The sequence below is a fragment of the Micromonospora sp. NBRC 110037 genome, from assembly GCF_001652995.1.
Lineage (GTDB): Bacteria > Actinomycetota > Actinomycetes > Mycobacteriales > Micromonosporaceae > Micromonospora > Micromonospora chalcea.
Genome location: NZ_BBVA01000004.1, coordinates 55,502 through 280,926 on the forward strand (window position 1 = coordinate 55,502; position 225,425 = coordinate 280,926).

The window sequence follows — 225,425 nt, forward strand, 5'->3', positions numbered from 1 at the left end:
GCCAGACCGGGGCCTGCGGGTCCGGGTTGAGCCCGTCCTGCCAGCCCCATCCGGCGATGCGGTCGAGCACTGCCGGGTCCTTCGCGACGACGGTGATCGGCACGTCCTTGCCGGCGTCGTCGCCGGTGATCGTGCGGGCGGGCTGATGGTCGCCGAGGAACACCAGCACCAGGTTCTCGTCACCGTACCGCTGCACGTAGGAGATGAGCGTGCGCAGCGAGTACACGACGGCCTGCCGGTACGCCTCCCGGGTGCCCTCCGCCGAGCGGTCGGCGCGCGCCGTTCCCTTGTAGACCGAGCCGTCGCCGATGTCGTCCCAGCCGACGAGGGGCGGGACCGGCGTCCACGGCAGGTGACTGGAGAGCAGCGGGATCTCGGCCATCACGGGCGTACGCCCGGGGCCGCGCTCGCGGCGTTGGAACTCCGCCAGCGTGTACTGGTCCGGTGGCGAGGAGAAGCTGAACAGCGGCCCCTTGTAGCCGAGTTCCTTTGCCCCGTACAGCGTGTCGGGTTCGAAGAATGCCGCCTCCGGCCACGCCCGGTTCAGCGCCGGCATGACGAGCGCGGTCCGCCAGCCGGCGCGCTTGAACGCGCCGTTGAGGGTCAGGTGGTCGCTGCGTACCAGGTTGGTGTAGCGCAACTGGTTGTCGGTGCGGATGCCGCTCATCAGCGTGGCGTGCGCGAGCCAGCTTCCACCGCCGGTGGTGGACGAGGTGAGGAACGCGCTGCGGCTGCCGTAACCGGCCGCGCGCAACTGCCGGGTCCCCTCGTCGAGGACGGCGTCCACCTCCGGGGCCAGTTCCGGGTCCTCCAGCGCGACCCGGCCGTAGCTCTCCACGAACGTGAACAGGACGTCCTTGCCGCGCAGCGCGGTGAGCATCCGCTCACCCGGCACGTCCCGGAACGGGTCGCCGGCGAGCTGCGTGTTCAGCGTCTCCTTGTCGTTCAGGCCCGCCCGCACCTGCCGGGCGCGATCGAAGACGTCGGCGGCGACGGTGTCCGCGGCGACCGGGAGGCCGGGCACGATCTGCGCGCCGAGCACGGCGCAGACCACCCAGGCGGCGGCGAGCGCGGTGACGGCGCGCGTGGTCACCCGGCGGTGGGCCGCCGCGGCGCGGGCCAGCCGCCGCGCCGAGAGCGTCACCAGCACCGGTACGGCGAGCGCCGCGACCACGGCCAGGGCGATCGCGCCCACCTCGGCGGCCCCGCCGTACGACTCGGACAGGAACTCCGCGCCCGCGCCGAGGAACGTCCAGTCGGCGATCAGGTCGAAGCGCCGGTCGAGCACCATCGAGAACCCGAGATCGGTGACCTTGAGCACCAGGATCAGGCCGAGCAGCGCGCCGAGCAGCGTGGCCACCACGCGGCGCGGGCGGGCCGGCAGGACCAGCAGCAGGGCGACGGCGAGCAGCCCTTCCACCGGGATGCGGAGCAACGCCCCGAGGGACAGCAGTTTGACCTCGCTCGGCGCGACCAGGGCCACCAGCACGAGCGCTCCGGCCAGCGCGGTGACCGCCGCGCCGAGCAGCCGCCGGGCGCTCCACGCGCCGACCGCGTCGTTGCCCGGGTCGCTCGTCTCCCTGTCGTTCGGGGTGCGGTCGCCGCTCTCGGCCGAGGCGCCGGCGCTGTCCGGCGTGCTGTCTTCCGTGGACGTGGCGCCGGCCGGGACGTCGTCGCCGTCGGCCGGCCGGGACAGGTCGGTCACCGGCGCCGCCCGCCGACCTCGACGGGCTGGCGCACGATCCGCGTGCCCGGCGTCCACTCGGACCCGTGGCCCGCCGGCGCGGGGGAGACCGGCGCCGCCGGGAGCGCCGGCCGTACGCGGTGCCGCCACAGCCAGCCGACGTCGCGTCCGAACGACTCGACCAGCAGCGCGAGCGCGCCGAGCACCACCGCGAGGGCCAGCGGCCGGGGCAGCACACCGGCCGCCACCACCGTCAACGCGATGCCCTGCGTGGCGGCGACCACCTTGCGCCAGTAGCGCGGCGGCAGCGAGCCGCGCATCCACGGCAGCACCCAGCCGGCGGCGACGAAGACGTACCGCATCGCGCCGATCACCAGCACCCAGGCGCCCACCTGGTCGGCGACGTACCCGCAGAGGACCAGGACGAGGAAGGAGTCGACCTCCATGTCGAACCGGGCGCCGAGCGCACTGGTCGTGCCGGTGCGCCGGGCCACCTGCCCGTCGACCCAGTCCAGGGAGAGCGCCACGGCGGCCAGCGCGACCAGCACCGGCACCGCGATCGGCCCGCGGAACGCCTCGACTGTCAACGCAGCCACCCCGCCGGCGAGCGTGGCCCGGGTGAGCGTCACCCAGTCGGCCGGGCCGAGCCGGTCCGCGCCCGAGCGGCGCAGCCCGTATCCGAGCGCCGCGACCATGACCACCCCGAAGAGCAGACCGGCCAGCCAGCCGTACGCGCTCAGGCCGACCGTGCCGGCCAGGGCCGTCAGTACGCCGACCTGGAGTATCGCCCCCGCGAATGGATCAGTTCGAACTGCGGACACCATGCCTCCGAGGTAGACGTCACGTACCACACCTGTGTACGGAGAACATGCCCGAACAGTTCGTTCTGATGCCGGAAACGCGCCAGCGATGTGACTTGTCACGTCCACCGGCGTCGCGGCGGGCGCCGCGCGGATCAGGCGCCGGAGCGGAGACCGTCAGCGCGGCGGCGGTCCGGGGACCAGCCGCCAGTACTGCCGTTTGCCCTCGTCGCGGACCACGACGCCGAGCCGGGCCAGCTCCCCGTGCAGCTCCCGGGTCTCGGGGTCGTGGCCGCCGTCGAGCGCCCGCTGCCGGGCGCGCAGCAGGGCGTCCGCGCCCGGCGGCAGGTCGGGCAGCCCTTCGACCCACCTGCGGTACGCGTCCCGGTGCGGGTCCTGCCCGGTCCACGGCCAGCCCTGCCGGGTGAACGCCTCCCGCAGCTGCTCGGTGTCCAGGTCGGACTTCTCCCGGGCCAGCTCGCCACCGGCGGTGTCCAGCAGCACCAGCGCCGCACCGTCGACGAACACCCCGGCGACGTCGGCGCGGGCCACGTCCCGGCCGTGCCCGTCGCGGTGCAGCCGTACCGTGCGGTGCCCGACCGTGACGGTCAGCCGGTCGCGCACCGCCACCACCGCCAGGGCCAGGCCGCCGAGCAGGCCCAGCCCGGCCCCGATCGGGTACGCCCGCTCGTCCGGCCACCTGTCGAGCAGCTCGAACAGGCCCTGGAACGGGAACCAGGGCAGCCCGGCGATCCAGCCGGACAGCGTGGTCAGCCCGGCGCCCAGTCCCGCCCCGAGCAGCGGGAACCCCGCCCAGAACAGCACCAGCTCGCCGCGTCCGCCGTCGACCACGACGTCCTCGCCGGTGTGCCGGGCCGCCACGGTCACGACACCTCCCGGCGCAGCGTGCGGACCAGACCGGCGACCAGCGGCAGGAGCACCCAGACGGCGAGCGAGACGCCGAGCCGGCCCCACTGCCCGCCGGTCATCTCGGCGCCGAGCAGCGGCTCCATCGTGTACGAGGTGTCGAGCCAGCGGGCCGGCTCCCGCAGCGCGGAGATCATCGCGGCGAGCAGGCTCCACACCGTGGGCAGCAGCAGATAGGTGACGATCGCCAGCGGCGTGTTCAGCAGCAGCAGCCCGAAGGCGGCGCCCATCAGCACGTTCACCACCTGGAACACGGCCGCGTGCGGCAGCAGTTGCCAGTCGAACGTCCAGGCGCCCGCCCCGCCGGTGGCGCCGGCGGCGAGCGTGCCGACCGCGGCGACCGCGAGGCTGACCAGCACCGAGGCGAGCGCGGCCAGCACCACGGCGGCGAGCTTGGCGACGATCACCCGTTCCCGGCGGGGCACCAGCGCGAACGTGGTGAGCGCGGTGCGCTGCGACCACTCGCCGGTGATGGAGAGGATGCCGAGCACCGGCAGCAGCAGGCCGACCGGCAGAAGCGACGGGGTGAAGAAGGCGGTGAACGTCTGGTCCGGCGCCTCGACGACGAAGAGCTGCACCACCACGATCACGGCCGCGATCAGCCCGATCGTGATCAGCAGCCACCGTCCGGCCCGGGTGTCGGCGAGCTTGCGCAGCTCCACGCCGGTCAGCCGGGCCAGCGTCGGTCCGGCGACGGCGGCCTCGGGACGCGGCGGCGCGGGGTTACGGGTGGCGGTGGTCATCGGACGGCCTCCTTGGTCGACGCGCCGGCGGTGAGGGTGAGGAAGAGCTGTTCGAGGCCGCCGCTGCCGGCCGGGCGCAGCTCGGTGAGGACCAGTCCGGCGTCCGCCGCGGCCTGGCCGACCTGACCCGGCTCGGCCCGGACCACGTAGCCGCCGTCGGTGCCGGCCGTGGCGGGCAGCGCGGCCCGCTCCAGCGTCAGGCGCAGGGCGTGCGCGTCGCGGGCGCGCACCAGCGTGCCGGCGCCGGCCAGCAGCTCGTCCTTGCCGCCCTGGGCGACCACCCGGCCCCCGCCGATCACCACCAGCCGGTCGGCCACCGCCTCCACCTCGCGCAGCAGGTGCGAGGAGAGCAGCACCGTGCCGCCCCGGTCGGCGAAGTCGCGCAGCAGGCCGCGCATCCAGAAGATCCCCTCCGGGTCGAGGCCGTTGGCCGGCTCGTCCAGGATCAGCACCCGGGGGTCACCCAGCAGCGCCAGCGCCAGGCCGAGCCGCTGCCGCATGCCCAGGGAGTACGCCCCGACGCGGCGCCGGGCGGCGGTCTCGTTCAGCCCGACCCGGTCCAGTGCCGCCGCCACCCGCGCCCGGTCCACGCCCATGGTGCGGGCGGCGAGCGTGAGCGCCTCCCGTCCGGTGCGCCCGGCGTGCTGCGCCGAGGCGTCGAGCAGCACGCCGATCTCCCGCCCCGGATTGGGCAGGTCGCGGTAGGGGCGGCCGGCGACCGTGGCGCCGCCCGCTGTGGGCGGCGTCATCCCGCAGATCATCCGCATCGTGGTGGACTTCCCGGCGCCGTTCGGCCCGAGGAAACCGGTCACCGTGCCCGGTTCGCACCGGAACGTGACGTCCGCGACGGCGGTGTGCGGGCCGTACCGCTTGGTGAGCTGGTCGACTTCGATCATGCCGTCGAGCCTGCCGGGGCCACCCGGCCACGCGCTGCGGCCGGCGGTCGGCGTCGCCGTCGACCTCGGTTCACCGCAGTCGTCGACTTTGGTAGCTGGTAGCCGGTCCGGACGGCTTCCTAGCATGGGTGGGTGAGCAGCGCCGTCGTACCCGATCATCCCTGGCTCCTGCCGGGCTCCCTGGTGCCCGCCCGGACCGCCCGGCGGACCCCGCGGGACTGGTTCGTCGACGGCGCGCTGTTCGTGGCCTCGCTGCTCTGGGTGCTCATCGCCCACGGCGACGTCACCAGCGCGAGCCCGGAGTTCGGGCTCAACGCCGGTCCGGCCTGGCTGGAGGAGGTCGACCTGCTGATCGGCCTGTGGATCAGCGGGGCGCTCTGGCTACGCCGGCGCTGGCCGGTCGGGCTGGCACTGGCCACCGCGCCGCTGGTGTTCTTCTCGGTCACCTCCGGCGTCGCGTTGCTCGTCATCACGTTCACCGTGCTGGTGCACCGGCCACTGCCGGTGGGCCTGGCCCTGGCGGCCTGGAACGTGCTCAGCCTGCCGGTCTACCTCGCCGTCCGGCCCGACCCGACGATGCCGTTCTGGGGTTCGGTGATCTGGACCGCGCTGTTCATCGGCGTGGTGGTGGCGTGGGCGCTGTTCGTCCGGGCCCGCCGCCAGCTGGTGCTGTCCCTGCGCGACCGCGCCGAGCGGGCCGAGGCCGAGCAGCAGCTCCGGCTCGACCAGGCCCGGCAGCTCGAACGCGGCCGGATCGCCCGGGAGATGCACGACGTGCTCGCCCACCGGATCTCCCTGCTCAGCCTGCACGCGGGCGCGCTGGAGTTCCGGCCGGACGCGCCGCCGGAGGAGGTGGCGCGGGCGGCCGGGGTGATCCGGGCCAGCGCGCACGCCGCGCTCCAGGACCTGCGCGAGGTGATCGGCGTGCTGCGGGCCGAGGTCGGCTCCGAGGCCACGCCGGAACGGCCGCAGCCCACGCTGGCCGACGTGCCCGCGCTGGTCGCCGAGAGCCGCGACGCCGGGGTACGGGTCGCCGTCGTCGACGAGGTGGCCGAGCCGGAGGCGGTGCCCGCGGCGATCGGGCGTAGCGCGTACCGGATCGTGCAGGAGGGGCTGACAAACGCCCGCAAGCACGCGCCCGGCGCGGTGGTGACCGTCCGGCTGGCCGGTGGCCCGGGGCACGGGCTGGTGGTGGAGATCAGCAACCCGTGGCCGGTGGGCAGCCCGGCCACCGCGATCCCGGGCACCGGCACCGGCCTGGTCGGCATCGCCGAGCGGGTCACGCTCGCCGGTGGCCGCCTGGAACACGGGCGGGACGCCGACGGCACGTTCCGGCTGACCGCCTGGCTGCCCTGGGCGGCGCAGTGAGCGCCCCGGTACGGGTGCTGATCGTCGACGACGACCCGCTGGTCCGCGGCGCGCTGTCGATGATCCTCGGCGGCGTACCCGACCTCGCGGTGGTCGGCGAGGCCACCGACGGCGCCGAGGTGCCCGAGGCCGTCGCCGCCCACGCCCCGGACGTGGTGCTGATGGACATCCGCATGCCCCGGGTCGACGGCCTGGCCGCCACCGAGGCGCTGCGTGCCACAGCGGAACCGCCCGAGGTGCTGGTGCTCACCACGTTCGACGCCGACGAGCAGGTGCTGCGGGCGCTGCGGGCCGGGGCGAGCGGCTTCCTGCTCAAGGACACCCCGCCGGCCGAGATCGTGGCGGCGGTACGCCGGGTCGCGGCGGGGGAGGCGACGCTGTCCCCGGCGGTGACCCGGAAACTCATCGCGCACGTCACCGGCGCCGCGCCGGCGCCCGGCCCGGACCCGAAGCGGGAGCGGGCGGTACGGCTGCTCGACGGGCTCTCCGAACGGGAACGGGAGGTCGCGGTGCTGCTCGGCCGGGGCCGCACCAACGCCGAGATCTCCGCCGAGTTGTTCATGAGCGTGGCGACGGTGAAGGCGTACGTGTCGCGGCTGCTGACGAAGCTCGACCTGAACAACCGTGTGCAGGTGGCCCTGCTGGTCCAGGACGCCGGCCTGGTCTGAGGCACAGACACTCTCATTCGGGATACTATCAGAGATGAGAGTATCCGTCCTGAGAGTATGAGGTGATGACGTGGCCGGTTTCGTCGGCAGGACGAGGGAGCTGGCCCGGCTCGACGGCATGTTGGCGCGCGTCGAACGCGGCGGCCGGGCGGGGCGCCCGGGACGGGCGCTGCTCATGCGTGGACGCCGACGGGTGGGTAAGTCCCGCCTCGTTGAGGAGTTCGTCGAGCGCGCGGGCGTACCCCACCTCTTCTTCACCGCCTCGGCGCAACCCACCCCCGCCGCCGACCTGCGGCTCTTCGTCGAAGCGGCGGCCGGCTCGACGCTCCCTGGAGCGGGTCTGTTCGCCGGACAGGCGCCGGCCACCTGGGACGCGGCTCTCACCCTCCTCGCCGCCGCGCTGCCCACGGATCAGCCCAGCGTCGTCGTGCTCGACGAGATGCCCTACCTCATCGCCACCGATCCCGGCTTCGAGGGCACCCTCCAGAAGGTCTTCGACCGGGAGCTGTCCCGTCGGCCGGTCCTGCTGATCTGCGTCGGCTCGGACCTGGCGATGATGGAGGCGCTCAACGACTACGGCCGCCCGTTCCACCAGCGCGCGACCGAGATGGTCGTGCCGCCCCTGAGCCCCGGCGACGTGGCCGAGATGCTCCAGTTGCCGCCGGCGGATGCCATCGACGCGTACCTCGTCACCGGTGGCCTGCCGCTCGTCCTCGACGACTGGACCCCCGGCGAGACCGTGCGCGACTACCTCGCCCAGGCCGTCCCGGACCCCACTTCCGCGCTGCTCGTCAGCGGGGAACGGGCCCTCGCTGCCGAGTTTCCGCCGCAGTCCCAGCCGGGGGTGGTGCTGCGCGCCATCGGCTCCGGGGAGCGCACCTCCTCCTCCATCGCGCGGGCGGCCGGCGGAATCCCGCAGGCGTCGCTGCACCGCGCGCTCCGACTGCTGACCGACAAGCGGGTCGTGGAGGCCGCCCTCCCGCTGTCCACCCGTCCGTCGCGCGAGACCCGCTACGTGGTCGCCGATCCGTATCTCCGCTTCTGGCTCGCCTTCCTCGACCCCTACCTCGCCGAGATCGAGCGCGGCAGAGGGGATCTGACGCTCGCCCGCATCCATTCGTCCTGGACCTCATGGCGAGGGCGTGCGGTCGAGCCGGTGATCCGGGAGTCCCTGCGGCGGCTGCCGCCGGGGAGCCTGCCGTCCGGGACGGCGGAGGTGGGCGGGTACTGGACGCGTACCAACGATCCCGAGATCGACCTGGTCGGCGGCGATCGGAGCCCGGTGGCCAAGCGGATCACGTTCGTGGGCTCGGTCAAGTGGCTGGAGAACGGCGCGTTCGACGGTCACGACCTGGCCCGGCTGCTTCACCACCGCGCCCAGCTACCGGGTGCCGACGACGACACACCGGTCGTCGCGGTGGTGCGCAGTGGCCGTGCGGTCGACGGAGTCACCGCGCTCGGGCCGGCCGAACTGCTCGCCGCGTGGCGGGATTGAACTGCTGCCGTCATCCGGCCGTACCAGTGGTCGAGGATGTGGTGCGGCCGTTCCGCCGCACCGCTGCCGAACTGCGGGAGGCCTGCCGTGCGAGTTGGTGAGCAGTCGACGGATCCCATCGACCAGATCCTGGGCGAGGTGCCGGTACCGGCGCCGTTGACCCCTGAGGACGTCCGCCTCGCGGTCCGGGCGGTGGTGGTGCACGCCGCCGAGGAGTGGCCCGCGGGGCCGAAGTGCCGCAACGACGGTTCGTCGTTCCCCTGCCGGTTGCATCGCTGGGGCCGGCGCGTGCTGGAGACACACGGTCTCAACGACCGCCAGATCGACGCGCTGATCCGGCACGGCAACCCGTTCGTGCACGTGCCCTTCCCGTTCGTGCTGACCGGACCGTCCGGCGCCCGTCCCGCCCCCGGGCAGGCCGCCCGCGGTCAGACGGCGCGACCGGGCGTACCCGGTCAGGTCGCGCGGCCCGGCGTACCCGGTCAGGCCGGCCGCCCTGTGCCCGGACAGCCGGCCCGGGCGGTGCCGGGTCAGGCCGCCCGCCCCGCCGCGGCGCAGGCGGCGCGCGGTGCGGTTCCGCGGGCCGCCGCGCCGCCGGTGCGGCCCGGTCTGCGGCCGGTCGCCGGGCGGTCGGCTCCCACCGCCCGGCCCCGCTGGCCCCGGGCGAGCTGACGCCCGGCGCCCGGTTCCGGTCGCGCCGACGCCCCGTCGCGGAGTGGCGTCGGTCGCGCCGGAGCATGCCGACGGCGGCCCGGACGGGGAGCCCCCACCCCCGGTCCGGGCCGCCGTCACCGCATCACTTGACTCCGCAGTCCGGTGCGGACCAGCCCTTCGTGTTCGACGACTTGTCCCGGTTGTTCTCCCGCCGCGAGTCGACGTGCGTGTGGTCGTCGTGGTCCGGGTAGCCGGGGCCGTAGATGCCGCTGAAGCCCCGGCTGCGGGCCGAGCGGGCGATGTCGCAGAGGCTGCGGTGCTTGGCGATCAGGTCGGCCGCGTTGCCGTAGAGGTGCTGGCTGTCCGCGGCGCCGCCGACCTGCCGGTTGCAGGCGATGCTGCGGAACCCGCTGGTCACGTAGAGCGGCTTGTCGCCGAGGCTGCGCCGCAGCGCCTCCAGCTTCCACATGGTGCGCAGCGCGTTCTCCCGGGTGGCCGACGCGGAGAGCGGGCCACCGGCCCACCCGCCCTTGCCGCAGCCGTTGTCCAGCTCGGCGTAGCTGAAGTGCTTCGGCGTGCAGTCGCTGTCCTTCTGCAGGTCGTAGATCCTGGCGAACGTCTGCGGCCCGGCCACGCCGTCGGCGCGCAGCCCGTACGCGGTCTGGAAGCGCTTGACCGCGGCGGCCGTCTCCGGGCCGTACACGCCGTCGACCCGGACGATGCCGCCGTACGCCGCCCAGCCGGCCACCCGGATCTGGAGCTGCCGGACGTCGTCGCCGGAGCTTCCCTGGGACAGCGTCCGGTTCCAGGTGTAGCAGCCGTCGGCGTGCGCCGGTGGCGCGGCCACGACTGTCGCCACGGCGGCCCCGGGCAGGGCCAGCGCGAACGCGACCGCCGCCCGCTTCAGGGTGTTGACGCGCACAGAGTCCTCCCGATGTCAGAGCGGAACTGGGATCCGACGGGCACATCGACCGGTACGTCCCGTCCCTATCACCGTGACAGGTACGAGGATTCTTCGTGGTGATTAGCGGAAATTGTTCTCACATCGCCCGGTTGCTGGGTATTGGCTGTGAATACTGCCTGTTTGCGTACGCGCTGCCGGGTGTCGCCCGTCGGACGTGACCGGTAACGTCTGCTCCCGGACCGGGCGGCGACCTCGACGGGCGGGGAGGTGGGCGTTGGCGCGTGGCGGCGTGTTCTGCGTCGAGGGGCAGTGGCACCGCGACCTCAACGAACGCGGGTCCGTCCTGCCCACGCTCGATCTGCTGGAGCGGCTCGGCCGTATCCGCTACATCCACAAGGACGCGGCCACCCGCGACGAGCTGTTCTACTTCGTCGACCGCTGGCTGCTCAAGCAGTACGCCGACCACCGGGTGGGCTTCTTCGCCATGCACGGCGAGCCGAGCCGGCTCTGCCTCACCGACTGGGACTCGGTCGAGCTGTCGGACGTGGCCGAGCGGATGGCCGGCCGCTGCGAGGGCCGCCGCCTCTACTTCGGCAGCTGCTCGGTGCTGCGCGCCTCCGACGCCACGCTGCGCGAGTTCCTCGACGTCACCGGCGCGGCGCTGATCTGCGGCTTCACCCGCGAGGTGGACTGGGTCGAGTCGGCCGCCTTCGAGACGGTGCTGCTCGACGTGCTCGCCAACGGGCAGCGGCACAACGCCGCCGAGCTGCGGATGCGCTCGGCGCACTGGGCGCCGCTGGCCGCGTACCTCGGTTTCCGGGTGATCTACGCCAACGGCCGCGCCTGGCGGCCCTCGGCCCGCCCGCGCGTGCCGGAGCAGGTCACCGCGCAGCGGTCCGCCGGCCGCCCGCGCTGAGAACGACGGACATGCCTGGTAGAACCGAGGCATGGCACGCAGCATCGCGAAGAACACCCGGGTCGACCGGGACGCCCTGATCGAGTTCCTCCGCCCCCGCCACCACGTCGTGCTCATGACCACCCGCTCCGACGGGCGCCCGCAGTCCTCCCCGGTGGCCTGCGGGGTGGATGCCGAGGGCCGGCTGGTGATCTCCACCTATCCCGAGCGTGCCAAGGTCGCCAACATCCGCCGCGACCCGCGCGTCTCCGCGTGCGTGCTCTCCGACGACTGGAACGGCCCGTGGGTGCAGGTCGACGGCGTGGCCGAGGTGCTCGACCTGCCCGAGGCGCTGGAACCGCTGGTCGAGTACTTCCGCAGCATCTCCGGCGAGCACCCGGACTGGGACGAGTACCGGTCGGCCATGGTCGCGCAGGGCAAGTCGCTGATCCGGGTCACGATCGAGTCCTGGGGCCCGATCGCCACCGGCGGCTTCCCGGCCCGGCTGGCCGACTGAATCAGTACGCGACCGTGAACCGGGCGTTGCCGAAGCGCGGATCCTCGATCTCGTCGACGATCGCCACCGCCAGGTCCTCGTAGGTGAGCACCGAACGGCCCTGCGCGTCGGTCACCGGGTGGTCGGTGCCGGTGCGGTAGTGCCCGGTCCGCTCGCCCGGGTGGAACTCCAGCGGCGGCGGGGAGACGTACGTCCAGGTCACCCCGTCGGCGCTGGACCTGTAGAACTCCAGCGCGTCGGCCTGACCGTGCGCCGAGTCCCGGTACTCCTCCGGGAAGTCCGGCTCGTCCAGATACCGGGTCCCCTTCGGCGTGAGCAGCGTCGAGCCACCGCCGACGTGGATCACCCGAGGTGGGTCCGGCAACTCACGCAGCGTGTCGACCAGCGTCCGCGCGGCGTCGCGCCACAGGGCCCGCTCGCCGCCGCCGATGGCCACCACCAGCACATCCGCGTCCTCGGCCAGTTCGCGTACGCTTCGCGCCGACGTGGCGTCGCCGGTCACCGTGCGTACGCCTGGGGGTAGGTAGCCGACCGCCTCCGGACGCCGCACCGCCGCTGTCACCCGGTGCCCCCGCTCGACCGCCTCCGCGGCGATCCGCGAGCCCGCCGTCCCGCCGGCGCCGAACACGACGATGTCGCTCATGCCTCACAGGCTAGGCAGCCTGCCGGCGGGCGGCGGGAGTTCCGCCGAACCGGCTCAGTCGACGATCGCCGAGTAGACGAGCTGGCGCAACTGGCTGCGCAGCGGGTACGTGCTGGACGGCATCAACTGGGTGAACAGCAGCGCGGTGACCTCCTCCACCGGGTCCACCCAGAACGCGGTGCTGGCCAGGCCGCCCCAGTAGAACTCGCCGACGCTGCTCGGCACCCGCGACGGCACCGGGTCCAGCACGACCGCGAAGCCCAGCCCGAAGCCGACCCCGTCGAGGATCGTCTCGGCGAAGCCCTCCGGCGAGAACGAGGCCAGGTCCCGGTTGCCGGGCAGGTGGTTGCGGGTCATGAAGCGCACCGTGCGCGGCCCGAGCAGGCGCACCCCGTCCAGCTCGCCGCCACGCAGCAGGAACTGGGTGAACCGGTGGTAGTCGGCCGCCGTGGAGAGCAGCCCGCCGCCGCCGGAGTGCCACGTCGGCTCCGCCAGCGCGGCCCGGCCCACCCCGTCGGCGCGTACCGCCTGACCGGTCGCCGGGTGCGGGGCGTAGAGCGCGGCCAGGCGTTTCGCGTCCGCCGCGTCCACCCACCAGCGGGTGTCGGTCATGCCCAGCGGGCCCAGGATCCGCTCGGCGAAGAACGCGTCGAGCGACTGCCCGGAGATCACCTCGACCAGGCGGCCCAGGACGTCGGTGGAGACGCCGTAGTTCCAGCTCGTGCCCGGCTGGAACAGCAGCGGCAGCCGGGCCAGCCCGGCCGAGGCCGCCGCCAGGTCCGCGCCCGGCGGCACGCCCAGGTCGAAGCCCGCCGCCCGGTACAGGCCGTCGACCACCGACACCTGGGCGAAGCCGTACGTCAGGCCGGCGGTGTGGGTGAGCAGGTGCCAGATCCGGATCGGCTCGACCGCCGGCACCGTGTACGGCTTCAGCACCGAACCCCGGTCGTAGACCCGTACGTCGGCGAACTCCGGCAGCCAGCGGCTGACCGGGTCGTTCAGCTCGAGCCGGCCCTCCTCCCAGAGCATCATCGCGGCGACCGAGGTGATCGGCTTGGTCATCGAGTAGATGCGCCAGAGCGTGTCCGCCTCGACCGGCGTACCGGCCTCCCGGTCGCGCAGCCCGTACGTCGAGGAGTGGGCGATCTCGCCCCGGCGGGTGACGACGATCTGCCAGCCGGCGAGCCGGCCGTCGTCGACGTACCGGGCGAAGTGCTCGTCGATCCGCGCCAGCCGGGCGGGATCGAGGCCGACACGTCCGGGGTCGGTGCTCACGGTGACACTCACGACCGCGAACCTACCCGCAGGTACCGCGGCCGAGAAGTGTCACTACTGTCGGTGGCATGCCGGAGCCGGTCGAGGACGTCACCTACCGCCAGGAGGACTGGTACGCCGAGGAGTTGGCCGACAGGCACTTCGTACGGTGCGAGTTCTTCCACGTCGACCTGACCGAGGCGGTCAGCCGGGGCGCGGTCTTCACCGACTGCGTGTTCGGCAACGTGGCGTTCAACGCCTCCCGGCACACCGACTCGGCGTTCACCAGGTGCTCGTTCAGCAAGTGCAACCTCTTCGAGGCCGAGTTCACCGGCTGCAAGCTGGTCGGCAGCACGTTCGACCGCTGCGACCTGCGCCCGCTGCGGATCGACCGGGGCGACTGGTCCTTCGTCACGCTCGCCGGCGCCGACCTGCGCGGGGCACGGATCACCGACGTACGGATGCGGGAGGTCGACCTGACCGGCGCCGACCTCACCGGCGCGACGCTGACCGGCGTGGACCTCTCCGGCGCCCAGTTGCACGCCGCCAAGCTGATCCGGGCCGACCTGCGCGGCAGCGACCTGTCCGCGCTCGACCCGACGGCGGTGCAGCGTGCCGGCGCGCGGATCGACGCCGAGCAGGCGGTGATGCTGGCCCAGGCGCTCGGTTTCCAGGTCGGCTGAAAGCTGCCGCGGGTTGTCAGGTTTCCCGGCCAGAATCGGGCGCATGACATGGTGGTCCGATCTGGTGGCGGCCGAACCCGAGTTCGCGGCGCGGGTGCGCGCCCGCTTCGCGGTCCGCAAGCACGGCACGATGGCGACGCTGCGGCGGGACGGTTCGCCGCGGATCAGCGGCACCGAGTTCGACTTCGGTGACGACGGGCAGCTGCGGCTGGGCAGCATGGCCGGCGCGGTCAAGGCGCTCGACCTGCGCCGCGATCCTCGGGTGGCGCTGCACAGCCCGACCGAGGACGCCCCGCCGGACGACCCGTCCACCTGGGACGGGGACGCGAAGATCGCCGGCCGGGCGCACGAGGAGCAGCCCGCCGAGGACGGCTCGCACAGCTTCCGGATCGAGCTGACCGAGGTGGTGCTCACCCGGGTCGGCGACCCGCCCGACCACCTGCTGATCGAGAGCTGGCACCCCACCCGGGGCCTGCGCCGCCGCACCCGCCACTGACGCCACCCACCATCCCGCCCCCCGGGGCGCCCCACCCCCGCCCCGCTCCCGTCGATCATGAAGTTGACGGCATTCCGCGCCCGAAATGTCCCCGCCAACCTCATGATCAACAGGTTGACGAGGGTGGGCGCGCCGGCCGGGGGAGATCTTGGAAGGAAATGGCTCCTATGGGGACTGCTCCTATGGGGACCTGAATCTTCCAAGATCTGGTCCGTGGGCGGGTTGGCGGCGTGGGGTGCGTGGGAATTGCGAGGGCGGATGCCTTCTGCAAGATCGCGTTCTGTGTCATCCTCCCTACGGCGAGCCACGGGGCCGGGCCGCTCGCCGCCGGTGGCCGAGGAGGGTCGGTGGCTGAGGACGACATCGCGCGGACCGGAATCCGGGTCGGGGGTTGGCTGCCCACGCCGGACGAATCGGCAGACGCGCCGGCGCGGCCCACCGGTCCACGCCGCCTGCCCGGGAACACCGACCCCGGCGTGTCCCGGCCGGTGACGCCCCCGGACGCCGAACGCTCACCTTCCGGCGCGGACGATCCGGTGCCGCCGGTCGACCTGGATCCGCCCGGTACCGCTGTGTGGCCGCCTCCGCGCGCCGGCGGACCGCCGGCTCCCGACCTTCCGGCCGCCGGCCCGCTCCCGGCCGACACGCCCGCCCCGGGCGCGCTTGCCCCGGGCCCGCTTGCCCCGGGCCCGCTTGCTTCGGGTCCGCTTGCTTCGGGCGCGCTCGCTTCGGCGCCGCTCGCTTCGGGCTCGCTCGCTCCGGGTCCGCTCGCTTCGGGTCCGCTCAGCCCGGGTGCGCCTGCTCCGGGTCCGCCCGGCTCCGGCACGCCCGCTCCGGGTTCGCTCGGCCCGAGGCCACTCGTCACCGGGGCGGCTGCATCGGCCGTCCCCGAGTCGCGTTCGAACCCGGCCGGCGGCCGGGTTCCGCTGGTCGGGCCGCCGCCGATCGGACTGCACCTGTCCGCTCCGTCGCCGGTCCGGCCCGCTTCCGATCCGGCCGAACCCGGCCCGCCGCAGGTGGCCGAAACAGAAGCGAGACCGGGCCGGCACTCCGCCCGGGAGAGCATCCCGGCGCGCCTGGCCGATATGACCAGCGGGATCGGCCACCTGACCAGCGGGATCGGCGACCTGGCCGGCCGGATCGGCGATCTGGCGGGCGGGATCGGCGTCCGGCTGCGCGACGCGGCGCGAACCAGGCTGCCACTCGGCCCGACCCGGCCCCCGGCCGACGCCCCGGCCACCCGGGTCGCCGTGGCCCGGGCCCGTCGTCGGCGCCGGCGCGCCGTGCTGGCGGCGGTGGCCGTGACCGGGCTGGTGGCGGCGCTGGCGTACGCGAGCCGGTCACCCGCGCCACCGTCGAACCGGGAGACGTCGCCCGTGGCGGCGCCGAGCGATCAGGCGCCCGACCAGGCGCCCGATCAGGCGCCGGCCGACCCGGTGTCACCCGGCGGGCCGCTGCTCGACGTGGACCTGGCGCCGCTGCCGGGGGCGTTGTCGCTCACCGCGCTCGGTACGCGGGACTGGCGGCACTGGGGCGGTACCGGCGCGGACAGCTTCCATCGCAAGGCGGGCGGCACCGGCGAGATCCAGGATCCGGGTGGCGAGCGGCTGGAGCACAACGCGGGTGCCTGTGATCTCCAGTGGACCGACGGTACGCCGACAGCGCGCCAGGAGGGCACCCGGGCGGGTGTCTTCCAGCGCGGCGCCGGGAAGAGCTTCACGCTCGGGGTGGCCGGGAGCGGGGACCTGCGCACGGTCCGGCTGTTCGTCGGCACGTTCTCGGCCGGCGCGCGGCTCGACCTGACGCTGTCCAGCGGCGGCGATCCCGTCGTCCGTGAGGTCGCCCTCGCCGCGGGCGACCGCTTCTACCAGTACGTCATCCGCTTCCGGGCGGCCCCGGGGGAGCGGCTGCTGATCAAATGGCAGGCCCTGACGGTCACCGGCGCGCAGAACGACGGGGTGGCGCTGCAGGCGGTCACGGTAAGCTGAGCGGCCGGTCCGGCGAGCGGCCGCCAGGTAACGAACTGGAAACGCCCGTCACTCGACATATGGCGCAAAGAGCCGTCCGGTGACACCGTGAAGCCCGTCGCGCACCAGTCGTATCCGGCGGTGTCGTGACCGAAGTGGAGGGTGTGGTGGGCCAGGAGGACCGTCCGCGTACCGGCCCCGGCTCGCATCGGCACGGCCTTCCGCGTACCCGCTCCGCGCTGCGGCGGCTGCGCCGTCGGCGTCGGCTGATGCTGGAAGGGCTGGCCGCGTTCCTCTGCCTGGCGGCACTGGCGCTCTACCTCGGCGTCGAGCGGCACGACGCGCCACGCGAGGAGCACGCCCGGCTGCCGGCCGCGCCGCCCGGCCGGGTCGGGCTGCCGAACGAGGCCGACGACACGGTGGCCAATCCGGGACTGCGTCCCCGGCAGCGGCCACCGTCGCCGAGCCCGACGCCGTCCACGCCGTCGCCGTCGCCGACGAGCGCGCTCCCGCCGACAGTCACCGTGACCCGCGCCGAGGTGCCCGCCACCGTCGACCTCACCGCCGTGGGCACCACCGACTGGGTCCACTGGGGGCTCACCGGCGCCGACCGGACGGTCCGCAAGCGGGGCGGCTCCGGCGAGATCCGCGACGAGGGCGGCCGGGGGCGGCGGCAGAGCTTCAGCAACAACCCCGAGGCGTACGCCTGGCGCGACGGCAACCCGGTCGCGTCGGCGAGCGGCACCATGTCCGGCGTGTACGCCTGCCACCGGGGCAGCGGGTTCAACCTGGCGGTGGCCGCCGACGGGCAGCAGCGCACGGTGCGTCTGTACGCCGGGCTCTGGATGGCCCGTGGCCGCCTCGACGTGCGTGTCTCCACCGGCGGACCGGTGACCACGCTCCGGATGGAGGACCCGCACACCGCGCTCACCACCGAGTTCACGATCAAGTTCCGCGCCCAGCGTGGCGCGCGGCTGCTGCTGAACTGGACGGTGGAGGAGTCGCTCGGCGACTGCGGCAACGTCAGCCTCCAGGCGGTGGCGCTGCGCTGAGCGGGGACAGTTTGTCCGTCGCGTACCCGGCACGGCGTCGTAGGTTTCCGTTGTTGCCGTCCGACCATCCCCTGTGGAGGCACGACCGATGACCGGCCCTGCTCCCGTCGTCCCCGCCCGCCCCCGCGCCGACGGTGACGTGCTGCGCGAGATCCCGATGCCGCCGTACGTGACGGTCGAGGACGTCCAGTTCGCGGTGCGCGCGGTGGTGGTGCACGCGCCGCGGACGTGGTCGGGCGGGACCATCTGCCGCAACGACGCCAGCCCGCACCCGTGCCGGCTGCACCGGTGGGGTCGCCGGGTGCTCACCCTGCGCGGGCTCCCACCGGCCGAGATCGACGCGCTCGTCGAGCGGGGTGACCCCGCCGCCGGCCCGCAGCCGCGCCGCCCCGGCGCCTAGCACCCGGGCGGTACGGCGCCGGTCAGCAGAGCGCCGGTTTGACCCAGGAGCACTCCCGTCCCTCCGGTACGCGCGGTGACTCCGGCGCGGCCGGCACGGTACGCCGGGCGGTGGCCGTCTCCCTCTCGGTGTACGCGGCCAGGGCGATCGCGATCTGATCCTCCAGCCCCTTCACCGACGAGGTCAGGTAGTTGTTCAGCACGATCGAGAACGCCAGCAGCCGGCCGTCCGCACTCGTGACGTAGCCGGAGAGCGCTGACGCGCCGGTCAGGCTGCCGGTCTTGGCGTGCACGTTGTTCGCGGCGGCGGTGCCGCTCATCCGGCTGCGCAGCGTCCCGCCGACGAGCCGGTTCGGGTTGCCGGCCACCGGCAGCGCGGCGTACCAGGTGTCGAACCACGGTTCGGCGCGGACCGCCGAGAGCAGCGTGACGAACTGTCCCGGCGGGACGAGGTTGCGCCGGGACAGGCCGGAGCCGTCACGTTGGCGCAGCGTGCCGGTGTCCACCCCGGTGTCGCCCACGTACCCGCTGATCGCGGAGAGCCCGGCGGCCCAGGTGCCGGAGCCGGAGAGCTGCCGGCCGAGTTCCTTGGTGAGCACTTCGGCGTGGCCGTTGTTGGAGAGCTTGAGGAACGGCACCATGAGGTCGGTCAGCGGCATCGAGTCGTGCCGGGCCAGCGGCTTGGCCGTGTCCGGGGTGGCGGCGCCGAGCACGGTCCGCCCGAGCACCCGTACGCCGTGACGGCGCAGCGCGGACCGGAACACGTCGGCCGCGTACCCGGTCGGTTCCCAGACCGTCACCCAGTCGCTCTCGGTGGCCTGGCCGAGCGCGATCTGGCCGGTGACCACCACTGTGTTGCCGCCGTGCTCGCGCTCGAACGAGATGGTGGTCTCGCCCTCGGTCACCGTCTCGGCCCGGTTCTCGATGCGCAGCCAGCCGTTGTCCGGAGTCATGGTGATCTTCGGTCGGGCGCCCGCCCGCGTTCCCGGCGCGGCGTGGACGATCACCGTGCCGGCGTCGTAGTCGGTGTCCGGGGCCACGGTGAGCGCGGACACCTGGGCGGCGTAGTAGTAGGGCTCGTCGTCCCAGGTCCAGTCCGGGCCGAGCCGGTCGCGGTCGTACCGGGTGTCGTCGGCGACCAGGTTGCCCGCGACGACCCGTACGCCGGTCGCGGCGACCTGCGCGGCGAGCCGGTCGTAGTCGGCGGCGAGGATGGTGGGGTCGCCTCCGCCGCGCAGGTAGAGGTCGCCGGAGAGCATGCCGGCGTGGCGCGGCCCGTCGGCGCTCACGTCGGTGGTGAACCGGTGGCCCGGTCCGAGCAGTTCCATCGCCGCCGCGGAGGTGAACAGCTTGGTGTTGGAGGCCGGGATGAGCCGTCGCGTCCCGTTGCGGTCGTACAGCGTGCGGCCGGTGGTGGTGTCGACGACGACCACGCCCGCCTGCGCGCCGTCGAGCCGGCTGTCGGCGAGGACGGCGTCGATGGTGGCGTGCAGCCGGGTCTGCGCGGGGGTGGGCGCTTCGGCAGTGGCGGTGGTGGCGCCGGCGGTGGCCGCGGTGGCGACCAGCACCAGCACCGCGAGCGCCCGGGGGAATAGGCGACGATGCATGTGCCGATGCTGCCATGGAGATTTCCTGCGGGAAAGACTCCGGTGTGAAAGGTTATCGCCAGGAGACGTGGCGCGCACCGCGCCGTCTCTGCCCCCAGCCTAGGGATTCGCCGGGCCGAGGGAGGGAAAAGACCTGTACGTGGGCCTTGTCGCCCGCGCGAATCCCGACATCCAGCCATGAGGAGTTCAGCGATGCTGACCATGACCGACAACGCCGTCCTGGTGATCCGTGACCTCGCCGCCCAGCAGGACGTGGCCGACGCCGGTGGGCTGCGCATCGCCGCCGACACCGAGGCCGGTTCGCTCTCCATCGAACTGGTGCCGGAGCCGGTGCGGGGCGACCAGGTGGTGGACACCGAGGGGGCGCGCATCTTCCTCGACTCCGACGCCGCCGAACTGCTGAACGACACCTCGGTGGACGCGGTCGTCGACGACGAGGGCGTGGTGCAGTTCGGGTTCACCGAGAAGGAGTGAGTCAGCCGGCGCGGCGGGACTCCCCGCCGCGCGGCGAGCGGCCGGTACGTCCCCGTTCCGGGACGTCCGGGTCGGCCCACCACGCCCGGCCGCGCTGGTCCCGTTCCGGTCGGACCAGTGCGGCCAGCACCTGCGCCAGGTGGTGCGAGGTGCTCCACGCGATCCAGTTGGCCGGGGAACCTGCGCCCGCGCCGCGCCGGGCCCGCCGGACGATCTCGTGGTCGCCCCAGGAGAAGCCGGCCCCGGCTGCCGGCCAGTGCGCGGCGGCGGTCACCGTGCGGCACAGGTCGGCGAAGCGCTCGTCGCCCCGCCCGCCGCGCCGCGACCAGCGGTAGACCCACCACGCGTCGTCGGTTGCCCAGCGCAGCGTGGGAACCCGGTCGACCGGCTCGTCCGCGCCGCGTACCGCGCAGCTCACGCCGTAGTCGCCGTACCCGAGGTCCAGGTCGGCCAGGCGCTGCCAGAGCGACCAGTCGTACCGGTCCAGCCGGACCGGCTCGTCCACCGGAAGCCGGGACAGGGCCGGCGGCATCCCGCCGGCCGCCACCGTCACCGAGCGCCAGGCGTGCCGCCGGGCCCATTCCGCCGCGCGCCGCACCCGTGGCTCGGCCAGCCGGACGTCCGCGGTGCAGCACACGTCCTCCGCGTCGAGCAGCAGGTCGCACTGCTCCGGCATCAGGCCGGTCAGCCGCCACACCCGCTCCGCGGCGGCCGTCGCGGCGTCCGGCCCGCTTCGGTCCGGGCCGGTGCGCAACCGGACGACCGCGTGGTGCGCCCAGGCCCGTGCCGCCGCGCCGTGCGCGGCCAGCCGCCGGTCGCTGTCCGTCAGGCCGATGACCGGCGCCAGCGGTACGCCCCAACGGACCGGATCGTGTTCCGGGGTGTCCGGAAGCGCCGACACGTCGACGGCGGGCAGCAGCCCGTCCGGCAGTCGAGCCAGCGAGTCCTTGATGGACGGCGCGCCCGCCGCGACGTCGAGAACCGGTGCGAGCAGCGGGGTGGAGCCTCCGTCGAGATGGGACAGCGCCTCCAGCTCACCGCGCCGCGCGGCCAGCACCGGGCGGTAGACCGGGCCTCGGGGCGACTGCACCATACTTAAATGTAGCCAGCCGATCGCTCTGCGTCATGTTGTGAACGTTTTCGCAGGTCAGAGCCGTTCGCTGTCAGTGATCGGACACTTCATCGGCTGGTTGCCGGGCGGTGCGCCGACATAGCGTCGGAATCATCGAGGGTGACCGCCGCCGATCGCCCGAACGCGCACGAACGCCTCCGGCCGGCGTACCGGCGGGAGAGAGGATCACCATGCCCAGCCGCAGAGGTAGGAGGGAAACCACCGGCCAGCCGATCCCGAGCATGCGGGAGGCCGCACGCGCCGACACCGAGATCAACTCGTGTTCGCCGGTCGGGCTGCCGGCCACCGCACGGATGCTGTTCGCCGTGGTCGACGCCGACGGAAAACTCGTCCGCGGGCTCGGCGCCACCTCGGCCACCCGGCTCGCCGCCGGGATGTACCAGGTCGCGTTCGACCAGGACGTGGCCGGAGCGGCGTACGTCGGATCGGTGGGCCCCGCGACGGCGAACGGGCTGGTCCCGCAGGGTGTCATCACCGTCGCGCCGCGCTCGGGTATCGCGAACGCCGTGTTCGTCGAGACGCACGGCACGAGCGGGCACGTGGACCGTCCGTTCCACCTGGCCGTGCTGGCCTGACCGGACGCGCAGACGAGCGCACGGCGCCGCACGACCTCCGGTCGTAACGTCGCCGCGCTCCGGCCGTCTCCCACCGCCGCAGCCGTACAGGCGGTACGCCAGCGGGGACTTGGCTCGACCGGCCCGTCCCGCACCGGTCTTGTCGGCAGCACATGCCCCTTCTCCGGGGATCCAAACCGGATCGGCGTGGGGAATTCCACCATCTGCGACTCCCGGCGTGGCGGGCGCGTGATCGGGGTATGAGCGGGCCATGGAGCATTTCACTATCGCGACAGTCGCCGAGAAGAGTCCCGACTTCCGCCGCGTGCTCTGGACCGGGGAGCACACCCAGCTGGTCATCATGACCATTCCGCCGGGCGGCGAGATCGGCGAGGAGGTCCACGAGGGCATCGACCAGATCCTCACGTTCGTCAGCGGCACCGGCGAGGCCCGGGTGGCCGGCGAGAAGAAGGAGGTCGTCTCCGGCGACCTCGTGGTCGTCCCGGCCGGCACGAAGCACAACTTCGTCAACACCGGGCCGAACCCGCTGGTGCTCTACACCGTCTACGGCCCGCCGGAGCACGCCGACGGCGCGGTGCACAAGACGAAGGAGGAGGCGGACGCCGCCGAGGAGGCCGGCGAGGACGAGCCGCCGACGTCCTGACGCCCGGTGCGCACGTGTTAAGCGGGGGCCCCTGCTCTACCGGAGACGTTAAGAAGGGGCCCCTCCTTGCATCAGGCCGGGGTATTTCAGGCCGGCGCCGGTGTTCAGCACCACCACGCGCTCGCCGGGACGGATCCAGCCACCGGCCCGCAGGTGCCGGGCGGCGGTCAGGCAGGCCGCGCCCTCCGGGCAGAGCAGCAGCCCCTCGCGGGCGGCGAAGTCGCGCAGGTCGGTGAGGATCTCCGCGTCGTCCACGGCGATCGCGGTGCCGGCGCTCTCCCGCAGCGCGGACAGGATCAGCTCGTCGCCGAGCGGGGCGGGCACGGTGATGCCGAACGCGACGGTGCGCGCGTCCTCCCACGGGGTGACGCGGTCCTCGCCGGCCGCGAACGCCCGCACGATCGGCGCGCATCCGGTGGACTGCACCGCTACCAGCCGGGGCAGCCGGTCCTCGACCCAGCCCAGCTCGCGCAGCTCGTGCAGCGCCTTGTGGATGCCGATCAGCCCGACGCCCCCGCCGGTCGGGTAGACGATCACGTCGGGCACCTGCCAGCCGAGCTGCTCGACGATCTCGTACCCCATGGTCTTCTTGCCTTCGAGGCGGTACGGCTCGCGCAGCGTGCCCGCGTCGAAGATCCGCCCGTCCGACCCGGCGATCAGCTCGGCGATGTCCCGGCCGGCGTCGTTGATCAGGCCGTCGATCAGCCGCAGGTCCGCGCCGGCGGCGAGGCACTCCTCCCGGCAGATGGTCGGCGCGGCCAGCGGCATGGCGATCGTCGCGCCCATCCCGGCCCGCGCCGCGTACGTGGCCCAGGCCGCCCCGGCGTTGCCGTTCGTCGGCATCGCGATGTGCTCCACGCCCAGCTCCCGGGCCCGGCTCACACCCACCGACGCGCCCCGCGCCTTGAACGACCCGGTCGGGGTCAGCCCCTCGTCCTTGACGAGCAGATCCGCGATGCCGATCTCGTGGCCGTACGCGGGCGCACGCCACATCGGCGTCCAGCCCTCGCCGAGCGTGGTGACGCACCGGGGATCGGCCACCGGCAGCAGCTCCCGGTAGCGCCACAGGTCGGCCGGGCGCAGCCCGAACTGCTCCGGGGCCACGGTGGCGGCCACCTCGGCGAGGTCGTAGCGCGCCAGCAGCGGTGAGCCGCAGCCGCACAGGTTCTGCAACACGTCGGCCGGATGGTCACGACCGCAGCGCGGGCACTCCAGGTGCGTCAGGTGCACGGTGGTCCTCAGCTCGCGTCGATGCTCAGCCAGTGCCGGCTGCGCCGGCCCGGCTCGTACGGGGAGTCGAGGCGTTTCGCCACCACTCCCGGGAGCCCCTGCTCACGGGCGGCCCGCAGGGCGTCCGCACCGACTCCCGGGAACCACGGCGGAGTCTGCCAGTGCGGACCGGCGAGCGCCAGACCGTCGAGCAGGTCACGGCGTTGCGCGTACGGCACGTCCAGGCTCGGCACGCCCTCCAGCCAGAGCAGGTCGACGGCGAGGAACTGCCCGTCGCGCCGGGTCGGCGGCCGGACCCGCCCGGCCGGGTCGATCCGGACCAGCACGCCGTCCAGCACCGCCTCGGCCGGGGCCAGCGCCTCGGCCATCGCCCGCAGCCAGGGGTACGACCCGGTGACCTCGTTGTCGTCGCCGTCGAGCAGCCGCAGCCGGCCGCCCGAGACGTACGCCATCGCGCGCACGCCCGCCCAGCGCAGCTCGTACCCCCAGGCGTCGGCGTCGCGCGGCAGCCGCCCACCCTCGGCGGGCCGCATCGGGCGGACCAGGTCGGGCATCGGCGTCCAGCCCTCCGGCGCCGGGTCGGTGCGCCTGATCATCCAGTCCCGGCCCCGCCCGCCGGTGGCGAACAGCACGTACCGCCCCTTCGTGCGCTCGCCGTCGAGCACCACGATCACCTCGTCGTCGCGCCACTTCTCGGCCCGGTAGGTGCCGGTGTCGTGCACTGTCATCCGCCCGCCGCCGTACTCCCCGGCGGGAATCTCCCCGTGGAACGTCAGGTACTCCATCGGGTGGTCCTCGGTGTGCACGGCGAGGTGGTTGCGGCCCGGGTCGCGGGGCAGGCCGCGCGGCACCGCCCAGGAGGCGAGCACGCCGTCGTGCTCCAGCCGCAGGTCCCAGTGCAGGCTCCGGGCGTGGTGCTGCTGAATGACGAAGCGGGGCGCGCGCCGCGCGGACCGCTTCCGGCCGGGCGCCCGCTCGGGCACCGGTTCCGGGGTACGCGCGGCGTCCCGTTTGCGCCGGTACTCGTCCAGCCGGTCCGCCATCCCCGCATCCTCCCCCAGACGCGCCGTGCGCGCCGGGATGCCGGTGTGTGTGCGGCGAACCGGGGTAGAACGGGGGACATGGACAGCGACCAGCCCACCCTTCCGCTCGCCGGTGACGTCCGGATCCCGCTGCTCGGCTTCGGGACGTGGCAGGCCACCGGCGAGGCCGGCTTCCAGGCCGTGCTCGCCGCGCTCGACGCCGGCTACCGGCACATCGACACGGCCACCATGTACGGCAACGAGAAGGAGGTCGGGCGGGCGGTCAAGGAGAGCGGGCTGCGCCGCGAGGACGTCTTCATCACCACCAAGCTGCCGCCGGACCGGGTGGGCCGGGAGCGGGAGACCATCGAGGCGAGCCTGGCCGCCCTGGACACCGACTACGTGGACCTGTGGCTGGTGCACTGGCCGCCGTCCGCGCCCGGCGACAGCATCCCGGTGTGGCGGGAGATGCTCGCCGCGCGGGACGAGAACATGGCGCGCACGGTCGGGGTGAGCAACTACTCGATCGGGCAGATCGACGAGCTGATCCAGGCCACCGAGGAGACCCCGGCGGTCAACCAGATCCGCTGGAGCCCCTCGCTGTACGAGCGGCACACGCACGCCGCCCACCGGGACCGGGGCGTGGCGCTGGAGGGGTACAGCCCGTTCAAGACCAGCGACCTGTCCGACCCGGTGCTGGTCCGCATCGCCCAGGCGCACGACGTGTCGCCGGCCCAGGTGGTGCTGCGCTGGCACATCGACCACGAGATCGTGGTCATCCCGAAGTCGGTCACGCCGGAGCGGATCCGGGCCAACGTCGACGTGTTCGGGTTCTCGCTCACCGCCGAGGAGATGCGCGACATCGACGCGCTCGCCGGCTGAGGCGTACCCGGGGGGGAGGGGGCGCGGTCCGCGACGGACCGCGCCCCCTCCCGTGTGCGGTGGTCAGCCCCGGGCGCAGGTGGAGCCGTTGAGCGTGAAGCTGCTCGGTGCCGAGTAGCTGCCGTTGAGCGTCGCCTGGTAGCCGAAGGTGGTCGACGTGCCGGGCGACAGCGTGCCGTTGTAGCCGGCGTCGCGGGCGGTCACCGCGGAGCCGCTCTGGCTGACGGTGGCGTTCCACGCGTTGGTGACGGTCTGCCCGGAGGGCAGGTTGTAGTTGAGGGTCCAGCCGTTGATCGTGCCGGAGCCGGTGTTCTTGACCGTCACCTCGGCGGTGAAGCCGTTGTTCCACACGTTCGCCGCCTTGTAGGTGACGGTGCAGGACGCGCCGCCCGAGGGCGGGGGCGTGGTCGGCGCCGACGTGGTCGGCGGCGGGTTGGAGCCGCCGGTGTTGACGTTCTGCGAGAACGAGTTGACCGCCAGCCCGACGCCGCCCTGCCACGGCTCGAAGCCGGCCTGGATGCTGGTCAGGTACCAGTCGTTCGTGATCGCGCCCCGGTTACGGGTGTCGTTGATGAACGCCAGCGCGTCGAAGCTGAAGCTGGGGATGGCCGACGGCGACAGGTACGAGATGACGTTGTTCGAGCCGTTGCTGCCGCGCCACACCTCCCAGGTCCGGCCCGCGATGTTGGCGGTGCCGACCGGGGAGCCGATGGGCTGGATCGAGCCCTGCCGGTTGAGCCAGATCATGATCTCCATCTGGTTCACCCCGTCCCGCTTCGGCGACGGGTCGAGCCAGATGTCGTACGAGGCGTTGAAGATCGCGCCGCTGACGTAGTTGTAGCTGATGCTGGACGGTGCGCTGCTGATGTTCTTCACCTGCACCGGCAGGTTCGTGCCGGGCGAGCAGTTGGTGTAGTGGCAGCCCACGAAGATCGACGGGTAGGCGACCGGCGCCCCGTTTGTCGGCGCGGAGCCGTCCGCCCGGGTGATCGAGAAGCCGGTGGAGGTGACGTTGATGCACTGCTGGGCGCTGGTGCCCCAGCGGTTGTTCTGCACCACGTACTTGCCGCCGATGGTGGTCGAGCCGTACTGCTCGCAGATCTGCGTGTCGGCGGAGGCGGTGCCGCCGAGCGCTACGGCGACGATGGTGCCGGCGGCCAGCAGGCCGGCTGCGGCGAGAGCCCTGAGTGGACGCTTCATGATGCTCCTTGGCTCGGCGCGGGGACGGCGCCGGTTCGGTCGGTGCTACGGACGGGAGCGCTCCCACGGTGCAGGGAATACATTTACATGTCTCAAATCATTGCGCAAATGCGCCGGGCTCGTTAACGCTCCGCGTACGGCCGGTGGTGCGACCGAGTGCCGCGGCCGACCCCTTCCCCCAGATGGAGGCGGGATTCCTGCCGGTGGGACGGGGTGTGCCGCCGACCGGCGGTCCGTGCCAGGGCGAGCGGGCACTTCCGCCGCCTGGTTGCGGCGAGTAATGTCTTGCCTCCAACGCGTGCCGTTCCCCTCCGGAGGCGTAACCCACCATGGGTGGTTCACCCCTGCGCGTCCTCGTCGTCGGCGCGGGCATCGCCGGACTCGCCGTCGCCCGGGCGCTTCGCCTGGCGGGATTCCGGCCCGACGTCACCGAGCGGCTGCCACCCGCGGAGTCGACAGACACCGGCCTCTACCTGCCGGGCAACGCGGCCCGGGCGATGCGCCGGCTCGACCTCGACGGCCCGCTGCGCCCGCTCGGCCAGGTGATCCACCGGCAGCGCTTCCTCGACGCCGCCGGTGCGCCGCTGTGCGAGGTCGACCTCGACGCGCTCTGGACCGGAGTGGGGGAATGCCGGGCGCTGCCCCGGGCCGAGCTGCACCGGGTGCTGCTCACCGGCGCCGGCGGCGCGGTCCGCCACGGCGCCGAGGTCAGCACCGTCGACCCGCTGCCCGGAGGCGTGGCGGTCGGCTTCACCGACGGCACCAGCGCGGAGTACGACCTGGTAGTCGGCGCGGACGGGCCACGCTCGGCGGTACGCACGCTCGCCGCGCTCGGCGGGCCGCCCCGCCCCGCCGGTCACGTGGTCTACCGGGCCCTCGTGCGCGGCGGCCCGCCGATCGCCGACTGGACCGCCCTGCTCGGCCAGCGGGCCGGGTTCCTGGTGGTGCCGCTCGGCGCCGGGCGGCTCTACTGCTACGCCGACGAGGCCGGCACCGACCTGCCCGCCGACCCGCTCGCCCGGCTGCGCGAGCTGTTCGGCTCCTACGGCGGCCCCGTCCCGGAGGTGCTGGACGCGCTGGAGACGGTGTGCGTCGAGCGCACCGAGGAAGTCGAGCTGGGGCGGTGGTTCCACGGCCGGGTGCTGCTCGTCGGTGACGCCGCTCACGCCACCGCGCCGACGCTCTCCCAGGGCGCGGCCATGGCGCTGGAGGACGCCGTCGTGCTCGCCGAGTCGCTGCGCGCCGCCGGCAGCGTCGACGCCGCGCTGCTGGCGTACGAGAGTCGCCGCCGCCCGCGTACCCGCTGGGTGCGGGACCGGACCCGGGACCGCAACCGCACCCGCGACGTGCCGCCGGCGCTGCGCGACCCGTTGCTGCGCGGACGCGGCGGACGGATCTTCCGGGAGCACTACCGGCTCCTGACCGGCCCGCTCTAGGCGGCCGGAGATCGTAGCCGCCCACCCCACGCGGCGGGGCCACCTACCGGGGACTATCCTCCTTGCGGATGACGGCTGCGCCGATGACCAGCGCGCCGAGCGGGACAACCAGAACCGGAGGCCACTCGTGACCACCGTCGCACCCAAGCCGGTCGTGACCCGGCCCTGGCCGGTCCGGGAGCCGGTCAAGGGGTCGGCCCTCGCGCGGCTGTTGCGCACCACGGACGCGAAGCAGATCGGGATCATGTACATGGTCACCGCGTTCGTGTTCTTCATGATCGGTGGCCTGATGGCCCTGATCATGCGAGCCGAACTCGCGCGGCCGGGCCTGCAGTTCCTGTCGCCCGAGCAGTACAACCAGCTCTTCACGATGCACGGCACGATCATGCTGCTGTTCTTCGCGACGCCGATCGTGTTCGCCTTCGCGAACTACGTGGTGCCGCTGCAGATCGGCGCGCCGGACGTGTCGTTCCCGCGGCTCAACGCCTTCGCGTACTGGCTCTACCTGTTCGGCGGCACGCTCGCCACGGCGGGCTTCATCGCCCCCGGCGGCGCGGCCGACTTCGGCTGGACCGCGTACACGCCGCTGAGCACCGCCGACCACGCCCCGGGCGTCGGCGCGAACATGTGGGTCGTCGGCCTGGCCATCTCCGGTCTGGGCACGATCCTCGGCGCGGTCAACCTGATCACCACGATCCTGACCCTGCGCGCGCCCGGCATGACCATGTTCCGGATGCCGATCTTCACCTGGAACATGCTGGTCACCAGCCTGCTGGCGATCCTGGTCTTCCCGCTGCTGGCCGCCGCGCTGTTCGCGCTCGCCGCGGACCGCCTGATGGGCGCCCACGTGTACGACCCGGCGACCGGCGGGCCGATGCTGTGGCAGCACCTGTTCTGGTTCTTCGGTCACCCCGAGGTGTACATCATCGCGCTGCCGTTCTTCGGCATCATCAGCGAGATCATCCCGGTGTTCTCCCGGAAGCCGATCTTCGGCTACAAGGGCCTGGTGGCCGCCACCATCGCCATCGCCGCGCTGTCGATGAGCGTCTGGGCGCACCACATGTTCGCCACCGGCCAGGTGCTGCTGCCGTTCTTCAGCTTCCTGAGCTACCTGATCGCGGTGCCCACCGGTATGAAGTTCTTCAACTGGATCGGCACCATGTGGCGGGGCCAGATCACCTTCGAGACGCCGATGCTGTTCTCGATCGGCTTCCTGGTGACCTTCCTCTTCGGTGGTCTCACCGGTGTGCTGCTGGCCAGCCCGCCGCTCGACTTCCACCTGCACGACTCGTACTTCGTGGTGGCGCACTTCCACTACGTGCTCTTCGGCACCATCGTGTTCGCCGTCTTCGCCGGCATCTACTTCTGGTTCCCGAAGATGTTCGGCCGGATGCTCGACGAGCGCCTCGGTAAGATCCACTTCTGGCTGACCATGATCGGCTTCCACACCACGTTCCTGGTGCAGCACTGGCTGGGCAACGAGGGCATGCCGCGCCGGTACGCCGACTACCAGGCCATCGACGGCTTCACCACGCTGAACACGATCTCCACGATCGGCGCGTTCATCACCGGTATCTCGACGCTGCCGTTCATCTGGAACTGCTGGAAGTCGTACAAGACCGGCCCGGTCGTCGAGGTCGACGACCCGTGGGGCTACGGCAACTCGCTCGAGTGGGCCACCAGCTCCCCGCCGCCGCTGCGCAACTTCGACCGCATGCCGCGCATCCGCTCCGAGCGGCCGGCGTTCGACGCGAAGTTCCCCGAGCTGGCTGCCGGGCAGAGCCTGGCCGGACCGCCCGAGGGTGGTGCCAAGCCGCTGACCAGCGAGGTCAACGGTGGCGCCAGCTACCAGGAGGACACCGCAGGTAACCTCGACCAGCGCTGAGTTTCGCGCCGTCACGTCGAGCCGGGCGCCGCACTCCCTGACGGGGGCGCGGCGCCCGCCCTTTTCCCTGCCCGCCCTGTCCCGCCTGTCCCGATCCGCCCGTCCCCGTCGATCATGAAGTTGACGGCAGTTCGTGTCCGTTTTGTCGCTGCCAACCTCATGATCGACGGGGTGAGGCGGGGTGAGGCGGGGGCGCGGCACCAGTTCGGGGAAGTGGTGGTGTCCGGGGTACCTGGACCCAGCCACTTCCCCGTTCTGGCTTCGCTCTGCCTTGGGCGCTCCGGTGATCAAGGGGTTTGTGTCGTCCTGGGGTGCCTGAGGGGACGCCAACTCCTTGGTCAACTTGCAGGGTGGTGGGGTTCGGGGCCGGGGACATCGCGCGGGCACCAGTTCGGGGGAGTGGGGGTATCCGGGGTGCGTGGACCCAGCCACTTCCCCGTTTTGGCTCCGCCCCTGCCTCGGGCGCTCCGGTGATCAAGGGGTTTGTGTGGTCCTGCGGTGCCTGAGGGGACGCCAACTCCTTGGTCAACTTCGGGGAGGGTGGGGTTCCGGGCCGGCGGGGGCGTCACGCAGGCACATGTTCGGGGGAGTGGGGGTGTCAAGGGCACCTGGACCCAGCCACTTCCCCGTTCTGGCCTCGCCCTCCGCCTCGCGGAGACACGAACTCCGGCCGAGGGGTCAGCGGGGGGCTAGGGCCAGGTCGGGATCCAGGGTCGGGGTGGGGGCCGGGGTGCGGCGGTGGCGCAGCTCGATCGGGAGCACCACCAGCGCCACCAGCGCCCCGATCGTGCCGGTGACCGCGAAGCCCCACGCGGGCGCGGAGGCGTCGATGACCGCGCCGGCCAGCGGCGCGCCGAGCGCGATGCCCACCGTCACGGCGGAGCCGTGCAGCCCCATCGCCACACCGCGTACGGAGGGCGGGGCCAGCCGGCTGACCGCGTCGGAGGTGGACGCGAGGGTGGGCGCGCAGAGCGCACCGGCCGGGATCAGCGCGAGACAGAGCAGCCACCAGTGCGATCCGCCCAGCCCGACCGGGATGGTGGCGAGGCTCAGCACCGCCACCAGCGCCAGCGGGGAGAACGAGCGGCGTACCGCGCCGTATGCGAAGCCACCCACCAGCGAGGCGACCGCCCAGGCGGCGAGCACGACGCCGGTCCAGCCGACCTCGCCGCCGGAGCGGAGCACGGCGACCACTGCGACGTCGGTGCCGCCGAGCACGAGGGTGGCGGCGAGGCTGACCGCCAGCACGGCGAGCAGGCGCGGGGTGAGCCACTCGCGGCGGTGCACCGGGCGCTGCGGCCCGGTCTGCTCGTCGGCGGCCCGCACCGGCGGGTTGAGCAGCCAGAAGCAGATGCCGGAGCCGACGATCCCGGCGCCGACCGCCCACAGCGTCAGGCGCGGCGTGACGGCGGTGGCCAGGGCGACGGCGAGCGCCGGGCCGACCATGAACGACAGCTCCATCGCCATCGAGTCCAGCGCGTACGCGGGGCGGCGCTTCTCGGCCGGCACGAGCGCGGCGATCGACTGGCGGATCATCGAGAAGATCGGCAGCGCGAGCAGCCCGGCGAGGAACGCGGCCGGCAGCAGCACCGGGTACGACAGTGTGGGCGCGGCGGACCAGAACAGCGCCTCGGCGACAGTGGTGAGCACCAGCACCGGCCGCAGTCCCCGGCGGTCGATGAGCCGCCCGAGCAGCGGGGCGCCGACCGCCGCGCCGATGGTCGACGCGGCGCCGACCAGGCCGGCGGCGCCGTAGCCGCGGCCCAGGTCGAGCACCACGTAGAAGGTGAGCGTCACCCCGGTGGCGGTGAGCGGCACGCGGGCCAGCACCGACACCAGCAGCAACGATCGGACACCGGGTAGGGCGAGCGCCTCCCGGTAAGGCTTCAGGTTCACGACGGTCCGTACCTCCGGCGCCATCCTGGGGCCGGGGTACGACACCCGCAAGCGATTACCGGGTCAAGCGGTGGCGATCACAGGCTCGCCCACCATTGTCACCCCGGCGCCGTCGAGGGCCCGCAGCGCCACGTCGAGCGTGTCCGGCGCGACGGCGGCGGTCAGGTCGAGCAGCACAGTGGTCCGGAAGCCCTCCCGGGCGGCGTCCAGCGCGGTCGCGCGCACGCAGTGGTCGGTGGCGATGCCGACCACGTCGACCCGGTCCACGTCGTGCCGGCGCAGCCAGTCGGCCAGGCACTCGCCGTCGGGCGCATGGCCTTCGAAACCGGAGTACGCGGCCGCGTGCTCGCCCTTGTGGAAGATCGCCTCCACCCGGTCGGTCGCCAGCTCGGGGTGGAACTCGGAGCCGGAGGTGCCGACCACGCAGTGCCGGGGCCAGGAGTCGACGTAGTCCGGCGGGTCGCCGAAGTGCGCGCCCGGGTCGATGTGGTAGTCCTTCGTCGCGACCACGTGGTCCCACCGGTCCGGCTCGGCGGCGAGCAGCCGGGAGATCCCGGCGGCCACTCCCGCCCCGCCGCCGACCGCGAGGGAGCCGCCCTCGCAGAAGTCGTTCTGCACGTCCACGATGATCAGGGCGTTCGCCATCGGGTTCCTCCTCAGCTCGCGGGTACGACGGTGACGGGGACGGCCGGGTCGCCGGCGGAGAGCTTGAGCCCCTCCCACGGGATGGAGATCAGGCACTGGCGCAGGTGGTCCCGCGACTCCTCCAGCGTGGGCGGCGTCTCCGGCTCGCCCGACACCACGTACGAGCGCTGGAGCAACCGGTCGTTGGGCTGCCGGTCCGGCACGCCCTGCGGGACGATGACCTCCTCGGTGGCGGTCCCGGTCGGCTTGTGCCGGCGGACCGCGACCTTCCGGCCGCCGATGGTGGCCTTGTGCTCGGAGCGTTTGACCACCGGCCGTCCCTCCACCTCGACCAGCTTGTAGACCAGTCCGGCGGTGGGCGCGCCGGAGCCGGTCACCACGGCGGTGCCGGCGCCGTACATGTCCACCGGTTCGGCGGCGAGCGCGGCGATCGCGTACTCGTCGAGGTCACCGGAGACGATGATCTTCGTCTCGGTGGCGCCGAGCGAGTCGAGCAGCTCGCGGGACTGCTGGGCGATCACCGCGAGGTCGCCGGAGTCGATCCGGACCGCCCGCAGCTCCGGCCCGGCCACGGCGATCGCGTTGCGGATGCCCTGGGCGATGTCGTACGTGTCGACCAGCAGCGTGGTGTCCTTGCCCAGCGTGGCGACCTGGGACGCGAACGCGGCCCGCTCGTCGTCGTGCAGCAGTGTGAAGGCGTGCGCGGCGGTGCCCGCGGTGGGGATGCCGTAGCGCTGCCCGGCGGCCAGGTTGGAGGTGAACCGGAACCCGGCCAGGTACGCGGCCCGCGCCGCGGCGACGGCGGCCTCCTCGTGCGCGCGGCGGGAGCCCATCTCGATCAGCGCCCGCCCCCGTGCGGCGGTGACCATCCGGGCCGCGGCGGCGGCGACCGCGCAGTCGTGGTTGAGCACCGACAGCACGAGCGTCTCCAGCACCACGCACTCGGCGAACGTGCCGGACACGGTGAGGATCGGGGAGCCGGGGAAGAACAGCTCGCCCTCGGCGTAGCCGTCGATGTCGCCGGTGAAGCGGTAGTCGGCCAGCCACTGCGCGGCCCGGTCGTCCACCACACCGGTACGGCGCAGGAAGTCGATCTCGGCCGGGTCGAACCGGAAGTCGCGGATCATCTCGATCAACCGGCCGGTGCCGGCGACCACCCCGTACCGGCGCCCGGCCGGCAGCCGCCGGCTGAACACCTCGAAGACGCAGCTTCGGTCGGCCGTGCCGTCACGCAGCGCGGCGCTGACCATGGTCAGCTCGTAGTGGTCGGTCAGCAGCGCGGGGCGAAGGGTGCTCACCGCTCCAGCCTAGAGTTCAGTCCGGCTCCGTGCCGTCGTGCCCCGGCATCGACCGCAGCGCGGCCCGCAACTCGCCGCGCCCGGCGACGCCGAGCTTGCTGTAGACGCGCTGGAGGTGGTTCTCCACCGTTCGCGTGGACAGGAACAGCCGCTCCGCGATGGCCCGGCTGGTCACCCCGTCGGCGGCCAGGCGGGCGACCTCCCACTCCCGGTCGCTGAGCGTCGGGCGGAGCCGCCGCAGCGCCGGGGTGGAGATCTCGTCGCAGCGGCGCAGCAGGTCGGCGAGGCGTTCCCGGACCGGCCCGGTGGCGCCGGCGCGGGCGTTCCGCGTCCGGTGCAGCGCCATGGCGGTCGCCTCGGCGGCGTACACGGTCAGCTCGCGGTCGGCGAAACCGTCGGCGACGGCCAGCAGGGCGTCCGGGGCGCCGTCGGCGGCGGCCCGGCCGAACCGGGCGACGAGCGGCGGCAGCACGCCGTCGACCTTCTCGGAGAGCTCGGCCAGGCGTTGCGCCACGGTGCGCCGGCCGCCGTCGGTGCAGGTCGGGCCGACCGGCGCGGCGGCCTGGTCGAACCGGACCAGGTCGAGCAGGACGAGCAGCTCGTGCCCGGCCAGGCCGTCCTCGCGCAGCCGGTCGGCGAGCGCGCACAGGTGCTTGGTGGCCGCCGGCAGGTCACCCGTCGCGGCCTGGACCGCGCCCCGGGCCTGCTCCAGCCAGGGATAGAGCACGGCCATGCCGGGTGCGTGCGTCCGGTCCGCCTCGGCCATCGCGTCGGCCGCGTGCGTCACGTCCCCGCGCAGCGCGGCGGCCTGGGCGCGCTCGGCGTGCGCCAGCCCGGCGTACACGCGGCTGGTGGCGAGCACCGCGCACGCCTCCAGGCTGGTCCGCAGCGCCTCGTCGCCGCGCCCGCGCAGCCGCGCCGCGTACGCCTGGAGGATGGCCAGGTAGCCGGTGCCGAGCCGGAAGTCACCGGCCCCGGCCAGGTCGGCGAACTCGTCGGCGACTATCGCGTCGATGCCGGGCAGGTCGCCGGAGAGCGTCAGCCGGGTGCCCCGGGCCAGCTCCATGGCGAGCTGGAGGTAGGGCATGTCGGCCCGCCAGCACGCCGCCTCGGCCTGGACCCGGGCGATCGCGGTGGCGCTGCGCTGATACTGCCCCTGCGCGGCCTGGAGGTGGGCCAGCGTGCAGCGGGCCAGCTCCCGGGCGGCCATCGGGGCGGCCGGGCGGTCGAGCACCTCCTGGGCCAGCCGTACCGCGACGTCGACGTCGAGCCGGTGCAGTCGCATGATGGCCTCGAACGCGCGTACGCGAGTCCGGTCGGCGGGGTCGCGCAGCTCCTCGCCGCGCGCGGCGATCTCCTCCACCGTGGACTCCCGGTTGAGTCCCCAGTAGCTGACCATGCCCCGGACCGTCAGCCACCGGCTGCGCCGGCGGTCGTCGTGGATCTCCCCGGCGACCTGGTCGAGCACGCTGATCGCCTCGTCCGGCCGGTCGCCGAACATCAGGATGGTGGCCAGCAGCTCGGCCGCGTCGGTGCCGCCGCCGGCCTCCAGCGCGGCGCGGGCCAGCCGGGTGGCCAGCGGCACGTCGTACCGGCCGAACGCCTGGACCGCCGCGTCGAGCAGCAGGGCGACGTCCTGCGCCGTGCCCGAGTCGAGCCGCCACACCGCGACCCGCAGCAGGTCGTCGCGGCGGCGCGTGCCGACCTGCTCCAGCAGCCCGGCGAGGGTGGCCTGGAGCCGGCGGGTGCGGCTGACCGGGCAGTGCCGGCGCATCACCTCGCCGTAGAGCGGGTGCGCCAGGCGGACGTTGAGCCGCCGGTCGTCGTGGATCAGGGTGATGAGCCCGCGCTCCTCGGCCGTCTCCACGTCCGCCGGGTCGACCGCCCGTTCCAGCAGTTGCAGGCCCAGCGGCTCGCCGAAGGCGACCAGCTCGACCACCGCCCGGACGCCGGGGGTGAGCTGCCCGATCCGGGTGTCGATCAGGTCGGTGAGGCTGGGCGCCAGCTCCAGCCGCCCGGTCCAGGTCCAGATCCCGTAGGTGCGGCGCAGCTCGTCGTCGGCGGCCAGGACCAGCTCGCGCAGCAGCAGCGGGTTGCCGGCGCAGAGCTGGAAGAGCCGGTCGGAGGAGCCGGCGTCGACCGGTCCACCCAGGATGGCGGCGAGCAGACCGGTGGTCTCGCTGCGGCCGAGCGGGCCCAGTTCGACCAGTTCGACCAGGTCGTCGGTCCAGAGCGCGCGGATCGGCAGCGGGATCTGCTCGCCGTTGCGCAGCGTCCCGATGACTGTGGCGTTCTCGGAGCGGGCGACCAGGTGCACAAGCGCGGCCGAGGGTGGGTCGAGCAGGTGCGCGTCGTCGATGGCGAGGACGATGGGCCGGCCGGCGGCCTGTTCCTGCAGCACGTCGACGGCCCAGCGCAGGATTCCGGCGGGGGAGAGCCCCTGCGGCTGGGTGGCGGGCAGCACCTGGACGAGCCCGCCGAAGGGGAGCGCGGCGGTGGTGGCGCTGGCCGCGATGGACCAGATCGCGTACCGCTCGGGGGAGAGCTCGGAGACGCCCTCGCGCAGCAGCCGGCTCTTGCCGACCCCGGCGTCGCCGCTGAAGAGCAACCCGCGCCCCCCGGGTCGGCCGATCGTCGACAACAGACGGTTGAGTTCATCCCTACGGCCGACGAACTCCCACCTACTCATCGGAGCAGCATATCGACCGTGTTCCGTCCGCGTGCGGGCCGTTACGCAGTGAAGTTGAGTAATCTGGCCGTTACCCATGAGTATCGGAGGTGTTCGTTGTCGGATGGCCGACAGCCGTACTCTTCCGACAGCCCCTGCAACCAGGGAAAAGCCGCGACCGGCACCCCGGTCGCCTGACCGGGAGGCCACCTGATGACGCCGGGTCCACTCCCCTCGGTCGACGTGCCCGACCCGCGCCGTCAGGCCGGCCCGCCCGGGTGCGCCCCGCTGCCGACCCGGCTCGGGGCGGCCACGCCCGGACCGGACGATCCGATGGCCGTGGTCGTCGCCGGCCCGGCCGGCGCCGGCCGGCGCGAGGTGATCGCCGGCCTGCTCGGGATCGACTCCGCGACGCTCGCCGTGCCCGCGGGAAGCAACCTGCTGGTCCAGCACGCCGAGAAGGCGACCCGCGCCGCGTACGTCCCGGGCTACCGCCAGCCGCACGCCTACGGCGCCGACCCGATGGCGACCGGCCCGGCGCTGGCCCGGCCGCCACGCCGGGTCGAGCTGAGCCTGCCCGACCCGCTGCTGCGGCACTTCGCCGTGGTCGACACGCCGGACACCGGCACGCTCGGCGTGGCCGGCGGCCGGGTGCTGCGCGACGCCGTCGGCCGGGCCGGCGCGCTGCTCTTCGTGATCTCCGCCGACCAGGCGTTCAGCGCGGCCGAGCTGCACCTGCTCGCCGAGATGGCGCGCGCCCGGGTCGAGGTGTTCTTCGCCGTCACCCCCGGCACGACCGGCTGGACCGCGTCGGCCGACGGCCCGGCGGCGGAGGCCACCGGTCCGTCCGCCCGCCGGCTCGACCCGGTGTCGGTCTCCATCGAGGCGCACCGCGCGGCGCTGCTGGCCGCGGTGCCGGCGCTCACCCCGGCCCGGTGGTTCCCGGCCCGCCGGGCCGAGCTGCCGCACCTGCGGCGTGCGCTGGTCGGCTGGGCCGCCGACGAGGGACTGCGCCGCGGCAGCGCAAGCCCGCCGGTGCCGCCCGGCGCGCACGGCCGGGTGCCGGTGCTGGCCGGCGTCGAGCCCGGCGAGCTGGCGGACCGGATCGACAGGGGGTCACGAGCCTGCGCCCGCCGGATCCGTCAGCACCTCGCCCTGGAGTTGGCGAACATCCACCTGCGGGTGGTGCAGGAGATCGTCTTCGGGGTCGGCTGCGCCGGCCTGCCGCAGATGCTCGACCGCGAACTGGAGGCGCTGTCGCTGCTCGCCACCGCGCAGTGCGACGAGGCCGTCCGCGGTCTCGTCGACGCCGCCGCCGCCCGGGTCTTCGGCGCGCCGCTGGCAGAGGGCGTACGCGGGCGGATCGCGCACGCGGTGCGCTGTAGCCTGGCCGACCATCCGGACGGCCGGGAGCTGGACCGGGTCCTCCTGGTCACCAGCACGGCCGGGGTCGCCGCGCTGACCGGCGAAGGCGCTCTCGACGCCCTGGCCGGGCTGCCCGGCGGGCAGCGGGACGAGATGCTCCCGCCCGTGGGCGTCGCCCTCAACGGCGGCTGCTGGCAGCACTGGCGGGCGACCGACAACAACGACCCGAACGCCGCCCGGTCCTGGGCCCAGCGCGCGCTGCGCGAGGTCGAACTCGAACTGTCCCGCGAGGTGTCCCGCCGCTTCGAGGTGATCCGTCTCTCGCTGACCGGGGTGCTCGCCGATGCTGTCGACCACGGCATCCTGCTTGCCTGACCACGGCGCGGGCACACCGCGACCCGGGCTCGCGTACGCGGCCCGGGCGGGTGACGACGGCCGCCGCGGTGTTCCGGTTCATCGGTTCCCCGGATCCGGTGGCACGATGGGGGGCATGGCGGCTCCACAGGTTGCGCCGGTCGAGACGCCGGACACCGAAGAGGTGCCGGTCTCCGACCGGCCGTGGGTGACCATCGTCTGGGACGATCCGGTCAACCTGATGACGTATGTGACCTGGGTGTTCCAGAAGCTCTTCGGATACAGCCGGGAGAAGGCGGAGCGGCTCATGCTGGACGTGCACCACAAGGGCAAGGCCGTGGTGTCCACCGGCGCCCGGGAACGGATGGAGCACGACGCGGCGCAGCTGCACGCGTACGGTCTCTGGGCGACGGTGGAGAGGTCATGAGCATGTTCCGCCGCCGGGGCGACCACTACGTGGCGACGTTCGCCGTCGACGAGGTCCGGGTGCTGCGCAAGGTCGCCGCCGAGGTGGTCGGGCTGCTGACCGACGGCTTCGACCACGGTGACCCGGTGGTCGGCCGGCTCTTCCCCGACGTCTACCCGGACGACGACGCCGGCACCGCCGAGTTCCGCCGCTACACCGAGGGCGATCTGAAGACCGGGAAGATCGACCAGGCGGGCGCGATCCTCGCCGCCCTGCCCGACGGCGACTCCGGCGGCGAGGTGCGACTCGACGCGGAGGCGGCCGAAGCGTGGCTGCGCGCGCTCAACGACGCCCGGCTGGCGATGGGCGTACGCCTGGAGATCAAGGACGGCACCGACCTGGGTGAGGAGCTCGACGACGCGGTCGCCGAGGACCCCGGTTCGTCCCGGGTGTTCCAACTGTCGGTCTACGCCTACCTCGGTTATCTGCAGGAGTCCCTGCTCAACGCGCTCATCGACTGAGTGGTGACGGTTGCCACCTCGCCGCCCGGCCCGGCCAGGGGCTAGGCTGGTGGCGTGCTGAGCATCGACCGGTCGATCATCGACGCGATCGTCGCCCACGCGCGTCGGGACCACCCGGACGAGGCGTGCGGCGTGGTCGCCGGCCCCGTCGGCAGCGACACCCCGACCCGGCACATCCCGATGGACAACGCGGCCCGCTCCATGACCTTCTACGAGTTCGACTCGATGGAGCAGTTGCGGGTGTGGCGGGAGATGGACGACCGCGACGAGGAGCCGGTGGTGATCTACCACTCGCACACCGCGACCGAGGCCTACCCGTCCCGCACGGACGTCTCCTTCGCCGGCGAGCCGGGCGCGCACTACCTGCTCGTCTCGACCCGCGAGCCCGACACCGAGGAGATCCGCTCCTTCCGGATCGTCGACGGCGTGATCACCGAGGAACCGGTGAAGATCGTGGATGCCGCCGTGGACCCGAACGCCGTCCAGTCCTACATGTTCGGGCAGAGCCCGGCGACGGTCGACTACGAGTGTTCCGACCGCTGACCTTCAGCGCCGGCACCTTCCTTTTCCCGTCACCTGGCACCATCCCGAACGAGGAGCACGAGACATCATGGCCATCGAGGTTCGCATCCCCACCATCCTGCGCAGCTACACCGGCGGCGCGAAGGTCGTCGAGGGCAGCGGCGACACGCTCGCCGACCTGATCGCCGACCTGGATTCGCGGCACGGCGGCCTGAAGGCCCGCCTGGTCACCGACGCGGGCGTGCTGCACCGGTTCGTCAACGTCTACGTCAACGACGAGGACGTCCGTTTCCTGGGCGCGCTCGACGCCAAGCTCAACGACGGCGACAGCGTGACCATCCTGCCGGCCGTGGCCGGTGGCGCGTTCGGCTTCGCGGCCGCCGCGGCGATCGCCTCGCACGCGGTCTCCACGCGCGCCGCCCGCTGAGGGGGCCCGCGATGGCGCGGTACGACAGCCTGCTCGACGCGTGCGGTGGCACCCCGCTGGTCGGGTTGCCCCGCCTCTCGCCGACGGTTCCCGCCGGGGCGCCGCCGGTGCGGCTCTGGGCCAAGCTGGAGGACCGGAACCCGACCGGCAGCATCAAGGACCGCGCGGCGCTGTACATGGTGCGCGCGGCCGAGGAGGCCGGCCGGCTCCGTCCCGGTGACACGATCCTGGAGCCGACCAGCGGCAACACCGGCATCTCGCTGGCCATGGTGGCGAAGCTGCGGGGCTACCGGCTGGTCTGCGTGATGCCGGAGAACGTCTCCACCGAGCGGGTGCAGCTGCTCCGGATGTACGGCGCGGAGATCATCTTCTCGCCGGCCGCCGGTGGTTCGAACCAGGCCGTCGCGACCGCGAAGCAGATCTCCGCCGAGCACCCGGACTGGGTGATGCTCTACCAGTACGGCAACGAGGCGAACGCCCGGGCGCACTACGAGACGACCGGACCGGAGCTGCTGCAGGACCTGCCGGGCATCACCCACTTCGTGGCCGGGCTGGGCACCACCGGCACGCTCATGGGCACCGGCCGCTTCCTGCGGGAGAAGGTCGACGGGATCCAGATCGTGGCGGCCGAGCCGCGGTACGGCGAGCTGGTCTACGGTCTGCGCAACATCGACGAGGGCTACGTGCCCGAGCTGTACGACGCGGGTGTGCTGTCCCGCCGCTTCTCCGTGGGCACCCGGGACGCCGTGCTGCGGACCCGGCAGCTCGTCGAGGTGGAGGGCATCTTCGCCGGGTTCTCCACCGGCGCCATCCTGCACGCCGCGCTCGCGGTGGCGCACGAGGCGGTCCGCGACGGCCGCCGCGCCGACGTGGCGTTCGTGGTCTGCGACGGCGGCTGGAAATACCTGTCGACCGGCGCGTACGGCGGCACGCTCGCCGACGCCGAGGAGTCGCTGGAGGGGCAGCTCTGGGCGTGACGGCCCGCGTTCGGTCCGGCCGGTGGTGTCCCCGCCGGCCGGACCGCCGCGTCTGCCCGGACGGACGTGTATGGGTGTCACGTTGATGACAACTTCCGGCAGATGATTCTTGCCCGACCGGGGCGGCGCGTAGGCTGCGCAGCGTGGCGAGCGCGTCGGTAGAGATCATCGGCGGCGTCGCCGCCGGCGCATCGACTACTCATGGTGAGATCGAGGCCACCGGATGAGACTGACCGTCCTCGGCTGCGCGGGCAGCTTCCCGGGCCCCGAATCGCCCTGCTCGGCCTATCTCATGGAAGCCGAGGGCTTCCGGCTCCTGATCGACTTCGGCGTGGGTTCCCTGTCCACGCTCCAGCGCTACGTCGGGCTGCACGCCCCCGACGCGGTCCTCCTCACCCACCTGCACTGCGACCACATGTTCGACGCGGTGTCCTACGTGGTGGTGCGCCGGTACGCTCCGGACGGTCCGTACCCGCCCCTGCCGATGTACGCCCCCTCCGGCGCGCCCGACCGGCTCGCCGCCGCGTACGGGCAGGAGGAGGGCTCGGTGGAGGACGTCTACCAGTTCTACGGTCTCCAGCCGGGCACGTTCCCGATCGGCCCGTTCAGCGTCACCGTCGACCGGATGAACCACCCGGTCGAGACGTACGGGGTGCGGCTGGAGCACGGCGGGCGGGTGTTCTGCTACTCCGCCGACACCGCGCCCTGCGAGGCGTTGCTGCGCCTGGCCCAGGACGCCGACGTGTTCCTCTGCGAGGCGAGCTACATGGACGGCGTGGAGAACCCGCCGGATCTGCACCTGACCGGCCGGGAGGCGGGCGAGGCGGCCACCAAGGCGGGCGTGGGGCGGCTGCTGCTCACCCATCTCGTACCGGCCTGGGGCAGCGAGTCGCAGACCGTGGAGGCGGCGGCCGGGGCGTACGCCGGGCCGCTGGACGTGGTGCGGCCCGGCGCCTGCTACGACGTGTGACCCCGGCGGCGGCCGGGCCGTGTCGGCGGACACCCGCGGACGATCCGATCACCGCACCGCATAGGGTGCAGGCATGGCGCGACCTGACGGGCGGGAGCCCGACCAACTCCGACCGGTGACCCTGACCCGGGGCTGGAGCACCCACCCGGAGGGTTCGGTGCTCGTCGAGTTCGGCGCGACCCGGGTGCTCTGTACGGCGAGCGTCACCGAGGGCGTGCCGCGCTGGCGCAAGGGTTCCGGGCTGGGCTGGGTGACAGCCGAGTACGCGATGCTGCCCCGGGCCACCAACACGCGCTCGGACCGGGAGAGCGTGCGCGGCAAGGTCGGCGGGCGTACCCATGAGATCTCCCGTCTGATCGGCCGCAGCCTGCGTGCCTGCGTGGACCTCAAGGCGCTCGGCGAGAACTCGATCGTGCTCGACTGCGACGTGCTCCAGGCCGACGGCGGCACCCGGACCGCGGCGATCACCGGCGCGTACGTCGCGCTGCACGACGCGGTGACCTGGCTGGCCGAGCGGAAGGCGCTGGCCGGCAAGGTGGAGAAGGTGATGCACCGTTCGGTGGCGGCGGTGAGCGTCGGGGTGATCGGCGGCGAGCCGATGCTCGACCTCTGCTACGCCGAGGACGTCACCGCCGAGGTCGACATGAACGTGGTGTGCACCGGCGCCGGCGACTTCGTCGAGGTGCAGGGCACCGGCGAGGCGGGTGTCTTCGCCCGCGATCAGCTCGACGCGCTGCTCGACCTGGGCGTGGCGGGCTGCCTGGAACTGGCCGACGCGCAGCGGAAGGCGCTCTCGTCATGAACAAGGTCCTGCTGGCCACCCGGAACCGGAAGAAGCTCGTCGAGCTGCAGCGGATCCTGGACGGCGCGCTCGGCGCGCACCGGATCGCGCTGCTCGGCCTCGACGACGTCGAGGAGTACCCGGAGCTGCCGGAGACCGGCCTCACGTTCGGCGAGAACGCGCTGATCAAGGCGCGGGAGGGCTGCCGGCGTACCGGCCTGCCGACGATCGCCGACGACTCGGGGCTGGCGGTGGACGCGCTCAACGGCATGCCGGGTGTGTTCAGCGCCCGCTGGTCCGGCCGGCACGGCGACGACCACGCCAACCTTCAGCTCGTGCTGGACCAGGTCGGCGACGTGCCGGACGAGCACCGGGGCGCGGCGTTCGTCTGCACCGTCGCGCTGGTGCTGCCGGGCGGCAAGGAGCACCTGGTCGACGGCCGCCAGTCCGGCCGGCTGCTGCGCGCGCCGCGCGGCGAGGGCGGCTTCGGCTACGACCCGATCTTCCTGGGCGACGGGCAGGAGCGCACCAACGCGGAGCTGACGCCCGAGGAGAAGGACGCGGTCAGCCACCGCGGCAAGGCGCTGCGGGAGCTGGCCAAGCTGGTCGCGAAGGTGCTCCCGCCCGCCACCTGAGATCAGCCGAGGGGGCCGATCTCCCGTTCGATCGCCGCGCGCAGCTCCGGGCCGCGTACCACGTCGCGCGCCGCCTCCATCAGCGGCGCGAGGAACACGTCCGGTCCCGGCTCGCCGATCGTGCGGCCGAGCACGTCGAGCGCCGCCTGCCCGGCCGGTGACGGCGTCAGCGGGGCGCGGAGCTGGAGCCCGCGTACGGCCGCCAGCAGCTCCACCGCGAGCAGGCTGGTCAGGTTGTCCAGCACGGTGCGCAGCTTCTTGGTGGCCGCCCAGCCCATCGAGACGTGGTCCTCCTGCATGCCGCTGGTGGGCAGCGAGTCGACCGAGGCGGGCGCGGCGAGCCGGCGGTTCTCCGCCACGATCCCGGCGGCGGTGTACTGGGCGATCATCAGCCCGGAGTTCACCCCGGCGTCGGGGGACAGGAACGCGGGCAGCTCCCGGGAGCGGGTGACGTCCAGCAGCCGGTCCACCCGGCGTTCGGCGATCGCGCCCACCTCGGCGGCGGCGATGGCCAGGTAGTCGGCGGCGAAGCCGAGCGGCGCGCCGTGGAAGTTGCCGGTCGACTCGACCCGCCCGTCCGGCAGCACCACCGGGTTGTCCACCACGGACAGCAGTTCCCGGCCCGCGACCACCTCGACGAAGTCGAGCGTGTCCCGGGCCGCGCCGGCGACCTGCGGGGCGCAGCGCATGGAGTACGCGTCCTGCACCGCGTGCGCCAGGTCGTCGCGGTGCGAGTCCATCACCGCCGAGCCCTGCAGCAGCCGGTGGATGTTCGCCGCCGAGGCGGCCTGGCCGGGATGCGGGCGGATCGCGTGCAGCTCGGGCAGGAAGGGCCGCTCCGAGCCGAGCATCGCCTCGATGGCGAGCGCCGCTGTCACGTCCGCCATGGCGAACAGGTGCCGGGCGTCGGAGACGGCCAGCAGCAGCATGCCGAGCATGCCGTCGGTGCCGTTGATCAGCGCCAGCCCCTCCTTGGCGGCCAGCGACACCGGCTTCAGCCCGACCTGGTGCAGCGCGTCGGCGGCCGGGACGCGCTCCCCGGACGGGCCGAGCACCCAGCCCTCACCGAGCAGCACCAGCGCGCAGTGCGCCAGCGGCGCCAGGTCGCCGGACGCGCCGAGCGAGCCGTGCTCCGGCACCCACGGGGTGACGTCGTGGTTGAGCAGGTCCACGAGCGCCTCGGCGACCAGCGGGCGTACCCCGGAGCGGCCGAGCGCCAGCGAGCGGACCCGCAGCAGCATCATGGCGCGTACCACCTCGCGCGGCATCGGCGCGCCCACCCCGGCGGCGTGCGAGCGGATCAGCGCGTGCTGCAGCTCGGCCCGGCGCTCCGGTGCGACGAACGTGTTGGCGAGCGCGCCGAACCCGGTGGAGACGCCGTACACCGGCCGCCCGGCCGCCTCGATCCGGTCCACGATGGACCGGGAGGTCGCCATCGCCTCGGTGGCGGCCGGGTCGAGCACGACCTTGGCGGTGCCGCGGGCCACCGCGAGCACGTCGGCGGGGGTGACCCCGGTGGACAGGATGGTCACTGTGGTCATCGCGGCACTCCGTTGTGCAGAACCTGGCGGATCAGTGGCACCCCCGGCCGGTAGGCCAGGTGCAGGTGGGACGGGGCGTCGAGGATGATCAGGTCGGCCCGCGCCCCGGGGGTCAGCCGCCCCACGTCGGTGCGGCGCAGCGCCGCCGCCCCACCGGCGGTAGCGGCCCACACCGCCTCCGCCGGGGTCATCCGCATCTCGCGTACGGCGAGCGCGACACAGAACGGCATCGACGACGTGTACGACGAGCCGGGGTTGCAGTCGGTGGCGAGCGCGACTGTCACGCCCGCGTCGAGCAGCCGCCGGGCGTCCGGGTACGGCGACCGGGTGGAGAACTCGGCGCCGGGCAGCAGCGTGGCGACCGTCTCCGAGCCGGCCAGCGCGTCGACGTCGGCGTCGGTCAGGTGGGTGCAGTGGTCGACGCTGGCCGCGCCCAGCTCAACGCCGAGCCGTACGCCCGGCCCGGGGCCGAGCTGGTTGGCGTGCAGCCGTACGCCCAGACCGGCGGCCTGCCCGCAGGCGAGGATCGCCCGCGCGTGGTCGGCGTCGAACGCGCCCCGCTCGCAGAACACGTCGATCCAGCGGGCGTACGGCGCGGCGGCGGCGAGCATCGGCCCGCAGACCATGCCGACGTAGTCGTCCGGGCGGTCGGCGTACTCGGCGGGGACCACGTGCGCGCCGAGGAACGTGGTGTCCTCGGTGAACTCGGCGGCGATGCGCAGCGAGCGGGCCTCGTCGGCGACGGTGAGGCCGTACCCGCTCTTGATCTCGACGGTGGTGGTGCCCTGCCGCAGCATCTCCGCGCGTAGCCGGCCCACAGTGGCGCGCAGGTCGCCGTCGGAGGCCGCGCGGGTGGCGCCGACTGTGGTGCGGATGCCGCCGCCGGTGTAGGGCTCGCCGGCCATCCGGGCGGCGAACTCGGCGGCCCGGTCCCCGGCGAAGACCAGGTGGGCGTGGCTGTCCACGAAGCCGGGCAGTACCGCCGCGCCACCGGCGTCGATCCGCCGGTCGGCGGCGGGCGCGTAGCGGGCCGACCCGATCCAGGCCACCTGGCCGTCCTCGACCAGCAGCGCGGCGTCGCGCCTGATGCCCAGCGGGTCGCCGTCGCGGCCGTCGTTCGTGACCAGCTCGCCGATGTGGTCGACGAGCAGGCTGCCGCGCGTCACGAGTCCTCCTTCGCGGTCACCGCCGCGATCGCGTCCCGCAGCTCGGTGGGCACGTCCACGGTCAGGTGCCGGCCGCCGTCCACCACCGGCCTCCCGTCCACGATCACGCTCGTCACGTCGGCGGCGGTGGCGGCGAAGAACGCGCCGGCCGGCGGCACCCCGGCGGTGCGGGCGCTGTCCAGCCGTACCGTGACCAGGTCGGCCCGCTGCCCGACGGCGAGCCGGCCGGCGTCGCCCCAGCCCAGCGCGGCGTGGCCGCCGACGGTGGCGGCGCCGAGCAGCTCGACCGGCGTGAAGTGCCCCCGCCGTCGGGTACGCAGCCGCTCGTCCATCTCCAGCGCGCGGGCCTCCTCGAACAGGTCCACCACGGCGTTGCTGTCGCTGCCCAGGCTCAGCGGGCTGCCCGCGTCGGCCATCCGCCGCACCGGGCCGACCCCGTCGGCCAGGTCGCGTTCGGTGGTGGGGCAGACGCAGACCCGGGTACGGCTGTCGCCGAGCAGCGCCACGTCGGCGGCGGTCGGGTGGGTGGCGTGCACCGCTGTGGTGTGCGGGCCGAGCACGCCGTGGTCGGCCAGCAGCCGCGTCGGGGTGCAGCCGTGCACGGCCCGGCAGGCGTCGTTCTCGGCCGGCTGCTCGGACAGGTGCACGTGCAGCGGCAGCCCGTTGCGGTCGGCCCAGCCGGCCACGGTGGCGAGCTGCTCGGCCGGGACCGCGCGCACCGAGTGGATGGCCGCGCCGAGCCGGACGTGGTCGTCGGCCGGCCCGAACGCGTCCACCCGCGCCGCCCAGCGCAGCGCGTCGCCGTCACCGAACCGGCGTTGCGGCCCGGTCAGCGGCGCGCCGTCCACGCCCCCGGCCAGGTACGCGGTGTCCAGCAGCGTGATTCGGATCCCGGCGTGCGCGGCGGCCTCCACCAGCGCGGCGGACATCGCGTTCGGGTCGTCGTACGGGGTGCCGCCGGGACCGTGGTGCAGATAGTGGAACTCGCCCACGCAGGTGATCCCGGACAGCGCCATCTCCGCGTACACGGCGCGGGCCAGCGCCAGGTAGGTGTCCGGGTCGAGCCGGGTCGCGATCGCGTACATCAGGCTGCGCCAGGACCAGAAGTCGCCGCGCCCGTCGTGGGTGCGCCCGCGCAGCGCCCGGTGGAACGCGTGCGAGTGCGCGTTCGCCAGGCCGGGCACCGTCAGCCCGGGCAGCCGTACCGCGTCGCCGAGCACCTCCACCCCGGCGGTCGGCGGACCGTCCCCGGTCAGCGGGGTGACAGCGGTGAGCCGCCCGTCGGTCGCCTCGATCAGCACGTCCCGGGTGGGCTCGGCGCGGTCGGGCAGCCAGGCGTACTCGGCCAGCCAGCGGGTCAGCGGCATGCCAGCTCCTCCAGGACCCGGGCCAGGGCGGTCACCCCGGCGGCGCAGTCGGCGTCGGTGGCCGCCTCGGCGGGGGAGTGCGACACCCCGGTCGGGTTGCGCACGAACAGCATCGCGGTGGGCAGGTGCGCCGCCAGCACGCCCGCGTCGTGCCCGGCGCCGGTGGGCAGCACCGGCGCGCCGAGCAGCGCGGCCAGCCGGTCGGCCAGCCCGCGGTCGAACGCGACGAGCGGGGTCGCCGACTCCTGGGTGCAGGTCAGCGCGGTGCCGTCGCGGCCGGCCCGGTCGGTGGCCTTGGCGCGTACCGCCTCGACCAGACCGTACAGCGTCTCCGCCTCGGCCGCCCGCGCGTCCAGCCAGCCGGTGACGCGGGACGGGATCGCGTTCGTGGCGTTCGGCTCGACCGACACCCGGCCCACTGTGGCGTGCGCGTCGCGCAGCCGGGCCTCCTTGTTCGCGGCCAGCACGGTGAACGCGTAGGTGAGCATGGGATCGCGGCGGTCGGCCATCGCTGTCGTACCCGCGTGGTTGCCCTCGCCGGTGAAGTCGAACCGCCACCGGCCGTGCGGCCAGATCGCGGAGGCCACCGCGACCGGCGCGTCCTGGTCGACCAGCGCGCGGCCCTGCTCGACGTGCAGCTCCACGAAGGCCGCGAAGCGGCCGAGCAGCGCCGGGTCGGCGCCCGCCGGCCGCTCGCCGAGCGCCCGCGCGAAGGTCGTCCCGGCCTGGTCGCGCAGCCCGGCCGCGCGGTCGACGTCGATCTCGCCGGTGAGCAGCCTCGACCCCAGGCAGGGTACGCCGAACCGCGCGCCCTCCTCCTCCACGAACGCGGCCACCACCACCGGCCGTTCCGGGGTGATGCCCGCGGCCCGCAGCTCGTCCACGGCGAGGAACGCGCTGACGATGCCGAGCGGACCGTCGTACGCGCCGCCGTGCGGCACCGAGTCGAAGTGGCTGCCGGTGAGCACCGCGTCGCCGGCCTCCGGGTCGCCCCACCAGGCGAACAGGTTGCCGTTGCCGTCCTGCTGAACCGGCATCCCGCGGGCGTCGGCCTGGTTGTGGAACCACTCCCGCAGCCGCAGCTCCGGTTCGGTCAGCGCGTAGCGCAGGTAGCCGCCGCTGCCCTCGTCGCGCCCGATCGGCGCGATCTCGTCCCACAGCTCCCGGAACCGGTTAGGAAGGGACCCTTCCCATGCAGAATGCGTTAACAAGGGGCCCTTCCTTACTCGGCCATCGGGATGCGGACGCCGGTGCGCTCGGCCACCGCGCGGGCGTCGTCGTAGCCGGCGTCAACGTGCCGGATGACGCCCATCGCCGGGTCGTTCGTCAGCACCCGCTCGATCTTCTGCCCCGCGAGGGCGCTGCCGTCGGCCACGCAGACCTGCCCGGCGTGGATGGACCGGCCGATGCCGACGCCGCCGCCGTGGTGGATCGACACCCAGGACGCGCCGCTGGCGGTGTTCACGAGCGCGTTCAGCAGCGGCCAGTCGGCGATCGCGTCGGAGCCGTCGGCCATCGCCTCGGTCTCCCGGTAGGGGCTGGCCACGCTGCCGCAGTCCAGGTGGTCCCGGCCGATCACCACCGGCGCGCTCAGCTCGCCGGACGCGACCATCTCGTTGAACCGCACCCCGGCCCGGTCCCGCTCGCCGTAGCCGAGCCAGCAGATCCGCGCCGGCAGACCCTGGAACGCGACCCGCTCGCCGGCCATCCGGATCCACCGGGCGAGGGACTCGTTCTCCGGGAACAGGTCGAGGATCGCCCGGTCGGTGGCGGCGATGTCCTTCGGGTCGCCGGAGAGCGCGGCCCAGCGGAACGGGCCCTTGCCCTCGCAGAACAACGGCCTGATGTACGCGGGCACGAACCCGGGGAAGTCGAACGCCCGCTCGTATCCGCCGAGCTTGGCCTCGCCCCGGATCGAGTTGCCGTAGTCGAAGACCTCCGCGCCCGCGTCCAGGAAGCCGACCATTGCCTCCACGTGCTTCGCCATCGACGCCCGGGCCCGGTCGGTGAACTCGGCCGGCTTGGCCGCCGCGTAGTCCCGCGCGTCGCCCGGGTCCACGCCCTCCGGCAGGTACGACAGCGGGTCGTGCGCGCTGGTCTGGTCGGTCACGATGTCGATGGCTACGCCCCGGCGCAGCAGCTCGGGAAAGACGGCGGCGGCGTTGCCGACCACGCCGACGCTGAGCGCCCGCCGGTCCCGCCTGGCCGCGAGCGCCCGCTCGATGGCGTCGTCCAGCGAGTCGGCCACCTCGTCGAGGTAGCGGTCGTGCACCCGGCGGTCCAGCCGCGACCGGTCCACGTCCACGATCAGGCAGGCGCCGCCGTTCATGGTGACGGCGAGCGGCTGCGCCCCGCCCATCCCGCCGCAGCCGGCGGTGAGCGTCAGCGTGCCGGCGAGCGTGCCCCCGAAGCGCTTGGCGGCGACGGCGGCGAACGTCTCGTACGTGCCCTGGAGGATGCCCTGGGTGCCGATGTAGATCCACGAACCGGCGGTCATCTGCCCGTACATGGTCAGGCCCAGCGACTCCAGGCGGCGGAACTCCGGCCAGGTGGCCCAGTCGCCGACCAGGTTGGAGTTGGCCAGCAGCACGCGCGGCGCCCACTCGTGGGTCCGCATCACACCGACCGGCCGGCCGGACTGCACCAGCATCGTCTCGTCGTCGCGCAGCTCGGTGAGCGTGCGCACGAGCGCGTGGTACGACGGCCAGTCCCGGGCCGCCTTGCCGGTGCCGCCGTAGACCACCAGGTCGTCGGGGCGCTCGGCCACCTCCGGGTCGAGATTGTTCATCAGCATCCGCAGGGCGGCCTCCTGCGGCCACCCCTTCGCGGTGCGGGTGACGCCGCGGGCGGCGCGGACGGGCTGGTGCATCTCGTACTCCTCTCAGCCGAGGAACAACTGGCGGCGGGCGGCGGACGACTCGAACGCCTCGAGCCGGTCCTGGGTCTCGGCCGGTGCGGCGTCGCAGATCGCCTGGAGCACCACCATGGCCAGGGTCATCGGTGCGGTGTGCAGGTCGAAGACGAGGTCGGCGCCGACGGCGGCGGGCAGCACCACCTGGGCGTGCTCGGTGGCCGGGCTGACCGGCGAGTCGGTGATCGCCACGACGGTCAGGCCGGCGTCCCGGGCCTCGCGCAGCGCCTCCAGGGTCTCCCGGGGGTAGCGGGGCAGCACGAACGCGAGCATCGCCGTCGCGCCGGCCGCCACCGCCTGGTCCAGGCGGTCCACGAGCATGCTGCCGCCGTCGTCGAACACCCGTACGTCCGGGTGCACCTTCGCCGCGAAGTAGGCGAAGTAGGCGGCCAGCGGCGCGGCGGCCCGCAGCCCGAGCACCGGCAGCGGGCGGCTGGCGGCGAGCAGGCGGCCCACCTCGGCGACCCGGTCGGCGTCGGCGAGCTGCGCGGCGAGCCGGTCGAGGTTGTCCCGTTCGGCGTGCACCGCCCGTTGCAGGGCGTTCCCGGCGCGGTCCTGGTCGGCGCCGTCGCGCGCGCCCAGCTCGCGCAGGCGGCGGCGCAGCGCGGGGTAGCCGTCGTGGCCGAGCGCCATGGCGAACCGGGTCACCGACGGCTGGCTGACGCCTGCGAGCTCGGCCACCTCGGCGGCGGACAGGTACGCCGCCGCGCCCGCGTGCCGCACCAGGCAGTGCGCGATGCGGCGCTGCGTCGGGGTGAGCCGTACGCCGTGGAAGAGGTCGAGCAGGCGGTCAGGGGAGGCCGCACCGCTTTCATTCACGAGCCGACTCTATGCATGAAAACTTTCAGAGCGCAAGCGTCGCGCGACCGCAGGGAGGTCCGATGAGCGTGCTCTCTGTACTATCCGCACGGCGGGTGAACAGAGGAGTGGGGCATGCAGCCGGAGGGGCCGTACAGGTTCACCGAGACGTTGGGCGAGTGCCAGGTCGGCCGGGCGTGGGCGGCTCTCGACGGACAGGACCGCCCGGTCACCGTCGCCGTCCTCGAAGGCGCCGCCGCCGGTGACCAGCGCTGGCGGGAGGCGTTCGCCAACGCGGCGAACGTGCTGGCCCAGACCCCCGGCGGCCACCGGTACGTCAACGCCGACTTCGCCGCCGCCGAGCCCTGGATCGCGTACCCGTCCGAAGAGGAAGGTGCGGCCGAGCGGCTGTTCCGCAGCCTCGGCATGGACTACCAGCGCACCCCGACGGCCGAGATGCTCCCACCGCCCCCGGCCGCCGCCCCGGTCTCCCCGCCGTCCCAGTTGCCGTGGGTTCCGCAGCCCTGGGCGATGGCGGCCCAGCCGATCTCCGGCGCGCCGATGTCCCCGGCCGCCGTCTCCGCGACCTCCGGGGTCCCCGCGCAGTCCGCCGTCTCCGCGCCACCCGCCGTCGGCTCGGCGCCGGTGGCCACCGACCCGCTGGACCCGTCCGGCGGACGCCGGATCGCCCCGGTGCAGCCGGCGCCGAAGCGGCGCGACTGGATCTCGATCGTCGGCGCCCTGGTGCTCACCCTGGTCGCCGGCACCGCCGGGTTCTTCCTCGGCGCAGGACGCGAGAAGGAGGCCGCGACGCCCACGCCGTCGGCCAGCCCGTCGCTGCCGCCCTACGAGGCCACGCAGCTCGCCATCAACAAGGCCAAGTTCGAGGGTGAGCTGGCCCCGCTGGTCGAGCCCTGGCTGACCCGGATCGGCGGCTGCACCGTCTACAACGAGCCGGGCGCACCGAAGCTGCCGGCGGACGAGAAGGGGCACGTGTTCTGCCACTACGGCGGCGCGTGGCTGCACTTCACGCTCTACCCGGGACAGAAGCAGAAGGACACCGCGCGGGCGTACCGCCAGCAGCTCAACCTGGCCGGCGGCTCGCTGGCGCCGGGGCTGCGCGAGGCGAGCACCACGAAGGGCGGGGTGACCGGCAAGCCCGGCAGCTACGTCGAGTACGCCTTCGAGGGCGAGGACGGCCGGGCGATCTGCGGCGTCTGGTGGGACCCCGACGACATGCAGGGGGCCTTCTACATCGAGACGCTCTGCAAGGACGGTGTGGACGGCGACTGGGACGCCCTGCGCGACCTGTGGCAGCGCGGCAGCTGACCGCCGCGCCGCGTCATGCGGCGCTGATCCGCGCGACCGGCTCGACCCCGCCGGTGACCTGCTCGACGCGGTAGGCGGCGAGCGCCTGCCGCCAGGCGTCCACCTCGTCGCCGACGACGTGCGAGCGGATCAGCCAGACGCGCGCCCCGTCGCCGCGCTCGGCCGCCAGCTCGACCGCGTGCCGGAGACCGGCCTGCACGGCAGTCGTGTCGTGGCCGGGCACCACCACGACGTCCGGCCGCTCGGGCATGTCGACCCACCAGCCCACCGTGTTGCCGTGCGGCACCACCAGTCTCAGCCGCTCGTGCCGGGAGTAGAACGCGAACCCGTACCAGGCCGCGTTGTTCATGACCACGACGTCGTTCGGGAGCCGGTGCCGGGCCACGTACTCGGTCGCCGAACGCACGTCGGTGACGGCGATCGCCGTGTAGTAGAGCCCCGGCTCGTTCCCGTCGAACCGGTACCAGTGGCTGTTGCCGGCCGCGTACCCCCCGAGCACTACCGCGCAGGCGGCCGCGGCCAGGACGGCGGGCCGCACCCGGGGGAGCCGGCGGCAGGCCAGGCCGGCCGCGCGGCTCGCCGACCCGGCGACCCCGAGCCCGGCCACCGCGGCGGCGGTGACGAGCAGGAAGTGCGAGGTACGCAGTTCCAGCAGCGGATAGACCTTCGCGACGCCGACGATCGTCGCCACCACGGGCAGGAGCATCACGGCGACCGCGGCGGCGGGCCGGCCGTGCCGGCGGAGCGTCAGCGTGCCGGCCACGAGCAGGGCGACCACCACCAGCCCGGGCGCGCCGACCACCGGCATCAGCGTGTCGACCTGCCGTGCCAGGTAGCCGGGCAGTTCGGTGACGCCGGGGAAGTTGCCGGCCCAGAACTGCTGCATCGGTACGTTGCGGCCCTGCATCGAGATGCCGAAGTAGACGCCGGTGAGGACCAGCCCGGCGTTGAGCCCGGCCACCGCCACCTCGACCAGGCGTAGCCACTGCCGCCGGACCGTGGTGACCAGCAGCAGCCCGCCGAACGCGCACGGCGCCACGATCGCGGTGACGTGGCTGAACAGCATGCCCGCGGCGACGGCGGCGGTCAGCACGTTGAGCCGCCGCCGCGACCACCGTTGCTCGACCCAGGCGACCAGGGCGAGCACGCCCACGGCCACGGCGGCGTCGGCGGTGTACTGCTTGAGGTCGTGGCGCACCTGCTGGGCGGGAAGCAGCAGGACCGCCGCCGCGCAGGCCGCGCCGGCCACCACGCCCCGGCCGGGCGTCGACCACCGCAGCGACCTGCCGAGCCCGTACGCCGCCACGACCGCGAGCCCCTGGAACGCCAGGGTGACCAGCCGCAGGTCGTCCGGGTCCGGCACCAGCCGCAGCAGGAAGCTCCAGCCGAGCGGGCTGGACGACGTGGTGACCGGCAGGTCGCCCAGCGGGAACCGGACGGACAGCGCGACCCACGCCTCGTCGAGCCAGTACGGCGCGCCGAGCATGGTCTTGACGTCGTGCAGGATCGGCAGCAGGCACAGCAGCGCGAGGACGGCGGTGCTGTCCCACAGGATCGGGCGGGGCCCCGGCGGTCGGCCCACCGCCGCGCCGGTTCTGTCCACATCGGCTGGTTCCACCCGTGTCACCACGTAGATCCCTATCCCCGCCTGCCGACCGGCCGTCACCCTAACCCACCACTCAGGTGCGTCGACAGGCCCGGAACTGCGGGTCCGCGTCCCCGTCCCCGGGGCTGGTGCCGATCGGCCACTGCTGATCCGTACGATCGTGCGGTGCGCGTGTTGGCTGACCGGATCAGGGGCGTGGAGCGCAGGTTCCGCTACCTCGGCCTCGGCCTCGTCGTTCTGGCGGCCGGGTTCCTGCTGACGGGCAGGTGGCAGCTCGCGCTCGGGGTCGCCGTCGGCGCCCTGCTCGGCTGGGTGCTGACGGACCCGGTCCGGATCACCTGGGCGGTCTTCGTCATCGCGTTCGCCGTCCCGGTGACCATCGACGTCGGCTATCCGACGAATCCCTCGTACGCGCTGCTGCTGGTCCTGTTCCTCCTCGCCGCGTGGGGGCGGGTGCTGCGCGCCGAACGCGACGGGTGGCCGCCGAAGGCGCTCGCGGCGGCGCTCCTGCTCCCGGCGTGCGCGGTGCTCGCGGGGCTCGTCCACTGGCACGGGGTGAAGCCGATCGCGGTCGGCGTCGCGCCCCTGCTGTGCTTCGGCGTGCTGGCCTGGCACCTCGCCGAGGAGGCACGGCACGACCGGCGGACCGTCCGGCGGATCGCGGAGGCGCTCACCTGGTTCAGCGTCGCCGTGGCCGTGTTCGCCAAGTACCAGACCGCTTCCCGGAGCTGGCCGATCTTCGACCAGTTCGCCTACGACTGGACCTACACCTCGGCGTTCGACGCGACCCGGGCGGTGGGCCTGTCCGGGCACCCCATCATCTACGGCACGTTCGCCATGGCCATGGTGCTCGTCGCGCTGACGCTCCGGGGCCGGTTCTGGTACGTGCCGGTCACCGCCAACCTCGTCGGCCTGGTGCTCTCCGGCACCCGCAGCGCCTGGGTGGGCACGGTTCTCGCGCTCGGGCTCTGGCTGTTCTTCCAGTGGCGGAAGGTCAGCTGGCGCGGCCTGGGCGCCACTGCCGCCGTCGCCGCCGTCACCTTCACGCTCGTGGCGGTCAACCCGCCGGCCCTGCGGCCCGACACCACCACCGCCGCACCCACGCCGAGCCCGGCCGCTCCGGCAGCGAGTTCGGCGGCGCCGGCCCCCGAATCGCCCGCTGCCACGCTGAGCCCGGCCACGCTGAGCCCGGCCGCGCCGAGTCCGGCCGCGCCGAGTCCGGCCGCGCCGAGTCCGGCCGCTCCGGCGCCTCCGGCGGCGAGTTCCCTGCCGCCGGAGCCCGTCGCGCCGACCCCGGCCGCGCCCACCGCCAGCGCCGTGGACTCCGTCGACGTGGCGGGATCACGGATCTCCGACCCGGCCAGCGCCGACGCCCGCTTCACGCGCATGAGCGTGGTCTGGGACGGCATCACCCGCGACTGGTCCACAGTCGTCTTCGGCAACGGGCCGGAGGCAAACGTGCGGTTCCTGGAGAACGTCGGCATCGGCGACGGCCAGGCCCAGGTCTTCGACAACACCTACCTGACGTTCTGGTACAACTTCGGCCTGATCGGACTGGCCTGCCTGCTGGCGCTCCTGGTGCTGCTCTACCGGCACCTCCGGTCGCTGCCGGCCCGCCTCCTGCTGGTCGGGTTCGCGGCCCAGATCTTCTTCTTCGACGTGTGGCTGTGGCTGGGCGCCGTGGCCGTGCTGCTCCTGGCGGTCGCGCTGGGCGCCGCCGACAACCCCTCCCTGTCGGCGCGGGCGCTACCGGTGCCCCGTCGCCGGCAACCTGGCGCGCAAGCCGCCGCCCCGGCCGCCGCCGGCCCCCGTCAGCCAGCGGCCGGCGCGGCGGCCGGATCCGGCTCGGCGCCCGCCGCGCGCCCGGGCAGCGCAGGCGCGTCGGGACCGTCCTGACCCGGCCGATCCGGCGGCTCGCGCAGCGCGGGCGGCGTCCAGTCCTTTCCCCGCAGCGCCGGCTTCTCCACCAGATGCCAGGAGAGCATCGCCAGCCCGAGGCTGAGCACGGCGCTGACCAGGAAGAACCCGGCCACGCCGAGAGCCGGCAGGCCGAACTTGGCGAGTACCTGCTGCACCAAGAACGAGTAGATGTAGACCCCGTACGAGTAGTCGTTGTCGCGGCCGACGCGGTGCAGCACGCGCGGCAGCCGTACGGCGAGCCAGAGGACGGCGTACGCGTAGGCGAGCAGCGCCGGTGCGAAGAACGCCCCGTCGACGGCGTACACCCCCGGGCCGACGAAGTCGCCCCGCACGGCGAGCCAGCCGACCGTCCCGAGCGCGAGCACGCCGAGCACGTCGTTCATCGGCAGCCGGTCGCGGTACAGCTCGGCGGCCCCGCCGGCCAGGAACATGAACCCGAACCAGAGCAGGTAGGTCTTCTGCAGCGCGCCGAGCATCGGCAGCGGACCGACCGCCCCGCTGGTCCAGAGCGCCGCACCGGGCTGGAGGTGGTTCCAGCAGAGGACGCCGAACACCGCGACCACGGCGAGCAGCGTGACCCAGCGGAGCTGCCGGCGCAGGACGGTCAGCGCGGCCAGGACGGCCACCGCCAGATAGCAGTAGATCTCGTAGGCGAGCGTCCACAACGACCCGTTGATCGTGTTCCCGCCCTGCCAGTGCCAGTACGGCGTGTCACCGCGCAGCAGGTCGGCGATGCCGAACTGCCGCAGCCCGCCCCACCAGTTCAGTCGCAGGTAGTCGAGCACGCCGCCCGGGCTGCGCCACAGCCCGTCGAGCGTGCCGTGCCGGTCGAGGTACAGCAGGGGCGCCACGACCAGGCCGGTGAACAGCAGGCAGACCCACAGCCCGGGCCAGATCCGCAGCGCCCGGTGCCACAGGAAGCGGGGCACCGAGTTGCGTCGCGCCGAGCCGACGACGAGGAAACCGGAGATCGTGAAGAAGCCCGCCACCGCCAGGGCGCCCAGGTCGACCCGGTGCAGCAGCGGACGCCCGAACCCGAGGGCGGCGGTGTGGGACAGCACGACGGCCAGCGCGAAGACGAGCCGCAGCGCGCCGAAACCGTTGGCCCGCCCGTGGTACGCGCTCGCCAGCGGCTGCGACACGAGCGCACGCCGGACGGCGGCCTTCAGGAGGGGAGACACGCGGACCGACCCGGCTCAGCCGGCCACCGGCGGGCGGGGCGCGGGCACCCGTGAACCGATCAGCCCGGCCGCCCGGTGGTGCCGGCGGGCAGCCGGCGGCAGGCCGACCAGGAACTCGGGGAACATGCCGAAGAAGATCCGGGCGCTGCGCAACTCCAGCGTGTGCGCCGGTGACCACCGCACCGAGTTCGTCGCCCGCGCCCAGTGGTGGGTCCACCGCACGTCACCGAGCAGGGCGACCGGGAAACCGCGCTGCCACGCCCGCAGGCCCAGCTCGTGGTCCTCGTAGTAGAGGAAGAAGCGCTCGTTCCATCCGCCCAGCTCGACGAGGTCCCCGGTGCGTCCGGCGACCGCCGCCCCCATCAGCCAGGCGACGTAGCGGACCTCGCCCGGCTCGGCCACCATCCGGTACGACTCGTGCAGGCGGGACAGCGGCCACAGCTTCCGGTTGCCGAGCTTCGCGGTGGCGTACGGGAAGCCACGCCCGTTTGGTTGCGGGGTCCCGTCGGTGGAGAGCAGTTGGGGCGCCACCAGTCCGCCGTGCGCGTCCAGGTGCCGCGCGAGCGCCTCCAGCCCGTCCGGGCGGACCTCCAGGTCCGGGTTCGCGAAGAGGACGTACCTGCCGGCGGCCTCGTGCAGCGCGACGTTGTTGGCGCGGGAGAAGCCCACGTTCTCCGGCAGCCGGACGACCCGCGCGCCCAGCTCCCGGGCCACCGCCGCCGAGTCGTCGGACGACGCGTTGTCCACCACGATCCACTCGTACGGCTTCTCGCCGCGCCAGCAGCGGCGCAGCGTGTCCGCCGAGTTGTAGGTGACAGTCACGACACTCCACGGGTGTCCCGTCATCACGCTCTCCGAACTGTCAGATAGCTGAGCAGGGTCGCGAAGCCGAACCGCTTGCCGGTCCACTGCCGGCGGGCGGCCGGCCCCTGCCGCAGGCCGTGTCCCACGCCGCGCAGGAACGGCCGCAGCAGGCCCTGGCGGACCCGCCGGGCGGCGAGCGCGACGTGCGCCAACGCGAGGACCGGCAGCGCGACGAGCAGCAGCGGCCAGGTGAGGGTGCGCGCCGCGACCAGGAGCCGGTTGCGGGCCAGGAGGAAGGCCCGGAATCCCTGCAGCCGGTCGTCGCCGTCGACGCTGTGCCCACCGGCGTGCGGCAGCATCAGATCCAGCGCCCGGGTACGAACCCCCGAGGCGTGGAGCCGCAGGGCGAGGTCGGCGTCCTCACCCCAGGCGAACAGGTGCTCGTAGAACCCGCCGAACCTGCGGTACAGCTCGGTGGGGAAGACCGCCGCGCCGCCGGACGGGCCCAGTGGCGCCCGTGCCGTCGTGGCGGACCGGTCGATGAACAGCGAGACCGGATTCAGGTCGATGCCCACGTACTCGCCGCCGTGCATGGCCAGGCCGACCGCGACCGGGGTGCCGGGGTCCTCCGCGACGGCGGCGCAGATGCGGGCCAGCGCGCCGTCGGGCAGCCAGACGTCCGGATTCAGCAGCAGCACGTGGCCGGTGGTGGTGGCCGCGACGGCCCGGTTGCAGCCGGCCGCGAAGCCCGGGTTGGACGAGTCGGGAAGGTACCGGTACCGGTCCTGGTCGAGGCAACCGGCGATGATCTCCGCGCAGCCGTCCTCGGGCCAGTTGTCGGCGAAGACGAACCGCACCGGCAGCCCTTCGGCGCTGCGTACCCAGGTGGGCAGCGTCTCGGTGAGCATGCCGGCGGACCGGTAGAGCACCGTGACGACGGTCAGTTCCACGGCGGTCACCGCAGCGACCGGTACAGACTCTGCCAGCGCGTCACGCACCGGTCGAAGGCGTACTCCTGGGCGTACCACTCGGCCACGCCCCGCCGCTCCTCGGCGGGCCCGGCCTGGGCCAGCGCCCGGCGGACGGCGCCGGCCAGCGCGGCGGGGCTGGGGTCGGCCCGGACGGCGAGCGTGCCGGTGGCGTGCCGGGTGACCTCGGCCAGCCCGCCGGCCCCGGTGTGCACCACCGGTACGCCCAGGGACAGCGCCTCCAACGCGCTGAGCCCGAACGACTCGACCCGCGACGGCACCAGGAGGCAGTCGATCCCGCGGAGGAAGTCCGCCGCGACGACCCGGCCGACGAGTTCCAGGTTCGGCCGGGCCGCGATCGGCAGCGAGCCGGCCCCGGCGACCCGGACGTCCATCTCCGGCAGGTGCGCGGCGGTCTCGGCCAGCAGGTCCGCGCCCTTCTCCCGTTCCAGCCGGCCCAGGTAGCCGACCACTGGACGCCGGCCGGACGCCGGCGCGTCGGCGGGTTTCGGGGCGGGCCAGTCGGCCGGCAGCGGGTTGGGGATCAGGTGGACGTTGCGGACGCGGCCCCGCTCACGCAGCTCGGTGGCCTCGAACTCGGACACCGCCACCGTGGCGTGCGGCCGGAGGCGGCGCATCGCCAGGTCCAGCGCGATGTTGGACTGGGTGGCGGCCTTCTGCTGCCACGACCCGGCGGTGTCCCGGTACTGCCAGAGGCTGTTGTGCAGGGTGACCACGAGCGGGGTGCGGTCCAGGCTGAGCGCGGCCCGCGCGTGCATCGCGGCGGACAGCAGATGGGCGCAGACCACGTCCGGCTTCACCTCGCGGACGAGACGGCGGATCTGACGCGCGTAGCCGAGGTCGATCCGGCTGGTCGCGCCGAGCCCGACCCACGGCACCCCGGCCTCGCGCAGCGACCGGCCCACCTCGTCGTCCGAGGTGGCGGCCACCACGTCGACGCCGGTACGGGCGTGCGCCGGCACCAGCTCGGCGAGCATCCGTTCCGCGCCGCCCAACTGCCGCCGCCCGGAGCCACCGGTCGTGCAGACGAAGAGCACCTTCACGACGCACGCAGCCCCGCGACGGCCCCGCGCGCGATCGCGCGGCGCACGGAGTCGCGGCCCACCGCCGCCCGCAGCAGGATGCCGCAGACGTACGCGGTGGCCGCCACGCGACCACGGCGGCCGCCCAGGTCCCGGCTGGCCCGGATGAACTCCCGGGTACGCCGCTCGGAGATCTCCTCCGCCGACCAGCGCCGCTTGGCGGTCGCGTCGTCCTCGTGCATGATCACGGCGTCCGCCACGTACGCCAGCCGTTTGCCCTGCCGGCGTACCGCCCAGCACAGCCGCATGTCCTCGGAGTAGAAGAACGACGTCTCGTCGACTCCGCCGATGGCGTCGAAGGTGCTGCGCCGCAACGCGACGAACGGCCCGGTCAGCCAGTCCGCCTGCTCCGGGGGCGCGACGATCCGCAGGCGCGGCACCACGAGGCTCAGCCCGGTGGCGTGGCCCAGCCCGACCCCCATGGTCAGGAACCGGCCGCCCTCGGTCTGCGGCACGCCCTCCGGCGTCACCACAGCGGGGAAGGCGGCGCCCACCTCCGGGTCCTCCAGAGCTGTCAGCAGCCGGGCCACCGCGTCACCGTGCACGACGATGTCGTTGTTGGAGAGGATGACGTTCGCCCTGCTGGTGTGCCGTACGCCGAGGTTCATGCCGCGGGCGTACCCCAGGTTCGAGCCGGACTGGACGTAGGTGACGCCCTGCTGGGCGCAGAACCCGCTCAGCGCCTCGCGGATCTCCGCCGAGCTGCCGTTGTCCACCACGACGATCTCGGCCTCGGCGGGCAGGGACAGCACGCAGTCGCGGGTGCGGTGGAAGTCCTCCCAGGCGAGAACCACGATCGAGACGTCCATCTCACACCATCCCAGGATTCGGCGGCTGCGCCCGGCGCAGGCTCGCTCTCGACGCGAACGCGTGTACGGCGTAGGCGAGCGAGGAGGCGACCGCCGCCCCGACCACACCGGCCCACGGGATGACGCCGAGGTATGCCGGAACCGCGACCGCCGACGTGACCACGGCGACCACAGTGGTCGCCCTCTCACCCCGCCGCTTCAGCAGCAGGGCGCTCCAGCTCTTTCCGGCCGCCGTGGCCAGCGAGCCCGGCAGGAGCAGCAGCCCGAGGAGCCAGGCGTGCCGGTACTCCGGCGCCAGGAAGCCCAGCACGCCGAGCCCGACGATCGCGGCCAGGGCGATCGGCAGGGCCGCCGTCACCACCGCCCGCGTCGGGTCCGGGCCGTTCCCACCGTCCCGGTCGGCGAGGATGCGCTGTGCCCGCACCACGGCTCCGGCCTGCGCGAACTCCAGGGCGGCGACCGCCAGCGCGTAGACGCCGAGCGGACCGGCCCCGGCGAACCGGGCCACCAGGACCTGGTTGAACCGCAACGTCATCATCTGCGCGAAGATGCCCAGGTGCAGGCTCCCGGCCGCGAGCAGGTCGGCCCGGAGGTCCGCGCCGGTCGAGGTGGGCGCCGGGGCTGCGCCGGCCCGCCGCAGCCGGACCAGGACCAGGCCGCACACGGCGAAGGCGCTGAGCCACTGCACCGCGAGCCACACCATGCTCCACACGCCGCCGTCGAGCCGGCCGGCGGCGTAGAGGGCGGCGTACCCGGCGACCAGGACCGCGCCGCTCGCCGCGCGCATCGCGTAGACCAGCCGGAAGCTGCGCTGCCGCAGGGCGAGCGACGAGACCGTGTTGAACACGGTCAGACCCACCGCGGACCCGACGCCGACCAGATAGGCGCCGACGCCCGCCGCCGCGGTGAGCAGCGCGGCGGCGACACCGGAGAGGAGTACGGCGACGCCGAGGATCGCGATCACGTACGTCCGTCCCCGGGACTGCACCCAGCCGGCCGGACGCGAGATGAGGAAGGTGTCGAGCGACAGCCCGCCGACGGCCGCGCCGAGCGTCGCGCTCACCATGTTGGCCGACAGTTCGCCGCGCTCCGCCGCGGGCAGCGCCACCGACATGACCGCCGCCAGGCCGGTCAGTCCCAGCGCGCCGAGATAGAGGCGCTCGGGCGCGACGAGCCGCCGCAGCAGACCGGCCGCCCGGCGCCGGTGCGGCGGTGTCGTGCCGGGGTCCGACGAGGACTGCGCGGCGTCGACCAGCGAACCGCCTGTCACTCGTCGCCCCCGAACGGTGCGGCACAGGTGCGGGTACTGCGGTAGTCGGGTAGGAGCCCGGCCGTACGCGCGTGGGCCAGGCTCGGCGCGGCGGCGTCGCGGGCCGACAGCACCGGCGCCTCGGCCGGCCAGTCGATCGCCAGGTCCGGGTCGAGAGGGTGCACCGTGTGCTCGGCGCCCGGGTTGTAGGTGGTGGAGCAGAGATAGCTGAGTGTGGCGTCGTCGGTCAGCGCGCAGAAACCGTGCCCCAGGCCCTCGCTGAGATAGACGGCTCGCCGGTCGACGTCGTCCAGCCGCACCGCCTCCCACCGGCCGAACGTCGGCGAGCCCACCCGGATGTCCACCACCAGGTCGACCACGGCCCCGCGTACGCAGGTCACATACTTGGCCTGGCCGGGCGGGACGTCGGCGAAGTGGATGCCGCGGACCACGCCCCGCGCGGAGACGGACAGGTTGCCCTGGGCCAGCCGCAGCGGACGCCCGACCACCTCGGCGAGCCGGTCGAACCGGTACCACTCCATGAACAACCCGCGGGAGTCGCCGTGCTGCCGGGGCGTGATCTCCCACGCCCCCTCGATACTCAGCGGCCGGATCTTCATCCTTCGGTCCCGCTCCGCTCGGCCAGCAGGCCCAGCAGGTATTCGCCGTAGCCGCTGCGGGTCAGCGGATGGGCGAGCACGCGCAGCCGCTCGTCGTCGATCAGCCCGGACCGCCAGACCACCTCCTCGACGCAGCCGATCTTCATGCCCTGGCGCTCCTCGATCACCCGGACGAACTCCGCGGCCTGCATCATCGAGGTGAACGTGCCGGTGTCCAGCCACGCCGTGCCCCGGTCGAGGACCGTCACGGTCAGCTCGCCCCACGCCCGGTACGTCTCGTTGACCGCCGTGATCTCCAGCTCGCCGCGCGCGCTCGGCGTCAGCTTGCGGGCGATGTCGACCGCCCGGTTGTCGTAGAAGTAGAGGCCGGGCACCGCGTACCGGGACCGGGGACGGGCCGGCTTCTCCTCGATCGAGAGCACCCGGCCGTCGGCGTCGAACTCGACCACGCCGTACGCCTGCGGGTTCGCCACCGGGTACGCGAAGACCCGGCCGCCCGCCGGTTCGCCGTGCTGGGCGAGCTGCCGGCCGAGCCCGACGCCGTGGAAGATGTTGTCGCCGAGGATCAGCGCCACCGACTCGTCGCCGATGAAGTCCGCGCCGAGCACCAGCGCCTGCGCGATGCCCTCCGGACGAGGCTGTTCGGCGTACGCCAGCCGCAGCCCCCACTGGCTGCCGTCGCCGAGCAGCCGCTCGAACTGGGCGCGGTCCTCCGGAGTGGTCACCACCAGGATCTCCCGCACGCCGGCCATCACCAGAGTGGAGAGCGGGTAGTAGACCATCGGCTTGTCGAACACCGGCATCAGCTGCTTGGAGACGGCCCGGGTGATCGGCCACAACCGGGACCCGGTGCCGCCGGCGAGAAGGATTCCACGCACTCGCGGAGACTACCCGTGACGCCGTCACCACCGTGGCCCGTCGACGTCCCGCCTGCGCTGCGGGTACGGCGTAGACTCCTCCACCCGTGAGGATCCTCGTCACCGGCGGCGCCGGCTTCATCGGGTCGGAGTACGTGCGGATGCTGCTGGGCGTGCCCGGCGGCGACGCGGCCGGGGTGCCCGCGACGGCGCCCACGGCGCTCACCGTGCTGGACAAGCTCACCTACTCCGGCAACCTGGCGAACCTGGCCCCGGTACGCGACGACCCGCGCCTGCGCTTCGTGCACGGCGACATCTGCGACGCGGCGCTCGTCGACGAGGTGGTGCCCGGCCACGACGTGATCGTCCACTTCGCCGCCGAGTCGCACGTGGACCGCTCGATCACCGGCGCGGCGCCGTTCGTCACCACGAACGTGCTCGGCACCCAGACGCTGCTGGACGCCGCGCTGCGTCACGGCGCCGGCCGGTTCGTGCACGTCTCCACCGACGAGGTGTACGGCTCGATCGACTCCGGCTCCTGGACGGAGGACTGGCCGCTGTCACCGAACTCGCCGTACTCCGCCTCGAAGGCCGGGTCCGACCTGCTGGCGCTGGCCTACCACCGCACCCACGGCCTGGACGTGGTGGTGACGCGCTGCTCCAACAACTACGGGCCGTACCAGTATCCGGAGAAGGTCGTCCCGCTGTTCGTGACGAACCTGCTCGACGGCGGCACCGTGCCGCTCTACGGCGACGGCGGCAACGTGCGGGACTGGCTGCACGTGCACGACCACTGCCGGGGCGTGGCGATGGTCCAGGAGAAGGGGCGGGCCGGCGAGGTCTACCACATCGGCGGCGGCACCGAGCTGACCAACAGGCAGCTCACCGAGCGGCTCCTGGCCGCCTGCGACGCCGGCTGGGACCGGGTCGTCCCGGTCACCGACCGCAAGGGCCACGACCGCCGCTACTCGCTGGACATCAGCAAGATCAGCGACGAGCTGGGGTACGCCCCGACCATCGACCTCGACCGGGGGCTGGCCGAGACCGTGCGCTGGTACCGGGACAACCGGGCCTGGTGGGAACCGCTGAAGACGGCCGGCCACCGGTGACCCGGGTGCTCGTCACCGGCGCGGGCGGCATGCTGGGGCGGGACCTGCTCGCCGTGCTGCGGACCCGGCCGGACCTGTCGGTCACCGCCGCCACCCGCGCCGGCCTCGACGTCACCGACGCCCACGCCGTCCGGGACGCGGTGAGCGGGCACGACGTGGTGCTCAACGCCGCAGCGTGGACCGACGTGGACGGCGCGGAGACCCGCGAGGCGGACGCCACGGCTGTCAACGGCGACGCGGTCGCCCACCTGGCCCACGCCTGCGCCGGGTCCGGCGCGCGCCTGGTGCACGTCTCCACCGACTACGTGTTCGCCGGGGACGCGGTCGAGCCGTACCCGGAGGACGCCCCGACCGGCCCGGTCAACGCGTACGGGCGCGGCAAGCTCGCCGGGGAGCTTGCGGTGGCCCGGCTGCTGCCCGAGACCGGGTACGTGGTGCGTACCGCCTGGCTCTACGCCACCCACGGCCGCAACTTCGTCACCACGATGCTGCGGCTGGCCGCCGAACGCGACCGGCTCGACGTGGTGGACGACCAGCGCGGGCAGCCCACCTGGTCGTACCGTCTCGCGGAGCGGCTCGTGGCGCTCGCCGACGCGGCGCTGGCCGGCGACGCGGCGCCCGGGACGTACCACGGCACCGCCGCCGGCGAGACCACCTGGTACGGCCTGGCCCGCGCCGTGTTCGCCCTGCGCGGCCTGGACCCGGACCGGATCCGGCCCACCACCAGCGACAGTTTCCCGCGCCCGGCGCGGCGTCCCCGCTACAGCGTGCTCGCGCACGGCCGGTGGGCCGCGGCGAAGCTGCCGCCGCCGGGGGACTGGTACGCCGACCTGGCCGAGGCGCTCAGCCTCCACCGCCCCGGAACACCTCGCTGACGGTACGCAGCACGATCTTGATGTCGAGCCAGAGCGACCAGTTCTCGACGTAGTAGTTGTCGAACCGCGCCCGGTCCGAGATCGGCGTGTCCCCGCGCAGGCCGCTGACCTGCGCCAGCCCGGTGAGCCCGACCGGTACGCGGTGCCGCATCGCGTAGGTCGGGTACTCCACCGAGAACTTCTCCACGAAGTACGGCCGCTCCGGGCGGGGCCCCACCACGCTCATCTCACCGCGCAGGATGTTCCACAGTTGCGGCAGCTCGTCCAGCGAGGTGCGCCGCATGAACCGCCCGATCGGCCCGACCCGCTGATCGTGGGCGATGGACCAGGTCGTCTGCGACTCGTGCTCGTCCTCCGGGCGCATCGACCGGAACTTGATGACGTGGAACGGCTTGCCGAACCGGCCGATGCGCTCCTGCCGGAAGAACACGCCCCGGCCGCCGTCGAGGAACGTGGCGAGGGCGCAGAGCAGCAGCAGCGGGCTCAGCACCACCAGCGCGGTCACCGCGAAGACCACGTCCGAGGCCCGCTTGAGCCGCCACCGGGGGCCGGTGAGCGTGGTGTCGCCGATCTTGACGATCGGAATGGCGCCGATGTGGTCGGGGTAGCCGCCCTGCGACCGCGAGCCCCACAGCCGGGGCACCGCCCACAGGTCACACCGCGAGCTGGCCGGACGCAGCAGCGACTCCATCAGCTCCGACTCGGAGCAGTCCGGGTCGGCGATGACCAGGACCTCGCACTCCAGCATGTCGGTGAGCTTCTCCAGGTCGTCGATCGTGCCGATCAGCGGCAACGCCCCCATGCGGGGCCTCGACGGGGCGTCCACCGCGCCGACGAACCGCAGCCCGTACTGCGGGTGGCGGCGCAGCAGCCGGGCCAGCTCCCCGCCGATCGGACCGCCGCCGATGACGATGGTGTTGCGCTCCACCCACCGGCGCTTACGGGCCAGCAGGACGAGCCGGCTGTTCAGCGCGCGCCCGACGATCACCAGGCCGGCGGAGAACGCGACGCCCTGGACGAAGCCGCTCACGTGCGGCACCGAGTCGTGCCGCAGCGCCGCGATGATCGCCACCACCGCGCCGGAGGCCAGCAGCCGCCCGCCGAGGCTCGGCAGCTCGTCCAGGATGCTGATGTGCCGGCGCGGCCGGTACAGTCCGCCCGCCGCGAAGAAGCCCACCGTCAGGGCCGCGTTGGCCAGCGTGCCGCGCCAGTAGTTCTGGGTCAGCAGCAGCGGCGCGAGCAGCGCCGCCACGTCGATGGGCGCGGTCACCATCCACGCGCGCACCCATCGGGTACGCGTCGACGCCCGCGACCCGGCGTAGGGCAGGACCGTTGTCGTGTCCAGGCCGCTGTTCATCGGCGGATCGTTCGACGGCGCGGCCGGATGCTCGAACGCCGGAAGGCGTGGCATTGTCGATCCTCCCCCGTGACGCCGCCGGCCCGGATGCGGAGACCGACGACGATCGCAGGATACGAGCGGCCCCGCCGCGCCGCCACCACCGGCATGGCAGATCGACGTCCTACTTTCCGCTGACGGCGAGAATCTCCGGGACCGAGTCGCGGCGGACCGCGTCGAACAGCGTCTTCGCGCGCGCCGGATCCGGGAACACGACGCTCTCGCTGCCGACCCGGCCGGTCCCCTTCACCGGGCAGGTGAAGAACGTCAGATTGCCGCTGCGCAGGCCACGCATCTCCATCGCGAGGTCCACCAGAGACAGTGATTTGTCGACGGCCACCGAGTTCGACGTGGCGCGGACGAACGAGTTCAGCTTCGCCGGGTTGGTCATCACCCCGCCCGAGGCGGCCTTGTCCAGAATGGCCTTGATCACCTGCTGCTGGTGCCGGATGCGGGCGAAGTCGCCGTCGGGGAACGCGTGCCGTTCCCGCGCGTAGTCGAGCGCGGCGGCGCCGTCCATGGTCTGGCGGCCCTTCTTGAACGTCCGCGTGCCGATCAGCGAGTAGTTCGTGGTGAACCCCTTCTCCACGTCGATCTCGACACCGCCCAGCGCGTCGATGATCTCCTTGAAGCCGGCGAAGTCCACCATCGCCACGTTGTCCACCCGTACGCCGCTGAACTTCTCCACCGTCTGCACCATCAGCGGCACACCGCCCCAGGCGTACGCGGCATTGATCTTCGCGTCGCGACCGCCGCGACCCTCCTTCGACTTCGGGACGGCCGTCCAGGTGTCCCGCGGGATCGAGATGAGCTGGGCGCTCGACCGGTCCTTCGGCAGGTGGGCCAGGATGATCGTGTCGCTGCGCGAACCGCCGGTGCTCTCCGGGTCGCGGGAGTCGCTGCCCAGGATCATGATGTTCATGGCGCCCTTGACCTCGACCTGCGGGCGCGACTCCTCCGGTACGCCCTCGAAGGCGTCGACCCGTTCGATCGACTTGTCGACGGAGCGGTAGTACAGGCCGCCGGCCAGCGCGCCCCCGCCGGCGAGCAGCACCATCACGAGCAGCACGATCAGGGCGATCCGGCGGCCCCGGCGACGGCGCGGCGCCTTCTCCCGCACCGGCTCGCCCGCCTCCACATCGGAGACCCCGGAGCGGGCGTCGGAATCGGCGAGCTGATGGCGATCTGACATGCTGCGATGCTACTGATTCGCGCTGCGCCGCGGGGGGACCCTCGGACGGCAGGCGGTGGGCCTCGGCACCGGTCGGCGAGCCGCACGACCGGCGTGCCGGGCCTTGCCGTGAGGAGCGTCACGGATCGATGATGGTGAGGCAGCCAGGTCGACCGAGGAGTCGAGATGCAGGTTATCCACCAGCCCCGGGTGGCGTGGGACGCGGCCCGCGTCATCGGCGCGTCGATCCACGACGAGGAACTGTTCCGCTGGCTCTACCGTGTACTCGGCGATCTGCTCGGCCCCGCCACATGGGCGGCCCTCGACGAGACCCGCGACCGGGTCCGTTGGTCCGGCGACGAACGGATCCCGGTCGAGACCGGAGTGTGGCGCGTCCGCCTGGAGGACTCGCTGCGCGGACGCCCCGACCTCGCCGACGAGCTGGCCGGCATCGTCGCCACCGCCCGCGCGGTCCGGCCGTACTAGCCGCCGCGCCGGTTTAGCTTTCGCTTAGCTCGCTTGTCCGGCGGCACGCCGGTCCGGCAGCATCGACCGGCGTGACCGACGGCACCGTACCCCACCCGCCGACCGACGACCACGCGCCCGCCAGCCGTGCGGCCACGCGCCGTCGCCGGCTCGCCGCCGCCGGTCTGGTCACCGTCGCGGCGGCGGTCGCTGTCGCCCTCGCGGTACGCGGCGGCGCCGCCCCCGCCTGCGCGGCCCCGCCTCCACCCGCCGGCGTCCCGGTCCTGGCGGCGGGTCCACTCGGCGCCGCTCCGCCCGTCGGTGGGACGACCCGCAGCGGCAAGGCCACCTTCTACGACTCCGCGGGCGCCGGCGGCAACTGCTCCCGCCCCGCCGCCCCGGCCAACCGGATGTACGTCGCGCTCGGCCCGGGCGAGTACGCGGCCGGCGCCTCCTGCGGCGGGTTCCTCGATGTCACCGGTCCGCGCGGCACGGTCCGGGTGCTCGTCATGGACCAGTGCCCGGAGTGCGCCCCCGGCCACCTCGACCTGTCCGCGGAAGCGTTCGCCCGGATCGCCGACCCGGTGCAGGGCGTGGTGAAGGTCAGCTACCGGGCCGTGGTGAACCCGCCGCTGCCCGGGCCGCTCACCTTCCGCATGAAGGAGGGCTCGTCGCAGTGGTGGTTCGCCGTCCTGGTCGGTGACCACGGCAACCCGCTGCGCTCGGTCGAGGTCCGGCAGAACGGATCGTGGCGGGCGGCCCAGCGGCAGGACTACAACTACTGGCTGATCGATTCCGGCGCCGGCCCCGGCCCGTACACGATCCGGGTCACCGACGTGTACGGCAACCGCGCGACCGCCACCGGCGTCCGGATGCTCCCGGGCCAGGTGCAGCGCAGCGCGGTCCGGATGTACGGCGCGAAGCCCGCCGCCACCACGCCCACCCCGAAGAAGCCCCGCCCCACCTCCCCGACCCCGACCGCATCCACCCCCACCGCGTCCACCCCCGCGGCCCCCGTCGTGCAGGCAGCCGCCACCCCACCCACCCCCACAAGCTGCGCCTAGCCCTCGCCCGCCCCTCGCCCCCGCCCTCGCTGATCTTGCACTTGGGGACCCGTGCGTGTCGTGAATGCCCGATCTGCCGGGGCCATGAGTGCAAGATCAGCGAGGCGGGGCGGGGGGGGAGGCGGGGCGGGGCGAGGTGGGGAGGGGGTCAGGTTGGGGTGGGGAGGTCCAGCCACATGAGGATCTCGTCGCGGGCGTCGGTGGCGGACAGGCGCAGCGCTGCGGGGAGGCGGCCGATCTCGCGGTAGCCGAGGCGCTTGTAGAAGCGGTCCAGCCCCAGCCCGTCGCGGACCGTCACGTGCAGCGCCGCCAGGCCCAGCCCTCGGGCGATCCGCTCGGCCTCGCGCATCAGCGCCGCGCCGTGGCCGCGCCCCTGCGTGTCGGGGTGCACCATGACGCGCTTGAGCACCCGCCAGTGCGTCTTGAGGTGGAACCGGTTGTCGGCGATGACCAGCACCGCGACCAGCTTTTCGCCCTCGTGGCCGACGAGTAGCCGGTCCGGCCCGTCCGCGACCTCGTCGAGCGTGGAGGTGGCGAGCGGGCGTACCTCGTCGGCGGTCACGGGGGCGACGAAGCCGACGGCGCCGCCGGCGTTCGTCACGTCCACCCAGAGCGCGATGATCTGTTCGCGCAGCTCGGGGGTCAGGTCGGGGTCGAGGGAGAAACGCAGGTCCACGCCGTAATCCTGCTCGTGGCGACGCGGTGCGGACCCGCGTTCGTGACCTTCCCGACAGTCGCCGGTGCGCGTGGCACCGGCGACTGGTAGGGCCGGCGGGATTCGAACCCGCACTGGTGCGGACCTAAACCGCATGCCTCTGCCGTTGGGCTACGGCCCCTTCATCGTGACCACCGCCCGCGGACCGGTGTCACAGCCTCCGGATCGTAGACCACATTCGGGGTCACCACTGCGGCGCGGCCGTCACGAGCCGGACCGCGCGCCGACCTCAGTCGAGCCCGAGATCCCGGCGCAGCTTGGCGACGTGGCCGGTGGCCCGCACGTTGTAGAACGCCTGCTCGATCTTGCCGTCCTCGTCCACGACGAACGTCGAGCGGATCACGCCGGTGACCGTGCGGCCGTACATCTGCTTCTCGCCGAACGCGCCGTACGCGGTCAGCACCGCCTTGTCCGCGTCGGAGACCAGCGGGAACGTGATCGCGTCCCGCTCGCGGAACTTCGCCAGCTTGGCCGGCTTGTCCGGCGAGATGCCCACCACCTCGTAGCCGGCGGCCTGCAGGGAGGCGAGGGAGTCCCGGAAGTCACATGCCTGCTTGGTGCAGCCGGGCGTCATGGCGGCCGGGTACGCGTACAGGATGACCTTGCGGCCGCGCAGGTCGGCCAGGGAGAGCGTCCCGCCGTCGTCGGTGGGGAGGGTGAATTCGGGGGCGGGGTCGCCGGGCTTGAGGCGGTCGGTCATGGCGGTGACGATACCGCCGGGCCGGTGCGCTCGGCGGACGGCGACGCGCGGACGCGGTGACGGCCATCATGAGGTTGTTGCCAGATATTGGCAACAGTGCCTTCCTGGAAATACGCTGAGCGCGTGGACACCCTGGCGATGCACATCTCCAACGGGATCATCAACGGTCCGGTCGCCGCGATCTTCGCGGCTCTCGCCCTCGCCGCGCTCGCGTTCTGCGTGATGCGGGGCCGAGCCGACCTCGACGACCGGCTGGCCCCGATGGCCGGGCTGGTGGCGGCGTTCATCTTCGCCGTGCAGATGCTCAACTTCCCGATCTTCACCGCCGGGGTCAGTGGCCACCTGCTCGGGGGCGCGCTCGCGGCGATGCTCGTCGGCCCCTGGGTCGGCGCGCTCTGCGTGGCCGTGGTGCTCATCGTGCAGGCGCTGGTCTTCGGTGACGGCGGGGTGGCGATGCTCGGCCTCAACATCACCAACATGGCGCTGCTCGGCACCGCCGCCGCGTACCTGCTGATCGCGCTCCTGCTGCGTGTGCTGCCGCGTACCCCGGCCGGCCTGGCGGTGACCGCGTTCGTGTCCGCGCTGGTCAGCGTGGTGGTCGCGTCCCAGGGCTTCGTCCTGCAGTACTGGCTGGGCGGCACCACCGACCTCGGCGGAAACCTGACCGGCCTGGCCGGCACCATGGCCTTCGCCCACCTGCTGATCGGCATCGGCGAGGGCCTGATCACCGCGACCACCGTGGTCACCGTGGCGAAGGTCCGGCCTGACCTGGTGTACGCGCTGCGCGCCCTCAAGCCGGTCACGCCGGCTCCCGCCGTCCCGGTCGCCGGAGGTGCCCGATGAGCAAGCGTCAGTGGCCGTTCCTTCTCGGCGGCCTGCTGGTGGCGCTGCTGCTGGCGGGCGTGGTCAGCAACTACGCCTCCTCGCACCCGGACGGGCTCGACTCTTCGCTGCTCAAGGGCTGCACGGTGAACGCCGACGACGAGATCACCGGCGGCAGCTGCCCGGCCCAGGAGGCGAAGGACCACGAGCTGGCGGACAGCCCGCTGGCCGACTACGGCGTACGCGGAATCGGCAACGACTTCGTCTCCACCGGCCTGTCCGGCGTGCTCGGCGTGCTGCTCACCTTCGCGTTCGGCGCCGGCCTGTTCTGGCTGGCCCGCCGCCGCGGCCCCGCCACGCCCGCCACGTCCGCCGGCCCCGGGGCGCGTGACACGACCACCGCGAGTGCCGACCCGGCGGACGACGCAGCGACCCCGTCCACCGGCAGCCGCTGACCATGGGCGCCGGGCACGCGCACGTCCTCTACCGCGAGTCCGGCTCGCCGGTGCACCGCCTCCCGCCGGAGGTGAAGATCGCCGCGATGGTGCTGTTCACCGTCGCGGTGGTGGCCACGCCCCGGGAGGCGTACTGGGCCTTCGGCGGGTACGCGCTCCTGGTCGCCGTGGTGGCCGCGCTGGCCCGGGTCGGCCCGCGCTGGCTGCTCAGCCGGGCGCTGATCGAGCTGCCGTTCGTGCTGTTCGCGTTCGCGCTGCCGTTCCTCGGGGCGGGGGAGCGGGTCGAGGTGGCGGGGCTCGCCCTGTCCGTGGACGGGCTGCACGGCGCGTTCAACATCCTCGCCAAGGGCACGCTCGGCGTACTCGCGTCGCTTCTGCTGGCGGCGACCACGACGACGCGGGACCTGCTGCTCGGCCTGGACCGGCTGCGGTGCCCGCAGATCCTCACCCAGATCGCCACGTTCATGCTGCGCTACCTGGAGGTGCTGGTCGGCGAGGCCCGCCGGATGCGGGTGGCGCGGGTGTCGCGCGGCGACGACCCGCGGTTCCTGTGGCAGTTGCGCGGCTTCGCGGCCGGGGTCGGCGCGCTGTTCCTGCGCGCGTTCGAGCGCGGCGAGCGGGTCTACCTGGCGATGCTCTCGCGGGGCTACACCGGCCGGATGCCGGCGGTGTGGCAGGGGGCCGGCGCGGCCACCGCCGGCCAGTGGGCGGTCGCCGCGACGGTGCCGGCGATCGCGGCCACCATCGCCGCCGTCGCGCTCGTCCTGCAATGATCGGGTACGTGCAGCAGCCGCCCTCCCTCGACGTCAGCGGCGTCCGGTACGCGTACCCGGACGGTCACGTCGCCCTGCACGGCGTGGACCTGACCGTGCCGCGCGGCGATCGGGTGGCGCTGCTCGGGCCCAACGGCGCCGGCAAGACCACGCTCGTGCTGCACCTCAACGGCATCCTCACCCCGACCGAGGGCACGGTGAGCGTCGGCGGCCTCACCGTCACCCGGGACCGGGACACGCTGGCCGAGGTACGCCGCCGCGTCGGCATCGTCTTCCAGGACCCGGACGACCAGCTGTTCCTGCCCACGGTCGCCGAGGACGTGGCGTTCGGCCCGGCCAACCTGGGCCTGCGCGGCGCCGAGCTGGCCGCCCGGGTCGACGAGGCGCTCGCGGCGGTCGGGATGAGCGAGCACCGGGACCGCGCCCCGCACCACCTGTCGTTCGGGCAGCGACGCCGGGTGGCGGTGGCCACTGTGCTGGCCATGCGCCCGGAGATCCTGGTGCTGGACGAGCCGTCGTCGAACCTCGACCCGGCCGCCCGCCGGGAGCTGGCGGAGATCCTGCGCGCCCTGCCGGTGACGCTGCTCATGGTCACGCACGACCTGCCGTACGCGGCCGAGCTGTGTCCCCGCTCGGTGATCCTGGACGGCGGCCGGATCGTCGCCGACGCCCCGACCGCGGACCTCCTGTCCGACGAGGCGCTGTTGACGGCCCACCGCCTGGAGCTCCCCTACGGCTTCGCCCCCCGCCCGTCCTGACCCCGCCCTAGCCCCTCCCTCCCGCCCGTCCCCCCTCCGCCGCGATCTTGCACTTTCCGCCCGGGCATTCCGGGCAAAAGCCGCGCGCCCGGGGCGGCAACTGCAAGATCGCGCCGCCCGGGGGGGGTGAGTGCGGCGGGAGTGGAACGTGATGGGTGTGTCGAGGGGGGTTTGACACCCGTGGTGTTCCACTTGGGCTGCCCGGCGCTCGCAGATGGTCAGGGCGTGGGGGTTGGGTGGGGGGTGGGGCGGGCTGCTCTTGCTGCGGTGCGCAGGCGCAACAGGCCCGCCGCGACCGCGCCGGCTCCCGTCGCCAGGCCGACCACCACCAGCACCCGCACCAGGACCGGCGGGCCGGCGGCCGGGGGGATCGCGCGGGACAGCGCGGCGAGGTTCGTCACCCCGGCGAACACCGTCAGGCACGCGCCGGCCAGCGCCAGCACGAAGTCGGCGGCCGGGCGGCGGGCCAGCGCGTACCCGCCCGCGGCGAGCGCGCCGAGGCCGGTGAGCAGCGTCCACACCTGCCCGGTGAACAGTTCGGCGAGCATTCCGCCGAGGCCCGGGGTGCCGGTGTCGAACGCCCGGGCGACGGTGAGCGCCACTGTCGCCGCGCCACCCAGGGCGAGCAGCGCGCCCACGCCGCGCAGCGCCCGTACCCCGGCGGTCGTGCCGCCCGGCGCCAGCCCGGCTGCGCCGATCACCAGGAAGCCGAGCGTGGCGGCCACCCACCAGGGGTACGGGTCGGGCGGCGGCACCCAGTCCAGTGTGCCGCGTACGGCTCCGGTGGTGTCACCGGCGCGCAGCGGCACCGCCCAGTCGCGTACCCGATGTTCCCGGTCCGGGTCGGCGGCGACGGCGGCCGGCGGCGCGTCCTCCCGCCACAGCGTGCGCTGGTCGTGCCAGCGGGCGGTGGGCCCGTCGTCGATCCGCCGCCAGTCCGGCGCGGCGGCCGGGTTCGCCTCGGCCGGCAGCCGGGTCTCGCCGGCCAGCGTCCGGTTCAGGTACGTGGCGGGGGAGTGGACGTTCTCGTACACGCCGCCCGGGCCGACGCGCAGGTACGGCTCGCCGGAGTAGCCCATCACCGTGACGTCGGCGCCGGTGTCGTTCGTCAGCTCCAGCCGTGCGCCGGCCTCCACCATGCGGGCGCTGAGCCCGGGGCGGTCGGGCTCGACGCCGGTGATCGTGGCGCGGTAGTCGGTGCCGTCGGGCGCGTCCGCGCCGTGCGCGGCGGCCGGCGCGGCGAACGTGAGCAGGGCGACGGCCGCGCCGGTGAACACCAGCGCGGCCCGGCGCAGGGGTGCGGGGATCACTTCCCGGCCGCCTCCACCGCTGCCCTGATCCCCTCGGGGCTGCGGTCCCGCAGCTCACTTCCGTTGATCTTGATGGTCGGGGTCCCGGTCACGCCGGCCTTGCTCGCCTCGTCGGTGACGTGCTCGGTCCACGACCGGTACGTGCCGTCGGAGACGCAGGACGCGAACTCGTCCCGGTTCAGCCCGACGCCCGCGCCGATGTCGACCAGCTCGTCGTTGCTGAGCCCGGCGCCGCCCTCCGGCGGCTGCTTGGCGAAGAGCTGGTCGGTGAACTCGCGGAACTTGCCGCCCTGCGCCGCGCAGCCGGAGGCGGCCGAGGAGCGGGTGGAGTACTCGGTGGTGGAGAAGCGGTTGAGGAAGGCGACCGGGTGGAACACCAGCTTGGCCTTGCCCTCGGTGACGAGCTGGTTGAGCGTCTCGCCGTTGATCTGCTGGAACTGCTTGCAGGCCGGGCAGAGGTAGTCCTCGTACAGGTCGATGGTGACCGGCCCGGTGCCCTGGACGATGCCGGTGCCGGCGTCGTTCGCGCCGGGCGGCGCGGTGAAGTCGTCCGACTTCTGGCTGGAGTAGACGGCCCAGCCGATGCCACCGGCGATGACCAGCACCAGTACGGCGGCGATCGTGGTCCAGAGCGTGCGCTTGCGGCGCTTCTCCCGGGCGATCTGCTCGCGTACCACCCGCGCCGCGTCCCTGCGGCCCTTGCGGCTACTCATCGGTGTCCTCCACGGTGTCGTCGCCGGCCAGCCAGCCGTCCACCGAGAACGGCGTGCGGGGCCAGATCAGCAGGAACCCGGCAAGCGCCAGGAACCCCAGGTCCCGGAGGATCTCCGGGAGGTAACTGGGTGTCTCGCCGGCGGCGAGCTGGCCGCCGCTGCCGAAGCACCCGCAGTCGATGGCCAGGCCGCGCGCCCAGGCCGAGGCGATGCCGGCGATGAAGACCACGAGCAGCACCGCCGAGATCCCGGCGCTGACCCGGGTGGCCAGCCCGGCGAGAAGCAGCAGACCCAGGGCCAGCTCGACGAAGGGCAGCGCCGCGCCGATCACGGTGGCCAGCTCGTACGGCATCACCTGGTAGGCGTTGACGGCCCGGCCGGAGGCGGCGAGATCGCCGACCTTGGTGCCGCCGGCGATCAGCCAGACGGCGGCCAGTCCGAGGCGGGCGGCGACGCCGAGCCAGGGGCGCAGGGTCTGCCAGCGGCCGGCCGGGGAGGGGGAGGGGGTCACAGTCATTCGTCGTCCGAGCGTCACGAAAGGTTCCCGCTATCCGGTCATCGTGTCGCCGACGGCGCCGACCAGTTCGTCCCGGGCGCGGGCCACCCGGGAGCGGATGGTGCCCACCGGCACCCCCTCCACGTCGGCGGCCTCGGCGTAGGACAGGCCGAGCAACTGGGTGAGCACGAACGCGGAGCGCCGCTCGGCCGGTAGCCGGCGGACCAGGTCGGTGGCGCCGAGCTGACCGGCCGGGTCCGGGTAGGGGCGGTCGGTGGCGGCCTGGGCGGCGAGCCGCGCGTCGAGCCGCCGGCGGCGTACCACCGTGCGCAGGTGGTCGGCGCAGGCCCGGCGGGCGATGCCGAGCAGCCAGGTACGCACGCTGGAGCGCCCCTCGAAGCCGGGCAGCGCCCGGAACGCCCGCAGGTACGTCTCCTGGGTCAGGTCGTCCGCGCTGTCCGGGTCGACGAGCGCGGCGGCGAAGCGCCACACCTCGGCCTGGGTGGCCCGGACGAGGGCGGCCTGCGCGTCGCGGTCCCCGTCGCGGGCGGCGAGCGCCCAGCCGGTGGCCGTGTCCCGGACAGCCTCGGCGGCCGCCTCGGGGCGGTCGTCGGCGGTGTCACGCGAGCCGGGGATCACGTCACCCGAGGTTACGCGGCGTACCTGGAGGGGACAGGGTCCTTCGGCCCATTCCGTGGTCCCGCACACGCCGGGAACTTTTTCCCGCCGCCGTCCGACTACCCTCCCATGACCTCCGAGCAGGCCCGGCGTGGCGCGCGCCGCCGCGCCGGGTGGGCGCTCGGTCACGCCCGCCCGGGACCGGCTCGCCGGATCGGCTCCGGTTCGGGAACCATGGCGGTCATGACTGCTGCCGTACGCCGCCCGTCCCGGGCCGTCGCCGCCCGATCCGGGGCCGTCGCCGGGCTGCTGCTCCTGCTGGTCGCCCTGCTGCTCGTCCCGGCCACCCCGGCCAGCGCCCACGCGGTGCTGGTGAGCAGCAGCCCGGCCGCCTCCGCCGTGGTGCCCGACGCGCCCGCGCAGGTGGTGATCACCTTCAGCGAGAGCGTCCGCAAGGTGCCCGGGAAGGTCCGCGTGATCGCCCCCGACGGCTCGCGGGCCGACCGGGGCGAGCCGACGTTCCAGGGCGCCGAGGTCACCATCCCGGTGGACCCCGGCGCGGGGCGCGGCACCTATCTGGTGAGTTACCGGGTCATCTCGGCGGACAGTCACCCGGTCTCCGGCGCCTTCACCTACTCCGTCGGCGCGCCGTCCGAGCCGCCGACGGACAGCGGCACCGACAACCGGGCGAACCCGGTGACCGAGACCGCGGTGAAGGTGGCGAAGTACGCCGGCTACGCCGGGTTGCTGCTGCTCGTCGGCCCGGCGCTGGTGCTGGCCGCGCTCTGGCCGCGCCGGCTGTCCCGCCGCGGCCCGGCCCGGCTGGCCTGGACCGGGCTGGGCGTGCTGGCGGTGGCGACGCTGGCCGAGATCTGGCTCCAGGTGCCCTACGTCAACGGCGGCGGCCTGTTCGACGTGACCGGCTCCGGGCTCGGCGACGTGCTCGGCAGCGCGTACGGCACGACCCACCTGGTCCGGCTGGGCCTGATCGCCGCGGCGGCGTTCCTGCTCCGGCCGCTGTTCGCCGGCCCGGTCGGCCGCACCGACGGGATCATCCTCGCCGTTCTCGGCGGCGCCGCGCTGTTCACCTGGCCGCTCGCCGGGCACGCGGCGGCCTCGCCGGCCCCGGCCGTGTCGGTGGTGGTGGACGCGGTGCACCTGGGCGCCATGGCGGTCTGGCTCGGCGGCCTGGTGATGCTCGCGGTGTTCCTGCTGCGCCGGGCCGACGAGCGCGAGCTGGACGCGATCCTGCCGATCTGGTCCCGCTGGGCGGCGCTCGCGGTGGCCGCGCTGCTGCTGGCCGGCACCGTGCAGGGGCTGATCGAGGTGGCCAGCCTCCAGGCCCTGATCGACACCACGTACGGGCAGCTGCTGCTCGCCAAGATCGCGCTGTTCGCGCTGGTGATCGGCGTGGCCGCGTACTCCCGGGCGCTGGTGCGGCGGCGCGTCGCCGCCGGACGGCCGGGCTCGATGCGGCGGGCGGTGGTGGCCGAGCTGGTGATCACGGCGGTGGTGCTGGGCGTGTCGGCGACGCTCGTGCAGACCACACCGGCGCGGACCGCCGTCGCGGACGCGCCGGGCGCCTCGCCCGGCTACTTCTCCACCACGCTGAGCAGCCCGATCTACTCGCTGCAGGTCGAGCTGGACCCGGCCGAGACCGGCAACAACTCGATGCACCTGTACGCCTACACCCCGGACAACCGGCCGCAGCCGGTGCAGGAGTGGAAGGTCACCGCCGCCCTGCCGTCGGCCGGGATCGAGCCGATCACGGTCCCGCTGCTGCCGTTGAGCGACAACCACGCCACCGGGGAGGTCAACCTGCCGGCCCGTGGTGACTGGCAGTTGCGCATCACCGTCCGCACGTCCGACATCGACCAGGCCACGGTGACCGCCACCGTGCCGATCAAGTAACGGGAAGGTCCCACTGATGATCCGTCTCCGGCGCTCCGCGACCGTCGCCGCGCTGACCCTGACCGCCGTCGCCACGACCGTGCTCGGCCTGGCCGGGCCGGCCTCGGCGCACGTCACGATCAACCCGGCCGAGGGCAAGCAGGGCGGCTACGGCCGGTTCGCCTTCCGGGTGCCGAACGAGAGCGACACGGCGTCGACGGTCAAGGTCGAGGTGAACCTGCCGGAGAACGCACCCGTCGGTTCGGTGTCCACGATGCCGGTGCCGGGCTGGACGGTGGCGGTGGAGAAGCGCAAGGTCGACCCGCCGATCGAGGTGCACGGCAGCCAGCTCACCGAGGCGGTGTCGAAGCTCACCTTCACCGCGGCGCCGAACGGCGGCGTGAAGCCGGGCGAGTTCCAGGAGTTCCCGGTGTCGATGGGCCCGCTGCCGCAGGTCGACACGATGGTGTTCAAGGTGCTCCAGACGTACTCCGACGGCAACGTCTCCCGGTGGATCGAGGAGCCGACGCCGGGCGCGGAGGAGCCGGAGAACCCGGCGCCGGTGCTCAAGCTGGCCGCCGCCGAGAACGCGCCCGCCTCGCCGGGCGCGAGCGCGTCGGCCGCCGCGGCGGCCGACGACGATGACGACGACGCCGGCTCCGGCGCGGCGACCGCCCTCGGGGTGGCCGGTCTGGTCGCCGGACTGGCCGGCCTGGTCCTCGGCGGTCTGGCGTTCGCGCGTACCCGGCGGGAGCCCGCGGCGAAGTCCTGAACGCGAGCGACGCACCGGCCCGGCGGAACGATCCGCCGGGCCGGTCGCCGTCCCGGCCGGGTGCCGCCGATATCCGGCGATCGGCCGACCCGCGTCGGTAAGGTCTGGCGGGTAGTTGGCTACCGAGAGGGACGACGCGAATGCGTTTCGCACGCACGATCGCCGGCATGGTGCTGCTGGCGCTGGGGGTTCCGGCCCTGCTGGCCGGCGCCGGCCTCTGGCTCGCGGCCGGGCACGCCGACCCGGACGGCGGTTTCGGCGCCCGGTTCGAGCCGGTCCGCACGCCCGCCCGCGTGGTGCTGGTGACCGACGTGGACGCGCTGCTGCGCACCGACCTGCCGGTGGCGCGCACCGGGCAGGCCCGGCTGCACCTCACCGCGCGGGACGACCACGGCCCGGTCTTCCTCGGCCTCGCCCCGGCCGACGAGGTGCGGCGGTGGCTGGCCGACGTCCCGCACAGCACCGTGCGCCGCGTCGCCGTCACCCGGGGCCCGCTTCCGGTCGATCTCGACCCGGCCACCGCCGGCGACGGCGTCGCCGTGCCGCTGGCCCAGCCCTTCTGGGTACGCGAGGGCATCGGCTCGCTGGAGTGGAGTCCGCCCGAGCTGGGTGGCCGGTCGTTGAGCCTGGTCGTGATGCGCGTGGACGGCGCCGACGGGCTCGACCTGCGGATGCGGGGCGAGCTGCGGGCCGGCTGGTTCCCCGGGCTGGCGTGGGCGCTGCTGACCGGCGGAACGCTGCTGGTGGTCCTCGCCGTGGTGGTGCTGCTGCGGCCGCTGCGGCCGCGTGAGGTGGTCTTCGTGGTCGAGCCGGACCAGGTGCCGGTGCTGGCCGGGCGCCTCGGCGTCACCTCGCTGAGCGGGCTGGGCCGGCAGCCGGGTCCGGCGTCGCGGCCCGAACGGCATCTGGTGGCGGTGGGCTCGGGCGCCCACGGGCGGACCCGCGCGGCGATCGCCCCGCCGCCCGGCCGGTGCCCGGACGACCAGGACTGACCGGAAGAACCGAACGGCCCTCCGCGCTGCCGACGCGGAGGGCCGTCCTCACCGGGGGATCGGTGCTACCTGGGAGAAATCTGAGGTAGTTGAGACCAGATTAGCGCTGATCGCCGTTTGTTGCGAGGTGTGTCCGTTCAGTCCGTGTTATCTGAGGTTCGTCCCGGTGGTGGCGGATCGGGAGCACCACCAGCAACAGCAGGCTGAGCAGCACGTACACGTTGCGGACGACAAAGTCGACCGGATCGTCCGTGTGCACGATGGCGGTGCCCCAGTCCTGGAACGTCACCAGGCCGTACACGATCGGCAGGCCGACCACGGCGGCCAGCGCGAACAGCCCGCCCCGGCGGCGCGCCCCGGCCGGCGTCGCCGGATCCGCGTCCAGCGCCGCGTCGACGAGCACCACCACGGCGGGGATGAACCAGTAGAGGTGGTGGATCCAGGTGATCGGGCTGACCAGCCCGCCCACCAGGCCGGTCACTGTGAGCCCCACCAGCGCGTCCCCGGCGCGCGCCGCCCGCGCCGCGCGCCACAGGCCGAACGCGGCCACCGCCAGCGCGAGCAGCAGCCACAGCAGCCGGTCCGCCTCGGCCGACGCGGACAGGCGGCTGAGCAGCCCGAACAGCGACTGGTTGCCGGTGTAGTCGGTGCGGCCCACCCGGTCGGTGGCCCACAGCTCGTGGGTCCAGAACCGCCACGAGTCACCGGGCGCGACCGCCGCCGCCAGCAACGTGGCCGCCGCCGCGGTCGCCGTCGCCACCGCCGCCGCCCGCCACTTGCGGGCGACCAGCAGGTAGAGGACGAAGATGCCGGGGAAGAGCTTGAGCGCCGCGGCCAGTCCCACGCCCACGCCGGCCCAGCGTCGCCCCTGGGGTACGGCGAACAGCAGGTCGGCCAGGATCAGCACCACCAGCAGCATGTTGATCTGCCCGAGCGTGAGCGTCTCCCGGGTGCTCTCCACCGCCAGCACCAGCAGCACGGCGACCGTCAGCCCGAACCCGCGCGGCAGGTCGTGCCGCCGCAGCACCGGCAGCACCAGCCAGCGGGTCGTCACCACCACGGCGGCCACTGTCAGCACCACGAACGTGGCGACCGCGACGCCGAGCCGCAGATAGCCGAACGGCAGCAGCAGCAGCGCCGCGAACGGCGGATAGGTGAAGTAGAGCGCGCCCTGCACCCGGTCCGGCTGGACGTAGTCGTAGAGCGGATGCCCGGCCGCCCACCAGTCCATCGCCGACATGTAGATCTTCTGGTCGTAGTAGTCGTGGCGCAGGTTGGGCAGGTAGAGCGCCGGCAGGATCGCGACCAGCGCCAGCACCGTTACGACCCGCCGGACCGTACGCGCGCCCACGTCGCCGCGGGCGACGGCGGGTGGGGCGGCGGGTTCGGCTGGCACGCAGGAAACCCTAGCGGTCCACGTCGGCCACCGTGCCGAGGCGCGGGCGGGTCGGCGGCGCGTAGTCTGTTCCGGTGGCTGATCTTCTCGTCTGGATCGACTGTGAGATGACCGGGCTGGACCTGCGGCGGGACGCGCTGATCGAGGTCGCGGCGCTGGTCACCGATCCCGATCTCAACGTGCTCGGTGACGGCGTCGACGTGGTGATCCACGCCGACGACGAGGTGCTCGACGGCATGCCGGAGATCGTGCGCAGCATGCACGCCAAGTCCGGGCTCACCGAGGAGGTGCGCCGCTCCACGGTCACCCTGGCCGAGGCCGAGGACATGGTGCTCGACTACGTGACCAGCTACGTGAAGGACCCACGTACCGCGCCGCTGTGCGGCAACTCGATCGCCACCGACCGGGGCTTCCTGGCCCGCGACATGACCCGGCTCGACGCCCACCTGCACTACCGGATGATCGACGTTTCGTCGATCAAGGAGCTGTGCCGGCGCTGGTACCCGCGGGTGTACTTCGGGCAGCCGCAGAAGGGTCTGGCCCACCGGGCGCTCGCCGACATCCGGGAGAGCATCCGCGAGCTGGAGTACTACCGGCGGACCGTGTTCGTGCCGCTGCCGGGCCCGGACGTCGAGGCCGCGAAGGCGATCGCCGCCCAGCTCTGACGCCCGCGCCGAACCCGGTGGACGGGGTCGGCCGGAGTGTGGCTATTATTAGTCCGCGCACCGCCCGGGCAACCGCAAGCGGCGAGCATGGTGGCTGTAGCTCAGTTGGCAGAGCACCGGGTTGTGGTCCCGGTTGTCGTGGGTTCAATTCCCATCAGTCACCCCGATAGTGGATCTGCTCCACTGCCTGATCACGCCCCCTCCTCCGAGGGGGCGTGAGTCGTTTCAGGGGCACCGCAGGGGAGTCGTGGCCCCGCCAGTGCGCGTCTCCCCTGCGGAAGGCGTTCGAACTCCGGCTGGAAATCGACGCGATGTGCTTCCTGCCCGGAGAAGCACGCCTACACTGGGGTGGTACATAGAGCCGATCAGTCCGCGGATGTGGTCGGAAGTCGGGCCGAGGACTCCCGGGGCAGACCGGGACCTCGGCCCCGCGCATGTTCACAGTCAGTGCAGCTCGATCTCGGACATCCTCAGTGTGGGCGTCAGCGGAGCGAGCAGCTGTTGCCCATGAGCTGAGCCGTGTGCGCTGCTGACCGCGCCGGCAACGATGTCCGGCAGCCACAGCAGCGGATCACTCTGCGGTCCGTACGGCCGCACGAAGTCAATCTTGATCCGTCCTGAGATGATCCGCCGCCGCTTGAACTGAGCAATGGCAGCGGTGTCCTTGGCGTTGAGCGACGCCGTGCGGGTCTCGATGCTCGCGTGTTCCACGCCTGCCCGGTCGAGTTGCCACAACATCTGCTCCATGCACAGCCGCCGGGCGCGTTCCTGCCGGGAGCTGTCCATGCCGGTTCCCATGACCACCACATGACCGCTGCAGTCATGGACGCCACGGCCTGGACCATCTTGCGCCGTTCGCCGTCGGTCGCGTCCCGGTAGTGAACGCGGGCCCGGGGCGTCGGAGCCAGCCTGGCAGCGTCGAACCTGACCATCTCGACCTCGCCGGTCTGTATCACCGCCGCTGCGAGCACGTAGATGCCGCTGCGGTCGGGCCGTTGACGCATCGACTCGTCGAGCCAGGCCGCGCTGCTCATCTGACCACCTCAACGACCGGCTGACGGAAGGTCCATGGCGCGCCCGGCCATGAGGGGAACGAGCGCGGTCCCGACAAGACATGGCCTGTGTGTCTCCTCACGACGAAGCCCCCTCCTTCCGGAGGGGGCTTCGTCGTGTGCGCGAGGTCAGGGGGTCGGCTCGACGCTGGGCGTACCGGCGTCCGGCGTGGTGTCGGGGTCCGGGGTGTCGGCGGCCGGCGGCTCGTACGGCAGGGCGCTGCCCTTGACGTACTCCTCCCAGCTCATGTTCCAGTCGGTCCAGCCGTTGCCGTTCTGGAGCTTGCGCTCGGTGCCCTTCACCGTGATCGGGTCACCGATGCGGGTGTTGGCGAACAGCCAGTTGCCTTCCTTCATCGAGACGTTGACGCAGCCGTGCGACACGTTCGACCGGCCCTGCACGCCCTCGGACCAGGGCGCGGCGTGGATGAACTCGCCGCCCCAGGTGAGCCGCTGGGCGTAGTCGATCTCGGTGCGGTAGCCCTCCTCCGGGCCCAGCTCCTCCATGGTGTCGAAGACCGTGTGCCGGAGCTTCTCCATCACCACCATCGTGCCGCTGGACGAGGGGGTGCTCTTCTTGCCGAGGCTCACCGGGATGGTCTTGACCACCTTGCCGTCGCGGGTGACTGTCATCCGCTTGGTGCGGTTGTCGACCGTCATCACGAACGACGGACCGATCTTGACGTCGACGGTGAGGTCGGACCGGCCGTACCAGCCGCCGCCGAGCGGCAGCCCGCCCGCCTGCACCTTGTAGCTGACGGTGCTGTTCGGCTTCCAGAACGTCTTGGGCCGGTAGCGCACCTCGGTCGGGCTCACCCAGTGCCAGATGCCCTCCTGGGCCGGCTTGGCGGTGACGATCATCCGGCGCTGCACGTCGTCGCGGTAGTCCTCCGGGATGGCCCGGCCGAACTTCACGATCAGCGGCATGGCCACGCCGACGACCTGGTTGTCGCCGAGGAAGCTGGTGACCCGGACCTGCTTGGCCGGCTTCGCCATGGTGGTGAACGTGCTGGTGGCGGTCGCGGGCTTGCCGTCGTCGCCGGTCGCCGTCACGGTCGCGGTGTACGTCTGCCCGTACTCCAGGGCGCCGGCCGGCAGCCAGCTCTTGCCGTCCGCGGCGACCGCGCCGTCGACGGCCTTGCCGGTGGAGTCCTTCACCTCGACCGTTGTCTCCTGCGCCTCGGTCGTGGTGAAGACGATGGCGGTGGAGGCGGGCACGTCCTTGGCGTCGGCGGCGGGCTCGCTGATCGTGGCGGCGGCCTTCGGGGCCTTCTCGCCACCGTCGCCGCCGCCCTGCCAGCTCGACGGCTTGCCGCCACCGCCGCCGGTGCAGGCGGAGGTCAGGGCCAACGCGGCGGCGAGCACCCCGGCCGCCAGCGCGCGGCGGCGGCCGACGCGCGGGGCGCTCCCGCCCCTGATCGGTTCGTCCTGGCCAGCTCGCATGATTCCCTCACAAGTGATGCCGTTCGGCGTCGTCTCAGGTCAGACGCGCCGGAGCGCTTACGCGTTGCCGGGCGTGAACCGGAACACCCCGCCGGGATGTAACGATTCCACGGCCGCCCGGCGCTTCGTCGGAGGTGGCGTGTCCGACCACGGTACGCCGGTCAGAACGGGGCGGGCTGCCCGCCCTCCGGCACCGGCAGCGCGCTGCCGGCGACGAACTCCGACCAGCTCAAGCTCCAGGCGGTCCAGCCGTTGCCCGGGGCGAGGCGCCGCTCGGTGCCCTTCACCGTGATCGGATCACCGACGAGCGTCTTGCCGAACAGCCACCGCCCGTCGGCCATCGACACGTTGACGCAGCCGTGCGAGACGTTCCGGCGCCCCTGCACGCCCTCGGACCAGGGCGCGGCGTGGATGTACTCGCCGCCCCAGGTGATCCGCTGGGCGAAGTCGATCTCGGTGACGTAGCGGTTGGCCGGGTCCGGCTCGCTGCGGGTGTCGAAGACGGTGGACTCCTTCTTCTCCATCACCACCATCGTGCCGCTGGAGGAGGGGGTGCTCTTCTTGCCTAGGCTCACCGGCAGCGTACGGATCACCGTGCCGTTCTCGGAGACCGTCATCCGCTTCGTCGCGTTGTCGACGGTCATCTCGAACGCGCGGCCGATCTTCGCGGTGGCGCTCCGGTCGATGTTGCCGTAGCGGCCGTTGCTCAGCGGGATTCCGGCCAGCGCCAGCCGTACGGTGATCGTGGTGCCGGTCTTCCAGTACTCCGGGGCGCGGTAGTACGCCTGGGTGCCGTTGTCGACCCAGTGCCAGGCGCCGGGCTGCGGCGGGTCCGTCTGCACGAACATCCGCTTCTGCACCGCGGCCCGGTCCTTCTTCGGGATGCCCGGGGAGAACTCGGCGACCACCGGCATGGCCACGCCGTACGTCTTGTCGCTGAACAGGTAGAGCCCGGAGCCGATCATCGACTTCGGCTTGGCCATCGTGGTGAACGTGCTGGTGCCCTCGTACGTCTGGCCGTCCTTGCCGGCGCCGGTGACGGTGGCGGTGTACTTCGTGCCGTACTTCAGCGCGGCCGACGGCACCCAGCTGGACCCGTCCCGTCGCATCCGTCCGGCGACGGCGGTGCCGTCGGCGGTGGCGAGCACCACCTTCGACACGGTGCCGCCGCCCGGGATGCGGGCGCTGATCTCGGTGCTGACCGGCCGGCTCGCCGCGCCGTCGGCCGGGCTGACAGTCAGCGCCGCCGCGGGGGCGCCGCCGGTCGGGGCGGCGCTCGGGTCGGCGGGCGCCGAGGCCGAGACGCCGCCGACCTGCTGCTGGCCGGGCTCGAACGCCGGCTTCTTCCCCTCGTCGCCGCCGCCGCACCCGGTCAGTGCCAGCGACGCCGTGAGGACCAGGGCGCCCACCGTCGCCCCGGCCCGCGAGAACCTGCCCATGCCCACCCCTGTCCTCACATGCCTGGCGGACATCGTGCCGTATCGACGCCATCTGACCCGCCCCGGCGCTGAACAGTCTGACCGTTTTAGTCGCTTTCGCCGGTTAAGCTCGACCGAAGGGGGGACCCCGGTATCGGATTGGAACCCGGCTCCGCGGGCGTGCTAATCTTCTTCCCGTTGTCAGCGAGCGCCGCTAGCTCAACTGGCAGAGCAGCGGACTCTTAATCCGCGGGTTCGGGGTTCGAGTCCCTGGCGGCGCACCAACGAGCAAGGCCCTGAGCAGGCGTTACACGCCGGTCGGGGCCTTTTTCGCGTACGTCGCCGACCGGCGGGTCGGGCGCGCGCCGGGGCGACGCCCGTGGGTGGAACACCATGGGTGTCAAACGGGCCCGGAGGCACCCATGACGTTCCACCGAAGCGTGGCCGGCCGGGCGGCGGAGCGGCTCGACCAACCGCGCCTATGCGGGCAGCGCGGGGAATACGACCACCGAGCCGTCCCTGCTGCGGGCGATCTCGATCGCCACATCTGCCTGGCGGTTGTTGACCATGCTGCTGTCGCGCAGCCTGTGTACGCGATTCGCCGCGCGCATCAGGCGGTCGACCTCGCTGTTCGTCAGCACGGGCAGCAGACTGTTGGGGCGTGTCAGCTCCAGCGCCGACAGGCGTTCGAGGACACCCGCGATGCCCGACTCCAGTTTGTCGAGGCGCTGCTGATCGGCCTTGAGAGCGCGGGCGAAGCTCTCGTACAGGTTGTCGGGGTCCATCTGGGCATGCTCTACGGCCTGCAGGACAATGACCCGCTGCTTCAGCGCAATGGCCAAGGCGGCGAGTTCGAGGTGGGCGCGGAACGTGCCGCCGTCTTCATCGACGCCCGGGAACGACTTGGTCAGCGTGCCGAGGTCGACGGCCTTCCCGCCAGGCAGCTTGTCCAGCGCGCTCTGCCATCCGGTGAGGCGGCGGTCCGCGGCGGCCAGCGCCTTGTTGATGGCGTGCACCGCCGAGTCCAGCCCGAGTGATACACCGAGCTTGCCCTGGTCGAGCAGGATCGCGGCGGCTTTGTCGATGGTGTCGCGGCAGCCGTCGAGTTCGTTGCGCTCATCGTCGAGCTTCTGTTCCTGCAGCTGTTCCAGCAGTTCGGTGATGCGTTCGATGGCCTGCTGGCGCTTGTGGTCGGCGTTGGCGCTCATCCCCACGGCCACGGCCATGAGCACGAGCGGCGCGGCCACCGTGAGCGCCGCGCTACCGGCGACAGCGACGCCAGCTGTCGCAGCGGATCCACCGACTGCGCCTGTCGCCGCCGCCTTGCCGACCGGCACGAATGTTGCGTGGGCGGCGATGCCCGACGAGTTCACCAGTGCACTGCGGATACCGCCAGCCGTGCCCTTGGCCGCCATCGGGCAAACGAGGCCCTGTCCGAACTGGGCGGCGACCTTGGCCGGAATCACCATGCGATACAGGCCCTCACCGGCGGCGCTCGTCGCGCCCGCCACCGAGGAACTCCTCGCCGATTGCGAGATGAGCTGTGACAGGTGATGCGCAAGGGGACTTGCGGCATCGAGCGGGATACCGCGGCTGCGGTCGAGCGTCCCGGGCAGGGGATGTACCTCAAGCGTGGCGATCGGCTTGTCTGCCAGAACCGCCAGCACACCGCGCAGTTCAGCCAATCGCTCAGCCGTCATCGGCTCGTCCCCGACCAGTGCGGGCACCCGGATGTCCCCGGTAGCGAGCGTCCACACCGGAACGACCGCCTTGTGGTCGTCAGTCATCGTCCACCCCCAGCTTCCCGGCGACAGACTAGTCCGCCAGCCCCGCTCCGGGCTGGCCCTCAGAATTCCACGTGCTGAGCGCATCTGGCATAGCTTGGGCAGCGGAGCACCGAGGCCGTGGCCCCCACGAGTCCGCTGTTCGGAGCGCCGCCCTGACCCCATCCGTTAGCGGCGCCTGAGGCCAGGGAGGCGCTGTGTCCGCTGAGACCACCGGGAGCCCGGACACGGTCCTCGTCTGCATCAGGGGCAACTCCGGCTCGGGCAAGAGCAGCATCGCCCGCGAGCTACGACACCGGCACGGCCGGGGATGCGCCCTCGTCGAGCAGGACTACCTGCGCCGCATCGTCCTGCTCGAACGGGACAAGCCCGGCGGCGTCGCCCCCGCGTTGATCGAGCAGACGGTCCGGTTCGCGCTCGACCACGGCTACCACGTGGTCCTGGAGGGCATCCTGTACACCGGCCGCTACCGCGACATGCTGACCTCGCTGCGGGACGGCCACCGGGGGCGGTCGCTGTTCTGCTACCTCGACGTGTCGCTGGCCGAGACGCTGCGCCGGCATCTGACCCGCCCGCAGGCCGGTGAGTTCACCGCCGAGCAGATGAGCGACTGGTACGCCGCGCACGACATCCTGGGCTGGCCCGGCGAACTCGTCCTCCCGGAGCGCACCGGCTTGGAGCAGGCGGTCGAGGCGATCGCGGCCGCCGCCGGGCTGCCCCAGCATTAGGCGGCGGCGCTTGCCCTTGCGGTTACTGAAGGGGGCAGGCTGGGATCATGTTGTCGATCAGCGAGTTCAGCCAGATGTGTCACCTGTCGCCGCAGGCGCTGCGCTTCTACCACGCCGAAGGGCTGCTCGTGCCCGCCGAGGTCGACGACCGGACCGGCCACCGCTCGTACGCCTTCGAGCAGGTCGAACGCGCAATGCTGATCACGCTGCTGCGGGACACCGGAATGAGCGTGAAGCTCGTCCGGCGTGCCCTCGACGAACCGGACCAGGCGCTCGCCCTGCTCGACCGGCACAGCGACGAGGTCCGCCGGGAACGTCAGGCTCAGGCGGACGCGATCGCTGCCGCCCGCGCCGTCTTCGAGGCGCAGCCCGCACCGCGGTTGCGGCACGTGCCGGCCACGACTGTGGTGGCGAGGCTCGTGCCGGGCACGCCGCTGGGCCGGGACGCGCAGGAGTGGGACCGGGCCGAGGAGATCATCACGGAGGCCACGGCCGAACTGGTCGCCACGGTACGGAAGGCAGGCGTCACCTGCCTTGGTGAGCCGTGGCGGACGATGGCGCTGGAGACACCGGAGCAGGACCGGCGCGTACTCGACGGCACCGGGCCGTTCTGGACGGTCAAGGTCGCGGTGACGGGCACCCCGGAGACGCTGCCGTCCCTGCCTGCCGACCTGTTCGTGCAGACGCCGGACGCCCACGACGAGTTGTCCATCTTCATGCCGGGCCGCAACACCATGGCCAAGTACTGCACTGTGGTCCTGCGCCTGCTCGACGCCGCCCCGGTCGACGGCGACCGGTTCGTCAACCTGGCGCGTCTGCGTCAGGAGGTCCGCCCCGACGGCGTGGTGAGCAGCGCGCCGGTCGAACGACGCCCGGCGTGACCGAATGAGCTGCGGACTCGGCGAGCCGCTTGAGGTTCAGCAACTATCGGCGGGTCATCACCAGGTCACCGAGCATCGGCGCGGCCCAGCACCAGCGTGGTCCGCAGGTCGAGCACGACGGTGCCGCCGAAGTCGTCCACCAGCCGGTCCAGGGCGGCGATCCCGCGCTGCTGCTGCTCGGGGGTGCGGGACAGGTACGGCCCGAACGTGCGCATCAGCGCCAGGTACCGCTCCTTGTCCAGCGGCAGTTCCCGCCGGAACACCTCGCGGCGTACGTCGTCGAACTGCCCGCTGTCGAGGATGTCCCGGTGGAACCAGTCGACGGGCCGCTTCCGGACGGTGGGGTCGACGGATCGCAGTGCGGCCCGGACGGCGGCCTGCTGGCCGGCGTCGGCGTAGTCGTAGCGGTGCCCGAAGACGGCGAGCGTGCCGCCGGGTGCCAGGGCGCGTCGGGCCAGGGCGTTGCGGGTGGCGGCGTCCAGCCAGTGCCAGGCCATCGCGCAGGCGAGCACGTCCACCCCGCCGGCCGGCGGCGACCACCGCTCGAACGTCGTCGCCTCGACGCGGGCGTCCGGGAACCGCTCGGCCAGCCGGGCCGCCATCCGCGCGTCCGGCTCCACACAGGTCAGCGGCGCGCCGAGGCGGGCCAGCACGTCGGTGCCCTTCCCGGTGCCCGCGCCGACCTCGACCACTGAGGCCGGGGTACCGCCGTGGTAGGCGAGGATCGACTCGGCGATCTCCGGCGGATAGCCGGGCCGCGCGCGCTCGTACAGGTCGGCGACCGTACCGAAGAGCTTCATCACCAGCAGGATACGGCTCCGACCGGTCCCCGACAGACCGCGCGGAAACCGGCCCACCCGCTTCTACAGTCCGCACCATGAGGTGGACCCTGCGGCTGGCTGCGGCGCTCGGCGTACTCGTGACCGCTCTGGCGACCGGGGCGGCGAGCGCCGCCGCGGCGCCCGCCGACGGCGGCCTCGGCCTGGCGCTGCGGCCCGGTCAGACCGACTACCGCGCCGGGGACCAGGTCCGCCTCGACCTCACCGTCACGAACGCCACCGGCGCGGCCTGCGCGCTCGCCACCAGCGCCGTCGGCACCGTGCAGATCACCGGGGTACGCCGGGACGGGCGCGACGTCACGCCGACGCTCGCCCGCAGCTTCCACGACGACGGGATCGGCGCCGCCGCCACCGCCGGACTGACCACGGTGGAGCCGGGCGCGACCGCCACAGTGACCTCGACCGGGGTACGGCTGCGCGACGGCGAGGTGGTCCTCCGCTCGGTGGCCGCCACGCCGGACGGCGGCGGGCTGGACACGCTCTGGCCGGTCGGCGCACCCGGCCGGTACGAGGTGACAGCGGGCTACGTGACGCTGCCGGTGGCCGGCGCGGCGGACCTGTGCGCGGGCGCGACGGTGCTGCGGACCAGCACGTTCACCGTGTCCGACGACGGCGGTCCCGGCCGACGCTGGCTCTGGCTCGTCGGTGGGGGAGTCCTCGCGCTGCTCGTCGTCGCGCTGGTCGTGCTGCTGCTGGTACGCCGACGACGCCGGCCGACCGCCGCCGCCGTGGCGCTGCTGCTGGTCGTGGTCGGCGCGTACGTCGGTGGTGGCGCCCGGCCGGCGCGCGCCGACTACGGCGTCGACCCGACGGCCGGGGTGCCGGTCAGCGGCGTCGACTTCCAGGCGGCCGTCGACGGCTGCCTGGCCGGGTTCGCGCTACCCGGCGGCGACCCGTCCGGCCTGCTGCCGAGGCTGCGCGACAAGAAGAGCCCCCGGGTGCGGATCATCCCGACCACTGGTGGCTCCGGCGCGTTCGAGACGCCGGACAGCGCCGACGGCAAGGGCTCCTCGACCGTCACGTGGAACCCGACCTCCACCGACCCGTACGGCGACGGGGTGGCCCGTGACCCCTGCGCCGCGCTCTACCACGAGCTGAACCACGCTGACGACATCTCTCGGAACGCGGTCCCGCAGGGCGCGTGCGGCGGCACCGGCATCCCTACCGCCGAGGTGAAGGCGACGCTCGCGGAGAACCGCTACCGGGCGGCGAAGGGGTTGCCGCCGCGCACCGAGTACGACGGGAAGACGCTGCCGAAGAGCCTCGACGAGTGCAAGAAGCCGGCCAAGAAGACGCCGCCGCCGAAGGGGCCGGTGAAGCTCTGCGAGGACGGCGCCGACTGCGGCGGCAGCAACGGCGACCCGCACCTGGTCACGTTCGACCGGGTCGCCTACGACTTCCAGGCAGTCGGCGAGTTCACGCTGGTCGCCTCCACCGGTGGCGACCCGCTGGAGGTGCAGGTCCGGCAGGCCCCGATGGCGGGCACGCGGACCGCCTCGGTCAACTCGGCTGTCGCGTTCCGGGTCGGCGCGCACCGCGTCGCGCTGACCCTCACCGACGGCGGCACGCGGGTACACGTCGACGGCGCGCCGCTCGCCGTACCACCGGACCGCACCGACCTGGCCGGCGGCGGCACGCTCACCCGCCGCCCGTCGGACACCGGCCCCACCGACGGGTACGACGTGACGTGGCCGGACGGGTCCGCGGCGGCGGTGGACCAGATCGGCCGGTACGGCTACCGGATCCTGGTGCGGCTGGCCGAGACCCGGGCCGGAAAGGTACGCGGACTGCTCGGCGACTTCGACGGCGACCCGGCCGACGACATCGCGCCCGCCTCCGGGGCGCCGTTGGCCCAGCCGGTGCCTTTCGGCAAGCTCTATCCCGCGTACGCGGACAGCTGGCGGATCGCCGCGGACCGCTCGCTGCTGCACTACGACGACGGGCAGAACACCGGCACGTTCACCGACCGCGCGTTCCCGGAACGAGAGGTCACCGTCGCCGACCTCGACCCGGCCCGGCGCGCGGCGGCCGAACAGGTGTGCCGCTGGGCCGGCGTCACCGCGCCCGCCCAGCTCGCCGAGTGCGTCTTCGACGTCGCGGTCAGCGGGCGCCCCGAGTTCGCCGTCGCCGGCGCGAGCACCGAACGGGTCACCCCACCGGCGGCCACCCCGATCACCGCCGTACCCGTCGCCGCCGCCACGCTCACCCCCGGCGGCGCGCCGCTGACGTTCACCGCGCGAGCCGGGGACGCCGTCTTCGTCGACGCCACCGCGCCCGGGATCGGCGACCGCTGCTCGCCGTACGTGCTCACCGAGCCGGGCGGCCGGGAGATCGCCAGCGGCTGCAACATCAAGGGCAACGGGTACGTCGACCGCGTCGACCTCACCGCCACCGGCACGTACGCGCTGCGGGTCGTCGCTGCGCCCGGCGACACCGGCCGAGCCGCCGTGCGGGTGTACGCGGCCCAGGACAGCGACGGGACGCTGCAGCCGAACGGCCCGGCGGTCACCGCCACCGTCGAGCAGCCCGGCGCGCGGGCCCGTTACCGGTTCACCGGGCGCGCCGGTGAGCGCGTCTACGTGGAGGTGCCGACGAGCACGCTCACCGACCAGTGCTCGCCGCTGGAACTGCGGGACGCCGAGGGGCGGCTGCTGCGCAGCGGCTGCGTGATCAACGGGACCGGCGAGGTCGACGGCACGGTGCTGCCCGCCGACGGGACGTACACGGTGGTGGTCGACCCGACCGAACGCGGCACCGGCACGACCACGCTGCGGCTGGTCACCAGCCGGGACCGCGAGGCGGCGATCACGCCCGGCGGGCCACCTGTCGTCGCCGTCGTGGAACGGCCCGGCGCGGTCATCGGCTACCGGTTCACCGCCGTCGCCGGCACGTCGGTGACGGTGAGCGCGACCGCCTCCGACCTGCCGGACCAGTGCGGCGTGCTGGCGCTGCGCGCGCCCGACGGCAGCACCGTCGGCAGCGGCTGCGTGATCAACGGGGCCGGTGAACTCGGGCCGACCGTGTTGCCGGCCTCCGGGGCGTACACCCTGATGGTGGACCCGTCGGGGGCCGCGACCGGGCAGGTCACGCTGGCGGTGCGGTGAGGCCGACCCTGGATTTCGGGGGTGCTGGGCGGGCGTGCTAACGTCTCGTCCCGTTGTCAGCGAGCGCCGCTAGCTCAACTGGCAGAGCAGCGGACTCTTAATCCGCGGGTTCGGGGTTCGAGTCCCTGGCGGCGCACCAACGATCAAGGCTCTGAACTGGTGGTTCACACCGGTTCGGGGCCTTTTTCGTGTACGTGGGTGGTGGGTGGTCGCTCGGTGGGTGCTCGGGAGCCGTTGGACCGGGCCGGGGTTGCTGGGACATGTGGTTGTTCCGTGGACGACTGCCCTCATGGTCATCTCTGAGGTGGCCAGCCTGCATCGGGCCTTCGTGGTCATTGGGGCATTCGCCAGTCCGGGCGTCGACGCGCTTCCTTCGAGCATCCACGCGGGGCCGGTCGTCGCCGATTACGCTGGCGGCGTGGGGGGACAGCCTCGGGTTCGTGTGCAGGGGGATCTCTATCACCCGGTGGTACCACCGGGTGCCGTGTACGTGGGGCGGCAGGGGTTCGGGTTGCGGCGTTCTCCTTGGGCCAATCCGTTTAGCCTGCGGAAGCATGATCGGGCGGAGGCGTTACGCCTCTATCGGCAGTGGCTTGTGGGGCAGCCGGCCCTTGTTGAGCGGGCGCGTCGGGAACTCGCGGGGAAGCAGTTGGCGTGCTGGTGTCGGGTCGAGGATGCGTGCCATGCCGACGTGCTGGCCGACCTCATTAGTTGACGTGCAGCCGGTACCGGGCGGTGGGCCGTCTTGGTGCGTAGACGCCGCCGATGCTGAAGGACTGCGGTCGTGCCGCTTGGTTGCCTACGTAGAAGGCGACGTCGCGGTCGGCGGCGCAGAGCTGGGTGAGGAACTTGTCTCTCAGCTGCTCCTCGGCCTCCGCGTCGGTGAGCTTGCTCAGGCGACGCTGTAGGGCGACGAACTCCCAGTCCCAGAGTGTCTGCTGGTGACCGCGGCAATGACGGTCCGCGCAGCGGTAGCGGTAGGCGCCGGTGAAGCGCGGTGCTTGAAGCGGGCTGCGCTTGGCCGGTTCCAGTAGGTCGAGCTGGTTGAGGTAGCCAGTGATCTTCCTGCGATCCTCCGCCGACCAGCCGGGGTGTCGCTTGACCTTAAGCGCCGAGATGTCGGCCGCGCGAATGAGAGCGATCGATCGTGCGCTCGGGTCGTCGCGGGCCTGTCTGTTGAGTCGGCACATGGAGTCTTCGACGAGTGGATCGAGAAGGTTCCGACGCGACTGCCGATTGGCGATATGCCGTTCGGTGGTGATGGTGTCCACGATCGGCTTCCAGCTCTCGCGCCGCTGGTCCTGCCTGGCTGGGAGTGCCTCGACGTGGATGATGTCGTACTTGTGGAACTTGCCGTCGTCATCGAGGTGCCGGTAGTGGATTGGGTAGAGGCGAATCCAGCCCGTCCAGGGTGGGTCTATGCCGAGTGCCCCGACGCAGACAGTCTCCCCGTACTGCGCGGAGGGGTTGGGTGCCGCTTTCACTGTGATCAGAAGGCGGAGTTTCGTTGGTCGTGCCAGGACTGGTTTCGGTCTCGGCTCTTCGTCGGTGCTCGGTCCCCACAATGGAAGCTGTTCCAACGGAACCACCCACATCGCTAAATGCAGCTGCACAGGCACATTCAGTTACATAGACAGTCTCATATCTGGAGGGCTGGCGCTAGGCGGCCGGGGCGAGGGGTGGCTGATCAGCTGAACGCTGGCGCGGAGGGCTCGCGTGAATCCGTCACTTTCGGTAACCATTTTCTCAGTGTGTGGCGCTTCGTCGCCGCTGCCCTGCTACCCCTACGCTGGCGGCATGAGGGAACCCAGCGCGGACCGGACTGGTAGGTGCTGATGAACCGGCATGCGGCGGCACCTTCCGAGGCGATCCGTGACGCGATCCGAGCGGACGTGGAGACGCTGTGGCGCTACCACGACATGCGTCACGAGTTGCGCCCGTGCGACGTGGGAATCGGGTTGGGGAGTCATGACCTCGGCGTGGCTGTCATCGCGACGCGCTTGTTTCACGAGGGACTGTTCCCAAGGATCGTGTTCACGGGCGCGAACGCCCCGACGACCGTCGAGCGTTTTCCGCGTGGAGAAGCAGTGCACTACCGCGAGTACGCCATCGAGCAGGGTGTACCCGGGGAAGCGATTCTCGTGGAGCCACGTGCCACGAACACCGCGCAGAACCTGGAGTACTCGCGTCGGCTCCTGACCGAACACCGGATCCCGGTGAAGTCGGTGCTGATCATGTCTCGGCCGTACCAGCAGCGTCGGGCCTACGCCACCTGCAGGCTGATGTGGCCCGAGGTCGATGTGGTGTGCGCGTCGAACCCGCTTGACCTGGACGACTACGTGCGCAGCATCGGCGACCCGCGGCGGGTGGTGGACATGCTGGTCGGCGACACGCAGCGGATCGAGGTGTACGCCGAGCGCGGGTTCGCGATCCCCCAGGAGATGCCGGACGAGGTACGGGAGGCCTTCGAGCGCCTGGTAGCGGCTGGCTACACGAGCCGGCTGATCTGAGCCCAGCTACCAGCGCGGTCCTCCCGACCGGACGCCCATCCGGTCGCTGAGTTCGACGGCCAGTCGAGGTGGCCGGGGGCGGGTGAGGATGTCCCGGACAAGGTCGCGGGAGAGCGAGTGGTAGCGCACCTGGTCGGGGCCGATGACCTCGGCGTCCAGGAGCGCGGCGAGCGCGTCGTCGATGCGGTTCCACCGGGCAAGGGCTCGGGCGGTTTCGATGGCGTGCCGAACCTGTCGCTCGACGGGCACGGTGCTGGTGTCGAGTGGGGCGCCGATGGCGATGGCGCGTTGCACGTCGCCGAGTTCCATCGCCACGGTCGTTTTGTGGATCGACACGTTGGTCGGGCCGAACGCGGTCCACACGTGGTTGCCGTCGGCGCCGAGCCGTCTCGTGGCGGCGTCGGCCTCGGTGATGTGGGTGTCGGCCGAGGCGCGATCGTCGTCTCGGGCGGCGGCCAGCGCGCAGACGAGGTGCAGGCTGCCGTAGACCGACAGCAGCTGCGGAGTCGGCTTGGCGAGCCGGGGTTCCAGGAACCGCGCCGCCGTGGCGGCGAGGCCCAGGGCTTGGGCGTACTCCCCGATGGATGCCAGCGAGTGTGCGGCGGAGCGGCTGAGTGAGCCGATGACGACGTGATCCTGGCTAACGTTGGCGGCGGCCAGCCCTCGGCTGGCAGCGGTCCACGCGAGGTCGCCCTCGCCGAGCTTGGTAAGGAACAACGCGGCGAGCTGGTGCGCGTAGGCGGTCATCGCATGCGCGCGCTGGCCGTCGTCGCCGTCGTACGCCTCGGTGGCGGTGAGGCAGTCGTGGATGAGGTAGGGCAGTCGGCGGGCGAGGGTGCCGTACCGCGAGTGCTGGTAGGCGGTCCAGATCTCGGCGACGTCGTTCTCGATCTCGCGCAGGGCGGGTGCCTCGACGTCCACCGTGCTGGCAAGCGCCGGCGCGAGGTGACGGTAGTCGTGGAGCGCGGCCCGCAAGGCCGGGATCGTCTCGCGCCCGGAGTCATCCGACCACTCGAACAGGCTCGGCGCACCGATGAGGTCGCCGAGGGACACGTCGAGGGCCTTGGCGATCGCGCGGATGACCGACAGCCGGTCCAGGTCGGCCCGGTTCGTCTCGACCTTGCGTAACCACTCCTGGGTCTTGCCGACCAGACCGGCCAGTACCTCTTGGGAGAGCCCGCGTCGACGCCGGTAGAAGGCGACGCGCTGGCCGATCGTCATGTCGTCCGTCATCCCTCGCACACCATCACCCTGCCCGCTGAAGGCCGCCGGACCCGGTACGGATTTTCCCGGTCCTCCGTACCGGCCGCCCCTACGTTCAGTTCACCCCAGATCACCGGCGCGTGTCGATGCCGATGTCAGGGATGACTGACAGGGAGCTGCAGATGGAGGGATCGATGAGCGGCGCACCACACCACGGCTTGGGCCGCTGGCTCGGCCCCTCCGGGAGCGAACTGTCTCGACGCTGTCCCCGCCTGCGTACCGCCATGAGGGCTGCGCGGGTGGGTGATCGGCGGTCTGCTCCCAGCCGCCGTGGTGCGGCGGCGGGCTCGCCCTTCCCCCGGCGAGCCCGCCGCTCATCGTCACTGACGGGGGTGGCGACATGACGGTCTACGTCTCGCGTAACGCCATGGCCAGCCAGGCGCGGCGCCCCGAGCCCAGGTGGACGGCCTCGCCGGGGCAGGTGTGGCCCGCTGATCCGCCGCTGCTCACCTTCGTGTGGCGTCGGCTGTTCGAGCAGCAGGCCCGCGAGGGCGGTCGCCCGTGACCGGGCCGCAGCGTCGTCCCGCGGTGAACCGGCTCGTACCCGCCGAGGTGGAACATCTGCCGATGCGCCCGCTGTGGCTGTGCCGCCGATGCGGGCAGCCGTGGCCCTGCGGCGCAGCGAAGCTCGCGCTCCTGGCCGAGTACCGAGAAGTGCCGGTGAGCCTGTTCCTCTACCTGGCCGGCTGCCTGCACGACGCGATCGACGACCTGCACCGGCTCAACCCGAGCGTCACGGGCAGCGCCGCCGACATGTTCGACCGGTTCCTCGGCTGGCCGGCCCGCCACGCTCCCGCCTATCGGGTCAGCACCACCACGGCCAGCATCGACGAGGAGGCCACCTCGTGAACGGCCTCGGCCTCATCAACGCCACCGGCCAACCGGCGGTCTCCGGCAGCTTCCACACCCTGGTCGTGCAGCCGACGAGCTTCTGCAACCTCGACTGCACCTACTGCTACCTGCCCGACCGGAGATCCCTGCGCCTGATGAGCGGCGTGGTCGCGCAGGCCTGCGCCGAGTCGATAGCCCAGCAGAACAGCAGTCATCCGGTGAGCGTCGTGTGGCACGGGGGTGAACCCACCGCCACACCCACCGGGCTGTTCCGGGACCTGTTGGCCCCGTTCGAGGAGCTGCGGCGTGCGGGGATGGTGCGTCACGAGATCCAGACGAATGCGACGCTGATCAACCGCCAGTGGTGCGAGCTGTTCACCGCTTACGGGTTCGAGGTCGGGGTCAGCATCGACGGACCGGGCGCGTTGAACCGTAACCGCCTCGATCGGGCCGGCAACCCGACGGACGCTCGCACCCTGCGCGGCATGCACATGCTGGCCGACATGGGGCTGAGGTACTCGGTGATCTGTGTGGTCACCCCGGAAACCATCGACCACGCGGGAGCCCTCGTCGACTTCTTCACCGGCCTGCCTGGTTGCGAGTCGGTGGGCTTCAACATCGAAGAGCAGGAGGGCGCTGACCGCGCACCGGTCCCGGAGGATGACGCGTACCGGTTCTGGCAGCGCCTCATCGCACGTCGCGTCGGCGGCAGCCCGCTGCGGATCCGCGACGTGGACCGGCTGGCCGACTATCTCGCCGCCACCCGTTCCGGCCACGTCGACCACGCCCCGTACGAGCCGATCCCGACCGTCTCCTGGGATGGGCAAGTGGTGCTGCTGTCACCGGAGCTGCTCGGCATCACCGAGCCGCGATACGGCGATTTCATTGCCGGCAACGTCCTCCAACAGCCGATCACCGCCATGCTTGCCGGCGCCGGCGAACTGGACTACGTCGCCGAGTTCGTCACGGCCCTCAACGACTGCGCCGACCACTGCGCCTTCTACGACTTCTGCCGGGGCGCCCAGGCCGGCAACCGCTACTTCGAGCACGCCACGTTCACCGCCCGCGAGACCACCTATTGCCGAACCACCCGACAGGCCCTCGTCCGCGCCGCCGCGGACTACCTCACCCCTCAAGGAGGAGCACCATGACCAACGCTCTCGCGGTCCTCGTTCACGCCGCACCCGAGCAACTCGCCCGCCTCGGCGTCGACCCGCAGCGGTCGGTCGCGGCGATCGACGCGGCGAAGTTCGACAACCGCCCCACCTGGGCCAACAAGGGTAAGTTCGACAGTCGACCCGGCTGGGACAACTGGAACAAGAAGAAGTAGCCCCCGCCACGGGGCGCGCGGGGTGACGTGCCCACCCCGCGCCCACACAGGTTGAGGACACATGCGCACCACCACGATCGGCGACGTGAAGCTCCTGCTGCCGGACCTCGAACCGGACGACCTCGACACCACGACGGACCTGGTGAACGGCCTCACCGAGGCCCTCGTCGAGGGCTCGGCGTGGCGCGGCTCGCACCTTGAGGACGCCAGTATCCGCAGCAGCCTGATCACCGGTGTGGACCTGAGCGAGAGCACCTGGGAAGCCGGCAGCCTCTACGGCTGCGAGATCACCCGCACCGACTTCTCCGGAGCGACCCTGACCGGCATCACCATCGAACGCTGCGCGATCACCGGCTCCCGGTTCACCGGCACCAGACTCACCGACGTACGCCTCAAGGACGTCCTGTTCGACGGCTGCCGCTTTGACTACGCCACCCTCCAGCGCGTCGCCGCCGCCGGCTCGGTCGCCTTCACCGACTGCACTCTCACGAACGGCGCGTGGTCGTCCTGCCGACTACCTCGCCTGGTGCTGCGGTCGTGTGACCTCGCCGGCCTGGAACTGGACTCCTGCCACCTCGACGGTGCCGATCTGCGGGGCAGTCGCCTTCACGGGCTGAAGACGGCGCTGGACAACCTGCGTGGCGTCACCCTCGGCGAGGACCAGCTTCCTGACCTCACCCGGCTGACCGTCGCTGCCCTCAACCTCGCCGTCCGCAAAGACTGATGACGAAGGCCATGGTCCGGCGACTCCGTACCGGGGTCATTTCGTCGTGCCCGCTCGGACGCAGATGCCTGGCCGACCCCGGACCCATCGACGGCCGGACGGGACGGATCATATTCTGACCCGTCGAAGGAGGCCGTCGTGTCCGCCACCCCGAGCGTGCTCACCCCGGCTACCTCGGCCGGTCCAGCCGGCCTGCGCCCCCGCACCTGGACCGCGCTGATCGTGCTCGGGCTCGTCGGGCAGATGGCCTGGACCATCGAGAACATCTACCTGAACCTGTTCGTGTACGACACGATCACCGACGATCCCAACGCGATCGCCACGATGGTCGCCGCCAGCGCCGTGACCGCCACTGTCGCCACCCTGCTGCTCGGTGCCCTCTCCGACCGGACCGGGCGGCGCCGGTCGTTCATCGCGGGCGGCTACCTGCTGTGGGGCGTCTCCACCGCCGCCTTCGGCTTCCTGACAGTGGGTTTCGTGGAGGACATCGCGCCCGTCGCGAACGTCGTGCTGGTCACGGCGATCGCGGTCATCACCCTCGACTGCCTGATGTCCTTCCTCGGCTCGGGCGCAAACGACGCGGCGTTCCAGGCGTGGGTCACCGACGTGACCGAGCCGGCCAACCGTGGCCGGGTCGAGTCGGTGCTCGCCATCATGCCGCTGGTCTCGATGCTGGTGATCTTCGGCGGGTTCGACGGGCTGGCCCGCGCCGGGAACTGGCGGCTGTTCTTCGTGGTCATCGGCGCGATCATGGCCGTGGCCGGTCTGCTGGCCTGGTTCCTGGTCGAGGACAGCCCGTCACTCGTCCGGCACGAGGGCGGCTACCTGCGCGCCGTCGTCCACGGTTTGCGCCCGGCCGCCGTCCGGGCCAACCCGGGGCTCTACCTCGCCCTGGCGGCCTGGTCGATCTGGGGGATCTCCACGCAGGTGTTCCTGCCGTATCTGATCATCTACCTGCAGCGGTACCTGCGGATCGAGGGGTACGCGATCGTCCTGGCCGTCGTCCTCGTCACGGCGTCGGCGGTCAGCGTGGTCGGCGGGCGGCTCATCGACCGCGTCGGCAAGGTGCGCTTCCTCCTGCCGGCAGTAGTGGTGTACGGCGCCGGCCTGGCGCTGATGTTCTTCGCCCGCGGCATGGTCCCCGTGATCGCCGCCGGGATCGTGATGATGTCGGGCTTCATGCTCGTCCTCGCCCCGATCGGCGCCATCGTGCGCGACTACTCGCCACCGGATCGGGCCGGCCATGTCCAGGGGCTGCGGATGGTCTTCGCCATCCTCGTTCCGATGCTCGTCGGCCCGTACCTCGGCGCCGCCGTGATCACCGGCGCCGGCGAGGTCTACGAGGATCTCGGCGTGGTGAAGCAGGTTCCGACGCCGGGCATCTTCCCCATGGCGCTCGCAGTGCTGGTCCTCATCGCGGTGCCGGCCGTGGCGCTGCGGCGGCGGGAGCGGGAGGCCCGGGCATGACGCTGCTGACCCCGTGGGGCTCCACGCTTGACCCGGAGCGGGTCCTGCCCGAGTACCCCCGCCCGCAGTTCGCCCGGGACAGCTATCTCAACCTCAACGGCCGGTGGGAGTACGCGATCACCGGTTCGTCCACCGAGCCGGAACGCTACGACGGCGAAATCCTCGTGCCGTTCTCCCCGGAGTCCACGCTCTCCGGCGTCGGGCGGCAGCTCCAGCCGGGCGAGACGCTCTGGTACCGCCGACCGCTGACCCTCCCGGTGGGCTTCCACGCGGCCGGCTCGCGCCTGCTGCTGCACTTCGGCGCGGTCGACCAGACCTGCCAGGTCTACCTGAACGGCGTTGCTGTCGGCGGCCATACCGGCGGGTATCTGCCGTTCACCTGCGACATCACCGACGCGCTCCGCGAGGACGCCAACGTCCTGGTCGTGGCGGTCCAGGACGACAGCGACACCGGCCACCACTCCCGGGGCAAGCAGCGGTTGCGCCGCGGCGGCATCTGGTACACCGCCCAGTCCGGGATCTGGCAGACGGTGTGGGCCGAGAGCGTGCCCGCCGTACACCTGCGGCACCTCACCCTGACCCCGCTCCTCGACGAGCGGTGCGTCGAGGTGACGGTGCACGCGACGGCGGATGCCGGCGACGCCGGCATCCGGATCCTGGCCGACGGGGTCGCGGTGGCCGAGGCCACCGCACCCGTCGGCGTGGCCGTTCGCATCCCGATCCCCGAGGTACGGCAGTGGAGCCCCGAGGATCCGTTCCTCTACGACGTGACCGCCGAGTTGGGCGCGGACCGGGTACGCAGCTACTTCGGCATGCGTTCGTTCGGTGTCGGACCGGACGGGGACGGCGTGCCCCGGCTGCTGCTCAACGGGCGGCCGTACTTCCACGCCGGCATCCTCGATCAGGGCTACTGGTCGGACGGCATGTACACGGCGCCCTCCGACGAGGCGATGATCGCCGACATCGCCACCATGAAGCGGCTCGGGTTCACCATGCTGCGCAAGCACATCAAGATCGAGCCGCTGCGCTGGTATCACCACTGCGACCGGCTGGGGATGCTGGTCTGGCAGGACATGGTCAACGGCGGCAGCAGTTACCACCCGCTGGTCGTCACCGCGCCGGCGGTGACGCCGCTGCGGCTGCCCGACCGGGGCCGGTGGCGGCGCTGGTTCGGCCGTGCCGACGCCGGTGGACGGGACCGGTTCCGGGCCGAGCTGCGCGACACCGTCGAGCACCTGCGCAACGTGGTGAGCCTCGCCGTGTGGGTGCCCTTCAACGAGGGCTGGGGGCAGTTCGACGCGGCCCGGATCGCCCGCGAGGTCGCCGAACTCGACAGCACCCGTACTGTCGACCACGCCAGCGGCTGGCACGACCAGGGCGGCGGCGACCTGCGCAGCCTGCACGTCTACTTCCGCCGCTTCCGGGTGCCGCGGCGACGCGGCGACCGCCGGGCGCTGGTGCTGTCCGAGTACGGCGGCTACAACCTGCGCGTCGACGGGCACGCCTTCAGCCGCAAGGATTTCGGTTACCGGCGGTACCGGAGCGCCGAGGACCTGGCGGAGGCGTTCACGCGGCTGCACACCGAGCAGATCGTGCCCGCGATCCGGGCCGGTCTGAGCGCGACCGTCTACACCCAGCTGTCCGACGTGGAGGACGAGCTGAACGGTCTGCTCACGTACGACCGGCGCGTGGTCAAGCTTCCCGAGGACGTGGTCCGGCAGGTCAACGAGCGGCTGCGTCACCAGCGGTTCTGAGCTTCCTCCGCCCAGCCGACCAGGCCGTCCAGAGCCACCCGTTCGCCGTCGTCCGCCTGGGCCCAGCCGGAGAAGTGCCCGAAGCACTGGTGGGTCTCGCTGGCTACGACGCCGAGGTTGGTGCGGGAGACCTTCTCGTGGAACGGGTGGAACTCCACCTCGACGCGATCACCGCTGATCCGCCACGGCCGCAGCCAGTCGCGGCGGTCGTAGCTCCAGTGCAGTTCGGCGCCGAGCTTGTGCAGCCGGCCGCCGACGAACAGTGCGTTCTCGGTCGAGCCGGTGCCGTCGGTCCACTTGCCGCCGAGCTGGATCGACACGTCCGATCCGCTGCCCGCCGCCCAGTTCCACGTGATCGCGTACGGCCACTTGCCCCGGCCGTGGTCGAGCACGGCGAACGAGTCGTCCTCGGCCACGACGTGCGCCGTACCGTCGACCCGTAGCGAGCCGTGCACCGGGCGCCCGACGTCCTTGACCGTGTACTGGAACCGGCGCGTGCTCCACGGGACCACGACGCCGAGCGACTCGTGGCCGGGCGGGAGCGGCACCACGAGGTCGATCTGGATGCCTGGTGCGGTGGCACGGATCGTGCTGCCCTCGATGGTCTGATCGATGTCGATCGACAGGCCGCCTCCGCGTGCGCACACGGCGCCCGCGCCGCTAACCGGCGGCATGACGACGCCACGGGCGAACGGGACCACGACGTCCGTGCCGGTCTCGACCTTCGTGGCGCGGTCGAGCACGTAGACGCCGTGCACCCCGGCGTAGTCCAGCGACGACGCGACGAGGCCGACGATGTGGGTCGGCGTCACTATCCCCCAGTACTCCCAGCGCTTGGCTCTACCCCAGCCGCGCAGGTTCGCCCGGTGCAGCGGCCGGCGGGTCCAGCCGACCGCGGCGGGGTTGAGCCGCCCGTCCGGAAGGCACAGGTCGACCGGCTCGACGATCTCCTTCTCGTGCGTCATCGGGGGAGCGTAGCGACCGCCTCAGTAGTCGATGTTGATGGCGGCGACCTGGCGACTGCCGTTGAACACGATCGCCGGTCCGGCGAAGCGGGAGCTGGCGTACGTCAGCGCCGTCTTGTGGCCCGGACTGTTGAACCACGCCTCGATCATCTGCTCCGGCGAGGAGTTGCCCGACGACGCGAACAGCACCTCGTGCCCGCAGTGCTGCAACCCGCTCGCGTTCAGGTTCCGCCGTACGCAGGACTCCGCCTCCCGGTGTTGCGCCGCGCCCAGCTTGACCTCGGTCAGCCCGAGCGCGCGACGCCGCTCGTTGAGCAGCACCAGCAGCCGCCGTTCCGCTGCTGACAAGCCGTTCGACGTGGCGGTGGACTTGACCGGCGACGGGGTCGGCTTTGGCGACTTGCTGGGCTTCGCCGCCCGGCTCGGGGTGGGGCTCGGGAGGGCGGCGGTCGGGGAGGCGGCGGTCGGGGAGGGTGTGAGCGCGGGAGCGGTGGTCGCGGTCGCGGGCTGCGAGGCCGCCACGCTCGTCGGCTGCTGCTTCGATCCGCTCGGGTAGTTGGCAAGGATCAGACCACCCCCGCCGAGCACGGCAACGGCCGCGGCGACGCCGACCAGGGTCTTGGACAACGAGAGCCCGGACCTCGCTCCGGCCGCCACGGCGTGCGTACCGGCCGGGGCGACGGGCGACACGGAGGCGACGGCGTGCAGCTTCTGCGTGACGTCCGAGGCGAGTGCGGCCGGGGGCGGCGTGAGCGCCAGGCCGGCGAGCAGCCGTTCCGCGGGCACCAGGTCGCTCGTCGCGTCCGGGCAGTGCGCGCAGTCCCGGAGATGCCGCGCGAACCGCTTGCGCCACAGCGGCGCCGGCTGACCGTTCCAGCCCGACGCGGTGTCGCGCAGGCCGGCGCAGCCGGGCCGCGCGGTGAGGGCTCGCACCACCAGCCGGGCGGTGTCCAGTTGCGCCTTCATCCGGGACACCCGCACGGTCACGTGATGTGGCTCCAGGCGCAGGGCGTCGACCAGGTCGGCGCGGGTGAGGTGACCGGCCTCGACCAGCCACCACAGGGACAGCAGATGGCGGTGGTCGTCGTCCAGCCAGCGCGTGGCCAGCACGACCTCGCGGCGCTGGTCGGCGAGGCGGAGCTGAGTCAGGGTCAGGTCCTCGAAGTCCGCGCGCGGGTCGATCACGTTGTCGATGTCCTCCGGCGGCGCCGGTGTGGTCGGCCGGCGCTGCGTGTGGGTGCGGATCTCGTTCATAGTGACGGCGACCAGCCACGACCGGAACAGCCGCGGCTCGCGGACGCCCGGCAGGCCGCGTACGACGCTCAGCATCGTGTTCTGCACCACGTCGTCGACGTCGGCCGACCGGTTCAGCGCCCGGCCCACGATGTTGTAGACCAGCGGCAGACAGTGCGAGACCACCTCGTCCGTCGCCGCCCGGTCGCCGCGGCGAGCCGCGTCCACCACCGCCGACATGTCGGCCCTGTTCGGGTACGCGGGATAGGACACGCTCACAACCTCGCCTTCACGGAATGATCTCGTACACCGTGGAGACTGTCCGGTACGCGGTCAGGTCACACAAAATGCTGAGGTGTCGGAGGGAAGCGTTACCTTCTCCGCCATGCCATTGATCACAGTCACCGACGAGGTGGTCGGAGCTCCGGGCGGGCCCGCGTGGACCATTGAGGTCTTCGAGGAGACGCTGCCCCTCGCCGAGTTGATCCGCCGTCGGGTTTCCCTCGAGATCGCCGAGTCCGGCGCGGACGCCGATCCCGAGGAGCGGACGCGGATGACACTCGACGCGTTCGGCCGTAACGCCTTCGTGGTGCTCGTGGACGACCACCAGGTCACCGACCTGGACGAGAAGGTCCGCCTGCACGCGGGATCGCGCGTCACCTTCCTCAAGCTCGTCCCGCTGGTGGGTGGCTGAGTGGACACGTACGACCCCGAGTCGGCCCTGCGCGATGTGGTCGCCACCGTCAAGAGGTGGTGCGAGCGGAGCGGCCAGACCCTCAACGAGCCCACTCAGCGGGAATCCATCAGCCTGGTGGTGACCGTGTGCGGCTGGGCGCCGGCCGGGACGGTTCCGTCGCTGCTCGCGGCACTGAACGATCCGCACGGGCCGTACGATCTCGCTCCGCCGCTGGTCGAGCTGCTACCGGAGGCGACCCGGCAGGCGCAGACGGTCGCCGCCGCCGTGGCCGACCTGGCCGGTGACGACGCGGATCACGACCGCCGTGTCACCGCTGCGTCGACACTGATCGACCGCCTGCCGTCGCTGCCGTACGCGCACGAGGACCCGCGGGACCGGGCCCGGGGTGAGGCGTGGCGCCGCACGAAGGAACTCCTGGCCGCACAACCGGCGCCGGTACGGCAGGTGGTGTTCGACGCGTTGGCCGTGCCGGGCTCGGGCAAGGACGGGTGGGCCACGCTGATCCGTGCCGTGTGTTCCGGCGGCGGCCTCGACGGCTCGGCCTGGCTCGGCCGGCTGAGCACTCAGGCCTGGCTGGGATTCAACTACTGGAGCTCCCATCTCGAGCGGTTCACCTGGGAGGCCATCCAGGCGGAGGCCGCGGCCGGGCGGGTGAACCCGGCGGCGCTGGCGACCTGGCGCCGGACCGGGATCGAGCGCTCGCTGAGCTACATCAGCGACGAGGCCGACCGGATGTGGCCGATCCCCAACGTCGGTGAGCAGTGGGCCGACCGCGCCGTCGCGGACATCGAGGCGATGCCGGCGGATCGCCGGTCCGCGTGGGAGGCGCTGCTGGCGCACTGCCCGGTCGAGGCGGACAAGGCGAAGCCGACGGCCGCCTGGCGCAAGCAGGCCCGGTCGCTGCTCGACGCGGTGGGCGTCGACGAGTTCACCGCCCGGCTCGACGACTGGCTCCCGCTCGTCGGGCAGTCCCGCAGCCTGCCACTGCGCATGACCACGTGCTGCGCCGGCCACATCAAGGACATGCCACCACGGATGATCGACCGCTACAACGTCAGGCTGCTGTGGGGACTGATCTGGATGCGGACGATGTGCCCGCCGTCCGAGCAGACACTGCGCAACCTCGGCCAGATCGCGGAACGGGCCGCCCGCAAGATCTCCGGCCACGGCCCGGCGAGCCCGAAACTGGCGAACGCCGCGGTCGCGGCGCTCGTCGACACCGACCACCCGGCCGCGCTCGCCCAGCTGGCGCGGCTCTCCTCGCGGCTGACCTACAAGAGCACGCTGCGCCTGGTGGAGAAGGGGCTGACCCGGCACGCCGAGGCGCGCGGCGTCAGCCGGGAGGACGTCGAGGAGATGGCCCTGCCCGGCTTCGGGCTGCCGCTCGCGGACAAGCTGGGCGACTGCTCGTACGAGCTGGAGGTGCGCGGTGTCGACGCCGTAGTGGTGTGGCGCAACGCGGACGGCAAGGTGGTCAGGACGCCTCCGGCGCAGGTGCGCAGGGAGCACGGCGAGGAGGTGAAGGAGCTGAAGGCGACTGTCGCCGACGTCGCCGCGACGCTCGTCGCCACCCGCGACCGGCTGGAAGGGCTGCTGCGGCGCGACCGTTCGTGGACCGTCGAGCAGTGGCGCGAACGGCTCCTGGACCATCCGCTGGCCCGTACGCTGGCCCGGCGGCTCGTCTGGACGGTCGACGGCGTCGCCTGCTGCTGGGCCGGTGAGGCGCTGCGCACAGTGGACGACAGCGTGTTCGAGCCGGCCGACGACGCGACGGTCCGGTTGTGGCATCCGGTGCTCGACCCCGACGCGGTGGGGCTGTGGCGGGACTTCCTGACCCGGCACGCGATCACCCAGCCGTTCAAGCAGGCGCACCGGGAGCAGTATCTGCTCACCGACGCGGAGCGAGCCACTGGCGTGTACTCCAACCGGTTCGCCGCGCACATCGTGCGTCAGCACCGGCTCAACGCGCTGCTGTCCCGGCGCGGCTGGTCGTACGTCCAGCACCGCAATGACGGGGCGTCCTACAACCTGCCCTGGCTGGCCCTCCCGGACTGGGGGCTGCGCGCCGAACTGGGTGTCGCCGGGATCGAGCACCGGGACGACGACCTCGTGTTCGACACGATGGGAACCGACCAGCTGTTCTTCATCCGGGGCGAGCGCCTGCCGGTTCCGCTGGCGCAGGTTCCGCCGGTCGTGCTGAGCGAGGTGATGCGCGACGTCGACCTGTTCGTGGCCGCGGCCGGGGTGGGCGCCGACCCGAACTGGTACGACGGTGGGCCGGAGGGCCGGTATCGCGACTACTGGGCGCAGAACAGCTTCGGCGAGCTGACCCGACCGGCCGGACGCGCCGGGACGTGCTGGCGGAGCTGATCCCCCGGCTGGCGATCGCCGGTCGCTGCACGCTCACCGACAGGTTCCTGGAGGTACGCGGCGACCTGCACACGTACCGCATCCACTGCGGCTCGGGCAACATCCTGATCGCCCCGGACGAGCGGTACCTGTGCGTCATCCCTGACTCGGCGAAGGCGAAGGAGCCGGAGTTGTTCCTGCCGTTCGAGGGTGACAGCCGGCTCGGCGAGATCATCAGCAAGGCGTTGCTGCTGGCCGCCGACAAGAAGATCAAGGATCCGGTGATCCTGCGCCAGCTGTGAGGCGGCCGGCGGGCGCCGGGCCCGGAGTCAGCTCGGCGCCCGCTTCGGCAGCAGCAGCTCCTCGTGGTCGAGTTCGCGTTCCAGCACGCGCAGTCCCTCGTCCGGCAGCCGGCCGGAGTCGCGCCACCGCAGCAACTCCTCGCGCTGTGCCTCCAGCGCGGTCCGGTGGACCCGCAGCGCCGTCTCGTACTCGGGTGAGGTGGGCAGCTCCGACGATCCGCTCTGCTGGAGCAGGTCGAGCCGCCCCCGGTAGCGGGCCAGCCGGGTCAGCAACTGGGCGCGTGTGGTGTCGACCGCCACCCGCGTGTCCGGCTCCTCGGCGGCGACGGTGTCGAGGCGGGCCAGGGCGGCCTCGACGGCGGCGGAGCGGGCCTCGTTGCGTACCCGGGCCTGGTCTGCCTCATCGGCGCGCAGGCCGAGCATCCGCACGAGCGGCGCGAACGTCAGGCCCTGCCCGACCAGCGTCACCAGGACCACCACGAAGGTGCAGAACAGCAGCAGGTCGCGGTCGGGGAACGGGTCTCCGCTGTTGGTGGTGAGCGGCAGCGTGAAGATGGCGGCCAGACTGATCACGCCCCGGGTGCCGGACCAGCTCAGCGCCACCACCTCGCGTGCGGTCAGTCCGCGGGCGTTGCGGTCGGCTCGCCCGGCCCGCCGCGCCGCGCCGGGCGGGTCGGTGTCGTCCTGTTCGGCGACGCCGCCCAGCCGGGTGTGCAGCGACCGGGGGAGCCACTGGGTGAGGATCAGCCAGGCCGGGCGCAGGAGCAGGACCACGCCGACGGACACGGCGACGGCGACGACGATGGTGGACGTCTCGTACTGGCGTAGGCCCCGCACGACGGCGGGGAGTTGCTGGCCGATGAGCAGGAAGACGAAGCCTTCGAGCAGGAAGTCGACGAGCCGCCACACGGCGTTGGTCTGGAGGCGGGCCGCCCCGGACCCGAACTGCGGCGTCTGGTGGCCGACGATCAGGCCGGCGACCACCACTGCGAGTACGCCGGAGACGTGCAGCGCCTCGCCGAGCAGGTACGCCACGAACGGTGTCGCGAGCGAGATGGCGTTGGACAGCAGCGGGTCCGCGGTGAGCGGCCGGACCAGCCGTTTGGCCCGGGCGACGACGACACCTACGGCGATTCCGCCGGCCGCCGCGAGCACGAACTGCCCGACCGCTGCGTGGAACGAGAACTCGCCGCCCACGGCGGCGGCCACCGCGACGCTGAGCATGGTCAGCGCGGTGGCGTCGTTCAGCAGCCCTTCGCCCTGGATGATCGTGACCATCTTCGGCGGCAGGTTGACCCGGCGGCCCACGGCCAGGGCGGCGACCGGGTCGGGCGGGGCGACGGCGGCGCCGACCGCGATGCCGGCGGCCAGGGTCGCGCCGGCGACGAACAGGTGGAACCCGACGCCGACGAGCAGTCCGGTGAGGAGCACCAGCAGCACCGAGAGGCTGACCACGATCCGCAGGTTGCGCCGGATGTCCAGCAGGGACGAGTCGAGCGCGGCGCTGTAGAGCAGCGGCGGCAGCACGACCATGAGCACGAGGTCGGGATCGAGGCCGATGTTGGGGCCGGGGAGCAGCGCGTACGCGATGCCGATGAGCGGCAGGAGCGCGGCGGCGGGCAGGCCGGTGCGGGAGGCCACCCACCGTACGGCGATGACGACCGCGACGGCGGCGAGCACGAACAGCAGTGTCGAATGGGTGCTCACCCCGGTCGACACTACCGGGATCGAGATCATCGCGCGATGGGAAGGGGCCGTCAACCGAGGGTTGACGCACCCGCATCGTCAACCTATGGTTGACGCATGGAGGAGACTGAACCGCACAAGATGACCCACCCGGTACGCCTCGACGACCTCATCGACGGCATCAAGAAGGCACACACCGACGCGCTCGACCAACTGGCCGACGCCGTCCTCGTCGCCGACCACCTGGGCGACGTCGCCGATCACCTGATCGGGCACTTCGTCGACCAGGCGCGCCGCTCCGGCGCGTCGTGGACGGAGATCGGCCGCAGTATGGGCGTGAGCAAGCAGGCCGCCCAGAAGCGTTCCGCGGCCAAGGCGGAGACCGCCGCCGCGCTCGACCCGAACTCCGGGTTCGGCCGGTTCACCCCGCGCGCCCGCAACGTCGTGCTGGCCTCGCAGGAGGAGGCGCGGGCGGCCGGCAACGCCGAGATCACCCCGGGACACGTCGCGCTCGGGCTGCTGGCCGAGCCGGAAGGGCTGGCCGCCGCCGCGATCGTGGCGCAGGGCGTACCCCTGGAGCGGCTGCGGGGGGTCGTCACCGCGACGCTGCCGGCGAAGGCCGGCCAGGTCCCGGACCTGATCCCCTACGACGCGCGGGCCAAGAAGGTCCTGGAGCTGACGTTCCGGGAGGCGCTGCGGATGGGACACAACTACATCGGTACGGAGCACATCCTGCTCGCCCTGCTGGAGGAGGAGGGCGGCGACGGTGTGCTGACCGGACTCGGGCTGCGCAAGGACGCGCTGGAGTCGGCGTTCGATGCGGCGCTGGCCGAGATCACCCGAAAAGGGGCCTGACACCGGGCCGGGCACGCGCCACGGGGGCGCGTGCCCGGCCCGCGTGTGTCATTCGGCGGCGGGGAACCCGTAGCGGGCCGCGTGCTCCGGGTCGGCCGGGTCGACCTGGCGGATGCCGGCGTCGGCGAGGCGCTTGTTCACCTCGTCCAGGCGTTCCCGGACCAGCCGGGCCTCCTCCTCGGTGACGCGGCCGCGGTGCGGGCGCCCGGCGTGCTCGATGGTGCCGTAGTCGATCTTTTCGGTGGCGCGGCGTGCCTTGGGCGGCTTGACCCGCTCGGCGGTACGCAGCAGTTGCGCCATCGGCACGTCGGTGGCCATCGCGTCGAACTCGCTGGCGGTCAGCACCACCCGGCGCGGCTCACCGTGGCCGTGCCGGTCGTGGATCTCCACCACCGCGACGTCCAGTGCCGCGTCGTCGATGCTCTCCACGTCGACCGGGGTGGCGTCCAGTTGCACGGGCCCGGCGACCAGGTCCGGGTGCTCCAGTACGACGACCTTGACCACCTCGTCGTCGGCGCTCAGCACCTGGCCGGTGAAGTCGGAGACGTGGATCGTCTTCTTGCCCATGCGCGGAGCTTCTCCTGTCGTAGGCCGGAAATCGGACCACAAGACGCTACCGCACAGGTGTGCGAAGACCGGTACGCCCGCCCGGCCGGTGTGTCGCCGCCCGCGTTCCTAGAGGCTGCCTTTCGGGGCGACCCACTCGGTGGGCTGGTGGGTGAGCGCGGCGATCCGGTCGTAGTCGGCTTCGTAGTGCAGCACCGTGGCACCGTGCAGCTCGGCGGTCGCCGCGATGATCAGATCAGGCAGCCGAAAGTTGCGGTGCTGGCTCTCGGCGGCCAGTAGGCGGTGCACCGCCATGGCGCGGTCCATCGCCTCGGCGGTGACATCCAGCCAGCGGTGTCCCCGGAGCGCCTGCCACAGGATCTCGTATCCCTTCGGTGTGGGGGCGTTGTTCAGATATTCCAGCGAGGTCATCTGGCACGCGGCGAGGCGCCCTTCTGCCAGCAGCGTCTCGAAGCGCTTCCGGACGGCCTGGTGCCGAGCCTGAAGCACGTACACCGACGTGTCCGCCAGGTAGACCTGGCCGGCCATCAGGCCGCGGCCTCGCCGTCGCGGGCGTCCTCGGCGAGCCGGCTCAAGTCGCGCCCACCGCCGTAACGCCAGCCCTCGTCCGACTCGGCGAAGTCCATCTCGACCTGATCGAACGCGGCGACGATCTCCTTCGCCTGCCGCCGGACGGCGAAGGCGTGCAACGCGGCGTTGATGGTGGCGACCTTGGTGTCGGTGCCCAGCACCTCGCGGGCGGACTCCAGCCACTCATCGTTGACGTCCACCGTGATGCGGGTCATGCGTTCGACCGTACACCAGGAAGTGCTGGATCTGCGCACCAAGCTGCGCTTGAAATTGGTGCGTCAGGCGGCCGCCGACCCGCGCCAGGCGGCGGCGCCCGATGGTTGCGTGTTCAGCTCGGCCCAGGAGAGCCCCCGGCTGCGGGCTTCGCGGTACGCCCGCTGCGCCGGGAAGCGTCCGGCGTCGCCGGCGGCCCGCCAGCTCCGCTCCGGGTCCTGCTGGAATCGGTCATTCGGTTCGTGAGGCATGACCACTACCGTCCCAGAAAAACTTGTCCATGTATGGAAATGAATATGACGCAGGGTCGATGCCTCGGGTTCCCGTGAAGCGTCAAATTCCTGCGGCCCTCCGCCGGACCACACATCGTCATCCGTCGCTGGCGTGCCGCCCCACTACCCATCCGCCGCGGGTCTCAACCCCGGTGGGATCAGTTGATTACGCGAGCAGGGGCGGTCCGGCCCGGCGTACCATGATCACGTGCTCGACCGGCGGGTCTTCCTCCATCTGGCGACCTGGCTGGGACAGTGGCCGGCGGGCCCGGGACTGCACGTGGTGCGGTCCCACCGCCGCGCCCGTCCGGCCTGGGACGGCCGCCTGCGCCCGGCCCTCGCGGTGACCGCCCACGGCAGCACCGTCCTCTCGGTCGCCGTCGATCGGGTGGAGGCGGTCCGGGCGCTGGTCCGGGGACGGCCGCCCGGCGAGTGGCTGCCCGCCCTCCCGGCGGCGGTCGGCACGCCCGACTTCATCTCGCACACGTCCGTCTTCCGCTGGTGCGCCGACCCGGCGCCGCTGCCCGAGGTGGGGGAGTGGGTGCCGCCCACGCTGCCCGGGCTGCCGCCGTGGCTGCGGCTGTTCGACCGGGAGGTGCTCGTGGTCCGGGGCGCCGACGGCGCGTACCGGGCCGGGGTGGGGATCAAGCGGCACGACTCGTACGGGCACGAGCTGGCGGTGGGCACGGTGTCGGCCGCGCGCGGGCGCGGCCTGGCCCGGCGGCTGGTCGCGCAGGCAGCGCGCCGGGTGCTGGACGAGGGAGCGATTCCCACCTATCTGCACGACCCGGGCAACGCGGCGTCCGGCCGGGTGGCCGAGGCGGCCGGGTTCCCGGATCGCGGCTTCACCGCGTTCGGCGTGTTCCCCCGCTGAGCCGGCCCGGCTCGGCGCGGACCGTGGATCCCGGGCCGGATCCACGGTCCGCAGCTCTCCCCCAGGCCCCGACACCGGTAACGCTATGTGTAGTACCGACCGTGAACAAGGGGTGTGTTGCTGTCCGGTTGTGGACTCTCACCTGCGAAATCGCTGGCAGGTGCGCGGGCGAGGTCAGTGACGCAGCGTATGGATGAGGGCGAGCGCCTGCCGGGTGGCCGGCCGCAGCACGCGCAGCCGGGACAGCCCCACCAGCCGGTCCACGAGCGGCACCACGCCGTCGATGAGCTGGCGGGTCTTGACCTGCCCGTCCGAGCGGTCGTGCACCCAGTAGAGCACCACACCCATGTAGCCGAGCCAGAGCAGCTCGGGTAGCGCCTCACGCAGCTCGTCGTCGAGCTTGACGGTGGACCCGGTGAGGGCCTCGCGGAACAGCGCTATCGACATGTCCCGCGGCTCCGACGACTCGGCGGAGAACGGGCTGAGCGGCGAGGTCGGCTCGGCCGCCGTCTTGAAGAAGGCGCCCGCGAACGCGTGGTACGGGCTCAGCACGTCGATGCCCGCGTGCAGCACCCCGGCCAGTCGCGCGGCGAACTCCCGTTCCCGGGCGAGCACCGGCGCGGCGGCCTCCCGGTGATCGCGCTGGGTGCCCGCGTAGAACTCCTGGACCAGGTGCTCCTTGGAGCCGAAGTAGTAGTAGGCGTTGCCCACCGCCACGCCGGCCTCCTGGGCGACCGCCCGCATGGTGGTGCGCGCGTACCCGCGCTCGCGGAACAACCGCATCGCGGTGTCCAGGATCAACTGGCGGGTCTGCTCACCCCGGGCCGTCGACCCCTGCCCACCCGCAGCGGTCGTCGGCGCACTCTGCTCGGTCATCGTCGTCACCGTATCCCGGTTCCCGGATCCGTTCGCGGACCGCGGAGGCCGCCGCCACCACCCGCCGGGCCAGCGGCAGCAGGTGCGGGCGGGCCAGCCGCTCGGCCGTACCCCGATGCTCGGCGAGCGCCCAGAGGCAGGCGAACCAGGCGCCGTCGCCGCTGTAGACCGCGCCCGTGTCGGCCACCACTGTCAGGTCCCGCAACGTCGCGTCGTGGTCGAGGCCGGGGAAGCGCCGCCGGGCCTCGGCGGACCCGGCCGGCACGAACTCCAGGGGTACGAGCTGGGGCCGCGAGGCGAGCCACCGCCGGGCGCCCCGGCACATCGGGCAGCCCGCGTCGAACAGGACGGTGAACCCGCGGATCCCACCGGCCCCGTGCCCGGTGGGATCCGACGGGCGCCCGCCCGGGGCGGACGTCACCGGGCCGGCGGGTTCGGGCCGCCTGCCGGTACGGGCCCACCCTGCGGCGGGAGGATACGGACCGGCGGCAGCGGCGGGTGGGTGGCCTGCTGCCGCAGGCGGCCGCGCCGGTAGCGGCCGAGCGCGAAGACGTTGAAGAAGTGCAGCGCGCCCAGTACCAGCAGGACCAGGCCCACCTTCATGGAGAGCTGCTCCAGCGCCTGGCTGGTGTCGCCGACCGGGCCGGACTCCTTCATCGCCACCGTGACGTAGCCGAGGTTGAGCAGGTAGAAGCCGACCACGAGCAGGCTGTTGACCGCCTCGGCCAGCCGGCTGTCGGCGAACACGTCCTGCAGGAACACCAACCCGTTGCGGGACAGTGCCCGGGCCACCCAGATGGTCAGACCGATGCTGACCGCCAGGTAGGCCAGGTACATCCAGACCTTCACGTCCATCCCCGTCGCCTCTCTTGAACGTGTTCAAATCAAGGACGCCCTGAGCGTACGACAGATTTTGAACGTGTTCAAGAGAGGCGTGGATCAGCCGGTCAGGCCCAGCGTCTGCGCGGCGGCGCGGCCGTTGGCGTGGCTGGCGCCATGGGTGGCGACGAACGCGCGCGCGCCAGCCGGCCGCCACGCGCCCGGCCAGCCCATCTCGACCACTGTCACCTGATGCGTGGCGGCCAGCGCCTCGACCAGCTCCCGCGCGCCGGGCAGCCGGTGCAGGTGCCGCCCGACCAGCACGACCGGCCGGTCCCCGGCGAGCCGCCGCAGCTTCTCCGGGTCGGTCTCGCCCGCCACCGCGCGGGCCTGCTCGATCCCGGCGGCCAGGTGCGGGCCGAGCCCCCACGGCACCCGCCCCTCGGCGACGGTGGAGGTGGCGTGCACCTGCACCACCAGGGGTGCGGCGGCGCGGGTGAGGTCGCCCTCGACCCGTACCGCCCGCAGCGCGGCGGCGTAGCCGAGGCCGTCGGTGGCGGGCGGCGGGGCGTCGGCGGGGCCGGTGGCGGCGAGCGCGGCGGTCCGGCCGGCCGCCTCCTCGACCCGCTCGCGCGCCAGCCGCCCGTCGCCGATCGCCGCGACGATCTCGGCGGCGACCGACTCGACCAGCTCGGCGTCGACCCGGGCGCCGATGCAGAGCAGGTCCGCGCCGGCCGCCAGCGCCCGGACCGCGCCCGTGCCGACCCCGCCGGCGGCGAGCACCGCGCCCTTCATCTCCAGCGCGTCGGTGACTACCGCGCCGGTGAAGCCGTACTCGACGCGCAGCAGGTCGTGCAGGACCGCGCGGCTGAACGTGGCCGGGCCGTCGCCGGTCAGCGCCGGCACCCGGATGTGCGCGGTCATCACCGCGCGGACGCCCGCGTCGACCACCGCGGCGAACGGCGGCAGGTCCCGTTCCCGCAGGACGGCCGGCGGCACGTCGACTGTGGGCAGCTCGTGGTGGGAGTCGGCGACTGTGGCGCCGTGCCCGGGGAAGTGCTTGGCGCAGGCGGCCACGCCCGTCGACTGGAGGCCGGCGACGGCGGCGGCCGAGTGGACCGCCACCCGCTTCGGGTCGGCGCCGAACGAGCGGGTGCCGATGACCGGGTTCTCGTCGGCGGTGTTCACGTCGACGGTGGGCGCCAGGTCGAGCGTGACGCCGAGCGCGGCCAGCTCGGCGCCGATCGCCGCGTACACCTCGCGGGTCAGCGCGGGGTCGTCGACGGCGCCGAGCGCGGCGTTGCCCGGGTACGGGCTGCCGGTGGCGTGGGCCAGCCGGGTGACGTCGCCGCCCTCCTCGTCGATCGCGACGATCACGTCGGGGTGGCCGGCGCGCAGTGCCGCCGTGGACGCCGCGACCTGGGCCGGGTCGTGGATGTTGGTGCCGAACAGGGTGTGCCCGGCGAGCCCGTCGGCGAGCAGGTCGACCGCCCAGTCCGGCGGGACCGGACCCGGGTACGCGGCCAGCAGCGTGCCCAGCGCGAGCCGCCGGAGTCCTGGATCCTGACCCACGAGTATCCCCTTTCCCTGCCGGGGCGTCCGACCTTCGCGGATCGGGGCGACCGATACGCTAACGGACGCCCCTCGGCAGGCGTTTTGTGGTTAGAAAACTTTACTGAAAATTGAGGACGACGGCATGAGTGCGACCCGGCTGCCCGGTACCCCCCGACTCCTGCGGGCGCTCAACGATCGTGCGGCGCTGGAGCTGCTGCTCGAACGCGGCCCGCTGACCCGGGCCCGGATCGGTGAGCTGACCGGGCTGTCCAAGGTCACCGCGTCCCAGCTCGTCGAACGGCTGGAGGAGCGCGGCCTGGTCGCCCGGGTCGGCGAGCAGGCCGGCGGGCGGGGCCCGAACGCCCAGCTCTACGCCGTCCGGCCGAGCAGCGCGTACGTGGTGGGCGTGGACGTCGGCGCGGAGCGGGTGGTGGCGGCCTGCGCCGACATCACCGGCACGGTGGCCGGCCGGGTCGAGCAGTCCACGAAGGACACCGACGACCCGGTCGGGGTGGTGCACAACGCGGTGGTCCAGGCGGCCAGCAGCGCCGGGGCGGAGCTGTCCGCCGTCCGGCGCGTCGTGCTCGGCACCCCCGGCCTGGTGGACCCGCAGACCGGCGACATCACCTTCGCGTTCAACCTGCCGCGCTGGCACAGCGGCCTGCTCGCCGCGCTGCGCGAGGACCTGGACACCCCGGTCGTGTTCGAGAACGACGTGAACCTCGCCGCGGTGGCCGAGGCGCAGTCCGGCGCGGCCCAGGGCACTTCCGACTTCGTGCTGGTCTGGGTGGACGCCGGCGTCGGCCTGGCGATCATGCTGGGCGGGCGGCTGCACCACGGCAGCAGCGGCGCGGCCGGCGAGATCGGCTACCTGCCGGTGCCTGGCGCGCCCATCCCGCGCGACGTGTCCAAGCGGGCCAAGCCGGCATTCCAGCAGCTCGTCGGCGCCGACGCGGTACGCGCGGTGGCCGCCGAGCACGGCTTCGCCACCCCGAAGGCGGCGGAGCAGGGCGTCGCGGCGGCCCGGGCGGCCGAGGTGGTACGCGCGGCGATCGCGGCCGGCACCGCCGGTGGGCCGATGCTGGACGAGCTGGCCCGCCGGCTGGCGCTCGGCGTGGCGAGCACCTGCGTGGTGCTGGACCCGCCGCTGGTGGTGCTCGCCGGCGCGGTCGGGCAGGCGGGCGGGGCGGCGCTGGCCGAGCGGGTGCAGCACGAGGTCGCCGCGATCACGCTCGTCCGGCCCCGGGTGGTGACCACCGGGCTGACCGAGGAGCCGATCCTGCGCGGCGCGCTGCGTACCGCGCTGGACGCGGTGCGCGACGAGGTGTTCGGCTCGACGGTCGGCTGACCGCGTCGTGCGCCCTGACGCCATGTGAAGGAATCCTTCATCATGGCGTCAGGGTTCGCAAGGAGTTGCCGGGCCTGCCCTTCCGTCACATCAGGTCGCGGCGGCGGAACACCGTGAACGCCGCGGCCACGAGCGCGCCGGTGAGCCCGAGCAGCACCACCAGACCCGACGGCCAGGTCACCGTGTACGAACCGTCGCAGTAGCCGGAGATCCCGGGGCCGCAGGCGTTGCCGTCCCAGAGCCGCACCTCACCGGAGAGCCAGGCCGCCAGATAGCTGGACAGCATGTACCGGTCCGGCCGGCCCACCTGGAGGATCTGGAACACCAGCCGCGCCCCCAGCTCCCACACCACCACGTACGCGGCCACCGCGCCGAGCGCCGCCGACGTCAGCCGGCCCAGCGTGGCGACGGCGAAGCCGAGCGCCGCGGCGAGCAGCACCAGCACCAGGCCGCGCCCCCAGATCGCGGCGAGCGACGGCCAGAAGTCGCCACCGGTCCGCCCCACCAGACCGGACGCCTGGCCGATCAACCAGAACGCCCCGAGGTACGCCACCGAGGCCAGCACCGACAGGCCGACCAGCCCGCCCAGCAGGGTGCCCAGCTTCGCGGCGAGCACCGTCGACCGCCGGGGCCGCCACAGCAGCAGGTTGACCACCCCGCCCGAGTTCAGGTCGGCCCCGATGTACGAGGCGCCGACCAGGAACCCGAACAGCGTCAGGAACGCGATCAGGAAGTAGAGCAGCGGCTCGGCCTCCTTGGCGAAGACGAAGACACCGCTGAGGTAGTCGGCCGCGGTCGGCAGCTCGTCGAGCTGGGCCGGGTCGATCTGGGCGCAGTCGCGCGGCAGGTAGTCGTTCTCGGCCGGCGGGAGCGAGCCCTCCCGGATCCGCAGGCAGCGGTCGTACGTCATCTCCATCTCGCGGACGCTCTCCGCCGCCTGCGCCTGCGCGCGGCTCAGCTCCGCCGGGCTGGGCCGGTGCGAACCGGCGAGCGTGGTCACCACCGTCACCGCGAAGGCGGCAGCCAGCAGCACCACCATGAGCTGCACGAAGCGCCGGGCGGCCAGCCGCTCCAGCTCGGCACGGACCAGGTTCACGCGTCCACCTCCCGGCTCTCCCGGACGTCGAGGTCGATCACTCCGTCGCTCGGCGGCGCGCCGTCGACCTGCCGCGGCACCTCCACGCCCATGTGCTCGTGGTCGCCGGTCAGTTCCAGGAAGACGCTTTCCAGGTCCGGCCGCAGCGGGACCAGCTCGCGCACCCACACGCCCTGCTCGCCGAGCGTCCGGCTGATCGTCTCCGGATCCTCCACGCCGGTCACCACCAGGTGGTCCGGCCCGGCCGTCACCGACAGACCGGCCCGGCCCAGCAGGTCACCGGCCTGCTCCGGGTCGGCCACCCGCACCCGCCACTGGTGCTGGTCGAAGCCGGCCAGCACCTCCTCCACCGGCCCGTACGCGACCCGCCGCCCCCGGCTGACGATCGTCACGTGGTCGCAGATCAACTGGATCTCGGCCAGGATGTGGCTGGAGAGCAGCACCGTCACCCCGGCCTCGGCGAGCGACCGGGTCAGGTCGCGCATCTCCCGGATGCCGGCCGGGTCCAGCCCGTTCGCCGGCTCGTCCAGGATCAGCAGCTCCGGGTTCTTCAGCAGGGCCGAGGCGACCGCCAGCCGCTGCTTCATGCCCAGCGAGTAGCCCTTGACCCGCTCGTGGCCCCGGTCCCGCAGCCCGACCTGCTCCAGCACCTCGTCCACCCGGACGGTCGGCACGCCACCGGCCACGGCCAGCAGCCGCAGCGTCCGGTGCGCGGTGAAGTTGGCGAAGAACTGCGGGCTCTCCACGATCGCGCCGACCCGGCCGGCCACGTCCGGCAGGCGCTCGGGTGAATCGGCGCCCAGCACGCGCATCCGCCCGGCGTCCGGCCGGACCAGCCCGAGCAGCGCACGCAGCGTGGTGGTCTTGCCGGACCCGTTCGGCCCCAGGAAACCGTGCACCTGACCCGCCTCGACCAGCATGTCGAAGCCGTCGACGGCGACCCGCCGCCCCTGGCGCAGCGAGTGGAACGTCTTGCGGAGGCCGGCGATCTCGATGACCGCGCTCATCCGCGCGCCTTCCGGCAGCGGTCGGGCATGGGTGTCCTTCCGGAAGCGGTGACCAACGACACGGCGCCCCACCCTATGGTGGCGACGCCTCCCGTGGGGGGCACCGTGCCGGATGCGTGATTGGATGGTGCGGTGACTGGTGACCTGATCCCCGGCGCCCCGGGCGCCCCCGCCCCCTCGACCGTGGACGCGGATCTGGTGGTCAGCCTCGACGGGGTCGGCGTCAAGCGTTCCGGCACGGCGCTGGTGCACGACGTCGACTGGCGGGTCGAGCTGGACGAACGGTGGGTGGTGCTCGGGCCGAACGGCGCGGGCAAGACGACACTGCTCAACCTGGCCTCCGGCCGGCTGTACCCGACCAACGGCGTCGCGCACGTGCTCGGCGAGCGCATCGGCCGCACCGACGTCAACGAGCTGCGTACCCGCATCGGCCTGTCCACCGCGACGCTCGCCGAGCGGATCCCCGCCGACGAGCGCGTCACCGACGTGGTGGTGACCGCCGCATGGTCGGTGGTGGGCCGCTGGCGGGAGAGCTACGACCGCACCGACGAGGCGCGCGCCGCCGCGCTGCTGCGCCAGCTCGGCGTCGGGCACCTCGCCGACCGCGCGTACGGCACGCTGTCCGAGGGCGAGCGCAAGCGGGTGCAGATCGCCCGCGCCCTGATGACCGACCCGGAGCTGCTGCTGCTCGACGAGCCGGCCGCCGGGCTCGATCTGGGCGCGCGCGAGGACCTGGTGGCCCGGCTGGCCGAGCTGGCGTACGACCCGGACGCGCCGGCGATGGTGCTGGTCACCCACCACGTCGAGGAGATCCCGCCGGGCTTCACGCACGCGCTGCTGCTGCGCGAGGGCGGCGTGGTGGCGCAGGGCCTGCTCGGCGACGTGCTCACCGCCGACAACCTGTCGAAGACGTTCGGCCTGCCGCTGGTGGTCACGCGGTCCGGCGACCGCTGGGCCGCCCGCGCCGCCTGAGCGACGGGACGGACACCGTGCCGCAGACCCGGATCGCCGTCGTCGGCAGCGCCAACATGGACCTGGTCGGCATCGGCGCCGCGCTGCCCCGGCCGGGTGAGACGGTGCTGGGCAGCGACTTCGTCATGCTGCCCGGCGGCAAGGGCGCCAACCAGGCGGTCGCCGCGGTACGCGCCGGCGCCTCCTGCGTCTTCCTCGGCGCGATCGGCTCGGACTCGTTCGGCGTGACGCTGCGGGCCAGGATGACAGCGGCCGGCGTGGACACCGGCCACCTGCGGGTGGTCTACGGCCCGTCCGGCGTCGCCCTGGTCATGGTCGGTGGCGCGGGGGAGAACGCCATCCTGGTCACGCCGGGCGCGAACGCCGCGTTCACGTCGCCGACCGCCGACGAGCTTTCCGCCGTACGCGATGCGGACGTGCTGGTCGCGCAGCTGGAGGTGCCGGTCGAGACGGTGACCGAGGCGGCGCTCGCGGCCCGGTCGGCGGGCACCCGGGTGGTGCTCAACGCCGCGCCGGCCCGGCCGGTGCCGGCCGAGCTGCTGGCGGCCACCGACCTGCTCGTGGTGAACGAGCCGGAGGCGCAGGCGTTGACCGGTCGCGGCCGGGACGAGCCAACGGCGCTGCTGGATCTGGTGCCCCGGGCGGTGCTCACGCTCGGCGGCGACGGCGCCTGGTACGTCGACCGGGAGCGGCCGGCGACGCACGTGCCGGCGGTGCCGGTGGACGTGGTCGACTCGACCGCCGCCGGCGACGCGTTCACCGCGGCGCTCGCCGTGGCCTGGGGTGAGGGGCGGGACCTGGCCGACGCGGTGCGCTGGGCGGCGGCCGCCGGTGCGGCGTGCGTACGCAAGCTCGGCGCCTCGGTGGCGCTGCCCCATCGCGCGGAGATCGACGAGCTGTTCGCCGACTGTTAAGAAGGGCCCCTTTCACTACCGGAGGCGTTAACAAGGGGCCCTTCCTTACACCTCGTCGGTGAGGCGTTCGCCGCGGCGGCGCAGCATGCCGAGCCCGGGGATGCCGGCGACCGCGAGCTTGAGGTCGCGGGTGACGTCCAGCAGGTCGTGCAGGTCCGGGCCGACCCGGTCCAGCGTGGCCAGGATCGGCAGCACGTCCGAGGTGAGGTGGTCCTTGAGCTTCGGCAACTCGTCCACGAGACGGATCGCTGCGGTCACCTCCTCCGGGCTGAGCTGCTCCACGAAACGTGCCGCCATCGGTGCGGCCCGGCGCAGCGTCGACTCGTACGCGGCCAGCAGCTCGTTTGCGACGCCGGTGGCCTTCTCGGCGGTGGCGAGGGTGCCCGCCGCCCGCGCGGTCACCGTCTCCGCCTCGGTGACCACACCGGCCGCGCTGCGGGCCACCCGGTCCGCCTCGCCGACCACGGTGGCCGCCGCCGCGGAGACCCGCTGCGCCTCGCCGACCACCACCGTCGCGGCGGCGGCCACCTCGGTCGCCGTGTCGATCGCCGCGGTCGCGGCGGCACTGATCACCGCCACCTCGCGGACCGCCGTCTCGGCGTCGGCCAGCACCCGGTCGGTGCGGTCGAGCGTGCCCTCGATCCGGTCCACCACTCCGTCGATCCGCCGGACCAGCGCCTCGACCTGGTCGAGGACGGCGAAGGCGCGAGCGGGTACCGAGGCCATCGTGGCGGCGGAGCCGAGCGCCTGGTCCACTGCGGTACGGGTGAGGCCGAGCAGGGCGCCGGGCCGGGGGAGAGGGATCGCCATGGCATCCAGTGTGCGGCGTCGCGGCCAGTGCCGCCCGGCGGCACCGGGCGGCGAAGGTCACGCCGGGCCGCCGACGCGGCGTAGGGTGCCGGCATGCCCACCCCCGGCCCGGCGTCGCGGCGAACGCTCGCCTGCGGCGTGGTCGCGCTGCTCGCCGTCGTCCTCGGCGCCCTGCTCCTGGTCCGCGCCGACGCCGGGCTGAGCACCGCGCGGGCGACGGTGGCCGGGGTGCCGCTGACCGAGGTACGGGCCGACGGCGGGGCCGGTGGCCTGCGGCCCGGGGTGGTGATCGCGCACGGCTTCGCCGGGTCGGCCCGGCTGATGCGGCCGCTGGCCGAGTCGGTGGCCCGCCAGGGCGGCGTCGCGGTGCTGCTCGACTTCGCCGGGCACGGCGCCAGTGGGTCCCGGCTGCCCGGCGCCGGGCGGGACGACGAACGCGCCCGGGCGCGGCTGCGGCACGACCTGGACGTGGCGGTCGGGTGGCTGCGCGGGCGTCCCGGCGTCGACAGGGACCGGATCGTCCTGGTCGGGCACTCGATGGGCGCCGGCGCTGTCGTCCGGTACGCGGTGGCGCATCCGGAGATCGACCGGACGGTGGCGATCTCGCTGCCCGACGGCGGTGACGTGCCGGCCGGCTGGCCGGGGAACCTGACGCTGGTGGTGGGCGGGCTGGAGTTCGCCGGCTTCCGCCAGGCCGTCGACGAGGCGACCCGGGACGCGCCACCGGGTTCCCGGACGCGGGTGGTGGCGCCCGGCGTCGAGCACGTGTCGGTGCTGTTCGCGCCGCGTACCCACGCCGCGGTGCTCGACGCGCTCCCGGGCCGTACCGGCGGGCCGGAGCCGTCCCCGCTGACCCGGCCGGGCGGCGCCGGGCTGCTGCTGGCCGGGCTCGCGCTGGGTTTCGTGCCGCTTGCGGCGCTGCTGCCGCGCCGGGCGCGGCCGGGCGCGGGCGGTCCGCGTACCGGCTGGTGGCTGGCCGCGACGGTGCCGGCGGCCGGGCTGGGCGCGGTGTTCGCCGCGCTGCTGCCGACCACCCGCCTACCGCTCGCCGTGGGCGGATACGTCGCGGTGTTCCTGCTGCTCACCGGCGTGCTGCTGGCCGCCGCGGCACGCTACGCGCGCCCCGGTGGGACACCGCCGACCGCGAGCGGCGTCCGGTCCGCGGTGGTCGCTGTCGCGTTCCTCGGGTACGCGGTGCTCGCCGTCGCGCTGCCGCTTCATCTCGGGCTCACCTCGACCGTGCCGGTCGGGGCCCGGTGGTGGCTGCTGCCCCTGGTGGCGTTCTGCTGTCTGGTGTTCCTGCTCGGCGCCGAGCGGCTCGCGGGCGGCGACGGCCTCCGCTACGCGGCCACCGGCGGCATCGCCGTGCTGTTGCTGGCCGCCGCGGCGGTGCTCGGCCTGGCGCCCGGGTTCGTGCTGCTGGTGGTGCCGCTGTTCGCCGCGCTGGTGGCCTGGCAGGCGGCCTGGGCCGCGGTGTTGCGCCGCCGGGCCGCGCCGTGGTGGCTGGCGCCGCTGCTCGGGGCGGTGCTGCTGGCCTGGCCGATCGCTACCACGCTGCCGCTGGCCTGACCGGCGCCGGTCGGCTCAGCGCCGGTCGGTCTGCTGTTCCACGGCACGTTGCACGGCCCGGTAGATCTGCCCGAACCGCAGCGCGTCGGGCGTGCGGACCAGCATCGTCTCCCGGCCGTGGTGCTGCACCCACAGTTCGTGCACCCGGTTGCCGCGCTCGTAGGAGCGGTCCAGCCAGCCGAGTGGCACCTCCAGGAACGGAGTGAGCGCCAGGCCGATCACCACGAACGCGGCCAGGATGATCAGGGCCAGTTTCCACTCGCCCCGGTCCTGCGCCGACCAGGCGAGGGAGAGCACGCAGACCACGGCGACCAGTGGTGGCAGCGACAGCAGCAGGACCAGCACCCCGCGTCCCAGCACCCGCCCCCGGACCGCGAGGGTGGTGGCGCCGCGCTCGTGCCAGACGTACGTGACGTCGGCGAGCGCGACGACCCGACCACCCGCGTGGATCGCGTCCGAGGTGACCTGCACCGCGTCGTCCCGGTAATAGAGGGCCATGAATCAGCCTAACCGCGTGTGTCGACACCGGACGGTCGAGCGTCGGTAGGGTGACGGTATGGCGGGCGGGGCCGGGCGAGCAGGACACCTACGGCCTGTTGCGCGGGCTGGGCCTGCTGCCGGACGAGCCGATCACGTTCTGACCCGTCGCGGCAGGACCGGTCGCGGCAGGGTCGGCCGCGGGACGACCGGGCGCGGCCGGCAGGCTCTCCATGGCCCGCTGCACCGCCCGGTAGATCTGGCCGAAGCGCATCGCGTCCCGGGTGTGCAGCAGCCGCACCGGACGGCCCCGCCAGTCGGCCCACATCTCCATCTCCCGGCTGCCCCGGGCGTAGGAGCGGTCCAGGTACTCGAAGAGGAAGTCGGCCACCGGCCCGACGGCCAGGCCGATCAGCACCGAGATCCCGACGATGGCGATGGTGACCACCGCCGAGCGTTGCAGCCACACGGCCAGCCCGATGCCCAGCACGGCGGTGACCAGCGGCCCGGCGATCGCGGCCCCGATCGCGCCGCGCCCGGCGAGCACCCGCCACGAGCGTTCGCCCCGCCGGTGCCACACGGTGGTGAGTTCGGCGAGCGGGTAGGTGCGCCCGTCCACCCGTACCGTGGTGGAGGTGACCTGGACGGACCGGTCGTCGAAGTAGGTGATCATGACCTCACTCCCGGTGGCGGGGCGGCGGCGACTCCGGCGGCTACCTGGGGAGTCGCCGACACCACACTGTCTACCCCAACGAGGCGAGCCGTAAGGTTGGCACGCGACTTCGACGAGGAAGTGAGGGCAGCGTGGGCGAGTTCGTCAAGCTGGAATCCAAGGACGGCATCGGCACCATCCGGCTGGAGCGGCCGCCGATGAACGCGCTCAACACCCAGGTGCAGGAGGAGTTGCGCGCCGCCGCGGCGGCGGCCACCGCCGACGCCGAGGTCCGCGCCGTCATCGTGTACGGCGGCGAGAAGGTCTTCGCGGCCGGCGCGGACATCAAGGAGATGGCCGACATGTCCTACGTGGACATGGCGGAGCGCGCGGCCGACCTGTCGAGCGCGCTCGGCGCGATCTCCCGTATCCCCAAGCCGGTAGTGGCCGCGATCACCGGGTACGCGCTCGGCGGCGGCTGCGAGCTGGCGCTGGCCTGCGACTGGCGGATCGTGGCCGAGGACGCCAAGCTCGGCCAGCCGGAGATCAAGCTCGGCATCATCCCGGGCGCGGGTGGCACCCAGCGGCTGGCCCGCCTGGTCGGCCCGGCCCGCGCCAAGGATCTGATCATGACCGGGCGGATGGTCGACGCCGCCGAGGCGCTGCGGATCGGCCTGGCCGACCAGGTGGTGCCCGCCGCGGAGGTCTACGACGCCGCGGTGGCGTACGTGAAGCCGTTCCTGACCGGGCCGGCGCAGGCGCTGCGGGCGGCGAAGGCGGCCGTCGACGCGGGTCTGGACATGGACCTCACCTCGGGCCTGGCCTGGGAGAGTCAGCTCTTCGCGGCGCTGTTCGCCACCGACGACCGGCGCGAGGGCATGACCGCGTTCGTGGAGAAGCGCAAGCCGGGCTTCACCGGCCGCTGACGCGAGAGCTGTTCACATCTGCTGTACCGGCCAGTAACGTGACCCCGGTCGGTCGATGAAGGGGAATGGCATGACGGAACGGGTCGAGGGCCACGGCGGCGATCTGGCGCTCGCGGCACTGCGCGCGCACGGCGTACGGGAGATGTTCACGCTCTCCGGCGGGCACGTCTTCCCGCTCTACGACGCCGCCCACAAGGCGGGCTTCCCCCTCTACGACGTGCGGCACGAGCAGTCCGCCGTGTTCGCCGCCGAGGCGGTGGCCAAGCTCCAGCGCCGCCCCGGCCTGGCCGTGCTCACCGCCGGCCCCGGCGTCACCAACGGCGTCTCCGGCCTGACCAGCGCGTTCTTCAACGCCTCGCCGGTGCTGGTGCTCGGCGGGCGGGCCCCGCAGTTCCGCTGGGGCTCGGGCAGCCTCCAGGAGATGGACCACCTGCCGCTGGTCGCGCCGGTGACCAAGCACGCCGAGACGGTGTTCAGCGCCGACGACATCCCGCGCGCGGTGTCGGCGGCGCTGACCACCGCGCTCACCCCGCACCGCGGCCCGGTGTTCCTGGACTTCCCGCTGGAGGCGGTCTTCTCGGTCGGTGACGCCGACCTGCCGGCGGTCACGCCGCCGGCGCCGATCGAGCCGGACCCGGACGAGGTCGCGAAGGCGGCCCGCCTGATCGCCGGCGCGTCCCGGCCGGTGATCATCGCCGGCTCCGACGTGTACGCGGGCGACGCCGTCGAGGCGCTGCGTGCCGCCGCCGAGTCGCTGCGGGTGCCGGTGTTCACGAACGGGATGGGCCGGGGCGCGCTGCCGCCGGAGCACCCGCTCGCGTTCGCCAAGGCCCGCCGGGTCGCGCTCAAGGGCGCCGACGTGGTCGTGGTGATCGGCACCCCGCTGGACTTCCGGCTCTCCTTCGGCGACTTCGGCGACGCCCAGGTCGTGCACGTGGTGGACGCGCCCAGCCAGCGGGCCGGGCACGTGCAGCCGGCCGCCGCGCCCGCCGGTGACCTGCGGCTGATCCTCGGCGCGTTCGCCGACCACACCGGTGACCGGGCCGACCACGCCGACTGGATCGCCGAGCTGCGTACCGCCGAGGACGCGGCGAAGGCCCGCGACGCCGAGGAGATGGCCGCCGAGAGCGACCCGATCCGCCCGGCCCGGATCTACGGCGAGCTGCGCAAGGTGCTCGCCCCGGACGCGGTCACCATCGGCGACGGCGGCGACTTCGTGTCGTACGCCGGGCGCTACCTGGAGCCGGCCCAGCCCGGCACCTGGCTCGACCCCGGCCCGTACGGGTGCCTCGGCACCGGCATGGGCTACGCGATGGGCGCCCGGATCAGCCACCCGGACCGGCAGATCTGCGTGCTGATGGGCGACGGCGCGGCCGGCTTCTCGCTGATGGACGTGGAGTCGCTGGTCCGGCAGAAGCTGCCGGTGGTGATCGTGGTCGGCAACAACGGCATCTGGGGGCTGGAGAAGCACCCGATGCGGGCGATGTACGGCTACGACGTGGCCGCCGACCTCCAGCCCGGGCTGCGCTACGACAAGGTGGTCGAGGCGCTCGGCGGCGGGGGCGAGACGGTGGAGAAGGCGGCCGACCTCGGGCCCGCGCTGGGGCGCGCGTTCGACTCGGGCGTGCCGTACCTGGTGAACGTGCTGACCGACCCGGCTGACGCGTACCCCCGGTCGTCGAACCTGGCCTGACCGCGGCGCGTGCGGGCCGTCCGCCGGGTGACCGGCGGGCGGCCCGCGGCGCGTGTCAGACCTCGGGGCGGTCGCGGTCGTCCGGGCGGCGCAGCTCCTCCTCGCGGCGGCGCAGGTCCTCCTCCCACAGCCGCAGCCGTTCCTGGTCCTCGCGGCGGGACCGCTCGTCGAGCGAGGCGAGGAACTCCGGGTCGTCGTCCGGGGCGAGCGGGCGACCGGCCGGGGCGGCGGGCCGGGCCGCGCCGGTGACGCCGGTGGTTCCGGCCGGGCGCTCGCGGCCCACCAGGAACCAGGCGATCGAGCCGACCAGCGGGAAGAACAGAATGATCAGCACCCAGATCATCCGGGGCAGCGCCTTGACCTTCTCCTCGTCGGCGGAGAGGCAACTGATCAGCGCGACGACCGCGAGGACGATCTGAACCAGGAAGAGCAGCACGTAGAGGCGGGCCATGCCCCATGATGGCTCACCCGCGCACGTCAGCGCACCCCGCCCAGCACGTGCGCCACGCCGAGCACCGCAAGTCCGGCCGCCCCGATCGCGGTCAGCGGCACCGACCAGCTGTCGAACCGCCGCGGCCCTGCGCCGGTGGCCCGGTGCCACGTCACCACGAGCACGGCGAGCCAGACCAGGAGCGCTGCTCCGGTCAGCAGCGCGTCGAGGACCCGGCCGGTGAACGCCAGCCGGAGCTGCAGCAGCAGCACCGCGGTCAGCGTGAGCAGCGTCCGCCGCCAGGCCAGCCGGGTGCGTTCGGGTTGCAGGCCGGGGTCGCGGGTCATCCCGCGCCACCCAGCAGCACGGCGGCCACCAGCAGCAGCGCGCCGATCGCGACGATCAGCGCCAGCACGGCCGGGAAGCGGGACGCGGGCAGTTCCTCGTCCAGCCGCATGGCCCGTTCGGTGCGCGCCCAGTGGTCGACCGCCCGGATCGAGACGGTCGCGCCGAGCAGCAGCAGCGCGATCGCGAGCGCCTCGCGCAGGTGGGCCAGGCGCAGCGGCGGGAGGAACTGCGCCGCGGCGAGCCCGCCCGCCACCAGCGCCAGGCCGGTACGCAGCCAGGCCAGGAACGTCCGTTCGTTCGCCAGCGAGAAGCGGTAGTCCGGCGGGTTGCCGACCGAACGCAGCTCACGCGGGTCGAACCAGTTCTTGATCGACTCCCACACGCTGCCGATTATCCGCTTTGCCCCGCGCCTAGCCTGGGGGGATGACCGATCTTGACGCGCGTGAGCTGCGCGCCGCCTACGACGCACAGATCCGACCGGAGCTGCCGGACCCGCTGCCGGACGGGGTGACGGTGGAGCGCGACGGCCCGCTGTTCCGCGTGCTCGGCCTCGACCACCGCGGCTTCCTCACCTACCGGACGCTGGACGGCCTGGCCGGCGCCGAGCTGGACGCGCTGATCGCCCGGCAGGTCGAGGTCTTCCGGGCCCGGGGCGAGTCGGTCGAGTGGAAGCTCGCCGGTCACGACGAGCCGGCCGACCTGGGCGACCGGCTGCGCGCCGCCGGCTTCGTACCGGAGGACCAGGAGACCGTGGTGGTCGGGCCGGTCGCGCCGCTCGCCGCCGCCGTTCCGGTGCTCCCCGAGGGGGTACGCCTGCGCGAGGTCACCAGCCGGGCCGACCTGGAGCGCATCGCCGCCATGGAGGAGGAGGTCTGGCGGGAGGACCGCAGCCACCTGGTGTACGGGCTGGCCCGGGAGATCGAGGCCGATCCGCAGTCGATCACGATCGTGGTGGCCGAGGCCGGGGAGACGGTGGTCAGCGCCGGCTGGATCCGCTACCAGCGCGGCACCGGCTTCGCCAGCCTCTGGGGCGGTTCGACGCTGCCGCAGTGGCGCAAGAAGGGCATCTACCGGGCGCTCGTGGCGTACCGGGCGCGGCTGGCGCAGCAGCGCGGCAAGACGCTGCTGCAGGTGGACTGCTCGCCGGACAGCCGGCCCATCCTGGAGCGGCTCGGACTCGTTGCGGTCACCACCTCCACGCCGTACGTCTACACTCCGTGATCATGGAACGGTTGACGGCGGACGAGCGGCTCACCCTGAAGACCGGTGCGTTCGGCGCGGTCTTCCTGGTCTCCAACGCCGTACCCGGGGTGCTGGCGATGGTGCGGGAGAGCTTCGCCGCGTCCGGCGCGCTCGCCGAGGTGGGGGGCGTGGTCAAGGAGGCGCTCACCACCGGCCCGCTGCCGCAGCTGCCCCGGGACTCGGCCCTGGAGGTCGAGTCCGTGGTGCTGCCCGCGCTGGGTCGGTCGATGGAGATCCTCCGGGCCAAGTCGCCCGCCGACGCCGAGACGTACCGGTCGGTGGTGCTGGCCGCCGCGGAGCGGGTGGCGCAGGCGCACCGGGGGATCGAGCCCGCCGAAGCGGCGGCGATCGAGAAGATCACGCAGGCGCTGGCCGGATCGGTCTGATGCCGGTGACCTGCGTCACTGCGGGCGGCCGGGGCCGTCATGCTACTTGCGGGTAACATTGCGCTCGTGGGGAAGTGCACAGCTGCCCGCGGTTGACCCACGTTCCGTCACGCGGGAGGCTGCGCCCGTGACCGGGCGAGTGATCGCTACACCAAACAGGAGGGTCGTCGAAGCGCGATGAATATCGTCGTACTCGTCAAGCAGGTGCCTGATTCGGGCGCGGACCGCAGCCTGCGTTCTGACGACAACACCGTCGACCGCGGTTCGGCGAACAACGTGATCAATGAGATGGACGAGTACGCCATCGAAGAGGCGTTGAAGATCAAGGAAGCGCATGGTGGTGAGGTCACCATCCTGACGATGGGTCCGGACCGGGCGACCGAGTCGATCCGTAAGGCGTTGTCCATGGGCCCGGACAAGGCCGTCCACGTCGTCGATGACGCCCTGCACGGTTCCTGCGCGGTGGCCACCTCGAAGGTCCTCGCCGCCGCGCTCGGGCAGTTGAACGCCGACCTGGTCCTGTGCGGTGCGGAGTCGACCGACGGCCGGGTGCAGGTGATGCCGCACATGATCGCCGAGCGGCTGGGTGTGGCCGCGCTGACCGGCGCGCGGAAGCTGACCGTGGACGGGTCGGCCCTGACGGTGGAGCGGCAGACCGAGGAGGGTTACGAGGTGGTGACCGCCTCGACCCCGGCTGTGGTCTCCGTGTGGGACACGATCAACGAGCCGCGGTACCCGTCGTTCAAGGGCATCATGGCCGCGAAGAAGAAGCCGGTGCAGACGCTCTCCCTGGGCGACCTGGGTGTGGCCGCGGCCGAGGTGGGCTTCGACGGCGCCACCAGCGCGGTGGTGGAGCACTCGAAGCGCCCGCCGCGTTCCGGCGGCGAGAAGATCACCGACGAGGGCGACGGCGGCGTGAAGCTGGTCGAGTTCCTCGCCTCCGAGAAGTTCGTGTGAGAGGTCGCTGACATGTCTGAGGTTCTCGTCGTCGTCGAAGCCACCCGGGAGTTCGGCGTCAAGAAGGTCACCCTCGAGATGCTCACCCTCGCCCGCGAGCTGGGCACCCCGAGCGCGGTCGTCCTCGGTGGCGCCGGCGCCGCCGAGGCGCTGAGCGCCAAGCTCGGCGAGTACGGCGCGGAGAAGATCTACGCGGCCGAGGGTGAGGAGATCGACGGCTACCTGGTCGCCCCGAAGGCGACTGTGGTCGCCGACCTCGTCGCGCGGGTGCAGCCGGCGGCGGTGCTGCTGGCTTCGTCGCAGGAGGGCAAGGAGATCGCCGCCCGGCTGGCGGTGAAGCTGGACAACGGCATCCTGACCGACGTGGTCGGCCTGGCCGCCGACGGCACCGCCACCCAGGTGGCGTTCGCCGGCTCCACCATCGTCAAGTCCAAGGTCACCAAGGGCCTGCCGCTGGTCACCGTCCGGCCGAACTCGCTCAACCCGGCCCCGGCCGCGGCCAGCCCGGCGGTGGAGCAGCTGACCGTGTCGGTCACCGACGCGGACAAGCTCGCCAAGGTCGTGGAGCGGGTCGCGGAGCAGAAGGGTTCCCGCCCCGAGCTGACCGAGGCGTCGGTGGTCGTGTCCGGCGGGCGTGGTGTGGGTAACGCGGACAACTTCAAGCTGGTCGAGGAGATGGCCGACCTGCTCGGCGGCGCGGTCGGCGCGTCCCGCGCGGCGGTCGACTCCGGCTACTACCCGCACCAGTTCCAGGTCGGCCAGACCGGCAAGACCGTCTCTCCGCAGCTGTATGTCGCCCTCGGTATCTCCGGGGCGATCCAGCACCGGGCCGGCATGCAGACCTCGAAGACCATCGTCGCGGTCAACAAGGACGCCGAAGCGCCGATCTTCGAACTCGCCGACTACGGCGTGGTCGGCGACCTGTTCAAGGTCGTCCCCCAGGCCGCCGAGGAGATCCGCAAGCGCAAGTGAGCGTCGCGTGAAAAAGGCCGCCGCCCGGTGCACCGGGCGGCGGCCTTTCTCGTAGGGAGCTGATCGGCGGGCCGGGGAGCTGAGCCGGCCCGCCGATCAGCCCGTCAGGGTGCCCCTCAGCAGGCTGTCGCCGGAGTGGCCGGGCTTGTTGTCGTACTGCTCCGCGCTGACGTCGACAACGGTGTAGGTGCGCAGGTCGACGTTCGGGGGGATCGGCAGCAGCGCGTCCCCCGAACCGTTGCTCAGCGTACCCACGGAGAACATCTTCATCGTGTTCGGATCGATCAGCCAGACCTCGTAGTACCCCGGAACGCTCGGGAGATTCGCCACGTGCAGATGCAATCGATTGTCACCGAGCACCCGGGCGTCGCCGGAGGCGTCCTTCGGCGTCGAGCCGAACGCGGCGAGCGGCGCGCTGGCCACCACCGGCGGGTCGGGGTCGGCCGGCTCGCCACCGCCGCCGCCGAGCACCGCGGCCGTGCCGGCCACGCCGATCACCGCGGCGGCGGTGGCGGTGACCGCCGTGGTCGCCCACCCCGGCCAGCGCCGGCTCCGCCGCGGACGACGTGCCACCACGGGTACGGCAGCCGGCTCCACCGGGTCGGCCGGGCGCGGCAGGCGCCGCTCGGTCAACGCCGGCAGCTCCTCGGCGGCCCGGATCTCGGCCACGATGCCCTGCCAGATGTGCTCCGGCGGGTCGGGCAGCTCCGCCAGGCCCTGCGTGCCCGCGCCGAGCCCGGCGACGTGCTGGAGCGTCTCCATCTCGCCCCGGCAGTGGTCGCAGGTGCCCAGATGGGTGGCCTCGCCGTCAGCCGCCTCGCTCTCACCGAGCGCCAGAAAGACCAGCCGGTCGTGGTCCAGGTGCTGCACCGTCCACCTCCCATCTGCGTTTCAGGCTCTGCATGCCGCGTCTGATGTGACTCTTGACGGTGCCGAGCGGCACTCCGGTCACCGCCGCGATCTGCTGATGTGTCAGGTCGTCGTAGAACGCCAGCTCCAGCATCCGGCGCTGCTCGTCGGGGAGCCGGGCCAGCTCGTCGGCGACCACCAGCCGGTCGACCACCGTGTCCGGGTCGGGGCCGGTGGAGACCGGTTCCGGTAGTTGCTTCACCGTCTCGACCACCCGGGTCTCCCGGGCCGAGGCCCGGATCCGGTCGACCACCTTGCGCCGCCCGATTCCGAGCAGCCAGCCGACCAGTGAGCCTTTCGCCGGGTCGAACGTCTCCCGGCCGAGCCAGGCGGCGACGAACGTCGCCTGGGTCACGTCCTCGGCGTCACTGCGGTTCACGAGCGTCGTGGTGGCCAGGTGCAGCACCGCCCGCCCGTACCTGTCGTACGCCTCTCGCAGGGCCGCCTCGTCGCCGTCGCGGAACCGGGTGGCGAGGTCGTCCTCGCCCGGCGGTTCGGGGCCCTGCCTGGCCGCCGTCACCGGGCGGCTCGCCTTCCGTGGGGCATGCCCGACTGTAACTCCCACAGCCCCCGCCCCACTCTCCCGGTGTGTCCGTCACGACCCTCGTCACCTCTCCTTCGTCGCCGGAGGCTCCGGCGGATGCGCCCGGAGACCGGAAAAAGAAATCGGATCCGGGCGCATCCGGGGGCCACGGAGCCGGCGTAACCCGTTCTGCAAGCCAGGCCTGACGAATCAGCATGAACTATCAGGAGGCAGACAATGCAGTACGCGATGTTCCGTCGGGTCGCCGCGGGCGGCGCGGTGGCCGCCCTCACCTTCGCCGGCGTCGGCGCCGCCACCATGAGCCCGGCCTACGCCGCCTCGTCGAAGGTCTCCGTGGTCCACGGCATTCCGGACACCCCGGTCGACGTGTACGTCAACGGCGAGAAGACGCTGAACAACTTCAAGCCGGGCGACGTGGCCGGCCCGCTCACCCTGCCCGAGGGGGAGTACGACATCGCCCTGACCAAGCCCGGCGAGGCGATCGACAAGGCGATCCTGAAGGTGGACGACGCCGAGGTGCCGGGCGGGGCGAACATCAGCCTCGCCGCGCACCTGAGCGCCGACGGCAACCCGCAGATCACGCCGTTCGTCAACGACGTGTCCAAGGTGGGCGCCGGCAAGGCCCGGCTGATCGTCCGGCACACCGCGGCCGCCCCGGCCGTCGACGTGCGGGCCGGCGGCAAGCCGGTCTTCGAGGACCTGACCAACCCGAAGGAGGCCAAGGCGGACGTGGCCGCCGGCTCGGTGAAGGCGGACGTGGTGCTCGCCGGCACCGACACCGTCGCCATCGGCCCGGCCGACCTGAACCTCAAGGAGGGCACCGCCACCATCGTCTACGCGATCGGCTCGGCCGAGGCGAAGAACCTGAGCGTGGTCGCCCAGACCATCACCGGCCTGCACTCGGCTCCGGGCGGCGTGCCCAGCGGCACCGGCGGCCAGGCCGACACCGGCGTGGACACCTGGTGGTACGTGCTGGCCGGGGCCGGCGTGCTGCTCCTGGTCGGCGGCGGTGCGCGGGTGGCGGCAACCGCCCGGGCCGGTCGCCGGTGACGGTGCGCAACCGCGGGGCGCTGGCGGCGATGGCCGCCGGCGCCGCCGCGCTCACCCTGGCGGGCGTGGTGGCGTGCGGATCCGAGCCCGCCGAGGACGTCGGCGGCGACGAGGTGACGGCCCTGGCCAGTGCCACTCCCACGCCGGCCCCGGCGGCGACCGGCGGCGGTTCGGTTCCGGTGAACCCGGGCACGCTGCCCGCCGGCAGTGAGATCGTGCCGCCGGTGAAGCTGAGCATCCCGCCGATCCGGGTCACCGCCACCGTCAACCCGGTGGGCGTCAACGAGCGCACCGACGAGTTCGAGGTCCCGCCCAGCGTGGACCAGGTCGGCTGGTACCGCTACGGCCCGGGCCTGGAGGCCGACGCCGGCTCGGTTGTGATCGCCGGGCACGTGGACAGCGCCGAGCAGGGCAAGGGCGCGTTCTTCCGGCTGCGCGAGCTGGGCCAGGGCGACAAGCTCACCGCCACCGGCGCGGACGGACGCGAGCGCTCCTACCGGGTGGTGGCCCGGGAGGAGTACCGGAAGTCGAAGATCCCGCTGGAGCGGTACTTCGCGCGCGACGGCAAGCCCCGGCTCACGCTGATCACCTGCGGCGGGCCGTTCGACGCCAAGACCCGCAGCTACCGGGACAACATCGTGGTCACGGCGGTTCCCGCGTGATCGCGGCCGTTCGGTCGTGAGCGGGCCGGACCGCCCCGGGTGGGACGGGGCGGTCCGGCCCCCGGCCGCGGGTTCGCAGGCCGTTAGGCTGAACGGTGATGGCATACCTTGATCATGCGGCGACGACCCCGATGCTGGACGAGGCACTCGAGGCGTACGTCGCGACCGCCCGCGAGGTGGGGAACGCGTCGTCGCTGCACGCGGCGGGCCGCCGTGCCCGGCGGCGGGTGGAGGAGTCCCGCGAGCGGGTGGCCGCCGCGCTCGGCGCCCGGCCCTCCGAGGTGATCTTCACCGGTGGCGGGACGGAGAGCGACAACCTCGCCGTGAAGGGCGTGTTCTGGGCCCGTCGCGCGGCCCGGGCCGACCGGGTCCGGGTGGTCTCCAGTTCCGTCGAGCACCACGCCGTACTGGACGCGGTGGACTGGCTGGTCGAGCACGAGGGCGCCCAGGCCGGTCTCCTTCCGGTCGACGCGGTCGGCCGGCTCGACCCGGAGCGGTTGCGCGCCGAGCTGGCCGAGCACGGCGAGCGCGTGGCGGTGGTCACCGCCATGTGGGCGAACAACGAGGTGGGCACCGTCCAGCCGGTGGCCGAGCTGGCCGCTGTCGCCGCCGAGCACGGCGTGCCGTTCCACACCGACGCCATCCAGGCGGTCGGGCAGGTGCCTGTCGACTTCGCCGCCAGCGGCGTGTCCGCGCTCACCGTGACCGGGCACAAGCTCGGCGGGCCGACCGGCGTGGGCGCGCTGCTGCTGGCCCGCGACGTGGCCGCCACTCCGCTGCTGCACGGCGGCGGCCAGGAGCGCGACGTCCGCTCCGGCACGCTGGACACCGCCGGCATCGTCGCGTTCGCGGTCGCCGTCGAGGCCGCGGTGAAGGGCCAGCAGGAGTACGCGGCCCGCGTCGCCGCGCTCCGCGACGAACTGGTCGAGCGGGTCCGGCAGGCGGTCCCCGAGGTGATCTTCAACGGGGACCCGGCCGACCGGCTCCCCGGCAACGCGCACTTCTCCTTCCCCGGCTGCGAGGGGGACGCGCTGCTGCTGCTCCTGGACGCCCAGGGCATCGCCTGCTCCACCGGGTCGGCCTGCTCGGCCGGGGTGGCCCAGCCCTCGCACGTGCTGCTGGCCATGGGCGCGGACGACGACCGGGCCCGGTCCTCGCTGCGCTTCACGCTCGGGCACACCAGCACCGGCGCGGACGTGGACGCGCTGATCGCCGCGCTGCCCGCCGCTGTGGAGCGGGCCCGCCGCGCGGCCGCCCTCCGTACGCCCCGCTGACCCGGATACGCTCGGTGAGGACGAGGGGAGTGGGCCGGTGAGGGTTCTGGCGGCGATGTCGGGCGGGGTGGACTCCGCCGTCGCGGCGGCGCGGGCGGTGGAGGCCGGGCACGACGTGACGGGCGTGCACCTGGCGCTCGCCCGCAACCCGCAGACCTACCGCACCGGGGCCCGGGGCTGCTGCACGCTGGAGGACTCCCGGGACGCCCGGCGCGCCGCCGACGTGCTCGGCATCCCGTTCTACGTGTGGGACATGGCCGACCGGTTCCACGACGACGTGGTGGACGACTTCGTGGCCGAGTACGCCGCCGGGCGTACCCCGAATCCCTGCCTGCGCTGCAACGAGAAGATCAAGTTCGCGGCGGTGCTGGACCGGGCCGTGGCCCTGGGCTTCGACGCCGTGGTGACCGGCCACCACGCCCGGCTCGGCGCGGACGGCCTGCTGCGGCGCAGCGTCGACGCGGCCAAGGACCAGTCGTACGTGCTGGCGGTGCTGACCCGCGCGCAGCTCGACCGGTCGATCTTCCCGCTCGGCGACTCGACCAAGGCCGAGGTGCGCGCGGAGGCCGCCCGGCGCGGTCTCGCGGTGGCCGACAAGCCGGACTCGCACGACATCTGCTTCATCGCCGACGGCGACACCCGCGGCTTCCTCGCCGAGCGGCTCGGTGAGGCGCCCGGCCAGGTGGTGGACGCGCTCACCGGCGCGGTGGTGGGCAGCCACAGCGGCGCCTACCAGTACACCGTCGGGCAGCGGCGCGGCCTGCACCTCGACCGCCCGGCGCCGGACGGCCGGCCCCGCTACGTGCTGTCCATCACCCCGACCACCAACACGGTGACGGTCGGCCCGGCCGAGGCGCTGGAGGTCTCCGACGTACGCGCGACCCGCCCGGTGTGGACCGGCGGGCCGCGCCCGGACGGGCCGGTCGAGTGCGAGGTGCAGCTGCGGGCGCACGGCGACGTGGTGCCGGCCGCCGTCGAGGTGGACGCCGACGGCCTGCGCGCGTCGTTGCGCCGCCCGGTCCGGGGTGTCGCCGCCGGCCAGGCGATCGTGGCCTACCGGCCGGACCCGGCCGGCGACGTGGTCCTCGGCTCCGCCACCATCACCGCCGCCTGACCTCGCATCGGCAGCGGATAGGCTGCGGCCGTGACTGAGCAGGCGTGGCCCTGGCCCACCGGAGCGGCGACCGGCATCGGGTCGCTGCCCGGCACCGACATCGCCGAGGCGCAGCGGATCGTGCTCGGCGAGCTGCCCACCCTGCCGCACCTGCCCGAGCTGCCCGCCCGGGGACCGGGCGCGGACCTCGTCGGCCGCAGCGCCGGCCTGCTCGTCGAACTGCCGGTCGAGCTGTACGCGGCCCGCTGGCGGATCGCCCCGCGCCCCGGCCGTGACCTGCGCCGCGCCCGCGACCTGATGGAACGCGACCTGGACCAGCTCGCCGAGCAGGCCGAGGAGTACGCCGGCCCGGTAAAGGTCCAGGCCGCCGGCCCGTTCACCCTGGCCGCCGCGCTGGAGCTGCCGATCGGCGGCCGGATGCTGCGCGACCCGGGCGCGGTACGCGACCTCGCCGGCTCGCTCGGCGAAGGGTTGCGCGGGCACGTCGAGGCGGTCGCCCGGCGGCTGCCCCGCGCCTCGGTGCTGCTCCAGCTCGACGAGCCGTCCCTGCCGACCGTGCTGGCCGGGCGGGTGCCCACGGAGAGCGGCTTCGGCACCCACCGTCCGGTGGAGACCGAGGTGGCGCGGGGACTGCTGCGCGACGTGATCGACGCGGCGGGCGTACCGGCTCTGGTGCACTGCTGCGCGCCGGACGTACCGCTGGAGCTGATCCGCTCGGCCGGTGCGGTGGGCGTCGCGCTCGACCTGTCGCTGGTCACCGACCTCGACCCGCTCGGCGAGGCGATCGACGCCGGGCTCGGCCTGCTGGCCGGCGCCGCGCCGACGCTGCCACCGGCCTCCGGCCGGGCGCCGACGTCGGCCGAGGTCGCCGGCCGGGTCCGCCGGGTCTGGGACCAGCTCGGCTTCCCCCGCCGCCGGCTGGCCGAGCAGGTGGTGGTCACTCCCGCGTGCGGCCTGGCCGGCGCCACCCCGGCGTACGCCCGCGCGGTGCTCACCGCCTGCCGTGACGCGGGCCGGCGGCTGGCCGAGGACTGACGTTTTCCGTCGTACCCGCCGGGCACGATGACCGGCATGATTGGACGACTGCGTTCCACAGTGATCGACTGCCCCGATCCGCGCGCGCTCGCCGCCTTCTACTCCGAGCTGCTCGGCCTGCCCGTGGTGGAGGAGAACTCCGACGGCGACGAGTGGGTGGTGCTCGGCGGGCCGCCCGGGCACCAGCCGCGGGTGGCCTTCCAGCGGGCGCCGGGCCTGCGCGCCCCCGACTGGCTCGACCCGGCCCGGCCGCAGCAGTTCCACCTCGACGTGAGCGTCGACGACATCGAGGCGGCCGAGAAGGCGGCGCTGGCGCTGGGCGCACGGCGGCTACCCGGCGAGGGGGAGGGCTTCCGGGTCTACGCCGACCCGGTCGGCCACCCGTTCTGCCTCTGCTGGGACTGATCTTCCCGGGCTTGCGCGGCGGAGGCATGATCGCCACCGTGACCGCCTCCACCGCCACCGGCCGCGTCGCCGGCTCGCTGTTCGGCCTGGCCTACGGCGACGCCCTGGGCAAGCCGACCGAGTTCCTCACCGTCACCGAGATCGTCCGGCGCTACGGCCCGGGCGGTCCGCGCGAGCTGACCGGCGACCCGGCCCTGGTCACCGACGACACGCAGATGGCGCTCGCAGTGGCGTGGGCGCTGCACGAGGCGCCCGCGTACACGGCCGAGGCGGTGGAGCCGCTGCTGCGGCAGCGCTTCGTCGACTGGTCGGTCAGCCCGGAGAACAACCGCGCGCCCGGCATGACCTGCCTGCGGGCCTGCGCCGAGCTGGCCCGGGGCGCCCGCTGGCAGGAGGCCACAGTCGCCGGCTCGAAGGGCTGCGGCGCGAACATGCGCGTCACCCCGGTCGGGCTGCTCGACGTCGACCTCGACACCATGGCCGGGCTGGCCCAGCTCCAGGCCGGGCTCACCCACGGCCACCCGACCGGGCTGGCGGCGAGCGAGCTGACCGCGTACGCGGTCCGGCTGCTGCGCGACGGCGCGGCGCTGCCCGAGCTGCCCGGCCTGCTCACCGAGCGGGCGCGGGAGCAGCGCACCGTCTACCGGGAGGACTGGCTGGGTGACCTGTGGCAGCGGCCCGGCGAGAGCGACGCGGCCGGGTTCGTCGCCCGCGGCTGGGACGACTGCCTGCGGGTGCTCGACCGGCTGGAGGCGGCACTCGCCCGTCCCGACGACGGCGGCGACCCGTGCCGGTTCACCGGCGAGGGTTGGATCGCCGAGGAGGCGCTCGCCACCGCGCTGCTCTGCGCGTTGCGCCACCGCGACGATCCGGTCGGCGCGCTGGCCCGGGGCGCCACCACGGCCGGTGACTCGGACTCCATCGCCGCGCTGGCCGGCGCGTTCGCCGGTGCCGCGTACGGCATGGCCGCCTGGCCGGCCGGGTGGGCCGACCGGATCGAGTACGCCGGTCAGCTCGCCGCGCTCGCCGACGCGCTCGACGCAGGGGCGTCGCAGCGCTGAGGTCCGGAGGCCGCCGGGGTCAGCCGGTGAGGTGGTTCAGGCGGCGCACACCCCGCCACAGGTCCGGGTCGCACGTGCCGGCCCGGTCGGCGAACGCGGTGAGCGGCACCGGGATGGGCTCGCTGATGTCCAGGTAGCTGTCGTGGTCGGCGTCCGGGTCCCAGCTCCGGGTCGGGATCGGCAGGTGGTCGTCCCGGTCCGACTTGTCCTGACTGGTGATCTTCAGGACCTCGGCGTCCGCGCCGTCGACCCGCAGCACCAGGCAGGGCCGCACCTTGGAGCCGGTCCCGTCGGCGTAGGGCACGTCCGCCCACCAGATCTCCCCGGGCCGGGGCTCGTCCCGGTCCGTCCGCCCGGCGCCGCGCGGCCGTGGCGGGACGCCACCCCGGTCCCGCCGGACGCCGACGCCGGCCCGGCCACCGCGCCCGGAGCCCGGCCGTCGCCCGTCGGCCCGGCCGCGCGCCCCGGCGGAACGGTCGGCCGACCGGCGGCGCCACTCGTTCCAGAGCCAGCCGGCCGCGACGCAGGCCACGATCACCAGCGCCCAGAGAACCCCGTCGCGCATCAGTACCCGCCTTCCGACCGTTCCCGCACAGCGCCGCCGAGGCGATGGTCGCACGCCCGGGGCCGGACCGCGCGGGGGCGCGACGCGCGCCGGTTCGCCCTGCTCGTGCGGGTGGCCGGACTGTTGTCACAGCCGACCGCTACGGTTCTCGGGTAGCGCGAGCACGGGAGGCGACAGCGGTGTCCGAAGGCGGCGGCGTGTCCGAAGAAGCGGTTCCCACTGCGGCCGACGCGGCCCAGGAGGCGGCGGCGGGGGCCGAGCCGATCCCAGCGGCCCGGGAGCGGCACGCCACGCTCAGTCAGGAGCTGACCGAACACCAGTACCGCTACTACGTGCTGGACGCGCCGACGATCACCGACGCGGAGTTCGACGCGCAGCTGCGGGAGCTGGAGGCGCTGGAGGCGGAATACCCGGCGCTGCGCACCCCCGACTCGCCCACCCAGCGCGTCGGCGGCACCTTCTCCACCGACTTCACGCCGGTCGCCCACGCCGAGCGGATGCTCTCGCTCGACAACGCCTTCGCCGACGAGGAGCTGGCCGCCTGGGCCGAGCGGGTCGAGCGCGACGCCGGCGGCCCGGTGCCCTACCTGTGCGAGCTGAAGGTCGACGGGCTGGCCATCAACCTGACCTACTCCAAGGGCCGGCTGGTGCGCGCCGCCACCCGGGGCGACGGCCGCACCGGCGAGGACGTCACCGCGAACGTGCGCAGCATCAAGGGCGTGCCGGCCCGGCTGACCCCGGCCGACGACTTCCCCGACGTGCCGGATCTGATCGAGGTACGCGGCGAGATCTACTTCCCGGTGGCCGCGTTCGCCGACCTCAACGCGAGCCTGGTCGAGCAGGGCAAGGCGCCGTTCGCCAACCCGCGCAACGCCGCCGCCGGCAGCCTGCGCCAGAAGGACCCGCGGGTCACCGCCTCCCGCCCGCTGCGCCTGGTGGTGCACGGCATCGGCGCCCGCACCGGCTTCCGGCCGGCGGCGCAGTCCGAGTCGTACGCCGCGCTCAAGGCGTGGGGGCTGCCCACCAGCGACCGCTGGCGGGTGGTGGACGACCTCGCCGGCGTCGCTGACTACATCGCCTACTACGGCAAGCACCGGCACGACGTCGAGCACGAGATCGACGGCGTGGTGGTCAAGGTCGATCCGGTCTCCATCCAGGGCCGCCTCGGCTCGACCAGCCGGGCCCCCCGCTGGGCGATCGCCTTCAAATACCCGCCGGAGGAGGTGAACACGAAGCTGCTCGACATCGACGTCAACGTCGGGCGCACCGGCCGGGTCACCCCGTTCGCCGTCCTGGAACCGGTCCGGGTCGCCGGCTCCACGGTCGCGCTGGCCACGCTGCACAACGCCCGCGAGGTCGAGCGCAAGGGCGTGCTCATCGGCGACACGGTGGTGCTGCGCAAGGCCGGCGACGTGATCCCCGAGGTGCTCGGCCCGGTGGTCGAGCTGCGCCCGGCCGACGCCCGTCCGTTCGTCATGCCGACCACCTGCCCGGCCTGCGGCACGCCGCTCGCGCCGGCCAAGGAGAGCGACGTCGACATCCGCTGCCCCAACGGGCGCGCCTGCCCCGGTCAGATCCGCGAACGGGTGTTCTACCTGGCCAGCCGCAAGGTGCTCGACATCGAGGTGCTCGGCGAGAAGGGCGCGGCGGCGCTGCTGGACGCGCAGATCATCACCAACGAGGGCGACCTGTTCCAGCTCGACGCCGAGCAGTTGAGCCGGTCACCGTTCTTCGTCAACAAGGACGGCAGCCTGGGCAGCAACGCGGTCAAGCTGCTCGACAACCTGGCCGAGGCCAAGGAACGCGACCTGTGGCGCGTGCTGGTGGCACTGTCCATCCGGCACGTCGGCCCGACCGCCGCCCAGGCGCTCGCCCGGCACTTCCGGTCGGTCGACGCCATCGAGGCCGCCGGCGAGGAGGAGCTGTCCTCGGTGGACGGCGTCGGCCCGACCATCGCCGCCAGCGTCAAGGAGTGGTTCGCCGTCGACTGGCACCGCGACATCGTGCGCAAGTGGGCCGAGGCGGGCGTACGGATGGCCGAGGAGGCCGCCGACGAGGGGCCACGACCGCTCGACGGCGTCACCGTCGTGGTCACCGGCACGCTCAGCGGGTTCAGCCGTGACCAGGCCGCCGAGGCGATCCAGGTCAGGGGCGGCAAGGTGACCGGCTCGGTCTCCAAGAAGACGGGGTTCGTGGTGGTCGGCGACAACCCGGGTTCCAAGGCCGACAAGGCGGCCACCCTGAAACTGCCGATCCTCGACGAGGACGGCTTCCGGGTGCTGCTGGACTCCGGCCCGGACGCGGCCCGCGGGGTGGCCCGGGTGGAGGACTGACGGGCTGGTCACGGCGATCGTCCGCGGATACCAAGTTAATTACGACTCCGACCGATTCGTGACTGTCGTGTCGGGGAAACCGCCTCGGAGGGCGTTTCATTGGCGTACGGCGCGTGACGGCGCGCGCCACGACGTTGCCCCCGGGAGGTGCGATGGAGACCGGCGACCCGCGTAACTCCGTCCCGCCCGGGCGGAGCGGGCCGTTCTTCGGCTTCGTCGGCGCGGTCGGCGTGGTGGCCGTACTTGTCTCGGCCGGGCCGCTGATCGCGCTCGCCGACCGGTTGACCGAGCTGCCGGCCGCGTTCTGGACCATGGCGGCGCTCGCCGTCGCCTGCGACGCCCGCCCGTTCGTGCCGCCGGGGCGGCGGCAGACCTCGGCCGTGTTCCCGTCGACCTGCTTCACCTTCGCCATCCTGCTCGGCTGGGGCTTCGGCCCGGCGGTGGCGGTCCAGGCGGTGGCCGTCGCGGTGAGCGGCTGGCGGCTCGGGTACGCGCCCTGGCGTACCGGCTTCAACGCCGCGCAGTACGCGTGCGCGCTCGCCGCCGCGTACGCGGTCAGCCGGCTCGGTCCGGGCGAGCTGTTCGGCGACGGCCGGCTGCACTGGACCGACGTGGCGGCGGTGGGCGGCGCGACGCTCGCCTGGTTCGTGGTCAACTACGGGCTGGTCAGCTCGGCCGTGCGGCTGCGGTTCGGCGACCGGTGGTGGCCCAGCGTGCGCAGCGGGCTGGCGTACGAGCTGCTGTCCACCGGTTCGCTGCTGCTGCTCGCGCCGGTGCTGGTGGCCGCCGCCCGGGCCAGCGCGGCGCTGATCCCGCTGGTGCTGGTGCCGCTGTTCGCCGTCTACCGGATGGCCCGGCTGTCCGAGGAACGGGAACAGCTCGCCGACGTGGACCCGCTCACCGGGCTGCCCAACCGCAAGGCGCTGCTCACCGAGGTGGCCGAGCAGGTGCACCTGCACGGCGAGCGGGCCGCCCGGGGCGCGCCGGACGCGCACCTGGCGCTGCTGCTGCTCGACCTCGACCGGTTCAAGCACGTCAACGACGCGCTCGGGCACGCGGTGGGGGACCGTCTGCTGGTCGAGGTGAGCGCCCGGCTGATGGGCGTGGTCGGCGCCGGTGACATGGTGGCGCGACTGGGCGGTGACGAGTTCGCCATCGTCGTACCCCGGCTCACCGACATCGACCAGGCCCGCGAGCGGGCCGACCGGGTGGTCGCCGCGCTCGCCGAGCCGGTGCCGCTGGACGGGTTGCCGCTGGACGTGGGCGGTTCGATCGGCATCGCGCTCTACCCGGACCACGGCGAGGACTTCGCCACGCTGATGCGCCACGCCGACGTGGCCATGTACGACGCGAAGCACCGCAACGACACGGTGGCGGTGTACGCGCCGGAGTCCGACCACAACTCGGCCGAGCGGCTGAGCCTCCTGGCCGACCTGCGCCGGGTGCTGGAGTCGGGCCCGTCCGCGCAGGGCGGGGAGACGGTGGGCGTACGCGGGGGTGACGGCGCGGCACTGACGCCGGCGCTGTCGGCGCCGCGACCGGCCCGGGCCGAGCGGCCGTCGCGCAACCAGCGCCCGGCGCGCGACGACGGCCGGGGCGGCGGACGCTCCGGCGACGGGCCGAACCGGTGGCTGCGGCGTCGTCGGGACCGCGCCGCGGAGCGGCACGACGATGACCTGATCGAGCGGATCCTCACCGGCGCCGACCCGATCCGCAGCCGGGCCGCGCGCGCCGGCGCGGCCGGAGCGGTGGTGGCGACGCCAGTGGTCGGTGGCGGGGACGCCGACGCGGCGGAGACCGGCACCGGGCGCGAGACGGAGGCCGCGCACGAGACCGACACCGGGCACGACGCGCAGGCCGCGGTGAGCACCGGCGCGCCCGGCGTCATCGGGCCGACCGCCGACGGGAGCGCCGAGCCGGAGGACCAGTCCGGGCACCCGGGCGAGATCACCATGTACTACCAGCCGCAGATCGCGATCGCGACCGGCGAGGTGGTGGGCGTCGAGGCGCTGCTGCGGTGGCGGCACCCGCGCCGGGGCATGGTCGACCCGGGCGAGCTGATCCAGGTCGCCGAGCAGAGCGCGGTGATGCGACTGCTCACCCGCCGCGTGGTGGACGACGTGGTGGAGCAGCTGGCCAAGTGGTCGGCGGCCGGGCTCACGCTGCGGGCCGCGCTCAACGTCAGCGTCCGTGACCTGCACACCGGCGAGATCGCCGACCAGATCGCCGACCGGCTGGCCCGGTACGGGGTGCCGCCGCAGCGGCTCCAGGTGGAGATCACCGAGGGCGCGCTGATGGCCGACCCCCGGCGGGTGCTCGCCAGCATCACCCAGTTGCACCGCATCGGCGTCGGCATCGCGCTGGACGACTTCGGCACCGGCTACTCGTCGCTGCAACACCTGCGCCGGCTGCCGCTGTCCGAGGTGAAGGTGGACCGCTCGTTCGTCCTCGGGATGGCCGACGACCCGGACGACGCGGCGATCGTCCGCTCGATGATCGAGCTGGCCGGCGCGCTCGGGCTGCGGGTGGTGGCCGAGGGCGTGGAGGACGAGCGCACCTGGCGGCTGCTGCACGCCGCCGGATGCGACGTGGCGCAGGGCTGGTTCCACGCCCGGCCGATGCCGGCCGAGGACCTGGTGGCCTGGTTGTCGCGCTACCGTCCGGTGCGCCCGGTGGAGGCCGGGAGCCGCAGCGGAGCGGCGCCGGAGGGGGAGGCGAAGGCGTCGTCGTGACGGCGGGACAATAGACTCGCTCCGGTCACCGCGCGTCATCCCGTACGCGCGGCCGGCCCACCGCAGACGTCTCAGGACAGCCACGAAGGGGGCACCCGATGGCCGCCATCTCCCGCGAGGAGGTCGCGCACCTCGCGCGACTGTCGCGGCTCGCCGTCACGGAGGAGGAGTTGGACACCTTCGCCGGCCAGCTGGATGTGATCCTCCAGTCGGTCGCGCAGGTCGGCGAGGTCGCCGCGGCGGACATCCCGCCGACGTCCCACTCGGTGCCGCTGACGAACGTGCTCCGCGAGGACGTCGTACGGCCGGGCCTGACCCCGCAGGAGGCGCTGTCGGGCGCACCCGACGCCGAGGAGCAGCGGTTCCGCGTCCCGCGGATCCTGGACGAGGATGTGGCCTCATGAGCGAGCGCAGCGAGCGAATCATCGGGCCCAGCATGGCTGTCGCTCATGACGGCACGGAGCGAAGCGGAGTGCCGGCATGAGCGACTTGACCAAGCTGAGCGCTGTTGAGATCGCCGGGCTGGTGGCGAGCGGCGAGACCTCCGCCGTCGAGGTCACCCAGGCCCACCTGGACCGCATCGGCGCCGTCGACGACCGGGTGCACGCGTTCCTGCACGTCGACACCGAGGGGGCGCTGGCCGCCGCGCGTGCCGTGGACGAGCGCCGCGCCGCCGGTGACGAACTCGGCCCGCTGGCCGGTGTGCCGGTCGCGGTGAAGGACGTGCTCACCACCAAGGGCGTACCGACCACGGTCGGGTCGAAGATCCTGGAGGGCTGGCGCCCGCCGTACGACTCGACCATCGTCGAGCGGCTGCGCGCCGCCGGCACGGTGATGCTCGGTAAGACGAACATGGACGAGTTCGCCATGGGCTCCTCCACCGAATACTCCGCGTACGGGCCGACCCGTAACCCGTGGGACACCGACCGGATCCCGGGCGGCTCCGGCGGTGGCAGCGCGGCGGCGCTGGCCGCGTACGAGGCGCCGCTGTCGATCGGCTCGGACACCGGCGGCTCGATCCGCCAGCCCGGCGCGGTCACCGGCACCGTCGGCGCGAAGCCCACCTACGGCGGCACCTCCCGCTACGGCCTGGTGGCGTTCTCCTCGTCGCTGGACACGCCCGGCCCGTGCGCGCGTACCGTGCTCGACGCCGCGTTGCTGCACGAGGTGATCGGCGGTCACGACCCGCGCGACTCCACGTCGATCCCGGCCCCGGTGCCGGACGTGGTGGCCGCCGCGCGCCTCGGCGCCACCGGCGACCTGACCGGCGTGAAGCTCGGCATGGTCACCGAGTTCATCGGCGAGGGCGCGGAGCCGGGCGTGATGGCCGCGTTCCGCGACGCGGCCGAGGCGCTGGCGAAGCTGGGCGCGGAGATCGTCGAGGTCTCCTGCCCGCACTTCAAGTACGCGCTGCCGGCCTACTACCTGATCGCGCCGAGCGAGTGCTCCTCCAACCTGGCCCGGTTCGACGGCGTCCGGTTCGGCCTGCGGGTCGGCGACGACGGCAACCGGTCGCTTGAGGAGGTCATGTCGCTGACCCGCGAGGCCGGCTTCGGCCCCGAGGTCAAGCGCCGCATCATGATCGGCACGTATGCGCTCTCCTCGGGCTACTACGACGCCTACTACGGCCAGGCGCAGAAGGTCCGCACCCTGATCACGCGGGACTTCACCAGCGCGTTCGAGCAGGTCGACGCGCTGATCTCGCCGACCACGCCGTTCGTGGCGTTCCCGCTCGGGTCGCGTACCGCCGACCCGTACCAGATGTACCTGGCGGACCTGTTCACCATCCCGACGAACCTGTACGGCGGCCCGGCCATCTCGGTGCCGTGCGGCCTGTCCGACGGGCTCCCGGTGGGCTTCCAGATCATGGCGCCGACCATGGCGGACGACCGGATGTACCGGATCGCCGCCGCGCTGGAGAGCGCCGTCGGCACGCTCACCCCGCCGACGATCTGAACCGGACGGTACGGAGGCGGCCCGCCCGCCTCCGTACCGACACGGTGATCACCGATCAGGGGATTGCCGGGGGTCACTGGCACTGGTCGAATAAACTGCGAGTCTGCTGGATCGACTGGACTGTGGCCCGCTGGCGGACGCGAGCGGTTCCGACCGAGAGCTGGATGTGCGATGGGGACACTTCGCCCGGTCATGGCCCTGACGATGGTCGTCGCGTTGCTGCTGGGCGCCGGGCAGCCGGCCGCCGCGCAACCGGCCACCGTCGCCACCGAGGCCGTCACCATCACCTCGGGCAAGCCCCGGTCGGTCATGGTCATCGGGCAGGTCTACGCGATCCACACCGTCGAGGCGACCGGTGGCACCGCGCCGTACCGGCTGTCGGTGACCTCGGGCAGTCTGCCGCCGGGGATGCTCGTGGTGGGTACGTCGCTGGGTGGTGCGCCGACGACGCCCGGCACGTACACGTTCACGCTGCGGATGACCGACAAGAACGACCTCTTCGACGAGCAGACGGCGACGATCGAGGTGCGCGAACCCAAGGTCGTCATCACGTCGGGCAAGCCCCGGTCGCCCATGTACCTGGGCCGGGTGTACGCGATCCACACGGTCGAGGCGACCGGTGGCACCGGGCCGTACCGGTTGTCGGTGGTCTCGGGCAGTCTGCCGCCGGGGATGCTCGTGGTGGGAACTTCGCTCGGGGGTTCACCGACCACCGCGGGGACGTACACGTTCACGCTGCGGATGACCGACAAGAACGACCGCTTCGACGAGCAGGACGCCACCATCGTGGTCGCCGAGGCGGCGGCCGCGTTCACCTCCGGCGACCCGCCCGCCGCCACGGTCGGCAAGCGTTACTCCTTCCGGTTCACCGCCGCCGGTGACTCGGACATCGTGTTCTCCCTGGCGGCCGGGGCCCTGCCGGACGGCCTCACGCTCGACGGAAAGGGCAAGCTCAGCGGCACCCCGGGCAGCGCCGGCACGTTCGCCTTCACCGTCGCGGCGAAGGGTTACAGCACCAGCGCCACGAAGCAGGTGTCGCTGACCGTCGCCGCGCGGAACCCGGGCACCCCGACGGCGTCCCCGACCGGCTCGACGCCCGACCCGGCCGACCCGACTGTTACGCCGACCCCCGACGACCCGGCCGCCACACCGTCGGAGAGCAGCACCTCGGCGCCGCTGCCGACGGCTTCGCCGTCGAAGGTGAGCGGCGCTTGGCTGCCGATCACCGGGCCGGGTTCGCCGCTCGTGCTGCTGCTGTTGAGCATCGTGGCCTTCTCCATCGGCGGCATCCTGCTCGTGCTGGCGTACAACCGTCGCCGTACCTTCACCACACCCGAGTGACGCCGGGCCCCGCGCGGTGATCTCGAAGCCCGGCAGCGGGGTGGCCGGGCCAGCCGATTAGGCTGGAACGGTTCTGTCCGGATCGCGCCTGGAGCTCAGATGACGACGACACTGCCCGCGTACGACGAGGTCGTCGCGCGCTTCGAACCGGTGATCGGCCTGGAGACCCACGTCGAGCTGGGCACGAACACCAAAATGTGGTGCGGCTGCCCGACCGACTTCGGCGGCGAGCCGAACACCCGGGTCTGCCCGGTCTGCCTCGGCCTGCCCGGCTCGCTGCCGGTGGCGAACAAGGCCGCCATCGAGGCGACCATCCGGATCGGGCTGGCGCTCAACTGCTCGATCGCCGAATGGTGCCGGTTCGCCCGGAAGAACTACTTCTACCCGGACATGCCGAAGAACTTCCAGATCAGCCAGTACGACGAGCCGCTGTGCTTCGACGGCTACCTGGACGTCGAGGTCAACGGCGAGCTGGTGCGCATCGGCATCGAGCGGGTGCACCTGGAGGAGGACACCGGCAAGACGCTGCACGTCGGCGGCGCCACCGGTCGCATCCACGGCGCCACCGAGTCGCTCGTCGACTACAACCGGGCCGGCATCCCCCTGGTCGAGATCGTCACCAAGCCGATCCCCGGCACCGGCGCGCTCGCGCCCGAGGTCGCCCGCGCGTACGTCGCCGAGCTGCGCGACGTGATCCGCTCGCTCGGCGTCTCCGACGTGCGGATGGAGGAGGGCTCGCTGCGCTGCGACGTCAACACGTCGCTGAACCGGCCGGGCGAGGAGTGGGGCACCCGCACCGAGACCAAGAACGTCAACTCGCTGCGCTCGGTCGAGCGGGCGGTGCGCTCGGAGATGCTGCGCCAGGCGTCCGTGCTGGAGGCCGGTGGCCGGATCACCCAGGAGACCCGGCACTTCCACGAGGACACCGGCGACACCACGTCGGGCCGGTCCAAGGAGACCGCCACCGACTACCGGTACTTCCCGGAGCCGGACCTGGTGCCGCTCGCCCCGGACACCGCGTGGGTGGCCGAGCTGAAGGCCGCCCTGCCGGAGCTGCCGCGGCTGCGCCGCAAGCGGATCCAGCAGGAGTGGGGCCTGTCCGACCTCGACATGCAGTCGGTGGTCAACGCCGGCGCGGTCGAGCTGATCGAGGCGACAGTGGCCGCCGGCACGACCCCCGCGGCCGCCCGGAAGTGGTGGCTGGGTGAGCTGTCCCGCCGCGCCAACGAGACCGGCGTGGAGCTGGCCGACGTGGGCGCCACCCCGGCCCAGGTCGCCGAGCTGCAGGGCCTCGTCGACGCGGGCAAGCTCAACGACAAGCTGGCCCGTACCGTGCTGGAGGGCGTGGTGGCCGGCGAGGGCTCGCCGACCGAGATCATGACCAACCGCAACCTGGAGGTCGTCTCGGACACCGGCGCGCTCACCGCGGCCGTGGACGAGGCGATCGCCGCCAACCCGGACGTGGCCGACAAGATCCGCAGCGGCAAGGTCGCGGCGGCCGGCGCGCTGGTCGGCGCGGTCATGAAGACCACCCGCGGCCAGGCGGACGCGAAGACGGTCCGCGAGCTGATCCTGGCGCGCCTCGGCGCCTGACGTGTTGTAAGGAAGGGCCCCTTCTTAACGCCTGGTGCATGGGAAGGGGCCCTTCCTAACGCCTCACCCCCACTCAGTGGGCGTCAACGGCGACGCCCGGATGGAGTCACCGTGAACCAGCACGACCTCGACGTCCTCGACGAGATCCAGCGCCGGGTGCTCTGGCTCGCCACCCGCATCGTCGACGCGGCCAACCACGACCGCGACACCGGCGACGGGGTGAAGGTCGGCGGCCACCAGGCGTCGAGCGCCTCCCTGGTGACAGCGATGACCGCGCTCTGGTTCCAGCACCTCGACGCCGAGGACCGGGTCGCGGTCAAGCCGCACGCCTCGCCGGTGTTCCACGCCATCCAGTACCTGCTCGGCAACCTCGACAAGTCGTACCTGCCGAAGCTGCGGGCGCGCGGCGGCCTCCAGTCGTACCCGTCGCGGACCAAGGACCCGGACGAGGTGGACTTCTCCACCGGCTCGGTCGGCCTGGGCGCCGCCGCGCCGCTGTTCGCCGCCGTGACCCGCCGCTACGTCGACGCGCACTTCGGCCCGCGCCCGCACTCCCGGTTCGTCGCCATCATCGGCGACGCCGAGCTGGACGAGGGCAACATCTGGGAGGCGGTCGCCGACCCGGCCACCACCGGCCTGGGCAACGTGATGTGGCTCGTCGACTTCAACCGGCAGTCGCTGGACCGGGTCGTCCCCGGCATCCGGATCAACCAGTGGCGCGGCCAGTTCGAGGCGGCCGGCTGGCACGTCGTGGAGGTCAAGTACGGCCGCAAGCTCGCCGAGGCGTACGCCCGGCCGGGTGGCGCGGCGCTGCGCGACTGGATCGACCGGATGCCCAACGAGCAGTACCAGTCGCTGTTCGGGCTGGCCGGCCCGGCGCTGCGCAAGCAGTTCCTGGACGGCGCGCCGGCCGAGGTGGCCGCGTTCGTGGCCGACATCGGCGACGACGAGCTGGGCCCGCTCGTCACCGACCTGGGCGGCCACGACGCGCAGGCGATGCTCGACGCGTACGCCCAGTGCGACGCGGTGGCCGACCGGCCCAGCGTCGTGTTCGCGTACACGGTCAAGGGCTGGGGTCTGCCCATCGCCGGCAACCCGCGCAACCACTCGGCGCTGCTCACCACCGAGCAGGTCGACGCGCTGCGCGCCGCGCAGGGCCTGACCCCGGAGACCGAGTGGGACCGTCTCGACCCGGCGTCCCCGGCCGGCATCCGGGCCGGCGAGCGCCGGGAGGCGCTGTCCCGCGCGCCGCGCGAGCGGGCGCTGGGCGTCACCGTTCCGGAAACCACGCGGGTACGCGCGAACAAGCCGGTCTCCACCCAGGAGGTCTTCGGCCGGGTGCTGGTCGACCTGGCCCGCGATCCGCAGGTGGCGCCCTACCTGGTGACCACCGCGCCGGACGTGGCCACCTCGACCAACCTGGCCGGGTTCATCAACAAGACGGGCGTGTTCGCCCCGACCGAGCAGCGCTCCTGGACCGAGGACCGGATGCTGCGCTGGACCGAGAGCCCCGCCGGGCAGCACATCGAGCTGGGCATCTCGGAGATGAACCTGTTCCTGCTGCTGGGCCAGCTCGGCCTGTCGTGGGACCTGTCCGGCCAGCCGCTGCTGCCGGTGGGCACCGTCTACGACCCGTTCGTGCTGCGCGGTCTCGACGCGTTCCTCTACGGGACGTACTCCGGTTCCCGGTTCGTGGTGGCCGGCACCCCGTCCGGCATCACGCTGGCCCCCGAGGGTGGCGCGCACCAGTCCACCATCACCGCCTCGGTCGGCCTGGAGCTGCCCGGCGTGACGTTCCTGGAGCCCGCGTACGCCGGCAGCCTCGACTGGCTGCTCTGCGACGCGCTCGGGCAGATCGCCGGTGGCGCCGCGCCCGCCGCCACCGCCGCGCCGGCCGAGGACGGGGCATACTACTTCCGGCTCAGCACCCGGCCGATCGACCAGGCCCCGTTCGAGGCGGCCCGGACCCGGCTCGGGGACGCGGTGCTGCGGCGGCAGGTGGTGGCCGGCGCGTACCGGCTCGTCGACGCGCACCAGGCGTACCCCGATCTGGCTGACGCCCCGGTCGTGCAGCTCGCGGCCTCCGGCGCGGTGCTGCCGGAGGTGCTCGCCGCCGCCGCGGAGCTGGCGGAGGAGGGCGTGGCCGCGCACGTCGTGGACGTGACCAGCCTGGACCGCCTCTACCGGGCGTGGCAGCGGACGCTGCGTCAAGGTGTGCGGACCGCGACGGTGCCGAGCGTGCCGGGCGCGCTGCGGTCGGCTTTCGCCGACCGGGTGCCGGTGGTCACCGTGCACGACGCGGCCTCGCACGCGATGGCCTGGCTCGGCTCGGCGGTCGGCGCCCCGGCGGTGCCGCTCGGCGTGGACGAGTTCGGCCAGTCCGGCAACGTCCGGGAGCTGTACGAGTTGCACGACCTGCTGCCGGGCAGCATCGTCAACGCCGCGCTGGCCGCGATCGCGCTGCGCTGACCGCGCCGGGCTGGTCCGGCTCGACCCGGCACCGCGGCAGGCCGTGGTGGTCACGGAACGTGACAGGTTGACCTGATTGCTGAGAGTGACCGTCTCCGGCGAACCGGGCGATCGCCTCTCGCCGCCTTTGCTCTGCAGCCACACCCGCAGCATCGCCCTGAGCTGGGGTGCGGCGAAGAGTGCCCGCGGCGCGCGGCCGTCCGTGCGGTCACTCCCGGTGCCTGCCGCGCCGATGGGTGCAGAGCAAAGGCGGCAGCAGGACATGCCAGTGCCGGACGGGTCGGTGACACGCGGTGACCGGGCGTCCGCGCGGCAGGCGGCCGGAGAACGCCCGAACGGTCAGCGGGTGGGGGTGGCGGTGGGGCTCAGGGTGGTCGTACCCGGCGACGGCGACTCGGAGGGTCCCCGGGTCGGGGTCGGGGTGACCGGCACCTGGTCGCCCTTGGCCGGGTCGCGGATGACGTGCCGCTCCAGGTTGACCTGCGACTGCCCGGTCCCGCCCACGGTGATCTCGTCGTAGGCCTGGAGCAGCTTCTGCTGGTCGAAGTAGAGCACCGTCATGGTCAGCGGCGTCGGCTTCTCGCCCTCCAGGCCGCGCAGCCCGGCCCCGCCGGTCGAGCCCTCCACCATCAGCGTGGTCGGCTGCTTGCCGGGCACCTCCGGCAGCTTCGACACCTGCCGGGCGTGGGTGTGCCCGGAGAGCACCAGCGGGCAGGTGCCGGAGAGCGGGCCAGCCGAGGCGGGATCGTGCACGAGCGCGATGTCGACCTTGCGCGGCGACTTCTCGACCGTCGCGGCGAGCTGTTCGCCGGCGCCGATCACCTGGTCGGCGACGGCGGCGGTGAGGCCGCTGCCGGCCGGTGAGGTCTCCTTGTCCGGAGTGAAGCGGGGGTCGCCGATGCCGGCGATGGTCAACCCGCCCACCGTCGTGATCGAGTTGTTCAGCACAATCGCGTTCGGCTGCTGGGCCACCGCGGCGGCGGTGCGCGGCGAGTCGTGGTTGCCGCGGATGAACACGTACGGCTTCTTGAGCAGGCCGATCGAGCCGACGAAGGACGCCTCCGGCTCGCTGCCCCAGTCGGTCATGTCGCCGGTGTCGATGACCACGTCGATGCCGAACTGCTCGACCACGGTACGGATCAACTGCCAGCCGGTCGGGTTGAGGTGCATGTCCGACACGTGCAGCACCCGGGTGGTGCCCGGCGACGGCTGCACCACCGGCAGCGCGGAGACCGTGGTGTACAGCTTGCTGACGTTGCCGACCAGCCGCTGCAACTGCTCGGCGTACTTGGTGTAGTCGTTGGCGATGCGCCGCGCGTCACCGACGATCGCGGGCGCGTTCACCAGCAGGCCCTCGTACCGTGGCTCCTCGATCGCCTGCGGACGCAGCGTCGTCGCGGCCACTCCGAGGCTGCCGGCGGTGATGACGAGCGCCAGGCCGCCGGCCCAGGCGGTACGGCGCACGTCGCGGAACACCAGCGCGGCCAGGATCAGTGTGGCCAGCACCGCCGAGGCGAGCGTACGCAGCCCGAGCCGCATCACGCCGTCGCGGACGTCCTGCACCGCCGACTGGCTGGCCCGGCTGATGCTGGCCGGGTCGTCGATCAGCGCCTCGGTGCGCCCCTGGTCGAGCGCGCCCACCTCGACGGTCAGGTACGCCGGCCCGTCGTGGCTGTCCAGCAGCAACGCGCCCAGCGGCGGGATGTCGACGGTGGTGCCGCCGCTCAGCGACGGGCTGAGCTTCAGTTCGGCCCGGAACGGGCCGATGTCGGTGCCGACGTGGCCGCCCGCGTACGTGCCGACCACGATGCCGCCGAGCGTGACCGCGAACAGGGCCAGCACGACACCCAGCCGGCGCAGCCGGCGACCCGGCCGCCACGCCGTCCAGCGGCGGGCAGGCCCGCTCCCGGGCGACGTCTCGTCCCCCGCGCGGTGCTCTTCGTTGTCGTGGCCGTCCATGCTGAGATCCTGACCTGCCCCTTGAGCGATCTTGACAAACCTGCCGACCCGGATCAGCTCCGGCCGGCGCCCCCGTCGGCGAAGACCAGCCGCAGGAGGCGGTCGTCCTCGGCGGCGGGCCGGCCCCGCCCGTCCCGGTTCGAGGTGCTCACCCAGAGCGAGCCGTCCGGGGCCACCGCCGCCGCCCGGAGCCGGCCGTACTTGTCGTTGAGCAGGTCGCGCGGCTGACCGAGGACGGTCCCGTTGCCGGCCAGCTCCACCAGCCACAGCCGTTGCCCGCGCAGGCAGGCGGCGACCAGCAGCCGATCCACGGCGGCCAGGCCGGAGCAGGAGGCGTCACCGGTGGGCCACTGCGTGATCGGGTTGACGTAGCGCCTGTCGTCGCTGCGCCCCTCCACCCGGGGCCACCCGTAGTTGCCGCCCTTGTTGATCGGGTTGATCTCGTCCCAGGTGTTCTGCCCGAACTCCACCGCGTACATCTTCTTGTCCGGCGTCCAGGCGAAGCCCTGCACGTTGCGGTGCCCGGTCGACCAGACCGGCGACCCGGCGGTCGGGTTGCCCGGCGCCGGCTTGCCGTCCGGGGTGATCCGCAGGATCTTGCCGCCGAGGCTCTTCGCGTCCTGGGCGTTCTCGGTGCGCCCGGCGTCGCCGGTGCTGGCGTAGAGGAGACCGTCCGGGCCGAAGCCCAGCCCGCCGCCGTTGTGCGTGCCGGCCTTCGGGATGCCGGTCAGGATCGGCGTCGGCGCCTGCCCGAGCCGCATCTTGGCGATCCGGTTGTCGTTCTCGGCGGTGTAGTAGACGAAGATCGTCCGGTCCCGCTCGTACGCCGGCGAGACCGCGATGCCGAGCAGACCGCCCTCGCCGCCGGCGGCCACGTCCGGCACGGTCTGCACCGGCCGCACGGCCAGCCCGTCCGGGCCGGACTCGGGGCCGACCTGCAGGATCCGTCCCTTGTCCCGCTCGGTCACCAGCGCCGCGCCGTCGGGCAGGAACGCGATGCCCCACGGCACCTCCAGGCCCTTGGCCAGCACGGTGGCGACCACCTGCTGGCCGGCCCCACCCGGGCTGGCGGTGCTGGACGGGCTCGGCAGGTTGGGCGGCGCGCCGGCCGGGTCCGGCTCGGGCTCGCCGAGGGCGCAACCGGCGCTGCCCAGCAGCAGCGCCGCGCAGGACACCGCCAGCGCCGTGCGGAGCCGGCGGGCACGGGGGTACGGAAGACGCGCTCTCACCCGGCCCAGCCTAGCCGGGCGAAGCGCCGAACCGGGCCGCTCAGCTCAGCCGGCACGCAGGGCGAGCAGGGCCACGTCGTCCTCACGGCGGTGGGCGGCGGCGAGCAGCCGGTCGCAGAGCAGGTCCAGCGGTGCGCCCGGCCCGTCGGCGCGGAGATGGGCGAGCAGGTCGGCCTGTCCCTCGTCGATCGACCGGTCCCGGCGCTCGATCAGCCCGTCGGTGTGCAGCAGCAGCGTGTCGCCGGGGGCGAGGACCAGTGTCCGGCCGGTACGCCGGGGCGCCCGGGCCAGGCCGAGCAGCGGCCCGCGTCCCTCGGCGACCGAGACCGTGCCGTCCGCCCGGACCAGCACCGGTGGGGGATGCCCGGCGTTGCACCAGGAGACCCGCAGCCCGTCCCCGTCCGGGCGGATCCGGGCCAGCACCGCGGTGGCGACGGTGGGCACCCGCAGCCCGCCCATCGCCCGGTCGAGCTGGGCCACCAGCAACTCCACCGGGTCGTCGCGCCCGTACGCGTTGCCGCGCACCAGGTTGCGCAACTGGCCCATGGTGGCCGCCGCCTCGATGTCGTGACCGGCGACATCACCGATCGCGGCCACCAGCTCGCCGTCGGGCTGGACGAATGCGTCGTACCAGTCACCGCCCACCTCGACCCGGTCCGCGACCGGCAGGTAGCGGGCGGCCAGCTCGATCCCCGGCACCGTCGGCAGGGTGGGCAGCATGCTGTGCTGGAGCACCTCGGCGACGTGGCGCTGCTCACCGTAGAGGCGGCTGTTGCCGACCGCCTGTCCGGCGCGTACTCCGATGTCCTGCGCGGTGCGCAGGTCGCTGTCGTCGAAACCGCGCCGCCCCTGGCGGTTGACGAGGGTGACCGCCCCGATCACCCGGTCCCCGGCGGCGGTGATCGGCACGGTCAGGTGGGAGCCGATGCCGAGCCGGTCGGCGAGCGGCACCAGCTCCGGGCGCGTGGTGCCGCGCGCCACGTCGTCCAGTCCGGCCACGGCCCGCACCGCCGGCCGCCCGGTACGCAGCACCGAACGGATCTGCGACTCCGCGCTGAGGCCGGTCGTCAGCAACTCGGCGAAGCGGGCCAGGTCGGCCCCGCGTTCGGCCTCCCGGTGTACGCCGGTGACGGTGCGCGGGCGACCCGCCGGGTCGACGAGCGTGATCAGGCACCAGTCGGCGAGCAGCGGCACCATCGCGTGCCCGAGCCGATCGACGGCAGTGGCCACGTCCAGCGTGCCGCCGAGCATCTCGCTCATCCCGGCCAGCATGGCGAGCCGGTCGTGCGCCTCCTCGGCGCGGCGGCGGGCCTGCTCGGCGCCGCGGACCGCGATGCGCAGCCGCAGCTCCGAGGAGCACGCGGCGGCCAGGTCGGCGAGCGTACGCAACTGCTCGGGGGTCCAGGCCCGGGGCTTGCTGTCGATCGCGCAGAGCGAGCCGAGTACCCGCCCGTCCAGGTCGGTGAGCGGCATTCCGGCGTACGCCACCACGCCCAGGTCCTCGATGGCCAGGTTGAGGCGTACCCGGGGGTAGAGGCGGGCGTCGGGCAGCACCAGCGGCATCTCGATGTCGACGACGTGCTGGCAGAACGAGTGGCTCAGCGGTGTCTGCCGGCGCGCCGCCCAGGGCTCCGGCAGCCCGGTCGCGCCGGGAAAGAACTGCCGGTCGGCGTCGACCAGGGAGACCAGCGCGACCGGCACGTCGAGCAGGTCGCCGACCAGGCGGGCGAACCTGTCGAACGCCTCGTCGGGTACGGCGTCGAGCCGCGTCTCGTCGAGCGCACGCAACCGGTCGGGATCGGTGAGCGCGGCAATCGGCACGGCCACCCGGCCCCGGCCGTCCTCGCTCATCGCCACCGCCCTCAGCAAGCGGAACACCCGACCGGCATCCCGTCCTCGGTTATACCCCGCTGCACTGTCAATCGACCCCGGGCGGGGCGTTCGTCACGGCCCACGCCATGCCGGCCCGGGGCTGCCGATATGGTCGGCGGTCGTGAAGGCATGGATCCCGCACCCCGAAGGCCTCCGGCTGCTCGGCGAGCTGCCGCCCGGCGTCACCGTGGAGCTGCTGGAGGACCCGGAACGGCCCCCGTCGTCCCCGGCCGGGGTGCGGTTCTGGGTGCCGCCGTTCCTGTCCGGCCCGGACGCCGGCGCGTTCCTGGCCCGCCTGCCGGACGTCGAGGTGGTGCAGCTGCTCTCCGCCGGCGCGGACGCCTGGGTGGGGCGCGTCCCGGACGGTGTGACGCTCTGCGACGCCCGGGGCGTGCACGACTCGCCCACCGCCGAGTGGGTGGTGGCCGCGATCCTCGCCTCGCTGCGCGGGTTCGCGCCGCTGGCCCGGGCGCAGGCGCGGCGCGAGTGGGCGTACGACGAGGTGGCGCCGACCGACGAACTTGCCGGTAAGCGCGTGCTGATCGTGGGCGCCGGCTCGATCGGCACGGCGGTGCGTGACCGGCTCGCCCCGTTCGAGGTGAGCTTCACGCTGGTGGCCCGTACGCCGCGCCCGGACCAGGGTGTGCACGGGGTGGACGAGCTGCCCGCCCTGCTGCCGGAGGCGGACGTGGTGGTGCTGCTGGTGCCGCTGACCGACCGGACCCGGGGGCTGGTCGACGAGAAGTTCCTGGCCGCAATGCCGGACGGCGCGTTGCTGGTGAACGCCGCACGGGGGCCGGTGGTCAGCACCCCCGCGTTGCTCGCCGAGCTGACCTCGGGGCGCCTGCGGGCGGCGGTGGACGTCACCGACCCGGAGCCGCTGCCCGCCGACCATCCCCTGTGGGAGCTGCCGAACCTGCTGCTCACCCCGCACATCGGCGGCTCGGTACGCGGTCTGCTGCCCCGGGCGTACCGCCTGGTGGCCGAGCAGCTACGCCGGCACGTGGCCGGGGAGGAGCTGACGAACCGGGTGGTCGACGGCTACTGATCGTTCGCCTCACCGGGCAGCTCCTGCCCGGTGACGGCGATCAGGTGGGGCAGCTCGGTGGCGCGTACCGCCGGCAGCATCACCACCTCGCCGTCGTCGAGCCGGGCGAGCGCGCGGCCCCGGGCGTCGCCGGCCAGTTCGGTGACGCGCGTCCACGGCACCCGGCGTTGCCCGGCGATCGCCCGCAGCCGCAGTTCCGAGGCGTCGGCGTCGGTGCCGGCGCGCCACGCCCAGACCGCGACGGTGAGCGGGACGAGCAGCACCCAGAGCAGCCACCAGCGGGCGGAGGCCAGCGGCAGCGCGCCGATGGTGGCGACGATCGCGGCGACCAGGATGGCCTGGTTGTGTCGGAAACGGACGGTATCGGCACGGCTCACCCTCCGATGATCCCACCCGGCCGACTCCCGCCACCCCGCGCCCCGGCAGCCCCGCCAACCCCGGAGATCTTGGTACGGCTCCGCCCTCCCGAGGGCGACTGCGTACCAAGATCTGGCGCGGGCTCGTCGGGAGGCTGGGGTGTGACGGATGTCACTGGTGGGATGACGTCGCCGGGCGCTTCCGGGATCGTTTCTAGGCGTGGCCGCAGTGGTCCCCGCCGATGCGTCCCGCCCGCCCCGACCCCGCACGTCGTTACCGCGAACCGCAACCGCACCGCCCCCGTGCCCCCTCACGAAGGCGACCGCCGTGCCCGTCCCTCCTCCCGCCGGTCCCCGTCGGCGGCCACCCCTGCCCGATGTCGCCGTGTCGCTCACCGGCGCGGTCTTTCTCCTGGCGGGCGTCGCCGGGCTCCTACCCGGTCCGGCCGCGACCGCGCTCGCCGTCGCCGGTGGATCCGCGCTCGCCTGCGTCCGGCTCGCCTGGCTGGCCGGCGGAGCGCTGCCCGCTCCGAGCGACCTCGCCCCGAACGCGCCGCCGACCGTCGACGCCCGAACCGCCGAATCACCAGCCCGGAGCGCCGAAACCGGCCCACCCGAGCGCCGGGACGTCATTGCGCCGGGCGTGACGACCGGGCGGCAGGCGCGCCGGGTCGCGTTGTCCCGCCGGGTCGCCGCGATCCTCGACGCCGCCGTCCTGGTCGCCGGGCTCTCCGTGGCGGTGCTGCCGCTGAGTGATCCCGCGTACCGGCTGCCGATCGCGCTGACCGGGCTGTGCCTCACCGCGCCGCTGTACGTGACGGCGCTGCTGCGCCTGCCCGGGCGGTCCCGGCTGTCCGGGCCCGAGCTGGTACGCCGTACCGTCGACGTGCTCGCGCTCGGCGTCAGCCTGGTCTTCGCCGGCTGGATGCTGCTGCCGGGCGGCCCGGTCCCGGCCGCCGCCGGGATCGCCGCGTCGGGCGGCGCGGTGGTGCTGGCCGTGCTCGTGGTGGTGGCCCTCGCCGAACGTCACCGCCGGCCGGGCGCCGCACGCTGTCACGCCGGGGCCGCGCTGACGCTCGGCGGGCTGACGCTGCTTGTGGTGCTGCTGGCGTACGGCGCGCCGGACCGGGCGCTGCCGGTTGTCGCGGCGCCGCTGCTGGCGGGGGCGCTGCTGACCGTCGCGGGCCTCCGGCGTGCCTGGGCCGGGGAGCGGCCGGACCGGGACGTGGCGCCGGCCGCCTGGCCCCGCCTCACCGCGCCGGCCGGGATCGCCGCGCTGGCCGCCGGTGTCCATCTGTGCGTGGTGGGGGAGTTCAGCACCGGCGCGATGGCCCTGGGCCTGACGGTCGTTCCGCCGATCATGGTGGGTGAGCTGCTCGCCGCCGCGGACCAGCGTCGCCGCGTGCAACGACTGGCGGCCCGGGAGGCGTGGCTGCGGCGCCGGCTCGGGCCTGATGCCCGGGCCGTCGAGCCCGCGCCGCTGACGCGCGCGGATCTGGTCCGGGCGTTGGCGCAGCGCAGCGGTGGCGCCCTGCTCGTGGTCGACCTGCACGGCGAGGGCGCGGCCGTGCCGGAGGGGCCGGTGCTCACCGAGGTCGCGCGCCGGCTCCGAACCGGCGTCGAGGCGCACGACCTGATCGCCCGGCTGGGCGACACCGAGTACGCGGTCCTCACCGATGTCGGGCCGGTGCTGGCGTACGCGCTCGGCACCCGGCTGCTGGCGGCGCTGACCGAGCCGTACCCGCGGCCGGGCGGGGTGGCCCGGGTGCGGGTGAGCGTCGGGCTGGCCGAGACCGGAAGCGGCGAGCCGGAGGACGTGCTGCGTCAGGCCGACCTGGCCCGCCGCCGGGCGGTGCAGCTCGGCCGGGACCGGGTCGAGTGGTACGACGCCTACCTGGAGGAGCAACTGGTCCGGCGCCTGGATCTGGAACGGGAGCTGCCCGGCGCGGTGGCGCGCGGTGAGCTGGACCTGGTCTACCAGCCGGTGGTGGCGCTCGCGGAGCGGACACCGGTCGGCACCGAGGCGTTGCTGCGCTGGCGCAGTCCCACGCTGGGCACCGTGCTGCCGGCGGAGTTGCTGCCGGTGGCGGCCGACCTCGATCTGGTCGGCGAGATCGGGCGGTGGGTGGTGGACCGGGCCTGCCGCCAGCTCGCCGCGTGGTCGGGGGGCGGCCGGGAGCTGTGGATGGCTGTCAACGTGACGCCGCGTGAGCTGGCCGCGCCGGACTTCGTGGCGCGTACGGCGACCGCGCTGGCCGCGTACGACGTGTCGCCGGAGCGGCTGGTGGTGGAGGTGGCCGAGCCGGGGGTGGGCGCCGAGTTGTCCACTGTGGTGGCCCGGCTGGCCGGTCTCCGCTCGATCGGCGTGCGGACCGCGCTCGACGACTTCCGCGCCGAGCACGCCTCGCTCGCCCAGCTCCGCCGCCTGCCGATCGACCTGCTCAAGGTGGGCCCGCATCTGGTCCGGCCGGGTGGGGACGGGCAGCGTCCGCTCATCGACGTGGTGGCGAACCTGGCCGACCGGCTCGGGGTCGAGTTGGTGGTCGAGGAGCTGGAGTCGGAGGGCCAGGTGGCGGGCGCGCGCCGGGCCGGCTGCCGGTACGGGCAGGGCTTCGCGCTGGCCCGCCCGGCGACCGCCGAGCGGGTCGAGGCGTGGTTCGAGGAGTTCCCGTCCGCAGCCCGGTGAGCTGAACCGGTTCAGCGGTCCGTCGTACGAGGTGGGGCCGTGCTGCCGCGCGGCGTGAGGTGCGCGGTCTCGTCCTGGACCACGGCGGCCGGCTCACCCGCGATCACGGCGAGGAGCTGCCGGGCGGCGTGCGCGCCGTACGCCGGGATGTCCCGGCCCAGCGCGGTCAGCGGCGGGTGCACCAGCCGGCAGAGCGGCGAGTCGTCCCAGGCCACGATGGACAGGTCGCCGGGGACGGTGAGGCCCATCTCCTGGGCCACCGAGAGCCCGGCGATCGCCATCACGTCGTTGTCGTAGATCACCGCGGTGGGGCGGGCGGCAGAGCTGAGCAGCCGGCGGGTCGCCCGCGCGCCCTCCTCGCCGGTGTAGTCGGACCAGACCGTCTGCGCCTCCTCCAGCCCGAGCCGCCGGCACACGCCGGTGAACGCCTCGGTGCGGATCTCGGTGTGCAGCAGCGAGGGCAGCCCGCCGACCCGGGCGATGCGCCGGTGGCCGAGCGCGACCAGGTACTCCACCGTCTCGACCAGCGCCGCCGCGTCGTCGGCCCAGACGCTCGCGAGGCCGCCGGTGTGGCCGGGGCCGCCGATCACCACCGCCGGCAGTTGCAGCTCCTCCAGCGCCGGCACCCGCCGGTCGTCGGTGCGCAGGTCGCAGACGAGCACGCCGTCGACCCGGCGTTCGGCCCACCACCGCCGGTAGACCGCGATCTCGGCGTCCTGGTCGCTGACCACCTGGAGCGTGAGCGCGTACGAGCGGGCCGACAGCTCGGCCTCGACGCCGCTGATCAGCTCCATGAAGAACGGCTCGATGCCGAGTATCCGGGCGGGGCGGCACAGCGCCAGCCCGACCGCCTTGGCGGTCGCCCCGGACAACGCGCGGGCGGCGCTGCTGGGCCGGAACCCGATCTCGGCGGCGATCGCGAGGATGCGCTGGCGGGTCGCCTCGGAGACGCCGGGCTGGCCGTTGAGGGCGTACGACACCGCGCCCTTGGAGACCCCGGCGCGCCGGGCGACGTCGGCGATGGTCGGCCGCTTCACCGGAGCGTTCCTCCACTGTGTCCGGCCCTCGCGGGCGCTTCCGGTCGCCGGATCACCGGCGTCTGGTGACGCTACTGCACGCGGTGCCGGGTCCGGGTGCCGCGGGCGGCATCGGTGGACCGCATCCGGCGCCAGTCGCTTGTGCGGTTCAGCCTAGAGCGCGGACCCGACGAGACCGCCCGCAGCGTGGTCGTGAGCGGCGGCGAGGTTACCGGATCGGCACATCGGTAACCGGCCGTTGACAGTCGTGAATGGGAACCGTACGGTGGCGTCACTTATCCGGTTCAGTCAACGTCTCTCGATATTCGGGAGCGTTCCCATTTCGGCGCGGAGGATGAGATGAGACGGTCCTGGACGCACCTGGCGCGGGTGACCGCCGTCGGTGCCGTCAGCCTGGTCATGATCGCCGCCTGCAGCGGCCGGAGCACCACCGGCGGCTCCGACCCGGCCGGTGGTCAGGTCACGCTGAAAATCAACTTCTGGGGCGACTTCGGGCTCCAGGACCTCAAGGCCAGGTACGAGGCCGAACATCCGAACGTCAAGATCCAGCTCAACTCGGGCGAGTACAACGCCCAGCACGAGGACCTGCAGAAGAAGCTCGTCGCGGGCAACGGCGCGCCGGACATCGCGGCGATCGACGAGGGCTTCATGGTCCAGTTCCGAAGCCAGTCCGACAAGTTCGTCAACCTGCTCGACAAGGGCGCCGGCTCGTACGAGAGCAAGTACCTGCCCTGGAAGTGGAAGCAGTCGCTGTCGGCGGACGGCAAGACGCAGATCGGCCTCGGCACCGACGTCGGCGGCCTGGCCATGTGCTACCGCACCGACCTGTTCAAGGCCGCCGGCCTGCCCACCGAACGCGACCAGGTGTCAGCGCTCTGGCCCACCTGGGACAGGTTCATCGAGGTCGGCCAGCAGTACACCACCACGACGAAGAAGAAGTTCATCGACGCCGGCACCAACCTGTTCAACCCGATCCTCGGTCAGCAGCCGGTCGGGTTCTACGACGAGCAGGACCAGCTCCGGATGGAGCAGGGCCCGAAGGTGGCGTTCGATTACACGGTGAAGGCCGTCGGCGCCGGGCTGTCGGCAAACCTGGTCAGCTTCCAGGCCGACTGGGACAAGGGCTTCACCAGCGGCGCGTTCGCGGTGCTCGCCTGCCCGGCCTGGATGCTCGGCCACATCAAGGACACCGCGCCCGGCACCGAGGGCAAGTGGGACATCGCCGCGGTACCGGGTGGCGGCGGCAACTGGGGCGGATCGTTCCTGACGTTGCCGAAGCAGGGCAAGAACGTCGACGAGGCGTACAAGCTGCTGACCTGGCTGGTCGCGCCGGAACAGCAGATCGAGATCTTCAAGAAGGTCGGCAACCTGCCGTCGCAGCCGGAGCTCTACACCGACCCGGCCATCGCCGACTTCAAGAACCCGTTCTTCAACGACGCCCCGGTCGGCCAGATCTTCCCGAAGATGGCGCAGGGCCTCACCCCGCAGTACCTGGGCCGCAAGAACGGCCCGACCCGGGTGGCGGTGGAGAACGTGATCCGGCGGGTGGAGAACAAGTCGCTCAAGTCCGACGCCGCCTGGAACGAGGCGGTCAAGGAGGCCGAGAAGGCCGCGAAGTCCTGACGTGTCAGCGGTGACGGGGCGGCCCGGCCCGCCCCGTCACCGTCCGATCTCCCGGCCCTGGAGTGAACAGATGTCCAGCACCCGTGCCGCACCGCCCCGCCGCCCACCCGCGCCGCAGGGCGGCAGTGCCGGCGACCGGCGGATGACCTGGCGCGACCGGCTGTACCGCTTCGACATGCGCTACATGCCGTACCTGATGATCGCGCCGTTCTTCCTGCTCTTCCTCGTGTTCGGGCTGTTCCCGCTGCTGTTCAACGCGGTCGTGTCGCTGCGCAACTACCGCCTGGACGACCCGACGCTGCCGTACTGGGCGGGCCTGGAGAACTTCAGCCGCCTGATCGCCGACGAGGACTTCTGGAACGCCCTTTACAACACGTTCGGCATCTTCCTGCTCTCCACAGTGCCGCAACTGCTGCTCGCGCTGCTCGTCGCGTCGCTGCTCAACCGCAAGCTGCGGGCGCAGACCTGGTGGCGGGTGGGTGTCCTGCTGCCGTACGTGACACCGATCGTGGCCTCGACGCTGGTGTTCAGCGTCTTCTTCTCCCGCGACTTCGGCATGGCCAACTGGGTGCTCGGCCTGCTCGGCATCGGCGGCGCGGACGACCCGATCGACTGGCGGGCCGGCAAGCTCCAGGCCTGGATCGCCATCGCCACCATGGTCAACTGGAAGTGGATCGGCTACAACGCGCTGCTCTACCTGGCCGCCATGCAGTCCATCCCGCGCGACGTCTACGAGGCCGCCGCCATCGACGGCGCCGGGCAGTGGAAGCAGCTCTGGCGGATAACCGTGCCGATGATCCAGCCGGTGGTCCTGTTCACAGTCATCCTCTCCACCATCGGCGGGTTGCAGTTGTTCACCGAGCCGATGCTGTTCGACCCGAACGCGCAGGCCGCGACCGGCGGGCCGGACGGCGAATGGCAGACCATCGCCCAGCTCATCTACAAGGTCGGCTGGAAGGACCTCAACCTCGGCTACGCCGCCGCCATGTCCTGGGCGTTGTTCCTGATCATCCTGATCGTGGCCGGCCTCAACTACCTGCTGACCAACCGACTCTCCGGAGGCCGCCGGTGACGACCCGACGTGTGGTGGCCCGGGCCCCGCAGGACACCCCGGCCGGGCTCTGGACCTACCTGCTGCTCGCGGTCAGCATGCTGTTCGCCGCGTTCCCGCTCTACTGGATGTTCGTCATCGCCACCAGTGACGACGAGGCGCTGGCGAAGCTGCCGCCCGCGGTGATCCCCGGCGACCGGTTCCTGACGAACGTCGAGGAGGTCTTCTCCCTCCAAGACGTCTACTTCGCCGCGTCGCTGATCAACAGCGTCATCGTCTCGGTGGTGGTGACCGCCTCGGTGCTGTTCTTCTGCTCGCTGGCCGGCTTCGCGTTCGCCAAGCTGCGCTTCCGGGGCAGCCGCGCGCTGATGCTGTTCGTGGTGCTCACGCTCACCGTGCCCAACCAGCTCGGCATCGTGGCGCTCTACATCGTGATGGGCAAGCTCGGCTGGAACGGCACGCTGCTCGCCGTCATCGCGCCCGGCCTGGTCACCGCGTTCGGCGTGTTCTACATGCGGCAGTTCATCCTGAACACCGTCCCGGACGAGCTGATCGAGTCGGCCCGGGTCGACGGCGCCACGACCATGCGTGTGTACGCGACGATCGTGCTCCCCGCGATCCGCCCGGCGCTGGCGGTGCTCGGCCTGCTCACGTTCGTGGCCACCTGGAACGACTTCCAGTGGCCGCTCATCACGCTCAGCGGCACCGACTACCCGACGTCGATGGTGGCGGTCTCCGACCTCGCAAGCGGCAACTACGTGATCTACCGGCGGGTGCTCGCTGGTGCGTTCATCGCCACCGTGCCCCTGCTGGTCATGCTGTTCATCGGTGGACGTCAGATCGTCCGCGGAATCATGGAAGGCGCGGTGAAGTCGTGAGCCGTCGAACTCTGCTGCACGAGGGATGGACGCTGCGGGCCGAGCCCGGTCCGGCGGTGCCGCCGCAGATCGCCGGGACGGCGGTGCCGGCGACAGTGCCCGGATGCGTGCACACCGACCTGCTCGCGGCCGGCCTCATCCCCGACCCGTACCTGGACGACAACGAGAACCGCCTCACCTGGATCGGCCGCACCGACTGGGTCTACGAGACGACGTTCGGATGGCAGCCCGGCGACGAAGAGCGGGTCGACCTGGTCTGCGCCGGCCTGGACACGGTCGCCACCGTCACGCTCAACGGCGTCGAGGTCGGCCGCACCGAGAACCAGCACCGCTCGTACCGCTTCGACGTCCGCGCGCTGCTGCGCCCGGACGGCAACACCCTGGCCGTACGCTTCGACTCCCCGTACCGGTATGCCGAGGCGCACCGGGACCGGCTCGGTGACCGGCCGAACGCGTACCCGGAGCCGTTCCACTTCATCCGCAAGACCGCCTGCAACTTCGGCTGGGACTGGGGACCGACGCTCGTCACCGCCGGCATCTGGCGCGACATCGGCCTGCACGCCTGGTCCACCGCCCGGCTCGCGTCGGTCCGGCCGATCGTCACGGTGGTCGACGGCGTCGGCCGGGTCGAGCTGCACGCCGAGGTCGAGCGGACCGGCGACGAGCCGCTGACCGTCCGCGCCACCGTCGCCGGGGTCACCGCCGAGATCGCCGTACCGGCGGGGGAGCGGACCGCCGTCGTGACGCTCACCGTCGCGGACCCCGCGCTGTGGTGGCCGATCGGGTACGGCGACCAGCCCCGCTACGACCTCGACGCCACCCTGCACGGCGCCGACGGCCGGGAGTTGGACGCCGCGTCCCGCCGGATCGGGTTCCGCTCGGTACGCCTGGACACCACGCCCGACGCGCACGGCACCCCGTTCGCGCTGCACGTCAATGACGTGCCGGTGTTCGTCAGGGGCGTGAACTGGATCCCCGACGACGCGTTCCCGAACCGGGTCACCCGGGAGCGCCTCGCGCAGCGGTTCGGCCAGGCGGCCGGCGCGCACGTCAACCTGCTGCGCGTCTGGGGCGGCGGCCGGTACGAGTCGGACGACTTCTACGACCTGGCCGACGAGATGGGATTGCTGGTGCAGCAGGACTTCCTGTTCGCCTGCGCCGCGTACCCGGAGGAGGAACCGTTCCGCACCGAGGTCGAGGCGGAGGCGCGCGAGCAGGTGACCCGGCTCGCCGGGCACCCGTCGCTGGTGCTCTGGACCGGCAACAACGAGAACATCTGGGGCTGGCACGACTGGGACTGGCAGGAACCCCTGGCCGGGCGCACCTGGGGGCGCGGCTACTACCTGGAGCTGCTCCCCGCCGTCGTCGGGGAGCTGGACCCGACCGTCCCGTACTGGCCGGGCAGTCCCTGGTCCGGCAGCGAGGAACTTCACCCCAACGACCCGGCGCACGGCACCACGCACATCTGGGACGTGTGGAACACCGACGACTACACGCGCTACCGGGACTACGTGCCGCGCTTCGTGGCCGAGTTCGGCTACCAGGCGCCGCCCACATACGCGACGCTGCGCCGGGCCCTCTCCGACGACCCGCTCGCGCACGACTCGCCGGGCATGACGCACCACCAGAAGGCAGCCGACGGGGACGGCAAGCTGCGGCGCGGGCTCGACGCCCACCTGCCGCCGCCCGCCGACTTCGACGACTGGCACTACCTCACTCAGCTCAACCAGGCCCGCGCCATCCAGTTCGGCGTGGAGCACTTCCGCTCGCACCGGCCGGTCTGCGCCGGCACCGTCGTGTGGCAGCTCAACGACTGCTGGCCGGTCACGTCGTGGTCGGCGATCGACGGCGACGGGCGCCGCAAACCCCTGTGGTACGCGCTGCGCCGCGCCTACGCCGACCGGCTGCTCACCGTGCAGCCGCGCGACGGCCGGCCGGCGCTGGTGGCGGTGAACGAGACCGCGCAGGCGTGGCGCGGGCCGGCCACGGTCACCCGGTTGACAGTCACCGGGGAGCCGAGGGCGAAGACCTCGGTCGACCTCGACGTCCCGGCGTACTCCTCGGTCGTGGTGGAACTGCCGGCGGAGCTGGCGCGGCCGGACGACGGCCGCGCGGAACTGCTCGTCGCGGACGCCGGGGACGCCGCGGAGCGCGCGCTGTGGTTCTTCGCCGAGGACCGCGACGTGCGGTGGCCGGCGGCGCAGTGGGACGCGGCGGTCGAGCCGGTGGACGGCGGCCGGCGGGTCCGGGTGACCGCGCGGACGGTGTTGCGTGACCTGACGCTGTTCCCGGACCGCCTCGATCCGGCCGCGGAGGTGGACCGGGCGCTGGTGACGCTGCTGCCGGGGGAGAGCGTCGTCTTCACGGTGAGCACCACGCGTCCGCTGGATGCCGAGGCGCTCATCTCCCGGCCGGTGCTGCGCTGCGTCAACGACCTGGCCTGAGCGGGACGCCCTTCATCTCCGTCGATGTGAAGATTTATGCAAGTGCTAAAGTCTTCAGAGTAGTCGTCGGAGGGGTGTGTCGTGTCGGTGCCGCTGTACCAGGCCAAGGCGGAGCTGTTCCGCACCCTCGGACACCCCGTGCGCATCCGGGTGCTCGAACTGCTCCAGGACGGGCCGAAACCGGTCCGCGACCTGCTCGCCGCCATCGACGTGGAGGCGTCCAACCTCTCCCAGCAGCTCGCCGTGCTGCGCCGCGCCGGCATGGTCACCTCGTACCGGGACGGCCCCCTCGTCATGTACGCGCTCAGCACCCCCGACGTGGCGGACCTGCTCGCCGCCGGGCGGCGCATCCTCGGCGCGGTCCTCACCGACCGGGACGCCCTGCTGGACGAGCTGCGGGCCTCGGGGACGGACCGGTGAGCGCGGCGACTGCCCTTCGCGCCGGTGACGTCGTACGGCAGACGGGCCGGCTGTTCCGCGGGCTGCTGCCCGGCCGGGCCGACTGGGCGGCGGCGCGCCGCTCGCCCCGGCGCGACCTGCTCGCCGGGCTCACCGTCGCCGTGGTGGCGCTGCCCCTGGCGCTCGCCTTCGGCGTCACCTCCGGCCTCGGCGCGCAGGCCGGCCTCGTCACCGCCGTCGTCGCCGGAGCGGTCTCCGCGGTCTTCGGCGGCTCCAACCTCCAGGTCTCCGGCCCCACCGGAGCGATGACTGTCGTGCTGGTGCCGGTGGTACAGCAGTTCGGCGCCGGTGGCGTGCTGATGGTCGGCGCGCTGGCCGGGCTGATCCTGATCGCGCTCGCCCTGGCCCGCCTCGGCCGGTACGTCCGCTACCTGCCGTCCCCGGTGATCGAGGGGTTCACCGCCGGCATCGCCGTGGTCATCGCGCTGCAACAGGTGCCGGCCGCGCTCGGCGTCACCGGCGCGCACGGCGAGAAGGTGTGGGCGGTGGCCGCCGACGCGGTCGCCCGGTTCGCCGCGCATCCCCGGCCCGCCGCGATCGCTGTCGCGCTCGGCGTGGCGGCGCTGATGCTGCTCGGCGGCCGGTGGCGGCCCGCCGTGCCGTTCTCCCTGGTCGGGGTGGCCGCCGCGACGCTCCTCGCCGAGCTGGCCCCGATCGACCTGGCCCGGATCGGCGAGCTGCCGCAGGGGCTGCCCGCGCCGTCGCTGGACTTCGTCGACCTCGGCGCGCTGGGCGTACTGCTGCCCAGCGCGCTCGCCGTGGCCGCGCTCGCCGCGCTGGAGAGCCTGCTCTCCGCCACCGTGGCCGACGGCATGACAGTCGGCGAGCGGCACGACCCGGACCGCGAACTGTTCGGCCAGGGCCTGGCCAACCTCGCCTCCCCGGTCTTCGGCGGCATCCCGGCGACCGCCGCCATCGCCCGTACCGCGGTGAACGTTCGCGCCGGGGCGTCCTCGAAGCTCGCCGCGCTCACCCACGCGGTGGCCCTCGCCGCGATCGTGCTCGCCGCCGCCCCGCTCGTCGGGCGCATCCCGCTGGCCGCCCTGGCCGGGGTGCTGCTCGCCACCACCGTCCGGATGGTGGAGGCCGCCTCCCTGCTGGCGCTGATGCGGGCCACCCGCGCCGACGCGGTGGTACTGGTGCTGACGTTCGCCGTCACCGTCATCTGGGACCTGGTGACAGCTGTGGTCGTCGGGCTCGCTGTCGCGGTCGTGCTGGCGCTGCGCGCGGTGGCCCGCAGCGCCAAGCTGGAACAGGTGCCGCTGGACACCGGCGAGCACAGCGCCGAGGAGCACGCGCTGCTCGCCGAGCACATCGTCGCGTACCGGCTGGACGGGCCGCTCTTCTTCGCCGCCGCGCACACGTTCCTGCTCCAGTTGGCCGAGGTGGCCGACGTGCGGGTGGTGATCCTGCGGATGTCCCGCGTCTCCACCATCGACGCCACCGGCGCGCAGGTGCTCGGCGACGCCATCGCCCGGCTGCGCGCCCGGGGGATCACGGTGCTGCTCTCCGGCATCACCCCGGGCCACGACCAGGTGCTCAGCACGCTCGGCGTCGCCGAGGAGCTGCGCCGCGAGGGCCTGGTGTTCGCGGACACCCCGGCCGCCATCCGGTACGCCCGGGGTGTCGCCCTGGCCGCGAGCCCCGCCTAGGCCGCGGTCGCCCTGGCATCCGTCTCCGCGCGCTTTCGCACGCCGAAGATGATCAGGTAGCCGAGGATCCACACCTCGCCCACCGTGGCGGGCACCACCAGCAGATCGCCGACGATGCCGGCGCCGGGGGCGAGGTACGCGACGAACGTCATGAGCACGTAGCCGACGCCACCGGCGACGAGGAGCCGGCCCAGCGGCCGGGGCAGCCAGCCCGACCGGAGCACGCACCAGCCCATCGGCACCAGCCAGAGCCCGAAGAAGAGGCCGCCCACCTCCCACAGGTTCCCGCTGACCAGGTAGAGCAGCTGGACCGTGTCGGCGTCGCCCGGCCCTCCGGTCGCCACCCCCAGGGCCGTCGCGAGCACTGCGGCGCTGCCCAGGATCGCGACCGCGTTGACGAGCCCGAAGGCGGCGATGCTGCCCGAGGCGGTGCTGTCGACAGTCCGGAACAGGCGGTGGAACCAGACGGCGGTGAGCGCCTGGGTGAGGACGACGAGCAGTTCGAGGGCGACGCCGACGCGGGCCAGCGACTCGTGGGCCACCAGGTTGGCGAACGTCGCGCCCGCGTCGTCCGGGTTGAAGATCATCGGCCGGACGGTGAGGAACCCCAGCGCGCCGGTGACGGCGAGCCCGAGGTAGAACAGCCCGGTCACCCGGGCGGTACGGATCAGCTGGTGCATGGCGGCTCCTTCGGGGGTGAACGACGCGGTGGCGGGGCTTGCCTTACGCCGTAAGGCCAACCATACGTTGTAAGGTCAAGGGGAGATGGGGAGCCGGATGGGAGCGCGGAAACCTCGGGAGCCGCTGAGCCGCGAGCGGGCCCTGGCCAGCGCGATCGCCCTCGTCGACGCGGAAGGGATGGAGGCGCTGACGATGCGCCGGCTCGCCGCCGAACTCGGCGTCGAGGCCATGTCGCTCTACCACCACCTACCCGGCAAGGCCGGACTGCTCGACGGCCTCGTGGACGCGGTCGCCACGGAGATCACCTCGGCCGCCGAGCGTGCCGAAGCGGACGCGCCCGGCGGCGACTGGCGTACCCGGCTGCGGCTGCGCTTCCTCGCCGCTCGCGCGGTCATGCTGCGGCACCCGTGGGCCCCCGCGCTGCTCAGCTCGCGCCCGACCGTCCCCGCCGGGGTGTACGCCTACTACGACGGCATCCTCGCCACGCTCGTCGACGGCGGCTTCTCGTACCGGATCGCCCACCGGGCGCTGCACGCGTTCGGCAGCATGGCGCTCGGCTTCGCCCAGGAGGTGTTCCGCCCGAACGCGGGCGGGGCGGCCGACGCCGCAGCCGCGGAAGCGGAGATGGTGGCGCTGGCCGAACGGCTGCCGCACCTGGCCGCGATGGTGGCCGCCGAGACGCACGACGCGGCCGATCCGACGCTGGGCTGGTGCGACTCCCAGACCGAGTTCGAGTTCACCCTCGACCTGCTCTTCGACGGCCTCGAACGACACCTGCCGCGCGCCTGACCCCGTCGGCCCTCGGGCGGGTTCGGGCGGGTTCGGGCGGCGCCGGGCGGGTACCAGGGCGGCATGACTGATCCGGTTGAGCTGTCCGAACTGCACGCCGGAGGCGCCGATCCCGACGACGTCATCCCGGACGAGCCGCACGCGGACCTGGACGGCACCGACGAGAACTCACCGGCGGAGTTTGGCCTGCCGATAGACGGCACCGCCCCGGCTGAGGAGGACCCCGCCCAGCGGTGAGGGGAACGCCATGGGTGTCAAACGGGTCCTGAGACACCCATGACGTTCCACCCGATGGCCGCGGAGGCCGCGGGGCGCTAGTTGGGCAGTGCGGCGAGGCCGGCCAGCAGTTCCCAGCGCTCGGCCTCGGTGAGCGCCGCGTACGCCGGCTCGTCGCGGCGGTCGGTGTCCGCCTCGATCGCCGCGCGTTCCGGGCCGTCCGGCAGCGCGCGGATCTCGTCGGCGGTCAGCCCGGCGGCCCGCCACGCGGCCCGGTGCGCGTCCGCGCGGTGGTGCCGCAGCGAGCCCAACCGGGTGACGAGCAGCAGCGCCGGGGAGGCCCCTTCCGGCTCGTACGGCGGGGACATCGCCCGGAACACCGGCCCGCCGGTGGCCTGCGCGTGCGCCAGCACCCGGCCGACCAGGTCGGCGAGCCGGGGCACGACGCCCAGGCCGGGCAGCACGCCGGGCAGCATGGCCCACAGTTCCTCGGCGGCCTCGCCGGTGGCCCGCTGGGCGAACAGCGTCAGTTCCCGGCCCAGGTCGGTGAGGTGCCACGCGCCCTCGTCGTCCCGGACGACGACGCCCTGCGCCAGTTCCTCGTCCATGCTTCCGGGGGTGTAGATCAGGCCGTCGGCCAGCGCCTCGGCGGGCATCGGCCGGGCCAGCACACCGGAGAAGAAGCTGTTCTCCGCGCCGAGTGTGCAGCCCCGCTCGGCGTAGAACGCCTCCATCCGGGCGCGCGCTGCCCAGCGGGCGCCCACGTACACCCGGTCGATCGCCGGCCGGACCAGTCGCGCGTAACTCACCGTCGTCTCCACGCCGCCGGACCCTACCGGCGCGCGGGCGTTAAGAAGGGCCCCCTCCTCTACCGGAGGCGTTAAGAAGGGGCCCTTCCTTACATCACTCCGGGACGCGGCGGTAGGCGCCGTCGCTGGCCGAGGTCGCCATCGAGGCGTACGCGCGCAGCGCCGCCGACACCGGACGCTGCCGGTCGACCGGGGTGTACGGGCGGTCTCGCTTCTCCTCGGCCACCCGGCGCGCCTCCAGCTCGTCGGCGGGCACGTTCAGCTCGATCGACCGGCCCGGGATGTCGATGACGATCTCGTCGCCGTCGCGGACCAGCGCGATCAGCCCACCGGAGGCGGCCTCCGGGGAGACGTGCCCGATGGACAGGCCGGAGGTGCCGCCGGAGAACCGGCCGTCGGTGAGCAGCGCGCAGGAGCGGCCCAGCCCCCGGCCCTTGAGGAACGAGGTCGGGTAGAGCATCTCCTGCATGCCGGGGCCGCCCTTCGGGCCCTCGTACCGGATCACCACGACGTCCCCGGCGACGATCTCCTTGGCGAGGATCGCGGTCACCGCGTCGTCCTGCGACTCGTAGACCTTGGCCGGGCCGCGGAACGTCAGGCACTCCTCGGGCACGCCGGCGGTCTTCACCACGCAGCCGGCCGGCGCGAGGTTGCCGTGCAGGATGGCCAGGCCGCCGTCCGCGCTGTAGGCGTGCTCCCGGTCCCGGATGCAGCCTCCGGCCGCGTCGGTGTCCAGCGACGACCAGCGGTTGGTGGTGGAGAACGGCTCGGTGGTGCGCACGCCGCCCGGGGCGGCGTGGAACAGCTCGATCGCCTCTCGCGTGGCCGAGCCGCCGCGCACGTCCCAGTCGGCCAGCCACTTGTCGAGGCCGGGGGAGTGCACCGCGCGCACGTCTCGGTGCAGCAGCCCGGCGCGGTCCAGCTCACCGAGGATGGCCGGGATGCCGCCGGCCCGGTGCACGTCCTCCATGTGGTAGTTCGGCGAGTTCGGGGCGACCTTGGCCAGGCACGGCACCCGGCGGGAGATCGCGTCGATGTCGGCGACGCCGAAGTCCAGCTCGGCCTCGCGGGCGGCGGCGAGCAGGTGCAGCACCGTGTTCGTGGAGCCGCCCATGGCCACGTCGAGGGCGATCGCGTTCTCGAACGCCTCCCGGCCGGCGATCGAGCGCGGCAGCACCGAGGCGTCGTCGTTCTCGTACCACTGCTTGGCGATCTCCACGATCGTGCGCCCGGCCTCGACGAACAGCGACCGGCGCGCGGCGTGGGTGGCGAGCGTCGAGCCGTTGCCTGGTAGCGCGAGGCCGATCGCCTCGGTGAGACAGTTCATCGAGTTGGCGGTGAACATGCCGGAGCAGGACCCGCAGGTCGGGCAGGCGGAGCGCTCGATCTCGCCGAGCTGGTCGTCGGTGACCGCCTCGTTCGAGGAGGCGATCATGGCGTCGATCAGGTCGATCTTGGAGTGCACGACTCCCTCGATCGCCACCGTCTTGCCGGCCTCCATCGGGCCGCCGGAGACGAAGACGGTGGGGATGTTGAGCCGCAGCGCGGCGAGCAGCATGCCCGGGGTGATCTTGTCGCAGTTGGAGATGCAGACCAGGGCGTCCGCGCAGTGCGCGTTGACCATGTACTCGACCGCGTCGGCGATCAGCTCCCGGCTGGGCAGGGAGTAGAGCATGCCGCCGTGGCCCATGGCGATGCCGTCGTCCACGGCGATGGTGTTGAACTCCCGCCCCACGCCGCCGGCCTCGGCCACCGCGTCGGCGACCAGGCCGCCGAGGTCCTTGAGGTGGACGTGACCGGGTACGAACTGGGTGAAACTGTTGGCGATGGCGACGATCGGCTTGCCGAAGTCGTCGTCGGTCATCCCGGTGGCCCGCCACAGGGCCCGGGCGCCGGCCATCGTCCGACCGTGGGTGGAGGTCCTCGACCGCAGCTCAGGCATGACAACCAGTCTGACACCATCCCGGCGGCGCGCCCCCGCCGCGCACCCTGTGTCCCAACAGTTGCACACCCGGTGCCCCACGGGGGGCGCTCATCCGGCACAGTTGACGCGTGCAGTCGTCCCCGGGGATGGTCACCGTCGCGGCGCTGAGCGGGATCGCCGCGGCCGCCGCCACGGTGCTGCTCGCCGCGTCCGCGCGGCGTCGCACCGGCCCTCGGCGGCAGGCCCACCTGCTGCTGGCCGTCGCCGCCGGGGCGGCCCTGCTCAGCCTGCTGGTCGGTCTCGGCGGTCTGCTCGCGGCCGGGGACCACTGGGCGCACCGGCAGGGCCAGCGGACCGGCTGGGCGGCAGTGGTCGCGGTGGGCACCACGCTCGCCGGGCTCGGCCTCGGCGCCGCCGTGCTCCGGCTGCCCGGCGCCGCCGCGACCCGCGCCGCCACCGCCCGGCTGCTGCTGGACGGCCTGATCATGGGCAGCGCGCTCTGGTTCGTCGGCTGGGTGGCGTTCAGCGAGCCGACCCGGCTGCTCGGTGACGCCACCCCGGTTGCCTGCCTGCCGATCGTGCTGGCCTCGATCATCGCGGCGCTGACCACCGGGCTGACCGTGATCCTGGTGCTGCGGGTCGCGCCGCCACGCGGGTGGCTGACCCTGCTCGGCGTCGGCGCGATAGCGGTCACCGCGGGCGGGCTGGGCGTCTCGGCCGGGCTCTGCCAGGCCGGTCCCGGCCTGGCGCTGACCGGCGCCACGCTGACCGCCGCCGGCCTGCTCGCCACCGCCGTGGCCGGACGCCGGGCCGACCTGACGCAGCTCGACGTCGATCTCATCCGCCGCGACGGCGAGTACGCCTTCGTGCCGATGTTCGCCATCGCCGCCTCCGCGATGTACCACCTGGTGCAGGGTGGCGGGTTCGACGGGTACGCCATCGTGGCCGGCACGGTCGAGGGCTTCGCCCTGGTCACCCGGCAGTACCTGGCGCTCAACGACGTACGCGGCTACGCGGGCCGGCTGGCCGAGCGGGAGGCGCACTTCCGTGAGCTGGCGCACACCGACCCGCTCACCGGGCTGGCGAACCGGCGCGGGCTGCTGCGGGCCCTGCACCGCTGCGCCGAGTCGGGCGTGCCCTGCGTCCTGCTCGGGCTCGACCTGGACGGGTTCAAGAACGTCAACGACATGCGGGGCCACGACGTCGGCGACGCGGTGCTGATCGAGGTGGGGCGGCGGCTGCGGGGCAACCTGCGGCCGGGTGACCTGGCGGCCCGGCTCGGCGGCGACGAGTTCGCGGTGCTGATGCACGGGTCGGCCGATCCCGGCCCGGTGGCCGACCGGCTGCTCGGGGTGCTCGGCCGCCCGTACGAGCAGGGGGACGGTCCGGTCTTCCTGTCGGTGAGCATCGGCGTGGCGGCCGGGCACGGCGACGCGGACGTGGAGCTGCTGCTGCGCAACGCCGACCTGGCGCTGCGCTACGCCAAGCAGCGGGGCAAGAACCGGATCGAGCGCTACGACGCCACGTACGACCAGTTGCTGAGCCGGCGTACCCGGCTGGAGCACGAGCTGCGCGGCGCGATCGAGCGCGACGAGCTGCGGCTGGTCTTCCAGCCGGTGGCCTCGCTGCCGTCGGTGCGCCCGGTCGGCGCCGAGGCGCTGCTGCGCTGGCGGCACCCGGAGCTGGGCAACGTCCGGCCGGACGAGTTCATCCCGCTCGCCGAGGAGTGCGGGATGATCGCCAAGCTCGGCGCGTGGGTGCTGCACCAGGCCTGCTACCAGCTCTCCCGCTGGCTCGCCGACGGGCACGACGTGTGGGTGTCGGTGAACGTCTCACCGCGCGAGCTGCACGCGCCGGAGTACGTGGTCCAGGTCGCCGAGGCGCTGCGCGCGCACCACGTGCCGCCGCAGCGGCTGGTGCTGGAGGTGACCGAGCACGCGGTCGCCACCGACCTGGACGAGCTGATCCGGCGGCTCACCGCGCTGCGGCTGACCGGCGTCCGGATCGCGCTGGACGACTTCGGCGCCGGCTACTCGTCGCTCGGCCAGCTCCGGCGGCTGCCGATCGACATCCTCAAGATCGACCACAGTCTGGTCGCCGAGCACGAGCCGGTCCGGCCGGTCGGGCGGGACGGTCCGGCGTTCGCGCCGATGGTCGACATCGTCATGCGCCTGGGGCATCAGCTCGGCCTGGAGGTGATCGCCGAGGGCGTGACCAATCCGACCGAGCTTGCCGCGGTGGTGGCCGCCGGCTGCCGGTTCGGTCAGGGGGCGCTGTTCGGCTGGGGCGTGCCGGCCGAGCACCTGGAGGCGATGCTGGAGGCGGCGACCGCGCCCGGGAACCGGCACACCGCGATGCCGCAGACACCACCGGCCCCGCCGGCGCACAGCCCGTCTCCGTTGCTGCCCCGGCTGCGCAACAACCCGCCCGCCACGGTGCCCGCCCAGCGTCCTCCGATGGAGGGATCTTCGCAGGTGACGCCGGGGGTGGAGGGCATGCCGGGTGCCGAAACGCCCACGTCCGTGAACCAAAATGTGGGATCAGTTGACTCATCGCGTGAGATGCGTCAGGCTTAGCCGCATGTCGTCGAACCGGTCGCCGCGAGTACTTACCTGAGCGCACTCTCCCACCGAGAGTGCGCTGGCCCCGTGCATCCTGCACGTGGGCTTTTTTGTTGCCGTCGGACCCATCGCGGGACCTCCGCGTCCCATCCTGAGAAGCGCGTCACCCACTCACTTCCGAAGGCTTGAACCGCCATGACGAGACCCACGCCAGAGACCCTCGCCCACTCCGCCCGCCGTGCCCGTTCCGGCACCGGCGCGGCCGGTGACTCCGACTCCGCCGCCCGCCCCGGCCGTGCCGCCCCGGCGGCCGCCACCACCGAGACGCCCGTACGGGAGCCCGCCACCGCGCAGGTCTCGGGCGCCGGTTCGCTCGTGCGGTCGCTGGAGGCGCTCGGCGTCGACGTGGTCTTCGGCATTCCGGGCGGTGCGATCCTGCCCGCGTACGACCCGCTCTACGACTCCACGGTCCGCCACATCCTGGTCCGGCACGAGCAGGGCGCCGGGCACGCGGCCACCGGTTACGCGCAGGCCACCGGCCGGGTGGGCGTCTGCATCGCCACCTCCGGCCCGGGCGCGACGAACCTGGTGACGCCGATCGCCGACGCCTACATGGACTCGGTGCCGATCGTGGCGATCACCGGCCAGGTGGCCCGGCCGTCGATCGGCACGGACGCCTTCCAGGAGGCGGACATCCAGGGCATCACGCTGCCGATCACCAAGCACAACTTCCTGGTGCAGACGGCCGACGAGATCCCGCGGGTGCTGGCCGAGGCGTTCCACCTGGCCGCGACCGGCCGGCCCGGCCCGGTGCTCGTCGACATCCCGAAGGACGTGCTCCAGGCGCCGGCGACCTTCTCCTGGCCGCCCGCGCTCGACCTGCCCGGCTACCGGCCCACGCTGCACCCGCACGGCAAGCAGATCCGCGAGGCGGCCCGGCTGATGACCTCGGCCCGCCGTCCGGTGCTCTACGTCGGCGGCGGCGTGCTCAAGGCCGGCGCCACCGAGGGGCTGCGCAAGCTGGCCGAGCAGACCGGCATCCCGGTGGTCACCACGCTGATGGCGCTCGGCGCGTTCCCCGACTCGCACCGCCAGCACCTGGGCATGCCGGGCATGCACGGCACCGTGGCCGCGGTCTACGGCCTGCAGAAGGCCGACCTGATCGTGGCGCTGGGCGCCCGCTTCGACGACCGGGTGACCGGCAAGCTCGACTCGTTCGCGCCGGACGCGACTGTGGTCCACGCCGACATCGACCCGGCCGAGATCGGCAAGAACCGGCACGCCGACGTCCCGATCGTGGGCGACGCGCGGCACGTCATCGACGAGCTGATCGCGGCGGTCACCGCCGAGCAGGCCGCGCACCCGTCGGTCGACCTGACCGACTGGTGGGCGCAGCTCGACGACCTGCGCGAGCGGTACCCGCTCGGTTTCGAGGAGCCGGCCGACGGCACGCTCTCCCCGCAGTACGTGATCAAGCGGCTGGGCGAGATCGCCGGCCCGGACGCGATCTACGTGGCGGGCGTCGGCCAGCACCAGATGTGGGCCAGCCAGTTCATCTCGTACGAGAAGCCGCACACCTGGCTCAACTCCGGTGGCCTGGGCACCATGGGCTACGCCGTTCCGGCCGCGATGGGGGCCAAGGTCGGCAAGCCGGACACCACCGTGTGGGCGGTCGACGGCGACGGCTGCTTCCAGATGACCAACCAGGAGCTGGCCACCTGCGCGCTGGAGGGCATCCCGGTCAAGGTCGCCGTGATCAACAACGGCAACCTGGGCATGGTGCGGCAGTGGCAGACCCTGTTCTACGGGGAGCGCTACTCCAACACCGAGCTGGGCACGCACAAGCACCGCATCCCGGACTTCGTCAAGCTCGCCGAGGCGCTCGGCTGCGTCGGGCTGCGCTGCGAGAACGCCGCCGACGTGGACAAGACCATCGAGGCGGCCATGGCGATCAACGACGCGCCGGTGGTCATCGACTTCGTGGTCGGCAAGGACGCGATGGTCTGGCCGATGGTCGCCGCCGGCACCAGCAACGACGAGATCATGTTCGCCAGGGGCGTGCGCCCCGCGTTCGACGAGGACGAACTCTAAATGACGATGCACACGCTGTCCGTGCTGGTGGAGAACAAGCCGGGCGTCCTGGCCCGGGTCTCCGGGCTGTTCTCCCGGCGCGGGTTCAACATCGACAGCCTCGCCGTCGGCGAGACCGAGAACCCGGACGTCTCCCGCATCACCATCGTGGTCAACGCCGAGTCCTCGCCGCTGGAGCAGGTGACCAAGCAGCTCAACAAGCTGGTCAACGTACTCAAGATCGTGGAGCTGGACCCGCAGGTGTCGGTGGCGCGGGAGTTGCTGCTGGTCAAGGTCCGCGCGGACCGCACGGCCCGCGCCCAGGTGCTGGAGACGGTCGGCCTGTTCCGTGCCCGGGTGGTCGACGTCGCGCCGGACACGCTGACGATCGAGGCCACCGGCACGCCGGACAAGCTCGACGCGCTGCTGCGTGACCTGGAGCCGTTCGGCATCAAGGAGATGGTCCAGTCCGGCACGGTGGCCATCGGGCGGGGTTCCCGGGCCATCACCGCCGGCCCGGCCCTGCGCGCCGCCTGATCCGTACCCACAAGTTTTTTCGACGGGCCGACGGGCTCCGCCGTACGAAAGGGAAGTCAATGAGCGTTGAGGTGTTCTACGACGACGACGCCGACCTGGGCCTGATCCAGGGCCGCAAGGTCGCCGTGATCGGGTACGGCAGCCAGGGCCACGCGCACGCGCTGTCGCTGCGCGACTCGGGCGTCGACGTGGTGATCGGCCTGCCCGCCGGGTCGAAGAGCCGGCCGAAGGCCGAGGAGCAGGGCCTGCGGGTGCTCACGCCCGCCGAGGCGGCCGCCGAGGCCGACGTGATCATGATCCTGGCGCCGGACACGGCCCAGCGGCACATCTACGCCGAGGCCATCGCGCCGAACCTGACCGCGGGCAAGGCGCTGTTCTTCGGGCACGGCTTCAACATCCGGTACGGCCTGATCAAGCCCCCGGCCGACGTGGACGTGGCGATGGTCGCCCCGAAGGGCCCCGGTCACCTGGTCCGCCGCCAGTACGTCGACGGCAAGGGCGTGCCCTGCCTGGTCGCCGTCGAGCAGGACGCCAGCGGCAACGCGTTCGGCCTCGCCCTGGCGTACGCCAAGGCGATCGGCGGCACCCGCGCCGGCGCGATCCGGACCACGTTCACCGAGGAGACCGAGACCGACCTGTTCGGCGAGCAGGCGGTGCTCTGCGGCGGCGCGGCGGCGCTGGTGCAGACCGGTTTCGAGGTGCTCACCGAGGCCGGCTACGCGCCCGAGGTGGCCTACTTCGAGTGCCTGCACGAGCTGAAGCTGATCGTCGACCTGATGTACGAGGGCGGCATCGCCCGGATGCGCTACAGCATCTCCGACACCGCCGAGTACGGCGACCTGTCCCGTGGCCCGCGCGTGATCGACTCGCGGGTCAAGGAGGAGATGCGCAAGATCCTCGGCGAGATCCAGTCCGGCGAGTTCGCCCGCGAGTGGGTGGCCGAGGACGAGGCCGGCCGGCCGAACTTCGCCAAGTGGCAGGCCGAGGGCGCGGCGCACCCGATCGAGGAGACCGGGCAGAAGCTGCGCGGCATGATGAGCTGGGTCGACCGGCCGATCACCGAGACCGCCTGAACCCTCCCCACGTGCGGCCCGTGGCCCGACGCTCTCCCCGGCGTCCGGCCGCGGGCCGCCGTGCGTTCACGTGTTGAGACACGGTGAGTAGCGCCTCGTCCCGTACCGCACCCGTTAACGGGGGATGACGGGCGTGCGACGGGCCTTTGTGAGGGCCCTCACCCCGCACTCCGGGACACGCCGGGCGGGCAGCCACCTACCATCCTTGGTGTGGTGCCCCGGCGCACCCGACGGCCATGGCACGGATCGGCGTAGGGCGCAGCGCGGCGCCCCGGCGTCCCAGGCCGCACCATTACCGAGCGTCTACGAGGACCGATGAATCCTGTCGTACTGATCGCCGAAGAACTCGCCCCCGCCGCCATCGAGGTGCTCGCCCACGACTTCGACGTGCGGCACGTGGACGGCACCGATCGCCCGGCCCTGCTCTCCGCCCTCTCCGAGGCCGACGCGGTGATCGTACGCAGCGCCACCCAGATCGACGCCGAGGCGATCGCGGCCGCGCCGCGGCTCAAGGTGGTCGCCCGGGCCGGCGTCGGTCTGGACAACGTCGAGGTGCCCGCCGCCACCGCCCGGGGCGTCATGGTGGTGAACGCGCCCACCTCGAACATCGTCTCCGCCGCCGAGCAGGCCGTCGCGCTGCTGCTCGCGGTGGCCCGCAACACCGCCAGCGCCAGCGCCGCGCTCAAGGCCGGCGAGTGGAAGCGGTCCAAGTACACCGGCGTGGAGATCCAGGGCAAGACCGTGGGCGTGGTCGGCCTCGGCCGCATCGGCGTGCTGTTCGCCCAGCGCATCGCCGCGTTCGGCACCCGGCTGATCGCGTACGACCCGTACATCCAGCCGGCCCGCGCCGCGCAGCTCGGTGTCCGCCTGGTCGGGCTGGAGGAGCTGCTGCGGGAGAGCGACTTCATCTCGATCCACCTGCCGAAGACGCCGGAGACGGTGGGCCTGATCGGCGAGAAGGAGCTGGCGATCGTCAAGCCGGGCGTCCGGATCGTCAACGCGGCCCGGGGCGGGCTGGTCGACGAGCAGGCGCTCGCCGACGCGATCGCGGAGGGCCGGGTCGCCGGCGCCGGCGTCGACGTGTACGCCAAGGAGCCGTGCACCTCCTCGCCGCTGTTCGCCTTCGACAACGTGGTGGCCACCCCGCACCTGGGCGCCTCCACGAACGAGGCGCAGGACAAGGCCGGTCTGGCCGTGGCCAAGAGCGTCAAGCTGGCGCTCCAGGGCGAGTTCGTGCCGGACGCGGTGAACGTGCAGGCCGGCGGCGTGGTCGCCGAGGACGTACGCCCGCTGCTGCCGCTGGCCGAGCGGCTGGGCCGGGCGTTCACCGCCCTGGCCGGCGGGGTGGCCGCCAGCGTCACCGTCGAGGTGCGCGGTGAGATCGCCGCCCACGACGTGTCGGTGCTCAAGCTGGCTGCGACCAAGGGCCTGTTCAGCTCCGTGGTGGAGGAGCAGGTCACCTACGTCAACGCGCCGCACCTGGCGGCCGAGCGGGGTGTCGAGGTCACGCTGGCCACGCCGGGCGAGACGGTCGACCACCCGAACCTGGTGACCGTGCGCGGCGCGCTGCCGGACGGCCGTACCGTCCGGGTGTCCGGCACCGTGGTGCACACCGGCGCCCGGGACGTGTTCAAGCTGACCGAGGTGGACGGCTTCGACGTCGAGATCGGCGCGGAGGGCATCCTGGTCTTCCTGCGCTACGCCGACCGGCCCGGCGTGGTCGGCACCGTCGGCACGCTGCTCGGCGAGGCCGGCGTCAACATCGCCGCCATGCAGGTGGCCCGCCGTGAGGCCGGTGGCGAGACGCTGATGACGCTCACCGTCGACCAGGCGCTCGGCGCCGACCTGCTCACCTCCGCCGCCGACTCGATCGGCGCGGTGGCGGCCAGCGCGGCCGACCTGCGCGACGTGTAGTCCGGACAGGACACATCGGGGCCCGGCCGGATGCGGCCGGGCCCTTCGTCGTTCCGGCCGGTCAGGAACGCACGCGGGCCGGTGGCGGGTAGACCGAGCCGTCCTGCGCGTCGAAGAGCATCAGGTCGTGTTCGCCGGCCAGCCGTTCGATGTCCAGCAGGACCTGGTCCGGGCAGGTCGGGTTCAGGTTCATCTCGATGTGGTCGGCGGCCGTGTGCAGCGGCGCCTCCCAGGGCGTACCCGGCCGGGTCGGACCGTCGGGGTAGCTCGCCGTGATCGCCCGGTAGAAGGCGACCAGCCTCGGGTCGGGTTGCTGCTTGCCGTGCCAGCCCTCGCGGCACTGCTGCACCGCCGCCCGCACCTGCTCCGGTGTCGCCCCGTTCGGCAGGGCCCACACGCTCAGATCGAAACTCACGGCGGACAGCGTGCCATCCCGGGCCCGGCCCGTCACCTCTGCCCCACCGTGCGTTCACCGGCTGATTGCCGACACCGATTCCCCGGCGTCCGCTGTGGAGACTCTTGCGTCGAGTTGCGTCGATTCGCTAGCGTACCGTTGCGGTTTCCGGCTGAGTCGATTCCCCGGCCCGTCTTCGGGTGGCGCGGTCGGGCGTCCGCCCCGTCGGCCCGCACCCCTCGATTGCGCGAGCCACGCGCACTCGTCGCTGACCGGCCCCCACGGTCGTTGCCGAGACCGCGGGGGCCGATCGCGGCTCAGCGCCGGTGCTGCGCGAACAGCGGGCGGTAGTCCGAGTCCTGGCGGAACCAGGCCAGTCCGGCCGGTCCGGCGGCGTACAGGGCGGTGGCGTAGGCGTCGGCGACGGCGAGGTCCGGGCCGATCACGGTGGCGGCCGCCAGGCGGTCGGTCGGCTCGCCGGTGTGCGGGTCGATCACGTGCCCCCGCCGCCCGGTGACACCGGAGGTGCCCACCGCGCCGGTCGTCATCTCCAGCACGAGCGGCGTGCGCCGGGTGTCGGTGGGGTGGTGCACGGCCACGCGCCACGGCCCGCCGTGCGCCGCGCGCCCGCGTACCGTCAGGTCGGCGCCGCTGAGCACGGCGTAGTCGTGGATGCCGGCGGCGCGCAACCGCGCCGCGGCCCGCTCCACGGCCCAGCCGCCGAGCAGGCCGCCCGGGTCGAAGCCGCCGGGCACCGCCCAGGCGTCGAACCAGCCGTCGGTCGCCGCCCGCATCGACGCGCAGAGGTCGATCAGGTCGGCCAGCGGGGGGTACGAGTCGGGGCTGATCTCGTCGCGGCGCAGCCGGGAGACGAGGCTGTCCGGCCGGTTCGGTCCGTAGGTGAGGTCGATGGCGCGCAGTTCGGCGACGGCGTCCCGCAGCGCCTCGCCCACCACCCGGTGGCCCAGCCACTCGGGCGCGTTGAGCAGCAGTGTGTAGTCGGCGGTCGAGGTGGCCACCGTGTGCCGGACGGTGATCCGGCCGGACGCGCCGGCGCCGGGCCGCTCGACGCGGTGGCTGCTGGCGCCCAGGTGCAGGTCCGGACGGACCGGGCGGAACGCGGACTGGTCGACCCAGCGGGTACGTGGTTGCTCGTCCGCCCAGTGGGTCCGCCGGTGCTCGATCCGCATGACACCTGCCCCTCGGTGGTCGCCGCCGTGTCGCGGCGGTGGCCGGTTCCGGGCCTGCGTCGACCCGATGAAACCCGACCCTAAGCAGTGGAGATGACCGCGCCATGGGTGTCAGCTGGGAGGATCCTGTGACTCGCGTTCCCGAATGGTGGAAGATTCGTACCGGGGGACGGGACACCGACGTACCGTTGCCGGGAACGTCGAGACGAGGAGCATCAGGTGGCACGCATCGCGGTGGTGGCCGGCGACGGCATCGGACCCGAGGTGGTCGCGCAGGCCCGCAAGGTCCTCGACGCGGTGCTGCCCGGCATCGAGGCCACCGAGTACGACCTGGGCGCGGCGCGCTGGCACCGCACCGGCGAGGCGCTGCCCGACTCCGTCCTCGACGAGCTGGCCGGTCACGACGCGATCCTGCTCGGCGCGGTCGGCGACCCGACCGTGCCGCCGGGCGTGCTGGAGCGCGGCCTGCTGCTCAAGCTCCGGTTCGCCTTCGACCAGTACGTCAACCTGCGCCCGTCCCGGCTCTGGCCCGGCGTCGGCGGCCCGCTCGCCGCGGTCAAGCCCGGCGAGGTCGACCTCGTGGTGGTCCGCGAGGGCACCGAGGGGCTGTACGCGGGCGCCGGAGGCGCGCTGCACCGGGACACCCCGGCCGAGGTGGCCACCGAGGAGAGCCTGAACACCCGGCACGGCGTCGAGCGGGTCATCCGCGACGCCTTCGCCCGCGCCCGCCGTCGCGAACGGCGCAAGGTCACGCTCGTGCACAAGACCAACGTGCTCACCCACGCCGGTTCGCTCTGGTCGCGCGCCTTCGCCGCGGTGGCCGCCGAGCACCCCGACGTCACCACCGAGTACCAGCACATCGACGCCGCCGCGATGTTCCTGGTGACCAACCCGTCCCGGTACGACGTGGTGGTCACCGACAACCTCTTCGGCGACATCCTCACCGACATCGCCGCCGCGGTGACCGGTGGCATCGGGCTGGCGGCCAGCGGCTGCATCAACCCGGAGGGGCGCTACCCGTCGATGTTCGAGCCGGTGCACGGCTCCGCGCCGGACATCGCCGGCAAGGGCGTCGCCGACCCGGTCGCCGCCGTGCTCTCCGCCGCGCTGCTGCTGGACCAGCTCGGCCACGCCGACGCCGCCGCCCGGGTCACCGCTGCGGTCGGCGCCGAGCTGGCCGCGCGTACGCCCGGCGCGCCGCTGCGCACCGAGGAGGTCGGCGACCGGCTCGCCGGGTACGCCGTATCCTGACCGGGCCGATCCTCACCTGGCGGCCCGGTAACGGGCCGCCAGACCCGTCTCCGGGCCCGATTCGGCGGTCCGGTGCGGCGCAACCGTCCGAGGGGCGGACCTATCCGCTGAACGACCGTTCGGGGTAAGTTTCTGGCACCAGTGACGTCGGCGTGCGATCCCGCATGCCGTGAACCCGCAGGGAGGTCAGCGCGATGAGCGGTGGTGACAAGCTCGATTTCGAGATCCGTCCGAATCCCGCGCCGGTATCCGCCGCCGACCGGGCCGCCCTGCTGGCGAACCCCGGTTTCGGCCGGGTCTTCACCGACCACATGGTCACCATCCGCTACGCCGAGGGCAAGGGCTGGTACGACGCCCGCCTGGAGGCGCGCGCGCCGATCCCGATGGACCCGGCCGCGGCGGTGCTGCACTACGCGCAGGAGATCTTCGAAGGGCTGAAGGCGTACCGCACCGGCGACGCGGTGACGATGTTCCGCCCGGAGGCCAACGCGGCCCGGTTCAGCGCGTCCGCCCGCCGGCTCGCCATGCCGGAGCTGCCGGAGGCGACGTTCGTGGAGTCGCTGCGCCGCCTGGTCGAGATCGACCAGGCGTGGATCCCGGAGCACGAGGACGCCAGCCTCTACCTGCGTCCGTTCATGTTCGCCAGCGAGGTCTTCCTCGGCGTGCGCCCGGCCAACGAATACCTGTACTGCGTCATCGCCTCGCCGGCCGGGGCGTACTTCTCCGGCGGGGTGAAGCCGGTGACGGTCTGGGTCTCGCCGGACTACACCCGGGCCGCGCCCGGCGGCACCGGCGCGGCCAAGTGCGGCGGCAACTACGCCGCGTCGCTCGCGGCGCAGGCCGAGGCGATCGAGGCCGGCTGCGACCAGGTGGTCTTCCTGGACGCGGTCGAGCGGCGCTACGTCGACGAGCTGGGCGGCATGAACGTCTTCTTCGTCTACGACGACGGCAGCATCGTCACCCCGCCGCTGGGCGGCACGATCCTGCCCGGCATCACCCGCGACGCGATCCTCACCCTGGCCGCCGAGGCCGGGCACGAGGTGCGGGAGGCGCCGGTCAGCTTCGCCGACTGGCAGGCCGACGCGGCGAGCGGGCGGCTGCGCGAGGTGTTCGCCTGCGGCACGGCCGCTGTCGTCACCCCGATCGGCGGCGTGCGCTTCCCGGAGGGCGAGTTCCTCATCGGCGGCGGCGAGCCCGGCCAGGTCACCATGGCCCTGCGCCAGAAGCTGGTGGACATCCAGCGCGGTCGCGCCGAGGACCCGCACGGCTGGGTCACCCGGGTCATCTGACCGCCCGACCGCGCGGTGAGCATCGAGTCCGCTCCCTGCTCACCGCGCGGCGTCAGTCCAGCAGGTGGGTGCGCAGCGACTCCAGCTGCGTCTCGGTGACGCCCGCGTGGGTCAGGTAACCCTCGACCGAGCCGTGGCCGGCGCGCAGCTCGGCCAGGAACAGCTCCATCGTCTCGGCCGGTGACTCCAGGAACGGCGGCGGCGGTTCCTCCGCGTCCGGCAGCGTGGCGCGGACCCACTCGGTGAAGCGCTGCGACGCCGCGGTGCTGAGCGCGTAGTCGGCGACCACGTCCTCGTCGGGCACCCCGAGCACGGACAGCGTGAGCGCGCAGACGATGCCGGTGCGGTCCTTCCCGGCGACGCAGTGCACCACCACCGGCGCGTTGGCGCTGTCCGCGATCAGCCCGACCGCCTCGGCGAGCCCGGCGGTCCCGGTACGCGCCAGGTCGGCGTACCGGTCGGCCAGGTAGCGGGCCAGGCTGACGCCGGCGGCGTCGAACCGGTTCGCGCCCCAGTCGGCGTGCTCGGGGTGGATGTGCCGGTAGGCGAGCCCGTCGTAGGCGGGCACCCGCCCGTCGCGTTCCACCTCGGTGGGGCGGCGCAGGTCGATCACGGTACGGATGCCGAGCGCGGTGAACGCCGCCCGGTCGGTCTCGTCGATGCGGTGCAGCGAGTCGGAACGGTAGAGCCGGCCGCGGCGCACGGTGCGCCCGTCCTGAGCGGCGTATCCGCCGACGTCGCGGAAGTTGAACAGGGTGGGGAAGGGGCTCTGCGGGGCGTCCACATCCGACACGGTACGGCCGGCGGGGCGTTCCCACGTCCCCGCCGGCCGTCGCCGCGGTGTCAGATGCGCGGCGGCACGTCCGGTGGCAGCGCCGAGTGGCTCTCGCCGTAGTAGCCGCCGAGCCGGTCCCGGTAGCCCGGGTCGGCGTGGCTGGACTCGTCGTACTCCGGGGCGGCCTTGATCTGGTCCTTCTCCCGGTCGACGTGCACGGTGCGGGCGTCGTGGTCGACGTGGTTCACGGTCCCGGCCGGGAGCATCACCTTCTTGCCGAAGATCCACGGCCCGGTGTCCACGACCAGGTAGCTGTCGTCCACCTCGTGGCTCGCCCGGTCGATCTTGCCGATGGCGCCGTCGGTGGCCTCGACCTTGTAGCCGGTCAGGTCGGCGCTCGCCACGCCCGCCTCGTCGCGGTAGCGCCACGGGTCGAAGGCGCCCGCCGGGGCGCCCCCGGCGACGGTGCCCCGGCCGTCGTCGAGGATCGGCTCGGTGCCGCCGTGCGTGGCGCGCGGGTCCAGTCCGTCCATGTGCCGCCTCCCGTCCCCAGGGCCGCGGCCGTCGCGGCGCCGTCATCAGTCGGGAGGGTTACCCACCCTGTCCGGGCACCAACCCGCCGGCGGCCGGCCCGCCGACGCCGAGGGGCCGGCGCCACGGTGGTGACGCCGGCCCCTCGGGAGGTCGGCCCGCGCGGCGCCGGTCGGGCGCGTCCGGGCCGGTGGATCAGGCCAGCGCGGCCTCCGCGTCCAGGGTCACCGCGGCGGCGTGTACGACGGCGGCGATCCGCAGCCCCTCGTGCACCTGCTCCCGGCTGAACCCGGCGGCGCGCAGCGTCTTCTCGTGCGACTCCAGGCAGACGCCGCAGCCGGTGATCGCCGAGACGGCGAGGCACCACAGCTCGAAGTCGGTCTTCTCCACGCCGGGGCGGGCGATGATCTGCATCCGCAGCCGGGCCGGCAGCGACGCGTACTGCTCGTCGCCGATCAGGTGCTTGGCCCGGTAGTAGACGTTGTTCATCGCCATGACCGCAGCCGCGCCCTTGGCCGCCGAGACCGCCTCGGGCGTGAGGTGACCGGCCGCCTCGGCGGCGATCTCTCGCAGCACCACCGGGTTGCGAGCGGCGACCGCGCAGGCCAGGGCGGTGCCCCACGCCTGCTCCGGCTTCAGCGTCGAGGTGGTGATGGTGGAGCCGAGGTTGAGCCGGATGTCCTTGGCGTACTCGGGCAGGCCCGCCTTGATCGCGTCCAGGCCCATGGTCAGGCCCCGGCGCCGGCGAGGAGCGCGTTGGCGTCGAGCGTCGCGCCGCCCTTGTTCCAGTTGCACGGGCACAGCTCGTCGGTCTGGAGCGCGTCGAGCACCCGCAGCACCTCGGAGACGTTACGGCCGACCGAACCGGCGGTCACCATGACGAACTGGATCTCGTTGTTCGGGTCCACGATGAAGGTGGCCCGCTGCGCGACACCGTCGGCGCCGAGCACGCCGCAGGCGGAGGTCAGCTCACGCTTGATGTCGCTGAGCATCGGGAAGGGCAGCTCGCGCAGGTCCGGGTGGTCCTTGCGCCAGGCGTAGTGGACGAACTCGTTGTCGACGGAGACGCCGAGCACCTGGGCGTCGCGGTCGGCGAACTCGCCGTTGAGACGGCCGAACTCGGCGATCTCGGTGGGGCAGACGAAGGTGAAGTCCTTCGGCCAGAAGAACACGACGCGCCACTGGCCCTCGTGGGACTTGTGGTTGATCGTCTCGAACGCCTTGTCGGCGTCGAGCGACACGCAGGCGGTGAGTTCGTACTCGGGGAAGTGGTCACCGACAGTGAGCACGGGTCCTCCTTGAGCGTGACCCGGCAGCACCGCCGGGCCAGTAACTGGATCTGTTCAAGATTCTTCCGCAGCCCTGTTTGCGCTCGTGGCGGGCGGTGGCCGGGTGTGAAGGCGGTCACCAGCCCCGCGATCGTCCCGGAATATGGGTTTCGCCTCCCAAAAGCGGGGGCGGGGTGGCAGAGTACTGGTCGTGACCAGCTTCGTCCTGATCATTAGCAGCTAGCGCGCCGGCCTTCCCTCGCCGAGCGCGCAGACCTCCCGCATCCGCGGGGGGTCTTTTTGTTTGCGCCCCAGGACGGACACGAGAAGAGGACTCCGATGACCTTCCAGGTGTACGACACGACGCTGCGCGACGGCGCCCAGCGCGAAGGACTCACGTACTCGGTGGTCGACAAGCTGGCGGTGGCCCGCCTGCTCGACGACCTCGGGGTCGGCTTCATCGAGGGGGGCTGGCCGGGCGCGGTGCCCAAGGACACCGAGTTCTTCCGCCGGGCCCGCACCGAGCTGGAACTGCGGCACGCGATCCTGGTCGCCTTCGGCGCCACCCGCAAGGCCGGCCTCGCGGTCGAGGACGACCCGCAGGTGCGCGGGCTGCTCGACGCGCAGACCCCGGCCGTCGCCCTGGTCGCCAAGGCGGACCTGCGGCACGTGGAACGCGCGCTGCGCACCACCGCCGAGGAGAACCTCGCCATGATCCGCGACACCGTGTCGTACCTGGTGGCGCAGGGCCGGCGGGTCTTCGTCGACGGGGAGCACTGCTACGACGGGTTCCGCTTCGACCCGGGCTACACCACCGCTGTGGCGGAGACCGCGCTGGCCGCCGGCGCCGAGCGCTTCGTCCTCTGCGACACCAACGGCGGCATGCTGCCCTCCCAGGTCACCGCCGTGATCGAAGGGCTGGTGGCGCGCACCGGGATCGCGCCGGAACGGCTCGGCATGCACGCGCAGAACGACACCGCCTGCGCGGTCGCCAACACCATCGCCGCCGTCGAGGCCGGCGTCCGCCACGTGCAGGGCACCGCCAACGGGTACGGCGAGCGCCCCGGCAACGCCGACATCTTCGCGATCGTCGCCAATCTTCAGCTCAAGCTGGGCATGCCCGTCCTACCGGAGGGCTGCCTGGAACAGATGGTGCGGGTCTCGCACGCCATCGCCGAGATCGCCAACATCGCCCCCGACACCCACCAGGCCTACGTCGGGGCCGCCGCCTTCGCTCACAAGGCGGGGCTGCACGCGAGCGCGATCAAGGTCGACCCGTTGCTCTACAACCACGTGGAACCCACCGTGGTGGGCAACGACATGCGGATCCTGGTGACCGAGATGGCCGGCCGGGCCAGCATCGAGCTCAAGAGCCGTGAGCTCGGTCTGGACCTGGCCGGCCATCCGGACACCCTGTCCAAGGTCACCGGGCGGGTCAAGGAGCTGGAGGCCGACGGCTGGTCGTTCGAGGCCGCCGACGCCTCGTTCGAACTGCTGGTCCGCTCGGAACTGCCGGGCGCGGCGCCGGTCCGGCCGTTCACGCTGGAGTCGTACCGGGTGCTGGTCGAGCACCGCGAGGACGGCGCGGTGGTCTCCGAGGCCACGGTGAAGATCCGGGTACGCGGCGAGCGGGTGATCGCCACCGCCGAGGGCAACGGCCCGGTCAACGCGCTGGACGAGGCGTTGCGGGTGGCGCTGTCCCGGCACTACCCGGAGCTGCGCGAGTTCCAGCTGGCCGACTACAAGGTCCGCATCCTGGAGGGCAGCCACGGCACTGGCGCGGTGACGCGCGTACTCGTGGAGACCGCCGGGGTGGGCCGCGACTGGACCACCGTGGGCGTGCACCCGAACGTGGTCGAGGCCAGCTGGCACGCGCTCGTCGACGCGCTCACCTACGGCCTGGACCGGACCCGCGTGACGGGCGGGACCGCGGCCTGACTCACCCGGCCGGCAGGCGCAGCTCGGCCAGCAACGCGCGGTGGTCGCTGCCCGGCACCGGGAAGGTGCCGGCGGCGCGCACCGCGATGCGCCGGTCCACCAGGACGTGGTCGATGGTGACCGGCGGGATCGGGTCGCCGTCGTACGGGCCCCAGGTGCCGCCGAACCCGGCACCGGCCGCGTCCGCCGCGTCGGTGTAACCGGTGGCGATCAGCTCCCGCAGCGCCGCGTGGTCGAGCGTCGCGTTGAAGTCCCCGGCCAGCACGCTCAGCCCGCCGTCCGGGGTGGCCGGCGGCTGGGCGCGCTGGTCGGTCCACCAGTCCGGCACCACGTCCACCGCGTACGGCGCGGCCGGGTGCGCCGACTCCACCCGTAACGGCGGCGCGCCCGGCACCGTCACCGTCGCGTACGCCTGGGTGAAGAAGAACCCCTGGTTGCGGCGGTGCCCGGTGTCGCGCAGCGGGTGGCGGGCGTACACGCCGGAGCCGGTGGAGCCGACCTCGGGGCTCAGCGACCGGTAGGGCAGCAGCGTGGCCAGGCCGAGCCGGTCCAGCTCGGCCGCGAGCGCCGGGGTGAGCTCCTGCACCGTGAGCACGTCCACCCGCCGGACCCGGGCCAGGTCGACAAGTCCCGCCGGGTCGGCCGAGCCGAGGCGCAGGTTGGCGGTGAGCAGCCGCAGCGTCGGCCCGTCGGCCGGGGGACGGGCGTCGGGGACCGCCCGGGGCGCCACCGCGCCGATCAACGACAGCGCGGCGAGGGCCGCGACCACCGCCGGGGCCCGGCGCCGCAGGGCGAGCGCCGACACCGCCACGACCGGGGCCAGCGCGGCGACGTACGGCGTGAAGGCGATCGCCAGCACCAGCGGACCGCGTTCCAGCCCGGCCAGGCGTACCAGCGCCCAGGCGGCGACCGGCGCCGCTGCCAGCCAGCACGCGGCGGTGGCCCAGCGGCCGCCCCGGGTGCCGCCCCAGGACAGGTCCGGCGCTGTGATCATGGCCGTCAGGCTACCCGGGTCCGCGCTGCCGCGATGCCCGGCGAAACAATTTCGTGAATGCTCGACCGCAATTTCTGAGCACTTTTTCGATCGGTCGGAAACGCAATATGAGCTATTGACCGCCCACGTTTTCCGGTGCTACGTTCCCCCTGGTTGAGACGTCGCGACTCTCTGTAGTAAGGCCAGCTCACGAGCGGTGCGCTCCCCGGGCGGATTCCCGATGATCCGCAATTTGACGCGCGCAGTCGCCGTATCACCACGGTTTAACCAAGGGAGAAATCATGGCCACATTCTTCAAGCGAAAGGCGACGGTGGTGGCGCTCGCCGCGCTGTCCCTCACCCTGGCCGGTGGAGGGATCGCCGCGGCCGCCCAGGCGGAGGCGCGACCCCAGCCCGGCGCCCGGCACAGCACCGCGCAGCCGCCGGTGACCGCCGCCGAGCGGCAGGCCGCCCGCGCCGCCATGCGGGCCACGCTGGCCCCGCCGGCCCCCGGTCAGGTCGCCTGGGCGGTCGTGTCGGCGAACGGGACGCTGCTGCAGCACTCCGGCAACGTGGTGTCCTCGCTCCGGTTCGTACCCGGCCCGGGCGTGTCCGCCGGGCAGTACCAGGTGCTGTTCGACTACGACGTGAGTCAGAAGTCGTACCAGGTGTCCATCGGGACGAACGACTCGGCGAACGTGCCGCCGGGCGGCGAGATCTCGGCCGCGCCGCGCACGCTGACCCCCAACGCGGTCTTCGTGCAGACCCGCAACTCCACCGGCGGCTTCGCCGACCGGCCGTTCCACATCCTGGTCGCCAACTGACCCGTCCGGCCGCGCACCGGCCTCCGCTGCGGCGGGGGCCGGTGTCGTGTTCCGTCCCGGTCCCGCCCGGACCGATGGGGTTCGCGCCGTTGCCGCCCGATCGGGGAGATGCTGCCCGTCCGGTTCGGCCACTGCCGGTCCGGGTCCGATAATCCGACGTTTGTCGCCGGTCCGGCCCGGGAAGCAAGCACCGTGACGGACATCTCGGACACCCTGGCCAGCGTGCCCAGCCCGGTCGATGCCGACGCGAGCGGCGTCGAGCTGGAACAGACCCTCGCCGAGGTCAAACGCGTGATCGTCGGGCAGGATCGGCTCGTCGAACGCCTGCTCACCGCCCTCATCGCCGACGGTCACTGCCTGCTGGAGGGCGTACCGGGGGTGGCCAAGACGCTCGCGGCGCAGACCCTCGCCACAGTCGTCGGCGGCACCTTCTCCCGGATCCAGTTCACGCCCGACCTGGTGCCCTCCGACATCGTCGGCACCCGCATCTACCGCGCCTCGACCGAGCAGTTCGACGTGGAGCTGGGACCGATCATGGCGAACCTCGTGCTCGCCGACGAGATCAACCGGGCCCCGGCCAAGGTGCAGTCGGCCCTGCTGGAGGCGATGGCCGAGCGGCAGGTCTCGATCGGCGGGCGGAGCTGGCCGGTGCCGGAGCCGTTCCTGGTCCTGGCCACCCAGAACCCGATCGAGTCCGAGGGCGTCTACCAGCTCCCCGAGGCGCAACGCGACCGCTTCCTCATGAAGGTCGTGGTCGACTACCCGAGCGACGCCGACGAGCTGGCCATCCTCTACCGGATGAGCACCGAGCGCCCCACCGCGAGCACCGTGCTCGACCCGATCCGGCTGCGGGAACTCCAGCGCCGCGCCACCGACGTCTTCGTCCACCACGCGCTCGCCGAGTACGTGGTCCGCCTCATCCTCGCCACCCGCGACCCGCAACGCTTCGGCCTGCCCGACATCGCGCCGCTGCTGGCGTACGGGGCCAGCCCCCGGGCCACGCTCGGCCTGGTGGCCGCCGCCCGCGCGCAGGCACTCATCCACGGCCGCGACTACGTCCTCCCCGAGGACATCCGGGACCTGGCGGTGGACGTGCTGGCGCACCGGCTCGTGCTCACCTTCGACGCGGTCGCCGACGGGATCTCCGGCGAGGACGTGGTGCGCCGGGTGATCGAGGCGGTGCCACCACCCCGGCTGGTGAACGGGCCCACCGAGGCGGCGCCGGACCTGGCGGCGGCATGACCGGCGCGGCCGAGCCCGGGCTGACCGACCTCGCGCCCGACCAGCGGCTGCGCCGGCTGGAGCTGACGGTGACCCGGCGGCTCGACGGCCTGCTGCACGGCCGGTACCGGGGCCTGCTGCCCGGGCCGGGCAGCGAGGCCGCCGGCAGCCGGGAGTACCGCCCCGGCGAGGACGAGGTACGCCGGATGGACTGGGCGGTCACCGCCCGGACCACGGTGCCGCACGTCCGCCAGGTCGACGCGGACCGGGAACTGACCACCTGGCTGCTCGTCGACGCCAGCCCCAGCATGGAGTACGGCACCTCCACGCTGGACAAACGGGAGCTGGCGGTGGCCGCTGTCGCAGCGATCGGCTTCCTCACCGCCGGAGTCGGCAACCGGCTCGGCGCGCAGGTGCTCACGCCCGACGGGCTGCGCCGATTCCCGGCCCGCAGCGGGCGTACCCATCTGCTCGGGCTGCTCCGCGCGCTGCTCGGCGCTCCGCGTACCGACGACCGGCGGGACCCGGACGGCGCGGGCGCGGCCGGCGCACGCCCGCCCGCCGCGGGGCCGGGCCTGGCCGACGGCCTGGACGGCCTGCAGCGTGTCGCCACCCGGCGCGGGCTCGTGGTGATCGTCTCCGACTTCCTCGACGAACTGCCCGACGACCCGGACGCCGCGCCCCCGCCGTGGGCCGCGGCGCTGCGCCGCCTCGCGGTCCGTCATCAGGTGCTCGCGGTCGAGGTGACCGACCCGCGCGAGCTGGAACTGCCCGACGTCGGGCTGATCACGCTCGTCGACCCGGAGAGCGGCCGGCACCGCGAGGTGTGGACCGGCGACCCGGACCTGCGCGAGCGGTACGCGCGCGCCGCCGCCGAGCAGCGCGAGCAGGTACGCCACACGCTGCGCCGGGCCGGCGCCACCCACATGGCGCTGCGCACCGACCGGGACTGGTGCGCGGACGTGGTGCGGCACGTGCACGAGCAGCGCCGGCTGGCCACCGTGCCGGCCGCCGCCCGGGGAGGTGTCGCATGACCTGGCAGTCACCCGCCCGCCTCTGGCTGCTGCTCGCCGTCCTCGCGCTGGTCGCCGGCTATCTGGTGCTGCAACGGCGGCAGAGCCGGTACGCGGTGCGCTTCACCAACCTGCGCCTGCTGGACCGGGTCGCCCCGCGCCGCCCGGCCTGGCGCCGGCACGTGCCGGCGGGCCTGTTCCTGGCCATGCTGGCGCTGCTCGTGGTCGGGTTCGCCCGCCCCGAGGCGGAGGTGCGGGTCCCCCGGGAACGGGCCACCGTGATGGTGGCTGTCGACGTCTCCACCTCGATGCTCGCCGGTGACGTGGACCCGGACCGGTTGACAGCGGCCAAGGACGCCGGCCGGCGGTTCGTCGACGGGCTGCCGGACGAGTTCAACGTCGGCCTCGTCGCGTTCGCCGGCAGCGCCGCGGTGCTGGTGCCGCCGAGCACCGACCGGGAGGCGCTGCACGACGGCATCGGGCGGCTGGCCGAGGGCATCACCGGCGTGCAGGGCACCGCGATCGGCGAGGCGATCAGCACCTCGCTCGGCGCGGTCAAGAGCCTTGACGCGACTGCCGCGAAGGACCCGCCGCCGGCCCGGATCATCATCCTCTCCGACGGCGCGAACACCTCCGGGATGGACCCGATCGAGGCGGCCGACCAGGCCGTCGCCGCCAAGGTCCCGGTGCACACGATCTCCTTCGGCACGCCCGGGGGATCGGTCGACCGGGGCGGCCGGGCGATCCAGGTGCCGGTGGACGGGCAGACGCTGCGGGCGGTCGCCGAGCAGACCGGTGGCGGATTCCACGAGGCGTCCACCACCGCCGAGCTGAAGGACGTCTACGAGGACATCGGCACGTCCGTCGGCTACCGCACCGAACGGCAGGACATCTCGGCCCGCTTCATCGGCCTCGGGCTGGTCCTGGCGATGGGCGCCGCCGCCGGCTCGCTGCGGTGGTTCTCCCGGCTGCCCTGACCCGCACACCACTACCGCACGACATGTGAGGAGCCAGGCATGGCAGTGCAGACCGGACTCGGCGAGCCACGCGGACCGTGGTTCGTCTCGCCGGAACTGGACCCGGACGGGCGCGGCCACCGGGACGTACCCGGGGGCGGGCCGGAGGCCGGGCGGCGCAGCCTGCGGCACCGGCTGCTGAGCGTAGCGGCGGTGGTGGCGCTCTCCACCGTCTCCGGCGCGGTGGCCGGCACCTGGGCGGCCGACCAGGGCTCGCCGGGACCGAGCGCGGCATCCGCCGCGCCGGTGCCCGCGGAACTGGTCACCGCCGCCGGCAAGACGGTGCCCGGCGTGGTCTCGGTGATGGTCGGGGGCCGATCCGGCGCGTCCGCGTCCGGCTCCGGATTCGCCATCGACAACGAGCAGCACATCGTCACAAATGACCACATCCTGGCCCGCGGCGGCTCGGGCGCGGTGACTGTGGAGACCTCGGACGGGCGTCGCTTCCCGGCCGAGGTGGTGGGCCGGGAACCCGCCAGCGACCTGGCCGTGCTCAAGGTGCCCGCGTCCGCCGGGCTGCCGCCGCTGCCGCTGGCCAAGGCGAACTCGACCCGGGTGGGGGAGCCGGTGCTCGCGGTCGGGTCGCCGCTCGGGCTCGCCGGGACCGTCACCGCCGGTATCGTCAGCGCGCTCAACCGGCAGGTGCGGATCGGCAACGGCCGGCACACGGCGGTGCAGACCGACGCCTCCATCAACCCGGGCAACTCGGGCGGGCCGCTGGTGAACGCGCGCGGTGAGGTGGTCGGCGTGAACACCGCCATCGCCACCATCGACGGCAACGGGTCGATCGGCATCGGCTTCGCCATCCCGATCGACCAGGTCCAGCAGACCGCCGACACCATCATCGGCAGGGGCGGCTGAGTCACCGGGCGCGGTCTCCCGCGCGGGTTGCCTCGGCGCTTCGCGCGGCGCTGACCTGCACAAGCACTGCAAGATCGGTGCGAACTGTCGGATATCCGGCGTGGGATCATTGGGGCATAGAAATATTACGCTGAGTATGGATACTGGCGGAGGTGGAGCAAGCTGTCATTGCGGCCCTCCTCGTGATGGGCCTGATCATCGGCGCCGGTGTCGGCGCGTCCTACGCGCGTGCGAAACGCGGCTGGACCGACTACCAGACGATCCGGACCAGCGTGCCGGGCGCCCGCCGCAACGCCTGGCTCGCGATTCGCGGCGTGGTCGTCAAGCTCGCGGTGATCGCCCTGCTGCTGGTCGGCGCGGCCGCGTACGCGGCCTCCGGCGGCGGCGAGGAACGGGCCGGTCCCACCCCGAGCGCCACCCCCACCCCGAGTCACCGCGCCGGGCGCTAGCCTCGGGGAGTGGACGACGGACTGCGGGTGACCGACCGGCTCGTGGTGCCCGCAGTCGAGCTGCGGGAACGGTTCTCCCGGTCGTCCGGGCCCGGCGGCCAGGGGGTGAACACCACCGACTCGCGGGTGGAACTGAGCTTCGACCTGGGCCGCTCGCCGAGCGTGCCGGAGACGCTGCGGGAACGGGCGCTGACCCGGCTCGCCGGACGCCTGGTCGACGGCGTGCTGACCGTGACCGCCAGTGAGCACCGCGCGCAACTGGCCAACCGGGAAGCGGCCCGGGAACGGATGGCCGCGCTGCTGCGCGAGGCCGTCGCCCCGCCGCCCAAGGCGCGCCGCCCGACCCGCCCCTCCCGTGGCGCCAAGGAGCGCCGGCTGGCCGAGAAGAAGCGCCAGTCCCAGCGCAAACGCGACCGCCGGGTGGACGGCGACTGACCGAAAAACGGTTGAACCGCCCGGCGCGCCGACCGGAGAATTCCGCCCCGTGATCGACTTCTCCGTCAAGCCCACGCTCACCGGCGAGCGTGTGGCGCTGCGCCCGTTCCACGACGACGACCTGCCGGCGCTCGCGGAGATCCTGGCCGACCCGGAGGTGGTCCGGCTGACCGGCAGCCCGGCCGGCGAGACGTTCGAACCGGCCCGGTTGCGCGCCTGGTACGGCACCCGCAACAGCCAGGACGACCGGCTCGACCTCGCGGTGGTGGACCGGGCCGGCGGCGCCTGCGTCGGTGAGGTGGTCCTCAACGAGTGGGACCGGGCCAACGCGAGCTGCAACTTCCGCACGCTGATCGGCCCCGGCGGCCGCGACCGGGGGCTCGGCACCGAGGCGGTGCGGCTGATCGTCGGGTACGGCTTCGAGCAGCTCGGCCTGCACCGCATCGGCCTGGAGGTGTTCGCGTTCAACCCGCGTGCCCGGCGCGCCTACGAGAAGGTGGGCTTCGTCGCCGAGGGGACGCTGCGGCAGGTGCTGCGCGACGGCGACGGCTGGGTGGACGCCACTGTCATGTCGATCCTCGCTCCGGAGTGGAACCGGCACCGCGGGCACCCGGAGGGTTGAGCCGGAGGCGTCGAAGCGCTTCAATGCGTACGGGAGCTTCAGGGCCGTCACCGACCACCACGTCACAGTGACAGGAGTCCCTTCCGCATGTCCCGAAACCCCGTACGCGCCGCGCTGACCGCGCTCGCCGCGCTGCTACCGGTCCTCGCTCTCGGCCTCGCCCTCACCGCCACCACACCCCCGGCCGCCGCGGCGGCCACGCCGGTCCGCGTCATGCCACTGGGCGACTCCATCACCGGGTCGCCCGGCTGCTGGCGCGCCCTGCTCTGGAACCGCCTCCAGTCCACCGGCCACACCGACGTCGACTTCGTCGGCACGCTCGGGCCGCAGGGCTGCGGCGTGCCCTACGACGGCGACAACGAGGGCCACGGCGGCTACCTCGCGACGAACGTGGCCAACCAGAACCTGCTGCCCGGCTGGCTCGCCGCCACCCGCCCGGACGTCGTGCTAATGCACTTCGGCACCAACGACGTGTGGAGCAACATCGCGCCCGCCACGATCCTCGCCGCGTACTCGAAGCTGGTGGACCAGATGCGGGCCGCCAACCCGGCCACGACCGTGCTGGTCGCGAAGATCATCCCGATGAACCCGGCGAGCTGCCCGGAGTGCGGCCAGCGGACCGTGGCGCTCAACTCGCTCATCGACGGCTGGGCGGCCGGGAAGACCACGGCCGCCTCCCCGATCGTGGTGGTCGACCAGTGGACCGGGTTCAGCACCGCCACCGACACCTACGACGGGGTGCACCCGAACGCGGCCGGGGACCAGAAGATGTCCGACAGGTGGTACCCGGCGCTGGTCGCCGCGCTCGGCCGCGCCACGCCCGGCCCGACCACGTCCCCGACCGTCAGCCCCACGCCGTCGCCCACGCTCAGCCCGTCACCGACGACCAGCCCGTCGCCCACCGCGAGCCCGACGTCGGCGCCCGGCGGCTGCACCGCCACCTGGCGCCTCGCCGGTCAGTGGCCGGGCGGCTTCCAGGGGGAGGTGACAGTGCGCAACGACGGCGCCGCGCCGATCGCCGGCTGGACCGTGCGCTTCCCGCTCGCCGGCGGACAGCGGGTCAGCCAGGCGTGGAGCGCCGACGTGACGCAGAGCGGAACCACTGTGACCGCCCGGAACGCGAGCTGGAACGGCGCGCTGGCCCCGGCCGCCCAGACCACGTTCGGGTTCCTGGCCGAGGGAACCGCGCCGAGCCCGGCGCTGACCTGCGCGCCGAGCTGACCGTCGCGTGCCGGCCGGCCCCGCTCAGCGGTGGTCGGCCGGCACCGCCCGGTCCAGCGCGGCCAGCAGCCGGGCGCGCAACCCGGCGGCACGCTCGGCGAACCCGCGCTGCGCGGCGGCGTACTCGGCCCGGCCCTCCGGCGTCTCCACCGGCACCGGCGGGTAGCCCAGGGCGGCCAGGTCGTACGGGCTGGCGCGCATGTCCAGCGTCCGGATCTCCCGGGCCAGCTCGAAGCAGTCGGCCACGAGTTCCGCACAGACCAGCGGAGACAGCTTGTAAGCCCACTTGTAGAGATTCATGCGTATCCTCATCCCAGGCAACTTCGAGGGAGGGAACGGAGGGATGGACGTCGTCATCTACGCACGGCTCAGCCTGGACAAGCTGGGTAACGAGCTGGGCGTTGATCGGCAGCTCGAAGCCTGCCGGGAGTTGGCAGCTCGTCAGGGCTGGACCGTGACGCGGGAGCTGATCGACAACAGCATCAGCGCCACGACCGGCCGGGTCCGGCCGGCGTTCGAGAAGCTGCTCACCCTGAGCCCGAAGCCGGAGGCCATCATCGTCTGGCATCTCGACCGGCTTGTCCGCCTCACCCGTGAGCTGGACCGGGTGATCAGTTACGGCGTACCCGTCCACGCCGTGACCGCAGGGATGCTGGACTTGAGCAACCCGACCGGCGTCCTGATGGCGAACGTGGTCACGGCGTTCTCTCAGTTCGAGGGTCAGCAGAAGGCTGCTCGTCAGCGTCTGGCAGCCACGCAGCGCGCTTCCCAGGGCCGTCCCTGGTGGTCTGCTCGACCCTTCGGATACGAGCGTGACGGATCGCCTCGTAGTGGCGAAGCCGAGGCCGTTCAGCGTGCGTACCAGGATCTGTTGGCGGGGCGCTCCCTGTTGTCGATCGCCGACGAGTGGAACCGTCGGGGCATGCTCACCACCAGGGGGAGGAACTGGACGGGAGCGACTGTTCGTCAGCTCCTCATGTCTGCCAGGAACTGCGCTATCCGGACGTACGCAGGGGATGAGGTCGGCCCTGGTAACTGGGATGCCCTGGTGCCCGAGGAGATCTACCGGTCCGCTGTCCGTGTGCTCAACTCTCCGACCCGCAAGACTGGTGGTGGCGGTCCCCGTCGGAGCTTGCTGACGGGCGTCGCTACCTGTGCCAACTGTGGTGGCCCCATCCGCACGGCATGGCGTGGACGGAAGGGCGAGCAGGGTAGCTACGCCGTCTATGAGTGCAAGTTCAAGCACTGCGTGTCCCACCGTCAGGACGAGGCTGACGCCATGGTCAGCGAGCGGGTGATCCGGTTCCTGACCGCGCCGCAGTTCGCGGAAGCGTTCGAGCAGAGCGAGGACGATCTGCCTGATCAGCAGATGAGGGACGAACTGGGGAGCCTGCGGTCACGGCTCGATGATCTGGCCACCGACTACGCTGCCGGACTCGTTACGCGATCGCAGTTTCTGACTGCATCCCAGACCATGCGCAGTCGGGTGGATGAGTTGGAGGATCAGCTATCCCAGTTGGGGAGTGACAGCGCCGTCAAGGGCGTCACCGGGATGACGGACGAGCAGGTGCGCCGTCACTGGGATGGGTTGGATGTAGACCGCAGGCGGTCCCTGATCCTGGCGGTTGTCGTGAGCTGTCGTCTCCGCCAGAAGGGGCGTGGCGTCCGCCGCACCGATGAGCGGCATGTCGATGTGTTGTTCAGGGCGGGAGACCCCGCGAAGGTCGCGAGCATCTGAGCCAGGGGAGGAACCGAACCGGGAAGAGGGCCCCGAAGGGGCCCATCTTCGGGTTCCTGATCTTCGGGTTCTCCGCCGACGCATGAACACCAGGGAGCGCAGTGATCCTGTGGCGCGGACGCTTCGCGTCAGTGCCCCTGCATCCCAAGAACCGGGGCAAGATGGCGGATGCTATGACGTAGCGGTGCGGAGAGGGTGTCTCAGGGGGTCATGCCCCACCCTTGCCGGTGGCTCCGCTCCCTCAAGCAGCGCCGCACACACATCGATCAACCGGGCACGTAGCCGGCCCGCGCGCTGCGAGAACGCGCGTTGACGAGCGACGTACTCGGCCTTGCCCTCGGGTGTCTCGATGGCCACCGCCGGTTCCCCGTAGGAGGAGAAGTCGTACGGGGACGCCTGCATGTCGAGTAGCCGGATGTCCCTCGCCAGCTCGAAACAGTCGAGCGCCAGATCCCCCGGCACCGCAGGGCCCAGCTTGGTTGCCCACTTGTGGCAGTCCATCGAGGCATGTAAGCAGCCTGGCTGGTCAAGCTCTACCTGGCTCTCCCTCGTTGGTTGGAGCCGGTTGAGGCTGACTGCGTCAGGGGTGAAGAACCGGAACGCATCGAAGTGCGTGCAGCGGATCTGGTGAGACTCGACTACCGCGTCAGTTCCCTCTTGCCCAAGTCGCAGGGGGAGTGGATGCCGATGTTCACGTTGGCGGTACACCATCGCCCACTCATGCAGGCCGAAGCAGCCAGTGAAGGCTGGTCGCGACGCGATCGCGGACAACAGCCGGTGGATGAAGCGCACCGACTCAGCTCGGTCGGCGAGGAAGGCTGTGACGTCGAAGCTCACGACTCCGTCTGCGTCGGTGCCGTACCAACGCCACTGTCGGTGTGGGGCGGGGCCGTTCGGTCCGGGCTCCAAGGAGATGCCCACGCCCGGGTGCCAGCGTCGGAGCACAGAGGGTCGGGTGCCGTAGTAGTCGTACAAGAAGTCATCGATCGCGTGGCGCTCCCTCGTGGCCCTGCGGGCACGGTGGCCTGCGGTAAGTGAGTCGGCACGCTTCTCGTGAGCTTCGAAGAGGGGAAGCCAGCTCGCGGCGGGGATGCTGGTCAACGGCTCGGACCCTTGTTGTCCGCTTCGTGCCGCTTGCATACCCCCCACTCGAAGTGGCTGCACCGCACGCCGCGCTCCTCGGCCACCGCCGCCGTCGCCGCCGGGCTCAGCCGCAGCGGCCAGGAGTTGTGCCGTACCTGCTCCTGGGCCGGCCGGTGCGAGTAGTAGGTGAAGAGGAAGTCCTCCACCGGATGCTTCACGCCCGCCCGGCGGCGGCCGAGATGCGGCGTCAGCCAGGCGTCCACCCGCTGCTCGTGGGCGGCCCGGCGCGCCTGCCAGTCGGCGACGTCGAGCGCGGGGGCGAGGGCGGCGGTCACGCACCCCAGGGTACGACCGCCGCCCGTCGCCGGGTCACGGCACGTCCACCCGCACGCCTGCGGAGAAGACGCCGCTGCGCAGCTCCAGCCGCTTCGGCGGCTCGTCGCCGCGCATGGTGAACACCAGTGGCAGCAGCACCCGCCGCCCGGCGGCCACCGGCTGGGAGAACACGTCCCGGCCGAGGTTCGCCACCCGGGTCGCGTCCTCGTCGGCGGCCACCCAGTTCCCGCTCGGCAGGTACGCGCGCTGCAACTGCCCGTGCCAGGTCTGGTCCTCGTTCGTGACGTTGCGCACCCCGACCGTGGCCAGACAGGGGCGTCCGCCGCCGGGCGCCGCCGGCAGGACGTCCGCGCCGCAGCTCACCCGGTAGACGGTGAACTCGAACGCGGTCTCCCGCAGCGGCTGGCCCAACGCGCCGGTGACGCTGCTGCCCACCCACGCGCCGCTCGTCGGCTGCTTGGTGGTGTCCATCGCCGCCACCCGCTGCGTGGCCGACCAGGCCGCCGCGCCGACCACCCCGGCCAGCACCGCCGCCGCCACGCCCACCACCAGCCAGACCGGCGGCCGGCGACGGCGGCTCGCGGGCGCCGGCACCGCAGTACGCGGATAGACCGTGCCCCGTTCGGCCGGGCTGCCCTGCCCCGGGACGCCGCTTCCCGGCGCGCCGGGACCGGCGGACATCGCCCCGCCTCCGGACAGGCCGGTGCCCGCCGTCGCGGCCGTGCGCCGGCGGCGGCGCCACAGGGCCCACCACAGCACGCCCGCGGTCACCACCAGCAACGCGGTGAACGCGGCAAGCAGCACCGGTGGCCGCCGCCAGGCCGGGGCGGCCGTCACCTGCGCCGCCGGGGCCGTCGCGGCCCCCACCCAGGTCGCCGTGGCGCAGTCGTACGGGCGCGTGCCGTCGGTGCCGTAGACGCAGGTGGGCGCGGTCACCGACCGGCCCGGGCCGGGAACCGACAGCGCGGTGTGCAACGTGGTGGTGCTCTTCGCCGGCAGGCGCAGCCGCCACGTCACCTCCCCGGCGCTGGACCCGGCGGGCCGGGTGGTCCGCCCGCCGCCGGTCACCGTGGTGGCCCGCGACCCGCTCGGCAGCTCCTGCCGCACCATCGTGTCGACCGGCGCCGTGCCGGCGTTGCGGACCTCGATCCGGTAACCCGGCGCCGGAGTGCCCGCCGCGCCGACCGCCACGCTCACCGGCGGCATCGACGGGCGGACCGGCGCCGGGCCGGTGGTCGGCACCGCCGGCGGGACCGCCGGCACGCCGGTCGGGATCGGGGTCGCCCCCGCGCCGGGCAGGGCGACCGGGACGGCGGCCGGCGGTGGAGCCGGTCGGGCGGGGGTTTCGGCCGCGCGGGGCGTCGCCGGGGACAGCGCCGGTACGGCGGCGATGACGCCGAGGCAGTTCACGAACACTGCCAGGGCCTTGTGGTGTCGTCTCGATGCAGGCATACCAACGAACCTCCGGAACCGAAGCTATGGGCCGGGCCCCGCCGGGCGGGTACGAAGCCGCCATTCCCGCCCCGTCCGGCGCGATCCGGCGTACCCTGTCGCTCTCTCGCCGGTCCCGGCGCCGGCGGGCGGCGAGGGGTGCGGCGCGGGCCGCCCGGGCGCGCTGCCTGCCGGTGTCCGACGGGCGACGCGCGGGCGGGGATAGATTGGCCGGGTGCGTATCGCTCGTTTCGCTCATGCCAAGGGAATGTCGTTCGGGGTCGTCGAGGGCGAGCCGGAGGCCGGGCCGCAGGGCCTGACCATCGCCGAGATCGAGGGCCACCCGTTCGGGCAGATCCAGTTCTCCGGCGCCCGCTGGGCGCTCTCCGACGTCCGGCTGCTGTCGCCGATCCTGCCCAGCAAGGTGGTCTGCGTCGGCCGCAACTACGCCGAGCACGCCGCCGAACACGGCAGCGAGGTGCCGAAGGAGCCGCTGCTCTTCCTCAAGCCGTCCACGTCGGTCATCGGTCCGCGCGACGCGATCCGGCTGCCGATCTTCTCCAAGCAGGTCGAGCACGAGGCGGAACTCGCCGTGGTGATCGGCGCTCCGGGCGCCCGCCGGGCCGACCGGGCCGCCGCCGAGCGGGCCATCTTCGGCTACACCTGCGCCAACGACGTCACCGCGCGGGACCTCCAGCGCTCCGACGGCCAGTGGACCCGCGCCAAGGGCTTCGACTCGTTCTGCCCGATCGGGCCGTGGATCACCACCGGGCTCGACGTGAGCGACCTGGAGATCCGGTGTGAGGTGGGCCGCAACCCGGAGGAGATGGAGGTACGCCAGCTCGGCCGGACCAAGGACATGGTGTTCGACGTACCGGGCCTGGTGTCGTACATCTCGCACGTGATGACGCTGCTGCCCGGCGACGTGGTCCTGACCGGCACGCCGGCGGGGGTTAGTCCGCTCACCGAGGGGGATACGGTCACCGTGCGGATCCAGGGGATCGGGGAGCTCAGCAACCCGGTGGTCCCTGTCGCCTGATTCGCTCCGATGCCTCGTTTCCGCTGGTCAGGTGGGTTTCGAGGGGTTGGATTTGGCCTGTCGGCACCGGGAGGGTAAAGTTCATTCCCGGCGCCGCAAGGGGCCAATGGGGTATGGGGTAATTGGCAGCCCGACTGATTCTGGTTCAGTTAGTCTAGGTTCGAGTCCTGGTACCCCAGCGCAGCCGCGGGTTCGCAAGAGCTCGCGGACGCTGGATTCCGGCAGCTCACGCTGGCGGAGTGCAATGAAGGTTCTGGCCCCGTCGTCTAGCGGCCCAGGACGCCGCCCTCTCAAGGCGGTAGCGCCGGTTCGAATCCGGTCGGGGCTACAGCACCGACAGCCCGTCCCGTTTCCCCGGGGCGGGCTTTTTGCTGTCCGGGCAACGTTTTCCGCGTGCGGTGGGGTGACCCCCGCGGCGCGGTGCCGGACGCGATGCCGCTAGACTACTGCCACGCCACCCGGCAGGGCGGCGAAGCAGGAAAAGTGCCTGGCCCCGTCGTCTAGCGGCCCAGGACGCCGCCCTCTCAAGGCGGTAGCGCCGGTTCGAATCCGGTCGGGGCTACGTCACCGAACGGCCCGTCTCGCTACGCGAGGCGGGCCGTTCGCATTCCCCGCCCCACCCCGTTGATCATGAAGTTAGCGGCAGTCTGGGAGATCAAAAATGCCGCCAACTTCATGATCAACGCGAGAGGGGGGTGGGGGTGGGTGGGTCAGAGGCCGGAGAGGCGCTGGCCGGCTCGGACGACGGCCATGGCGTGGCGTTCTCCGGGGCGGCGGCCGAGGCGCTCGATCGGGCCGGAGATGCTGATCGCGGCGATCACCCGGCCGGTGCGGTCCCGGATCGGCGCCGAGACGCTCGCCACACCCGCCTCCCGCTCCGCGACGCTCTGGGCCCAGCCGCGCCGCCGCACCTCGGCCAGCGTGCGGCCGGTGAACTTGGAGCGGGGGAGCAGCGGCATGACCGCCTCCGGCGGCTCCCAGGCGAGCAGGATCTGCGCCGCCGACCCGGCGGTCATCGGCAGCACCGAGCCGACCGGGACGGTGTCCCGCAGGCCGCTGGCACGCTCGGCGGCGGCCACGCAGATCCGCTCGTCGGCGCGCCGCAGGTAGAGCTGGGCGCTTTCGCCGGTGGCGTCCCGTAGCGCGGCGAGCAGCGGCTCGGCGGCGGTCAGGAGCACGTCCGGGGCCGCGTTCGCCAGCTCGCCCAGGCGTGGACCCGGGCGCCAGCGCCCCTGGGTGTCCCGGACGAGCATCCGGTGGATCTCCAGCGCCTGTGCCAGCCGGTGCGCGGTGGCCCGGGGCAGCTTGGTGCGTTCAACGAGTTCGGCCAGGCTGGCGCCGTCGACACAGGCGGCCAGGATGACCACCGCCTTGTCGAGAACGCCGACACCGCTCATACTGTGTCCCACAAGACGAAATTTACCTCCCAGAATTTAGGATGTCCAGATGGTGGGAGTCACTCAACCGAGGACCCTGGCCGAGAAGGTCTGGGACGCACACGTGGTCCGCTCCGCCGACGGCGAGCCGGACCTGCTCTTCATCGACCTGCACCTGCTGCACGAGGTGACCAGCCCGCAGGCGTTCGACGGGCTGCGTCTGGCCGGGCGCGGGGTCCGCCGTACCGACCTGACGATCGCGACGGAGGACCACAACACCCCGACCGGGTACGACGACCCGGCGTTCCGCCTCCGGCGCGGCGACCTGCTCACGATCGCGGACCCCACCTCCCGCACCCAGATCGAGACGCTGCGTCGCAACTGTGCCGAGTTCGGCGTCCGCCTGCACGCGCTGGGCGACGAGAACCAGGGCATCGTGCACGTCATCGGCCCGCAGCTCGGCCTCACCCAGCCCGGCATGACGATCGTGTGCGGCGACTCGCACACCGCCACCCACGGCGCGTTCGGCGCGCTCGCGTTCGGCATCGGCACCAGTGAGGTCGAACACGTGCTGGCCACGCAGACGCTGCCGCAGGCCCGGCCGAAGACCATGGCCGTGAACGTGGTCGGCGAGCTGGCGCCCGGCGTCACCGCCAAGGACCTGGTGCTCGCGCTGATCGCGCAGGTCGGCACCGGCGGCGGTCGCGGTCACATCGTCGAGTACCGGGGCGAGGCGATCCGCGACCTCTCCATGGAGGGGCGGATGACCATCGCCAACATGTCCATCGAGTGGGGCGCCAAGGCCGGCATGATCGCGCCGGACGAGACCACGTTCGCGTACCTGAAGGGGCGGCCCAACGCGCCCCAGGGCGACGCCTGGGACGCGGCGCTGGAGTACTGGCGGACGCTGCCCACCGACGACGGCGCGACGTTCGACACCGAGGTCACGCTCGACGCGAGCCGGATCACGCCGTTCGTCACCTGGGGCACCAACCCCGGGCAGGGTGTGCCGCTGGGCGCGACGGTGCCGGCCCCGGAGGACTTCGTCACCGAGCCGGAGCGGGTCGCCGCCCGGCGCGCGCTGGAGTACATGGACCTCACCCCGGGCACGCCGATGCGTGACCTGGCCGTGGACGTGGTCTTCGTCGGCTCCTGCACCAACGGCCGCCTGGAGGACCTGCGTGCCGCCGCCGACGTGCTGCGCGGGCACCGCGTCGCCGACGGCGTACGCATGCTCGTGGTCCCCGGCTCGGCCGCGGTCCGCGAGGCGGCCGAGATCGAAGGGCTGGACAAGGTCTTCACCGAGGCCGGCGCCGAGTGGCGTTTCGCCGGCTGCTCCATGTGCCTGGGCATGAACCCGGACACGCTGAAGCCGGGTGAGCGTTCCGCCTCGACCTCCAACCGCAACTTCGAGGGCCGCCAGGGCCGGGGCGGGCGTACCCACCTGGTGTCCCCGCCGGTCGCCGCCGCCACCGCCGTGGTCGGCCGGCTGGCCGCCCCCGCCGACCTGTAGAAGGGCAGCCGAGAGATGGACAAGTTCACCACCCACACCGGCACCGCCGTGCCGCTGCGCCGATCCAACGTGGACACCGACCAGATCATCCCCGCCGTGTACCTCAAGCGGGTGACCCGGACCGGATTTGCCGACGGTCTGTTCAACGCGTGGCGGGAGGACCCGTCATTCGTCCTCAACGATCCCGTCCATTCGGGTGCGTCGATTCTGATCGCCGGCCCCGAGTTCGGCACCGGATCATCCCGGGAGCACGCCGTCTGGGCGCTGCGGGACTGGGGCTTCCGGGCCGTCATCTCGCCCCGCTTCGGCGACATCTTCCGCGGCAACGCGCTCAAGGAAGGCCTCCTTCCGGTCGAGCTGGAATTGAAAGCCGTGGAAGAACTGTGGGATCTCGTGGAATCCGAGCCGACCACGCCGATCACTGTCGACCTCGCCGCCCGCCAGGTCCACGCCGGTGACGCCACCTGGGCGTTCCCGCTGGACGACCACAGCCGCTGGCGGCTGATGGAGGGCTTGGACGACATTGGACTCACCCTCCGGCACGAGGCGGAGATCGCCTCGTACGAGGCGTCCCGGCCGTCGTTCCTGCCCTCGGTAGCCTGACTCCGGCCCGAATTCGCCCCCACCGGTGCGCCCGGTGGGGGCGAATCCGTTACGACACAAGGGCTTTTTTCCACCGAATGTTTGTGTCCAGGCAGCACAGGGCATAACGTGCGCGCAGAATGGCTCGCGTCGAGTCAGTTGCACAATCGGGAGGAAGTCGTGAACAAGGCCGAGCTCATCGAGGCGCTCGCCGTTCGCCTGGGGGACCGGAAGACGGCGACGGCCGCGCTCGACGCGGTTCTCGCTGAGGTCCAGGCGGCGGTCACCAAGGGCGAGAAGGTGGCGATCACCGGTTTCGGAGCGTTCGAGAAGCGCGTCCGGGGAGCCCGAACAGCGCGCAATCCGCGTACCGGCGAGGCGGTGAAGGTCAAGAAGACCTCCGTCCCGACGTTCCGGGCGGGCGCGGGCTTCAAGGAGATGGTGGCCAGCGGCAAGGTGCCGAAGGACACCGCCGCCGCGAAGAAGACCACCGGCGCCGCGAAGAAGACCACAGCGGCGAAGACCACCGCGGCCGCGAAGAAGACCACGGCGGCGAAGGCCACCAAGACCACCGCTACCAAGAAGGCCGCGCCGGCGAAGAAGGCCGCCGCGACCAAGACCACGGCGGCGAAGAAGACGACCGCGGCGAAGTCCACCGCGGCGAAGAAGACCACCACCGCCAAGAAGACGACCGCGGCGAAGTCCGCCACGGCCAAGAAGACCACGGCGGCCAAGAAGGCGCCCGCGAAGAAGGCACCGGCCAAGAAGGCCGCCACCCGGCGCTGACCGGACGGCCCACGAAAGGGCGGCCACCGTTGCCGGTGGGCGCCCTTTCGCATGGGTACGCCGTTGACCGCCCGCCGTCGCGCCCCGCAGAATCGCCGTGCCGAAAACCCCCGTCGGTCACGAGAAGAGGCGCCCGTGCGGCACCGTCACCTCTCCACCCTCACGCTCGCGCTCGGTATCGCGGTCCTGCTGGACGTGCTGCGGGTCTGGCTCCCGTCGGTCATCACCCTCTTCGGGCGGGCCGCCGAGACACCGGCCGAGCTGCTCGGCGCGTTCGCGCTCGGCTGGTTCCTGCTTGCGCTCGCCGCGCCTGCGCTCGTACGCCGCACCGGCGCCGCCCCGGTCGGACTCGTCGCCGCCGTTGTGCTGGCGGCGGCGCGGCTGGCGCTCACCGCGCAACCCGGTGGTCCGGCCCAGCTCTGGCTGGCCTGCGCCGGGCTGCTCGCCGGCCTGGTCTGGCTCGCCGCCACCGCCGCGTCCGTGCCCCGGCCGGTGGCCGGGCTGGCGCTGGGCATGGCCGGGAACGCGGTCGGGCACGCCCTGCTCGGCACCGAGGACCTGGTGTGGCGCGGCGGTGTGCTCGCCTGGAGCCTGAGCGCCCTGCTGGTGCCGGCGTTCCTGGCCGCCTCGGTGGCGGTACGGCGGGAGCGGGCGGACACGTCGGCGGCGGGGCCGTCCCCGACGGGCGCGGGCCACGGCACAACCGGGCGGCGTATCCGCGTTCCGGGACGCCGGGCCTGGCTGCTGTGCGGGCCGGCGCTGCTGCTGGCCGGTCAGGTGGCGCTCGCCCCGGCGCTCTGGAGCGCCGCCGCCGGCACCGGATCGCCTGACTTCCCCGGCCTCGCCCGTCCCGGCAGCGGTGCCCTGCCGGGCGCGCTCGCGGTGCTGCTGTTCCTCGCGGCGGCGTTGTTCCGGGCACCGGCGCGCGTGGCGCGGGTGCTGTGGCCACTGGCGTTGCTCGCCGGGTCGGTGCTGTTCGTGACCGGGCATCTCGTTCCGGCGTACCTGCTCACCGCCGCCGGTCTCGGCGGCTGCCTGGCCCTCACCGACACGACCGGCGACGGGCCCGCAGCCGCCGACGACGCGGCCGGGCCGGGCGACGACGGACGGGCGGGGGCGCGACGCGGGCGGGCGGCGGCGCTCGGGATGCTGGTGTTCGCGGTGGCCACGGTGGCCTACTACGCCGCCTACGACCTGGGGTACCCCAACGGCTGGGCGCCGGTCGCCACGGCCGTCCTGGTGGCTCTGGTGGCGGCTACCGCGCCTCTCCGGCCCGCACCGACGGCACCCGACCCGACGGCGCCCGGCGCAGCCGCACCCGGCCCGGTGCTGCCGACCACGGTCCGGGTCGCGGCCCTGGCCGCGCTCACCGCGCTGGCCGGGCTCGCCGCCGTGCTGCACGTACCGCCCGCGCCGGCCCGGGCCACGGCCGCGCCGGCGGCGGTACGGGTGGCCGCGTACAACATCCGGATGGGGTTCGGCCTGGACGGCCGGCTGGACCTCGACGCGCTGGCCCGGGAGCTGCGCGGCGCGGACATCGTGCTGCTCAGCGAGGTGGACCGGGGCTGGTGGCTCAACGGCGGCCACGACACGCTGGCGTTGCTGGCCCGGCGGCTGGAGATGCCGTACGTCTTCGCGCCCGCCGCCGACCCGGTCTGGGGCGACGCGGTGCTCAGCCGGTTCCCGGCGCGCTCCGGGCAGACGCGGCGGCTGACCGCGCACGGCGCGCCGACCGGTGCGCAGGCCCTCGGCGTCACGCTCGACCTCGGTGGTCGCGAGCTGGCAGTGGTGGCCACGCACCTGCAACCGCCGCCCGGCCGGGATCCGGTGGAGCAGGCCCGCGAGGTGGCCGCGTTCGCCGGCCGGTACGCCGCCGGCCGTCCGCTGGTGCTCGGTGGCGACCTGAACACCGAGCCGGCCGACCCGGCGTTCGCCGAGTTCACCGGCGCCGGGCTGGTGGACGCGCTGGCCCCGGCCCGGCCGTTGCGGACCAGCCCGGCCGACGACCCGCGCACCCAGATCGACCACGTCTTCGTCTCCCCGGGCCTGACCGCCACCGAGGTACGCGCGCCGCGTACCGAGGCCAGCGACCACCTCCCGGTGACGCTCACCGTCACGCTGCCCTGAGCCGCCTCACAGCCGGTCCGGGAGGACCAGCCGGTCACCGGCGAACGGCAGCAGCCAGCCACCGCCCTTGGCGGTGGTGAAGTCCTCGTCCACGCGGCCGGTGAGCCGTTCCAGCGCGCCCGGGATCACCTTGCCCTGGCTGCACACCGCCACCGTCCCGGCGGCCTGCGCCAGCGCGACCAGGCGGGCCGCGGCGGCGAGCGCGCACTCCTCGGCCTGCTGGCCCGGCTCCGGCTCGTCGAAGTCGCCGCACACCTCGATCGGCAGGTCCAGCCGGGCCGCGGCCGGACTCAGCGTCTGAACGCAGCGGCGCGCCGAGGCGGAGCACAGGCGGGCCGGGCGGACCAGGGCCACGAGCGGCACCAGCGCCAGCGCCTGGGCCTGCCCGTCGTCGTCCAGCGGGCGCCCGTGGTCCGGGCCGGTCCAGGTGCCGCGCTTGCCGGCGCTGGCGTGCCGCACCAGCAGCACGGTCGCGGTGACCGGCGGAAGCGCCGCGAACGCGGCGATCACCTCGGCGTCGTGCGGGTAGCTGACCCGGCGTACCGCGTCGTCGACCGGGAACCAGGCCACGTCGTCGACCTCGGTGCCGGGCTGGAAGCCGCCGGCGCCGGCCGCCCGCATGGACCAGTAGTCGACCGCCTTGGCGTGACCCTCGCTGCGGTAGCGGACGGTGGGCAGGCGCACCTGCGGCACCGCGCGTACGTCGGTCTCCTCGGCGACCTCACGGACGGCGGCGACCAGCGGATGCTCGCCGCGGTCCAGCTTGCCCTTCGGCAACGACCAGTCGCCGTACCGGGGGCGGTGCACGAGGCAGACCTCGACGCCGGCCGGGCCCGGGCGCCACACCACGCCGCCCGCGGCCCGGATCCGTACCGGCTCGTCGTCGCTCACCCGCTCACCGTATGCCCGCCCGGCACGCGCCACGGCCCGCTCAGTCCGCCCGGCCGCCGACCCGGCGCAGCAACAGGTCCTGCAGGTGGGTCAGCGGCGTGTCGCCGTCGCCGGTACGCCGGTGCCAGGTGCCGTCGGCGGCCAGCTCGAACGCGTCCACGTCGGGGTCGAACGCGGCGGTGAGGACGTGGTCCAGCTCGGCGCGGGCCACCGGATCGCTCACCTGCACCAGCGCCTCGACCCGGCGGTCCAAGTTGCGGTGCATCAGGTCGGCGGAGCCCATCCAGAACTCGGCGTCGCCGTTGTTGCCGAACCGGAAGATCCGGGAGTGCTCCAGGAACCGGCCGAGAATCGAGCGGACCCGGATGTTCTCCGACAGCCCCGGCACGCCCGGCCGCAGCGTGCACATGCCCCGGATCAGCAGGTCCACGTGCACGCCGGCCCGCGACGCCCGGTAGAGCGCGTCGGTGATCTCCTCGTCCACCAGGGAGTTCACCTTGAACTGCACCAGCCCCGGCATGCCCAGCCGGACGTGCTCGATCTCCCTGTCGATGCGCTCGATCAGGCCGCTGCGGATGCCCTGCGGCGCCACCAGCAGCCGCCGGTACGCGGTCTGCCGGCTGTAGCCGGTGAGCACGTTGAACAGGTCGGTCAGGTCGGCGCCGATCTCCGGGTCGGCGGTGAGCATGCCGAAGTCCTCGTAGAGCCTTGCCGTCTTCGGGTGGTAGTTGCCGGTGCCGATGTGGCAGTACCGGCGGATCTGGTTGCCCTCCTGGCGTACGACGAGCGCGGTCTTGCAGTGCGTCTTGAGGCCCACCAGGCCGTACACCACGTGGCAGCCGGCCCGTTCCAGCGTGCGCGCCCAGCCGATGTTCGCCACCTCGTCGAAGCGCGCCTTCAGCTCCACCAGCACCACCACCTGCTTGCCGGCGGCGGCCGCGTCGACCAGCGCGTCCACGATCGGGGAGTCGCCGCTGGTGCGGTAGAGCGTCTGCTTGATGGCGAGCACGTTCGGGTCGGCCGCGGCCTGCTCGACGAAGCGCTGCACGCTGGTGGCGAACGAGTGGTACGGGTGGTGCACCAGCACGTCGCCGTCGCGCAGCGTGGCGAAGACGCTGCGCGGCACCTCGCCCTCGGCCAGGCGCGGATGGGTGGCCGGCACGAACGACGGGTCCTTCAGGTCGGGCCGGTCCGCCTCGCCGTAGACCTGCCACAGCGCGGACAGGTCGAGCAGCCCGCGTACCCGCAGCACGTCGTGGTCGTCCATGTCCAGCTCGCGGACGAGCAGCTCCAGCATGTGGTCGGAGATGGACGCGGCCACCTCCAGGCGTACCGGCGGACCGAACCGGCGCCGGGCCAGTTCCCGTTCCAGCGCCTGGAGCAGGTCCTCGTCGCGGTCCTCGTCCACCTCGACCTCGGCGTTGCGGGTCACCCGGAACAGATGGCACTCGACCACCTGCATGCCGGAGAAGAGCTGGCCGAGGTGCACCGAGATGAGGTCCTCCACCGGCAGGAACCGCACGCCCGGCTGCTCCCGGTGGACCCGGACGAACCGGGGCACGTTGTTCGGCACCTTGACCCGGGCGAACAGCTCCGAGCCGCCGTCCGGGTCGCGTACCGAGACGGCCAGGTTCAGCGACCGGCCGGAGATGTACGGGAACGGGTGCGCCGGGTCGACCGCCAGCGGGGTGAGCACCGGGAAGATGTGCTCCCGGAACCAGGTGCGCAGCCGCTCCCGCTCGGCGTCGTCCAGGTCGCTCCAGCGCAGGATGCGGATGTCCTCGGCGGCGAGCTTCGGCAGCACGTCGTCGACCAGGCAGGCGGCGTGCCGGGCGACCAGGCCGGCGGCCTTCTCGGTGACGAGTTCGAGCTGGGTGCGCAGCGGCAGCCGGTCGCCACCGCGTACCGGCAGGCCGGCGGAGAGGCGGCGCTTCAACCCGGCCACCCGGACCATGTAGAACTCGTCCAGGTTGCTGGCGAAGATGGCCAGGAACTTCGCCCGTTCCAGCAGCGGGGTGCGCGGGTCCTCGGCGAGCGCCAGCACCCGGGCGTTGAAGTCGAGCCAGGACAGCTCCCGGTTGAGGAAGCGGTCCTCCGGCAGCGGCTGCGCCGGTGGCGACCCGGCGTCCGGGCCGGTCTCGTCCGGGCCCTCGACCGGGTCGAGCGGCTCGTCCAGCCCGGTGGCGCCGGCCGCGTCCGGGTCGGCGCCGAGGCGCTCCTCCGGGGGCCGGGGCTGGCGGAACCGCCCGTCCGGGCCGCGGCTGGGGCGGCCGTTGCGGGGCGGGCCGGGGTCGAGGATCGGCGGCGGGCCGTCGGGGTGCTCGCGAGGGGTGCTCACCACCTCATGATTCCCCGATAAGGGTGAACGGAAAATGAACTCCGGCCAGGTTGTTCACGCCATGGTCGGCAAGGTCACCCGGACGACCTCGCCGTCGGCGTCCCGCTCGATCCGGACACGCTGCCCCAATCGGAGCAGCCGCAGCCCGGAGGCGTCGAACGCGCGGGCCGGGAACGCCAGCTCGGTGCCGTCGTCGAGCAGCAGCACGCCGCTGCGGGTCGACGCGTCGTAGGTGGCCACCGTGCCCTGCATGCCAGCACCGTACCGGACTTCGGCCCCGGCCAGCAGCGCCGCCGTGCGTGGCCCCAGACCCAGCCCGGCGGCGGCGGCCAGGTCCGCCGGGGTGTCCACGTCCCGGCGCAGGCTGGGCCAGTCACCGGCCAGCGGCAGCGCCCCGCTCGCCGCGTGGGCGGCGGCCGAGCCGGGCCCGAACCGCGGCGCCAGCGGCACCCCGGCCGGCGCGGCCAGCAGCACGGTGCCACCGCCGGGTGCGTCCGCGACGTACCCGCGTACCCCCTGGGTGGCACGCAGCGCGGCGGCCAGCTCGGCCGGTCGCAGCGCGGGCAGGTCGGCGGTCAGGCCGGCCACGGCGGCGCGCGGCCCGGCGACGGCCGCGCCGTGCCGGAACGCCGCGTTCAGCCCGGCGCCCGGATCGGCGGCGACCCGGGCGCCCGCCGCGTCCGCCGCCGCGCGCACCCGCGCGTCGTCGGTCACCACGAGCACCCCGGCGACCGCCGGGCACGCCCGCGCCGCGCGCAGCGTGTCGGCCGCCAGGGCCAGCGCCAGCTCCTCATGGGGTACGCCGGACAGCGCGCCCCGCAGCCGGCTCTTCGCCGCTTGCAGGCGCTTCACCGGCATCACCACGGTCCAGCGGGCCTCAGACACGCCGACCATCCTGCCAGCGGGAGCGCCGGTACCCGCACTGGCCGCAGCGGGGGCGAACAGGCATGATTCTGTGCCGGGGCGCGTGGGCGGATCGAGGAGGCACTGTGGCACGGCGGAGGCTGGGGTTCTGGCGACGGCTCGCCGTGGTGCTGGTGAAGCCGCTGATGACGGTCTGGACCCGGCGCACCTGGCGGGGCATGGAGCACCTGCGCGGCGACGGCGGCGTGATCCTCGTGCCGAACCACATCTCGCACGCCGACCCGCTCGTGGTCGCCCACTACATCTACGACGCCGGGCGCTGGCCGCGTTTCCTCGGCAAGGCCAGCGTGTTCCGGGTGCCGGTGGTCGGCGCGATCCTGCACCGCTGCCAGCAGATCCCTGTCGAACGGGGCACCGTCGAGGCGGTCAAGTCGCTGGACAAGCTGGTCGCCGCGCTGGCCGAGGGGGGCGCCGTGGTGATCTACCCGGAGGGCACCACCACCCGGGAGCCGGACCTGTGGCCGATGAAGGGCAAGACCGGCGCGGCCCGGCTGGCGCTCGCGACCGGCGCCCCGGTGGTCCCGATCGCCATGGTCGGCCCGGAGCGGATGTTCGACCCGCGTACGGCGCGGTTCGGGCTGCGCCCGCGTACCCCGGTGACGGTGGTCGCCGGCCCGCCGGTGGACCTGAGCCCCTGGGCCGGCGCCACGCCGACCCGGCCGATCCTGGAGGAGATGACGGACACCATCATGCTGCGCATCCGGGATCTGGTCGCGGAGATCCGTGGCGGCACACCACCGCCGCTCTGGCAGCGGCCCGCCCGCACCGGCATCCGGGAGGCCGGCGAATGAGCGGGCACGTGGCGGTGCTGGGCGCCGGGTCCTGGGGGACCGCGTTCGCCAAGATCCTCGCCGACGCCGGGCGGGACGTCACAGTGCTGGCCCGCCGCGCCGCCGTGGCCGAGGCGATCCGGACCGGCCGGGAGAACCCGGAGTACCTGCCGGGCGTGCGCCTGCCGGAGCGGGTGACCGCCACCGGCGACGCCGCCGAGGCGATCGAGGGCGCCGAGGTGGTGGTGCTCTCGGTGCCGTCGCAGACGCTGCGCGGCAACCTCGCCGACTGGACGCCGTACGTGGCGCCGGACGCCACGCTCGTGTCGCTGATGAAGGGCATCGAGCTGGGCACCACCAAGCGGATGAGCCAGGTGATCATGGAGACCGCCGGGGTGCCCGCCGACCGGGTGGTGGTCGTCTCCGGGCCCAACCTGGCCCCGGAGATCGCCGCCGAGCAGCCGGCCGCGACGGTGGTCGCCGGCACCGACAGCCGGCGTACCGCGCTGGTGCAGGCGTCCATCCGGACCCCGTACTTCCGCCCGTACACGAACGACGACGTGATCGGCTGCGAGCTGGGCGGCGCGGTGAAGAACGTGATCGCGCTGGCGTACGGCATCGCCACCGCGATGGGCTTCGGCGACAACACCCGGGCCATGCTGATGACCCGGGGGCTGGCCGAGACCGCCCGGCTGGGCGTGGCGCTCGGCGCCGACCCGATCACGTTCGCCGGGCTGGCCGGCATGGGCGACCTGGTCGCCTCCTGCTCGTCCCCGATGGCCCGTAACCGCACCTTCGGCGAGCACCTCGGCCGGGGGGAGTCGCTGGAGCAGGCCCAGGCGGCCACCCGGCAGACCGCCGAGGGCGTCAAGAGCTGCCTGGCCATCCGCGACCTGGCCCGCGCGCACGGGGTCGAGATGCCGATCACCGAGCAGATCGAGCGGATCTGCCACGAGGGGATGGACCCGCGCCTCGCGGTGGACGCGCTGATGAGCCGTACCGCCAAGCCTGAGTCGTACGAGTGAGCGGAGCCGGGATGAGTGGCGAGAACTGGGGCGACGGCACGCGCAGCGTCCACGCCGGACTGCCGGAGGCGGTACCCGGGCAGCCGTTCCTGCCCGGCCCGGTCTTCGCCGCGCCGTACCACCTCGACCCGGAGCGCGGCCCGTCGGCGGCGGCGGACGGGTACGGGCGGCCGGACAACCCGACCCGGCGACTGCTGGAGACGGCGATCGGCGAGCTGGAGGGCGCCGACTGCCGCGTCTTCGCCAGCGGCCAGGCCGCCATCACCGGGCTGCTGCTGACGGTGCTGCGACCCGGCGACACCGTGCTGCTGCCCGCCGACGGCTACTACTCGGTGCGCTCGTTCGCCTCGGGCACGCTGGAACAGCTCGGCGTACGCGTGGTGCTGGTGCCGACGGCCGGGCCGTACCCGTCGTTCGACGGCGTGCGGCTGGTGCTGCTGGAGACCCCGGCGAACCCCGGCCTGGACGTCGTCGACGTGCGGGCGGTGGCCGCCGCCGCGCACGCCGCCGGGGCGCTGGTGGCGGTGGACAACACCACCGCGACGCCGCTCGGGCAGCGCCCGCTGGACCTCGGCGCGGACGTGGTGGTCGCCTCCGGCACCAAGGCGCTGACCGGCCACTCGGATCTGCTGCTGGGCTATCTGGCCACCCGCGACGCCGGGCTGCGGGACGCGGCGACCACCTGGCGCAACGCCACCGGTGGGGTGCCCGGCGCGTTCGACTGCTGGCTGGCCCACCGGTCGCTGGCCACGCTCGACCTGCGGCTGGCCCGGCAGACCGCCAACGCGCGGGCGCTGGCCGACCTGCTCGCGGCCCGGCCGGACGTGACCGGGGTGCGCTGGCCCGGACGGCCGGACGACCCGGCGTACCCGGTCGCGTCGGCACAGATGCGGCGCGTGCCGGGCGTGGTCTCGTTCGACCTGGGTGACGAGGGCCGGGTGGCCCGGTTCCTCGGCGCCTCCCGGCTGGTGGCCGCCGCCACCTCGTTCGGCGGGCTGCACAGCACCGCCGACCGGCGCGCCCAGTGGGGCGACGCCACGCCGCCCGGCTTCGTGCGGTTCTCCTGCGGCATCGAGGACACCGCCGATCTGCTCGCCGACGTGGCGGCCGCGCTGGACGCGGCGGGCTGACGGCGCGACGTCCGCTGGGCTATCGTGACGGGCAGCCACGGCCCGTGCGGCCCCGACCCGAGGAGGTGAGTCCGATCCCCCAGCAGAGGACCGGCGTTCCCTCCGAGTCCGCGTCGCCCAGGAGCTGAGGCGACGCCGGGAGCGCCGACGAGCGCTTCCCGAAAGGCCTGCCATGGCATCCACCGTGTTCACTCCCGATCGTCCGGCCCTCGTCCGCCGGCTGCGCGCCGCCGGTTGCGTCTTCGCCGAGGACGAGGCGGACCTGCTGATCGCCGCCGCCGACTCGGCGCAGACGTTGACCCGGCTGGTCGACCGTCGCGTCGCCGGCCTGCCGCTGGAACATCTGCTCGGCTGGGCCGAGTTCTGCGGTCGGCGGATCGCCGTCCACCCGGGTGTGTTCGTGCCGCGCGGCCGGACCGCCCTGCTCGTCGACGCCGCGACGGCGCTGGCCGGGCCGGCCCCCGCGGTGCTCGACCTGTGCTGCGGCTCCGGCGCCGCCGCCGTGGTGCTGCACGAGCGGCTGACGCCGCGCTGGCTGGCCGCCGCCGACATCGACCCGGTGGCGGTGGCCTGCGCCCGGCGCAACCTCGAACCGCTGGGCGTCCCGGTCTACGAGGGCGACCTGTTCGACGCGCTGCCGGCCGGCCGGCGCAGGACGCTGGACCTGGTGGTGGCGAACGCGCCGTACGTGCCGACCGCCGCGGTGACCTCGCTGCCAGCCGAGGCGCGCCTGTACGAGGCGCCGGTGGCGCTGGACGGCGGCACGGACGGCCTGGCCGTGCTGCGCCGGGTCGCCTCCGGCGCGGCCGAGTGGCTCGCCCCGGGCGGGCATGTGGTGGTCGAGGTGAGCGTCGCGCAGGCCCCGGAGTTGTGCGCCGTGTTCACCGCCGCCGGGCTGGAGCCGGCGGTGGTCCGCGACGAGGAACGCGAGGCGACAGCGGTGACCGCCCGCCGTCCCGGCTGACCGCGGTGGGGGAGTCCCGCCGGGGGCGTGGCGGGTGGGCCGGACGGGAACTAGCCTCGGGTCAAGCGCGGCGGGAGGCGGTGGCGGTGGGCAGCGCAGGTGTGCCGGTGGTGGTGGGGCTGGACAACGGGGGCACGAGCGACAACGCCACTGTGCTGACCGTCGACGGCCGGTTCCTGGTGGACGGGCTGCTGGAGATCCCGAGTGACGTGGGCGCCGGGCCGGAGGCGGCGGTGGAGGCGCTGGCGCGGGCGTTCGACGGCGTGCTCGCCCACACCGGCGTGCCCCGTGACCTGGTACGCGCGGTCGGGCTGGACACGCCCGGCCCGGCCAGCGCCACCGGGGTCATCTCCTCGCGGGGCTCCACCAACTTCTCCCAGCCGGCCTGGCGCGGCTTCGACGTGCGTACCGCGCTGGAGCGGCGCCTCGGCCTGCCGGTGGTGTACGCCAACGACGGCAACGCCGCCGCGCTCTACGCCCACCATGTGCACTTCGGCGCGGACGCGATGGCCCGGTCCTCGGTGGCCGCGATCGTCGGCACCGGGCTCGGCGGGGGTGTGGTGGAGTCCGGGCGGGTGGTCGGCGGCGCGGCCGGCATGGCCGGCGAGTTCGGGCACGTGCACATCCCGCTGGACGGCCTGGTCGAGCCGGACCAGACGGCGCCGGTCTGCGCGTGCGGCTTCACCGGTGACGCGGAGAGCGTCGCCTCGCTGACCGCGATCCGGCGCAACCTGCTGCCGTACTGGCTGGCCCGGCATCCGGAGCATCCGCTGGCCGCGGAGGAGCCGGACCGGGCCGCGAAGCTGCTGCGCGGCTACGGCGAGCGGGGCGACCCGCTGGCCCGCCAGGTGTTCGGCCAGCAGGCGCGGGCGCTGGGGCGGCTGTTCACCATCGCGGCCAACTTCACCGACCCGCACGCGTACTTCGTCGGCGGGGGCGTGGTGGAGGCGGCGCCGGAGTTCCGGGACTGGTTCCTCGCCGCTGTCGCCGAGCACACGGTGCTCCGTGCGGAGCAGCGGGCGGTGGCCACCTTCGCCCTGGTGCCGGACCGGGACATGGCCGGGGCGCGTGGGGTGGCCATCGCCGCGCTGGAGGCGGTGCGCGCCGCCGCCGTGGCCGCGCCGCTGCGGCCGGGCGGCGCGTCCGCCTGAGGAGCCGCGGTCAGGGGCGCGGCGGCGCCGCGGTGAACGCGGCCCAGGCGTGCGGCCGGAACACCAGCACCGGGCCGGCCGGGTCCTTGGAGTCGCGGACCGCCACCGAGCCGGGCAGCGGCGCCATCTCCACGCATGCGCCCTCGTCGCCGCTGTGACTGCTCTTGCGCCAGCCGGCCGGTGTCGGGTGCGGACGGTTCGTGCCGTTCATCTGGGTCACCTCTCGTTCAGCAGGCGGAGCAGCTGGTCCCGACTGGCCGCCGGGCTCAGCGCCACGGTCCGCAGGTGCTCCATGATCTTGGTGCAGGTACGCAGGTCGCCCGGCCGGTCGAGGATCATCTGCCCGGCGACGGTCTCCACCGAGGCGATGATCGGGTCCTCCGGGTCGGCGAACTCCAGCATGTGCAGCGAGCCCCGGGTGCCGCGGTGGTAACCGGCGGCCAGGGGGATCACCTGCACCGTGATGTTCGGCAGTTCGGCCATCTTCACCAGGTGCTGGAGCTGGGCGGACATGACCGAGGGCCCACCGACCGGGCGCAGCAGCGCGCCCTCGTCGATGATGGCGTCGAGGATCGGCGGCTCGTCCCCGGAGAGCCGCTGCTGGCGGTCCAGCCGTAGCTGCACCCGCTGCTCGACCTGCTCGTCGCTGAGGGTGTGCGGGCCGCCGCGCATCACGCCGCGGATGTAGTCGGCGGTCTGCAGCAGACCGGGCACCACCGACGGCTCGAAGTTCGCGATGCCGGTGGCCTCGGCCTCCAGCGCGATGAAGTCGATGGTGCGGCGGTCCAGCAGGTACGAGTAGGACACCCACCAGCCGGGCTTGCGGGCGTCCTTCGCGAGCTCCACGGCCGCGGCGATCTCGTCCGGGCCCACGCCGTAGCTGGTCAGCAACGCGCGCACGGTGGCGGGACTGATCAGCGTCTGCGCGTTCTCGTAGCGGGACAGCGTGCTCCGGGTGCTGTTGATCTCGTCGGCCGCGGACTCCAGGGTGAGGCCGGCGGCCTCCCGGTGGGTCCGCAGTGCGATGCCGAGCCGTCGGGCCCGGGCGGTCTTCGGCGCCATGCATCGATGGTCGCACATCTGGTGGGAAAATGTGCGTGAGAGAAAGTCGATGAGAGTTGCATTCACGCCCGTGAACCTGTCAATCTGTGACGGCGTCCTCACCGCCGGTTGTCGTGGCGACGGTGGCGGTGAGCGACCGGAGGGGATGGGGCGCGCGGTGGTCGGATTTCTACTCCCCCACGATTCGGCCGCCGCGTGCCCCTGCCGGTCCACGAGATGGGGAGGGATTCCGCGATGA

213 protein-coding genes, 7 tRNA genes and 2 pseudogenes (1 of these 222 cut by a window edge) are annotated in these 225,425 nt (G+C 73.2%); 125 read left to right on the top strand and 97 right to left on the bottom strand.

Annotated elements, in window-relative coordinates; translation table 11 throughout:
* The 5 genes from A4R25_RS13205 to A4R25_RS13225 all read right to left on the bottom strand — a co-directional run.
* A protein-coding gene (locus A4R25_RS13205; protein WP_082931007.1) for a sulfatase crosses the window boundary here: on the bottom strand, positions 1–1,705 show its 5' portion. 65 nt of this gene lie to the left of the window's left edge; 1,705 of the gene's 1,770 nt are visible here — the first part of the coding sequence; it begins with the start codon at positions 1,703–1,705; the stop codon falls past the left edge of the window.
* On the bottom strand, positions 1,702–2,508 hold the full coding sequence (locus tag A4R25_RS13210) for a CDP-alcohol phosphatidyltransferase family protein (protein ID WP_231915512.1): 807 nt from the start codon (positions 2,506–2,508) through the stop codon (positions 1,702–1,704). Before A4R25_RS13210 ends, A4R25_RS13205 begins: the two co-directional genes overlap by 4 nt.
* Before the next feature lie 153 nt (positions 2,509–2,661).
* Entirely contained in the window at positions 2,662–3,372 is a 711-nt protein-coding gene (locus tag A4R25_RS13215) for a hypothetical protein (protein WP_231915513.1), read from the bottom strand.
* A complete protein-coding gene (locus A4R25_RS13220; RefSeq protein ID WP_043326256.1) occupies positions 3,369–4,154 on the bottom strand; it encodes a hypothetical protein in 786 nt (261 codons plus the stop codon). Before A4R25_RS13220 ends, A4R25_RS13215 begins: the two co-directional genes overlap by 4 nt.
* Positions 4,151–5,050, bottom strand: coding sequence for an ABC transporter ATP-binding protein (locus tag A4R25_RS13225; RefSeq protein ID WP_064446907.1), 900 nt, complete (start codon positions 5,048–5,050; stop codon positions 4,151–4,153). Before A4R25_RS13225 ends, A4R25_RS13220 begins: the two co-directional genes overlap by 4 nt.
* A gap of 132 nt (positions 5,051–5,182) precedes the next feature.
* On the opposite strand from A4R25_RS13225, the gene A4R25_RS13230 reads away from it, so the two are divergent.
* The 4 genes from A4R25_RS13230 to A4R25_RS13245 all read left to right on the top strand — a co-directional run bounded on the left by A4R25_RS13230 (position 5,183) and on the right by A4R25_RS13245 (position 9,253).
* A complete protein-coding gene (locus A4R25_RS13230) occupies positions 5,183–6,418 on the top strand; it encodes a sensor histidine kinase (RefSeq protein WP_064446908.1) in 1,236 nt (411 codons plus the stop codon).
* Positions 6,394–7,086: a response regulator transcription factor gene (locus tag A4R25_RS13235; RefSeq protein ID WP_205796023.1), complete on the top strand. Its 693-nt coding sequence runs from the start codon at positions 6,394–6,396 to the stop codon at positions 7,084–7,086. Before A4R25_RS13230 ends, A4R25_RS13235 begins: the two co-directional genes overlap by 25 nt.
* Before the next feature lie 70 nt (positions 7,087–7,156).
* Positions 7,157–8,581 (top strand): DUF234 domain-containing protein, encoded by a 1,425-nt coding sequence (locus A4R25_RS13240; RefSeq protein ID WP_231915514.1) that lies wholly within the window; start codon positions 7,157–7,159, stop codon positions 8,579–8,581.
* 87 nt (positions 8,582–8,668) lie between these two features.
* Entirely contained in the window at positions 8,669–9,253 is a 585-nt protein-coding gene (locus tag A4R25_RS13245; RefSeq protein WP_064446910.1) for a hypothetical protein, read from the top strand.
* 124 nt (positions 9,254–9,377) lie between these two features.
* On the opposite strand, the gene A4R25_RS13250 is transcribed toward A4R25_RS13245, so the two are convergent.
* Positions 9,378–10,157, bottom strand: coding sequence for a D-Ala-D-Ala carboxypeptidase family metallohydrolase (locus tag A4R25_RS13250; RefSeq protein ID WP_043326248.1), 780 nt, complete (start codon positions 10,155–10,157; stop codon positions 9,378–9,380).
* Positions 10,158–10,413: 256 nt separating this feature from the next.
* Here A4R25_RS13250 and A4R25_RS31470 point away from each other — a divergent pair, with 256 nt between their 5' ends.
* Both A4R25_RS31470 and A4R25_RS13260 read left to right on the top strand, forming a co-directional pair.
* Entirely contained in the window at positions 10,414–11,055 is a 642-nt protein-coding gene (locus A4R25_RS31470; protein ID WP_043326246.1) for a DUF6642 family protein, read from the top strand.
* A gap of 31 nt (positions 11,056–11,086) precedes the next feature.
* Entirely contained in the window at positions 11,087–11,551 is a 465-nt protein-coding gene (locus A4R25_RS13260) for a PPOX class F420-dependent oxidoreductase (RefSeq protein WP_030272926.1), read from the top strand.
* Position 11,552: 1 nt separating this feature from the next.
* Here the strand turns inward: A4R25_RS13260 and A4R25_RS13265 are convergent, their stop codons facing one another.
* Both A4R25_RS13265 and A4R25_RS13270 read right to left on the bottom strand, forming a co-directional pair.
* Positions 11,553–12,194, bottom strand: a complete 642-nt coding sequence (locus A4R25_RS13265) for an NAD(P)-dependent oxidoreductase (protein ID WP_043326240.1) — start codon at positions 12,192–12,194, stop codon at positions 11,553–11,555.
* Between the two features lie 54 nt (positions 12,195–12,248).
* Complete coding sequence (locus A4R25_RS13270) at positions 12,249–13,481, bottom strand: serine hydrolase (RefSeq protein WP_064446911.1); 1,233 nt, start codon at positions 13,479–13,481, stop codon at positions 12,249–12,251.
* A gap of 56 nt (positions 13,482–13,537) precedes the next feature.
* Here A4R25_RS13270 and A4R25_RS13275 point away from each other — a divergent pair, with 56 nt between their 5' ends.
* The 5 genes from A4R25_RS13275 (at position 13,538) to A4R25_RS13295 (ending at position 18,046) form a co-directional block, all read left to right on the top strand.
* Positions 13,538–14,131 (top strand): pentapeptide repeat-containing protein, encoded by a 594-nt coding sequence (locus A4R25_RS13275; protein ID WP_064446912.1) that lies wholly within the window; start codon positions 13,538–13,540, stop codon positions 14,129–14,131.
* A gap of 43 nt (positions 14,132–14,174) precedes the next feature.
* The gene (locus A4R25_RS13280) at positions 14,175–14,627 is read left to right on the top strand and encodes a pyridoxamine 5'-phosphate oxidase family protein (protein ID WP_043326236.1); all 453 of its coding nucleotides are present in this window, start codon (positions 14,175–14,177) and stop codon (positions 14,625–14,627) included.
* A gap of 1,085 nt (positions 14,628–15,712) precedes the next feature.
* Positions 15,713–16,615 (top strand): hypothetical protein, encoded by a 903-nt coding sequence (locus tag A4R25_RS31795; RefSeq protein WP_231915515.1) that lies wholly within the window; start codon positions 15,713–15,715, stop codon positions 16,613–16,615.
* Between the two features lie 125 nt (positions 16,616–16,740).
* A complete protein-coding gene (locus A4R25_RS13290; protein WP_231915516.1) occupies positions 16,741–17,646 on the top strand; it encodes a hypothetical protein in 906 nt (301 codons plus the stop codon).
* An 88-nt stretch (positions 17,647–17,734) separates the two neighbouring features.
* On the top strand, positions 17,735–18,046 hold the full coding sequence (locus tag A4R25_RS13295) for a hypothetical protein (protein ID WP_043326231.1): 312 nt from the start codon (positions 17,735–17,737) through the stop codon (positions 18,044–18,046).
* Positions 18,047–18,068: 22 nt separating this feature from the next.
* Here the strand turns inward: A4R25_RS13295 and dacB are convergent, their stop codons facing one another.
* Entirely contained in the window at positions 18,069–19,652 is a 1,584-nt protein-coding gene (gene dacB, locus A4R25_RS13300) for a D-alanyl-D-alanine carboxypeptidase/D-alanyl-D-alanine-endopeptidase (protein WP_043326229.1), read from the bottom strand.
* 192 nt (positions 19,653–19,844) lie between these two features.
* Here dacB and A4R25_RS13305 point away from each other — a divergent pair, with 192 nt between their 5' ends.
* Positions 19,845–20,126 carry an iron-sulfur cluster biosynthesis family protein gene (locus A4R25_RS13305; RefSeq protein WP_030501863.1) on the top strand — a complete coding sequence of 94 codons (282 nt, stop codon included), beginning with the start codon at positions 19,845–19,847 and terminating at the stop codon, positions 20,124–20,126.
* Between the two features lies 1 nt (position 20,127).
* Here A4R25_RS13305 and A4R25_RS13310 read toward each other — a convergent pair whose 3' ends face one another.
* Positions 20,128–21,219 (bottom strand): hypothetical protein, encoded by a 1,092-nt coding sequence (locus tag A4R25_RS13310; protein ID WP_064446914.1) that lies wholly within the window; start codon positions 21,217–21,219, stop codon positions 20,128–20,130.
* 209 nt (positions 21,220–21,428) lie between these two features.
* Here A4R25_RS13310 and A4R25_RS13315 point away from each other — a divergent pair, with 209 nt between their 5' ends.
* Positions 21,429–21,833: a hypothetical protein gene (locus A4R25_RS13315; RefSeq protein WP_043326228.1), complete on the top strand. Its 405-nt coding sequence runs from the start codon at positions 21,429–21,431 to the stop codon at positions 21,831–21,833.
* Positions 21,834–22,083: 250 nt separating this feature from the next.
* Complete coding sequence (locus A4R25_RS13320; protein WP_013284343.1) at positions 22,084–22,476, top strand: cupin domain-containing protein; 393 nt, start codon at positions 22,084–22,086, stop codon at positions 22,474–22,476.
* A gap of 48 nt (positions 22,477–22,524) precedes the next feature.
* Here the strand turns inward: A4R25_RS13320 and A4R25_RS13325 are convergent, their stop codons facing one another.
* A complete protein-coding gene (locus A4R25_RS13325; protein ID WP_064446915.1) occupies positions 22,525–23,706 on the bottom strand; it encodes a threonine synthase in 1,182 nt (393 codons plus the stop codon).
* A gap of 8 nt (positions 23,707–23,714) precedes the next feature.
* On the bottom strand, positions 23,715–24,749 hold the full coding sequence (locus A4R25_RS13330; RefSeq protein WP_064446916.1) for a DNA polymerase ligase N-terminal domain-containing protein: 1,035 nt from the start codon (positions 24,747–24,749) through the stop codon (positions 23,715–23,717).
* Between the two features lie 78 nt (positions 24,750–24,827).
* On the opposite strand from A4R25_RS13330, the gene A4R25_RS13335 reads away from it, so the two are divergent.
* The gene (locus A4R25_RS13335; protein WP_043326222.1) at positions 24,828–25,610 is read left to right on the top strand and encodes an aldo/keto reductase; all 783 of its coding nucleotides are present in this window, start codon (positions 24,828–24,830) and stop codon (positions 25,608–25,610) included.
* A gap of 63 nt (positions 25,611–25,673) precedes the next feature.
* Here the strand turns inward: A4R25_RS13335 and A4R25_RS13340 are convergent, their stop codons facing one another.
* On the bottom strand, positions 25,674–26,810 hold the full coding sequence (locus tag A4R25_RS13340; protein WP_064446917.1) for a cellulose binding domain-containing protein: 1,137 nt from the start codon (positions 26,808–26,810) through the stop codon (positions 25,674–25,676).
* Between the two features lie 329 nt (positions 26,811–27,139).
* Here A4R25_RS13340 and A4R25_RS13345 point away from each other — a divergent pair, with 329 nt between their 5' ends.
* Positions 27,140–28,246 carry an FAD-dependent monooxygenase gene (locus A4R25_RS13345; RefSeq protein WP_064446918.1) on the top strand — a complete coding sequence of 369 codons (1,107 nt, stop codon included), beginning with the start codon at positions 27,140–27,142 and terminating at the stop codon, positions 28,244–28,246.
* A gap of 127 nt (positions 28,247–28,373) precedes the next feature.
* A complete protein-coding gene (ctaD, locus tag A4R25_RS13350; protein ID WP_043326216.1) occupies positions 28,374–30,131 on the top strand; it encodes a cytochrome c oxidase subunit I in 1,758 nt (585 codons plus the stop codon).
* Positions 30,132–30,809: 678 nt separating this feature from the next.
* Here ctaD and A4R25_RS13355 read toward each other — a convergent pair.
* Genes A4R25_RS13355 through A4R25_RS13370 form a run of 4 tightly spaced genes read right to left on the bottom strand, consistent with a single transcriptional unit; the run spans position 30,810 to position 36,659 of the window.
* On the bottom strand, positions 30,810–32,051 hold the full coding sequence (locus A4R25_RS13355; RefSeq protein ID WP_064446919.1) for an MFS transporter: 1,242 nt from the start codon (positions 32,049–32,051) through the stop codon (positions 30,810–30,812).
* A 39-nt stretch (positions 32,052–32,090) separates the two neighbouring features.
* On the bottom strand, positions 32,091–32,672 hold the full coding sequence (locus tag A4R25_RS13360) for an isochorismatase family protein (protein ID WP_043326212.1): 582 nt from the start codon (positions 32,670–32,672) through the stop codon (positions 32,091–32,093).
* An 11-nt stretch (positions 32,673–32,683) separates the two neighbouring features.
* On the bottom strand, positions 32,684–33,970 hold the full coding sequence (locus A4R25_RS13365; protein WP_064446920.1) for a nicotinate phosphoribosyltransferase: 1,287 nt from the start codon (positions 33,968–33,970) through the stop codon (positions 32,684–32,686).
* 16 nt (positions 33,971–33,986) lie between these two features.
* On the bottom strand, positions 33,987–36,659 hold the full coding sequence (locus tag A4R25_RS13370; protein ID WP_064446921.1) for a LuxR C-terminal-related transcriptional regulator: 2,673 nt from the start codon (positions 36,657–36,659) through the stop codon (positions 33,987–33,989).
* Between the two features lie 192 nt (positions 36,660–36,851).
* Here A4R25_RS13370 and A4R25_RS13375 point away from each other — a divergent pair, with 192 nt between their 5' ends.
* From A4R25_RS13375 to rdgB, 9 genes are all read left to right on the top strand, one after another.
* Entirely contained in the window at positions 36,852–38,378 is a 1,527-nt protein-coding gene (locus A4R25_RS13375; protein ID WP_064446922.1) for a hypothetical protein, read from the top strand.
* Between the two features lie 115 nt (positions 38,379–38,493).
* On the top strand, positions 38,494–38,784 hold the full coding sequence (clpS, locus tag A4R25_RS13380; RefSeq protein ID WP_030501849.1) for an ATP-dependent Clp protease adapter ClpS: 291 nt from the start codon (positions 38,494–38,496) through the stop codon (positions 38,782–38,784).
* On the top strand, positions 38,781–39,284 hold the full coding sequence (locus tag A4R25_RS13385; protein WP_030501848.1) for a DUF2017 domain-containing protein: 504 nt from the start codon (positions 38,781–38,783) through the stop codon (positions 39,282–39,284). The genes clpS and A4R25_RS13385 overlap by 4 nt, the downstream gene beginning before the upstream one ends.
* Before the next feature lie 54 nt (positions 39,285–39,338).
* The gene (locus A4R25_RS13390; RefSeq protein ID WP_030501847.1) at positions 39,339–39,827 is read left to right on the top strand and encodes a Mov34/MPN/PAD-1 family protein; all 489 of its coding nucleotides are present in this window, start codon (positions 39,339–39,341) and stop codon (positions 39,825–39,827) included.
* Between the two features lie 67 nt (positions 39,828–39,894).
* The gene (locus tag A4R25_RS13395; protein ID WP_030501846.1) at positions 39,895–40,233 is read left to right on the top strand and encodes a MoaD family protein; all 339 of its coding nucleotides are present in this window, start codon (positions 39,895–39,897) and stop codon (positions 40,231–40,233) included.
* Between the two features lie 11 nt (positions 40,234–40,244).
* The gene (locus tag A4R25_RS13400; RefSeq protein ID WP_043326204.1) at positions 40,245–41,210 is read left to right on the top strand and encodes a PLP-dependent cysteine synthase family protein; all 966 of its coding nucleotides are present in this window, start codon (positions 40,245–40,247) and stop codon (positions 41,208–41,210) included.
* A 223-nt stretch (positions 41,211–41,433) separates the two neighbouring features.
* Positions 41,434–42,180 carry an MBL fold metallo-hydrolase gene (locus A4R25_RS13405; protein WP_043326202.1) on the top strand — a complete coding sequence of 249 codons (747 nt, stop codon included), beginning with the start codon at positions 41,434–41,436 and terminating at the stop codon, positions 42,178–42,180.
* Between the two features lie 73 nt (positions 42,181–42,253).
* On the top strand, positions 42,254–42,982 hold the full coding sequence (gene rph, locus A4R25_RS13410; protein ID WP_043326200.1) for a ribonuclease PH: 729 nt from the start codon (positions 42,254–42,256) through the stop codon (positions 42,980–42,982).
* Positions 42,979–43,596 carry an RdgB/HAM1 family non-canonical purine NTP pyrophosphatase gene (gene rdgB / locus A4R25_RS13415; RefSeq protein ID WP_043326198.1) on the top strand — a complete coding sequence of 206 codons (618 nt, stop codon included), beginning with the start codon at positions 42,979–42,981 and terminating at the stop codon, positions 43,594–43,596. The genes rph and rdgB overlap by 4 nt, the downstream gene beginning before the upstream one ends.
* Before the next feature lie 2 nt (positions 43,597–43,598).
* On the opposite strand, the gene hutH is transcribed toward rdgB, so the two are convergent.
* The 6 genes from hutH to A4R25_RS13445 are packed head-to-tail and all read right to left on the bottom strand — an operon-like array spanning position 43,599 to position 51,400.
* Positions 43,599–45,137, bottom strand: a complete 1,539-nt coding sequence (hutH, locus tag A4R25_RS13420; RefSeq protein WP_043326196.1) for a histidine ammonia-lyase — start codon at positions 45,135–45,137, stop codon at positions 43,599–43,601.
* Entirely contained in the window at positions 45,134–46,303 is a 1,170-nt protein-coding gene (gene hutI, locus A4R25_RS13425; protein ID WP_064446923.1) for an imidazolonepropionase, read from the bottom strand. The genes hutH and hutI overlap by 4 nt, the downstream gene beginning before the upstream one ends.
* Complete coding sequence (locus A4R25_RS13430) at positions 46,300–47,664, bottom strand: formimidoylglutamate deiminase (protein WP_064447244.1); 1,365 nt, start codon at positions 47,662–47,664, stop codon at positions 46,300–46,302. Before A4R25_RS13430 ends, hutI begins: the two co-directional genes overlap by 4 nt.
* Entirely contained in the window at positions 47,661–48,881 is a 1,221-nt protein-coding gene (locus tag A4R25_RS13435) for an allantoate amidohydrolase (protein WP_064446924.1), read from the bottom strand. Before A4R25_RS13435 ends, A4R25_RS13430 begins: the two co-directional genes overlap by 4 nt.
* Before the next feature lie 11 nt (positions 48,882–48,892).
* Positions 48,893–50,539, bottom strand: coding sequence for a urocanate hydratase (hutU, locus tag A4R25_RS13440; RefSeq protein WP_064446925.1), 1,647 nt, complete (start codon positions 50,537–50,539; stop codon positions 48,893–48,895).
* 12 nt (positions 50,540–50,551) lie between these two features.
* The gene (locus A4R25_RS13445) at positions 50,552–51,400 is read right to left on the bottom strand and encodes a MurR/RpiR family transcriptional regulator (protein WP_064446926.1); all 849 of its coding nucleotides are present in this window, start codon (positions 51,398–51,400) and stop codon (positions 50,552–50,554) included.
* Positions 51,401–51,514: 114 nt separating this feature from the next.
* Here A4R25_RS13445 and A4R25_RS13450 point away from each other — a divergent pair, with 114 nt between their 5' ends.
* Positions 51,515–52,708: a hypothetical protein gene (locus tag A4R25_RS13450; protein WP_064446927.1), complete on the top strand. Its 1,194-nt coding sequence runs from the start codon at positions 51,515–51,517 to the stop codon at positions 52,706–52,708.
* A gap of 13 nt (positions 52,709–52,721) precedes the next feature.
* Here the strand turns inward: A4R25_RS13450 and A4R25_RS13455 are convergent, their stop codons facing one another.
* The gene (locus tag A4R25_RS13455; protein WP_157539061.1) at positions 52,722–54,326 is read right to left on the bottom strand and encodes a hypothetical protein; all 1,605 of its coding nucleotides are present in this window, start codon (positions 54,324–54,326) and stop codon (positions 52,722–52,724) included.
* Between the two features lie 153 nt (positions 54,327–54,479).
* Here A4R25_RS13455 and A4R25_RS13460 point away from each other — a divergent pair, with 153 nt between their 5' ends.
* Complete coding sequence (locus tag A4R25_RS13460) at positions 54,480–56,210, top strand: O-antigen ligase family protein (RefSeq protein ID WP_157539063.1); 1,731 nt, start codon at positions 54,480–54,482, stop codon at positions 56,208–56,210.
* On the opposite strand, the gene A4R25_RS13465 is transcribed toward A4R25_RS13460, so the two are convergent.
* From A4R25_RS13465 to rfbA, 8 genes are read right to left on the bottom strand one after another with little or no spacing between them, the layout of a single operon-like run.
* On the bottom strand, positions 56,126–57,415 hold the full coding sequence (locus A4R25_RS13465) for an acyltransferase (protein ID WP_082931009.1): 1,290 nt from the start codon (positions 57,413–57,415) through the stop codon (positions 56,126–56,128). The genes A4R25_RS13460 and A4R25_RS13465 overlap by 85 nt on opposite strands.
* Positions 57,416–57,430: 15 nt before the next feature.
* A complete protein-coding gene (locus tag A4R25_RS13470; protein ID WP_231915517.1) occupies positions 57,431–58,237 on the bottom strand; it encodes a glycosyltransferase family 2 protein in 807 nt (268 codons plus the stop codon).
* A gap of 23 nt (positions 58,238–58,260) precedes the next feature.
* On the bottom strand, positions 58,261–59,169 hold the full coding sequence (locus A4R25_RS13475; protein ID WP_231915518.1) for a glycosyltransferase family 2 protein: 909 nt from the start codon (positions 59,167–59,169) through the stop codon (positions 58,261–58,263).
* Between the two features lie 5 nt (positions 59,170–59,174).
* Positions 59,175–60,251, bottom strand: coding sequence for a glycosyltransferase family 4 protein (locus tag A4R25_RS13480; protein ID WP_064446932.1), 1,077 nt, complete (start codon positions 60,249–60,251; stop codon positions 59,175–59,177).
* Positions 60,248–61,099 (bottom strand): glycosyltransferase, encoded by an 852-nt coding sequence (locus A4R25_RS13485; RefSeq protein WP_064446933.1) that lies wholly within the window; start codon positions 61,097–61,099, stop codon positions 60,248–60,250. The genes A4R25_RS13480 and A4R25_RS13485 overlap by 4 nt, the downstream gene beginning before the upstream one ends.
* Before the next feature lies 1 nt (position 61,100).
* Positions 61,101–62,369: a hypothetical protein gene (locus tag A4R25_RS13490; RefSeq protein WP_231915519.1), complete on the bottom strand. Its 1,269-nt coding sequence runs from the start codon at positions 62,367–62,369 to the stop codon at positions 61,101–61,103.
* Entirely contained in the window at positions 62,366–62,968 is a 603-nt protein-coding gene (locus A4R25_RS13495; RefSeq protein WP_064446934.1) for a dTDP-4-dehydrorhamnose 3,5-epimerase family protein, read from the bottom strand. Before A4R25_RS13495 ends, A4R25_RS13490 begins: the two co-directional genes overlap by 4 nt.
* Complete coding sequence (rfbA, locus tag A4R25_RS13500; protein WP_043326169.1) at positions 62,965–63,846, bottom strand: glucose-1-phosphate thymidylyltransferase RfbA; 882 nt, start codon at positions 63,844–63,846, stop codon at positions 62,965–62,967. The genes A4R25_RS13495 and rfbA overlap by 4 nt, the downstream gene beginning before the upstream one ends.
* A gap of 86 nt (positions 63,847–63,932) precedes the next feature.
* On the opposite strand from rfbA, the gene rfbB reads away from it, so the two are divergent.
* Together rfbB and rfbD are read left to right on the top strand one after the other, a co-directional pair.
* Positions 63,933–64,934 (top strand): dTDP-glucose 4,6-dehydratase, encoded by a 1,002-nt coding sequence (rfbB, locus tag A4R25_RS13505; protein WP_064446935.1) that lies wholly within the window; start codon positions 63,933–63,935, stop codon positions 64,932–64,934.
* Positions 64,931–65,809 carry a dTDP-4-dehydrorhamnose reductase gene (gene rfbD, locus A4R25_RS13510; protein WP_030501823.1) on the top strand — a complete coding sequence of 293 codons (879 nt, stop codon included), beginning with the start codon at positions 64,931–64,933 and terminating at the stop codon, positions 65,807–65,809. Before rfbB ends, rfbD begins: the two co-directional genes overlap by 4 nt.
* Here rfbD and A4R25_RS13515 read toward each other — a convergent pair.
* Positions 65,778–67,220, bottom strand: coding sequence for a sugar transferase (locus A4R25_RS13515; protein ID WP_043326163.1), 1,443 nt, complete (start codon positions 67,218–67,220; stop codon positions 65,778–65,780). The genes rfbD and A4R25_RS13515 overlap by 32 nt on opposite strands.
* Before the next feature lie 109 nt (positions 67,221–67,329).
* Entirely contained in the window at positions 67,330–68,397 is a 1,068-nt protein-coding gene (locus A4R25_RS13520; protein WP_043326162.1) for an LCP family protein, read from the bottom strand.
* 165 nt (positions 68,398–68,562) lie between these two features.
* On the opposite strand from A4R25_RS13520, the gene A4R25_RS13525 reads away from it, so the two are divergent.
* Positions 68,563–68,862 carry a hypothetical protein gene (locus A4R25_RS13525; RefSeq protein ID WP_043326160.1) on the top strand — a complete coding sequence of 100 codons (300 nt, stop codon included), beginning with the start codon at positions 68,563–68,565 and terminating at the stop codon, positions 68,860–68,862.
* A gap of 71 nt (positions 68,863–68,933) precedes the next feature.
* Positions 68,934–69,905: an expansin EXLX1 family cellulose-binding protein gene (locus A4R25_RS32110; protein ID WP_064446936.1), complete on the top strand. Its 972-nt coding sequence runs from the start codon at positions 68,934–68,936 to the stop codon at positions 69,903–69,905.
* 148 nt (positions 69,906–70,053) lie between these two features.
* Here the strand turns inward: A4R25_RS32110 and A4R25_RS13535 are convergent, their stop codons facing one another.
* From A4R25_RS13535 to bcp, 3 genes are all read right to left on the bottom strand, one after another.
* Positions 70,054–70,581: a GNAT family N-acetyltransferase gene (locus A4R25_RS13535; protein ID WP_064446937.1), complete on the bottom strand. Its 528-nt coding sequence runs from the start codon at positions 70,579–70,581 to the stop codon at positions 70,054–70,056.
* Positions 70,582–70,665: 84 nt separating this feature from the next.
* A tRNA-Leu gene (locus A4R25_RS13540) sits at positions 70,666–70,741 on the bottom strand.
* Between the two features lie 108 nt (positions 70,742–70,849).
* A complete protein-coding gene (bcp, locus tag A4R25_RS13545) occupies positions 70,850–71,320 on the bottom strand; it encodes a thioredoxin-dependent thiol peroxidase (RefSeq protein ID WP_043326156.1) in 471 nt (156 codons plus the stop codon).
* Between the two features lie 123 nt (positions 71,321–71,443).
* Between bcp and A4R25_RS13550 the strand changes: the two genes are divergently transcribed.
* From A4R25_RS13550 to A4R25_RS13565, 4 genes are read left to right on the top strand one after another with little or no spacing between them, the layout of a single operon-like run.
* Positions 71,444–72,163, top strand: coding sequence for an energy-coupling factor ABC transporter permease (locus A4R25_RS13550; RefSeq protein ID WP_043326154.1), 720 nt, complete (start codon positions 71,444–71,446; stop codon positions 72,161–72,163).
* Positions 72,160–72,597 (top strand): PDGLE domain-containing protein, encoded by a 438-nt coding sequence (locus A4R25_RS13555; RefSeq protein WP_064446938.1) that lies wholly within the window; start codon positions 72,160–72,162, stop codon positions 72,595–72,597. Before A4R25_RS13550 ends, A4R25_RS13555 begins: the two co-directional genes overlap by 4 nt.
* A gap of 2 nt (positions 72,598–72,599) precedes the next feature.
* Positions 72,600–73,370, top strand: coding sequence for a cobalt ECF transporter T component CbiQ (gene cbiQ, locus A4R25_RS13560; protein ID WP_043326150.1), 771 nt, complete (start codon positions 72,600–72,602; stop codon positions 73,368–73,370).
* Positions 73,367–74,128: an energy-coupling factor ABC transporter ATP-binding protein gene (locus A4R25_RS13565; protein ID WP_064446939.1), complete on the top strand. Its 762-nt coding sequence runs from the start codon at positions 73,367–73,369 to the stop codon at positions 74,126–74,128. The genes cbiQ and A4R25_RS13565 overlap by 4 nt, the downstream gene beginning before the upstream one ends.
* 218 nt (positions 74,129–74,346) lie before the next feature.
* Here A4R25_RS13565 and A4R25_RS13570 read toward each other — a convergent pair whose 3' ends face one another.
* From A4R25_RS13570 to A4R25_RS13585, 4 genes are read right to left on the bottom strand one after another with little or no spacing between them, the layout of a single operon-like run.
* Positions 74,347–75,438: a hypothetical protein gene (locus tag A4R25_RS13570; RefSeq protein WP_231915520.1), complete on the bottom strand. Its 1,092-nt coding sequence runs from the start codon at positions 75,436–75,438 to the stop codon at positions 74,347–74,349.
* Positions 75,435–76,151 carry a thioredoxin domain-containing protein gene (locus A4R25_RS13575; RefSeq protein WP_043326145.1) on the bottom strand — a complete coding sequence of 239 codons (717 nt, stop codon included), beginning with the start codon at positions 76,149–76,151 and terminating at the stop codon, positions 75,435–75,437. The genes A4R25_RS13570 and A4R25_RS13575 overlap by 4 nt, the downstream gene beginning before the upstream one ends.
* Positions 76,144–76,668, bottom strand: coding sequence for a MauE/DoxX family redox-associated membrane protein (locus tag A4R25_RS13580; protein WP_043326143.1), 525 nt, complete (start codon positions 76,666–76,668; stop codon positions 76,144–76,146). The genes A4R25_RS13575 and A4R25_RS13580 overlap by 8 nt, the downstream gene beginning before the upstream one ends.
* A 30-nt stretch (positions 76,669–76,698) precedes the next feature.
* Positions 76,699–77,286 (bottom strand): sigma-70 family RNA polymerase sigma factor, encoded by a 588-nt coding sequence (locus A4R25_RS13585; protein WP_064446940.1) that lies wholly within the window; start codon positions 77,284–77,286, stop codon positions 76,699–76,701.
* 222 nt (positions 77,287–77,508) lie between these two features.
* Here A4R25_RS13585 and A4R25_RS13590 point away from each other — a divergent pair, with 222 nt between their 5' ends.
* From A4R25_RS13590 to A4R25_RS13600, 3 genes are all read left to right on the top strand, one after another.
* Positions 77,509–79,176, top strand: coding sequence for a copper resistance CopC/CopD family protein (locus A4R25_RS13590; protein WP_064447247.1), 1,668 nt, complete (start codon positions 77,509–77,511; stop codon positions 79,174–79,176).
* A gap of 16 nt (positions 79,177–79,192) precedes the next feature.
* Positions 79,193–79,927, top strand: coding sequence for a YcnI family protein (locus A4R25_RS13595; RefSeq protein WP_064446941.1), 735 nt, complete (start codon positions 79,193–79,195; stop codon positions 79,925–79,927).
* 140 nt (positions 79,928–80,067) lie between these two features.
* The gene (locus tag A4R25_RS13600) at positions 80,068–80,919 is read left to right on the top strand and encodes a hypothetical protein (RefSeq protein ID WP_064446942.1); all 852 of its coding nucleotides are present in this window, start codon (positions 80,068–80,070) and stop codon (positions 80,917–80,919) included.
* A 100-nt stretch (positions 80,920–81,019) separates the two neighbouring features.
* On the opposite strand, the gene A4R25_RS13605 is transcribed toward A4R25_RS13600, so the two are convergent.
* Entirely contained in the window at positions 81,020–82,315 is a 1,296-nt protein-coding gene (locus tag A4R25_RS13605) for a glycosyltransferase 87 family protein (RefSeq protein ID WP_064446943.1), read from the bottom strand.
* A 74-nt stretch (positions 82,316–82,389) separates the two neighbouring features.
* Between A4R25_RS13605 and orn the strand changes: the two genes are divergently transcribed.
* Positions 82,390–82,980: an oligoribonuclease gene (gene orn, locus A4R25_RS13610; RefSeq protein WP_082931010.1), complete on the top strand. Its 591-nt coding sequence runs from the start codon at positions 82,390–82,392 to the stop codon at positions 82,978–82,980.
* 90 nt (positions 82,981–83,070) lie between these two features.
* Positions 83,071–83,143: transfer RNA gene (locus tag A4R25_RS13615), tRNA-His, on the top strand.
* 281 nt (positions 83,144–83,424) lie between these two features.
* On the opposite strand, the gene A4R25_RS13620 is transcribed toward A4R25_RS13615, so the two are convergent.
* The 3 genes from A4R25_RS13620 to A4R25_RS13630 form a co-directional block, all read right to left on the bottom strand.
* Entirely contained in the window at positions 83,425–83,766 is a 342-nt protein-coding gene (locus tag A4R25_RS13620; protein ID WP_157539065.1) for a hypothetical protein, read from the bottom strand.
* 395 nt (positions 83,767–84,161) lie between these two features.
* Positions 84,162–85,475, bottom strand: coding sequence for an Ig-like domain-containing protein (locus A4R25_RS13625; protein ID WP_064446945.1), 1,314 nt, complete (start codon positions 85,473–85,475; stop codon positions 84,162–84,164).
* 161 nt (positions 85,476–85,636) lie between these two features.
* Positions 85,637–86,914, bottom strand: coding sequence for an Ig-like domain-containing protein (locus A4R25_RS13630; RefSeq protein WP_064446946.1), 1,278 nt, complete (start codon positions 86,912–86,914; stop codon positions 85,637–85,639).
* A 187-nt stretch (positions 86,915–87,101) separates the two neighbouring features.
* Between A4R25_RS13630 and A4R25_RS13635 the strand changes: the two genes are divergently transcribed.
* Positions 87,102–87,177: transfer RNA gene (locus A4R25_RS13635), tRNA-Lys, on the top strand.
* Positions 87,178–87,372: 195 nt separating this feature from the next.
* On the opposite strand, the gene A4R25_RS13640 is transcribed toward A4R25_RS13635, so the two are convergent.
* Complete coding sequence (locus tag A4R25_RS13640; protein ID WP_064446947.1) at positions 87,373–88,680, bottom strand: hypothetical protein; 1,308 nt, start codon at positions 88,678–88,680, stop codon at positions 87,373–87,375.
* 194 nt (positions 88,681–88,874) lie between these two features.
* Here A4R25_RS13640 and A4R25_RS13645 point away from each other — a divergent pair, with 194 nt between their 5' ends.
* Both A4R25_RS13645 and A4R25_RS13650 read left to right on the top strand, forming a co-directional pair.
* Positions 88,875–89,405 carry a kinase gene (locus A4R25_RS13645; protein ID WP_064446948.1) on the top strand — a complete coding sequence of 177 codons (531 nt, stop codon included), beginning with the start codon at positions 88,875–88,877 and terminating at the stop codon, positions 89,403–89,405.
* 47 nt (positions 89,406–89,452) lie between these two features.
* A complete protein-coding gene (locus A4R25_RS13650; RefSeq protein ID WP_064446949.1) occupies positions 89,453–90,286 on the top strand; it encodes a MerR family transcriptional regulator in 834 nt (277 codons plus the stop codon).
* Between the two features lie 65 nt (positions 90,287–90,351).
* On the opposite strand, the gene A4R25_RS13655 is transcribed toward A4R25_RS13650, so the two are convergent.
* A complete protein-coding gene (locus A4R25_RS13655; protein WP_064446950.1) occupies positions 90,352–91,086 on the bottom strand; it encodes a trans-aconitate 2-methyltransferase in 735 nt (244 codons plus the stop codon).
* Between the two features lie 77 nt (positions 91,087–91,163).
* On the opposite strand from A4R25_RS13655, the gene A4R25_RS13660 reads away from it, so the two are divergent.
* The 3 genes from A4R25_RS13660 (at position 91,164) to A4R25_RS13670 (ending at position 94,944) form a co-directional block, all read left to right on the top strand.
* Positions 91,164–94,229, top strand: a complete 3,066-nt coding sequence (locus A4R25_RS13660) for a VWD domain-containing protein (protein ID WP_064446951.1) — start codon at positions 91,164–91,166, stop codon at positions 94,227–94,229.
* Positions 94,230–94,292: 63 nt separating this feature from the next.
* Positions 94,293–94,368: transfer RNA gene (locus A4R25_RS13665), tRNA-Lys, on the top strand.
* A 150-nt stretch (positions 94,369–94,518) separates the two neighbouring features.
* On the top strand, positions 94,519–94,944 hold the full coding sequence (locus A4R25_RS13670) for a DUF4326 domain-containing protein (RefSeq protein ID WP_084789521.1): 426 nt from the start codon (positions 94,519–94,521) through the stop codon (positions 94,942–94,944).
* Here the strand turns inward: A4R25_RS13670 and A4R25_RS13675 are convergent.
* Positions 94,937–95,824 (bottom strand): hypothetical protein, encoded by an 888-nt coding sequence (locus A4R25_RS13675; RefSeq protein ID WP_043330585.1) that lies wholly within the window; start codon positions 95,822–95,824, stop codon positions 94,937–94,939. The two genes, A4R25_RS13670 and A4R25_RS13675, sit on opposite strands and share 8 nt — an antisense overlap.
* Positions 95,825–96,058: 234 nt before the next feature.
* Between A4R25_RS13675 and A4R25_RS13680 the strand changes: the two genes are divergently transcribed.
* The gene (locus A4R25_RS13680; protein WP_181373748.1) at positions 96,059–96,739 is read left to right on the top strand and encodes a YdcF family protein; all 681 of its coding nucleotides are present in this window, start codon (positions 96,059–96,061) and stop codon (positions 96,737–96,739) included.
* A gap of 6 nt (positions 96,740–96,745) precedes the next feature.
* Here A4R25_RS13680 and A4R25_RS13685 read toward each other — a convergent pair whose 3' ends face one another.
* Positions 96,746–97,972, bottom strand: coding sequence for a helix-turn-helix domain-containing protein (locus tag A4R25_RS13685; RefSeq protein ID WP_197494904.1), 1,227 nt, complete (start codon positions 97,970–97,972; stop codon positions 96,746–96,748).
* Positions 97,973–98,342: 370 nt separating this feature from the next.
* On the opposite strand from A4R25_RS13685, the gene amcA (A4R25_RS31475) reads away from it, so the two are divergent.
* From amcA (A4R25_RS31475) to A4R25_RS13715, 7 genes are all read left to right on the top strand, one after another.
* Positions 98,343–98,507 (top strand): multiple cyclophane-containing RiPP AmcA, encoded by a 165-nt coding sequence (gene amcA / locus A4R25_RS31475; RefSeq protein WP_176722748.1) that lies wholly within the window; start codon positions 98,343–98,345, stop codon positions 98,505–98,507.
* Positions 98,504–98,851: a hypothetical protein gene (locus tag A4R25_RS13690; RefSeq protein ID WP_064446953.1), complete on the top strand. Its 348-nt coding sequence runs from the start codon at positions 98,504–98,506 to the stop codon at positions 98,849–98,851. Before amcA (A4R25_RS31475) ends, A4R25_RS13690 begins: the two co-directional genes overlap by 4 nt.
* A complete protein-coding gene (gene amcB, locus A4R25_RS13695) occupies positions 98,848–99,984 on the top strand; it encodes a cyclophane-forming radical SAM peptide maturase AmcB (protein ID WP_064446954.1) in 1,137 nt (378 codons plus the stop codon). The genes A4R25_RS13690 and amcB overlap by 4 nt, the downstream gene beginning before the upstream one ends.
* The gene (amcA, locus tag A4R25_RS13700; protein WP_064446955.1) at positions 99,981–100,163 is read left to right on the top strand and encodes a multiple cyclophane-containing RiPP AmcA; all 183 of its coding nucleotides are present in this window, start codon (positions 99,981–99,983) and stop codon (positions 100,161–100,163) included. Before amcB ends, amcA (A4R25_RS13700) begins: the two co-directional genes overlap by 4 nt.
* A 61-nt stretch (positions 100,164–100,224) precedes the next feature.
* Positions 100,225–100,887, top strand: a complete 663-nt coding sequence (locus A4R25_RS13705) for a pentapeptide repeat-containing protein (protein WP_064446956.1) — start codon at positions 100,225–100,227, stop codon at positions 100,885–100,887.
* Positions 100,888–101,025: 138 nt separating this feature from the next.
* A complete protein-coding gene (locus A4R25_RS13710) occupies positions 101,026–102,354 on the top strand; it encodes an MFS transporter (protein ID WP_064446957.1) in 1,329 nt (442 codons plus the stop codon).
* The gene (locus A4R25_RS13715; RefSeq protein WP_064446958.1) at positions 102,351–104,108 is read left to right on the top strand and encodes a glycoside hydrolase family 2 protein; all 1,758 of its coding nucleotides are present in this window, start codon (positions 102,351–102,353) and stop codon (positions 104,106–104,108) included. The genes A4R25_RS13710 and A4R25_RS13715 overlap by 4 nt, the downstream gene beginning before the upstream one ends.
* Here the strand turns inward: A4R25_RS13715 and A4R25_RS13720 are convergent.
* Together A4R25_RS13720 and A4R25_RS13725 are read right to left on the bottom strand one after the other, a co-directional pair.
* Positions 104,093–105,073 carry a DUF2804 domain-containing protein gene (locus tag A4R25_RS13720; RefSeq protein ID WP_064446959.1) on the bottom strand — a complete coding sequence of 327 codons (981 nt, stop codon included), beginning with the start codon at positions 105,071–105,073 and terminating at the stop codon, positions 104,093–104,095. The two genes, A4R25_RS13715 and A4R25_RS13720, sit on opposite strands and share 16 nt — an antisense overlap.
* A 21-nt stretch (positions 105,074–105,094) precedes the next feature.
* Positions 105,095–106,579 (bottom strand): sigma-70 family RNA polymerase sigma factor, encoded by a 1,485-nt coding sequence (locus tag A4R25_RS13725; protein WP_231915521.1) that lies wholly within the window; start codon positions 106,577–106,579, stop codon positions 105,095–105,097.
* A gap of 112 nt (positions 106,580–106,691) precedes the next feature.
* Between A4R25_RS13725 and A4R25_RS13730 the strand changes: the two genes are divergently transcribed.
* The 3 genes from A4R25_RS13730 to A4R25_RS31810 are packed head-to-tail and all read left to right on the top strand — an operon-like array spanning position 106,692 to position 109,654.
* On the top strand, positions 106,692–107,000 hold the full coding sequence (locus A4R25_RS13730; protein WP_051611207.1) for a hypothetical protein: 309 nt from the start codon (positions 106,692–106,694) through the stop codon (positions 106,998–107,000).
* Positions 107,001–109,373, top strand: coding sequence for a DUF4132 domain-containing protein (locus tag A4R25_RS13735; RefSeq protein WP_231915522.1), 2,373 nt, complete (start codon positions 107,001–107,003; stop codon positions 109,371–109,373).
* Positions 109,358–109,654, top strand: coding sequence for a hypothetical protein (locus A4R25_RS31810; RefSeq protein WP_231915523.1), 297 nt, complete (start codon positions 109,358–109,360; stop codon positions 109,652–109,654). Before A4R25_RS13735 ends, A4R25_RS31810 begins: the two co-directional genes overlap by 16 nt.
* Positions 109,655–109,681: 27 nt before the next feature.
* On the opposite strand, the gene A4R25_RS13740 is transcribed toward A4R25_RS31810, so the two are convergent.
* Positions 109,682–111,391, bottom strand: coding sequence for a Na+/H+ antiporter (locus A4R25_RS13740; protein ID WP_064446961.1), 1,710 nt, complete (start codon positions 111,389–111,391; stop codon positions 109,682–109,684).
* A gap of 66 nt (positions 111,392–111,457) precedes the next feature.
* Here A4R25_RS13740 and A4R25_RS13745 point away from each other — a divergent pair, with 66 nt between their 5' ends.
* Positions 111,458–112,195, top strand: coding sequence for a Clp protease N-terminal domain-containing protein (locus A4R25_RS13745; RefSeq protein WP_064446962.1), 738 nt, complete (start codon positions 111,458–111,460; stop codon positions 112,193–112,195).
* A 48-nt stretch (positions 112,196–112,243) separates the two neighbouring features.
* On the opposite strand, the gene A4R25_RS13750 is transcribed toward A4R25_RS13745, so the two are convergent.
* From A4R25_RS13750 to A4R25_RS13765, 4 genes are all read right to left on the bottom strand, one after another.
* The gene (locus A4R25_RS13750; RefSeq protein WP_030500943.1) at positions 112,244–112,762 is read right to left on the bottom strand and encodes a hypothetical protein; all 519 of its coding nucleotides are present in this window, start codon (positions 112,760–112,762) and stop codon (positions 112,244–112,246) included.
* A gap of 108 nt (positions 112,763–112,870) precedes the next feature.
* Positions 112,871–113,290, bottom strand: a complete 420-nt coding sequence (locus A4R25_RS13755; protein ID WP_064446963.1) for a PIN domain nuclease — start codon at positions 113,288–113,290, stop codon at positions 112,871–112,873.
* Positions 113,290–113,547: a type II toxin-antitoxin system VapB family antitoxin gene (locus A4R25_RS13760; RefSeq protein ID WP_043326097.1), complete on the bottom strand. Its 258-nt coding sequence runs from the start codon at positions 113,545–113,547 to the stop codon at positions 113,290–113,292. The genes A4R25_RS13755 and A4R25_RS13760 overlap by 1 nt, the downstream gene beginning before the upstream one ends.
* 63 nt (positions 113,548–113,610) lie before the next feature.
* Positions 113,611–113,796: a hypothetical protein gene (locus A4R25_RS13765; protein WP_043330580.1), complete on the bottom strand. Its 186-nt coding sequence runs from the start codon at positions 113,794–113,796 to the stop codon at positions 113,611–113,613.
* Between the two features lie 229 nt (positions 113,797–114,025).
* Here A4R25_RS13765 and A4R25_RS13770 point away from each other — a divergent pair, with 229 nt between their 5' ends.
* Positions 114,026–114,691, top strand: a complete 666-nt coding sequence (locus A4R25_RS13770) for a GNAT family N-acetyltransferase (protein ID WP_064446964.1) — start codon at positions 114,026–114,028, stop codon at positions 114,689–114,691.
* Positions 114,692–114,865: 174 nt separating this feature from the next.
* Here A4R25_RS13770 and A4R25_RS13775 read toward each other — a convergent pair whose 3' ends face one another.
* The 4 genes from A4R25_RS13775 to A4R25_RS13790 all read right to left on the bottom strand — a co-directional run bounded on the left by A4R25_RS13775 (position 114,866) and on the right by A4R25_RS13790 (position 117,958).
* On the bottom strand, positions 114,866–115,567 hold the full coding sequence (locus A4R25_RS13775; RefSeq protein WP_064446965.1) for a TetR/AcrR family transcriptional regulator: 702 nt from the start codon (positions 115,565–115,567) through the stop codon (positions 114,866–114,868).
* A complete protein-coding gene (locus A4R25_RS13780) occupies positions 115,506–115,988 on the bottom strand; it encodes a thiol-disulfide oxidoreductase DCC family protein (RefSeq protein WP_043326091.1) in 483 nt (160 codons plus the stop codon). The genes A4R25_RS13775 and A4R25_RS13780 overlap by 62 nt, the downstream gene beginning before the upstream one ends.
* Entirely contained in the window at positions 115,985–116,422 is a 438-nt protein-coding gene (locus A4R25_RS13785; protein WP_043326089.1) for a hypothetical protein, read from the bottom strand. The genes A4R25_RS13780 and A4R25_RS13785 overlap by 4 nt, the downstream gene beginning before the upstream one ends.
* 84 nt (positions 116,423–116,506) lie before the next feature.
* Complete coding sequence (locus tag A4R25_RS13790) at positions 116,507–117,958, bottom strand: glycoside hydrolase family 3 protein (RefSeq protein ID WP_064446966.1); 1,452 nt, start codon at positions 117,956–117,958, stop codon at positions 116,507–116,509.
* Positions 117,959–118,082: 124 nt separating this feature from the next.
* On the opposite strand from A4R25_RS13790, the gene A4R25_RS13795 reads away from it, so the two are divergent.
* Positions 118,083–119,288 (top strand): ROK family transcriptional regulator, encoded by a 1,206-nt coding sequence (locus A4R25_RS13795; RefSeq protein ID WP_030500934.1) that lies wholly within the window; start codon positions 118,083–118,085, stop codon positions 119,286–119,288.
* An 85-nt stretch (positions 119,289–119,373) separates the two neighbouring features.
* Here the strand turns inward: A4R25_RS13795 and A4R25_RS13800 are convergent, their stop codons facing one another.
* Positions 119,374–120,384, bottom strand: coding sequence for an ABC transporter permease subunit (locus A4R25_RS13800; protein ID WP_043326085.1), 1,011 nt, complete (start codon positions 120,382–120,384; stop codon positions 119,374–119,376).
* Positions 120,381–121,391, bottom strand: a complete 1,011-nt coding sequence (locus A4R25_RS13805) for an ABC transporter ATP-binding protein (protein WP_043326083.1) — start codon at positions 121,389–121,391, stop codon at positions 120,381–120,383. The genes A4R25_RS13800 and A4R25_RS13805 overlap by 4 nt, the downstream gene beginning before the upstream one ends.
* Positions 121,392–121,523: 132 nt before the next feature.
* Between A4R25_RS13805 and A4R25_RS13810 the strand changes: the two genes are divergently transcribed.
* Together A4R25_RS13810 and A4R25_RS13815 are read left to right on the top strand one after the other, a co-directional pair.
* A complete protein-coding gene (locus tag A4R25_RS13810) occupies positions 121,524–122,363 on the top strand; it encodes an ABC transporter ATP-binding protein (RefSeq protein WP_064446967.1) in 840 nt (279 codons plus the stop codon).
* 17 nt (positions 122,364–122,380) lie between these two features.
* On the top strand, positions 122,381–123,277 hold the full coding sequence (locus A4R25_RS13815; protein WP_064446968.1) for a ribokinase: 897 nt from the start codon (positions 122,381–122,383) through the stop codon (positions 123,275–123,277).
* Positions 123,278–123,322: 45 nt separating this feature from the next.
* Here A4R25_RS13815 and A4R25_RS13820 read toward each other — a convergent pair whose 3' ends face one another.
* Positions 123,323–124,087, bottom strand: a complete 765-nt coding sequence (locus A4R25_RS13820) for a hypothetical protein (protein ID WP_064446969.1) — start codon at positions 124,085–124,087, stop codon at positions 123,323–123,325.
* A gap of 93 nt (positions 124,088–124,180) precedes the next feature.
* On the opposite strand from A4R25_RS13820, the gene A4R25_RS13825 reads away from it, so the two are divergent.
* On the top strand, positions 124,181–125,656 hold the full coding sequence (locus A4R25_RS13825) for an alpha/beta fold hydrolase (RefSeq protein WP_064446970.1): 1,476 nt from the start codon (positions 124,181–124,183) through the stop codon (positions 125,654–125,656).
* A gap of 15 nt (positions 125,657–125,671) precedes the next feature.
* Here A4R25_RS13825 and A4R25_RS13830 read toward each other — a convergent pair whose 3' ends face one another.
* Together A4R25_RS13830 and A4R25_RS13835 are read right to left on the bottom strand one after the other, a co-directional pair.
* Positions 125,672–126,154 (bottom strand): DUF6232 family protein, encoded by a 483-nt coding sequence (locus A4R25_RS13830; protein WP_064446971.1) that lies wholly within the window; start codon positions 126,152–126,154, stop codon positions 125,672–125,674.
* Between the two features lie 88 nt (positions 126,155–126,242).
* Entirely contained in the window at positions 126,243–126,806 is a 564-nt protein-coding gene (locus A4R25_RS13835; protein WP_043326076.1) for a DUF6232 family protein, read from the bottom strand.
* 131 nt (positions 126,807–126,937) lie between these two features.
* On the opposite strand from A4R25_RS13835, the gene A4R25_RS13840 reads away from it, so the two are divergent.
* Both A4R25_RS13840 and A4R25_RS13845 read left to right on the top strand, forming a co-directional pair.
* Positions 126,938–127,711 carry an enoyl-CoA hydratase-related protein gene (locus tag A4R25_RS13840; protein ID WP_043326074.1) on the top strand — a complete coding sequence of 258 codons (774 nt, stop codon included), beginning with the start codon at positions 126,938–126,940 and terminating at the stop codon, positions 127,709–127,711.
* Positions 127,712–127,781: 70 nt separating this feature from the next.
* On the top strand, positions 127,782–129,404 hold the full coding sequence (locus tag A4R25_RS13845) for an acetolactate synthase (protein ID WP_043326072.1): 1,623 nt from the start codon (positions 127,782–127,784) through the stop codon (positions 129,402–129,404).
* A gap of 55 nt (positions 129,405–129,459) precedes the next feature.
* Here the strand turns inward: A4R25_RS13845 and A4R25_RS13850 are convergent, their stop codons facing one another.
* From A4R25_RS13850 to A4R25_RS13860, 3 genes are read right to left on the bottom strand one after another with little or no spacing between them, the layout of a single operon-like run.
* On the bottom strand, positions 129,460–129,855 hold the full coding sequence (locus A4R25_RS13850) for a PLD nuclease N-terminal domain-containing protein (RefSeq protein WP_030500922.1): 396 nt from the start codon (positions 129,853–129,855) through the stop codon (positions 129,460–129,462).
* A gap of 26 nt (positions 129,856–129,881) precedes the next feature.
* Positions 129,882–130,181, bottom strand: a complete 300-nt coding sequence (locus A4R25_RS13855; protein ID WP_030500921.1) for a DUF202 domain-containing protein — start codon at positions 130,179–130,181, stop codon at positions 129,882–129,884.
* Positions 130,178–130,564, bottom strand: coding sequence for a YidH family protein (locus A4R25_RS13860; protein WP_030500920.1), 387 nt, complete (start codon positions 130,562–130,564; stop codon positions 130,178–130,180). Before A4R25_RS13860 ends, A4R25_RS13855 begins: the two co-directional genes overlap by 4 nt.
* A 41-nt stretch (positions 130,565–130,605) precedes the next feature.
* Between A4R25_RS13860 and A4R25_RS13865 the strand changes: the two genes are divergently transcribed.
* The 4 genes from A4R25_RS13865 (at position 130,606) to A4R25_RS13880 (ending at position 133,739) form a co-directional block, all read left to right on the top strand.
* Entirely contained in the window at positions 130,606–131,403 is a 798-nt protein-coding gene (locus tag A4R25_RS13865) for a GNAT family N-acetyltransferase (protein ID WP_030500919.1), read from the top strand.
* 2 nt (positions 131,404–131,405) lie between these two features.
* Positions 131,406–131,810: a hypothetical protein gene (locus tag A4R25_RS13870; RefSeq protein ID WP_030500918.1), complete on the top strand. Its 405-nt coding sequence runs from the start codon at positions 131,406–131,408 to the stop codon at positions 131,808–131,810.
* A gap of 177 nt (positions 131,811–131,987) precedes the next feature.
* On the top strand, positions 131,988–132,767 hold the full coding sequence (locus A4R25_RS13875) for an electron transfer flavoprotein subunit beta/FixA family protein (protein WP_064446972.1): 780 nt from the start codon (positions 131,988–131,990) through the stop codon (positions 132,765–132,767).
* A 12-nt stretch (positions 132,768–132,779) separates the two neighbouring features.
* On the top strand, positions 132,780–133,739 hold the full coding sequence (locus tag A4R25_RS13880; RefSeq protein ID WP_064446973.1) for an electron transfer flavoprotein subunit alpha/FixB family protein: 960 nt from the start codon (positions 132,780–132,782) through the stop codon (positions 133,737–133,739).
* A 96-nt stretch (positions 133,740–133,835) separates the two neighbouring features.
* Here A4R25_RS13880 and A4R25_RS13885 read toward each other — a convergent pair whose 3' ends face one another.
* Both A4R25_RS13885 and A4R25_RS13890 read right to left on the bottom strand, forming a co-directional pair.
* Positions 133,836–134,609: an anti-sigma factor gene (locus A4R25_RS13885; RefSeq protein ID WP_064446974.1), complete on the bottom strand. Its 774-nt coding sequence runs from the start codon at positions 134,607–134,609 to the stop codon at positions 133,836–133,838.
* Positions 134,563–135,168 carry an RNA polymerase sigma factor gene (locus tag A4R25_RS13890; RefSeq protein ID WP_013284457.1) on the bottom strand — a complete coding sequence of 202 codons (606 nt, stop codon included), beginning with the start codon at positions 135,166–135,168 and terminating at the stop codon, positions 134,563–134,565. Before A4R25_RS13890 ends, A4R25_RS13885 begins: the two co-directional genes overlap by 47 nt.
* A 240-nt stretch (positions 135,169–135,408) precedes the next feature.
* Between A4R25_RS13890 and A4R25_RS13895 the strand changes: the two genes are divergently transcribed.
* The 7 genes from A4R25_RS13895 (at position 135,409) to A4R25_RS13925 (ending at position 141,793) form a co-directional block, all read left to right on the top strand.
* Entirely contained in the window at positions 135,409–136,242 is an 834-nt protein-coding gene (locus A4R25_RS13895; protein ID WP_064446975.1) for a DUF4397 domain-containing protein, read from the top strand.
* Positions 136,239–136,904 carry a class F sortase gene (locus A4R25_RS13900; protein ID WP_064446976.1) on the top strand — a complete coding sequence of 222 codons (666 nt, stop codon included), beginning with the start codon at positions 136,239–136,241 and terminating at the stop codon, positions 136,902–136,904. The genes A4R25_RS13895 and A4R25_RS13900 overlap by 4 nt, the downstream gene beginning before the upstream one ends.
* 98 nt (positions 136,905–137,002) lie before the next feature.
* Complete coding sequence (locus A4R25_RS13905) at positions 137,003–138,178, top strand: cysteine desulfurase family protein (RefSeq protein ID WP_064446977.1); 1,176 nt, start codon at positions 137,003–137,005, stop codon at positions 138,176–138,178.
* A gap of 37 nt (positions 138,179–138,215) precedes the next feature.
* A complete protein-coding gene (mnmA, locus tag A4R25_RS13910) occupies positions 138,216–139,292 on the top strand; it encodes a tRNA 2-thiouridine(34) synthase MnmA (RefSeq protein WP_013284461.1) in 1,077 nt (358 codons plus the stop codon).
* Between the two features lie 30 nt (positions 139,293–139,322).
* Positions 139,323–140,327 (top strand): methionine synthase, encoded by a 1,005-nt coding sequence (locus tag A4R25_RS13915; protein ID WP_064446978.1) that lies wholly within the window; start codon positions 139,323–139,325, stop codon positions 140,325–140,327.
* 36 nt (positions 140,328–140,363) lie between these two features.
* Positions 140,364–140,732, top strand: coding sequence for a VOC family protein (locus A4R25_RS13920; RefSeq protein ID WP_197494905.1), 369 nt, complete (start codon positions 140,364–140,366; stop codon positions 140,730–140,732).
* Positions 140,733–140,758: 26 nt separating this feature from the next.
* Complete coding sequence (locus tag A4R25_RS13925; RefSeq protein ID WP_064446980.1) at positions 140,759–141,793, top strand: ADP-ribosylglycohydrolase family protein; 1,035 nt, start codon at positions 140,759–140,761, stop codon at positions 141,791–141,793.
* A 19-nt stretch (positions 141,794–141,812) separates the two neighbouring features.
* Here the strand turns inward: A4R25_RS13925 and A4R25_RS13930 are convergent, their stop codons facing one another.
* The gene (locus tag A4R25_RS13930) at positions 141,813–142,358 is read right to left on the bottom strand and encodes a type II toxin-antitoxin system PemK/MazF family toxin (RefSeq protein ID WP_064446981.1); all 546 of its coding nucleotides are present in this window, start codon (positions 142,356–142,358) and stop codon (positions 141,813–141,815) included.
* 179 nt (positions 142,359–142,537) lie between these two features.
* Between A4R25_RS13930 and ligA the strand changes: the two genes are divergently transcribed.
* From ligA to A4R25_RS13965, 7 genes are all read left to right on the top strand, one after another.
* Positions 142,538–144,691: an NAD-dependent DNA ligase LigA gene (ligA, locus tag A4R25_RS13935; protein WP_082931011.1), complete on the top strand. Its 2,154-nt coding sequence runs from the start codon at positions 142,538–142,540 to the stop codon at positions 144,689–144,691.
* A 152-nt stretch (positions 144,692–144,843) separates the two neighbouring features.
* Positions 144,844–147,423 carry a bifunctional diguanylate cyclase/phosphodiesterase gene (locus tag A4R25_RS13940; RefSeq protein ID WP_064446982.1) on the top strand — a complete coding sequence of 860 codons (2,580 nt, stop codon included), beginning with the start codon at positions 144,844–144,846 and terminating at the stop codon, positions 147,421–147,423.
* Between the two features lie 98 nt (positions 147,424–147,521).
* Positions 147,522–147,827, top strand: a complete 306-nt coding sequence (gatC, locus tag A4R25_RS13945; protein WP_013284468.1) for an Asp-tRNA(Asn)/Glu-tRNA(Gln) amidotransferase subunit GatC — start codon at positions 147,522–147,524, stop codon at positions 147,825–147,827.
* A 76-nt stretch (positions 147,828–147,903) separates the two neighbouring features.
* Complete coding sequence (gene gatA, locus A4R25_RS13950; RefSeq protein ID WP_043326045.1) at positions 147,904–149,379, top strand: Asp-tRNA(Asn)/Glu-tRNA(Gln) amidotransferase subunit GatA; 1,476 nt, start codon at positions 147,904–147,906, stop codon at positions 149,377–149,379.
* Positions 149,380–149,571: 192 nt separating this feature from the next.
* Entirely contained in the window at positions 149,572–150,720 is a 1,149-nt protein-coding gene (locus tag A4R25_RS13955; RefSeq protein ID WP_231915524.1) for a putative Ig domain-containing protein, read from the top strand.
* Positions 150,721–150,819: 99 nt separating this feature from the next.
* Positions 150,820–152,313, top strand: a complete 1,494-nt coding sequence (gene gatB, locus A4R25_RS13960; protein ID WP_043326041.1) for an Asp-tRNA(Asn)/Glu-tRNA(Gln) amidotransferase subunit GatB — start codon at positions 150,820–150,822, stop codon at positions 152,311–152,313.
* A gap of 111 nt (positions 152,314–152,424) precedes the next feature.
* Complete coding sequence (locus A4R25_RS13965) at positions 152,425–154,782, top strand: pyruvate dehydrogenase (protein WP_064446984.1); 2,358 nt, start codon at positions 152,425–152,427, stop codon at positions 154,780–154,782.
* A 339-nt stretch (positions 154,783–155,121) separates the two neighbouring features.
* On the opposite strand, the gene A4R25_RS13970 is transcribed toward A4R25_RS13965, so the two are convergent.
* The 3 genes from A4R25_RS13970 to A4R25_RS13980 are packed head-to-tail and all read right to left on the bottom strand — an operon-like array spanning position 155,122 to position 159,821.
* On the bottom strand, positions 155,122–156,741 hold the full coding sequence (locus A4R25_RS13970; protein ID WP_064446985.1) for a metallophosphoesterase: 1,620 nt from the start codon (positions 156,739–156,741) through the stop codon (positions 155,122–155,124).
* Between the two features lie 53 nt (positions 156,742–156,794).
* Complete coding sequence (locus A4R25_RS13975) at positions 156,795–157,970, bottom strand: sorbosone dehydrogenase family protein (RefSeq protein ID WP_043326037.1); 1,176 nt, start codon at positions 157,968–157,970, stop codon at positions 156,795–156,797.
* A 45-nt stretch (positions 157,971–158,015) separates the two neighbouring features.
* Complete coding sequence (locus A4R25_RS13980) at positions 158,016–159,821, bottom strand: SpoIIE family protein phosphatase (protein WP_064447249.1); 1,806 nt, start codon at positions 159,819–159,821, stop codon at positions 158,016–158,018.
* Positions 159,822–159,963: 142 nt separating this feature from the next.
* Here A4R25_RS13980 and A4R25_RS13985 point away from each other — a divergent pair, with 142 nt between their 5' ends.
* Positions 159,964–160,890, top strand: coding sequence for a 2-hydroxyacid dehydrogenase (locus A4R25_RS13985; RefSeq protein ID WP_064446986.1), 927 nt, complete (start codon positions 159,964–159,966; stop codon positions 160,888–160,890).
* Here the strand turns inward: A4R25_RS13985 and A4R25_RS13990 are convergent.
* Entirely contained in the window at positions 160,884–161,267 is a 384-nt protein-coding gene (locus A4R25_RS13990; protein WP_064446987.1) for a PH domain-containing protein, read from the bottom strand. The genes A4R25_RS13985 and A4R25_RS13990 overlap by 7 nt on opposite strands.
* Before the next feature lie 364 nt (positions 161,268–161,631).
* Between A4R25_RS13990 and A4R25_RS13995 the strand changes: the two genes are divergently transcribed.
* The gene (locus A4R25_RS13995) at positions 161,632–163,932 is read left to right on the top strand and encodes a GGDEF domain-containing protein (protein ID WP_064446988.1); all 2,301 of its coding nucleotides are present in this window, start codon (positions 161,632–161,634) and stop codon (positions 163,930–163,932) included.
* A gap of 11 nt (positions 163,933–163,943) precedes the next feature.
* Here the strand turns inward: A4R25_RS13995 and A4R25_RS14000 are convergent, their stop codons facing one another.
* The gene (locus A4R25_RS14000) at positions 163,944–164,969 is read right to left on the bottom strand and encodes a LacI family DNA-binding transcriptional regulator (RefSeq protein WP_064446989.1); all 1,026 of its coding nucleotides are present in this window, start codon (positions 164,967–164,969) and stop codon (positions 163,944–163,946) included.
* A 339-nt stretch (positions 164,970–165,308) separates the two neighbouring features.
* Here A4R25_RS14000 and A4R25_RS14005 point away from each other — a divergent pair, with 339 nt between their 5' ends.
* The 6 genes from A4R25_RS14005 (at position 165,309) to A4R25_RS14030 (ending at position 173,076) form a co-directional block, all read left to right on the top strand.
* Positions 165,309–166,592 carry an ABC transporter substrate-binding protein gene (locus tag A4R25_RS14005; protein WP_064446990.1) on the top strand — a complete coding sequence of 428 codons (1,284 nt, stop codon included), beginning with the start codon at positions 165,309–165,311 and terminating at the stop codon, positions 166,590–166,592.
* 70 nt (positions 166,593–166,662) lie between these two features.
* Positions 166,663–167,664, top strand: a complete 1,002-nt coding sequence (locus tag A4R25_RS14010; RefSeq protein WP_064446991.1) for a carbohydrate ABC transporter permease — start codon at positions 166,663–166,665, stop codon at positions 167,662–167,664.
* Complete coding sequence (locus A4R25_RS14015; protein ID WP_043326027.1) at positions 167,661–168,521, top strand: carbohydrate ABC transporter permease; 861 nt, start codon at positions 167,661–167,663, stop codon at positions 168,519–168,521. The genes A4R25_RS14010 and A4R25_RS14015 overlap by 4 nt, the downstream gene beginning before the upstream one ends.
* Positions 168,518–170,965 (top strand): glycoside hydrolase family 2 protein, encoded by a 2,448-nt coding sequence (locus A4R25_RS14020; protein ID WP_064446992.1) that lies wholly within the window; start codon positions 168,518–168,520, stop codon positions 170,963–170,965. The genes A4R25_RS14015 and A4R25_RS14020 overlap by 4 nt, the downstream gene beginning before the upstream one ends.
* An 81-nt stretch (positions 170,966–171,046) precedes the next feature.
* Positions 171,047–171,385, top strand: a complete 339-nt coding sequence (locus A4R25_RS14025) for a helix-turn-helix transcriptional regulator (RefSeq protein WP_013284484.1) — start codon at positions 171,047–171,049, stop codon at positions 171,383–171,385.
* On the top strand, positions 171,382–173,076 hold the full coding sequence (locus A4R25_RS14030) for a SulP family inorganic anion transporter (RefSeq protein ID WP_064446993.1): 1,695 nt from the start codon (positions 171,382–171,384) through the stop codon (positions 173,074–173,076). Before A4R25_RS14025 ends, A4R25_RS14030 begins: the two co-directional genes overlap by 4 nt.
* Here the strand turns inward: A4R25_RS14030 and A4R25_RS14035 are convergent.
* Complete coding sequence (locus A4R25_RS14035) at positions 173,073–173,756, bottom strand: DUF4386 domain-containing protein (RefSeq protein ID WP_064446994.1); 684 nt, start codon at positions 173,754–173,756, stop codon at positions 173,073–173,075. The genes A4R25_RS14030 and A4R25_RS14035 overlap by 4 nt on opposite strands.
* An 85-nt stretch (positions 173,757–173,841) precedes the next feature.
* Here A4R25_RS14035 and A4R25_RS14040 point away from each other — a divergent pair, with 85 nt between their 5' ends.
* Positions 173,842–174,546: a TetR/AcrR family transcriptional regulator C-terminal domain-containing protein gene (locus tag A4R25_RS14040; RefSeq protein WP_082931013.1), complete on the top strand. Its 705-nt coding sequence runs from the start codon at positions 173,842–173,844 to the stop codon at positions 174,544–174,546.
* A gap of 63 nt (positions 174,547–174,609) precedes the next feature.
* Entirely contained in the window at positions 174,610–174,783 is a 174-nt protein-coding gene (locus tag A4R25_RS31480; RefSeq protein ID WP_187692897.1) for a hypothetical protein, read from the top strand.
* 77 nt (positions 174,784–174,860) lie between these two features.
* Here A4R25_RS31480 and A4R25_RS14045 read toward each other — a convergent pair whose 3' ends face one another.
* On the bottom strand, positions 174,861–175,583 hold the full coding sequence (locus tag A4R25_RS14045) for a hypothetical protein (protein WP_231915526.1): 723 nt from the start codon (positions 175,581–175,583) through the stop codon (positions 174,861–174,863).
* A gap of 82 nt (positions 175,584–175,665) precedes the next feature.
* Positions 175,666–177,513 carry a dihydroxy-acid dehydratase gene (gene ilvD, locus A4R25_RS14050; protein WP_082931014.1) on the bottom strand — a complete coding sequence of 616 codons (1,848 nt, stop codon included), beginning with the start codon at positions 177,511–177,513 and terminating at the stop codon, positions 175,666–175,668.
* Between the two features lie 110 nt (positions 177,514–177,623).
* Here ilvD and A4R25_RS14055 point away from each other — a divergent pair, with 110 nt between their 5' ends.
* From A4R25_RS14055 to serA, 5 genes are all read left to right on the top strand, one after another.
* Positions 177,624–180,071, top strand: coding sequence for a bifunctional diguanylate cyclase/phosphodiesterase (locus A4R25_RS14055; protein ID WP_064446998.1), 2,448 nt, complete (start codon positions 177,624–177,626; stop codon positions 180,069–180,071).
* A gap of 180 nt (positions 180,072–180,251) precedes the next feature.
* On the top strand, positions 180,252–182,147 hold the full coding sequence (locus A4R25_RS14060; RefSeq protein WP_064446999.1) for an acetolactate synthase large subunit: 1,896 nt from the start codon (positions 180,252–180,254) through the stop codon (positions 182,145–182,147).
* Positions 182,148–182,663 carry an acetolactate synthase small subunit gene (gene ilvN, locus A4R25_RS14065; RefSeq protein WP_018786257.1) on the top strand — a complete coding sequence of 172 codons (516 nt, stop codon included), beginning with the start codon at positions 182,148–182,150 and terminating at the stop codon, positions 182,661–182,663.
* 59 nt (positions 182,664–182,722) lie between these two features.
* Complete coding sequence (ilvC, locus tag A4R25_RS14070) at positions 182,723–183,736, top strand: ketol-acid reductoisomerase (RefSeq protein WP_043325996.1); 1,014 nt, start codon at positions 182,723–182,725, stop codon at positions 183,734–183,736.
* 315 nt (positions 183,737–184,051) lie between these two features.
* On the top strand, positions 184,052–185,650 hold the full coding sequence (serA, locus tag A4R25_RS14075) for a phosphoglycerate dehydrogenase (RefSeq protein ID WP_043325995.1): 1,599 nt from the start codon (positions 184,052–184,054) through the stop codon (positions 185,648–185,650).
* A 61-nt stretch (positions 185,651–185,711) separates the two neighbouring features.
* Here serA and A4R25_RS14080 read toward each other — a convergent pair whose 3' ends face one another.
* Together A4R25_RS14080 and A4R25_RS14085 are read right to left on the bottom strand one after the other, a co-directional pair.
* Positions 185,712–186,065: a hypothetical protein gene (locus A4R25_RS14080; protein WP_030500876.1), complete on the bottom strand. Its 354-nt coding sequence runs from the start codon at positions 186,063–186,065 to the stop codon at positions 185,712–185,714.
* A gap of 296 nt (positions 186,066–186,361) precedes the next feature.
* Positions 186,362–187,234, bottom strand: coding sequence for an FAD:protein FMN transferase (locus tag A4R25_RS14085; RefSeq protein WP_043325992.1), 873 nt, complete (start codon positions 187,232–187,234; stop codon positions 186,362–186,364).
* Between the two features lie 219 nt (positions 187,235–187,453).
* Between A4R25_RS14085 and A4R25_RS14090 the strand changes: the two genes are divergently transcribed.
* Together A4R25_RS14090 and A4R25_RS14095 are read left to right on the top strand one after the other, a co-directional pair.
* Positions 187,454–188,485, top strand: coding sequence for a 3-isopropylmalate dehydrogenase (locus tag A4R25_RS14090; protein ID WP_030500874.1), 1,032 nt, complete (start codon positions 187,454–187,456; stop codon positions 188,483–188,485).
* A gap of 194 nt (positions 188,486–188,679) precedes the next feature.
* Positions 188,680–189,774 (top strand): branched-chain amino acid aminotransferase, encoded by a 1,095-nt coding sequence (locus tag A4R25_RS14095; RefSeq protein WP_043325988.1) that lies wholly within the window; start codon positions 188,680–188,682, stop codon positions 189,772–189,774.
* Between the two features lie 52 nt (positions 189,775–189,826).
* Here the strand turns inward: A4R25_RS14095 and A4R25_RS14100 are convergent, their stop codons facing one another.
* The 4 genes from A4R25_RS14100 to A4R25_RS14115 form a co-directional block, all read right to left on the bottom strand.
* A complete protein-coding gene (locus tag A4R25_RS14100) occupies positions 189,827–190,567 on the bottom strand; it encodes a tyrosine-protein phosphatase (protein ID WP_064447000.1) in 741 nt (246 codons plus the stop codon).
* Positions 190,568–190,617: 50 nt separating this feature from the next.
* Positions 190,618–191,082: a hypothetical protein gene (locus tag A4R25_RS14105; protein ID WP_030500871.1), complete on the bottom strand. Its 465-nt coding sequence runs from the start codon at positions 191,080–191,082 to the stop codon at positions 190,618–190,620.
* A gap of 193 nt (positions 191,083–191,275) precedes the next feature.
* Positions 191,276–191,806, bottom strand: coding sequence for a carboxymuconolactone decarboxylase family protein (locus A4R25_RS14110; protein WP_064447001.1), 531 nt, complete (start codon positions 191,804–191,806; stop codon positions 191,276–191,278).
* A 2-nt stretch (positions 191,807–191,808) separates the two neighbouring features.
* Positions 191,809–192,369 carry a peroxiredoxin gene (locus tag A4R25_RS14115; RefSeq protein ID WP_030500869.1) on the bottom strand — a complete coding sequence of 187 codons (561 nt, stop codon included), beginning with the start codon at positions 192,367–192,369 and terminating at the stop codon, positions 191,809–191,811.
* A gap of 318 nt (positions 192,370–192,687) precedes the next feature.
* On the opposite strand from A4R25_RS14115, the gene cimA reads away from it, so the two are divergent.
* The gene (cimA, locus tag A4R25_RS14120; protein WP_064447002.1) at positions 192,688–194,286 is read left to right on the top strand and encodes a citramalate synthase; all 1,599 of its coding nucleotides are present in this window, start codon (positions 192,688–192,690) and stop codon (positions 194,284–194,286) included.
* 1 nt (position 194,287) lies between these two features.
* Here cimA and A4R25_RS14125 read toward each other — a convergent pair whose 3' ends face one another.
* Positions 194,288–195,280: an endonuclease/exonuclease/phosphatase family protein gene (locus A4R25_RS14125; RefSeq protein WP_064447003.1), complete on the bottom strand. Its 993-nt coding sequence runs from the start codon at positions 195,278–195,280 to the stop codon at positions 194,288–194,290.
* Between the two features lie 281 nt (positions 195,281–195,561).
* Between A4R25_RS14125 and A4R25_RS14130 the strand changes: the two genes are divergently transcribed.
* The 9 genes from A4R25_RS14130 (at position 195,562) to A4R25_RS14170 (ending at position 202,921) form a co-directional block, all read left to right on the top strand.
* The gene (locus A4R25_RS14130; protein ID WP_064447004.1) at positions 195,562–196,083 is read left to right on the top strand and encodes a hypothetical protein; all 522 of its coding nucleotides are present in this window, start codon (positions 195,562–195,564) and stop codon (positions 196,081–196,083) included.
* A 192-nt stretch (positions 196,084–196,275) separates the two neighbouring features.
* Entirely contained in the window at positions 196,276–197,325 is a 1,050-nt protein-coding gene (locus A4R25_RS14135) for a MoxR family ATPase (protein WP_043325980.1), read from the top strand.
* A complete protein-coding gene (locus A4R25_RS14140) occupies positions 197,322–198,338 on the top strand; it encodes a DUF58 domain-containing protein (protein ID WP_064447005.1) in 1,017 nt (338 codons plus the stop codon). The genes A4R25_RS14135 and A4R25_RS14140 overlap by 4 nt, the downstream gene beginning before the upstream one ends.
* A complete protein-coding gene (locus A4R25_RS14145) occupies positions 198,335–199,294 on the top strand; it encodes a VWA domain-containing protein (RefSeq protein WP_064447006.1) in 960 nt (319 codons plus the stop codon). Before A4R25_RS14140 ends, A4R25_RS14145 begins: the two co-directional genes overlap by 4 nt.
* A 39-nt stretch (positions 199,295–199,333) precedes the next feature.
* Positions 199,334–200,194 (top strand): S1C family serine protease, encoded by an 861-nt coding sequence (locus A4R25_RS14150; RefSeq protein WP_064447007.1) that lies wholly within the window; start codon positions 199,334–199,336, stop codon positions 200,192–200,194.
* Between the two features lie 152 nt (positions 200,195–200,346).
* Complete coding sequence (locus tag A4R25_RS14155) at positions 200,347–200,643, top strand: hypothetical protein (RefSeq protein ID WP_043325976.1); 297 nt, start codon at positions 200,347–200,349, stop codon at positions 200,641–200,643.
* 9 nt (positions 200,644–200,652) lie between these two features.
* Positions 200,653–201,078 (top strand): alternative ribosome rescue aminoacyl-tRNA hydrolase ArfB, encoded by a 426-nt coding sequence (gene arfB / locus A4R25_RS14160; protein WP_043325975.1) that lies wholly within the window; start codon positions 200,653–200,655, stop codon positions 201,076–201,078.
* Between the two features lie 49 nt (positions 201,079–201,127).
* Complete coding sequence (locus A4R25_RS14165; RefSeq protein WP_064447008.1) at positions 201,128–201,700, top strand: GNAT family N-acetyltransferase; 573 nt, start codon at positions 201,128–201,130, stop codon at positions 201,698–201,700.
* Positions 201,701–201,787: 87 nt separating this feature from the next.
* A complete protein-coding gene (locus A4R25_RS14170) occupies positions 201,788–202,921 on the top strand; it encodes a cellulose binding domain-containing protein (protein ID WP_064447009.1) in 1,134 nt (377 codons plus the stop codon).
* A gap of 24 nt (positions 202,922–202,945) precedes the next feature.
* On the opposite strand, the pseudogene A4R25_RS14175 reads toward A4R25_RS14170, so the two are convergent.
* Positions 202,946–203,221, bottom strand: a pseudogene (locus A4R25_RS14175) (3-methyladenine DNA glycosylase); the annotation flags it as partial.
* A gap of 43 nt (positions 203,222–203,264) precedes the next feature.
* Here A4R25_RS14175 and A4R25_RS14180 point away from each other — a divergent pair.
* Positions 203,265–204,659, top strand: a complete 1,395-nt coding sequence (locus tag A4R25_RS14180) for a recombinase family protein (protein ID WP_064447011.1) — start codon at positions 203,265–203,267, stop codon at positions 204,657–204,659.
* Between the two features lie 171 nt (positions 204,660–204,830).
* On the opposite strand, the gene A4R25_RS14185 is transcribed toward A4R25_RS14180, so the two are convergent.
* From A4R25_RS14185 to A4R25_RS14195, 3 genes are read right to left on the bottom strand one after another with little or no spacing between them, the layout of a single operon-like run.
* Complete coding sequence (locus tag A4R25_RS14185) at positions 204,831–205,799, bottom strand: hypothetical protein (RefSeq protein WP_064447012.1); 969 nt, start codon at positions 205,797–205,799, stop codon at positions 204,831–204,833.
* Positions 205,757–206,077, bottom strand: coding sequence for a hypothetical protein (locus A4R25_RS14190; RefSeq protein ID WP_064447013.1), 321 nt, complete (start codon positions 206,075–206,077; stop codon positions 205,757–205,759). The genes A4R25_RS14185 and A4R25_RS14190 overlap by 43 nt, the downstream gene beginning before the upstream one ends.
* Before the next feature lie 34 nt (positions 206,078–206,111).
* Complete coding sequence (locus tag A4R25_RS14195) at positions 206,112–207,530, bottom strand: hypothetical protein (RefSeq protein WP_064447014.1); 1,419 nt, start codon at positions 207,528–207,530, stop codon at positions 206,112–206,114.
* A gap of 214 nt (positions 207,531–207,744) precedes the next feature.
* Between A4R25_RS14195 and A4R25_RS14200 the strand changes: the two genes are divergently transcribed.
* The 4 genes from A4R25_RS14200 (at position 207,745) to A4R25_RS14215 (ending at position 209,110) form a co-directional block, all read left to right on the top strand.
* On the top strand, positions 207,745–208,548 hold the full coding sequence (locus A4R25_RS14200; protein ID WP_013284528.1) for a fumarylacetoacetate hydrolase family protein: 804 nt from the start codon (positions 207,745–207,747) through the stop codon (positions 208,546–208,548).
* Between the two features lie 107 nt (positions 208,549–208,655).
* Positions 208,656–208,727 (top strand) — tRNA-Gln (locus A4R25_RS14205).
* Between the two features lie 76 nt (positions 208,728–208,803).
* Positions 208,804–208,876 (top strand) — tRNA-Glu (locus A4R25_RS14210).
* 161 nt (positions 208,877–209,037) lie between these two features.
* Positions 209,038–209,110: transfer RNA gene (locus A4R25_RS14215), tRNA-Glu, on the top strand.
* 148 nt (positions 209,111–209,258) lie between these two features.
* Here A4R25_RS14215 and A4R25_RS14220 read toward each other — a convergent pair.
* A complete protein-coding gene (locus A4R25_RS14220) occupies positions 209,259–209,945 on the bottom strand; it encodes an IclR family transcriptional regulator (protein ID WP_013284529.1) in 687 nt (228 codons plus the stop codon).
* 49 nt (positions 209,946–209,994) lie between these two features.
* On the opposite strand from A4R25_RS14220, the gene leuC reads away from it, so the two are divergent.
* The 4 genes from leuC (at position 209,995) to A4R25_RS14240 (ending at position 214,932) form a co-directional block, all read left to right on the top strand.
* Positions 209,995–211,437 (top strand): 3-isopropylmalate dehydratase large subunit, encoded by a 1,443-nt coding sequence (leuC, locus tag A4R25_RS14225; protein WP_043325966.1) that lies wholly within the window; start codon positions 209,995–209,997, stop codon positions 211,435–211,437.
* A 15-nt stretch (positions 211,438–211,452) separates the two neighbouring features.
* Positions 211,453–212,040: a 3-isopropylmalate dehydratase small subunit gene (gene leuD / locus A4R25_RS14230; protein ID WP_043325965.1), complete on the top strand. Its 588-nt coding sequence runs from the start codon at positions 211,453–211,455 to the stop codon at positions 212,038–212,040.
* Positions 212,041–212,199: 159 nt separating this feature from the next.
* On the top strand, positions 212,200–212,805 hold the full coding sequence (locus A4R25_RS14235; RefSeq protein ID WP_030270029.1) for an HU family DNA-binding protein: 606 nt from the start codon (positions 212,200–212,202) through the stop codon (positions 212,803–212,805).
* A gap of 135 nt (positions 212,806–212,940) precedes the next feature.
* Positions 212,941–214,932, top strand: a complete 1,992-nt coding sequence (locus A4R25_RS14240) for an endonuclease/exonuclease/phosphatase family protein (RefSeq protein WP_064447015.1) — start codon at positions 212,941–212,943, stop codon at positions 214,930–214,932.
* Between the two features lie 6 nt (positions 214,933–214,938).
* On the opposite strand, the gene A4R25_RS14245 is transcribed toward A4R25_RS14240, so the two are convergent.
* From A4R25_RS14245 to cofC, 4 genes and pseudogenes are all read right to left on the bottom strand, one after another.
* Positions 214,939–215,856: an NUDIX hydrolase gene (locus A4R25_RS14245; protein WP_064447016.1), complete on the bottom strand. Its 918-nt coding sequence runs from the start codon at positions 215,854–215,856 to the stop codon at positions 214,939–214,941.
* A 7-nt stretch (positions 215,857–215,863) separates the two neighbouring features.
* A complete protein-coding gene (locus tag A4R25_RS14250) occupies positions 215,864–218,161 on the bottom strand; it encodes an RNA degradosome polyphosphate kinase (RefSeq protein WP_369799305.1) in 2,298 nt (765 codons plus the stop codon).
* 54 nt (positions 218,162–218,215) lie between these two features.
* On the bottom strand, positions 218,216–218,413 hold the full coding sequence (locus A4R25_RS31815; RefSeq protein ID WP_043330566.1) for a cold-shock protein: 198 nt from the start codon (positions 218,411–218,413) through the stop codon (positions 218,216–218,218).
* A 21-nt stretch (positions 218,414–218,434) separates the two neighbouring features.
* A pseudogene (gene cofC, locus A4R25_RS31820) lies at positions 218,435–219,055 on the bottom strand (2-phospho-L-lactate guanylyltransferase); the annotation flags it as partial.
* Positions 219,056–219,150: 95 nt separating this feature from the next.
* Here cofC and A4R25_RS14260 point away from each other — a divergent pair.
* The 5 genes from A4R25_RS14260 (at position 219,151) to A4R25_RS14280 (ending at position 224,125) form a co-directional block, all read left to right on the top strand.
* Positions 219,151–219,876: a 1-acyl-sn-glycerol-3-phosphate acyltransferase gene (locus tag A4R25_RS14260; RefSeq protein ID WP_043325959.1), complete on the top strand. Its 726-nt coding sequence runs from the start codon at positions 219,151–219,153 to the stop codon at positions 219,874–219,876.
* Entirely contained in the window at positions 219,873–220,880 is a 1,008-nt protein-coding gene (locus tag A4R25_RS14265; RefSeq protein ID WP_030500847.1) for an NAD(P)H-dependent glycerol-3-phosphate dehydrogenase, read from the top strand. Before A4R25_RS14260 ends, A4R25_RS14265 begins: the two co-directional genes overlap by 4 nt.
* An 11-nt stretch (positions 220,881–220,891) precedes the next feature.
* On the top strand, positions 220,892–222,010 hold the full coding sequence (locus A4R25_RS14270; protein WP_064447017.1) for a cystathionine gamma-lyase: 1,119 nt from the start codon (positions 220,892–220,894) through the stop codon (positions 222,008–222,010).
* A 172-nt stretch (positions 222,011–222,182) separates the two neighbouring features.
* Positions 222,183–222,974, top strand: coding sequence for a putative protein N(5)-glutamine methyltransferase (locus tag A4R25_RS14275; RefSeq protein ID WP_064447018.1), 792 nt, complete (start codon positions 222,183–222,185; stop codon positions 222,972–222,974).
* 86 nt (positions 222,975–223,060) lie between these two features.
* Positions 223,061–224,125, top strand: a complete 1,065-nt coding sequence (locus A4R25_RS14280) for an ROK family protein (protein WP_064447250.1) — start codon at positions 223,061–223,063, stop codon at positions 224,123–224,125.
* A 10-nt stretch (positions 224,126–224,135) separates the two neighbouring features.
* Here the strand turns inward: A4R25_RS14280 and A4R25_RS14285 are convergent, their stop codons facing one another.
* Both A4R25_RS14285 and A4R25_RS14290 read right to left on the bottom strand, forming a co-directional pair.
* Complete coding sequence (locus tag A4R25_RS14285) at positions 224,136–224,336, bottom strand: DUF397 domain-containing protein (protein ID WP_064447251.1); 201 nt, start codon at positions 224,334–224,336, stop codon at positions 224,136–224,138.
* 5 nt (positions 224,337–224,341) lie between these two features.
* Complete coding sequence (locus A4R25_RS14290; RefSeq protein WP_043325956.1) at positions 224,342–225,187, bottom strand: helix-turn-helix transcriptional regulator; 846 nt, start codon at positions 225,185–225,187, stop codon at positions 224,342–224,344.
* Between the last annotated feature and the right edge of the window lie 238 nt (positions 225,188–225,425).

Coding starts and splice junctions, on each gene's coding strand:
- A4R25_RS13210 (WP_231915512.1), bottom strand. CDS start 2,508: ATGGTGTCCGCAGTTCGAACTGATCCATTCGCGGGGGCGATACTCCAG.
- A4R25_RS13220 (WP_043326256.1), bottom strand. CDS start 4,154: ATGACCACCGCCACCCGTAACCCCGCGCCGCCGCGTCCCGAGGCCGCC.
- A4R25_RS13225 (WP_064446907.1), bottom strand. CDS start 5,050: ATGATCGAAGTCGACCAGCTCACCAAGCGGTACGGCCCGCACACCGCC.
- A4R25_RS13260 (WP_030272926.1), top strand. CDS start 11,087: ATGGCACGCAGCATCGCGAAGAACACCCGGGTCGACCGGGACGCCCTG.
- A4R25_RS13265 (WP_043326240.1), bottom strand. CDS start 12,194: ATGAGCGACATCGTCGTGTTCGGCGCCGGCGGGACGGCGGGCTCGCGG.
- A4R25_RS13275 (WP_064446912.1), top strand. CDS start 13,538: ATGCCGGAGCCGGTCGAGGACGTCACCTACCGCCAGGAGGACTGGTAC.
- A4R25_RS13280 (WP_043326236.1), top strand. CDS start 14,175: ATGACATGGTGGTCCGATCTGGTGGCGGCCGAACCCGAGTTCGCGGCG.
- A4R25_RS31795 (WP_231915515.1), top strand. CDS start 15,713: ATGACCAGCGGGATCGGCCACCTGACCAGCGGGATCGGCGACCTGGCC.
- A4R25_RS13295 (WP_043326231.1), top strand. CDS start 17,735: ATGACCGGCCCTGCTCCCGTCGTCCCCGCCCGCCCCCGCGCCGACGGT.
- dacB (WP_043326229.1), bottom strand. CDS start 19,652: ATGCATCGTCGCCTATTCCCCCGGGCGCTCGCGGTGCTGGTGCTGGTC.
- A4R25_RS13305 (WP_030501863.1), top strand. CDS start 19,845: ATGCTGACCATGACCGACAACGCCGTCCTGGTGATCCGTGACCTCGCC.
- A4R25_RS13310 (WP_064446914.1), bottom strand. CDS start 21,219: ATGGTGCAGTCGCCCCGAGGCCCGGTCTACCGCCCGGTGCTGGCCGCG.
- A4R25_RS13315 (WP_043326228.1), top strand. CDS start 21,429: ATGCCCAGCCGCAGAGGTAGGAGGGAAACCACCGGCCAGCCGATCCCG.
- A4R25_RS13320 (WP_013284343.1), top strand. CDS start 22,084: ATGGAGCATTTCACTATCGCGACAGTCGCCGAGAAGAGTCCCGACTTC.
- A4R25_RS13330 (WP_064446916.1), bottom strand. CDS start 24,749: ATGGCGGACCGGCTGGACGAGTACCGGCGCAAACGGGACGCCGCGCGT.
- A4R25_RS13335 (WP_043326222.1), top strand. CDS start 24,828: ATGGACAGCGACCAGCCCACCCTTCCGCTCGCCGGTGACGTCCGGATC.
- A4R25_RS13340 (WP_064446917.1), bottom strand. CDS start 26,810: ATGAAGCGTCCACTCAGGGCTCTCGCCGCAGCCGGCCTGCTGGCCGCC.
- A4R25_RS13345 (WP_064446918.1), top strand. CDS start 27,140: ATGGGTGGTTCACCCCTGCGCGTCCTCGTCGTCGGCGCGGGCATCGCC.
- A4R25_RS13355 (WP_064446919.1), bottom strand. CDS start 32,051: ATGGCGCCGGAGGTACGGACCGTCGTGAACCTGAAGCCTTACCGGGAG.
- A4R25_RS13360 (WP_043326212.1), bottom strand. CDS start 32,672: ATGGCGAACGCCCTGATCATCGTGGACGTGCAGAACGACTTCTGCGAG.
- A4R25_RS13370 (WP_064446921.1), bottom strand. CDS start 36,659: ATGAGTAGGTGGGAGTTCGTCGGCCGTAGGGATGAACTCAACCGTCTG.
- A4R25_RS13375 (WP_064446922.1), top strand. CDS start 36,852: ATGACGCCGGGTCCACTCCCCTCGGTCGACGTGCCCGACCCGCGCCGT.
- clpS (WP_030501849.1), top strand. CDS start 38,494: ATGGCGGCTCCACAGGTTGCGCCGGTCGAGACGCCGGACACCGAAGAG.
- A4R25_RS13385 (WP_030501848.1), top strand. CDS start 38,781: ATGAGCATGTTCCGCCGCCGGGGCGACCACTACGTGGCGACGTTCGCC.
- A4R25_RS13395 (WP_030501846.1), top strand. CDS start 39,895: ATGGCCATCGAGGTTCGCATCCCCACCATCCTGCGCAGCTACACCGGC.
- A4R25_RS13400 (WP_043326204.1), top strand. CDS start 40,245: ATGGCGCGGTACGACAGCCTGCTCGACGCGTGCGGTGGCACCCCGCTG.
- A4R25_RS13405 (WP_043326202.1), top strand. CDS start 41,434: ATGAGACTGACCGTCCTCGGCTGCGCGGGCAGCTTCCCGGGCCCCGAA.
- rph (WP_043326200.1), top strand. CDS start 42,254: ATGGCGCGACCTGACGGGCGGGAGCCCGACCAACTCCGACCGGTGACC.
- rdgB (WP_043326198.1), top strand. CDS start 42,979: ATGAACAAGGTCCTGCTGGCCACCCGGAACCGGAAGAAGCTCGTCGAG.
- hutH (WP_043326196.1), bottom strand. CDS start 45,137: ATGACCACAGTGACCATCCTGTCCACCGGGGTCACCCCCGCCGACGTG.
- hutU (WP_064446925.1), bottom strand. CDS start 50,539: ATGCACCAGCCCGTCCGCGCCGCCCGCGGCGTCACCCGCACCGCGAAG.
- A4R25_RS13450 (WP_064446927.1), top strand. CDS start 51,515: ATGCAGCCGGAGGGGCCGTACAGGTTCACCGAGACGTTGGGCGAGTGC.
- A4R25_RS13485 (WP_064446933.1), bottom strand. CDS start 61,099: ATGGACGTCTCGATCGTGGTTCTCGCCTGGGAGGACTTCCACCGCACC.
- A4R25_RS13495 (WP_064446934.1), bottom strand. CDS start 62,968: ATGAAGATCCGGCCGCTGAGTATCGAGGGGGCGTGGGAGATCACGCCC.
- A4R25_RS13515 (WP_043326163.1), bottom strand. CDS start 67,220: ATGCCACGCCTTCCGGCGTTCGAGCATCCGGCCGCGCCGTCGAACGAT.
- A4R25_RS13520 (WP_043326162.1), bottom strand. CDS start 68,397: ATGTCAGATCGCCATCAGCTCGCCGATTCCGACGCCCGCTCCGGGGTC.
- A4R25_RS13525 (WP_043326160.1), top strand. CDS start 68,563: ATGCAGGTTATCCACCAGCCCCGGGTGGCGTGGGACGCGGCCCGCGTC.
- bcp (WP_043326156.1), bottom strand. CDS start 71,320: ATGACCGACCGCCTCAAGCCCGGCGACCCCGCCCCCGAATTCACCCTC.
- A4R25_RS13555 (WP_064446938.1), top strand. CDS start 72,160: ATGAGCAAGCGTCAGTGGCCGTTCCTTCTCGGCGGCCTGCTGGTGGCG.
- cbiQ (WP_043326150.1), top strand. CDS start 72,600: ATGGGCGCCGGGCACGCGCACGTCCTCTACCGCGAGTCCGGCTCGCCG.
- A4R25_RS13565 (WP_064446939.1), top strand. CDS start 73,367: ATGATCGGGTACGTGCAGCAGCCGCCCTCCCTCGACGTCAGCGGCGTC.
- A4R25_RS13575 (WP_043326145.1), bottom strand. CDS start 76,151: ATGAGTAGCCGCAAGGGCCGCAGGGACGCGGCGCGGGTGGTACGCGAG.
- A4R25_RS13580 (WP_043326143.1), bottom strand. CDS start 76,668: ATGACTGTGACCCCCTCCCCCTCCCCGGCCGGCCGCTGGCAGACCCTG.
- A4R25_RS13590 (WP_064447247.1), top strand. CDS start 77,509: ATGACTGCTGCCGTACGCCGCCCGTCCCGGGCCGTCGCCGCCCGATCC.
- A4R25_RS13595 (WP_064446941.1), top strand. CDS start 79,193: ATGATCCGTCTCCGGCGCTCCGCGACCGTCGCCGCGCTGACCCTGACC.
- A4R25_RS13600 (WP_064446942.1), top strand. CDS start 80,068: ATGCGTTTCGCACGCACGATCGCCGGCATGGTGCTGCTGGCGCTGGGG.
- A4R25_RS13620 (WP_157539065.1), bottom strand. CDS start 83,766: ATGGACAGCTCCCGGCAGGAACGCGCCCGGCGGCTGTGCATGGAGCAG.
- A4R25_RS13625 (WP_064446945.1), bottom strand. CDS start 85,475: ATGCGAGCTGGCCAGGACGAACCGATCAGGGGCGGGAGCGCCCCGCGC.
- A4R25_RS13630 (WP_064446946.1), bottom strand. CDS start 86,914: ATGGGCAGGTTCTCGCGGGCCGGGGCGACGGTGGGCGCCCTGGTCCTC.
- A4R25_RS13640 (WP_064446947.1), bottom strand. CDS start 88,680: ATGACTGACGACCACAAGGCGGTCGTTCCGGTGTGGACGCTCGCTACC.
- A4R25_RS13650 (WP_064446949.1), top strand. CDS start 89,453: ATGTTGTCGATCAGCGAGTTCAGCCAGATGTGTCACCTGTCGCCGCAG.
- A4R25_RS13655 (WP_064446950.1), bottom strand. CDS start 91,086: ATGAAGCTCTTCGGTACGGTCGCCGACCTGTACGAGCGCGCGCGGCCC.
- A4R25_RS13660 (WP_064446951.1), top strand. CDS start 91,164: ATGAGGTGGACCCTGCGGCTGGCTGCGGCGCTCGGCGTACTCGTGACC.
- A4R25_RS13670 (WP_084789521.1), top strand. CDS start 94,519: ATGGTCATCTCTGAGGTGGCCAGCCTGCATCGGGCCTTCGTGGTCATT.
- A4R25_RS13675 (WP_043330585.1), bottom strand. CDS start 95,824: ATGTGGGTGGTTCCGTTGGAACAGCTTCCATTGTGGGGACCGAGCACC.
- A4R25_RS13685 (WP_197494904.1), bottom strand. CDS start 97,972: ATGACGGACGACATGACGATCGGCCAGCGCGTCGCCTTCTACCGGCGT.
- amcA (WP_176722748.1), top strand. CDS start 98,343: ATGACGGTCTACGTCTCGCGTAACGCCATGGCCAGCCAGGCGCGGCGC.
- amcA (WP_064446955.1), top strand. CDS start 99,981: ATGACCAACGCTCTCGCGGTCCTCGTTCACGCCGCACCCGAGCAACTC.
- A4R25_RS13705 (WP_064446956.1), top strand. CDS start 100,225: ATGCGCACCACCACGATCGGCGACGTGAAGCTCCTGCTGCCGGACCTC.
- A4R25_RS13715 (WP_064446958.1), top strand. CDS start 102,351: ATGACGCTGCTGACCCCGTGGGGCTCCACGCTTGACCCGGAGCGGGTC.
- A4R25_RS13720 (WP_064446959.1), bottom strand. CDS start 105,073: ATGACGCACGAGAAGGAGATCGTCGAGCCGGTCGACCTGTGCCTTCCG.
- A4R25_RS13730 (WP_051611207.1), top strand. CDS start 106,692: ATGCCATTGATCACAGTCACCGACGAGGTGGTCGGAGCTCCGGGCGGG.
- A4R25_RS13740 (WP_064446961.1), bottom strand. CDS start 111,391: ATGATCTCGATCCCGGTAGTGTCGACCGGGGTGAGCACCCATTCGACA.
- A4R25_RS13745 (WP_064446962.1), top strand. CDS start 111,458: ATGGAGGAGACTGAACCGCACAAGATGACCCACCCGGTACGCCTCGAC.
- A4R25_RS13750 (WP_030500943.1), bottom strand. CDS start 112,762: ATGGGCAAGAAGACGATCCACGTCTCCGACTTCACCGGCCAGGTGCTG.
- A4R25_RS13755 (WP_064446963.1), bottom strand. CDS start 113,290: ATGGCCGGCCAGGTCTACCTGGCGGACACGTCGGTGTACGTGCTTCAG.
- A4R25_RS13760 (WP_043326097.1), bottom strand. CDS start 113,547: ATGACCCGCATCACGGTGGACGTCAACGATGAGTGGCTGGAGTCCGCC.
- A4R25_RS13765 (WP_043330580.1), bottom strand. CDS start 113,796: ATGCCTCACGAACCGAATGACCGATTCCAGCAGGACCCGGAGCGGAGC.
- A4R25_RS13775 (WP_064446965.1), bottom strand. CDS start 115,567: ATGACCGAGCAGAGTGCGCCGACGACCGCTGCGGGTGGGCAGGGGTCG.
- A4R25_RS13785 (WP_043326089.1), bottom strand. CDS start 116,422: ATGGACGTGAAGGTCTGGATGTACCTGGCCTACCTGGCGGTCAGCATC.
- A4R25_RS13795 (WP_030500934.1), top strand. CDS start 118,083: ATGAGTGCGACCCGGCTGCCCGGTACCCCCCGACTCCTGCGGGCGCTC.
- A4R25_RS13805 (WP_043326083.1), bottom strand. CDS start 121,391: ATGAGCGCGGTCATCGAGATCGCCGGCCTCCGCAAGACGTTCCACTCG.
- A4R25_RS13820 (WP_064446969.1), bottom strand. CDS start 124,087: ATGGCGATCCCTCTCCCCCGGCCCGGCGCCCTGCTCGGCCTCACCCGT.
- A4R25_RS13825 (WP_064446970.1), top strand. CDS start 124,181: ATGCCCACCCCCGGCCCGGCGTCGCGGCGAACGCTCGCCTGCGGCGTG.
- A4R25_RS13830 (WP_064446971.1), bottom strand. CDS start 126,154: ATGGCCCTCTATTACCGGGACGACGCGGTGCAGGTCACCTCGGACGCG.
- A4R25_RS13835 (WP_043326076.1), bottom strand. CDS start 126,806: ATGATCACCTACTTCGACGACCGGTCCGTCCAGGTCACCTCCACCACG.
- A4R25_RS13845 (WP_043326072.1), top strand. CDS start 127,782: ATGACGGAACGGGTCGAGGGCCACGGCGGCGATCTGGCGCTCGCGGCA.
- A4R25_RS13850 (WP_030500922.1), bottom strand. CDS start 129,855: ATGGCCCGCCTCTACGTGCTGCTCTTCCTGGTTCAGATCGTCCTCGCG.
- A4R25_RS13855 (WP_030500921.1), bottom strand. CDS start 130,181: ATGACCCGCGACCCCGGCCTGCAACCCGAACGCACCCGGCTGGCCTGG.
- A4R25_RS13865 (WP_030500919.1), top strand. CDS start 130,606: ATGACCGATCTTGACGCGCGTGAGCTGCGCGCCGCCTACGACGCACAG.
- A4R25_RS13870 (WP_030500918.1), top strand. CDS start 131,406: ATGGAACGGTTGACGGCGGACGAGCGGCTCACCCTGAAGACCGGTGCG.
- A4R25_RS13875 (WP_064446972.1), top strand. CDS start 131,988: ATGAATATCGTCGTACTCGTCAAGCAGGTGCCTGATTCGGGCGCGGAC.
- A4R25_RS13880 (WP_064446973.1), top strand. CDS start 132,780: ATGTCTGAGGTTCTCGTCGTCGTCGAAGCCACCCGGGAGTTCGGCGTC.
- A4R25_RS13895 (WP_064446975.1), top strand. CDS start 135,409: ATGCAGTACGCGATGTTCCGTCGGGTCGCCGCGGGCGGCGCGGTGGCC.
- A4R25_RS13905 (WP_064446977.1), top strand. CDS start 137,003: ATGGCATACCTTGATCATGCGGCGACGACCCCGATGCTGGACGAGGCA.
- A4R25_RS13920 (WP_197494905.1), top strand. CDS start 140,364: ATGATTGGACGACTGCGTTCCACAGTGATCGACTGCCCCGATCCGCGC.
- A4R25_RS13925 (WP_064446980.1), top strand. CDS start 140,759: ATGATCGCCACCGTGACCGCCTCCACCGCCACCGGCCGCGTCGCCGGC.
- A4R25_RS13930 (WP_064446981.1), bottom strand. CDS start 142,358: ATGCGCGACGGGGTTCTCTGGGCGCTGGTGATCGTGGCCTGCGTCGCG.
- A4R25_RS13940 (WP_064446982.1), top strand. CDS start 144,844: ATGGAGACCGGCGACCCGCGTAACTCCGTCCCGCCCGGGCGGAGCGGG.
- gatC (WP_013284468.1), top strand. CDS start 147,522: ATGGCCGCCATCTCCCGCGAGGAGGTCGCGCACCTCGCGCGACTGTCG.
- gatA (WP_043326045.1), top strand. CDS start 147,904: ATGAGCGACTTGACCAAGCTGAGCGCTGTTGAGATCGCCGGGCTGGTG.
- A4R25_RS13955 (WP_231915524.1), top strand. CDS start 149,572: ATGGCCCTGACGATGGTCGTCGCGTTGCTGCTGGGCGCCGGGCAGCCG.
- gatB (WP_043326041.1), top strand. CDS start 150,820: ATGACGACGACACTGCCCGCGTACGACGAGGTCGTCGCGCGCTTCGAA.
- A4R25_RS13970 (WP_064446985.1), bottom strand. CDS start 156,741: ATGGACGGCCACGACAACGAAGAGCACCGCGCGGGGGACGAGACGTCG.
- A4R25_RS13980 (WP_064447249.1), bottom strand. CDS start 159,821: ATGAGCGAGGACGGCCGGGGCCGGGTGGCCGTGCCGATTGCCGCGCTC.
- A4R25_RS14005 (WP_064446990.1), top strand. CDS start 165,309: ATGAGACGGTCCTGGACGCACCTGGCGCGGGTGACCGCCGTCGGTGCC.
- A4R25_RS14010 (WP_064446991.1), top strand. CDS start 166,663: ATGTCCAGCACCCGTGCCGCACCGCCCCGCCGCCCACCCGCGCCGCAG.
- A4R25_RS14035 (WP_064446994.1), bottom strand. CDS start 173,756: ATGCACCAGCTGATCCGTACCGCCCGGGTGACCGGGCTGTTCTACCTC.
- A4R25_RS14040 (WP_082931013.1), top strand. CDS start 173,842: ATGGGGAGCCGGATGGGAGCGCGGAAACCTCGGGAGCCGCTGAGCCGC.
- A4R25_RS31480 (WP_187692897.1), top strand. CDS start 174,610: ATGACTGATCCGGTTGAGCTGTCCGAACTGCACGCCGGAGGCGCCGAT.
- ilvD (WP_082931014.1), bottom strand. CDS start 177,513: ATGCCTGAGCTGCGGTCGAGGACCTCCACCCACGGTCGGACGATGGCC.
- A4R25_RS14060 (WP_064446999.1), top strand. CDS start 180,252: ATGACGAGACCCACGCCAGAGACCCTCGCCCACTCCGCCCGCCGTGCC.
- ilvN (WP_018786257.1), top strand. CDS start 182,148: ATGACGATGCACACGCTGTCCGTGCTGGTGGAGAACAAGCCGGGCGTC.
- ilvC (WP_043325996.1), top strand. CDS start 182,723: ATGAGCGTTGAGGTGTTCTACGACGACGACGCCGACCTGGGCCTGATC.
- serA (WP_043325995.1), top strand. CDS start 184,052: ATGAATCCTGTCGTACTGATCGCCGAAGAACTCGCCCCCGCCGCCATC.
- A4R25_RS14085 (WP_043325992.1), bottom strand. CDS start 187,234: ATGCGGATCGAGCACCGGCGGACCCACTGGGCGGACGAGCAACCACGT.
- A4R25_RS14095 (WP_043325988.1), top strand. CDS start 188,680: ATGAGCGGTGGTGACAAGCTCGATTTCGAGATCCGTCCGAATCCCGCG.
- A4R25_RS14105 (WP_030500871.1), bottom strand. CDS start 191,082: ATGGACGGACTGGACCCGCGCGCCACGCACGGCGGCACCGAGCCGATC.
- A4R25_RS14110 (WP_064447001.1), bottom strand. CDS start 191,806: ATGGGCCTGGACGCGATCAAGGCGGGCCTGCCCGAGTACGCCAAGGAC.
- cimA (WP_064447002.1), top strand. CDS start 192,688: ATGACCTTCCAGGTGTACGACACGACGCTGCGCGACGGCGCCCAGCGC.
- A4R25_RS14125 (WP_064447003.1), bottom strand. CDS start 195,280: ATGATCACAGCGCCGGACCTGTCCTGGGGCGGCACCCGGGGCGGCCGC.
- A4R25_RS14130 (WP_064447004.1), top strand. CDS start 195,562: ATGGCCACATTCTTCAAGCGAAAGGCGACGGTGGTGGCGCTCGCCGCG.
- A4R25_RS14140 (WP_064447005.1), top strand. CDS start 197,322: ATGACCGGCGCGGCCGAGCCCGGGCTGACCGACCTCGCGCCCGACCAG.
- A4R25_RS14145 (WP_064447006.1), top strand. CDS start 198,335: ATGACCTGGCAGTCACCCGCCCGCCTCTGGCTGCTGCTCGCCGTCCTC.
- A4R25_RS14150 (WP_064447007.1), top strand. CDS start 199,334: ATGGCAGTGCAGACCGGACTCGGCGAGCCACGCGGACCGTGGTTCGTC.
- A4R25_RS14170 (WP_064447009.1), top strand. CDS start 201,788: ATGTCCCGAAACCCCGTACGCGCCGCGCTGACCGCGCTCGCCGCGCTG.
- A4R25_RS14180 (WP_064447011.1), top strand. CDS start 203,265: ATGGACGTCGTCATCTACGCACGGCTCAGCCTGGACAAGCTGGGTAAC.
- A4R25_RS14185 (WP_064447012.1), bottom strand. CDS start 205,799: ATGCAAGCGGCACGAAGCGGACAACAAGGGTCCGAGCCGTTGACCAGC.
- A4R25_RS14195 (WP_064447014.1), bottom strand. CDS start 207,530: ATGCCTGCATCGAGACGACACCACAAGGCCCTGGCAGTGTTCGTGAAC.
- A4R25_RS14220 (WP_013284529.1), bottom strand. CDS start 209,945: ATGAGCGGTGTCGGCGTTCTCGACAAGGCGGTGGTCATCCTGGCCGCC.
- leuC (WP_043325966.1), top strand. CDS start 209,995: ATGGTGGGAGTCACTCAACCGAGGACCCTGGCCGAGAAGGTCTGGGAC.
- leuD (WP_043325965.1), top strand. CDS start 211,453: ATGGACAAGTTCACCACCCACACCGGCACCGCCGTGCCGCTGCGCCGA.
- A4R25_RS31815 (WP_043330566.1), bottom strand. CDS start 218,413: ATGCAGGGCACGGTGGCCACCTACGACGCGTCGACCCGCAGCGGCGTG.
- A4R25_RS14265 (WP_030500847.1), top strand. CDS start 219,873: ATGAGCGGGCACGTGGCGGTGCTGGGCGCCGGGTCCTGGGGGACCGCG.
- A4R25_RS14270 (WP_064447017.1), top strand. CDS start 220,892: ATGAGTGGCGAGAACTGGGGCGACGGCACGCGCAGCGTCCACGCCGGA.
- A4R25_RS14275 (WP_064447018.1), top strand. CDS start 222,183: ATGGCATCCACCGTGTTCACTCCCGATCGTCCGGCCCTCGTCCGCCGG.
- A4R25_RS14285 (WP_064447251.1), bottom strand. CDS start 224,336: ATGAACGGCACGAACCGTCCGCACCCGACACCGGCCGGCTGGCGCAAG.
- A4R25_RS14290 (WP_043325956.1), bottom strand. CDS start 225,187: ATGGCGCCGAAGACCGCCCGGGCCCGACGGCTCGGCATCGCACTGCGG.